The organism is Blastococcus sp. SYSU D00813, assembly GCF_054050735.1.
Map to the genome: position 1 here is coordinate 56,050 of NZ_JBJGZX010000001.1, position 227,175 is coordinate 283,224.

At 75.4% G+C, this 227,175-nt stretch carries 217 protein-coding genes and 4 tRNA genes (1 of these 221 only partly in view); 139 read left to right on the forward strand and 82 right to left on the reverse strand.

All coding sequences use genetic code 11. From position 1 onward, the window contains the following. The 4 genes from ACI8AX_RS00290 to ACI8AX_RS00305 all read right to left on the reverse strand — a co-directional run. On the reverse strand, positions 1-389 hold the 5' portion of the coding sequence (locus ACI8AX_RS00290) for a VOC family protein (RefSeq protein WP_456547787.1). The gene continues 121 nt to the left of window position 1, outside the view; 389 of the gene's 510 nt are visible here — the first part of the coding sequence; the start codon lies at positions 387-389; the stop codon falls past the left edge of the window. Positions 390-465: 76 nt separating this feature from the next. Then, on the reverse strand, positions 466-624 hold the full coding sequence (locus tag ACI8AX_RS00295) for a hypothetical protein (RefSeq protein ID WP_456547788.1): 159 nt from the start codon (positions 622-624) through the stop codon (positions 466-468). Between the two features lie 27 nt (positions 625-651). Continuing rightward, positions 652-1,797, reverse strand: a complete 1,146-nt coding sequence (locus ACI8AX_RS00300) for a cystathionine gamma-synthase (protein WP_456547789.1) — start codon at positions 1,795-1,797, stop codon at positions 652-654. Beyond that, entirely contained in the window at positions 1,794-3,200 is a 1,407-nt protein-coding gene (locus ACI8AX_RS00305; protein WP_456547790.1) for a cystathionine beta-synthase, read from the reverse strand. The genes ACI8AX_RS00300 and ACI8AX_RS00305 overlap by 4 nt, the downstream gene beginning before the upstream one ends. A gap of 120 nt (positions 3,201-3,320) precedes the next feature. On the opposite strand from ACI8AX_RS00305, the gene ACI8AX_RS00310 reads away from it, so the two are divergent. From ACI8AX_RS00310 to ACI8AX_RS00320, 3 genes are read left to right on the forward strand one after another with little or no spacing between them, the layout of a single operon-like run. Continuing rightward, the gene (locus ACI8AX_RS00310; RefSeq protein WP_456547791.1) at positions 3,321-4,100 is read left to right on the forward strand and encodes an aldo/keto reductase; all 780 of its coding nucleotides are present in this window, start codon (positions 3,321-3,323) and stop codon (positions 4,098-4,100) included. Between the two features lie 22 nt (positions 4,101-4,122). Further along, complete coding sequence (locus ACI8AX_RS00315) at positions 4,123-5,130, forward strand: aldo/keto reductase (protein ID WP_456547792.1); 1,008 nt, start codon at positions 4,123-4,125, stop codon at positions 5,128-5,130. After that, positions 5,127-5,612 (forward strand): XdhC family protein, encoded by a 486-nt coding sequence (locus ACI8AX_RS00320; protein ID WP_456547793.1) that lies wholly within the window; start codon positions 5,127-5,129, stop codon positions 5,610-5,612. Before ACI8AX_RS00315 ends, ACI8AX_RS00320 begins: the two co-directional genes overlap by 4 nt. Here ACI8AX_RS00320 and hisN read toward each other — a convergent pair. Beyond that, on the reverse strand, positions 5,585-6,388 hold the full coding sequence (gene hisN / locus ACI8AX_RS00325) for a histidinol-phosphatase (protein WP_456547794.1): 804 nt from the start codon (positions 6,386-6,388) through the stop codon (positions 5,585-5,587). The genes ACI8AX_RS00320 and hisN overlap by 28 nt on opposite strands. 43 nt (positions 6,389-6,431) lie before the next feature. On the opposite strand from hisN, the gene ACI8AX_RS00330 reads away from it, so the two are divergent. Both ACI8AX_RS00330 and ACI8AX_RS00335 read left to right on the forward strand, forming a co-directional pair. Then, positions 6,432-6,980 carry a DUF2087 domain-containing protein gene (locus ACI8AX_RS00330; RefSeq protein WP_456547795.1) on the forward strand — a complete coding sequence of 183 codons (549 nt, stop codon included), beginning with the start codon at positions 6,432-6,434 and terminating at the stop codon, positions 6,978-6,980. 100 nt (positions 6,981-7,080) lie between these two features. Further along, complete coding sequence (locus tag ACI8AX_RS00335) at positions 7,081-7,899, forward strand: hypothetical protein (protein WP_456547796.1); 819 nt, start codon at positions 7,081-7,083, stop codon at positions 7,897-7,899. On the opposite strand, the gene rsgA is transcribed toward ACI8AX_RS00335, so the two are convergent. The 3 genes from rsgA to ACI8AX_RS00350 are packed head-to-tail and all read right to left on the reverse strand — an operon-like array spanning position 7,878 to position 11,654. Further along, entirely contained in the window at positions 7,878-8,882 is a 1,005-nt protein-coding gene (gene rsgA, locus ACI8AX_RS00340) for a ribosome small subunit-dependent GTPase A (RefSeq protein WP_456547797.1), read from the reverse strand. The two genes, ACI8AX_RS00335 and rsgA, sit on opposite strands and share 22 nt — an antisense overlap. An 11-nt stretch (positions 8,883-8,893) precedes the next feature. After that, positions 8,894-10,162, reverse strand: coding sequence for a 3-phosphoshikimate 1-carboxyvinyltransferase (gene aroA, locus ACI8AX_RS00345; RefSeq protein ID WP_456547798.1), 1,269 nt, complete (start codon positions 10,160-10,162; stop codon positions 8,894-8,896). Positions 10,163-10,199: 37 nt separating this feature from the next. Continuing rightward, positions 10,200-11,654 (reverse strand): NAD-dependent succinate-semialdehyde dehydrogenase, encoded by a 1,455-nt coding sequence (locus ACI8AX_RS00350; RefSeq protein ID WP_456547799.1) that lies wholly within the window; start codon positions 11,652-11,654, stop codon positions 10,200-10,202. Between the two features lie 138 nt (positions 11,655-11,792). Here ACI8AX_RS00350 and ACI8AX_RS00355 point away from each other — a divergent pair, with 138 nt between their 5' ends. Continuing rightward, positions 11,793-12,539, forward strand: a complete 747-nt coding sequence (locus ACI8AX_RS00355; protein WP_456547800.1) for an SOS response-associated peptidase — start codon at positions 11,793-11,795, stop codon at positions 12,537-12,539. A gap of 1 nt (position 12,540) precedes the next feature. After that, the gene (locus ACI8AX_RS00360; RefSeq protein WP_456547801.1) at positions 12,541-14,088 is read left to right on the forward strand and encodes a fused MFS/spermidine synthase; all 1,548 of its coding nucleotides are present in this window, start codon (positions 12,541-12,543) and stop codon (positions 14,086-14,088) included. Here ACI8AX_RS00360 and ybaK read toward each other — a convergent pair. Next, positions 14,085-14,558: a Cys-tRNA(Pro) deacylase gene (gene ybaK / locus ACI8AX_RS00365; protein WP_456547802.1), complete on the reverse strand. Its 474-nt coding sequence runs from the start codon at positions 14,556-14,558 to the stop codon at positions 14,085-14,087. The two genes, ACI8AX_RS00360 and ybaK, sit on opposite strands and share 4 nt — an antisense overlap. Positions 14,559-14,791: 233 nt before the next feature. Between ybaK and ACI8AX_RS00370 the strand changes: the two genes are divergently transcribed. After that, positions 14,792-15,517: a sigma-70 family RNA polymerase sigma factor gene (locus ACI8AX_RS00370; RefSeq protein ID WP_456547803.1), complete on the forward strand. Its 726-nt coding sequence runs from the start codon at positions 14,792-14,794 to the stop codon at positions 15,515-15,517. Beyond that, positions 15,514-15,882: a mycothiol system anti-sigma-R factor gene (gene rsrA / locus ACI8AX_RS00375; protein ID WP_456547804.1), complete on the forward strand. Its 369-nt coding sequence runs from the start codon at positions 15,514-15,516 to the stop codon at positions 15,880-15,882. The genes ACI8AX_RS00370 and rsrA overlap by 4 nt, the downstream gene beginning before the upstream one ends. Before the next feature lie 46 nt (positions 15,883-15,928). Here the strand turns inward: rsrA and ACI8AX_RS00380 are convergent, their stop codons facing one another. Further along, the gene (locus ACI8AX_RS00380) at positions 15,929-16,003 is read right to left on the reverse strand and encodes a 50S ribosomal protein bL37 (protein ID WP_014377707.1); all 75 of its coding nucleotides are present in this window, start codon (positions 16,001-16,003) and stop codon (positions 15,929-15,931) included. Positions 16,004-16,190: 187 nt separating this feature from the next. On the opposite strand from ACI8AX_RS00380, the gene ACI8AX_RS00385 reads away from it, so the two are divergent. Both ACI8AX_RS00385 and ACI8AX_RS00390 read left to right on the forward strand, forming a co-directional pair. After that, positions 16,191-17,234, forward strand: a complete 1,044-nt coding sequence (locus ACI8AX_RS00385; protein ID WP_456547805.1) for a biotin carboxylase N-terminal domain-containing protein — start codon at positions 16,191-16,193, stop codon at positions 17,232-17,234. Between the two features lie 120 nt (positions 17,235-17,354). Next, complete coding sequence (locus ACI8AX_RS00390; protein ID WP_456547806.1) at positions 17,355-17,579, forward strand: biotin/lipoyl-binding carrier protein; 225 nt, start codon at positions 17,355-17,357, stop codon at positions 17,577-17,579. Between the two features lie 12 nt (positions 17,580-17,591). On the opposite strand, the gene ACI8AX_RS00395 is transcribed toward ACI8AX_RS00390, so the two are convergent. Continuing rightward, positions 17,592-18,125, reverse strand: coding sequence for a GNAT family N-acetyltransferase (locus tag ACI8AX_RS00395; protein WP_456547807.1), 534 nt, complete (start codon positions 18,123-18,125; stop codon positions 17,592-17,594). Between the two features lie 45 nt (positions 18,126-18,170). On the opposite strand from ACI8AX_RS00395, the gene ACI8AX_RS00400 reads away from it, so the two are divergent. From ACI8AX_RS00400 to ACI8AX_RS00415, 4 genes are all read left to right on the forward strand, one after another. Next, positions 18,171-19,655, forward strand: a complete 1,485-nt coding sequence (locus ACI8AX_RS00400; protein ID WP_456547808.1) for a sensor histidine kinase — start codon at positions 18,171-18,173, stop codon at positions 19,653-19,655. 142 nt (positions 19,656-19,797) lie between these two features. After that, complete coding sequence (locus ACI8AX_RS00405; protein ID WP_456547809.1) at positions 19,798-20,517, forward strand: hypothetical protein; 720 nt, start codon at positions 19,798-19,800, stop codon at positions 20,515-20,517. A 17-nt stretch (positions 20,518-20,534) separates the two neighbouring features. Continuing rightward, positions 20,535-22,673, forward strand: a complete 2,139-nt coding sequence (locus ACI8AX_RS00410) for a sensor histidine kinase (protein WP_456547810.1) — start codon at positions 20,535-20,537, stop codon at positions 22,671-22,673. After that, positions 22,645-23,301, forward strand: coding sequence for a response regulator (locus tag ACI8AX_RS00415; protein ID WP_456547811.1), 657 nt, complete (start codon positions 22,645-22,647; stop codon positions 23,299-23,301). The genes ACI8AX_RS00410 and ACI8AX_RS00415 overlap by 29 nt, the downstream gene beginning before the upstream one ends. Before the next feature lie 78 nt (positions 23,302-23,379). Here the strand turns inward: ACI8AX_RS00415 and ACI8AX_RS00420 are convergent, their stop codons facing one another. Beyond that, the gene (locus ACI8AX_RS00420) at positions 23,380-23,628 is read right to left on the reverse strand and encodes a WhiB family transcriptional regulator (RefSeq protein ID WP_091943317.1); all 249 of its coding nucleotides are present in this window, start codon (positions 23,626-23,628) and stop codon (positions 23,380-23,382) included. Between the two features lie 297 nt (positions 23,629-23,925). Next, a complete protein-coding gene (locus ACI8AX_RS00425) occupies positions 23,926-24,948 on the reverse strand; it encodes a diacylglycerol/lipid kinase family protein (protein WP_456547812.1) in 1,023 nt (340 codons plus the stop codon). An 83-nt stretch (positions 24,949-25,031) separates the two neighbouring features. Here ACI8AX_RS00425 and ACI8AX_RS00430 point away from each other — a divergent pair, with 83 nt between their 5' ends. Further along, a complete protein-coding gene (locus tag ACI8AX_RS00430) occupies positions 25,032-25,541 on the forward strand; it encodes a hypothetical protein (RefSeq protein WP_456547813.1) in 510 nt (169 codons plus the stop codon). Positions 25,542-25,545: 4 nt separating this feature from the next. On the opposite strand, the gene ACI8AX_RS00435 is transcribed toward ACI8AX_RS00430, so the two are convergent. The 6 genes from ACI8AX_RS00435 to sodN all read right to left on the reverse strand — a co-directional run bounded on the left by ACI8AX_RS00435 (position 25,546) and on the right by sodN (position 29,367). Continuing rightward, entirely contained in the window at positions 25,546-26,328 is a 783-nt protein-coding gene (locus ACI8AX_RS00435) for an HAD-IIA family hydrolase (protein ID WP_456547814.1), read from the reverse strand. Then, positions 26,325-26,810, reverse strand: coding sequence for an N-acetyltransferase family protein (locus ACI8AX_RS00440; protein WP_456547815.1), 486 nt, complete (start codon positions 26,808-26,810; stop codon positions 26,325-26,327). Before ACI8AX_RS00440 ends, ACI8AX_RS00435 begins: the two co-directional genes overlap by 4 nt. Continuing rightward, a complete protein-coding gene (gene pssA, locus ACI8AX_RS00445) occupies positions 26,807-27,634 on the reverse strand; it encodes a CDP-diacylglycerol--serine O-phosphatidyltransferase (protein ID WP_456547816.1) in 828 nt (275 codons plus the stop codon). The genes ACI8AX_RS00440 and pssA overlap by 4 nt, the downstream gene beginning before the upstream one ends. Positions 27,635-27,645: 11 nt before the next feature. After that, positions 27,646-28,311 (reverse strand): phosphatidylserine decarboxylase, encoded by a 666-nt coding sequence (locus ACI8AX_RS00450; RefSeq protein WP_456547817.1) that lies wholly within the window; start codon positions 28,309-28,311, stop codon positions 27,646-27,648. Positions 28,312-28,391: 80 nt separating this feature from the next. Further along, the gene (locus ACI8AX_RS00455; RefSeq protein ID WP_456547818.1) at positions 28,392-28,805 is read right to left on the reverse strand and encodes a VOC family protein; all 414 of its coding nucleotides are present in this window, start codon (positions 28,803-28,805) and stop codon (positions 28,392-28,394) included. A gap of 157 nt (positions 28,806-28,962) precedes the next feature. Next, on the reverse strand, positions 28,963-29,367 hold the full coding sequence (gene sodN, locus ACI8AX_RS00460) for a superoxide dismutase, Ni (RefSeq protein WP_456547819.1): 405 nt from the start codon (positions 29,365-29,367) through the stop codon (positions 28,963-28,965). Between the two features lie 50 nt (positions 29,368-29,417). Between sodN and ACI8AX_RS00465 the strand changes: the two genes are divergently transcribed. Beyond that, positions 29,418-29,825, forward strand: a complete 408-nt coding sequence (locus ACI8AX_RS00465) for a S26 family signal peptidase (RefSeq protein ID WP_456547820.1) — start codon at positions 29,418-29,420, stop codon at positions 29,823-29,825. Here ACI8AX_RS00465 and ACI8AX_RS00470 read toward each other — a convergent pair whose 3' ends face one another. Continuing rightward, positions 29,826-30,431 (reverse strand): dTDP-4-dehydrorhamnose 3,5-epimerase family protein, encoded by a 606-nt coding sequence (locus ACI8AX_RS00470; protein ID WP_456547821.1) that lies wholly within the window; start codon positions 30,429-30,431, stop codon positions 29,826-29,828. Positions 30,432-30,483: 52 nt separating this feature from the next. Between ACI8AX_RS00470 and ACI8AX_RS00475 the strand changes: the two genes are divergently transcribed. Next, positions 30,484-31,689 carry an NAD(P)-dependent malic enzyme gene (locus tag ACI8AX_RS00475; protein WP_456547822.1) on the forward strand — a complete coding sequence of 402 codons (1,206 nt, stop codon included), beginning with the start codon at positions 30,484-30,486 and terminating at the stop codon, positions 31,687-31,689. On the opposite strand, the gene ACI8AX_RS00480 is transcribed toward ACI8AX_RS00475, so the two are convergent. The 8 genes from ACI8AX_RS00480 to ACI8AX_RS00515 all read right to left on the reverse strand — a co-directional run bounded on the left by ACI8AX_RS00480 (position 31,676) and on the right by ACI8AX_RS00515 (position 42,364). Next, positions 31,676-33,157 carry a pyridoxal phosphate-dependent decarboxylase family protein gene (locus ACI8AX_RS00480; RefSeq protein ID WP_456547823.1) on the reverse strand — a complete coding sequence of 494 codons (1,482 nt, stop codon included), beginning with the start codon at positions 33,155-33,157 and terminating at the stop codon, positions 31,676-31,678. The genes ACI8AX_RS00475 and ACI8AX_RS00480 overlap by 14 nt on opposite strands. After that, on the reverse strand, positions 33,154-34,500 hold the full coding sequence (locus tag ACI8AX_RS00485; protein WP_456547824.1) for an MFS transporter: 1,347 nt from the start codon (positions 34,498-34,500) through the stop codon (positions 33,154-33,156). Before ACI8AX_RS00485 ends, ACI8AX_RS00480 begins: the two co-directional genes overlap by 4 nt. Positions 34,501-34,525: 25 nt before the next feature. Next, entirely contained in the window at positions 34,526-35,239 is a 714-nt protein-coding gene (locus tag ACI8AX_RS00490; RefSeq protein WP_456547825.1) for a metal-dependent hydrolase, read from the reverse strand. A 52-nt stretch (positions 35,240-35,291) separates the two neighbouring features. Beyond that, complete coding sequence (locus tag ACI8AX_RS00495) at positions 35,292-36,518, reverse strand: multidrug effflux MFS transporter (RefSeq protein ID WP_456547826.1); 1,227 nt, start codon at positions 36,516-36,518, stop codon at positions 35,292-35,294. Then, positions 36,515-36,697, reverse strand: a complete 183-nt coding sequence (locus ACI8AX_RS00500; protein WP_456543836.1) for a DUF6104 family protein — start codon at positions 36,695-36,697, stop codon at positions 36,515-36,517. Before ACI8AX_RS00500 ends, ACI8AX_RS00495 begins: the two co-directional genes overlap by 4 nt. 3 nt (positions 36,698-36,700) lie before the next feature. Beyond that, complete coding sequence (locus tag ACI8AX_RS00505; protein ID WP_456547827.1) at positions 36,701-40,522, reverse strand: multifunctional oxoglutarate decarboxylase/oxoglutarate dehydrogenase thiamine pyrophosphate-binding subunit/dihydrolipoyllysine-residue succinyltransferase subunit; 3,822 nt, start codon at positions 40,520-40,522, stop codon at positions 36,701-36,703. 172 nt (positions 40,523-40,694) lie between these two features. Further along, positions 40,695-41,444, reverse strand: a complete 750-nt coding sequence (locus ACI8AX_RS00510; RefSeq protein WP_456547828.1) for an ABC transporter permease — start codon at positions 41,442-41,444, stop codon at positions 40,695-40,697. After that, positions 41,441-42,364 carry an ABC transporter ATP-binding protein gene (locus ACI8AX_RS00515; RefSeq protein WP_456547993.1) on the reverse strand — a complete coding sequence of 308 codons (924 nt, stop codon included), beginning with the start codon at positions 42,362-42,364 and terminating at the stop codon, positions 41,441-41,443. The genes ACI8AX_RS00510 and ACI8AX_RS00515 overlap by 4 nt, the downstream gene beginning before the upstream one ends. Before the next feature lie 268 nt (positions 42,365-42,632). Between ACI8AX_RS00515 and ACI8AX_RS00520 the strand changes: the two genes are divergently transcribed. From ACI8AX_RS00520 to ACI8AX_RS00530, 3 genes are read left to right on the forward strand one after another with little or no spacing between them, the layout of a single operon-like run. Next, positions 42,633-43,091, forward strand: coding sequence for a universal stress protein (locus ACI8AX_RS00520; RefSeq protein WP_456547829.1), 459 nt, complete (start codon positions 42,633-42,635; stop codon positions 43,089-43,091). Between the two features lie 17 nt (positions 43,092-43,108). After that, entirely contained in the window at positions 43,109-44,203 is a 1,095-nt protein-coding gene (locus ACI8AX_RS00525; protein WP_456547830.1) for an adenylate/guanylate cyclase domain-containing protein, read from the forward strand. A 24-nt stretch (positions 44,204-44,227) separates the two neighbouring features. Further along, a complete protein-coding gene (locus ACI8AX_RS00530; protein WP_456547831.1) occupies positions 44,228-45,862 on the forward strand; it encodes an ABC-F family ATP-binding cassette domain-containing protein in 1,635 nt (544 codons plus the stop codon). Here ACI8AX_RS00530 and ACI8AX_RS00535 read toward each other — a convergent pair. The 4 genes from ACI8AX_RS00535 to ACI8AX_RS00550 all read right to left on the reverse strand — a co-directional run bounded on the left by ACI8AX_RS00535 (position 45,852) and on the right by ACI8AX_RS00550 (position 48,667). Continuing rightward, positions 45,852-46,535, reverse strand: a complete 684-nt coding sequence (locus ACI8AX_RS00535) for a hypothetical protein (RefSeq protein ID WP_456547832.1) — start codon at positions 46,533-46,535, stop codon at positions 45,852-45,854. The two genes, ACI8AX_RS00530 and ACI8AX_RS00535, sit on opposite strands and share 11 nt — an antisense overlap. A gap of 90 nt (positions 46,536-46,625) precedes the next feature. Then, on the reverse strand, positions 46,626-47,180 hold the full coding sequence (locus tag ACI8AX_RS00540) for an N-acetyltransferase family protein (RefSeq protein WP_456547833.1): 555 nt from the start codon (positions 47,178-47,180) through the stop codon (positions 46,626-46,628). 1 nt (position 47,181) lies between these two features. Beyond that, positions 47,182-48,336 (reverse strand): alpha/beta fold hydrolase, encoded by a 1,155-nt coding sequence (locus ACI8AX_RS00545; RefSeq protein WP_456547834.1) that lies wholly within the window; start codon positions 48,334-48,336, stop codon positions 47,182-47,184. Further along, the gene (locus tag ACI8AX_RS00550) at positions 48,242-48,667 is read right to left on the reverse strand and encodes a hypothetical protein (RefSeq protein WP_456547835.1); all 426 of its coding nucleotides are present in this window, start codon (positions 48,665-48,667) and stop codon (positions 48,242-48,244) included. Before ACI8AX_RS00550 ends, ACI8AX_RS00545 begins: the two co-directional genes overlap by 95 nt. Before the next feature lie 225 nt (positions 48,668-48,892). Here ACI8AX_RS00550 and ACI8AX_RS00555 point away from each other — a divergent pair, with 225 nt between their 5' ends. Together ACI8AX_RS00555 and ACI8AX_RS00560 are read left to right on the forward strand one after the other, a co-directional pair. Further along, positions 48,893-49,675, forward strand: coding sequence for an SDR family NAD(P)-dependent oxidoreductase (locus ACI8AX_RS00555; RefSeq protein ID WP_456547836.1), 783 nt, complete (start codon positions 48,893-48,895; stop codon positions 49,673-49,675). A gap of 32 nt (positions 49,676-49,707) precedes the next feature. Next, a complete protein-coding gene (locus ACI8AX_RS00560; protein WP_456547837.1) occupies positions 49,708-50,475 on the forward strand; it encodes a glycoside hydrolase family 16 protein in 768 nt (255 codons plus the stop codon). A gap of 33 nt (positions 50,476-50,508) precedes the next feature. Here the strand turns inward: ACI8AX_RS00560 and ACI8AX_RS00565 are convergent, their stop codons facing one another. Further along, a complete protein-coding gene (locus ACI8AX_RS00565; protein WP_456547838.1) occupies positions 50,509-51,402 on the reverse strand; it encodes an alpha/beta fold hydrolase in 894 nt (297 codons plus the stop codon). A gap of 108 nt (positions 51,403-51,510) precedes the next feature. On the opposite strand from ACI8AX_RS00565, the gene ACI8AX_RS00570 reads away from it, so the two are divergent. Continuing rightward, entirely contained in the window at positions 51,511-51,966 is a 456-nt protein-coding gene (locus ACI8AX_RS00570; protein ID WP_456547839.1) for a DUF2243 domain-containing protein, read from the forward strand. Further along, a complete protein-coding gene (locus tag ACI8AX_RS00575) occupies positions 51,963-52,802 on the forward strand; it encodes a cytochrome c oxidase assembly protein (protein WP_456547840.1) in 840 nt (279 codons plus the stop codon). Before ACI8AX_RS00570 ends, ACI8AX_RS00575 begins: the two co-directional genes overlap by 4 nt. On the opposite strand, the gene ACI8AX_RS00580 is transcribed toward ACI8AX_RS00575, so the two are convergent. Beyond that, positions 52,747-53,439: an NAD(P)-dependent oxidoreductase gene (locus ACI8AX_RS00580; RefSeq protein ID WP_456547841.1), complete on the reverse strand. Its 693-nt coding sequence runs from the start codon at positions 53,437-53,439 to the stop codon at positions 52,747-52,749. The two genes, ACI8AX_RS00575 and ACI8AX_RS00580, sit on opposite strands and share 56 nt — an antisense overlap. A 153-nt stretch (positions 53,440-53,592) precedes the next feature. On the opposite strand from ACI8AX_RS00580, the gene ACI8AX_RS00585 reads away from it, so the two are divergent. Continuing rightward, positions 53,593-54,540, forward strand: a complete 948-nt coding sequence (locus ACI8AX_RS00585) for an AraC family transcriptional regulator (RefSeq protein WP_456547842.1) — start codon at positions 53,593-53,595, stop codon at positions 54,538-54,540. Positions 54,541-54,654: 114 nt separating this feature from the next. After that, positions 54,655-55,461: a class I SAM-dependent methyltransferase gene (locus ACI8AX_RS00590; RefSeq protein ID WP_456547843.1), complete on the forward strand. Its 807-nt coding sequence runs from the start codon at positions 54,655-54,657 to the stop codon at positions 55,459-55,461. Between the two features lie 45 nt (positions 55,462-55,506). Here ACI8AX_RS00590 and ACI8AX_RS00595 read toward each other — a convergent pair. The 3 genes from ACI8AX_RS00595 to ACI8AX_RS00605 all read right to left on the reverse strand — a co-directional run bounded on the left by ACI8AX_RS00595 (position 55,507) and on the right by ACI8AX_RS00605 (position 57,255). Beyond that, a tRNA-Arg gene (locus tag ACI8AX_RS00595) sits at positions 55,507-55,578 on the reverse strand. 73 nt (positions 55,579-55,651) lie between these two features. Next, positions 55,652-56,362, reverse strand: a complete 711-nt coding sequence (locus tag ACI8AX_RS00600; RefSeq protein WP_456547844.1) for a DUF305 domain-containing protein — start codon at positions 56,360-56,362, stop codon at positions 55,652-55,654. Next, on the reverse strand, positions 56,359-57,255 hold the full coding sequence (locus ACI8AX_RS00605) for a DUF3105 domain-containing protein (protein WP_456547845.1): 897 nt from the start codon (positions 57,253-57,255) through the stop codon (positions 56,359-56,361). The genes ACI8AX_RS00600 and ACI8AX_RS00605 overlap by 4 nt, the downstream gene beginning before the upstream one ends. 167 nt (positions 57,256-57,422) lie before the next feature. Here ACI8AX_RS00605 and argS point away from each other — a divergent pair, with 167 nt between their 5' ends. The 22 genes from argS to ACI8AX_RS00715 all read left to right on the forward strand — a co-directional run bounded on the left by argS (position 57,423) and on the right by ACI8AX_RS00715 (position 79,434). Next, complete coding sequence (gene argS, locus ACI8AX_RS00610; protein ID WP_456547846.1) at positions 57,423-59,084, forward strand: arginine--tRNA ligase; 1,662 nt, start codon at positions 57,423-57,425, stop codon at positions 59,082-59,084. Continuing rightward, positions 59,081-60,574, forward strand: a complete 1,494-nt coding sequence (lysA, locus tag ACI8AX_RS00615) for a diaminopimelate decarboxylase (RefSeq protein WP_456547847.1) — start codon at positions 59,081-59,083, stop codon at positions 60,572-60,574. The genes argS and lysA overlap by 4 nt, the downstream gene beginning before the upstream one ends. Beyond that, complete coding sequence (locus tag ACI8AX_RS00620) at positions 60,571-61,860, forward strand: homoserine dehydrogenase (protein ID WP_456547848.1); 1,290 nt, start codon at positions 60,571-60,573, stop codon at positions 61,858-61,860. Before lysA ends, ACI8AX_RS00620 begins: the two co-directional genes overlap by 4 nt. Then, positions 61,857-62,936: a threonine synthase gene (thrC, locus tag ACI8AX_RS00625; protein WP_456547849.1), complete on the forward strand. Its 1,080-nt coding sequence runs from the start codon at positions 61,857-61,859 to the stop codon at positions 62,934-62,936. Before ACI8AX_RS00620 ends, thrC begins: the two co-directional genes overlap by 4 nt. Further along, positions 62,933-63,889, forward strand: a complete 957-nt coding sequence (gene thrB, locus ACI8AX_RS00630) for a homoserine kinase (RefSeq protein ID WP_456547850.1) — start codon at positions 62,933-62,935, stop codon at positions 63,887-63,889. Before thrC ends, thrB begins: the two co-directional genes overlap by 4 nt. A gap of 248 nt (positions 63,890-64,137) precedes the next feature. After that, positions 64,138-66,324: a transcription termination factor Rho gene (gene rho / locus ACI8AX_RS00635; protein WP_456547851.1), complete on the forward strand. Its 2,187-nt coding sequence runs from the start codon at positions 64,138-64,140 to the stop codon at positions 66,322-66,324. 135 nt (positions 66,325-66,459) lie between these two features. Further along, positions 66,460-66,696 carry a 50S ribosomal protein L31 gene (rpmE, locus tag ACI8AX_RS00640; protein WP_409331652.1) on the forward strand — a complete coding sequence of 79 codons (237 nt, stop codon included), beginning with the start codon at positions 66,460-66,462 and terminating at the stop codon, positions 66,694-66,696. A 91-nt stretch (positions 66,697-66,787) separates the two neighbouring features. Next, positions 66,788-67,864, forward strand: coding sequence for a peptide chain release factor 1 (prfA, locus tag ACI8AX_RS00645; protein ID WP_456547852.1), 1,077 nt, complete (start codon positions 66,788-66,790; stop codon positions 67,862-67,864). A gap of 14 nt (positions 67,865-67,878) precedes the next feature. Further along, positions 67,879-68,736, forward strand: a complete 858-nt coding sequence (prmC, locus tag ACI8AX_RS00650) for a peptide chain release factor N(5)-glutamine methyltransferase (RefSeq protein WP_456547994.1) — start codon at positions 67,879-67,881, stop codon at positions 68,734-68,736. A gap of 6 nt (positions 68,737-68,742) precedes the next feature. Further along, complete coding sequence (locus tag ACI8AX_RS00655) at positions 68,743-69,384, forward strand: L-threonylcarbamoyladenylate synthase (protein WP_456547853.1); 642 nt, start codon at positions 68,743-68,745, stop codon at positions 69,382-69,384. 142 nt (positions 69,385-69,526) lie between these two features. Further along, complete coding sequence (locus ACI8AX_RS00660; protein WP_456547854.1) at positions 69,527-70,789, forward strand: glycosyltransferase family 4 protein; 1,263 nt, start codon at positions 69,527-69,529, stop codon at positions 70,787-70,789. Beyond that, complete coding sequence (locus tag ACI8AX_RS00665) at positions 70,786-71,217, forward strand: hypothetical protein (protein WP_456547855.1); 432 nt, start codon at positions 70,786-70,788, stop codon at positions 71,215-71,217. Before ACI8AX_RS00660 ends, ACI8AX_RS00665 begins: the two co-directional genes overlap by 4 nt. Before the next feature lie 93 nt (positions 71,218-71,310). Further along, positions 71,311-71,661: an AtpZ/AtpI family protein gene (locus tag ACI8AX_RS00670; protein WP_456547856.1), complete on the forward strand. Its 351-nt coding sequence runs from the start codon at positions 71,311-71,313 to the stop codon at positions 71,659-71,661. Then, positions 71,658-72,485, forward strand: coding sequence for a F0F1 ATP synthase subunit A (atpB, locus tag ACI8AX_RS00675; protein ID WP_456547857.1), 828 nt, complete (start codon positions 71,658-71,660; stop codon positions 72,483-72,485). The genes ACI8AX_RS00670 and atpB overlap by 4 nt, the downstream gene beginning before the upstream one ends. Positions 72,486-72,590: 105 nt before the next feature. Next, positions 72,591-72,818 (forward strand): ATP synthase F0 subunit C, encoded by a 228-nt coding sequence (gene atpE / locus ACI8AX_RS00680; RefSeq protein WP_029432783.1) that lies wholly within the window; start codon positions 72,591-72,593, stop codon positions 72,816-72,818. 49 nt (positions 72,819-72,867) lie between these two features. Continuing rightward, positions 72,868-73,437, forward strand: coding sequence for a F0F1 ATP synthase subunit B (locus ACI8AX_RS00685; protein ID WP_456547858.1), 570 nt, complete (start codon positions 72,868-72,870; stop codon positions 73,435-73,437). Next, the gene (locus ACI8AX_RS00690) at positions 73,437-74,309 is read left to right on the forward strand and encodes a F0F1 ATP synthase subunit delta (protein ID WP_456547859.1); all 873 of its coding nucleotides are present in this window, start codon (positions 73,437-73,439) and stop codon (positions 74,307-74,309) included. The genes ACI8AX_RS00685 and ACI8AX_RS00690 overlap by 1 nt, the downstream gene beginning before the upstream one ends. 71 nt (positions 74,310-74,380) lie before the next feature. Beyond that, a complete protein-coding gene (gene atpA / locus ACI8AX_RS00695) occupies positions 74,381-76,015 on the forward strand; it encodes a F0F1 ATP synthase subunit alpha (protein WP_456547860.1) in 1,635 nt (544 codons plus the stop codon). A 3-nt stretch (positions 76,016-76,018) separates the two neighbouring features. After that, complete coding sequence (locus tag ACI8AX_RS00700) at positions 76,019-76,993, forward strand: F0F1 ATP synthase subunit gamma (RefSeq protein WP_456547861.1); 975 nt, start codon at positions 76,019-76,021, stop codon at positions 76,991-76,993. Positions 76,994-77,014: 21 nt separating this feature from the next. Next, positions 77,015-78,451 carry a F0F1 ATP synthase subunit beta gene (atpD, locus tag ACI8AX_RS00705; RefSeq protein WP_456547862.1) on the forward strand — a complete coding sequence of 479 codons (1,437 nt, stop codon included), beginning with the start codon at positions 77,015-77,017 and terminating at the stop codon, positions 78,449-78,451. A gap of 139 nt (positions 78,452-78,590) precedes the next feature. After that, positions 78,591-78,980 carry a F0F1 ATP synthase subunit epsilon gene (locus ACI8AX_RS00710; protein ID WP_456547863.1) on the forward strand — a complete coding sequence of 130 codons (390 nt, stop codon included), beginning with the start codon at positions 78,591-78,593 and terminating at the stop codon, positions 78,978-78,980. A gap of 52 nt (positions 78,981-79,032) precedes the next feature. After that, complete coding sequence (locus tag ACI8AX_RS00715) at positions 79,033-79,434, forward strand: DUF2550 domain-containing protein (protein ID WP_456547864.1); 402 nt, start codon at positions 79,033-79,035, stop codon at positions 79,432-79,434. Here ACI8AX_RS00715 and ACI8AX_RS00720 read toward each other — a convergent pair. Further along, complete coding sequence (locus ACI8AX_RS00720) at positions 79,431-80,009, reverse strand: cob(I)yrinic acid a,c-diamide adenosyltransferase (RefSeq protein WP_456547865.1); 579 nt, start codon at positions 80,007-80,009, stop codon at positions 79,431-79,433. The two genes, ACI8AX_RS00715 and ACI8AX_RS00720, sit on opposite strands and share 4 nt — an antisense overlap. 56 nt (positions 80,010-80,065) lie before the next feature. Between ACI8AX_RS00720 and murA the strand changes: the two genes are divergently transcribed. Further along, positions 80,066-81,346 (forward strand): UDP-N-acetylglucosamine 1-carboxyvinyltransferase, encoded by a 1,281-nt coding sequence (murA, locus tag ACI8AX_RS00725; RefSeq protein WP_456547866.1) that lies wholly within the window; start codon positions 80,066-80,068, stop codon positions 81,344-81,346. A 3-nt stretch (positions 81,347-81,349) separates the two neighbouring features. Here murA and ACI8AX_RS00730 read toward each other — a convergent pair whose 3' ends face one another. Beyond that, a complete protein-coding gene (locus tag ACI8AX_RS00730; RefSeq protein WP_456547867.1) occupies positions 81,350-81,673 on the reverse strand; it encodes a hypothetical protein in 324 nt (107 codons plus the stop codon). 157 nt (positions 81,674-81,830) lie between these two features. On the opposite strand from ACI8AX_RS00730, the gene ACI8AX_RS00735 reads away from it, so the two are divergent. Continuing rightward, positions 81,831-83,858 carry a protein meaA gene (locus tag ACI8AX_RS00735; RefSeq protein ID WP_456547868.1) on the forward strand — a complete coding sequence of 676 codons (2,028 nt, stop codon included), beginning with the start codon at positions 81,831-81,833 and terminating at the stop codon, positions 83,856-83,858. 13 nt (positions 83,859-83,871) lie between these two features. Here ACI8AX_RS00735 and ACI8AX_RS00740 read toward each other — a convergent pair whose 3' ends face one another. After that, entirely contained in the window at positions 83,872-84,900 is a 1,029-nt protein-coding gene (locus ACI8AX_RS00740; RefSeq protein WP_456547869.1) for a Gfo/Idh/MocA family protein, read from the reverse strand. A 128-nt stretch (positions 84,901-85,028) separates the two neighbouring features. On the opposite strand from ACI8AX_RS00740, the gene ACI8AX_RS00745 reads away from it, so the two are divergent. The 4 genes from ACI8AX_RS00745 to ACI8AX_RS00760 all read left to right on the forward strand — a co-directional run bounded on the left by ACI8AX_RS00745 (position 85,029) and on the right by ACI8AX_RS00760 (position 89,354). Then, positions 85,029-86,300 (forward strand): diguanylate cyclase domain-containing protein, encoded by a 1,272-nt coding sequence (locus ACI8AX_RS00745; protein ID WP_456547870.1) that lies wholly within the window; start codon positions 85,029-85,031, stop codon positions 86,298-86,300. A 9-nt stretch (positions 86,301-86,309) separates the two neighbouring features. Continuing rightward, on the forward strand, positions 86,310-87,092 hold the full coding sequence (locus tag ACI8AX_RS00750; protein ID WP_456547871.1) for an enoyl-CoA hydratase-related protein: 783 nt from the start codon (positions 86,310-86,312) through the stop codon (positions 87,090-87,092). Positions 87,093-87,226: 134 nt separating this feature from the next. Next, positions 87,227-87,757 carry an NUDIX hydrolase family protein gene (locus ACI8AX_RS00755; protein WP_456547872.1) on the forward strand — a complete coding sequence of 177 codons (531 nt, stop codon included), beginning with the start codon at positions 87,227-87,229 and terminating at the stop codon, positions 87,755-87,757. A gap of 232 nt (positions 87,758-87,989) precedes the next feature. Beyond that, the gene (locus ACI8AX_RS00760) at positions 87,990-89,354 is read left to right on the forward strand and encodes a dicarboxylate/amino acid:cation symporter (protein WP_456547873.1); all 1,365 of its coding nucleotides are present in this window, start codon (positions 87,990-87,992) and stop codon (positions 89,352-89,354) included. Positions 89,355-89,405: 51 nt separating this feature from the next. Here ACI8AX_RS00760 and ACI8AX_RS00765 read toward each other — a convergent pair whose 3' ends face one another. Next, entirely contained in the window at positions 89,406-90,266 is an 861-nt protein-coding gene (locus tag ACI8AX_RS00765) for a hypothetical protein (RefSeq protein WP_456547874.1), read from the reverse strand. An 83-nt stretch (positions 90,267-90,349) separates the two neighbouring features. Here ACI8AX_RS00765 and nucS point away from each other — a divergent pair, with 83 nt between their 5' ends. The 3 genes from nucS to ACI8AX_RS00780 all read left to right on the forward strand — a co-directional run bounded on the left by nucS (position 90,350) and on the right by ACI8AX_RS00780 (position 93,197). After that, positions 90,350-91,021: an endonuclease NucS gene (gene nucS, locus ACI8AX_RS00770; protein ID WP_456547875.1), complete on the forward strand. Its 672-nt coding sequence runs from the start codon at positions 90,350-90,352 to the stop codon at positions 91,019-91,021. Positions 91,022-91,104: 83 nt separating this feature from the next. Beyond that, complete coding sequence (locus ACI8AX_RS00775) at positions 91,105-92,886, forward strand: 3-hydroxyacyl-CoA dehydrogenase family protein (protein WP_456547876.1); 1,782 nt, start codon at positions 91,105-91,107, stop codon at positions 92,884-92,886. Positions 92,887-92,960: 74 nt separating this feature from the next. Beyond that, complete coding sequence (locus ACI8AX_RS00780; protein ID WP_456547877.1) at positions 92,961-93,197, forward strand: hypothetical protein; 237 nt, start codon at positions 92,961-92,963, stop codon at positions 93,195-93,197. A 67-nt stretch (positions 93,198-93,264) separates the two neighbouring features. On the opposite strand, the gene ACI8AX_RS00785 is transcribed toward ACI8AX_RS00780, so the two are convergent. The 5 genes from ACI8AX_RS00785 to ccrA all read right to left on the reverse strand — a co-directional run bounded on the left by ACI8AX_RS00785 (position 93,265) and on the right by ccrA (position 98,756). Beyond that, positions 93,265-93,921: a class F sortase gene (locus ACI8AX_RS00785; RefSeq protein ID WP_456547878.1), complete on the reverse strand. Its 657-nt coding sequence runs from the start codon at positions 93,919-93,921 to the stop codon at positions 93,265-93,267. Between the two features lie 5 nt (positions 93,922-93,926). After that, a complete protein-coding gene (locus ACI8AX_RS00790; RefSeq protein ID WP_456547879.1) occupies positions 93,927-94,784 on the reverse strand; it encodes a DUF4397 domain-containing protein in 858 nt (285 codons plus the stop codon). 101 nt (positions 94,785-94,885) lie between these two features. After that, positions 94,886-95,878: a hypothetical protein gene (locus ACI8AX_RS00795; RefSeq protein WP_456547880.1), complete on the reverse strand. Its 993-nt coding sequence runs from the start codon at positions 95,876-95,878 to the stop codon at positions 94,886-94,888. Between the two features lie 47 nt (positions 95,879-95,925). Then, on the reverse strand, positions 95,926-97,263 hold the full coding sequence (locus tag ACI8AX_RS00800) for a hypothetical protein (protein ID WP_456547881.1): 1,338 nt from the start codon (positions 97,261-97,263) through the stop codon (positions 95,926-95,928). A gap of 161 nt (positions 97,264-97,424) precedes the next feature. Next, entirely contained in the window at positions 97,425-98,756 is a 1,332-nt protein-coding gene (gene ccrA, locus ACI8AX_RS00805; protein WP_456547882.1) for a crotonyl-CoA carboxylase/reductase, read from the reverse strand. Between the two features lie 147 nt (positions 98,757-98,903). On the opposite strand from ccrA, the gene ACI8AX_RS00810 reads away from it, so the two are divergent. Further along, positions 98,904-99,707: a phytanoyl-CoA dioxygenase family protein gene (locus tag ACI8AX_RS00810; protein ID WP_456547883.1), complete on the forward strand. Its 804-nt coding sequence runs from the start codon at positions 98,904-98,906 to the stop codon at positions 99,705-99,707. Between the two features lie 18 nt (positions 99,708-99,725). Here ACI8AX_RS00810 and mce read toward each other — a convergent pair whose 3' ends face one another. Next, positions 99,726-100,184 (reverse strand): methylmalonyl-CoA epimerase, encoded by a 459-nt coding sequence (gene mce, locus ACI8AX_RS00815; protein ID WP_456547884.1) that lies wholly within the window; start codon positions 100,182-100,184, stop codon positions 99,726-99,728. 416 nt (positions 100,185-100,600) lie between these two features. On the opposite strand from mce, the gene ACI8AX_RS00820 reads away from it, so the two are divergent. The 4 genes from ACI8AX_RS00820 to ACI8AX_RS00835 are packed head-to-tail and all read left to right on the forward strand — an operon-like array spanning position 100,601 to position 105,368. After that, positions 100,601-101,794, forward strand: a complete 1,194-nt coding sequence (locus ACI8AX_RS00820; protein ID WP_456547885.1) for an acetyl-CoA C-acetyltransferase — start codon at positions 100,601-100,603, stop codon at positions 101,792-101,794. Continuing rightward, positions 101,791-102,846, forward strand: coding sequence for a methylmalonyl Co-A mutase-associated GTPase MeaB (gene meaB, locus ACI8AX_RS00825; protein WP_456547886.1), 1,056 nt, complete (start codon positions 101,791-101,793; stop codon positions 102,844-102,846). The genes ACI8AX_RS00820 and meaB overlap by 4 nt, the downstream gene beginning before the upstream one ends. A gap of 37 nt (positions 102,847-102,883) precedes the next feature. After that, positions 102,884-104,356 (forward strand): phytoene desaturase family protein, encoded by a 1,473-nt coding sequence (locus tag ACI8AX_RS00830; RefSeq protein WP_456547887.1) that lies wholly within the window; start codon positions 102,884-102,886, stop codon positions 104,354-104,356. Between the two features lie 49 nt (positions 104,357-104,405). Continuing rightward, positions 104,406-105,368: a tetratricopeptide repeat protein gene (locus ACI8AX_RS00835; protein ID WP_456547888.1), complete on the forward strand. Its 963-nt coding sequence runs from the start codon at positions 104,406-104,408 to the stop codon at positions 105,366-105,368. A 64-nt stretch (positions 105,369-105,432) separates the two neighbouring features. Here the strand turns inward: ACI8AX_RS00835 and ACI8AX_RS00840 are convergent, their stop codons facing one another. The 7 genes from ACI8AX_RS00840 to ACI8AX_RS00870 all read right to left on the reverse strand — a co-directional run bounded on the left by ACI8AX_RS00840 (position 105,433) and on the right by ACI8AX_RS00870 (position 118,300). Next, a complete protein-coding gene (locus ACI8AX_RS00840) occupies positions 105,433-106,728 on the reverse strand; it encodes a neutral zinc metallopeptidase (RefSeq protein ID WP_456547889.1) in 1,296 nt (431 codons plus the stop codon). A gap of 151 nt (positions 106,729-106,879) precedes the next feature. Further along, on the reverse strand, positions 106,880-108,262 hold the full coding sequence (locus ACI8AX_RS00845; protein WP_456547890.1) for a neutral zinc metallopeptidase: 1,383 nt from the start codon (positions 108,260-108,262) through the stop codon (positions 106,880-106,882). Positions 108,263-108,387: 125 nt separating this feature from the next. After that, a complete protein-coding gene (locus ACI8AX_RS00850; RefSeq protein WP_456547891.1) occupies positions 108,388-109,782 on the reverse strand; it encodes a hypothetical protein in 1,395 nt (464 codons plus the stop codon). A gap of 86 nt (positions 109,783-109,868) precedes the next feature. Next, positions 109,869-112,919 carry a 1,4-alpha-glucan branching protein GlgB gene (gene glgB / locus ACI8AX_RS00855; protein WP_456547892.1) on the reverse strand — a complete coding sequence of 1,017 codons (3,051 nt, stop codon included), beginning with the start codon at positions 112,917-112,919 and terminating at the stop codon, positions 109,869-109,871. A gap of 64 nt (positions 112,920-112,983) precedes the next feature. Further along, positions 112,984-114,354 (reverse strand): maltokinase N-terminal cap-like domain-containing protein, encoded by a 1,371-nt coding sequence (locus tag ACI8AX_RS00860; RefSeq protein ID WP_456547893.1) that lies wholly within the window; start codon positions 114,352-114,354, stop codon positions 112,984-112,986. Then, complete coding sequence (treS, locus tag ACI8AX_RS00865) at positions 114,351-116,168, reverse strand: maltose alpha-D-glucosyltransferase (RefSeq protein ID WP_456547894.1); 1,818 nt, start codon at positions 116,166-116,168, stop codon at positions 114,351-114,353. Before treS ends, ACI8AX_RS00860 begins: the two co-directional genes overlap by 4 nt. A 104-nt stretch (positions 116,169-116,272) precedes the next feature. Next, complete coding sequence (locus ACI8AX_RS00870) at positions 116,273-118,300, reverse strand: alpha-1,4-glucan--maltose-1-phosphate maltosyltransferase (protein WP_456547895.1); 2,028 nt, start codon at positions 118,298-118,300, stop codon at positions 116,273-116,275. Positions 118,301-118,429: 129 nt separating this feature from the next. Between ACI8AX_RS00870 and glgP the strand changes: the two genes are divergently transcribed. Then, the gene (glgP, locus tag ACI8AX_RS00875; RefSeq protein ID WP_456547896.1) at positions 118,430-120,979 is read left to right on the forward strand and encodes an alpha-glucan family phosphorylase; all 2,550 of its coding nucleotides are present in this window, start codon (positions 118,430-118,432) and stop codon (positions 120,977-120,979) included. Between the two features lie 108 nt (positions 120,980-121,087). After that, positions 121,088-122,074 carry an FHA domain-containing protein gene (locus ACI8AX_RS00880; protein ID WP_456547897.1) on the forward strand — a complete coding sequence of 329 codons (987 nt, stop codon included), beginning with the start codon at positions 121,088-121,090 and terminating at the stop codon, positions 122,072-122,074. Positions 122,075-122,288: 214 nt separating this feature from the next. Here ACI8AX_RS00880 and glgX read toward each other — a convergent pair whose 3' ends face one another. Continuing rightward, a complete protein-coding gene (gene glgX, locus ACI8AX_RS00885; RefSeq protein WP_456547898.1) occupies positions 122,289-124,433 on the reverse strand; it encodes a glycogen debranching protein GlgX in 2,145 nt (714 codons plus the stop codon). Positions 124,434-124,483: 50 nt separating this feature from the next. Here glgX and ACI8AX_RS00890 point away from each other — a divergent pair, with 50 nt between their 5' ends. From ACI8AX_RS00890 to ligA, 14 genes are all read left to right on the forward strand, one after another. Further along, positions 124,484-125,302, forward strand: a complete 819-nt coding sequence (locus ACI8AX_RS00890) for an ABC transporter ATP-binding protein (protein WP_456547899.1) — start codon at positions 124,484-124,486, stop codon at positions 125,300-125,302. A gap of 106 nt (positions 125,303-125,408) precedes the next feature. Continuing rightward, entirely contained in the window at positions 125,409-126,194 is a 786-nt protein-coding gene (locus tag ACI8AX_RS00895; RefSeq protein WP_456547900.1) for an enoyl-CoA hydratase/isomerase family protein, read from the forward strand. 136 nt (positions 126,195-126,330) lie between these two features. Beyond that, positions 126,331-127,479: an ABC transporter substrate-binding protein gene (locus tag ACI8AX_RS00900; protein ID WP_456547901.1), complete on the forward strand. Its 1,149-nt coding sequence runs from the start codon at positions 126,331-126,333 to the stop codon at positions 127,477-127,479. A gap of 56 nt (positions 127,480-127,535) precedes the next feature. After that, complete coding sequence (locus ACI8AX_RS00905) at positions 127,536-128,369, forward strand: ABC transporter permease (RefSeq protein ID WP_456547902.1); 834 nt, start codon at positions 127,536-127,538, stop codon at positions 128,367-128,369. Between the two features lie 82 nt (positions 128,370-128,451). After that, on the forward strand, positions 128,452-129,327 hold the full coding sequence (locus ACI8AX_RS00910) for an ABC transporter permease (RefSeq protein ID WP_456547995.1): 876 nt from the start codon (positions 128,452-128,454) through the stop codon (positions 129,325-129,327). Beyond that, the gene (locus tag ACI8AX_RS00915) at positions 129,324-130,469 is read left to right on the forward strand and encodes an ABC transporter ATP-binding protein (RefSeq protein ID WP_456547903.1); all 1,146 of its coding nucleotides are present in this window, start codon (positions 129,324-129,326) and stop codon (positions 130,467-130,469) included. The genes ACI8AX_RS00910 and ACI8AX_RS00915 overlap by 4 nt, the downstream gene beginning before the upstream one ends. After that, complete coding sequence (gene cds1 / locus ACI8AX_RS00920) at positions 130,466-131,608, forward strand: L-cysteine desulfhydrase Cds1 (protein ID WP_456547904.1); 1,143 nt, start codon at positions 130,466-130,468, stop codon at positions 131,606-131,608. The genes ACI8AX_RS00915 and cds1 overlap by 4 nt, the downstream gene beginning before the upstream one ends. A 118-nt stretch (positions 131,609-131,726) precedes the next feature. Further along, positions 131,727-132,506, forward strand: coding sequence for an electron transfer flavoprotein subunit beta/FixA family protein (locus tag ACI8AX_RS00925; protein ID WP_456547905.1), 780 nt, complete (start codon positions 131,727-131,729; stop codon positions 132,504-132,506). A gap of 34 nt (positions 132,507-132,540) precedes the next feature. Then, on the forward strand, positions 132,541-133,506 hold the full coding sequence (locus ACI8AX_RS00930; protein ID WP_456547906.1) for an electron transfer flavoprotein subunit alpha/FixB family protein: 966 nt from the start codon (positions 132,541-132,543) through the stop codon (positions 133,504-133,506). 104 nt (positions 133,507-133,610) lie between these two features. Continuing rightward, positions 133,611-135,068, forward strand: coding sequence for an MFS transporter (locus ACI8AX_RS00935; protein WP_456547907.1), 1,458 nt, complete (start codon positions 133,611-133,613; stop codon positions 135,066-135,068). Positions 135,069-135,141: 73 nt separating this feature from the next. Beyond that, positions 135,142-136,332: a cysteine desulfurase family protein gene (locus ACI8AX_RS00940; protein WP_456547908.1), complete on the forward strand. Its 1,191-nt coding sequence runs from the start codon at positions 135,142-135,144 to the stop codon at positions 136,330-136,332. Between the two features lie 76 nt (positions 136,333-136,408). Then, positions 136,409-137,485, forward strand: coding sequence for a tRNA 2-thiouridine(34) synthase MnmA (mnmA, locus tag ACI8AX_RS00945; protein WP_456547909.1), 1,077 nt, complete (start codon positions 136,409-136,411; stop codon positions 137,483-137,485). Then, positions 137,482-138,477, forward strand: coding sequence for a methionine synthase (locus ACI8AX_RS00950; protein WP_456547910.1), 996 nt, complete (start codon positions 137,482-137,484; stop codon positions 138,475-138,477). Before mnmA ends, ACI8AX_RS00950 begins: the two co-directional genes overlap by 4 nt. Positions 138,478-138,533: 56 nt before the next feature. Then, the gene (gene ligA, locus ACI8AX_RS00955) at positions 138,534-140,678 is read left to right on the forward strand and encodes an NAD-dependent DNA ligase LigA (RefSeq protein WP_456547911.1); all 2,145 of its coding nucleotides are present in this window, start codon (positions 138,534-138,536) and stop codon (positions 140,676-140,678) included. A 57-nt stretch (positions 140,679-140,735) separates the two neighbouring features. Here ligA and ACI8AX_RS00960 read toward each other — a convergent pair whose 3' ends face one another. Next, positions 140,736-141,218, reverse strand: coding sequence for a putative immunity protein (locus ACI8AX_RS00960; protein WP_456547912.1), 483 nt, complete (start codon positions 141,216-141,218; stop codon positions 140,736-140,738). 73 nt (positions 141,219-141,291) lie between these two features. Further along, positions 141,292-141,972, reverse strand: a complete 681-nt coding sequence (locus tag ACI8AX_RS00965) for an ACT domain-containing protein (RefSeq protein ID WP_456547913.1) — start codon at positions 141,970-141,972, stop codon at positions 141,292-141,294. Between the two features lie 225 nt (positions 141,973-142,197). Between ACI8AX_RS00965 and gatC the strand changes: the two genes are divergently transcribed. From gatC to gatB, 4 genes are read left to right on the forward strand one after another with little or no spacing between them, the layout of a single operon-like run. Then, complete coding sequence (gatC, locus tag ACI8AX_RS00970; protein WP_456547914.1) at positions 142,198-142,512, forward strand: Asp-tRNA(Asn)/Glu-tRNA(Gln) amidotransferase subunit GatC; 315 nt, start codon at positions 142,198-142,200, stop codon at positions 142,510-142,512. A gap of 1 nt (position 142,513) precedes the next feature. Further along, complete coding sequence (gene gatA, locus ACI8AX_RS00975; RefSeq protein WP_456547915.1) at positions 142,514-144,034, forward strand: Asp-tRNA(Asn)/Glu-tRNA(Gln) amidotransferase subunit GatA; 1,521 nt, start codon at positions 142,514-142,516, stop codon at positions 144,032-144,034. Further along, a complete protein-coding gene (locus ACI8AX_RS00980) occupies positions 144,031-144,210 on the forward strand; it encodes a hypothetical protein (RefSeq protein ID WP_456547916.1) in 180 nt (59 codons plus the stop codon). Before gatA ends, ACI8AX_RS00980 begins: the two co-directional genes overlap by 4 nt. Continuing rightward, positions 144,207-145,718, forward strand: coding sequence for an Asp-tRNA(Asn)/Glu-tRNA(Gln) amidotransferase subunit GatB (gene gatB, locus ACI8AX_RS00985; protein WP_456547917.1), 1,512 nt, complete (start codon positions 144,207-144,209; stop codon positions 145,716-145,718). Before ACI8AX_RS00980 ends, gatB begins: the two co-directional genes overlap by 4 nt. Before the next feature lie 116 nt (positions 145,719-145,834). Here gatB and ACI8AX_RS00990 read toward each other — a convergent pair whose 3' ends face one another. The 3 genes from ACI8AX_RS00990 to ACI8AX_RS01000 are packed head-to-tail and all read right to left on the reverse strand — an operon-like array spanning position 145,835 to position 148,281. Next, positions 145,835-147,010: a PQQ-dependent sugar dehydrogenase gene (locus ACI8AX_RS00990; protein WP_456547918.1), complete on the reverse strand. Its 1,176-nt coding sequence runs from the start codon at positions 147,008-147,010 to the stop codon at positions 145,835-145,837. Between the two features lie 44 nt (positions 147,011-147,054). Further along, positions 147,055-147,435, reverse strand: a complete 381-nt coding sequence (locus ACI8AX_RS00995) for a PH domain-containing protein (protein ID WP_456547919.1) — start codon at positions 147,433-147,435, stop codon at positions 147,055-147,057. A gap of 24 nt (positions 147,436-147,459) precedes the next feature. Further along, a complete protein-coding gene (locus tag ACI8AX_RS01000) occupies positions 147,460-148,281 on the reverse strand; it encodes a helix-turn-helix transcriptional regulator (RefSeq protein ID WP_456547920.1) in 822 nt (273 codons plus the stop codon). Between the two features lie 91 nt (positions 148,282-148,372). On the opposite strand from ACI8AX_RS01000, the gene ilvD reads away from it, so the two are divergent. The 6 genes from ilvD to ilvC all read left to right on the forward strand — a co-directional run bounded on the left by ilvD (position 148,373) and on the right by ilvC (position 159,338). Continuing rightward, entirely contained in the window at positions 148,373-150,094 is a 1,722-nt protein-coding gene (ilvD, locus tag ACI8AX_RS01005; protein WP_456547921.1) for a dihydroxy-acid dehydratase, read from the forward strand. 99 nt (positions 150,095-150,193) lie between these two features. Then, the gene (locus ACI8AX_RS01010; RefSeq protein WP_456547922.1) at positions 150,194-152,827 is read left to right on the forward strand and encodes a putative bifunctional diguanylate cyclase/phosphodiesterase; all 2,634 of its coding nucleotides are present in this window, start codon (positions 150,194-150,196) and stop codon (positions 152,825-152,827) included. Further along, complete coding sequence (locus ACI8AX_RS01015; protein WP_456547923.1) at positions 152,824-155,568, forward strand: putative bifunctional diguanylate cyclase/phosphodiesterase; 2,745 nt, start codon at positions 152,824-152,826, stop codon at positions 155,566-155,568. Before ACI8AX_RS01010 ends, ACI8AX_RS01015 begins: the two co-directional genes overlap by 4 nt. Before the next feature lie 220 nt (positions 155,569-155,788). After that, positions 155,789-157,660, forward strand: coding sequence for an acetolactate synthase large subunit (locus ACI8AX_RS01020; RefSeq protein WP_456547924.1), 1,872 nt, complete (start codon positions 155,789-155,791; stop codon positions 157,658-157,660). A gap of 14 nt (positions 157,661-157,674) precedes the next feature. Further along, positions 157,675-158,202: an acetolactate synthase small subunit gene (ilvN, locus tag ACI8AX_RS01025; RefSeq protein ID WP_456547925.1), complete on the forward strand. Its 528-nt coding sequence runs from the start codon at positions 157,675-157,677 to the stop codon at positions 158,200-158,202. A gap of 107 nt (positions 158,203-158,309) precedes the next feature. Continuing rightward, complete coding sequence (gene ilvC, locus ACI8AX_RS01030) at positions 158,310-159,338, forward strand: ketol-acid reductoisomerase (RefSeq protein ID WP_456547926.1); 1,029 nt, start codon at positions 158,310-158,312, stop codon at positions 159,336-159,338. Positions 159,339-159,410: 72 nt separating this feature from the next. On the opposite strand, the gene ACI8AX_RS01035 is transcribed toward ilvC, so the two are convergent. Together ACI8AX_RS01035 and ACI8AX_RS01040 are read right to left on the reverse strand one after the other, a co-directional pair. After that, on the reverse strand, positions 159,411-159,953 hold the full coding sequence (locus ACI8AX_RS01035; RefSeq protein ID WP_456547927.1) for a DUF805 domain-containing protein: 543 nt from the start codon (positions 159,951-159,953) through the stop codon (positions 159,411-159,413). A 98-nt stretch (positions 159,954-160,051) separates the two neighbouring features. Beyond that, positions 160,052-160,825 (reverse strand): hypothetical protein, encoded by a 774-nt coding sequence (locus ACI8AX_RS01040; protein WP_456547928.1) that lies wholly within the window; start codon positions 160,823-160,825, stop codon positions 160,052-160,054. 113 nt (positions 160,826-160,938) lie between these two features. Between ACI8AX_RS01040 and serA the strand changes: the two genes are divergently transcribed. From serA to cimA, 3 genes are all read left to right on the forward strand, one after another. Then, positions 160,939-162,543, forward strand: coding sequence for a phosphoglycerate dehydrogenase (gene serA, locus ACI8AX_RS01045; protein ID WP_456547929.1), 1,605 nt, complete (start codon positions 160,939-160,941; stop codon positions 162,541-162,543). Between the two features lie 38 nt (positions 162,544-162,581). Further along, on the forward strand, positions 162,582-163,604 hold the full coding sequence (locus ACI8AX_RS01050) for a 3-isopropylmalate dehydrogenase (RefSeq protein WP_456547930.1): 1,023 nt from the start codon (positions 162,582-162,584) through the stop codon (positions 163,602-163,604). Positions 163,605-163,903: 299 nt separating this feature from the next. Then, complete coding sequence (cimA, locus tag ACI8AX_RS01055) at positions 163,904-165,499, forward strand: citramalate synthase (RefSeq protein ID WP_456547931.1); 1,596 nt, start codon at positions 163,904-163,906, stop codon at positions 165,497-165,499. 113 nt (positions 165,500-165,612) lie between these two features. Here the strand turns inward: cimA and ACI8AX_RS01060 are convergent, their stop codons facing one another. Both ACI8AX_RS01060 and ACI8AX_RS01065 read right to left on the reverse strand, forming a co-directional pair. After that, positions 165,613-165,942: a putative quinol monooxygenase gene (locus ACI8AX_RS01060; RefSeq protein ID WP_456547932.1), complete on the reverse strand. Its 330-nt coding sequence runs from the start codon at positions 165,940-165,942 to the stop codon at positions 165,613-165,615. Beyond that, the gene (locus tag ACI8AX_RS01065) at positions 165,942-166,322 is read right to left on the reverse strand and encodes a VOC family protein (RefSeq protein WP_456547933.1); all 381 of its coding nucleotides are present in this window, start codon (positions 166,320-166,322) and stop codon (positions 165,942-165,944) included. Before ACI8AX_RS01065 ends, ACI8AX_RS01060 begins: the two co-directional genes overlap by 1 nt. A 62-nt stretch (positions 166,323-166,384) precedes the next feature. Here ACI8AX_RS01065 and ACI8AX_RS01070 point away from each other — a divergent pair, with 62 nt between their 5' ends. The 10 genes from ACI8AX_RS01070 to ACI8AX_RS01115 all read left to right on the forward strand — a co-directional run bounded on the left by ACI8AX_RS01070 (position 166,385) and on the right by ACI8AX_RS01115 (position 174,871). Next, positions 166,385-167,197: a fumarylacetoacetate hydrolase family protein gene (locus ACI8AX_RS01070; RefSeq protein ID WP_456547934.1), complete on the forward strand. Its 813-nt coding sequence runs from the start codon at positions 166,385-166,387 to the stop codon at positions 167,195-167,197. Positions 167,198-167,202: 5 nt separating this feature from the next. Further along, a complete protein-coding gene (gene gltX, locus ACI8AX_RS01075) occupies positions 167,203-168,666 on the forward strand; it encodes a glutamate--tRNA ligase (RefSeq protein WP_456547935.1) in 1,464 nt (487 codons plus the stop codon). Positions 168,667-168,676: 10 nt separating this feature from the next. After that, the gene (locus ACI8AX_RS01080; RefSeq protein ID WP_456547936.1) at positions 168,677-169,933 is read left to right on the forward strand and encodes a CPBP family intramembrane glutamic endopeptidase; all 1,257 of its coding nucleotides are present in this window, start codon (positions 168,677-168,679) and stop codon (positions 169,931-169,933) included. 74 nt (positions 169,934-170,007) lie between these two features. Next, positions 170,008-170,079, forward strand: a tRNA-Gln gene (locus tag ACI8AX_RS01085). Positions 170,080-170,123: 44 nt separating this feature from the next. Next, a tRNA-Glu gene (locus ACI8AX_RS01090) sits at positions 170,124-170,196 on the forward strand. Positions 170,197-170,299: 103 nt separating this feature from the next. Beyond that, positions 170,300-170,372 (forward strand) — tRNA-Glu (locus ACI8AX_RS01095). Between the two features lie 161 nt (positions 170,373-170,533). Next, on the forward strand, positions 170,534-171,625 hold the full coding sequence (gene galT / locus ACI8AX_RS01100; protein WP_456547937.1) for a galactose-1-phosphate uridylyltransferase: 1,092 nt from the start codon (positions 170,534-170,536) through the stop codon (positions 171,623-171,625). Beyond that, positions 171,622-172,791, forward strand: a complete 1,170-nt coding sequence (gene galK / locus ACI8AX_RS01105) for a galactokinase (RefSeq protein ID WP_456547938.1) — start codon at positions 171,622-171,624, stop codon at positions 172,789-172,791. Before galT ends, galK begins: the two co-directional genes overlap by 4 nt. A 26-nt stretch (positions 172,792-172,817) precedes the next feature. Next, positions 172,818-174,500, forward strand: a complete 1,683-nt coding sequence (locus ACI8AX_RS01110; protein WP_456547939.1) for a sodium:solute symporter family protein — start codon at positions 172,818-172,820, stop codon at positions 174,498-174,500. Between the two features lie 17 nt (positions 174,501-174,517). Next, the gene (locus ACI8AX_RS01115) at positions 174,518-174,871 is read left to right on the forward strand and encodes a hypothetical protein (protein WP_456547940.1); all 354 of its coding nucleotides are present in this window, start codon (positions 174,518-174,520) and stop codon (positions 174,869-174,871) included. 105 nt (positions 174,872-174,976) lie between these two features. Here ACI8AX_RS01115 and ACI8AX_RS01120 read toward each other — a convergent pair whose 3' ends face one another. After that, positions 174,977-175,639, reverse strand: coding sequence for an IclR family transcriptional regulator (locus ACI8AX_RS01120; protein WP_456547941.1), 663 nt, complete (start codon positions 175,637-175,639; stop codon positions 174,977-174,979). Between the two features lie 104 nt (positions 175,640-175,743). Here ACI8AX_RS01120 and leuC point away from each other — a divergent pair, with 104 nt between their 5' ends. After that, positions 175,744-177,168 (forward strand): 3-isopropylmalate dehydratase large subunit, encoded by a 1,425-nt coding sequence (gene leuC / locus ACI8AX_RS01125; RefSeq protein ID WP_456547942.1) that lies wholly within the window; start codon positions 175,744-175,746, stop codon positions 177,166-177,168. Between the two features lie 3 nt (positions 177,169-177,171). Then, positions 177,172-177,777 (forward strand): 3-isopropylmalate dehydratase small subunit, encoded by a 606-nt coding sequence (gene leuD / locus ACI8AX_RS01130; protein ID WP_456547943.1) that lies wholly within the window; start codon positions 177,172-177,174, stop codon positions 177,775-177,777. Here the strand turns inward: leuD and ACI8AX_RS01135 are convergent. Genes ACI8AX_RS01135 through cofC form a run of 3 tightly spaced genes read right to left on the reverse strand, consistent with a single transcriptional unit; the run spans position 177,774 to position 181,533 of the window. Further along, positions 177,774-178,745: an NUDIX hydrolase gene (locus tag ACI8AX_RS01135; protein WP_456547944.1), complete on the reverse strand. Its 972-nt coding sequence runs from the start codon at positions 178,743-178,745 to the stop codon at positions 177,774-177,776. The genes leuD and ACI8AX_RS01135 overlap by 4 nt on opposite strands. 4 nt (positions 178,746-178,749) lie before the next feature. Next, positions 178,750-180,834: an RNA degradosome polyphosphate kinase gene (locus tag ACI8AX_RS01140; protein WP_456547945.1), complete on the reverse strand. Its 2,085-nt coding sequence runs from the start codon at positions 180,832-180,834 to the stop codon at positions 178,750-178,752. A gap of 57 nt (positions 180,835-180,891) precedes the next feature. Further along, positions 180,892-181,533 carry a 2-phospho-L-lactate guanylyltransferase gene (cofC, locus tag ACI8AX_RS01145; RefSeq protein WP_456547946.1) on the reverse strand — a complete coding sequence of 214 codons (642 nt, stop codon included), beginning with the start codon at positions 181,531-181,533 and terminating at the stop codon, positions 180,892-180,894. A 120-nt stretch (positions 181,534-181,653) separates the two neighbouring features. Here cofC and ACI8AX_RS01150 point away from each other — a divergent pair, with 120 nt between their 5' ends. The 4 genes from ACI8AX_RS01150 to ACI8AX_RS01165 are packed head-to-tail and all read left to right on the forward strand — an operon-like array spanning position 181,654 to position 186,357. Continuing rightward, positions 181,654-182,466 carry a lysophospholipid acyltransferase family protein gene (locus tag ACI8AX_RS01150; RefSeq protein ID WP_456547947.1) on the forward strand — a complete coding sequence of 271 codons (813 nt, stop codon included), beginning with the start codon at positions 181,654-181,656 and terminating at the stop codon, positions 182,464-182,466. Beyond that, positions 182,463-183,491 carry an NAD(P)H-dependent glycerol-3-phosphate dehydrogenase gene (locus ACI8AX_RS01155; RefSeq protein ID WP_456547948.1) on the forward strand — a complete coding sequence of 343 codons (1,029 nt, stop codon included), beginning with the start codon at positions 182,463-182,465 and terminating at the stop codon, positions 183,489-183,491. Before ACI8AX_RS01150 ends, ACI8AX_RS01155 begins: the two co-directional genes overlap by 4 nt. Beyond that, a complete protein-coding gene (locus tag ACI8AX_RS01160; protein WP_456547949.1) occupies positions 183,488-184,705 on the forward strand; it encodes a cystathionine gamma-lyase in 1,218 nt (405 codons plus the stop codon). The genes ACI8AX_RS01155 and ACI8AX_RS01160 overlap by 4 nt, the downstream gene beginning before the upstream one ends. Positions 184,706-184,743: 38 nt before the next feature. Continuing rightward, entirely contained in the window at positions 184,744-186,357 is a 1,614-nt protein-coding gene (locus ACI8AX_RS01165; RefSeq protein ID WP_456547950.1) for a TIGR03767 family metallophosphoesterase, read from the forward strand. A 6-nt stretch (positions 186,358-186,363) separates the two neighbouring features. Here ACI8AX_RS01165 and ACI8AX_RS01170 read toward each other — a convergent pair whose 3' ends face one another. Further along, complete coding sequence (locus ACI8AX_RS01170; RefSeq protein WP_456547951.1) at positions 186,364-187,116, reverse strand: CDP-alcohol phosphatidyltransferase family protein; 753 nt, start codon at positions 187,114-187,116, stop codon at positions 186,364-186,366. 76 nt (positions 187,117-187,192) lie between these two features. On the opposite strand from ACI8AX_RS01170, the gene ACI8AX_RS01175 reads away from it, so the two are divergent. Both ACI8AX_RS01175 and ACI8AX_RS01180 read left to right on the forward strand, forming a co-directional pair. Beyond that, positions 187,193-188,353 (forward strand): D-alanine--D-alanine ligase family protein, encoded by a 1,161-nt coding sequence (locus tag ACI8AX_RS01175; RefSeq protein ID WP_456547952.1) that lies wholly within the window; start codon positions 187,193-187,195, stop codon positions 188,351-188,353. After that, complete coding sequence (locus tag ACI8AX_RS01180; protein ID WP_456547953.1) at positions 188,350-189,036, forward strand: hypothetical protein; 687 nt, start codon at positions 188,350-188,352, stop codon at positions 189,034-189,036. The genes ACI8AX_RS01175 and ACI8AX_RS01180 overlap by 4 nt, the downstream gene beginning before the upstream one ends. On the opposite strand, the gene ACI8AX_RS01185 is transcribed toward ACI8AX_RS01180, so the two are convergent. Both ACI8AX_RS01185 and ACI8AX_RS01190 read right to left on the reverse strand, forming a co-directional pair. Then, positions 189,037-189,561: a DUF3515 domain-containing protein gene (locus tag ACI8AX_RS01185; protein ID WP_456547954.1), complete on the reverse strand. Its 525-nt coding sequence runs from the start codon at positions 189,559-189,561 to the stop codon at positions 189,037-189,039. A gap of 121 nt (positions 189,562-189,682) precedes the next feature. Next, positions 189,683-189,916, reverse strand: coding sequence for an Lrp/AsnC ligand binding domain-containing protein (locus ACI8AX_RS01190; protein WP_409329754.1), 234 nt, complete (start codon positions 189,914-189,916; stop codon positions 189,683-189,685). A 92-nt stretch (positions 189,917-190,008) separates the two neighbouring features. Here ACI8AX_RS01190 and ACI8AX_RS01195 point away from each other — a divergent pair, with 92 nt between their 5' ends. The 3 genes from ACI8AX_RS01195 to ACI8AX_RS01205 are packed head-to-tail and all read left to right on the forward strand — an operon-like array spanning position 190,009 to position 192,192. Continuing rightward, the gene (locus ACI8AX_RS01195) at positions 190,009-191,034 is read left to right on the forward strand and encodes a thiamine-phosphate kinase (protein WP_456547955.1); all 1,026 of its coding nucleotides are present in this window, start codon (positions 190,009-190,011) and stop codon (positions 191,032-191,034) included. Continuing rightward, the gene (locus ACI8AX_RS01200) at positions 191,018-191,575 is read left to right on the forward strand and encodes a GNAT family N-acetyltransferase (protein WP_456547956.1); all 558 of its coding nucleotides are present in this window, start codon (positions 191,018-191,020) and stop codon (positions 191,573-191,575) included. Before ACI8AX_RS01195 ends, ACI8AX_RS01200 begins: the two co-directional genes overlap by 17 nt. Continuing rightward, positions 191,563-192,192, forward strand: a complete 630-nt coding sequence (locus ACI8AX_RS01205) for a cytidylate kinase-like family protein (protein ID WP_456547957.1) — start codon at positions 191,563-191,565, stop codon at positions 192,190-192,192. The genes ACI8AX_RS01200 and ACI8AX_RS01205 overlap by 13 nt, the downstream gene beginning before the upstream one ends. A gap of 90 nt (positions 192,193-192,282) precedes the next feature. Here the strand turns inward: ACI8AX_RS01205 and rpmB are convergent, their stop codons facing one another. After that, positions 192,283-192,474 (reverse strand): 50S ribosomal protein L28, encoded by a 192-nt coding sequence (gene rpmB, locus ACI8AX_RS01210; RefSeq protein WP_012950027.1) that lies wholly within the window; start codon positions 192,472-192,474, stop codon positions 192,283-192,285. 140 nt (positions 192,475-192,614) lie between these two features. On the opposite strand from rpmB, the gene ACI8AX_RS01215 reads away from it, so the two are divergent. The 11 genes from ACI8AX_RS01215 to ACI8AX_RS01265 all read left to right on the forward strand — a co-directional run bounded on the left by ACI8AX_RS01215 (position 192,615) and on the right by ACI8AX_RS01265 (position 201,432). Beyond that, positions 192,615-194,240, forward strand: coding sequence for a DAK2 domain-containing protein (locus ACI8AX_RS01215; RefSeq protein ID WP_456547958.1), 1,626 nt, complete (start codon positions 192,615-192,617; stop codon positions 194,238-194,240). Next, complete coding sequence (gene recG / locus ACI8AX_RS01220; protein ID WP_456547959.1) at positions 194,241-196,436, forward strand: ATP-dependent DNA helicase RecG; 2,196 nt, start codon at positions 194,241-194,243, stop codon at positions 196,434-196,436. A gap of 16 nt (positions 196,437-196,452) precedes the next feature. Next, positions 196,453-197,007 carry a 16S rRNA (guanine(966)-N(2))-methyltransferase RsmD gene (rsmD, locus tag ACI8AX_RS01225; RefSeq protein ID WP_456547960.1) on the forward strand — a complete coding sequence of 185 codons (555 nt, stop codon included), beginning with the start codon at positions 196,453-196,455 and terminating at the stop codon, positions 197,005-197,007. Then, the gene (gene coaD / locus ACI8AX_RS01230; protein WP_456547961.1) at positions 197,004-197,486 is read left to right on the forward strand and encodes a pantetheine-phosphate adenylyltransferase; all 483 of its coding nucleotides are present in this window, start codon (positions 197,004-197,006) and stop codon (positions 197,484-197,486) included. The genes rsmD and coaD overlap by 4 nt, the downstream gene beginning before the upstream one ends. After that, positions 197,483-198,169 (forward strand): hypothetical protein, encoded by a 687-nt coding sequence (locus ACI8AX_RS01235; RefSeq protein ID WP_456547962.1) that lies wholly within the window; start codon positions 197,483-197,485, stop codon positions 198,167-198,169. The genes coaD and ACI8AX_RS01235 overlap by 4 nt, the downstream gene beginning before the upstream one ends. A gap of 135 nt (positions 198,170-198,304) precedes the next feature. Then, a complete protein-coding gene (locus tag ACI8AX_RS01240; protein WP_456547963.1) occupies positions 198,305-198,925 on the forward strand; it encodes a YceD family protein in 621 nt (206 codons plus the stop codon). Position 198,926: 1 nt separating this feature from the next. Then, positions 198,927-199,106: a 50S ribosomal protein L32 gene (rpmF, locus tag ACI8AX_RS01245; protein ID WP_456547964.1), complete on the forward strand. Its 180-nt coding sequence runs from the start codon at positions 198,927-198,929 to the stop codon at positions 199,104-199,106. Between the two features lie 7 nt (positions 199,107-199,113). Beyond that, positions 199,114-199,923 carry a ribonuclease III gene (gene rnc / locus ACI8AX_RS01250; RefSeq protein ID WP_456547965.1) on the forward strand — a complete coding sequence of 270 codons (810 nt, stop codon included), beginning with the start codon at positions 199,114-199,116 and terminating at the stop codon, positions 199,921-199,923. Between the two features lie 6 nt (positions 199,924-199,929). Further along, positions 199,930-200,811 carry a bifunctional DNA-formamidopyrimidine glycosylase/DNA-(apurinic or apyrimidinic site) lyase gene (mutM, locus tag ACI8AX_RS01255; RefSeq protein WP_456547966.1) on the forward strand — a complete coding sequence of 294 codons (882 nt, stop codon included), beginning with the start codon at positions 199,930-199,932 and terminating at the stop codon, positions 200,809-200,811. Next, positions 200,808-201,083, forward strand: a complete 276-nt coding sequence (locus tag ACI8AX_RS01260) for an acylphosphatase (RefSeq protein WP_456547967.1) — start codon at positions 200,808-200,810, stop codon at positions 201,081-201,083. The genes mutM and ACI8AX_RS01260 overlap by 4 nt, the downstream gene beginning before the upstream one ends. 148 nt (positions 201,084-201,231) lie before the next feature. Then, entirely contained in the window at positions 201,232-201,432 is a 201-nt protein-coding gene (locus ACI8AX_RS01265) for a hypothetical protein (protein WP_456547968.1), read from the forward strand. A gap of 81 nt (positions 201,433-201,513) precedes the next feature. Here the strand turns inward: ACI8AX_RS01265 and ACI8AX_RS01270 are convergent, their stop codons facing one another. After that, the gene (locus ACI8AX_RS01270; protein WP_456547969.1) at positions 201,514-201,723 is read right to left on the reverse strand and encodes a ferredoxin; all 210 of its coding nucleotides are present in this window, start codon (positions 201,721-201,723) and stop codon (positions 201,514-201,516) included. Positions 201,724-201,836: 113 nt separating this feature from the next. Between ACI8AX_RS01270 and smc the strand changes: the two genes are divergently transcribed. Further along, positions 201,837-205,403 carry a chromosome segregation protein SMC gene (gene smc / locus ACI8AX_RS01275; protein WP_456547970.1) on the forward strand — a complete coding sequence of 1,189 codons (3,567 nt, stop codon included), beginning with the start codon at positions 201,837-201,839 and terminating at the stop codon, positions 205,401-205,403. Between the two features lie 68 nt (positions 205,404-205,471). On the opposite strand, the gene ACI8AX_RS01280 is transcribed toward smc, so the two are convergent. Both ACI8AX_RS01280 and ACI8AX_RS01285 read right to left on the reverse strand, forming a co-directional pair. Then, on the reverse strand, positions 205,472-206,299 hold the full coding sequence (locus ACI8AX_RS01280) for an endonuclease/exonuclease/phosphatase family protein (RefSeq protein WP_456547971.1): 828 nt from the start codon (positions 206,297-206,299) through the stop codon (positions 205,472-205,474). A gap of 4 nt (positions 206,300-206,303) precedes the next feature. Then, positions 206,304-207,992: an alkaline phosphatase D family protein gene (locus ACI8AX_RS01285; protein ID WP_456547972.1), complete on the reverse strand. Its 1,689-nt coding sequence runs from the start codon at positions 207,990-207,992 to the stop codon at positions 206,304-206,306. 72 nt (positions 207,993-208,064) lie between these two features. Between ACI8AX_RS01285 and ftsY the strand changes: the two genes are divergently transcribed. Then, positions 208,065-209,291, forward strand: a complete 1,227-nt coding sequence (gene ftsY, locus ACI8AX_RS01290) for a signal recognition particle-docking protein FtsY (RefSeq protein WP_456547973.1) — start codon at positions 208,065-208,067, stop codon at positions 209,289-209,291. Between the two features lie 42 nt (positions 209,292-209,333). Here ftsY and ACI8AX_RS01295 read toward each other — a convergent pair whose 3' ends face one another. Genes ACI8AX_RS01295 through ACI8AX_RS01310 form a run of 4 tightly spaced genes read right to left on the reverse strand, consistent with a single transcriptional unit; the run spans position 209,334 to position 211,920 of the window. Continuing rightward, positions 209,334-210,080 carry an energy-coupling factor ABC transporter ATP-binding protein gene (locus tag ACI8AX_RS01295; RefSeq protein WP_456547974.1) on the reverse strand — a complete coding sequence of 249 codons (747 nt, stop codon included), beginning with the start codon at positions 210,078-210,080 and terminating at the stop codon, positions 209,334-209,336. Further along, positions 210,077-210,859, reverse strand: coding sequence for a cobalt ECF transporter T component CbiQ (gene cbiQ / locus ACI8AX_RS01300; RefSeq protein WP_456547975.1), 783 nt, complete (start codon positions 210,857-210,859; stop codon positions 210,077-210,079). The genes ACI8AX_RS01295 and cbiQ overlap by 4 nt, the downstream gene beginning before the upstream one ends. After that, positions 210,860-211,216, reverse strand: a complete 357-nt coding sequence (locus tag ACI8AX_RS01305) for a PDGLE domain-containing protein (protein WP_456547976.1) — start codon at positions 211,214-211,216, stop codon at positions 210,860-210,862. Continuing rightward, positions 211,213-211,920 (reverse strand): energy-coupling factor ABC transporter permease, encoded by a 708-nt coding sequence (locus ACI8AX_RS01310; RefSeq protein ID WP_456547977.1) that lies wholly within the window; start codon positions 211,918-211,920, stop codon positions 211,213-211,215. The genes ACI8AX_RS01305 and ACI8AX_RS01310 overlap by 4 nt, the downstream gene beginning before the upstream one ends. 352 nt (positions 211,921-212,272) lie before the next feature. On the opposite strand from ACI8AX_RS01310, the gene ACI8AX_RS01315 reads away from it, so the two are divergent. The 6 genes from ACI8AX_RS01315 to ACI8AX_RS01340 all read left to right on the forward strand — a co-directional run bounded on the left by ACI8AX_RS01315 (position 212,273) and on the right by ACI8AX_RS01340 (position 219,491). Beyond that, entirely contained in the window at positions 212,273-213,640 is a 1,368-nt protein-coding gene (locus tag ACI8AX_RS01315; RefSeq protein ID WP_456547978.1) for an ammonium transporter, read from the forward strand. Continuing rightward, complete coding sequence (locus tag ACI8AX_RS01320; protein WP_456543681.1) at positions 213,637-213,975, forward strand: P-II family nitrogen regulator; 339 nt, start codon at positions 213,637-213,639, stop codon at positions 213,973-213,975. Before ACI8AX_RS01315 ends, ACI8AX_RS01320 begins: the two co-directional genes overlap by 4 nt. Before the next feature lie 130 nt (positions 213,976-214,105). Continuing rightward, a complete protein-coding gene (locus ACI8AX_RS01325; RefSeq protein ID WP_456547979.1) occupies positions 214,106-216,487 on the forward strand; it encodes a [protein-PII] uridylyltransferase in 2,382 nt (793 codons plus the stop codon). A gap of 79 nt (positions 216,488-216,566) precedes the next feature. After that, on the forward strand, positions 216,567-216,758 hold the full coding sequence (locus tag ACI8AX_RS01330) for a hypothetical protein (protein WP_456547980.1): 192 nt from the start codon (positions 216,567-216,569) through the stop codon (positions 216,756-216,758). 73 nt (positions 216,759-216,831) lie between these two features. Then, on the forward strand, positions 216,832-218,400 hold the full coding sequence (gene ffh / locus ACI8AX_RS01335) for a signal recognition particle protein (protein ID WP_456547981.1): 1,569 nt from the start codon (positions 216,832-216,834) through the stop codon (positions 218,398-218,400). A 92-nt stretch (positions 218,401-218,492) separates the two neighbouring features. Next, positions 218,493-219,491 carry an amidohydrolase family protein gene (locus ACI8AX_RS01340; protein WP_456547982.1) on the forward strand — a complete coding sequence of 333 codons (999 nt, stop codon included), beginning with the start codon at positions 218,493-218,495 and terminating at the stop codon, positions 219,489-219,491. Here the strand turns inward: ACI8AX_RS01340 and ACI8AX_RS01345 are convergent. After that, positions 219,488-220,735 carry an ATP-binding protein gene (locus tag ACI8AX_RS01345; RefSeq protein WP_456547983.1) on the reverse strand — a complete coding sequence of 416 codons (1,248 nt, stop codon included), beginning with the start codon at positions 220,733-220,735 and terminating at the stop codon, positions 219,488-219,490. The two genes, ACI8AX_RS01340 and ACI8AX_RS01345, sit on opposite strands and share 4 nt — an antisense overlap. Continuing rightward, the gene (locus tag ACI8AX_RS01350) at positions 220,732-221,424 is read right to left on the reverse strand and encodes a response regulator transcription factor (RefSeq protein ID WP_456547984.1); all 693 of its coding nucleotides are present in this window, start codon (positions 221,422-221,424) and stop codon (positions 220,732-220,734) included. The genes ACI8AX_RS01345 and ACI8AX_RS01350 overlap by 4 nt, the downstream gene beginning before the upstream one ends. Positions 221,425-221,528: 104 nt before the next feature. Here ACI8AX_RS01350 and ACI8AX_RS01355 point away from each other — a divergent pair, with 104 nt between their 5' ends. Further along, the gene (locus ACI8AX_RS01355) at positions 221,529-222,176 is read left to right on the forward strand and encodes a hypothetical protein (protein WP_456547985.1); all 648 of its coding nucleotides are present in this window, start codon (positions 221,529-221,531) and stop codon (positions 222,174-222,176) included. A gap of 79 nt (positions 222,177-222,255) precedes the next feature. Further along, positions 222,256-224,004 (forward strand): proline--tRNA ligase, encoded by a 1,749-nt coding sequence (locus ACI8AX_RS01360; protein WP_456547986.1) that lies wholly within the window; start codon positions 222,256-222,258, stop codon positions 224,002-224,004. On the opposite strand, the gene ACI8AX_RS01365 is transcribed toward ACI8AX_RS01360, so the two are convergent. Then, the gene (locus ACI8AX_RS01365) at positions 224,001-224,411 is read right to left on the reverse strand and encodes a VOC family protein (protein ID WP_456547987.1); all 411 of its coding nucleotides are present in this window, start codon (positions 224,409-224,411) and stop codon (positions 224,001-224,003) included. The genes ACI8AX_RS01360 and ACI8AX_RS01365 overlap by 4 nt on opposite strands. Positions 224,412-224,552: 141 nt before the next feature. On the opposite strand from ACI8AX_RS01365, the gene rpsP reads away from it, so the two are divergent. Genes rpsP through ACI8AX_RS01390 form a run of 5 tightly spaced genes read left to right on the forward strand, consistent with a single transcriptional unit; the run spans position 224,553 to position 227,063 of the window. After that, a complete protein-coding gene (rpsP, locus tag ACI8AX_RS01370) occupies positions 224,553-225,035 on the forward strand; it encodes a 30S ribosomal protein S16 (RefSeq protein WP_456547988.1) in 483 nt (160 codons plus the stop codon). A 3-nt stretch (positions 225,036-225,038) separates the two neighbouring features. Further along, positions 225,039-225,275, forward strand: a complete 237-nt coding sequence (locus ACI8AX_RS01375; RefSeq protein ID WP_456543673.1) for an RNA-binding protein — start codon at positions 225,039-225,041, stop codon at positions 225,273-225,275. 12 nt (positions 225,276-225,287) lie between these two features. Next, entirely contained in the window at positions 225,288-225,824 is a 537-nt protein-coding gene (gene rimM, locus ACI8AX_RS01380) for a ribosome maturation factor RimM (RefSeq protein ID WP_456547989.1), read from the forward strand. Next, positions 225,821-226,570, forward strand: a complete 750-nt coding sequence (trmD, locus tag ACI8AX_RS01385; RefSeq protein WP_456547990.1) for a tRNA (guanosine(37)-N1)-methyltransferase TrmD — start codon at positions 225,821-225,823, stop codon at positions 226,568-226,570. The genes rimM and trmD overlap by 4 nt, the downstream gene beginning before the upstream one ends. After that, complete coding sequence (locus ACI8AX_RS01390) at positions 226,563-227,063, forward strand: NUDIX hydrolase (RefSeq protein ID WP_456547991.1); 501 nt, start codon at positions 226,563-226,565, stop codon at positions 227,061-227,063. The genes trmD and ACI8AX_RS01390 overlap by 8 nt, the downstream gene beginning before the upstream one ends. Positions 227,064-227,175 lie beyond the last annotated feature (112 nt).

Consider the following 227,175-nt stretch of genomic DNA (forward strand, 5'->3'; position numbering starts at 1 on the left):
GCCTCCAGCCGGCCCACCAGCTCGCGCCAGCGCTCCGGCTCGACGCTGATGGCCATGTGGTGCAGGCCGCCGAGCACCTCCGCGTAGGGGCCGACGTCGAGGCCCGGGAAGTCGAAGAAGGCGATCAGGTTGCCGTTGCCGATGTCGAAGAAGAAGTGCGAGGAGCCCGGGTAGTCGCGGTTCTCGATCAGCTCCGTGAGCGGGAAGCCGAGCACGTCCTGGTAGAAGCGGACGGTCCGCTCGACGTCGGAGCTGATCAGCGCCGTGTGGTGCAGGCCGCGGGCGGTCGAGGCCGGCCGCTGCCCGGCGGGTCGCAGGTGCGCGGCCCGGATGCGCGCCCGCTCGGACTCGGCCGCGGCGGGGTCGACGGTGCTGTGGGGCGTGCTCATGGCGGTGATCCTCCCGTGTCGGCGCCCTCGTGGCTGCCCCCGACAACCGCCCCGGCGGGGCATCGCTTCCCGGCCGTCAGAGCCGGCGGTCGCGCCCCCGGAGGCCGAGCACGGCGGTGGCCACGAACAGCACCGCGCCGAGGACGGCCAGCCAGAACAACGCCTTCACAACGGCGCCGACGACGGTCACCACGAGCCACAGCACCAGCAGGGCGCCGATCACCTTGAGAGCCATGCAGTCATCCTCCGGGCGGGAACGGGGTCAGGCGAGCGCCTGCTCCAGGTCGGCGAGCAGGTCCTCGGCGTCCTCGATGCCCACCGACAGGCGGACCAGGTCGGCCGGGACCTCCAGGGGAGAGCCGGCGGCGCTGGCGTGCGTCATCCGGTGCGGGTGCTCCACCAGCGACTCCACCCCGCCCAGGGACTCGGCCAGCGTGAACAGCTCCGTGCGCTCGCAGACCCGCAGCGCCGCTTCCTCGCCGCCGGTCAGCCGGAACGACACCATGCCGCCGAAGCCGGACATCTGCCGGGCGGCGACCTCGTGCCCCGGGTGGTCGGGGAGGCCGGGGTAGAGGACGGCGCAGACCTCGGGCCGGCCCGTGAGGAAGTCCACGACCCGGGCGGCGTTGGCGCAGTGCCGGTCCATCCGCACGCCGAGGGTCTTGATCCCGCGCAGCACCAGCCACGCGTCGAACGGGCCGTTGACCGCGCCCATCGCGTTCTGGTGGAAGGCCAGCTGCTCGGCCAGGTCGGCGTCGGCGACGACGAGCGCCCCGCCGACGACGTCGGAGTGCCCGCCCAGGTACTTGGTCGTCGAGTGCACGACGACGTCGGCGCCGAGCGTCAGCGGCCGCTGCAGGTAGGGCGAGGCGAAGGTGTTGTCGACGACGAGCAGCGCGCCGGCCTCGTGCGCGATCCCGGCCAGGCCGGCGACGTCGGCGACGTTGAGCAGCGGGTTGGTCGGCGTCTCGCACCACAGGACCCGGGTGGTGTCGCGCACCGCCGCGCGGACGGCGTCCAGGTCGCCGAGGTCGACCGGCGTGTGCTCGACGCCCCAGCGCGCGGCCACCTTGGACAGCAGCCGGAAGGTGCCGCCGTAGGCGTCCCCGGCCAGGACGACGTGGGAGCCGGGCTCGCAGACGGTGCGCAGCAGGGTGTCCTCGGCCGCCAGCCCGGAGGCGAACGCCAGCCCCGCGGCGCCCTCCTCCAGCGCGGCCAGGGCCTCCTGCAGCGCCGTGCGGGTCGGGTTGGCGCTGCGGCTGTACTCGTAGCCCTGCCGCAGCCCGCCGACGCCGTCCTGCTTGAACGTCGTCGTCAGGTGCAGCGGCGGGACCACCGCCCCGGTGGCCGGGTCGGGGTCCTGCCCGGCGTGGATCGCGCGGGTGCTGAACCCGTGGTCGCTGCTCATGCGCCGACCGTAGGCGCGAGACCGGCTGTGTGACCGGCCAGGTGGCCGAGGACGTCCTGCCGGGTGACCACGCCGGCGGGCTTGCCGTCGACGTGCACGAGCAGGGCGTCGGCCGCGCCGAACGCGCTCACCGCCTCGCTCACCGGTTCGCCGGAGCCGATGATCGGCAGCGGGGCGGACATGTGCTTCTCCACCCGGTCGGCGAGCGAGGCGCGGCCGGCGAACAGCGCGTCGAGCAGCACCTTCTCGTCCACCGAACCGACCACCTCGCCCGCGGTCACCGGCGGCTCGGCGCGCACCACCGGCATCTGGCTCACGCCGTACTCGCGCAGGATGTCGATCGCCTCCCGCACGGTCTCGTTGGGGTGCGTGTGCACCAGCGACGGCGTCTCGCCGGACTTGGTGTGCAGCAGCTCGCCGACGGTCTCGCCGCCGGTCGCCGCCAGGAAGCCGTAGTCGGCCATCCACGCGTCGTTGAAGATCTTGTTCAGGTAGCCCCGGCCGCCGTCGGGCAGCAGGACGACCAGGACGTCGTCCTTCGTGAGCTTCTCGGCGGCCCGCAGGGCGGCGACCACCGCCATCCCGCACGAGCCGCCGACCAGCAGCCCCTCCTCGCGGGCCAGCCGCCTCGTCATGGCGAAGGAGTCGCCGTCGGAGACGGCGATCACCTCGTCGGCGATCCCGCGGTCGTAGGTCGAGGGCCAGAAGTCCTCGCCGACGCCCTCGACCAGGTACGGCCGGCCGGTGCCGCCGGAGTAGACCGAGCCCTCCGGGTCGGCGCCGACGACGCGGACCCGGCCGCCGGAGATCTCCTTGAGGTAGCGGCCGATGCCGCTGATGGTGCCGCCGGTGCCCATGCCGGTGACGAACGTGGTGATCCGGCCCTCGGTCTGCGCCCAGATCTCCGGGCCGGTCGTCTCGTAGTGCGACCGCGGGTTGGCCGGGTTGGAGTACTGGTCGGGCTTCCAGCCGCCGGGGGTCTCGCGGGCCAGCCGGTCGGAGACCGAGTAGTACGAGCGGGGGTCCGAGGGGTCGACGGCGGTGGGGCAGACGACGACCTCGGCGCCGTAGGCCTTGAGCACGTTGATCTTCTCCTGGCCGACCTTGTCGGGGCAGATGAAGACGCACCGGTAACCGCGCTGCTGGGCGACCAGGGCCAGCCCGATGCCGGTGTTGCCGCTGGTCGGCTCGACGATGGTGCCGCCCGGCCGCAGCGCGCCGCTCGCCTCGGCGGCGTCCACCATCCGGACGGCGATGCGGTCCTTCACCGACCCGCCGGGGTTGAGGTACTCGACCTTCGCCAGCACCAGCGGCGCGTCGGGGCCGAGGTCCCGGGTGACCGAGTTGAGCCGGACCAGCGGGGTGTTCCCGACCAGGTCGACCACGGATTCGGCGTACTGCACGGCGGACCTCCTCGTTCGGCGCCCGGGGGCCCGGACGGGCGGCGCCGTCCCCATCCCAGCAGAGCGGGCCGCCGCGCGCGCCGGGTGTCGTCGCGCCGGCCGGCGGGCACGGGACCGGCCATGACCGAGACCGTCCCCGCCGCGTCGCTGTCCGGCGGCGGCACCATGCCGCTGCTCGGGTTCGGCACCTGGCAGCTCACCGGCCGTGCCTGCTCCTCCGCGGTCGGCACCGCGCTGGACGCCGGGTACCGCCACCTCGACACCGCGACCATGTACCGCAACGAGGCCGAGGTCGGGCGGGCGCTGCGCGACTCGGGGCTCGACCGCGACGAGGTGTTCGTGACCACCAAGCTGCCGCCGCGGGAGACCGGCCGGGCCGACCGGGTGCTGGACGAGTCGCTCGACGCGCTCGGCCTCGACGCGGTCGACCTGTGGCTGCTGCACTGGCCGCCGCCCGGCGGGAGCGAGGCCGTCTGGGAGCGCTTCGTCGCCGCCCGCGAGGACGGCCGGGCGCGGGCCATCGGCGTGAGCAACCACTCCCTCGACCAGGTCGACGCGCTGACCCGGGCGACCGGGGTGACACCGCAGGTCAACCAGGTCAGCTGGGCGCCCGCGAGGTACGACCCGGCCGTGGAGGAGGGACACCGCGAGCGCGGGGTCGTCCTGGAGGGCTACAGCCCGTTCGAGAACACCGACCTGGCCGACCCGGTGCTCGCCGAGGTCGCCGCCGCCCACGGCGTCACCCCCGCGCAGGTGGTGCTGCGCTGGCACGTCGAGCACGGCGTCGTCGTCATCCCCAAGTCGGCCACCCCGGAGCGGATCCGGGCCAACCTGGCGATCGGCGGGTTCGCGCTCTCGGCCGACGAGGTGACCCGCATCGACGGCCTGGCGCGGCGCTGAGCGGGGAGGCGAGGATGCGGTGGTGACCGCACCCCTCGGCACCCGCACCCTCGGCGACGGGCTGACCGTCTCTGCCCTCGGCCTCGGCTGCATGGGCATGAGCGAGATGTACGGCGCCGCAGACCGGGACGAGTCGATCGCCACGATCCACCGCGCCCTGGACCTCGGCGTGACCCTGCTCGACACCGCCGACGTCTACGGCGACGGGCACAACGAGGAGCTCGTCGGCCAGGCGATCGCCGGCCGGCGGGACGAGGTCGTGCTGGCGACCAAGTTCTCGCTCTCGCCGGGGGAGCGCGGGATGCGCATCGACGGCCGGCCGGAGAACGTCCGCGCCTGCGCCGAGGCCAGCCTGCGCCGGCTGCGGGTGGACACGATCGACCTCTACTACCAGCACCGGGTCGACCCCGCCGTCCCCATCGAGGACACCGTCGGCGCGATGGCCGAGCTGGTGCAGCAGGGCAAGGTCCGCCACCTCGGGCTGTCGGAGGCCAGCGCGGCCTCGATCCGGCGGGCCGCGGCCGTCCACCCGATCGCGGCGCTGCAGAGCGAGTGGTCGCTGTGGACGCGCGACCTGGAACCGGAGGTGCTGGGGGTGGCGCGCGAGCACGGGGTCGGGCTGGTGCCCTACAGCCCCCTGGGCCGCGGCTTCCTCACCGGCGCCGTCCGGACCCCGGCCGACTTCGCCGAGGACGACTGGCGGCGGCGGATGCCGCGGTTCCAGGGCGAGGCGTTCACCGCCAACCTGCGGCTGGTCGACGCGGTGCGGGCGATGGCGGAGGAGAAGGGAGCGACCGCCGGGCAGCTCGCGCTGGCGTGGGTCCTGGCCCAGGGTGACGACGTCGTCCCGATCCCGGGCACGAAGCGGCGGCGCAACCTCGAGGAGAACGTCGGCGCGGCGGCGGTGGAGCTGACCGCGCAGGACCTGGCGCGGCTGGCGGAGATCGCCCCGCCCGACGTGGCGCAGGGCGCCCGGTACGCGGCCACCGGTCCCGGCTACGGCGACAGCCCGGAGCGGGGTGCGGCGTGACCGAGCGGGTGCTCGTCGCCGTCTTCGCCTCGCCGACCGCCGAGGTGCTGCTGCGCTGGGCACCGGAGCTGGGCTACCGCACGGTGCTGCTGGACCCGGACCCGGCGCGGGGTGCCGGGGCGACCCGGTTCGACGAGGTGGAGGTGCGGTTCGAGGACGCCGACGTCGTCGTCACCGACCACCACCGCCCCGAGCTGGGCGAGGTGCTGCGCGACGCGCTCGCCCGGCCGGTGCGCTGGGTCGGCGTCATGGGCAACCCGCGGCACGAGGGCCCGCACGTGGCCGCGCTGGCGGCGCTCGGCGTCCCGCCGGCCGAGATCGCCCGCGTGCACCGCCCGATCGGGCTCGACATCGGCTCGAAGGCGCCGGCGGAGATCGCGCTGAGCACGCTGGCCGGCCTGCTGGCCGACCGCAACGGCCGCTCCGGTGGGACGGCGCACGGCGCCGGCCCGGCTCAGGGCCGAGCGGAGGCCTTCAGGTAGGACAGGGCGGCCGCGTGCAGCGCGCCGTTGGTGGCCAGCGCGCTGCCGCCGGCCGGGCCGGGCGCGCCGGTCACGTCGGTGAACGTGCCGCCGGCCTCGCGGACGATGACGTCGAGGGCGGCGAGGTCCCACACCGAGACCTCCGGCTCGCAGGCGAGGTCGACCGCGCCCTCGGCGAGCAGCACGTAGCTCCAGAAGTCGCCGTAGGCACGGGTCCGCCACACCGTGCGGGTCAGGTCGAGGAAGCCGTCGAGCATCCCGCGCTCCTCCCAGCCCGACAGCGAGGAGTAGCTGAGGCTCGCGTCGGCCAGGTCGCGCACGCCGGAGACCCGGCAGCGGGTGGCCGACTCCAGCCGCCGTCCGGTCCAGGCCCCCACGCCCTTGGCGGCCCACCAGCGGCGGTTGAGCGCCGGCGCCGAGACCAGCCCGACCACCGGCTCGTCGCCGTCGAAGAGCGCGATGAGCGTGGCCCAGACCGGGACGCCGCGGACGAAGTTCTTCGTGCCGTCGATCGGGTCGAGCACCCAGCGGCGGGGCCCGTGTCCGGTCGTGCCCATCTCCTCGCCCAGCACGGCGTCGCGGGTGCGCGCCCGGGCGAGGGTGATCCGCAGCTGCTCCTCGACCGCCCGGTCGGCGTCGGTGACCGGGGTGAGGTCGGGCTTGGTGTCGACCTGGAGGTCCTGCGCGCGGAACCGGTCCATGCTGATCGAGTCGGCCTGGTCGGCCAGCACGTGCGCCAGGTGCATGTCCCCGGTGTGGTCGCGGCCCGACGTCATGGACACCGAACCTAGCGGGCGGCACCTGGTTACCGTCGGAGGTGTGGACGCGAGACCCGACGCGACGACGATCGCGGGGCTGCTCGCCGACCCGACGCGGCTGCGCGTCGTGGCCGCGCTGGCGCTGGGCGCGGCCACCATCGAGGAGGTCGCGCAGGCGTCCGGGCTGTCGCTCAAGGACGTCGCGCTGGCCGCCCGCCGGCTGGCCCGGGCGGGTCTCGTGCGGCGCGACCGGCACGCGCTCGAGCTGCTGACCGACCGGTTCGGCGCCGCCGCGCGGGCCGCCGCCCAGGCCGCGCCCCGGCCCGAGCCGCTGTCGGACGACCCGGCCGAGGACGCGGTGCTGTCGGCGTTCGTCCGGGACGGCCGGCTGGTGTCGATCCCGGCGCAGGCGACGAAGCGGCGGGTCGTGCTCGAGCACCTGGTGCGGGTGTTCGACGTCGGGGTCCGGTACCCCGAGCGCGAGGTCAACGCGCTGCTCGCCGTCTGGCACCCGGACACCGCCGCCCTGCGGCGCCACCTGGTCGACGAGGGCCTGCTCACCCGCGAGGCGGGCCTCTACTGGCGCAGCGGCGGCTGGGTCGACGTCTGAGGGAGGACCCCCTCGCCCACCGCCCGCACGCTCTCGGCCGGCCCCTGCGAGGGGGCAGAACCCGATGGTCCTCGTCCAGAGGTCGGTCCACACTCGACCGGTGCCCGACGCCGAGGACTTCCGCGCGCTCGCCCGGTCCTCGCCGTGGCTGTGGTCGACGCTGCGGTTCACCTACCGCGACGCGCGGTCCGGGGACCCGGTGCGCGCGTGGCTCCGCCGTCCCGACCGGCTGCGGGTCGAGACGCCGGACGGCGCACTGGTGCAGGTCGTCCGCGACGAGCCGCGACGGATGGGGCTGTTGACCGACGACGGGAGCAGCGCCACCGTCGAGCTCCTCCGCGCGGCCGACGTGCCGTCGCCGAGGCGCCGGAGCGACGGCCTCGTCGCGGAGCGGCCGTCGTCGCAGGGCGTCTCCTACGACGACCCGATGTACCGCGACTACCGGTGGGTGGCGGCGCTCGACCCGGTCGAGCTCGCCGACGGGCTGGAACCGGGCACGGGAGACCGCGCCGGCGTCGCGCTGCGGGTGGAGGGGGTGGCCGAGGTGGTGCACGGCGGCCGGCCGGCCTGGGAGGCGGTCGTCGTGACGACGGACCGCTACGAGCCGCGCTGCGGCTGCTGCTCGCTGCTGCGCGACGCGCGCATCGACCGGGACGAGTGGGGGGACTGGGCCGAGCGGTTCGGCCACCTGGTCTACCCGACCGCCACCCGTGTGCGGCTCGACGTCGGCACGGGCGTCTGCGTGTCCACCGAGGACCTCGACGGCACGCACACCGGGGAGGGCCTCGAGGTGCTGATCGAGGCGGTCGACGAGCCGATGGACGACGCGCTGTTCGTCGAGCCCCGGCGGAGTCTCCGCCAGCGGCTCGGCTCCAGCCGGTACGCCCGGCCCGGCCGTCAGGAGCCGGGGGAGGACTGACCCACCGCGCCGAGCAGTCGGCGCAGGCTGGCCAGCCGCTCGGCGCGCGCCGGGGGACCGGCCGTGGCCCAGGCGTCGAGCGCGCACTCCGGGTCCTCGGCGGTGTGGCCGCAGCCGGGCGGGCAGTCCGTGGCCGCCTCGGCGACGTCGTCGAACGCCGCGACGACGTCGGCCGAGGTCACGTGCGCCAGCCCGAACGACCGGATGCCCGGGGTGTCGATGACCTCCCCTCCGCCCGGCAGGTCGAGCAGCACCGCCGACGACGACGTGTGCCGGCCCTTGCCGATCTTGCTGACGTCGCCGGTGGCCCGGAAGGCGTCGGGCACGAGCCGGTTGACCAGCGTCGACTTGCCGACACCGGACTGGCCGACGAGGACGCTCATCCGCCCGCCGATGCGCGCGAGCAGCTCGTCGAGCGGCGCCTCCCGCGACATCGGGACGGCGTCGACGTCCAGGCCCGCGTAGCGGTCCAGCAGCGGCTGGGCGCTGGCCAGGTCGGTCTTGGTGAGGCAGAGCAGGGGTTCGAGCCCGCCGGAGTAGGCCGCGACGAGGCACCGGTCCAGGAAGCCCAGGGCCGGCTCGGGGTCGGCGACCGCGGTCACCACGACCAGCAGGTCGGCGTTGGCGACGACGACGCGCTCGGTCGGGTCGGTGTCGTCGGCGGTCCGCCGCAGCGAGGTGGCCCGCTCCTCGATGACCACGATGCGGGCCAGCGTGTCCGGCCGGCCTGTGGTGTCCCCGACGATCCGCACCCGGTCGCCGACGACGACGCCGTGCCGGCCCAGCTCGCGGGCGCGCATCGCGGTCACCTCCACCGGGGCGCCGTCCGGGCCCTCGATCCGGACCGCCATCCGGCCGCGGTCCACGCCGACGACCAGCCCGGGGACGGCGTCGTCGTGCGCGGGACGGGTGCGGGTGCGCGGTCGCGACCCCCGCCGGCTCGGCCGGGACCGGATGTCGTCCTCGTCCGAGCGGCTGTCCAACCGGCGGGGGCTCAGGACCCGCTCCCGAGCATCGCGGCCCAGCGCTCGCGGAAGTCCGGCAGCGTCTTGGTGACCGCGCCGGCGCCGGTGACCCGCACCCCGTCGACGACCAGCCCGAGGACGGCGGCGGCGTGCACCATCCGGTGGTCGGCGTAGGAGTCCAGCACCGCCGGGCGGCGCGGGCCGGGCTCGACGACCAGGCCGTCGGGCAGCTGCTCCACCCGCGCGCCGACCGCGGTGAGCACCTCGTCGAGGGCCTGCAGCCGGTCGGTCTCGTGGCCGCGCAGGTGCCCGATGCCGGTGAGCCGGGAGGTGCCGTCGGCGAGGGCGCAGAGCGCCGCCAGCACCGGGGTCAGCTCGCCGACCTCGCCCAGGTCGGCGACCAGCGGCGCGATCGACCCGGTGCCGGTGACGGTCAGCCCCTCGTCGGTGCGCTCGACCGCGGCGCCCATGGCCGGGAGCAGCCGCTCCAGCTGGGCGCCGGGCTGGGTGGTGACCGCCGGCCAGCCCGGCACGGTCACCCGCCCGCCGGTGACCAGGGCGGCGGCCAGGAAGGGGGCGGCGTTGGACAGGTCGGGCTCGACCACGCGGTCCAGCGCCCGGACCGGGCCGGGCGCGACCCGCCAGCCGCGGTCGGTGGCGGTCACGTCGACCCCGTGCTCGCGCAGCGTCGTCACGGTCATCGCGACGTGCGGCATCGACGGCAGCCCACCGGCGAGCGCGAGGTCCACTCCCTGGTCGAACCGGGCGGCGGCCAGCAGCAGGCCGGAGACGATCTGCGAGGACTCCGACGCGTCGACGGTCACCGCGCCGCCGCGCACGCCGCCGGCCCCGCGCACGGTGAAGGGGGCCCGGCCGCGGCCGCCGTCGTCCACCTCGACCCCGAGGTCGCGGAGTGCGGCGATCAGGCCGGCGTTGGGGCGCTCGTGCAGCCGCGGGTCGCCGTCCACCCGCACCGGGCCGTCGGCCAGCGCCGCGACCGGCGGGAGGAAGCGCAGGACGGTGCCGGCCAGGCCGGCGTCGACCTCGGCGGGACCGTGCAACGGCGCCGGGGTCACCACCTGGTCCGCGCCGTCGTCGTCGATCCGGACGCCGAGCGCACGCAGTGCGCCGGCCATCAGGTCGGTGTCGCGGGCCCGCAGCGGACGCACCAGCCGGCTCTGCCCGTCGGCCAGCGCGGCCAGGACCAGTGCCCGCGCCGTGATCGACTTCGACCCGGGCAGGACGACGACCGAGTCGACGGGGGAGGGGGCGTGCGGCGCCGGCCAGACCTCGGTCACGGCCTCAGTCTGCCCGAGCGCACGCACGCCCCCGTCCTCAGCCGGAGACCGGCTTCGAGGCCTTCTTCGCCGGGACGGTGCGCACCAGGCGGCGGTTGGCGAACTCGAACATGGCCAGCTCGGAGAGCTCCCGGCCGTAGCCGGACCGCTTCACGCCGCCGAAGGGCAGCTCCGGGGAGGAGCCGGTGGGCTGGTTGATCCAGACCATCCCGGCCTCCAGCCGCTCGGCCACCGCCCGCGCCCGGTCCAGGTCGCTGCTCATGACGGTGGCGCCCAGGCCGAAGTCGCTGTCGTTGGCCAGCGCGACGGCCTCCTCGTCGTCCTTCACCTTGTAGACGACGGCCGCAGGACCGAAGAGCTCCTCGCGGTAGGCGCGCATCTCCGGGGTGACGTCGGTGAGGATCGTGGCCTCGACGAACGCGCCGGGCCGGTCGGGTCGCCTGCCGCCCGCCACGACGGTGGCGCCCTTGTCGATCGCGTCCTGGATCTGGGCGTGCAGGTCCTGGGCGGCCCGCTCGCTCGACAGCGGCGCCAGCGAGGTCGACGGGTCGGCCGGGTCGCCGGGGGAGAACGTGGAGAACGCCTGCTTGAGCCCCTCGACGAAGGGCTCGTACAGCTCCTCGGTGACGATCAGCCGCTTGGACGCCGTGCAGGCCTGGCCGGTGTTCTGCATCCGGCCCGAGGTGGCGGCCTTGACCGTGGCGGCCATGTCGTCGGCGTCGAGCACGATGAACGGGTCGCTGCCGCCGAGCTCGAGGACCGACTTCTTCAGGTGCTTGCCGGCGAGGGCGCCCACGGCGCTGCCGGCCCGCTCGCTGCCGGTCAGGGTGACGCCCTGGACGCGCGGGTCGGCGATCACCTGCTCGACGTCGTCGATGCGCAGGAAGGTGTTGGTGAAGACGCCCTCGGGTGCGCCCGCGTCGGTGAACAGCTGCTCGATCGCCTCGGCGCACTGCGGGGTGATCTCGGCGTGCTTGAGGATCACCGTGTTGCCCAGCACCAGGTTCGGGCCGGCCACGCGGACCACCTGGTAGAAGGGGTAGTTCCAGGGCTCGATCGCCAGCAGGACGCCGATCGGCCGGGTCTCGACCACCGCCTCGCCCTTGCCCATCAGCGGCTGGATCGGCGTCGGCTCGAGGAAGCCCGGGCCGTTCTCGGCGTAGTACTTGAGGATCATCGAGCACAGGTACAGCTCGCCGGTCGCCTCGTCGTGCCGCTTGCCCATCTCGGTGGTGATCAGCTTGGCGAGGTCCTCGCGGCGCTCGTCCATCAGCTCGGCGGCCCGGCCGACGACGGCGGCGCGCTCGGCGACGGGCCGCTGCGCCCACTCCCGGTAGGCGGCGTGCGCCCGGCCGATGATCCCGTCGATCTCCTCGGTCGGGGTGAAGTCGAACTCCCGCTCGGTCTCGCCGGTGAACGGGTTCACCGTCGCGTACCGGCGCTCGGCGGAGTCGCTGGCGGTCTTGGCCTGCTGGGTGTCTGTCGCGGTCACGCCGTCATCCTCGTCTCGTCCTCGTCGTCTGCCACTGCCAGCCCCTACCCGCGCCGGGCCGGTTCCGCACGCGCCCGGCTGTCGGCCCCCGCACCTAGGCTCGGACCCGCCAACGCCCCTGCAGGGAGGAGCCGCCCGATGTGCGGTCGGTACGCCGCCAGCCGCCGTCCCGAGGACCTGGTGGTCGAGTTCGAGGCGGTCCCCGCCGAGGGGCAGCGGCCGCTCCCCGCGGACTACAACGTCGCCCCCACCAAGGACGTCTACGTGGTCCGGCACAAGCGGGAGCGCGACGCCGAGGGCGCGCTGACCGGGGGCGGCCACCGGGAGCTGCGCGCCGTCCGGTGGGGGCTGGTGCCCTCCTGGGCCAAGGACGCCTCGATCGGCAACCGGCTGCTCAACGCCCGGGTCGAGTCGCTCACCGAGAAGCCGGCCTTCCGCCGGGCCGCCGCCTCGCGCCGCTGCCTGGTGCCGGCCGACGGCTGGTACGAGTGGGCCAAGCGCCTGGACCGGCCGGGCAAGCAGCCGTACTTCATCACCCCGGCCGACGGCTCGGTGCTGGCCATGGCCGGGCTGTGGGAGGTGTGGGGCGAGGGCGAGGACCGGCTCTACACGTGCACGGTGGTGACCGCCCCGGCGCAGGTCCCGCTCACCGAGATCCACGAGCGGATGCCCCTGGTGCTGCCCCGCGACCGCTGGGCCGACTGGCTCGACCCGGGGCGCGACGACGTCGCGGCCCTGGCGCAGCCCACGCCGCCGGAGCTGGTGGAGGCCCTGGAGCTGCGGCCGGTGAGCCCGATGGTGAACAGCGTCAAGAACAACGGGCGCGAGCTGGTCGCGCGCTCGGAGTCGGTCAGCGAGCCGGCCGACCAGCCGGCGCTGTTCTGAGGTGGGGCAGCCCGCCGAGGCCACGGCTCCCGCGCCGGCCGGTCGCGCCCTGCCCGGCTGGGTCGCCGCCGGCCTGACCTTCCTCACCTCCGGCGCCGTGCTGGTGCTGGAGATCGCCGGGCTGCGGCTGATCGCCCCGTACGTCGGCATCACGCTGCAGACCAACACCGCGGTGATCGGCTTCGCGCTGGCGGCCATCGCCGTCGGCGCGTGGGCCGGCGGCAGCCTCGCCGACCGCACCGACCCGCGGCGGCTGATCCCGCCGCTGGTCGTGGCCGGCGGCGCCCTCGTCGTCGCGGTGCTCCCGCTGGTGCGCTTCACGGGCGAGGCCTTCAGCGGCGGGGACGCCGGCAGCGTCCTGCTGCTCGCCTTCGTCGCGATCGTCGTGCCCGCCGCGCTGCTGTCGGCCGTGCCGCCGATGGTGGTCAAGCTGCAGCTGGCCAGCCTCGCCGAGACAGGCGCGGTGGTGGGCCGGCTGTCGGGCATCGGCACGCTGGGCGGGATCGCCGCGACCTTCCTCACCGGCTTCGTGCTGGTCGCGCTCTTCCCGACCAGCGGCATCCTCGTCGGCACCGGGCTGGTCACCGTCGCCGCCGGGATCGCCGCGGCCGTGCACCTGCGCCGCAGCGCCGCCGGCACCGGCCGGCTGACCGGCGGGCTGCTCGCGCTGGCCGTCGTCGGCACCCTCCTGGCCGCCCTCGCGCCGAGCCCCTGCGAGGAGGAGACCGCCTACCACTGCGCGCGGGTGGCGACCGACCCCGACCGGCCCACCGGCCGGGTGCTGCTGCTGGACACCCTGCGGCACTCCTACGTCGACCTCGCCGACCCGACCCACCTGGAGTTCGAGTACATCCGGGCGATCGCCTCGGTCACCGACGTCGTCGCCCCCGCGGGCGAGCCGCTGTCGGCGCTGCACCTGGGCGGCGGCGGCCTCACCGTGCCGCGCTACCTCGCCGAGGTCCGGCCGGGCACCGAGAGCCTGGTGCTCGAGGTCGACCCCGGGGTCGTCGACGTCGACCGCGAGCAGCTGGGGCTGGAGACCTCCGACGACCTCGCGGTCCGCGTCGTCGACGCCCGCATCGGCCTGGCCGACGAGGAGCCCGGCGGCCGCGACCTCGTGGTCGGCGACGCCTTCGGCGGGCTCTCGGTGCCGTGGCAGCTGACCACCGTGGAGGCGCTGGAGGAGGTCGACGCCGCGCTGACCGACGACGGCGTCTACGTGGTCAACCTGATCGACCACCCGCCGCTGGACTTCGTGCGGGCGGAGCTCGCCACCCTGCGGCAGGTGTTCGCCTCCGTCGTGCTGCTCGCACGGGCGCCGGTGCTGGCGGGGGAGGACGGCGGCAACGTCGTCGCCGTCGCCTCGCAGCGGCCGCTGCCGGTCGAGGAGATCACCGCCGCGCTGCCCGGGCGCGACCTCGCCTGGCAGGTCGCCGCGGGCGCGGAGCTCGACGCGTTCGTCGGCGACGCCGGGGTGCTCACCGACGACCACGCCCCGGTCGACCAGCTGCTCACGCCCTACGGCGCACCGGGCCGGCGCGGGGGCTAGCGGCCGATCGGCGCGGTGCGGGCCCGCGTGAGCCGCACCAGCTCGGCGGGCGGCAGCTCCACCTGCAGCCCCCGGCGCCCGGCGCTGACCATCACCGTGGCGAACCCGAGCGCGGACTCGTCGACCACGGTCGGCAGCGCCTTGCGCTGGCCCAGCGGGCTGATGCCGCCCAGGACGTAGCCGGTGGTCCGCTCGGCGTCGGCGGGGTCGGCCATCGCCGCCTTCCGGCCGCCGGCGGCCGCGGCCAGCGCCTTGAGGTCCAGGGTCGTCGCCACGGGGACGACGGCGACGGTCAGCGTCCCGTCGACCCGGGTGACCAGCGTCTTGAACACCTGGCGGGGGTCCGAGCCCAGGGCCGCGACCGCCGCCTCGCCGTGCCCCTGGTCGGACGGGTGCTCGGGGTCGTAGGGGTGGAGGGTGTGCGGGACGCGGGCCTTCTCGAGGACCCGGACCGCGGGGGTGGCCGCCACGGCGCGGGACTCTAACGGCGGGCCGCCGGTTCCCGGCGGACGGGGAAGCGGCGGGGAACAGGCCGGTGCCGCCGGCGGTTGCACCGGCCGTGAGCAGCACCCTCCCCACCGCCCGCTCGCGGGCCGGTGCCGGCCCGGCCGTGCACCGGCGGCCGCCGGGCCGCCCCGATGCCGCGCGACTAGGATCGTCCGAGGTGGCACCCCGCGTCCGGGGTGCGCAGAGAGGACGGTCGGTGGCCCAGGAGCCCACGAGCACACCCCCGGAGGAGCCGGCGGTCGCCGAGGCGACGCCTGCCGAGGGCGGGCCCGCCGAGGGGACGCCCGTCGAGGTGCCGGAGGCGCGCGAGGGCGGCAGCCGCACCGAGGTGGCCGAGACCCGCGCCGAGCGCGACGCCCGCTTCGAGCGCGACGCGCTGCCCTTCCTCGACCAGCTGTACCCGGCCGCGCTGCGGATGACCCGCAACCCCGCCGACGCCGAGGACCTGGTGCAGGAGACGTTCGTCAAGGCGTATTCGGCCTTCCACCAGTTCGCCGAGGGCACGAACCTCAAGGCGTGGCTGTACCGGATCCTGACCAACACCTACATCAACAGCTACCGGAAGAAGCAGCGGCAGCCGCAGCAGTACCCCACCGACCAGGTGCAGGACTGGCAGCTGTACGCCGCCGAGGAGCACAGCTCCAGCGGCCTGCGCTCCGCCGAGATCGAGGCGCTGGACCACCTGCCGGACTCCGACATCAAGGAGGCCCTGCAGCAGCTGCCCGAGGACTTCCGGCTCGCGGTCTACCTGGCCGACGTCGAGGGCTTCGCCTACAAGGAGATCGCCGAGATCATGGGCACACCCATCGGCACGGTGATGTCCCGCCTGCACCGCGGCCGCCGGGGGCTGCAGAAGCTGCTGGCCGACTACGCCCGCGAGCGGGGCTTCGTCCGCGCCGGTGCCGGGGAGGAGGCGTCGTGAGCGAGCACTCCGGCCACCAGCACACCGAGGGCGCCGACGGCTCCCTGGAGATCAACTCCTGCGACGACGTCCTGTCGCACGTGTTCGAGTTCCTCGACCACGAGACCGACGACAGCCGCCGCGCCGTCATCGCCGAGCACCTCGAGGACTGCTCGCCCTGCCTGCGGCAGTTCGGGATCGAGCAGGAGTTCAAGGCGCTGGTCCGCCGCCGCTGCGGCGGGGACGCGCCGCCGGTCGGCCTGCGCGACCGGATCAAGCTGCAGCTGACCACCGTCTCCTTCGAGGAGGACGGCACCACGGTCAGCGTCGAGCGGGTGACCACCGAGGTCGTCACCGAGCGGACCGGCGAGCGCCCCACCGCCTGAGCGGCGGGGCGGCTCGCCGCCGGCCCCCTCGCCGGGGGCCGGCACCTCAGGCGTTGGGCCGCTTGCCGTGGTTGGCCTTGTTGCCCTTCCGGGAGCGACGCTTGCGTCCACGCTTGGACATCGCTGCCCTCCTTCCCTCGTTCGCGCGAGAGGCGCCCGGTCGGGCGCCCCGGACCGGCGGGTCGGGGCCGGGGACCCGGTTGTGCGGGCGCCCGGCGGACCCGCCAAGCTGACCGGACAAGCCTCTCACGTCCGGGGCGGGGGACCGCGCCGGGCGGCACGGACGGACACGGGGAGGACCACGGGCCGTGGCGCAGTTGGGGATCGAGAGCGTGCTCGTCGCCGGGCGCGGTCCCGCGGCGTGCGCGGTGATCGCCGCCTGCTCGCGGCTGGAGGTCAAGGCCGTCGCCGTCCACTCGGAGGCCGAGCGGTCCGCGCTGCACGTGCGGCTGGCCGACGACGCCGTCCTGCTCGGGCCCGCGCCGGCCGCCGAGTCCTACCTCGCCGTCGACCGGATCGTGGAGGCCGCGCGCCGCAGCGGCGTCAGCGCCGTCCTGCCGGTCCCGCCCGCGCTGGCCGGCAACGCCCGGCTCGCCGGGGCGGTCGTCGCCGCCGGGCTCACCTGGGTCGGTCCCGACGCCGCCGTGCTGGAGCGGCTCGGCGGGGACGGCGTGGAGCCGGCCAGCGAGCGCGGCCTGCTGGCCTGGGTCACCGACGAGGGGCTGCACTGCCTCACCCCCGTGACCCGGGACCGGGCCGCCGGCATCGCCCGGGTCTCGTGGACGCCGGGGGAGCCGCCGCCGCTGCCCCCCGCCGTCCGCCGGCTGGTGGACGTCGGCTGGCGCGGGCTGGTCACCGTCGGCGTCGACCCCGACGGCGAGCTGGCCGAGGTGGCCGCCGGCTTCTCCCTGGACATGGCGGTGCTCGAGCGCGCGCACGGCGTGGACGCCGTCGAGCTCGCGCTGCGCAGCGCGGCCGGCACGACCGGTCGGCTGCCCACCCCCGCGGACCCGACGCGGGCCGCCGTCGCGGTGCAGCTGCGCGCCACGTTGCCGCCGGGGCAGGCCGGGCGGGTCACCGGCCGCCTGCCCGGGCCCGGCCGGCTGCGCGGCCGCCGCCGGTCGCTGGAGCTCGTGGCGACCCGCGGCTACGAGCCCGGTGACCGGCTCGACGGCTGGTACGACGCGCTGCTGGCCACGGTCAGCGCCGGCGCCGCCGACGTCCCGGCCGCCGCGCGGGCGGTCAGCGACGCCCTCACGGGCCTGGGGGAGACCGGCGTCCCGCACGACGGGCCCGAGGTCTGCGCCGTGCTGGAGCGACTGGCCGCCGGGGACCTCGCGCCGGGTGCCTGACCCGAGGGAGGACCCGCTGCCCCCCACGCCGCGCGAGCCCGGCGCGGGCCCCTGCAGCGGGGCCGGTGCAGGCCCGCGGGTGGTTGGATGAACCGGCAGCGTCGAGGTGGGGAGGTGCCGGTGGCGGTCGAGGAGATCCACGCCGAGATGGTGTCCAGCGTGTGGAAGGTGCTGGTGACGCCCGGCACCCCGGTCGCCGCGGGCGACACGCTGGTCATCCTCGAGTCGATGAAGATGGAGATCCCGGTCCTCACCGAGCGGTCCGGCACCGTGACCGGACTGCACGTGGTCGAGGGCGAGGTCTTGCAGGAGGGCGACCTCATCGCCACCGTCGACGCCTCCTGAGCCGGCCGGGCCTCAGAGCGGCAGCGCGTACACCCGCAGGTCCACGCCGGGCACCGGCGACCAGTCGCGCTCGGGCAGCCGGCGGAACCCCAGCCGCTCGTACAGCCGGTGGGCGGCGGTCATCCGCGGGTCCGTGGAGAGCACCATCGTGGTCTTCCCGGCCGCCCGGGCCCGCGCCAGGCAGGTGGTGACCAGCAGCTCCCCGACGCCCGCGCCGCGCGCGCCCGGGTCGACGACGAGCATGCGGAACGCGGCCTCGGAGTCGTCGGCCGTGATCTCGCCGAAGTCGCCGTCCAGCACGAGCGCGACGCTGCCCACGACCCGGCCCGCGAGACGGGCCACGAGCAGCTGGGCGCGCCCGACCCGGCCCTCCACGTCCCCGAGCTCGCCGAGGTAGGCCTCGCCCGCGAGCTCCTCGTCGCGGTAGACGCCCACGGTGAGCCGGCGGATGTCGTCGAAGTCGGCCGCGGTCGCCGGCTCGACGACGACGGCTGCGGCGGGGGAGGTGGCGGAGGAGGTGGCGGAGGAGGGGGCGGAGCGGGTCACGTCCGCCGAGACTAGGCGGGGCCGGCGCCTAGTCTCGGGGCCACCATGAGCAGCCTCTCCGACCGCCTGACGCGCGGCTCGGCCACCTCGCCGTCCCAGGTCGACCACGCCCGCCGGCTGGTCGCCGACTGGCAGCTGCTGGCCGACCTCTCCTTCGCCGACCTGACGCTGTGGGTGCCGCTGAAGACCGGCGCCTGGTGGTGCGTGGCCCAGGTGCGGCCGCTCACCGCGCCCACCAGCCAGCCCGACGACCTGGTCGGCAGCGAGGTCGAGGGCGCGGACGCCGAGCCCTTCGTCGTGGCCCACCGGGAGGGCCGGCCGGTCACCGAGGGCGAGCCGGACTGGTCGGGAGCCGCCCCCCGGCGACGGGAGGTCATCCCGGTGCGCCACGACGGCGTCGTCGTCGCCGTCCTGGCCCGGGACACCAACCTCGCCGTCACCCGGTCGCCGTCGACCCTGGAGCTCACCTACCTCGACATCGCCGCGGACCTGTGCCTGATGGTGTCGGCCGGCACCTTCCCGCCGCAGAAGGTCCTCGACGCCGAGATCAGCCCGCGGGTGGGCGACGGCCTGGTGCGCCTGGACGGCGCCGGCCGCGCGGTCTACGCCAGCCCCAACGCCCTGTCGGCCTACCGCCGGATCGGGGTGACCGGGGACGTGGTGGGCGCCGACCTCGCGCGGCTGAGCCGGGAGGTCGCCGCCGACCGGGTCGCGGGCGAGGCCGTGGGCGCGGGGATCCGCGCCGCCGTCGCCGGCCGGTTCCCCGAGCCGATGGACCTGGAGGGCGTCAGCGCCACCCTGCTCGTGCGGGCCCTGCCGCTGCAGGCGCCGGGGGCCGAGGAGGGCGCGCTGGTGCTGGTCCGGGACGTGACCGACGTCCGGCTGCGCGACCGCGCGCTGCTCACCAAGGACGCGACGATCCGCGAGATCCACCACCGCGTGAAGAACAACCTGCAGACCGTCGCCGCGCTGCTGCGGCTGCAGGCCCGGCGGATGACCGAGCCCGCCGCCCGCGCCGCGCTCGAGGAGTCGGTGCGCCGGGTCGCCTCCATCGCGGTCGTGCACGAGACGCTGGCCGGCAGCCGCGAGGACGTGGTGGACGTCGACGACGTCCTGGACCAGGTGCTGCCCATGCTCGGCGACCTGGCCTCGATCGGCCCCGCTGCGCGCACCTGCCGCATCGGCGCCTTCGGCGAGCTGCCCGCCGCCGCGGCCACCCCGCTGGTCCTCGCGGTCACCGAGCTGCTGCACAACGCCGCCGAGCACGCCTTCCCCGACGGCGAGACCGGCAGCATCGAGCTGCAGGCGCAGCGGGACGGCGACGACCTCGTCGTGCGGGTCCGCGACGACGGCACCGGCCTGCCGGCCGGCTTCGACCCCGCGGCCAGCGACGGTCTCGGGCTGCAGATCGTGCGGACGCTGGTCACCAGCGAGCTCGGCGGGAGCCTGACGATGGGCCGGCCGGGCGACGGCGGCACGGGCACCGAGGTCGTGCTCGACCTGCCCGGGGCGGGCCGCCCCCGCCGGTGACCCGCGCGGGCGCCACGACCGGGTGAGCCGGTCGCGGCGGGCGTCCCGCGGGTGTCCCGGGCGGTCGGGACGCACCGCCCCATGCGGCCGGGTCACCCGCGGCGCGACGGTTCCCTCCCCGAACCGAGCCCGAGGAGGACCCGTGACCGCCACCCACCCCGCCCCCGCCACCCCGCACGCGCCGCCGGCGCAGCCCGGCCGCCCGCCCGGCCGCGCCTGGGCCTGGACCGGCCTGGCCGGCGCCGTCGTCGGCGTGCCCGGGCTCGTGGTCACCGGCAACACCTACGACGCGTCCGCCGGCGTCGTCGAGGACAACGACGCCCTGCTGGCCGCCGTCACCGGCAACGCCGGCCTGGTGTGGGCGCAGCAGGTCGTCTGCGCCGTCGTCGCCGTCTGCTTCCTCGTCTTCGCCGCCGGGCTGCGCCGGTCGCTGGCGCGGCAGGAGCCGGCCGGCAGCCTCGTCCCGGGGCTGGCCGCGGCCGGGATCGCGGTCACGGCCGTCGCGGTGCTGGTCGGCGGCGGCATCTGCACCGAGCTGTACTGGGCGCTCGCCGGCGACCAGCCCTTCGACCCCGACACCGTCGGCGCCCACCTGGCGCTCTACAACACGATCCCGTGGCTGTGGGGTGCGCTGGGCGTCTCGGCCGCCGCGGTGGCCGTCGGCGGCCTGAGGAACGGCTCGGTGGGCCGCCCGACCGCCGTCCTGAGCCTCGTGCTCGCGCTGCTGCTCGCCGCCTCCCAGGTGCTGCCCGTGCAGTACGTGGCCGTCCTCCCCGGCGGGCTGTGGGTCGCAGTCACGGCGCTCACGTCGGCCCTGGCCGCGCGCCGGCCGGGCGCCGTGCCCGCCGTCGTCACCCGCTGACCACTACGGTGCCCGCCGTGTCGTCGACCACGGCCGGCCACCGCGCCGCCCCGCCCGCGCCCGCGGCGGTCCCGGCCGGGGCCGCCGCGGCACGGCCGGCGCGGCTGCGGTCGCTCGCGCTGCCGGCCACGGCGGTCGTGCTGGCGCTCGCGGCCGCCGGTCTGGTGCTGGGTCTGTCCGCCGGTCTCCCGGCCGGCGGCACCCTGCACCTGCTCCCGGTCACGGCCTGCGCCGTCACCGGCGGCCTGGTGGCGCGCCGCCGGCCCGACAACCCGGTCGGCTTCCTGCTGCTGGGCAGCGCCGCCTGCTTCGCGCTGCTCGACGCCTGCGGCTTCGCCGCCCTGCGCGCCCCGGACGGCTCGGCGGCGGCCGCCGTCCTGGGCTGGCCGCAGACGTGGCTGTGGATCCCCGCCAACGTCCTGCTGAGCGTCACCCCGGTGTTCTTCCCCGACGGCCGGGCGACCGCGGGCTGGCGGTGGCCGCTGCGGGCGCTGGCGGCCCTGGCTGCCGTCGCGGTGGTGCTGTCCGCCCTGCGCCCGGGGACGGACGTGGAGCTCGGGGTCCCGGGCCGGCCCAACCCCCTGGGCGTCCCCGGCCTGCTGCCCGTCGCCGGCGCGGCCGGCTCGGCCTCCGTCCTCGCCTCCGGGCTGGTCCTGGTCGCCGGCGGGATCGACCTGGTCCGCCGGGTGCGGCGGGAGCCGCCGGGCTCCCGGCTGCGCCAGCAGGCGGAGTGGCTGGCGTACGCGGTCGGGCTGGCGGTGCTGCTCGTCCTCGCCCGGCTGCTCGGCGGGCTGGCCGACGACGACCCGGACGCGCTCTTCCCGGCCGGCCTCGGCTGGGAGGTCGCCGGCGCCGTGGCGGCCAGCCTCCTGCCGGTCGGCCTCGGGGTGGCCGTCGTCCGCCACCGGCTCCTCGACATCGACCGGCTGATCAGCCGCACGGTGGTGCTGGTCGTGCTGTCGGCCGCCGTCGCGGCCTCCTACCTCGCGGGGGTCGCCGCGGCCGGCGCCCTGCTCGGCACGGTGCGGCTGCCCGCCTCGCTCGGCGCGGCGGTCGTCGCCGCCGTGCTGCTGGCGCCGGTGCGCAGCGGGCTGCAGCGCCGGGTGGACCGCCTGCTCTACGGCGAGCGCGGCGACCCGCACGCCATCCTGGCCCGCCTGGGCCGGCAGCTGGAGTCGGCGCCGGACGCGGTGTCGCTCGCCTCGGCCGCGGAGACGGTGCGCGACGCCCTCCAGCTCCCCGGCGCCGGCATCGACCTCGGCGGCGGTGCCCGGATCGCCGCGGGCGACCTCCCCGGCGTCCCCGTCGCGCTGCCGCTGCTCTCCGGCGGCGAGCAGGTCGGGCGGCTGCTGCTCGCACCACGGCCGGGGGAGGCCACCCTCGGCCGACGGGACCTGCGGGTGCTCCGGGACCTGGCGCCGGGCATCGCCGGCGCCGTGCGGGCGAGCCGGGAGAGCGAGCGCGCCGGGCGGCTCGCCGCCGACCTGCAGCGCTCGCGGGAGCGGCTGGTGCTCGCCCGGGAGGAGGAGCGGCGCCGGCTGCGCCGGGACTTCCACGACGGCCTCGGCCCGGTCCTGGCAGGGCTCGCGATGCGCGCGGAGACGGCGCGGGAGGTCGACGACCCCGCCGTCGTCCGGCAGCTGCTCGACGAGGTCGCCGAGGACGCGCGGACGGCGCTGGCCGACGTCCGCCGGCTCGTCGACGGGCTGCGGCCGCCGGCGCTGGACCACCTCGGCCTGGCCGGCGCGCTCGCCGCCACGCTGGCCGGCCGGCCCCGGTCGGGGACGCCGGTCACGCTGGAGGTGCCCGGGCCGCTCGGGTCGCTGCCGGCCGCGGTGGAGGTCGCCGCCTACCGGATCGCGGTCGAGGCGGTCACCAACGTCGACCGGCACGCCGGGGCGACGGCGGCGCGGGTGCGGCTCACCGAGGACGGCGGCCTGCTCGTGGTCGAGGTGGCCGACGACGGCCGGGGCGGCGCGCGGTCGTCGGCGACCGGCGTGGGGCTGGCGTCGATGCGGGAGCGCGCGGCCGAGCTCGGCGGGAGCTGTACCGTCACCGGCCGCGCGGGCGGGGGCACGGTCGTGCGCGCGGAGCTGCCGCTGGAGCCGGGGGAGGACGGAGGACACCGTGGACCGCATCCGCGTCCTGCTGGTTGACGACCACGCGCACTTCCGCGCCGGGCTGCGGGCCCTGCTGGGCACCGCGCCGGACCTCGAGGTGTGCGGGGAGGCCGCCAGCGGCGAGGAGGCGCTCGCCGTCGTCGTCCGGACCCAGCCCGACGTCGTCCTGCTCGACCTGGGGATGCCGGGGATGGGCGGCGTCGCGGCGACCGAGCGGCTGGTGGCGGCCAGCCCGCACGCGCGCGTGCTGGTCCTGAGCATGTCCGACGACGACGACTCGGTGTTCGCCGCGCTGCGGGCCGGCGCCCGCGGCTACCTGCTCAAGGGCGCCGGGCGGGCGGAGATCCTGCGCTCGGTGCGGGCCGTCGCCGAGGGGGAGGCCATCTTCGGGCCGAGCATCGCGCTGCGGCTGGCGGCGTTCTTCGCCACGCCGCCGGCGGCGCCGTCCGAGCCGCCGTTCCCCGAGCTGACGGCGCGGGAGCGGGAGGTGCTGGAGCTGGTGGCCCGGCACCGGACCAACCCGCAGATCGCCGAAGCGCTGGGCGTCAGCAGCAAGACGGTGCGCAACCACGTGTCCAACGTGTTCGCGAAGCTGCAGGTCGCCGACCGGGCGACCGCCGCGGAGCTGGCCCAGCGCTGCGGCCTGGGCGGCCCCGCCCGCTGACGGCGACCGGGCCCGGACGCGCGAGAGGCCGGCCCGGGAGCCGGGCCGGCCTCTCGCGCGGTGCTGGGTGTGCGGGTGTCAGGCGCGGACGCGGGTCCGGGACTGCCGCCGCTTGAGCGCGCGGCGCTCGTCCTCGGAGAGACCGCCCCAGACGCCGGAGTCCTGGCCCGAGCGCAGCGCCCAGTCCAGGCACGACTGCACGACCGGGCAACGCCGGCACACCGCCTTCGCCTGCTCGACCTGGACGGTGGCGGGACCCGTGGTGCCGATCGGGAAGAACAGCTCCGGGTCCTCGTCGCGGCAGAGGGCGCGGTGGCGCCAGTCCATGGTGGTGTGCTCCTCGAAGTCGTCTACGGTGTGCCGGTCAGGGCGCTGTCTCGGGCGTCTGCGCGGGCGACACCACTCCGTGTCGTCGACCAGCGACCGCCTACCCCTTGTTACCGGCAGGTTGCGTTCCTGCTCGCGATGTTTTCACGACACGGACGCCTGTCAAGCGATGCGAGGGCCCGGTGGGACCCCTCGTGAGCAAGCTCACCACGCTCGTGATAGGGCCGCCACTCGGGCGGGCGGAACCGTTGACAGGAGCCCCCGGACGTGCCCTCCCGCGGCGCCGCGGGGAGCCGCTCAGGCGACGACGCGGAGGGCGGACGGGACCGAGCGCAGCCGCAGTCCGGTCGCGGTGCCGAGGTGGTCGCCGTCGAGCTGCCAGCCCTGCGGCCGGGTCGCGGTGAGCGTGACCTCCGGCAGGTCGTGCCAGCGGTGCACCCGGCGCCCGCGGACGGCCGGCTGCGGGCGCATCACCTGGCGCAGCGTGCGCAGCATGCCGACCGACCCCATGCGGCCGAGGGCGAACACGTCGAGCTCGGTGTCGAACGAGGCCTCGGGGCTGGGGTTGATCGGGCGGGCGCCCAGGTAGGTCCACGGGCTGACGTTGGAGACCAGGCAGAGGAAGACGCCGGCCCGCGGGTCCGCGCCGGGCACCTCGACGGTCACCGCCGGCCGGCGGCGCTCCCGGCCGAGCAGGAACGCCGTCGTCGCCTCGCGGATGTACAGCGCGCCGGTCGAGCGGCGGCCGCGGGCACGCTGCGCCTCGACGCGGGCGATGACCTCGGCGTCGAAGCCGAGGCCGGCGGCGAACACGAACCAGCGCGGCTCGGTCCAGCCCGGGTGCGCGGCGGCGTCGCGGGCCGCGATCACCGGCGCCGCGGCCGGGTCGACCGGCTCGACCGGGGCAGTGCTGGTGCCCGACGCGCTGGCGGTGCCCAGCGACACGCGCCGGGTGCGCCCGGCCCGGATGCTGTCGAGGATCTCGGCGGTGGCCTCCACCGGGTCGCGGGAGCGGCCCAGCGCCCGGGAGAACACGTTGGTCGAGCCCCCCGGCACGACGGCGAGCGTGGGCACGTCCGGGCCCGGGCCGGCGTGCAGGAGGCCGTTGACGACCTCGTTGACCGTCCCGTCGCCGCCGAGGGCCACCACGATGTCGACGCCGTCGTCGCGGGCCTCGCACCCCAGCTCGCGGGCGTGCCCGCGGTGGGTCGTCTCGGCGAGGTCGACCTTCAGCTGGCTGCCGAGGGCGCCGACGAGGACGTCGCGGACCTTGGCGTTGGTGGAGGTCGCCGCGGGGTTGGCCACCACGAGCGCACGCATGCTGGCCAGGCTAGCCACGCGGGGTGCTGTCCCCGGCCAGCGGCGGCTCAACCCTGTGACCGCTGACGCGTAGCCTCGCTGGTGTGACGCAGGAGAGCGGAGCGGTCGGGCGCGGCGGGTCGCGGGAGCCCCGGCGGAGCAGCCGGGCCGACCGGCTGCTCGGCGGCGCCGCCGACCCGGGCACGCCCCGGCCGCGGGTGGAGCGGCCGGAGGCGCCGGTCGCCGTCCGCCGCGCCGCGCTCGTCGTGGCCCTGGAGGCGGCGCTGCTGTTCGGCGGCGCGCTCGTGCTCCTCTACCTGACGCTCACCGGCGACCCCGAGAGCGTGAAGAGCGCCGTGGGGGAGGTCGTCTACGTCTCGCTGTTCGGCGCGGCCATGACCGCCGCGGCGGTGGGCCTGTGGCGGGCCTCGGCGTGGGCGCGGGGGCCGGTGGTCACCCTCCAGCTGATCCTGGCCGCGGTCGGCTTCTACGCCGCCTTCCACGCCGACCGCCCGGAGATCGGCATCCCGGTGCTCGCCCTCGTGGCCGTCGAGCTCTACTTGCTGGCCACGCCGGAGGCGCGGCTGGCGTTCTTCCAGCGCTCGGGGGAGTAGGCCCTCACACGAGGTCGACGACGTCGGCGATCGAGTCGAGCACCCGTCCCGGTCGGAACGGGAAGCGGGACACGTCGGCGGCCCGGGTGGAGCCGGTCAGCACGAGGATCGTGTCGAGCCCGGCCTCGATGCCGGCGACGACGTCGGTGTCCATCCGGTCGCCGATCATGACCGTGCTCTCCGAGTGCGCCTCGATCCGGTTCATCGCGCTGCGGAACATCATCGGGTTGGGCTTGCCGACGAAGTAGGGCTCCGCCCCGGTCGCCTTGGTGATCATCGCCGCGACCGCGCCGGTCGCCGGCAGCGGGCCCTCGGCCGACGGCCCGGTGACGTCGGGGTTCGTGGCGATGAAGCGGGCGCCGGCCTCCACCAGCCGGACCGCCCGCGTGATGGCCTCGAACGAGTACGTGCGGGTCTCGCCGAGGACGACGTAGTCCGGGTCGACGTCGGTGAGCGTGTAGCCGGCCTCGTAGAGCGCCGTGGTCAGCCCGGCCTCGCCGATCACGTAGGCCGACCCGCCCGGCAGCTGGGTGGACAGGAAGTCCGCCGTCGCCAGCGCCGAGGTCCAGATGGCCTCCTCCGGCACCTGCAGGCCCGAGCGGGTCAGCCGCGCCGCGAGGTCGCGCGGGGTGAAGATCGAGTTGTTGGTCAGCACCAGGAAGCGGCGGCGGCGCTCCACCAGCCGGGCCAGGAACTCCGCGGCGCCGGGCAGCGCCTGGCCCTCGTGCACCAGGACGCCGTCCATGTCGGTGAGCCAGCACTCGGCCGGCTGGCGGCCGGTGCTCATGCGCGCCGGTCCGCGGCGAAGCCGGTCAGCGCGTCGTCGGTCAGCCGGAACACGGTCCACTCGTCCATCGGCACCGCCCCCGCCGCCTTGTAGAAGTCGATCGAGGGGGTGTTCCAGTCGAGCACCGACCACTCGAGCCGGTCGTACCCGCGCTGCACGCACACCTCGGCGAGCGTCCGCAGCAGCTCCCGGCCCAGGCCGCTGCCGCGGTGCTGCGGCTGCACGTAGAGGTCCTCGAGGTGGATGCCGTGGGTGCCGCGCCAGGTGGAGAAGTTGAGGAACCACAGCGCCGTCCCCACGACGACCCCGTCGTCGGCCACGGCCACGTGGCCGAACAGCGCGGGCGACCCGCCGAACAGCGCCGCGGTCAGCTGCTCCTCGGTGAGCCGCACCTCGTGCAGCGCCTTCTCGTACTCGGCCAGCTCGCGGACCAGGCCGACCACCGCCGGGACGTCGGCGGGCGTGATCTCCCGGATGCTCATGTGAGCAGCTCCTTCACACGGGCGGGCACCAGGCGCGACAGCGGCGACAGCGCCGGCACCAGGACGGGGGCGAACAGGTAGCCGTAGGCGAGCACGCAGCCGGTGACCACCGGCACGGTCGCGAACCCGACCACGATGACGACGGCGGCGGCGATCAGCCCATACGGCCGGCCGCTCTTGGGGCTGACCAGCGAGCGGAACGACCGGAAGCGGACGGTGCTGACCATCAGCAGCGCCGGCAGGGCGACGATCAGCAGCACCCACAGCCGGTCGCGGCCCTGCATCTGGTCGCCGAAGGCGAAGACCGAGGCGAGGACGACGCCCGCGGCGCCGGGGCTCGGCATGCCGGTGAAGTACCGCTTGTCGGCCGTCGGGTCGATCGTGGTGTTGAACCGCGCCAGCCGGATGGCCGCGCACGCCACCCACAGGCCGCAGGCCACCCAGCCCAGCGGGTCCCACCCGTCGCGGCCCTCGGAGAACAGCGTGAAGGCGATCAGCGCCGGCGCCATGCCGAAGGAGACCAGGTCGGCCAGCGAGTCGAACTGCAGGCCGAACGGGGTCACCGCGCCGACCAGCCGGGCGACCGCGCCATCGGTGATGTCGAAGACGATCGACAGGCCGATCAGGACGGCGGCCAGCGTGTGGTCCCCGCGGATGGAGACCAGGATGGCGACGAAGCCGCACATCATGTTGGCCAGCGTGAACAGGCTGGGGAGCGTGGCCAGCGCCCGCCGGCGGGTGCTGCGCACCGAGCCCCGGACGAACTCCACGGTCGCCGTCCGCCGGGTCTGCGGGAGGCCCGCACCGGACGCCGAACTGGGCATGCCGCCGCTCCTCAGCCGGCCGCGGGGAAGCGCGCGATGACGGTCTCGCCCCCGCGCACGCGCTGACCCCTGGTCACCGTGACCTCGCACTCGGGCGGGACGAAGACGTCCATCCGCGACCCGAACTTCATCAGACCCATCCGCTCGCCGGTGGCCAGGTGCTGCCCGACCCCGGTGCGGGTGACGATCCGGCGGGCCAGCACGCCCACGAGCTGGCGGAAGACCACGGTGCGGTCGCCGTCGCGCAGCCACAGCTCGCTGCGCTCGTTCCGGTGCGCGGACTCCTTGCGGTACGCGGCCAGGAAGCTGCCTTTGCGGTAGGAGCTCTCCACGACCTCGCCGCGGTAGGGCGAGCGGTTGACGTGCACGTCGACGACGGACAGGAAGACGCTGACCTGCTGCCAGTCCCCGGGCGGGGCCACGCCCTCCTGGGGCTGCCCGGCGACCATGACGACGCCGTCGGCGGGGGAGAGGACGTCGTCGGGCGGAGGTGTCTCGCGGTCGCAGCGGCGGTCGGGGTCGCGGAAGAACAGCGCCATGTAGGCCGACAGCCCGACCAGGGGCCAGGCCAGCCGGGCCGGCCAGCGGCGGCCGGACACGGTGGCGGCGGTCGAGAGGACGGCGGCAGGGGCCAGCGGGCCGGCGACGAAGGGCCAGCCGGCGGGGTCGATGCGCATGGTGCCCCCACGCTACCGGTGGCGCCCGGCGGGGGCGGGGCGTTCCCCGGGCCGGCGGGCGGCCCGGGGACGCCGGGGGCTCAGGAGGCGGGTGCGGAGGCGTTGACCAGCCAGCGGATGCCGAAGCGGTCGGTGACCTGCCCGAACGTGTCGCCCCACATCTGCTTCTCGAAGGGGACGTCGACGGCGCCGCCCTCGGCCAGCCCCTCGAAGTAGCGGGTGAGGGTCTCGACGTCGTCGCCGGACAGGGAGCAGGAGACCTTGTCGGGGCCGCCTGCCTCGGGGTCGTGGCCGTCGGAGGCCATGAGCTCCAGGCCGGCGTCGGTGCGCAGGAAGGCGTGCATCACGCCGTCGTCGGGGTACTGGCCGCCACCCCCGCCTACGTCGCCGAAGGTCATCACGTCGAGCTGCCCGCCGAGGACCGAGCGGTAGAACTCCATCGCCGCGCGGGCGTCGCCGGCGAAGTGCAGGTAGGGGTTGAGCCGGATGGCCATGGTCGCTCCTGGGGTCGTGGGACGTCGCAGGTCGGACCGGACCGCAACCGCGGACTCATCGGTCCCGGGGACGCCACCGGCCGGCGCCCCGAGGGGACGCCGGCCGGTGTGGCCTCCCCGCCCCCGCCGCGAGCGGTGGGGGCAGGGAGCTCCTCGATCAGGCCGCGGCCTTGGTCTCCCAGAAGATCTTGTCGATCTCGGCGATGTAGTCGAGCAGCTTCTGGCCCTCGGCGGGGTCCATGCTGCCCTTGCCGCCGGCGGCACCGGCCTGCTTGGTGGCCTTGTTGAACAGCTCGTGCAGCTGCGGGTACTTCTCGAAGTGCGGGGGCTTGAAGTAGTCGGTCCAGAGCACCCACAGGTGGTGCTTGACCAGGTCCGACCGCTGCTCCTTGATGAGGACGGCGCGCTGCCGGAAGACCGGGTCCTCGTTGGCCTGGTACTTCTCCTGGATGGCCTTGACGGACTCCGCCTCGATGCGGGCCTGGGCCGGGTCGTACACGCCGCAGGGGAGGTCGCAGTGCGCGGTGGCCTCCACGGCGGAGAACATGCGGGACAGACGCATGGACGTGCCTCCGGGGATCGTGTGGTGGGTCGTCTGCGACCCTACTCGCGGTGAGCGGGGGAGACAGCGGGGAGGACCGGGTCCCCGACCAGGTCCCTGATCTGGTCCCCGCCCTGCTCACGCCCTGGGTCCTGGTCCGGGTGAGCGGTCCGTCGATGTCCCCGACGGTGCGCCACGGTGACCGTCTGCTGGCCAGGCGGGTCCGTCCGGGCGGGCGGGTGCGCGGCGGCGACGTCGTCCTCGCCCGGTTCCCGGCGCGGCCGGAGCTGCTGGTGGTCAAGCGGGTGGTGCACCCGCTGCCCGGCGGCCACTGGGTGCAGGGGGACAACCCGCTCGTGACCGACGACAGCCGCGCGTTCGGCCCGGCCGTCGTCGTCGGCCGGGTGGTGGCCCGGCTGTGGCCGCGCCCCGGGCGCGTGGGCCCGCCGCCGCCGGGCCCGGAGCGGCCCCGGCGCTGACTAGCCCTGCGCGCGGCGCTCGGCGTAGCGGGCGGTGCACTCGGCCATGGTCGGCAGCAGGCCCTGCTCGCGGGCCTCGGCGAGGGTGGGGGCGGCCTGGTCCTTGGCCGACAGCTCGAAGTCGACGTCGGCGGGCCAGGGCAGGTCGAGCTCCGGGTCGAGCGGGTGCACGCCGAACTCCCGGGACGGGTCGTAGCCGCTGGTGACCAGGTAGGTCACCGAGCTGCCGTCGGCCAGCGACACGAAGGCGTGGCCCAGGCCCTCGGCCAGGTACACCGCCCGCGGCTGCTGGCTGTCGAGCAGCACCGCCTCGGAGACGCCGAAGGTGGGGGAGCCGACGCGCACGTCGACGACCACGTCGAGGACGCGGCCGGCCGGGCAGTAGACGTACTTGGCCTGACCGGGCGGCACGAGCGCGAAGTGCACCCCGCGCAGGGCACCGCGGGCGGAGACGCTGTGGTTGGCCTGCACCAGCGGCAGCGCCGAGCCGGTGGCCTCGGCCAGCACGTCGGCCCGGTACCACTCGGTGAACCGGCCGCGGGCGTCACCGTGGGACACCAGGTCGATGGCGTAGGCGTCGGGCACGGCGAGCTGGCGGGTCTGCACGGTCGCACCGTAGCGATGCGCCGGGAGGGACCCGGATTACGCTGCCGTGTCCATGGACAGCAACGACACCGCGCACGCCCCCGACCGCTTCGCCGACGACCCGGCGTTCGCGGTACACGAGGGCGGCAAGCTGGTCGTACGGTCCACCCGCGCGATCGACTCGATCGCCGACCTGGCGCTCACCTACACCCCCGGCGTCGCCCGGGTCAGCAGCGCCATCGCCGTGGAGCCCGGGCTCGCCCGCCGGTTCACCTGGGCGCCGCGCACGGTCGCGGTCGTCTCCGACGGCACCGCCGTCCTCGGGCTGGGGGACATCGGCCCCACCGCCGCGCTGCCGGTGATGGAGGGCAAGGCCTGCCTGTTCAGCGAGTTCGCCGGGCTGTCGGCGGTGCCGGTGGTCCTGGACACCACCGACGTCGACCGCATCGTCGACACGGTGGTGGCGATGGCGCCGTCCTTCGGGGGGATCAACCTCGAGGACATCAGCGCCCCGCGCTGCTTCGAGGTGGAGGAGCGGCTGCGCGAGCGGCTGGACATCCCGGTCATGCACGACGACCAGCACGGGACGGCGATCGTCGTCCTCGCCGCCCTGCGCAACGCGGCGAAGGTGGTCGGGCGGGAGCTGGGCAGCCTGCGCGTCGTCGTGTCCGGTGCGGGCGCGGCGGGTGTGGCATGCACCAAGATCCTGCTCGAGGCCGGCGTGGGGGAGATCGCCGTCGCCGACTCCCGCGGGGTGCTGCACACCGGCCGCGACGACCTGACGCCGATCAAGCGCTGGGTCGCCGAGAACACCAACCGGGCGGGCTACGCCGGGACGATGGTGGGCGCGCTCGAGGGCGCCGACGTCTACCTCGGGCTGTCGGGCGGCTCGGTGCCGGAGGCGGCGATCGCGGCCATGGCGCCGAACTGCATCGTGTTCTCGCTGGCCAACCCCATCCCCGAGGTCGACCCGGAGATGGCGGCGCGGTACGCGGCCGTCGTCGCGACCGGCCGCAGCGGCGAGCCGAACCAGATCAACAACGTGCTGGCCTTCCCCGGGGTGTTCCGCGGCGCCATCGACGCAGGCGCCAAGCACATCACCGAGGAGATGAAGCTGGCCGCGGCCACCGCCATCGCCGACGTGGTGGGCGAGGACCTGCGGCCCGACCACATCGTCCCCAGCCCGCTGGACCGCCGGGTGGCCGAGGCGGTCGCCGCCGCGGTCGCCGCCTGCGCCCGCGAGCAGATGGACGGCCCCGCCCCCCTCACCCCTCGCTGACCCGGGGCGAGCCGCCGGAGGCGGCCGAGGCCCCGCTGGGGCGGTAGACCAGGTCGAGGACGCCGGCCAGCAGCCGTTCGGCCACCGGCCGGGGGAGCGCCGACACCAGCGCGTGCACCGGCGCCATCCGCTCCGGCAGCCGCCCGCCGCCGACGCCCGCGACCTCGAGCAGCGCGTCGACCTCCGCGACCGTGAGCGCCGCGGGGTCGATGGTCGCCGCCGCGGCCACCAGGTCCGGGTCGGCCACCGGCCGGGGGAGGGCCGCGGCCGCCCGGGCGGCGCCGGCCAGGTCGGCGAGCAGCGCGTCGACCCGGCCGGCGGTGGCACCGGTGACCGTCAGGTGCAGCGTCGCGGGCAGGTCGCCCCCGGGCTGGGCGAACGGCGGCTGGGGCTGCAGCAGCCAGCCGCGGGCGGTCATCTCGTCGGCCAGGGTGAGCACGTCGACGCCGTCCGGCCCGTCCTCGGCGACGGCGACCAGCGTGGCGACCGGCGTCCCCACGACCCGCAGCCCGCCGATGCGCGCGATGCCGTCGGCGAGGGCGACGGTGGCGGCGCGGGTGTCGCGGGCCAGCCGGGCGTAGCCGTCGCGGCCGAGCCAGCGGTGCACCGCCCACGCCGCGGCCATCGGTCCCGCCGGGCGGGTGCCGGCCAGCGTCGGGTTGACCACGGGGTAGCCGGGCCAGCCGGCGGTGGCGAACCAGTGGCCCTGCCGCAGCTCCGGGTCGGCCGTGAGCAGCACCGACACGCCCTTGGGTGCGTAGCCGTACTTGTGCAGGTCCACCGACAGCGACGTCACCCCCGGCACGGAGAGGTCGAAGGGCTCGGGGACGTCGTCGAGGAAGGGCAGCACCCAGCCGCCGATGCAGGCGTCGACGTGGCACGGCACCCCGGCCGCGGCGGCCAGCGCGGCGACGTCGCCGACGGGGTCCAGCACGCCGTGCGGGTAGGACGGCGCGCTGACCACGACGAGCGCGGTGCCGGCGTCCAGCGCGGCGGCGACCGCCGCCGGCTCCGCCCGGCAGGTGACCGGGTCGACCGGCACGTCGACCACGTCGAGGTCGAACAGGTGCGCGGCCTTGCGGAACGCCGCGTGGGCGGTGACCGGCAGCAGCAGCCGCGGCCGGCCGGTGGGCGACCCGGTGCGGGCCCGCCAGCGCTCCCGGGCGGCGAGGACGGCCAGCAGGCAGCTCTCCGTGCCGCCGGTGGTCACCGTGCCCACGGTCGCCGGGCCGCCGCCGAGCAGGTCGACCGCCGCGGCGACCAGGTCGTCCTCGATCCGGGCGACGCTGGGGAAGGCGGTCGGATCCAGGGCGTTCGTCCACTGGTAGGCCGCCTGGGCCTGCGCCGCGAGGGAGTCGACGCCCGCGCGGCCCGAGTCGTAGACGTAGGCCATCGTCCGTCCGCCGTGGGTGGGGACGTCGCCGGCCTGCAGCGCGGTCAGCGCGGCCAGCACCTCCTGCGGGGTCACACGGGCTCCTCGCCGTGGGTCGGGACGGGGTCGAGCCGGTAGCGGGCCAGCACCGGCAGGCTGGCGAGCACGAACAGCGCGGGGACGACGCTGAAGCCGAGCCGGACGGCGAGCTCGGCGGCCGACGACTGCGGCACCACCTCGTCGCCGGTCGAGGACACGTAGCCCGCGGCGGCCAGCAGCAGCCCGAGCAGACCGGGGCCGACGGCCAGCCCGAGGGTCTCGGCCGCCGTCCAGACGCCGGTGAACACCCCCGCCCGGCGCTGCCCCGAGGCCCGCTCGTCGGCGGCGATGACGTCGGGCAGCATCGCCAGCGGGAACATCTGCATGCCGGCGTAGCCGACGCCGACCAGGACGACGAGGACGACGACCAGGCCGGTGCCGGCGACGTCGCCGACGGCCAGCGCCGCCGCGCCGACGGTGAACACCGCCGACGAGACCAGCAGCGCGGCCCGCTTGCCCAGCCGCCGGCCGAGTCGCAGCCACACCGGCATCACCACGATCGCGGGGCCGACCAGCGCGGCGAACAGCAGCGCACCGGCCGCCTCGTCCCCGAGCACCTGCCGGGCGTAGTAGGGCACCCCGGCCAGCATCACGCCGATCCCCAGCGCCTGGACGACGAAGCCGGCCAGCAGCACGCGGAAGGGCCGCGACCGCCAGGCCAGCACCAGCGTCGGCCCCAGCCGCCCCTCGCTGCGCACCCGGGTGAGCGTCGGCGCCGAGCGCGTGCCGGCGACCGCGCCGAGCATCCCGCCGGCCAGCAGCACCGCGACGAACACCGCCATCGCCAGGTGCCCGGCGCGGCCCCCGCCGGCCAGGTCCACGACGGCGGGGGCGCCCGCGCCGGCCAGCAGGATGCCGAGCGCGAGCGCCGCCACCCGCCACGACATGAGGGTCGACCGCTCGGCGGGGTCGTCGGTGATCTCCGCGGGCTGGGCCACGTAGGGCACCTGGAAGCAGCCGTAGGCGGTGGCCGCCAGCAGGAAGGTGGCCGCCACCCAGCCCGCCGCCAGCGCCGGGGGGCCGCCCGGCCCGGCGAAGACCAGGACGAACAGCGGCGGCAGCGCCAGGCCGCCGGCCAGCATCCACGGCCGGCGCGGGCCCCAGCGGCTCTCGGTGCGGTCGGAGCGGCTGCCGATCCAGGGGTTGAGCAGCACGTCCCAGGCCTTGGGGGCGAACACCACCAGGCCGGCGACCCCCGCCGCGACGCCCAGCACGTCGGTCAGGTAGTAGAGGAGCAGCAGCCCGGGCACGGTGCCGAACGCCGCCGTCCCGATCGAGCCGACCGCGTAGCCGAGGTGGGTGCCCCGGCCCAGCCGCGGGGCGGAGGAGGCGGCGGTCACAGCGGGGAAGGTAGCCGCGCGGTCCTCAGACGCGGGCGAGCAGGTCGCTGACCAGCGGGTCGACGGTGTCGCGGACGGCGGTGTTGGCGTAGAGGAACCACAGGGCGGCGAGCACGAACGCCGGCACGAGCACGGCCTTCTCGAGGAACGCGCCGGTGTGCATCGGGGTCAGCACCAGCCGGCAGCGGTGCAGGACCCAGATCAGCGGCACCGGGACGCCCTGGCGGGTGATCATGTCGCCGGCGATGTGCACCAGGCAGCCCAGCCCCACCGCCCAGGGCAGCCACATCGGCTGGGGCATGTGGTCGAGGAGGAGCCAGGCCCCGGCCCAGGAGAGGACCAGGTTGCCGACCACGGTGTTCTCCGCGCGGCCGGGGATGATGAAGTGCAGCGCCCGCAGCGCCAGCCCGATGGCCAGCGCCACGAACAGCAGGCTGGACCAGTAGGTCTTCGCGGCGGCCATCGCCAGCGCGCCGAAGGCCAGCGGGGCGATCAGCGCGTCGTGCGTGCCCCAGCGGTGCCCCTGCGCCAGCCGGCCGATCGCTCCGGAGGGCACGTCGGTGAGCGGGCCCCACATGTCCGAGACCGTGGAGCCGTGGGCGTCGAGGTCGGGCAGCATGGCGAAGCCGCCGACGGCGGCCACCCACGCGACCTGGGCGACCGTCCCGTCGACCGGGGCCCAGGGCAGCGACGCGGCGCCGGCGGCCAGGCCCGACAGGGCGTGGGAGTGACCGAGCACGCGCGGAGAGTGCCGCGCCGGGCGCCGCCGGCGGGGGAGGCGCGCGGGAGGCTCAGGCCTGCGGCGTCGCCGCCGGCTCGGCGACCGGCGTCCGCGCGGGGTCGGTGCGGCCGGCGAGGGCGGCGGCGGCCAGCCCGCCGAGGAGCGCGAAGCCCAGCATCACCGCGGCCATCGGCAGCAGGGTGCCGGCCGGGCCCAGGCCCGCCAGCGGGGCGCCCACCCCGGCGACGGCGAACTGGCCGACCCCGACCAGCGCCGAGGCGGTCCCGGCCGTCCGCGCGGCATCGGCCATCGCCAGGGCGGTGGCGTTGGGCAGCACCAGGCCCGTCGCGGAGACGACGACGAACAGCGCCGGCAGGACGACGGGCAGCCCGGCGCCGGCCAGGGCGGCGACGAGGAGCGCGGCCGAGCCCAGCGCCTGGGCGCCGAGGCCGGCGCGGACGAGCAGGCGCGAGCCGGTGCGGGCCACCAGCACCCGGGAGACCTGCCCGGCGAGCACGATGCCGACCCCGTTGGCCGCGAACACGAGGCTGAACTGCTGCGCGGACAGGCCGAAGCCGTCCTGCAGCACGAAGGAGGAGCCGGAGATGTAGGTGAACAGGGCGCCGAAGGCCAGGCCCTGGGAGAGGACGGCGGCGAGGAACGCGCGGCGGCGAAGCAGGCTCCGGCCGTTGCGCAGCGTGGTGCGGACCCCGCCGGGCACCCGCCGGTCCGGCGGCAGCGTCTCCGGCAGCCGCCAGGCCGCGGCCACGAGCAGGGCCAGGCCGATGCCGGCCAGCACGACGAACAGGCCGCGCCAGTCGGTGACCCGCAGCAGCTGACCGCCCACGACCGGCGCGAGGACCGGGGCGGCCCCGCCGATCGAGGCCAGGACGGCGAACACCCGCGCCGCCTCGGTGCCCTCGTACCGGTCCCGCACGATGGCCCGGGCCAGCACGATCCCGGCCGCGCCACCCAGGCCCTGCAGCAGCCGGATGGCCACCAGGACCCACACGGTGGGGGAGAGGGCGCACAGCAGGGACGCCAGCGCCCAGGCGCCCACACCCAGCAGCAGCGGCCCGCGGCGGCCGAAGCGGTCCGACAGCGGCCCGGCCACCAGCTGACCGGCGGCCAGCCCGAGGGCGACCGCCGACAGGGTCAGCTGCACCGGCGACTGGCCGGCCCGGAGGTCGTCCTCGACCGCCGGCAGCGCCGGGAGGTAGAGGTCCATCGACAGCGGCCCGAACGCCGACAGGGCGCCGAGCAGCACGAGCAGTCCCCGGGGGGAGCGGTCGCTCACTCCTCGTCGTCGTCGGTGCCGCCGCGGGCCAGCCACGTGGCCAGCCGCTCGACGGGCACCTCGAACTCCGGGTTCTGGTCGACGAAGGCCTGGAGCTGGTCGGCCAGCCAGGCGAGGGTCACCTGCTCCTCGCCCCGCCGGTCGACCAGCTCCTCCAGGCCCCTGTCCGTGAAGTACACGGGTCAGTCGGCGAAGGCCTGCGCCACGAGCTGGCGCTGCTCCACCTCGTGGACCTTGGCCGAGCCGACGGCCGGGCTGGCCGAGGCGCGGCGGCTGACCGGGCGCAGCCGCCGGCCCTCCGGCATCTCGGTGTAGAGGTTCAGGGCGATGAACTGCCAGGCGCCCATGTTCGCCGGCTCCTCCTGCACCCAGACGACGTCCGAGGCGTTCGGGTAGCGCCGCAGCTGCGCCTGGATCTGCTCGGCCGGCAGCGGGTAGAGCTGCTCCACCCGCACGACGGCGACGTCCCGGGCGCCGGTGCTCTCCCGGTGCGCCATGAGGTCGTAGGCGACCTTGCCGCTGCACAGCAGCACCCGGCGCACCGCGCCGTCGTCCAGCGGCTGCCCGCCCACCCCCGGGTCGGGCAGGACCGGCTGGAAGCCCTGGTCGGTGAACTCCGAGACCGCGCTGACCGCGGCGCGCGAGCGCAGCAGCGACTTCGGCGTGAAGACGACCAGCGGCCGGTGCACGTCCGACAGCGCCTGGCGGCGGAGCAGGTGGAAGTAGTTGCCCGGCGTCGTGCAGTTGGCGACCGTCATGTTGTTCTCGGCCGACAGCTGCAGGAACCGCTCGATCCGGCCGCTGGAGTGGTCCGGGCCCTGGCCCTCGAGGCCGTGCGGCAGCAGCAGGACCACGCCGGAGCGCTGGCCCCACTTGGCCTCACCGGAGCTGATGAACTCGTCGATGACCATCTGCGCGCCGTCGACGAAGTCGCCGAACTGCGCCTCCCACAGCACCAGCGCCTTGGGGTTGGCCACCGAGTAGCCGTACTCGAAGCCCAGCGCGGCGTACTCCGACAGCAGCGAGTCGTAGACGAAGAACTTCGCCTGGTCCTCGCCCAGGTGCAGCAGCGGGGTGTACTCGGCGGCGGTCTCCCGGTCGATGAGGACGGCGTGCCGCTGCACGAAGGTGCCGCGGCGGGAGTCCTGACCGGCCAGGCGCACCGGGATGCCCTGCATGAGCAGCGACCCGAAGGCGAGCAGCTCGCCCATCGCCCAGTCGATGCCGCCCTCGCTGACCATCGCCGCGCGCCGCTCGAGCATCTTCTGCAGCTTCGGGTGCGGGGTGAAGTCCGGCGGGAAGGAGACGTGCGCGTCGCCGATCGCCTTGAGCACCTCGGTGGAGATGGCGGTGGCGACGTCGGACTCCTGCGCCGTGCGCGGGTCCATGACCGGCTCGGGCTTGGAGGTGTCGCGGGCGTCGTGGGTCTCGGCGAAGGCCCGCTCCAGCTGGCCGCGGTAGTCCTTGAGCGCCTCCTCGGCCTCCTGCAGCGTGATGTCGCCGCGGCCGATCAGCGCCTCGGTGTAGAGCTTCCGGACCGAGCGCTTGCGGTCGATGATGTCGTACATCAGCGGCTGGGTCATCGACGGGTCGTCGCCCTCGTTGTGCCCGCGGCGGCGGTAGCAGACCAGGTCGATGACGACGTCCTTCTTGAACGCCTGCCGGTAGTCGACCGCCAGCCGCGCCACCCGCACGCAGGCCTCGGGGTCGTCGCCGTTCACGTGGAAGACCGGGGCGCCGATCATCCGCGCGACGTCGGTCGAGTAGAGGCTCGAGCGGGCCGCGGCCGGGCTGGTGGTGAAGCCGACCTGGTTGTTGATGACGACGTGCACGGTGCCGCCGGTGCGGTAACCGCGCAGCTGGGAGAGGTTCAGCGTCTCCTGGACCACGCCCTGGCCGGCGAACGCGGAGTCGCCGTGCAGCAGGACGGGCAGGACCGTGAAGCCGTTCTCGCCCTTGTCGATCATGTCCTGCTTGGCCCGGACGACGCCCTCGAGCACCGGGTTGACCGTCTCCAGGTGCGAGGGGTTGCTGGCCAGCGAGACGGCGATCTCCTTGCCGTCCTCCAGCGGGTTGCGGAAGGTCCCCTCGGCGCCCAGGTGGTACTTGACGTCGCCGGAGCCCTGGACGGTCCCCGGGTCGATGTTGCCCTCGAACTCGCCGAAGATCTTGGCGTAGCTCTTGCCGAGGACGTTGGCCAGCACGTTCAGCCGGCCGCGGTGGGCCATGCCGATGGCGACCTCGTCCAGCTGGTGGTCGGTGGAGGCGATGAGCACCTCGTCGAGCAGCGGGATGACCGACTCGCCGCCCTCGAGGCTGAACCGCTTCTGGCCGACGTACTTGGTCTGCAGGAAGGTCTCGAACGCCTCAGCGGCGTTCAGCCGCCCGAGGACGTGCTTCTGCTTCTCCCGGTCGGGCTGCTCGGCCTTGAGCTCGACCCGCTTCTGGATCCACTCGCGCTCCTCGGGGTCGGTGATGTGCATGTACTCCACGCCGACCGTGCGGCAGTAGGAGTTGCGCAGCACGCCGAGGATGTCGCGCAGGGCCATCATCCGCTCGCCGGCGAAGCCGCCGACGGGGAACGTGCGGTCGAGGTCCCAGAGGGTCAGCCCGTGCTGGAGGATGTCCAGGTCGGGGTGGGTGCGGACCTTGAACTCGAGCGGGTCGGTGTCGGCCATGAGGTGGCCGTTGCGCCGGTAGGCCTCGATGACCTCGATGACCCGGGCTTCCTTGTCGATCTGCCCCTCGCGGCTGACCCGCACGTCGGGCATCCAGCGCACCGGCTCGTAGGGGATGCGCAGCGACCGGAAGACGTCGTCGTAGAAGCCGTCCTCGCCCAGCAGCAGCGCGTGCAGCCGGCGGAGGAAGTCGCCGGACTCGGCGCCCTGGATGATCCGGTGGTCGTACGTCGAGGTCAGCGTGATGATCTTGGAGACGCCGAGGTCGGTGAGGGCCTCGGGGCTCATCCCCTGGAACTCGGCCGGGTACTCCATGGCCCCGACGCCGATGATCGCGCCCTGGCCGGCGGTCAGCCGCGGCACCGAGTGGTTGGTGCCGATCGTGCCCGGGTTGGTCAGGCTGATGGTGGTGCCCTGGAAGTCCTCGAGGGTCAGCTTGTTCTGCCGGGCGCGGCGGATGACGTCCTCGTAGGCCGCCCAGAACTGGGCGAAGTCCATGGTCTCGGCGGCCTTGATGGAGGCCACGACCAGCGACCGGGAGCCGTCGGGCTTGGGCAGGTCGATCGCCAGGCCGAAGTTGACGTGCTCGGGCTGGACCAGCACCGGCTTGCCGTCGACCTCGGCGAAGGCGTTGTTCATGTTCGGGAAGTCGTCCAGCGCCCGGACCAGCGCGTAGCCGATCAGGTGCGTGAAGGAGACCTTCCCGCCGCGGGCGCGGGCGAGGTGGTTGTTGACGACGATCCGGTTGTCGGCGAGCAGCTTCGCCGGCACCGCGCGCACGCTGGTGGCCGTCGGGACGGTCAGCGAGGCGTTCATGTTCTTCACGACGCTGGCCGCGGCGCCGCGCAGCGGGGACTGCTTCGGCCCCTCGCCGGTGGCGGCCGGCTGCTTCTTGGCCGGCTGGGGCGCCGGCGCGGCCTTCTGCTGCTGGTCGGTGCGGTCGGCGGCACGGGCGACCACGGTGGCCTCGGTCTTCGGCTCGATGCCGACGGCGGGGGCCGCGGGCGCGGGCCTCGCGGCCGGCTTGGCGGCGTTGCCGGCGGCGGGCTCCGCCGGCTCGGCTGCCGGGGCCGCCTGCTGCGCCGGGGCCGAGGGCTGCTGCGCCGCCGGCTCCGGCGCGGGCGCCGGGGGCTGCTCGCGGTCGTCGCCGGCCGACACGGGGCTGCCCGGCCGGTAGTCGGCGAAGAAGTCGTGCCAGGCCTGGTCCACGCTGGACGGGTCGGCGAGGTACTGCTGGTACATCTCCTCGACCAGCCACTCGTTGGTGCCGAAGCCGGCCACCGCGGAGGACGGGGAGGAGGAGGTGGACGGCCGGGAGGGGCTCACGCTTGACACGGGGTCGAGTGCCTTCTTCGCATCGGTTGGACGTGTCTGGACCGGTGTCCGACTCTACGCCCGCCGGTTGCTCCGGACCGGCGGGCGTCGGGGCGGCCCGGCCGCACGTGACCAGCGGGGCCGCTGGGGCACGGCGACCCCGCCCCACCCGGCCGCGGCGGCCTCAGACCACGTCGCGGCGGCTGGCCAGCACGGTGCCCACGAGCGCGGCGACGAGCCCGTAGGCCAGCAGCAGCACCGCCCCCTGCCAGGGCTCGAGCAGGTCGGGGGCCTCGAAGTCGGAGGTGATGGCCTGCACCGCGCCGCCGGGCAGCCACTTGTAGGCCCCCGAGATCGCGCCGATGGAGGCGACGATCGGCTCGACGACGTTGAGGTAGACCAGCGAGCCGACGATCGCCCCGACCTGGTTGCGCACCAGGGCGCCGACCCCGACGCCGATCACGGTGAACACCACGAGGACCAGCCCGGAGGCGGCCAGCGTGCGCAGGTTGTCCCCGCCGAGGGACGGCGCCCCGCCCCGCGCGCCGGCGTACAGCTGGACGACGACGACGGTCACCACGAGGACGACCAGCGCCATGGGCACCGCGACGAGGGCGTAGGCGAGCACCTTGGCGGCGATGACGCGGCCGCGGCGGGGTGTGGTCAGGAAGGTGGGCGTCGCCGTCCGGTGCCGGTACTCCTGGGTCATCCCGATGATCCCCAGGATGAGGAGGAAGACACTGGCGTTGGCCGCCACCGAGAAGACGAGCTCCTCGAACTGGTCGCTGCCCAGCGCAGGCAGCCCCTCCTCGCCGGCCAGCCCGGTGAACAGCGCGGCGAAGCCGCCGGCCAGGGCGCACGCGCCGAGCAGCATGCCCAGCCACGTCCGCGTCGTGAACAGCTTGGTCCACTCGGACCGCACCAGCGCGCTCATCGGAGGTCCCCCTCGGTCCGGGCGCTGCCGGCGGGTGCGGCGGCGTACTGCTCGGTGCCGCTGGTGAGCTGGAAGTAGATCTGCTCCAGGCCGCTGGACCGGGAGGCCAGCTCGTGCAGCTCGACCCCGGCGGCGAACGCGGTCGCGCCCACCTGGTCGGTGGTCGCGCCGGTGACGGTGAGCCGGGTGCCGTCCTCGACGGCGACGGAGCGGCCCGGGCCCTCCAGCAGCGGGGCGAGGCGCGCGGCCTCGGGGCTGCGGACGACGACGCTGCCTGCTCCCTCCGCGCCCGCCCGCAGCTCGGCGATCGAGCCCTCGCGGACGAGCCGGCCCGCGCCGACGATCACCACCCGGTCGACGGTCTGCTCGACCTCGGCCAGGAGGTGGCTGGAGACCAGGACGGTCCGCCCCTCCACGTGTGCGAGGTGGCGCAGGAAGCCGCGCAGCCACTGGATGCCCTCGGGGTCCAGCCCGTTGGCCGGCTCGTCGAGGACCAGCACCGCCGGGTCCCCGAGCAGCGCGGTCGCGAGGGCCAGCCGCTGCCGCATGCCGAGGGAGTAGCCCCCGGCGCGGCGGCCGCCCGCGTCGGCGAGGCCGACCTGGTGCAGCACCTCGTCGGCGCGGGTGAGCGGGAAGCCGGCGGCCCGGCAGTAGACGCGCAGGTGGTTGCGGCCCGACCGCGCGGGGTGGAAGGCCGTCTCCAAGACCGCGCCCACCGTCCGGGTCGGCTCGGGCAGGTCGCGGTAGGGGCGGCCGTTGAAGGTCGCCCCGCCGCTGTCGGCCACGAGCAGGCCCAGGGCCATCCGCAGCGTCGTCGTCTTGCCCGCCCCGTTGGGTCCGAGGAAGCCGGTCACCGACCCCGGCTCGACCGTGAAGCTCAGGTCGTCGACGGCCCGGACGGCGCCGAAGGTCTTGGTCAGCCCGGTGACCTCGACCCGGACCGGGTCGTGGGGGACCGGGCTCCCGGTGGTGGTGCTGCCGGTGGCGGTGCTGCCCGTGGCGATGACGCCCTCCTCGGGGGGCTCGGGGGACTGGCGTGATCATCCAACCGCACCGGCGGAGCTTCTTGCGAACAGTTCGCGAAGAGTTCGCCGTGTCCTGCCGCTCCCGTCCTCGTTGCACCGGGCGCGCAGGGCTCGCCGGTCACCTACAGTCCGGCGACGGGTCGACAGAGCGGAGCGGGCGGACGTGAGCGGGTATCGCACGGTGGTCGTCGGGACGGACGGCTCGGAGTCGTCGTTGCGGGCCGTGGACCGGGCCGGGGCCCTGGCGGGCGCGTGCGGCGCGCAGCTGGTCATCGCCTGCGCCTACCTGCCGACCGAGACCGACGACCGCGAGCTCACCCGCGCCCAGGACGTGCTCGGCGACGAGGCCTACCAGGTGGTCGGCTCGTCACCGGCCGACGAGACGGTGCGGGCGGCCGCCGAGCGGGCCGCGTCGGCCGGCGCCGGCCAGGTGCGGTCGGTGGCGGTCGCCGGCTCGCCGGTGGAGGTGCTGATGGAGGTCGTGCGGCGCGAGGAGGCCGACCTGCTGGTCGTCGGCAACCGCGGCCTGAACAGCGTCAAGGGCCGGCTGCTGGGATCGGTGCCGGCCGACGCCACCCGCCGGTCGGGCTGCGACGTGCTCGTCGTCCACACGACCGGCTGAGCTCCGGGCGGTCGGCGGTGGACGAGCCGGGTGCCGACCCGGGCGGGCAGGCCCGCGACGCCCTGGAGCGGCTGCTGCTCGGCGGTCCCCGCCGCTGGACCCGGCACCAGGTGGCGGAGATGGCCGGGATGCCGCCGGCGCGCACGCAGCGGCTGTGGCGGGCGCTGGGCTTCCCGGACGTCGCCGACGACGCCGTCGTCTTCACCGACGCCGACGTGCACGCCCTGGGCCTGCTGTCGTCGCTCATCGACGCCGGGTTCGTCGACGAGAACACCGAGGCCTCCATCGCGCGGGCGCTGGCCCAGGCGCTGTCGCGGCTGGCCGACTGGCAGGCCGACCTGCTCGCCGAGACCCTCGTCCGGACCGCCGGGGGTACCGGGGATCTCGACGTCGACCGGGTGATCGAGGCCGCCCAGCGGCTGCTGCCGGTGCTGCGCGCGGTGCAGGACTACGTCTGGCGCCGGCACCTCGCCGCCAACGCCGAGCGGCTGCAGGCCACCGGCGGCGTGGGCGGGGACCGCCGCGAGCTCGCCGTCGGCTTCGCCGACCTGGTCGGCTACACCTCGCGCAGCCGCGGCATGGGCGGCCGGGAGCTCGGCGCCATGATCGAGGACTTCGAGTCGATCGCCGCCGAGGTCGTCGCCCGGCGGGCCGGCCGGGTGGTCAAGACGGTCGGGGACGGCGTCCTGTTCACCGCGACGACGGCGGCCGCGGCGGCCGAGATCGCCCTGGACCTGCCCGAGGCCTGGGACGCCCCGGACCGGCCGCCGCTGCGCGTGGGGGCCGCGTACGGGACCGTGCTGACCCACCTCGGCGACGTCTACTCACCGGTGGTGAACCTGGCCAGCCGGCTCACCTCGGTGGCCCGGCACGGCACCGTGCTCGTCGACCGGGAGCTCGCCCGCCGCCTGCGCGGACTGCCCGCCTACCGGGTGCGGCCGCTGCGCCGGGTGTCGGTGCGCGGCTACGACCACCTGCAGCCGTGGCTGCTGCGCCGCCGTCCGCCCGGCGAGGAGGACCCGGCCTTCGAGGGGATGCTCGACGAGATCGCCGACGACGTCCTCGAGCAGGAGGAGGACGACGACCCGGCGGACGAGCGCGAACCCGGTTGAGCCGCCCTGGCAGGCTGGTGTCCCGTGAGCGCCACCCTCGTCGCCCGGGAGCTGGCCGCCGGCCACGGCGCCCGCGTCCTGTTCTCCGGTCTCGACCTCGTGGTCGCCCCGGGTGACGTCGTGGGGCTGGTCGGCGTCAACGGCGCCGGCAAGTCGACCCTGCTGCGCATCCTCGCCGGCGAGCTGCCCGCCGAGTCCGGCAGCATCGCGCTGAGCCCGCCGCACGCGACCGTGGGCCACCTGCCGCAGGAGACCGAGCGGCGGCCGGGGGAGACCGTCGCCGGGCTGCTGGCCCGGCGGACCGGTGTGGCCGCGGCCCAGGCCGCGATGGAGGCCGCGACCGAGCGGCTCACCGCGGGCGAGCCCGGGGCCGACGACGAGTACGCCGAGGCGCTGGAGCGCTGGCTGGCGCTCGGCGGGGCCGACCTGGACGAGCGGGCGGAGCAGGTGGTGGCCGAGGTCGCCCCCGGCGTCGCGCTGGACGCGGTCACCGCGGGGCTGTCCGGCGGGCAGGCCGCGCGGGTGGGCCTGGCCGCGCTGCTGCTGTCCCGCTACGACGTCCTGCTGCTCGACGAGCCGACCAACGACCTGGACCTGGCCGGGCTGGACCAGCTCGAGCGCTTCGTCACCGGCGCGCGCAGCGGCGTCGTGGTGGTCAGCCACGACCGGGAGTTCCTGGCGCGGACGGTCACCCGGGTCGTCGAGCTGGACCTGGCGCAGCAGCTGGTCCGGGTGCACGACGGGGGCTACGAGAGCTACCTCGTGGAGCGGGAGGTCGCCCGCCGGCACGCCCGCGAGGAGTACGAGGAGTACGCCGACACGAAGGCGGAGCTCGAGGCGCGGGCGCGGATGCAGCGCAACTGGCTGGCCAAGGGCGTGCGGGACGCGGTCAAGAAGAAGAAGGACCCCGACAAGCACATCGTGGCCCACAACCGGTCGACCGCGGAGAAGCAGGGCGCCAAGGCCAAGCAGACCGAGCGGCGGATCGAGCGGCTGGAGGTGGTCGAGGAGCCCCGCAAGGAGTGGGAGCTGCGGATGGAGATCGCCGCGGCGCCGCGGGCGGGAGCGGTCGTGGCGACGCTGCGCGGCGCCGTCGTCCGGCGGGGCGGCTTCACCCTCGGCCCGGTGGACCTGCAGGTCGACTGGGGGGACCGGGTGGCGATCACCGGCCCCAACGGCTCCGGCAAGACGACGCTGCTGGCCGCCCTGCTCGGCCGGGTCGCGCTCGACGAGGGCAGCGGGTCGCTCGGCCCGGCGGTGCGGATCGGCGAGATCGACCAGGCCCGCGGCCGCTTCGTGGGCCCCGAGCCGCTGCTCGACGTCTTCTCGGCCGAGGTGCCCGACCGGCCGACCGCCGAGGTGCGCACGCTCCTGGCCAAGTTCGGGCTCGTGGCCGACCACGTGCTGCGCCCGGCCGAGACGCTCTCGCCGGGGGAGCGCACCCGCGCCGGGCTGGCGCTGCTGCAGGCGCGCGGGGTCAACGTGCTGGTGCTCGACGAGCCGACCAACCACCTGGACCTGCCGGCCATCGAGCAGCTGGAGCAGGCGCTGGCCGGTTACCGCGGCACGCTGCTGCTGGTGACGCACGACCGCCGGATGCTGGAGGCGGTCGACACGACCCGCCGCCTCGACGTCCGGGAGGGGCGGGTCACCGAGTAGCAGGACCCCGCTGCCCGCCACCCCTCGCAGGCTCGGGGCGGGCCCCTGCAGCCAGGCCACCGGGGAGTGCGGTCAGCGCGCGGCGGGCGCCGTCGGCCAGCGCCGCCGGGTCCCCGGTCGCGCCCGCCACCTCGGGCAGCAGGTGCAGCTCCACGACCGTGACCCCGGCGCCCGGCCGGCTCCGCACGGCGACCGGGCACACGGGGGCACCGGTGGCCGCGGCGGCCGCGAAGCCGGCGGGGGACAGGCGGCCGTCGGCGCCGGGCCGCACGGTCACCGTCGTGCCGGCGCGCAGGGCGGCGGCGATCGCGTCGGCCGACGCCGGCAGCACCGGCAGCCGCAGGGCGCGGGCGTGCCGGCCGGGGCGGCCCTCGACGGCGACGGTCCCGGGGACGGCGGTGGTCAGTGCCAGGTGGGCGAGGTCGGAGCGGGAGTCGGCGACCACGAGGACGCCGGGGGAGCCGGGCCGCACGCGGGGCCAGGCGACCAGCGGCGCCTGCACGCGCACCCGGACGCCGAGTGCGGTCAGCAGGCGGGCGGCGCCGCACACGGCGGCGCGGCGGGAGGTGCCCGGCCGCAGCCCGGCGCCGGCCAGTACGGCGGCGGTGCGGAGCCGGCGGAGGCGGGGGGCGGCGGGCTCGGGGGCGGCGGGCGCGATCAGCGTCGGGCTCACGCCGAGCAGCGTCGGTGGCCGAGGTGTCGGGCCGGTGACGGCACGGGGACGGTCGCGATGACCTCCGACGACGGCTGTGCGCCGGTGAGGTCAGGCAGGACCGTCGCCCAGCGCCTCGGCCAGGCCGACGGCGTCCATCCCGGCCCAGGTGTCGCCGACGTGGTGTGCCAGCACCATCAGGTCGCGCAGCCGGCCCTCGCGGTCGCGGACGTGGTCGACGAGGACGGCCTCCCCGCGGAACCCCAGCCCGGTGAACAGGGCGAGCGCCGCGCCCTGCTCCGCCATCACCTCGACGACGATCTTGGTGAGGCCGGCCGACACCGCCTGCACCAGGGCGTGGCGCGCGAGGTCGCGGCCGAGCCCGGAGCCACGGGCGGCGGGCGCGACGACCAGCCGCAGCCGGCCGACGTGGTCCGACCACCCGGGCAGCGGGCGGACGGCGACGTAGCCGGTCACCACCGCGCCGTCGGAGCCCTCGTCGACCGCGACCCACCGGGAGCCGCCGCCCTCGCCGCGCGCCCACGCGCGGACGACGTCGGGGTCGGTGACCTCCTCCTCGATGAAGGTGAGGTCGCCCTCGGGCAGCTCGCGGAAGAACCGCAGGAGCGCCTCGCAGTGCTCCGGGCGCAGGTCGGTGAGGGCCACGTCAGGCCTCGGCGGCGGCGTCGGGGCGGACGGAGTCGGCGGGGGCGACCTCGTCGCTGCGCCGCCGCAGGAAGTCGAGGATGGTCGGCACCGTCGTCCGCGCCGCCGTCCGCCCGACCACCAGGCCCATGTGCCCGGCCGGCAGCCGCAGCTCGTGCTTGTCCTCGGAGCCGACGAGGTCGATCAGCGGGGCGGTCGCGTCCGGCGGCACGATGTGGTCGCGGTCGGCCCGGACGGTGAGGAACGGGACCCGGACGTCGCGCAGGTGGACGCGGTCGCCGGCCACGGTCAGCCGGTCGGTGACCATGCCGTTGTCGCGCACGAGCATCCGCACCGTCTCGCGCGCGGCGGCGCCAGGGAAGGGCACGTGGTCGTCGGCCCAGCCGGTCATCGCCTGGTAGGAGTTCACGTACTCGTCGTTCCACAGCCGTTCCCAGAGGGTCACGTACCGGGTGACCTCCGCCGTCGGCGTCAGCGACCGGAAGCCCTGGACGACGACCCGTGGCGGGACGTTGCCGTCGGCGTCGACGACCTGGTCGACCTCCAGCCCGCCGACGCGGAACACGTCGGCCAGCGGCCCCATGTGCCGGAAGTCGACCGGCGTGGCCAGCACGGTGAGGCTGCGCAGCGGCGCGTCGGGGTGGTGGGCGGCGTACAGCAGGGAGAGGTCGCCACCGAAGCAGTAGCCGAAGAGGTTGACCTCGCCGCAGCCGGAGATCTCCAGCACCCGGTCGACCGCCGCCGGGACGTAGTCGTCCACGTAGTCCTCGAGCCGGTTCTCCGCGTCCCGTTCGTCCGGCTCGCCCCAGTCCAGCATGTACACGTCGAAGCCCGCGTCGAGCAGCTGCTCGACGAAGCTGTTGCCGGGCTGCAGGTCCAGGATGTAGCTGCGGCTGACCAGGCTGAACACGATCAGCAGCGGTGGGGAGTACCGCACGCCGCCGTTGCCCTCGAGGTCGTTGCGGTAGTGCCACAGCTGGGTGCGCCCGCGCTGCCAGACGACGTCCTTCGGCGTGCAGCCCACGCCGGGCCGGTCGACGCCGGCGACCAGCCTGATCCCGTTACGGGCGCGGAGGGCGTTGCGCTCGACGTCGCGGCGGACCCGGTCGAGGACCGTCCGCGGGTCCGGCAGAGGGGGCCTGGGCAGGGGAGGCATCGGGCTCCTCGTCGGGGGTGGGGCTGCCGGCGGTCGGGCGGCCGGGGCGGCGCCGCTCGTTCTCCAGCTGCAGGGTCAGCCGGCGGACCTCCCGGTCCAGCGCGCCGAGCTGCGCGCGCAGGCGGGCCACGTCACTGCCGGCCGGCAGGTTGACCAGGTGCCAGGCCCGCGCGGAGACGTCCCGGGCGGTGTCGCGGGCCAGCACCTGCGCCCGTCGGAGCAGGGTCACCCCGAGGGCGAAGCCGGGGGTGCGCACCAGCCGGTCGGCGTGCGGGGTGACCCGCTGCTCGGCGGCGTCGAACGCCTGCCGCCACCGCGGCGGGCCGCTCACGGCCCCACCGCCACGGGCGCCCCGACCGCGCAGCGGTCGCCGTGGGCCCCGGCGGTGTCGACGACGTGCTGCGCGAGGTCGCTCATCGGGACTCCTCCCTCGGGAGGACCGGGCCCTACCCAGAGCCCGGTGTGGTCTACCGCACACGACTCGCCGCCCGCGGTGGCGCGCTCCCCCGGAGGGCGACAGGCTCGGGGGGAGGCGGCACCGACGAAGGGGACACGCGTGGCGGACGAGGGCGTCGACCAGAACGTGCTGGACATGTTCCGGCTCGACGGGAAGGTGGCGATCGTGACGGGGGCGTCGTCCGGTCTCGGCGTCGTCTTCGCGCGGGCGCTGGCGCAGGCCGGTGCCGACGTGGCGCTCGGCGCGCGGCGCGAGGACCGGCTGACCGCCACCCGCGAGGCGGTCGAGGCGGCCGGCCGGCGGGCGATCACCGTGCGCACCGACGTCTCCAGCCCCGAGGACTGCCAGGCGCTGGTCGACGCGACGATCGCCGAGTTCGGCCGGGTCGACGTGCTGGTCAACAACGCGGGCATCGGCACCGCGGTGCCGGCCACGCGCGAGACGCCCGAGCAGTTCCGCTCGGTCATCGACGTCAACCTCAACGGCTGCTACTGGATGGCCCAGGCGTGCGGGCGGGTGATGCAGCCGGGCAGCTCCATCGTGAACATCTCGAGCATCCTGGGGCTGACCACCGCCGGGCTGCCGCAGGCCGCCTACGCCGCCAGCAAGGCCGGCCTGATCGGGCTGACCCGTGACCTCGCGCAGCAGTGGACCGGCCGCAAGGGCATCCGCGTCAACGCCCTGGCCCCGGGCTTCTTCGACTCCGAGATGACCGAGCAGTACCCCGAGGGCTACATCGACCAGCAGCTGGGCCGGGTGCTGGTCGGCCGGCCGGGCGACCCGATGGAGCTCGCCGCCGCCCTGGTCTTCCTGGTCAGCGCGGCCGGCGGCTACGTCACCGGCACGACCATCCCGGTCGAGGGCGGCCTGCTCACCAGTTGAGCGCTGTCGGTGGCGCCTCCTACGGTGCCGCCGTGCCCGACACCCTGGACGAGCGGTTCCCCGGCCACGACCTCGACCTCGACGTCTGGTTCCCGTACTACCTGCCGCACTGGAGCTCGCGGGCGCAGTCGGCGGCGACGTACGAGGTGGGGGACGGCGAGCTGCGGCTGACGATCCCCGCCGACCAGCCGCTGTGGTGCCCCGACCTGCACGCGGAGCCGCTGCGGGTCTCCTGCCTCCAGACGGCCTGCCTGGCCGGCCCGCTCGGCAGCACCAGCGGGCAGCAGCCCTTCGCCGAGGGGCTGGTCGTGCGCGAGGAGCAACCCGACTTCCGCGGGCTCACGCCCACCCACGGCCACCTCGAGGCGACCATGCGGGCCACGGTCACCGACCGGTCGATGTTCGCCTTCTGGCTGTCGGGCATCGAGGACGTGCCGGAGCACTCCGGCGAGATCTGCGTGGCGGAGGTGTTCGGCGACACCGTCACCGAGGGGACGGCGGCGGTCGGCATGGGCCTGCACCGCTTCCGCGACCCCCGGCTGACCGAGGAGTTCGCGGCCGAGCCGATGGCCCTCGACGTCAGCCGGGACCACACCTACGCCGTCGACTGGTCGCCCGGCGCGCTGGTGTTCAGCGTCGACGGCGAGGTGGTCCGCCGGGTCGGCCAGGCCCCCGACTACCCCGTGCAGCTGATGCTCGGGGTGTTCGACTTCCCGGCCAAGGCCCCGGCCGGGCAGACCGGGGTGCCGGTGCCCGAGCTGGTCGTCTCCTCGGTCGTCGTCCGCCCGCTGCCGGGCTGACCCGGCGTCAGCGGGCGGCCTCGGCGGGCGGCCTCAGCGGGCGGCCTCGCCCCGCTCCACGAGCCCGGCGATCCGGTCGACCAGGTCGCCCCACAGCTCGCGCGGCAGGTCGTGGCCCATGCCCTCGACCACCCACAGCTCCGCGCCGGGGATCGCCGCCGCGGTCGCGCGCCCGCCGCTGACGTCGACCAGCGTGTCCTGCGCGCCGTGGACGACCAGCGTCGGCACCGCGATCTCGCCCAGGTGCGGCGTGCGGTCGTCGGTGGTGAGGATCGCCGCGAGCTGGCGGGCGACGCCGGCCGGGTCGTGGGCCCGGTCGAAGGAGAGGCCGGCCCGCTCGCGCAGGGACTCCTCGTCGAACTCGAAGCCGGGGGAGCCGATGACCCGGTAGGTGTCGACCGCCCGCTGCAGCGCCTCCTCGCGGGTGCGCGCCGCCGGGGCCAGCAGCACGCCGAGGGCCACCTCGGCCGGGCTGCCGACGCTGCGGTCACCGGTCGTCGACATGATCGAGGTCAGGCTGCGCACCCGCTGCGGGTGCCGGATGGCCAGCATCTGGGCGATCATCCCGCCCATCGAGGCGCCGACCACGTGCGCGCTGTCCCAGCCGAGGGCGTCGAGCAGGCCCGCGGTGTCGTCGGCCATGTCGGCGAGGGCGTAGGGCGCGGTGCCGGTGCCGGCGAGCAGCGACACCACGTCGGGGGCGCCGGCGTCGTCGAGGTGGGTGGACAGCCCGATGTCGCGGTTGTCGAACCGGACGACGTGCAGTCCGCGCGCCGCCAGCGCCTCGCAGAACCCGTCCGGCCAGCCGACCATCTGCGTCGCCAGCCCCATGACCAGCAGCAGCGGGGTGTCCCCGGGCGACCCGAAGCTCTCGTAGGCGATCTCGACGTCCCCGACGCTGGTGCGCTGCACCCCGTTGTGCTCCATGCCCCGGACGTTAACCGGATGCCGGTCGGGCCGGTCCACCGGCTGTAGCAGGACGCGGGCGGCGGTGTGGCGGCGCCGTGGCCGGGCACCCCGCAGGACGTGACCGCCGTGCCGCGCCCACTCGCCCGCCGCCGCTCGCTGCTGACCGGGGCGATGCTCGGCGTCGGCGTCATGGCGGCGGCGGACGTCGTCGTCTTCCACCTGGTGCTGGGCTGGCACCACTTCTACGACCGGTCGAGCACCGCCGTCGGGCTGCTGTCGGACGGGCTGCTGCAGACGGTCTACCTGGTGCTCCTCGTCGCCGGCGCCTTCCGGCTGGCGGACGCGCGGCGGGCCGGCGCGCTGGCTCACCGGTCGGCCGTCGCCGGGTTCGTCACCGGCCTCGGCGCGTTCCAGCTGTTCGACGGGCTGGTCGACCACAAGGTGTTCCGGCTGCACCAGGTGCGCTACGGCGTCGACCTGCTGCCCTACGACCTCGCCTGGATCGGCGGCTCGGTGCTGCTGCTCGGAGCCGGGACGGCGCTGGTGCTCGCCTCGCGCGGCGAGGGACGCGACCCGGCGTGACCGGCGCGCTCGCCGCAGGATGGCTGCTCGCCGGGGGCGCGGCGCTGCTGCCCGCCGCCCTCTACCTGGCCGGGGTCCGCGTGCGCCGGGACGGCGGCCGTGACTGGCCGACCGGGCGGACGGCGGCGTGGCTGCTCGGCTGCCTGCTCGTCGGCGTCGCGCTCGCCCCGCCGCTCGAGGAGGCCGCCGCGGGTGCCTCCGGCCACGTGGTCCAGCACCTCATCCTGGGCGCCGCGGCGCCGTTGGCCCTGGTCCTCGGCGCGCCGCTGACCGTGCTGCTCGGCGCGCTGACCCCGGCCGCGCGGCGGCCGCTCGCCGTCGCCCTGCACGCGCCCGCGCTGCGCGTGCTCACGCACCCGGGCACCGGCGCCGTCCTCACCGCCGGCGGCCTGTACCTGCTCCACCTCACCCCGCTGTACGCGCTGAGCACCCGCTCGGAGGCCGTGCACGCGCTAGTGCACGGCCACCTGCTGGCCGCCGGCTGCCTGTTCGCCTGGGCGGTGGCCGGCCCGGATCCCGCGCCGCGGCGGCCGGGCACCCGCGTGCGCGTGGCGGCCGTCGTCGCGGCCGGCGGAGCCCACGCGGTGCTGGCCCAGCTGCTGTACGCCCGCGCGGGGGAGCTGCCCCCGGGTGCGCGGCTCGGCGCACGGGAGGTCGAGGTGGCCGCCCAGGTCATGTACCACGGCGGCCACCTCGCCGACCTCGCCCTGCTCGTGGCGCTGTTCGCCGCCCGGTACCGCCGCAGCGCCCGCCGCCGGGGGACCCCGGTCCCCGGCGCCGTCACCCCGCGACGAGGGTCCGTTCCCGCCGCCGCGACCGCCGGGGAGCCGGGCTGACCCCCGACACGGCGAGCGTCGCGCCCGCCAGGGCCGGGTCCGCCACCGTGCCGGCGAGCACGCCGCCCACCGCCGCGCGGGAGACCCGCCAGCCCTGCACGTCGCCCGCCGGTGAGCACGTGGCCTCCTCCGCGCCGTCGGTGAGGTAGACCGGCTGGACGACCGTCCACTCCAGGCCGCTGGCCCGCACCAGCTCCTCCTGCCGCTCGTGGTCGGCGATCTGCGGGCGCAGCAGCGCCGCGAACACCAGCCGGCTCGACAGCGGCAGCCGGTCGCGGGTCGGCCCGACCCCGTACGACGACTGCACCACCAGCCGCCCGACCCCGTGCTCCCGCATGGCCCGCACCACCGCCGCCGTGCCACGCGAGCGCACGTCGGCGGCGGTCCCGGCGGCGCCGCGCAGCCGCACCCGCAGCGCGCTCTCGCTGATCCCGAGCGTGACGACGACGGCGTCCTGGCCGCGCACCGCCCGGTCGACGTCGGCCGCGACCGTGGCGTCGCCGTCCACCGTGCGGAGACCGGGGAACGCCGACGACGCCCGCCGCGCGAACGCCGTCACCTCGTGCCCGCCGTCCTGCAGCGCCCGCACCGCCGCTCGTCCCGAGCCGCCCGTCGCCCCCACCACCAGCACCCGCATGACCGTCTCCTCCGCCTCGCCGCCGGCCCTGGTGGCCGGCGGGCTCCAGCGTCGCGACGGCGGGCGGGACGCGGCAGCTCCGGCCGTCCGAGAGACATGACCGGACGTCCGGGGACGCTGGACGCCCGGTCCAGCGGCGGCCAGGCTCCTCCCATGGCAGCCGAGGTCGCGGTCCCGTGGGTGCCGGTCGACCCCCTGGGCGGGGTGTTCGCCGACCTGCGCGTGCGCGGGACCTTCTACAGCCGCGCGGAGGGCACCGCCCCCTGGGGCGTCGAGGTGCCGGTGCTCGAGGGGTGCCTGACCTTCCACGTGGTGACCGAGGGCAGCTGCCTGCTGGAGGTCGCGGGCACCACGCACCCGCTGGCCGCCGGCGACCTGGCGCTGGTCCCGCACGGTCGCGGGCACCTGCTGCGCAGCGAGCCGGGGGCGCGGATCGCCGGGCGGGCCGACCGGCTCCCGCAGGACTTCCTGGGCGAGCACTACTCGGTGCTGCGGATCGGCGGCGGCGGGGCCCGGACCGGCCTGGTCTGCGGGGTGCTGGAGGCCGAGCGCCCCGGGGCCGAGCCGCTGCTGGACCTGCTGCCGCCGGTGCTCGTGGTGCCGGCGCGCGACGCGGCGCGCCCGGCGTGGCTGCCGGTGCTGCTCGGGCTGCTGACGGAGGAGGTGCGGCACGACCGGCCGGGGTCGGAGGCCGTGGTGACCCGCCTGGCCGACGTGATCGTGATCCAGGTCGTGCGGAGGTGGCTGGAGTCCGGGGAGACCGGCCCGGGCTGGCTGCTCGCGCTGCGCGACCCGCAGGTGGGCCCCGTCGTGGCCCGCGTGCTGCGGGACCCGGGCGCCGACTGGACGCTGACCCGGCTGGCGCTGGAGGCCCGGATGTCGCGGTCGGCATTCGCCGCGCGGTTCACCGAGCTGGCCGGCGAACCGGCGGTGCAGTACGTCACCCGTCGCCGCATGCACGTCGCCGGCCGGGCACTGGCCCGCGGCGCGCGGGTCGGCGAGGTCGCCCGGCAGCTCGGCTACGGGTCCGAGGCGGCCTTCTCCCGGGCCTTCAAGCGGGTGAACGGCGTCGCCCCGGGCGCCGTGCGGCGCGGGGACTGAACCCGGGAGCCGGGCCGGCGGTGTGCCGGCCCGGGGCGTACGGCGGAGGGCCGTGGGCCCTTCCCGCCGGCGGCGCAGGACCCGATACTCGCAGTCCGTCCTCGGGGGGCCGCCATGGAACTCGCACACGTCAGGGGCATCGCCAGGCGGACGGAGGACGCCGCTCAGCGGGTCCTCGCGGGCGCCGGGCTGCGGCACTCCGAGCGCAGGATCTGCGCGGACGCCCAGGCCTACTGGCAGCAGCCCGGGGACCCGGGCTGGCAGTCCGACGCCCACTGGCGGACCGAGTCCGCGTTCGCGGGCAACGACCTGTGGCCGGAGATCGGCCGTCGCCACCTGACGATGTTCGAGCGCGGGACGCGGACGGTGCGGTTCGACCGGCCCTGGGGGCGGGTCCTGGAGTGGGGCTGCGGGGGCGGTGCGAACGCCGTCCACTTCGCGCCCCGCGCCGACGAGTTCATCGGTGTCGACGTCTCGGCCGAGACCCTCAGCCGGTGCGGCAGCGAGGTCGCCGCGGTGAGCGACACCCCCTGGCGACCGGTCCGCATCGCCGTCGACGACCCCGAGGCGGCACTCGACGAGGTCGACCGGTGCGACGTCTGGCTCAGCTTCTACGTCTTCGAGCTCATCCCCAGCCCGGAGTACGGGGAGCGGTTGCTGCGGATCGCGCACCGCATGCTCACCCCCGGCGGGCTCGCGCTGATCCAGGTGAAGTACTCGGACGGGCGGTGGCTGACGAGGCCACGGCGCCGGTCCTACCGGTCGGGGCTGGCGTCGATGACGACGTACGGCATCGACGAGTTCTGGCGGCTCGCGCAGCGGTGCGGCTTCGTGCCCGAGACCGTCGAGCTCGTGCCGCAGGACGCGCTGGACGAGCGGTACGCCTACTACCTGCTGACCCGCCCGGCGGACGGCGGCTGAGCGCGGGAGGAGGTCGGCTGGCCGACGGCCGGTGGTGTCGAGAGGTGCCCCCGGCAGGATTCGAACCTGCGCACCCGCCTCCGGAGGGCGGTGCTCTATCCCCTGAGCTACGGGGGCTCGGGTCAGGGAGGAAGTTACCAGCCCCGCCCGGCCGGGCCGACGGCGGTGTCGGCCCCCGGTCGGTCGCCGCTCAGGGCGGCGGCAGCGGCGTCCCGCCGCGGGCGGTGAGCATCGACGTCATCGTCGTCGTCTCGGCGGCCTGGGCCTCGGCGATCGAACGCGCCAGGGCCCGCACCGCGTCCTGCTCGGCGTGCTCGGCGGCGTAGCGGGCCATCTCCGCGCCGCCCTGGTGGTGCCGGGTCATCAGCCGGAGGAACTCGACGTCGAAGGCGGGACCGGTGAGGTCGCGCAGCTGCGCCAGCTCCTCCTCGGTCGCCATGCCGGGCATCACGGCGCCGTCGGTGCCGCCCGTGCCCATGCCGGACATGTCGTGCCCGGCCATGGCGTCGTCGCTCATCCACGTCATGTGCTCGGCGCCGGTGAGCGGCAGGTCCCACAGCGCCAGCCAGCCCTGCATGCGGCCGGCCTGGTTGGTCTGCGTGGCCGAGATGTCGAAGGCGAGCTGGCGCACCTCGGGGTCGGTGCTGCGCTCGAGCGCGAGGTTGGCCATCTCCACGCCCTGCAGGTGGTGGACCGCCATGTCCCGGGAGAAGCCGGCGTCGACCGAGTCGGCCGTCGGCGCGGCCGGCGCCTCGTCGGCGCCGATCCCGAACGCCACGGCCAGCCCGCCCCCGAGCAGGACGAGCCCGACGGCGATCACCGCCAGCAGCACCACCCGCAGGGGCTGGCGGGCGGGGGCGGCGGGGACGTCGGCGGCCGGGCGCTCGAGCACGGACGTCACGGCGCGGTCGACCCGGTGGCGCCGCTCGGGTCCGTCGGGGTCGACGGCGCGTCGGAGGGCATGCCGTCCTCACCCTCGCTGGGGGCGCCGGCGAGCAGCGGCGACGCCGCGAACTGCGGGTTCTCGCAGCTGGCGCCGGGCTCGGGGGTGTTGGCGTCGTTCTGGGTCAGCGCGTCGGCGAACTCGGCCAGCCGCGGGTCGTCGGCCGAGTCGACCTGCAGCTGGTGGTTCCAGGCCTGGATGCTGATCGGGGAGTCCTGCCCGGCGTAGGGCGACATCATCCGGTAGGGCGTGCCCTCGACCAGCTCGCTCAGCGTGGCGATGTCGTCGGCGGACACCCGGTCCGGGTCGTAGGTGATCCAGACCGCGCCGTGCTCGAGGCCGTGGACGGCGTTCTCGTGCCGGATGTCGACGTCGTAGACCGTGCCGGTGCAGTCGGCCCAGACGCCGTCGTGCGGACCGCCGACCGGCGGCGTCTCCGAGTAGTCGACGGTCGTGGTCACGTGGTCCTGGCCGGCCGAGTAGTCGTACTGCTCGACGCCGTCGATGTTGCCCGCCGGGTCCTCGGCGACGGCCTCGGACTCCCGCGCCTGCAGCACCGCGTAGGTGAGCACGGCCGCGGCGAAGACGACGACGGCGATCGCGGCGGCGATCAGGCCCCACGGCCGCTGGGGGGTGACCACGTTGGCCACCGGCCGGGTGCGGCCGCCGCCCTTGCCGGCGGCGCTGCGGCCCCCGGGGCCCTTGCCGGGCGTGCCCTTCGCCGCGCTGCCGGCGCCGCGCGCGCCGGACGGCCGGGAGCCGCTGCCGCCACGGCCGGAGGACGCCGAGCCGCCCTTGCCGGACGCTCCCCGCGCGCTCCGGGCGTCGTCGGGCTTACCGTCCTTGGGCACAGCGTCTCCTCGTCCTCGCGGGGCCCGCCGGGTGCAGGCCGGGGGAGAGCGCCGGGTTCGTCCGGTGGCTGCTCCCGACCGGCCAGTCTAGGTCGCGGACCTGAGCGCTCCCTGGACGTCGGACGGGGAGCGGCGGGGCGCGGCGACCGGCCCCGTACGATCGCGCGGTGACACCCGAGCAGTTGCGCGACCTCGTCCGGACCGCGGTCGGGGCGGCAGTCGAGCGCGGCACGCTCGCCGTCGCCGTCCCCGACGACCTGGTGGTCGAGCGCCCGAAGAACCCCGAGCACGGCGACTACGCGACCAACGTCGCGCTGCGGCTGGCCAAGCCCGCCGGCCGTCCTCCGCGCGAGGTCGCCGAGGTGCTCGCCGGGGAGCTGCGGGCGCTGCCGGGCATCGACCGGGTCGAGGTCGCCGGCCCCGGGTTCCTCAACATCACGCTCGCCCAGGGCGCGCTCGGCCGGATCGCCGTCGACGCGGTCACCGCCGGCGAGCGGTACGGCCGCACCGACGCGCTGGCCGGGCTCCGGCTGGACCTGGAGTTCGTCTCGGCCAACCCGACCGGCCCGGTGCACATCGGCGGCAGCCGGTGGGCCGCCGTCGGCGACGCGATCGGCCGGCTGCTCGAGGCCAGCGGCGCCGACGTGACCCGCGAGTACTACATCAACGACGCCGGCGCGCAGATCGACCGCTTCGCCCGCAGCCTGCAGGCCGCCGCGACCGGCCGGCCGGTGCCCGAGGACGGCTACGGCGGCACCTACATCGCCGACATCGCCGCGCAGGTGGTCGCCGTCGAGCCCGACGTGACCGGCCGCGACGAGGCCGAGCAGGTGCGGGTCTTCCGCGACCGCGGCGTCGCGCTCATGGTCGACGAGATCCGCCGGTCGATGGAGGACTTCGGCGTCGGCTTCGACGTCTGGTTCAGCGAGAAGTCGCTGTACGACTCGGGCGCGGTGGAGAAGGCGATCGGCCGGCTGCGCGACCAGGGGCACGTCTACGAGTCCGACGGCGCGGTGTGGTTGCGGACCACCACCTTCGGCGACGACAAGGACCGGGTGCTGGTCAAGGCCGACGGCGAGACGACCTACTTCGCCTCCGACTGCGCCTACTACCTCGACAAGCGGGCCCGCGGCTTCGACCGGGTCGTGATCATGCTGGGCGCCGACCACTCCGGCTACGTCGGCCGGTACAAGGCGCTGGTCGCGGCCACTGGCGACGACCCGGCCGAGCACCTCGAGATCCTCATCGGCCAGCTGGTCAACCTGCTGCGCGGCGGCGAGCCGGTGCGGATGAGCAAGCGCGCCGGCACGATCGTGCTGCTGTCGGACCTGGTCGACGCGATCGGCGTGGACGCCGCCCGGTACGCCCTCGCCCGCGCCTCGGTCGACCAGATGATCGACATCGACGTCGACCTGTGGAGCCGGCAGACCAACGACAACCCGGTCTTCTACGTGCAGTACGCGCACGCCCGGATCTCCTCGGTGCTGCGCAACGCCACCGACCTGGGGCTGGCGCTCGGTGCGGCCGCCGACGTCGACGCCGCGCTGCTCACCCACGAGCGCGAGAACGACCTGCTGCGGGCGCTGGGGGAGTTCCCGCGGATCGTCACCTCCGCCGCCGAGCTGCGCGCCCCCCACCGGGTGGCGCGCTACCTGGAGGAGCTGGCCGGCACCTACCACCGCTTCTACGACTCGTGCCGGGTGCTGCCGCGCGGCGACGAGGAGGCCACGCCGCTGACCACCGCCCGGCTGTGGCTGTGCGCCGCGACCGCCGTCGTGCTGCGCAACGGCCTGGGCGTGCTCGGCGTCTCCGCCCCGGAGCGGATGTGAGGGCGCACCCGGCGGGCCCGCTGCACGGCGCCTTCGAGGTGGCCGCGGCCGTCGGCGCCCCGCCGGCCGACCTCGGCGCGCTCGACCCGCACGTCTGGCCGCGCTCGGCGACCCGCGTCGACGGCGAGCTGCACCTGGCCGGCCGCCCGGTCACCGAACTCGCGCGGGAGCACGGCACCCCGCTGTTCGTGCTCGACGAGGCCGACTTCCGCGGCCGCGCCGAGGAGTTCGCCACCGCGTTCACCGACGCCGACGTCCACTACGCCTCCAAGGCGTTCCTCTGCGGCCAGGTGGCCCGATGGATCGCCGACGACGGCCTGCACCTGGACGCCTGCAGCGGCAACGAGCTCGCCGTCGCGCTGGCCGCCGGCTTCCCCGCCGAGCGGATCGCGCTGCACGGCAACAACAAGTCGATGGTCGAGCTGCGGTTGGCCGTCGACGCCGGCATCGGGCACGTCGTCGTCGACTCCTTCGACGAGATCGAGCGGCTGGTGCCGCTGGCCGCCGCGCGGGTCGCCGCCGGCGGGTCGCCGGTGCCGGTGCTGATCCGCACCACGGTCGGCATCGAGGCGCACACCCACGAGTTCATCGCCACCGCGCACGAGGACCAGAAGTTCGGCTTCTCCCTCGCCACCGGCGACGCGCTCACCGCCGCCGTCCGCGTGATCCGTGAACCGGCGCTGCACCTGACCGGCCTGCACAGCCACATCGGCTCGCAGATCTTCGACACCGCCGGCTTCGAGGCCGCCGCCCACCGCGTGGTCGGGCTCCTCGGCCAGATCGCGCAGGCGACCGGCCAGGTGCTCGGGGAGCTGAACCTCGGCGGTGGCTTCGGCATCGCCTACCTGCCCGACGACGACCCGGTCACCCCGGCCGACGTCGCCCGGCGGCTGCGCGCCGTCGTGGCGGCCGAGTGCGCGGCGCTCGACCTCCCGGTGCCCCGGCTGGCCGTCGAGCCCGGCCGCGCGATCGCCGGTCCGGGCACGGTCACGCTGTACGAGATCGGCACCATCAAGCCGGTGCGGCTGGGCGCGGGTGGCACGTCCGGCGCGCCGGCGGTGCGCAACTACGTCTCGGTCGACGGCGGGATGAGCGACAACATCCGCACCGCCCTCTACGACGCGTCCTACACCTGCGTGCTGGCCAACCGGACCTCGACCGCGCCGCCGGCGCTGTGCCGCGTCGTCGGCAAGCACTGCGAGAGCGGTGACGTGCTGGTCCGCGACCTGTGGCTGCCGTCGGACGTCGTCCCCGGCGACCTGCTCGCCGTGGCCGCCACCGGCGCCTACTGCTGGTCGATGGCGAGCAACTACAACTACCTGCTCAAGCCGCCGGTGGTGGCCGTGCGGGACGGCGTCGCCACCGAGATCGTGCGGCGTCAGACACTGTCCGACGTGTTCGCCCTCGACGCCGTCCTCGCCGACGTGCCCGCCCCCTCGCCGGCGATCGACCAGCCGGCCCCCGAGCACGCCGCCGGGGCCCGCTCGTGAGGCCGCTGCGGGTCGCGCTGCTGGGTTGCGGGACCGTCGGGGGAGCGGTGCTGCGGCTGCTCGACGAGCAGGGCGGCGACCTCGCCGCCCGCATCGGCCGGCCGGTGGAGGTGGCCGGCGTGGCCGTCCGCCGTCCCGACCGGCACCCGGAGGTGCCCGCGCACCTGCTGACCACCGACGCGCAGGCGCTGGTGACCCGGGACGACGTCGACCTCGTCGTCGAGGTCATCGGCGGCATCGAGCCGGCCCGCACGCTGCTGCTGGCCGCCTTCGCCGCCGGGAAGTCGGTGGTCAGCGCCAACAAGGCGCTGCTGGCCGACGACGGCGTCGAGCTGCACCAGGCGGCCGCGGAGGCCGGCGTGGACCTGTACTACGAGGCCGCGGTGGCCGGGGCCATCCCGATGCTGCGGCCGCTGCGCGAGTCCCTGGCCGGTGACCAGCTGCGCCGCGTGGTCGGCATCGTCAACGGCACCACCAACTACATCCTGTCGCGCATGGCCGAGACGGGCGCCGGCTTCGCCGAGGCGCTGGCCGAGGCCACCGACCTGGGCTACGCCGAGGCCGACCCGACCGCCGACGTCGACGGGTTCGACGCCGCCGCCAAGGCCGCGATCCTCGCCTCGCTGGCGTTCCACACGCCGGTCACCGCCGGCGACGTGTACCGCGAGGGCATCTCCGCGGTCACCGCGACCGACGTCGCCCGCGCGGCCGAGATCGGCTGCACCGTCAAGCTGCTGGCCATCTGCGAGCGGGTGGCCAACGGCTCCGGGGACTCCGTCGCGGTGCGCGTCCACCCGGCGATGATCCCGACCACGCACCCGCTGGCCGCCGTGAACGGCGCGTTCAACGCCGTCTTCGTCGAGGCCGAGGCCGCCGGGGAGCTGATGTTCTACGGCCGCGGGGCCGGGGGCGAGCCGACCGCCAGCGCCGTCCTCGGCGACCTCGTGGCGGTGGCCCGCAACCGGGTCGCCGGCGCGGCCGGCCCCGGCGTGACCACCTACGCGGGGCTGCCGGCCCGGCCGATCGCCGAGACGCCGACCCGCTACCACGTCAGCCTCGACGTGGCCGACAAGCCCGGCGTGCTCGCGACGGTCGCCCAGGAGTTCGCCCGGCACCACGTCAGCATCGCGACCGTGCGGCAGGACGGGCACGGGGACGCCGCGACGCTGGTCATCGTCACGCACAGCGCGCCGGACGCGGCGCTGTCGGCGACCGTCACCGCGCTCCGGGAGATGCCCGCCGTCCGCGGGGTCACGAGCGTGCTGAGAGTGGAGGGGCTGTCATGACCGGGACGCTGCGCGGAGCCGTGTCGCCGCACTGGCCGGGGCTCATCGAGGCCTACCGCTCGCGGCTGCCCGTGAGCGAGAGCACGCCGGTGGTGACCCTGCAGGAGGGCGCCACGCCGCTCGTGCCGGCGCTCGAGCTCTCCCGGCGCACCGGCTGCGACGTGTACCTCAAGGTCGAGGGCGCCAACCCGACCGGGTCCTTCAAGGACCGCGGGATGACCATGGCGATCACCAAGGCCGTCGAGGAGGGCTCGCAGGCGGTCATCTGCGCCTCCACGGGCAACACCAGCGCCTCGGCGGCCGCCTACGCCGCCCGCGCCGGGCTCGTCTGCGCCGTCCTCGTGCCGCAGGGCAAGATCGCCCTGGGCAAGCTCGCCCAGGCGCTCGTGCACGGCGCCAAGCTGCTGCAGGTCGACGGCAACTTCGACGACTGCCTGGCGCTGGCGAGCAAGCTCGCGATCGACTACCCGGTGAGCCTGGTCAACAGCGTCAACCAGTTCCGCATCGAGGGGCAGAAGACGGCGTCGTTCGAGATCGTCGACGTCCTCGGCGACGCCCCGGACGTCCACTGCCTGCCGGTCGGCAACGCCGGCAACATCACCGCCTACTGGCAGGGCTACCGCGAGTACGCCGCCGACGGCACCGCCTCCCGGACGCCGCGCATGTGGGGCTTCCAGGCCGCCGGCGCCGCCCCGATCGTCAACGGCGCCGTGGTCGAGCAGCCGCAGACCATCGCCACCGCCATCCGGATCGGCAACCCCGCCTCCTGGACCAAGGCGCTGGCCGCCCGCGACGAGTCCGGCGGCCTCATCGACGCCGTCACCGACCGGGAGATCCTGGCCGCCTACCGGCTGCTCGCCCGCAGCGAGGCCGTGTTCGTCGAGCCGGCGTCGGCCGCCTCGGTCGCCGGGCTGCTCAAGGTCGCCGCGGCCGGCGGGCTCGAGCCCGGGCAGCGCGTGGTGTGCACCGTGACCGGCAACGGGCTCAAGGACCCGGAGTGGGCCATCTCCGGCGCCCCGGCCCCGGTGACGGTCCCGGTCGACGCGGCGGTCGCGGCCGCGCAGCTCGGCCTGTGAGCACGGCCGCGCGCACCTCGGTCCGGATCCGCGTCCCGGCGACCAGCGCCAACCTCGGTCCCGCCTTCGACTGCGCCGGCCTGGCCCTGAGCTGCGCCGACGACCTGGAGTTCGGCGTCACCGACGGCGGGCTGTCGGTCGAGGTGACCGGCGAGGGCGCCGACACGCTGCCCGCGGACGAGTCCCACCTGGTGGTGCGGGCCTTCCGCGCGGCGTGCGCCGAGCTCGGCTGGACGCCGCCGGGCCTGCGGCTGCGCGCGGTCAACGCCATCCCGCAGGGCCGGGGGATGGGCTCCTCGGCCGCGGCCGTGGTCGGCGGGGTCTTCGGCGCGTGGGCGCTGTGCCCGGACGTCGGGTCCGTCGACCTCGACGCCGTCCTGCGCCTGGCGGCCCGGCTCGACGGCCACACCGACAACGTCGCCGCCTGCCTGCACGGCGGGGTGACGCTCGCGTGGGACGGCGTCGACGGCCCCGTCGCCGAGCGGCTCGACGTCGACCCCGCGATCCAGCCCCTGCTGCTGGTGCCCGGGTCGACGCTGTCGACGCACACGGCCCGCGGGCTGCTGCCCGACGTCGTCCCGCACGCCGACGCGGCGTTCAACGCCGGCCGGGCGGCGCTGCTCGTCGCCGCGCTGACCTGGGACGCCGGTCTGCTGCTCGCCGCCACCGAGGACCGGCTGCACCAGCGCCAGCGGGCCTCGGCCATGCCCGAGACCCTCGCCCTCGTCGGCCGGCTGCGGGCCGAGGGGCTGGCCGCCGTCGTCTCCGGGGCCGGCCCGAGCGTGCTGGTGCTCGCCCGCAGGCAGCCGGGCGACGACCTCGTCGACTTCAGCGACGGCGCGGCCGTGCGGCAGGTCGCGGGGCTGGTCCCGGACGGCTGGCGGCTGCTGCCGCTGTCGGTCGACCGGACGGGTGTACGGGTCCTGTCGGGGGCTCAGGTATCGTCTGCATAACGAGGAACACACCGGGCTCGACCTGTGTTGTCCTGCCCGTGAGCTGCATCTAGGCTCACGGCGTAGCCGCCCCGGTGGGGCTGGCCTCGCGCGGGGCGTTGCCGACGAAGAGTCCATCGCCGCAGATCCCGCCCCGCACCCACATGATCCCTTCGTCGTGCCGACCCCGGAAACAGCCCGGGTCGGCAGGTGGACCGGGTCACCCCCTGCGCCGGTAGGCGCAGGTCACCGCAGGGAAGGACCTGTACGTGAGCGAAACCACCGACCTCGTCGCCGCGCCCCAGGGTGCTGCCGACGAGGCGTCTGCCGTTTCTGGGCAGGCGGGCCGATCCCGCCGCCGCGGCAGCGGGCTGTCGGGGATGCTGCTGCCCGAGCTGCAGCGCCTCGCGGCCGAACTCGGCATCTCGGGCACCGCCCGGATGCGCAAGGGCGACCTCGTCGCCGCCATCTCCGAGCGCCAGGTCGGCGGCACCGGCACCGACGGCGGCTCGACCGCCGGAGCCCGTGAGGGCGTGCCGACCCCGCGCGGCGCCGCGGCCACCGCGGCCCCCCTGGAGGCGCCCGTCAGCGGCGGCGCCAACGGCGGCCCGCTGACCACCCCGGACGCCGCGGCCGCACCGGCCGCTCCCGAGACGCCGCGTCGTCGTCGTGCCGCCAGCCGCCCGGCCGGCGCGCCCGCCGCCGACGCTCCCGGCCCGCAGAGCACGGCGCCCGAGGCCCCCGAGGCCCCCGCGACCGCCGACAGCGACCAGGCCCCGGCGGCCCCCCGCGCCGACGACGACCGCTCCGACGGCGACCGCACCGACGGCGACCGCACCGACGAGCGGCCCGCCCGCAACCGCGAGCGCGGACGCACCCGCGACCGTGACGGTGACCGCTCCGGCCGGGACGGCGACCGTGCCGCCCGTGACGGCGACCGGGCCCCCCGTGACGGTGACCGTGCCGCCCGTGACGGTGACCGTGCCGCCCGTGACGGTGACCGTGCCGCCCGTGACGGTGACCGCGCCGCCCGCGACGGCGACCGCGCCCCCCGCGACGGCGACCGCGCCCCCCGCGACGGCGACCGCGCCGGCCGCGACGGCAACCGCGGTCCCGAGCGCGAGCGCAACGGGCGTCCCGACACCCGCACCGACGGCACCCGGTCCGAGGGGCGCGGCGACCGCGCTCCCCGCGACGACGAGGACGACGACGACTTCGAGGGCGGCCGCGGTCGCCGGGGCCGTCGCTACCGCGACCGCAACCGGCGCGGCGGGCGCGAGCGCTTCGAGCAGCCGAACGAGCCCACGGTCAGCGAGGACGACGTCCTCCTGCCGGTGGCCGGCATCCTCGACGTGCTGGACAACTACGCCTTCGTCCGGACCTCCGGCTACCTGACCGGCCCGAACGACGTCTACGTGTCGCTGTCGCAGGTGCGGCGCTACGGCCTGCGCCGCGGTGACGCCATCACCGGCGCCGTCCGCCAGCCCCGCGAGGGCGAGCGCAAGGACAAGTACAACGCCCTGGTCCGGCTCGACACGGTCAACGGGCTGGAGCCCGAGCAGGCGCGGCAGCGGCCGGAGTTCACCAAGCTGACCCCGCTCTACCCCCAGGAGCGGCTGCGGCTGGAGACCGACTCCCACCAGCTGACCACCCGGGTCATCGACCTGGTCATGCCGATCGGCAAGGGCCAGCGCGCGCTCATCGTCAGCCCGCCCAAGGCCGGCAAGACGATGGTGCTGCAGGCGATCGCCAACGCGATCACGACGAACAACCCCGAGTGCCACCTCATGGTCGTCCTCGTCGACGAGCGGCCCGAGGAGGTCACCGACATGCAGCGGTCGGTGAAGGGCGAGGTCATCGCCTCGACCTTCGACCGCCCGCCGGCCGACCACACCACGGTCGCCGAGCTGTCGATCGAGCGGGCCAAGCGCCTGGTCGAGATGGGCCACGACGTCGTCGTCCTGCTCGACTCGATCACCCGCCTGGGCCGCGCCTACAACCTGGCGGCCCCGGCCAGCGGGCGCATCCTCTCCGGCGGTGTCGACTCCACGGCGCTCTACCCGCCCAAGCGCTTCCTCGGCGCCGCCCGCAACATCGAGAACGGCGGCTCGCTGACCATCATCGCCTCGGCGCTGGTCGAGACCGGCTCGACGATGGACACGGTCATCTTCGAGGAGTTCAAGGGCACCGGGAACGCCGAGATCAAGCTCGACCGCCGCCTGGCGGACAAGCGGATCTTCCCGGCCGTCGACGTCAACGCGTCGGGCACGCGCAAGGAGGAGATCCTCCTCTCGCCCGACGAGCTGGCGATCGTCATCAAGCTGCGCCGGGTGCTGGCCGCCCTCGAGCCGCAGCAGGCGATGGAGCTGCTCCAGGACAAGCTGCGCAAGACGCGCAACAACATCGAGTTCCTGATGCAGATCCAGAAGACGACGCTGGGTCCCGGCGGCGACTGAACCACCCCGCCCGCCGGGCGGGCTCACCGATCGGGGATACTCGTCGGTCGAGTCCCGCCCGGCGCGCCTGGAATGCCCGCCCGGTAGGCGGCGTTCAGACAGACAGCACCGACACCTGCGGAAGAGGTCCACGGCATGAAGCCCGGCATCCACCCCGAGTACCACACCACCACGGTGACCTGTGGTTGCGGGAACACCTTCACCACGAAGAGCACCGTCCCCAGCGGTCAGCTGACCGTCGAGACCTGCTCCGCCTGCCACCCGTTCTACACGGGCAAGCAGCGGATCCTCGACACCGGTGGCCGCGTCGCCCGCTTCGAGCGGCGCTTCGGCAAGCGCGGCGCCGACGCCGGCGCCAAGGCCGGCCAGTAGCACCCCCGACGGCGCCCGCACCCACTCCTCCGGGAGTGGGGCGGGCGCCGTCGTCGTGTCCGCTCCCCGTCCCCCCGAGAGGCACTGCGCGATGACCACCACCGACGCCGGCACCGACCGGCTGCGCGGGTTGCTCGACGAGCACGCCGCCCTCGAGGTGGAGCTCGCCGACCCGGCCGTGCACGCCGACGCCGGCCGCGCCCGGCGGCTCGGCCGCCGCTACGCCCAGCTCGCCCCGGTCGTGGAGACCGCCCGGGCGCTGGAGCAGGCGCGCGACGACCTCACCGCCGCCCGCGAGCTGTCGGCCGAGGACGCGTCCTTCCGCGTCGAGGCCGAGTCCCTCGAGCAGCAGATCGAGGAGCTGACCGGCCGGCTGCGCGAGCTGCTGCTGCCCAAGGACCCCGACGACGACAAGGACGTCATCCTCGAGATCAAGGCGGGGGAGGGCGGCGCGGAGTCGGCGCTGTTCGCCGGCGACCTGCTGCGCATGTACCTGCGCTACGCCGAGCGGCGCGGCTGGTCGGCCGAGGTCATCGACGCCGTCGACGCCGACCTCGGCGGCTACAAGGACGTCTCGGTGGCGGTCAAGAGCCGCACCGACGAGGGCATCTGGTCCCGGCTGAAGTTCGAGGGCGGGGTGCACCGCGTGCAGCGGGTGCCGGTGACCGAGAGCCAGGGCCGCATCCACACCTCCGCGGCCGGCGTCCTGGTGCTCCCCGAGGCCGAGGAGGTCGACGTCACCGTCGACCCGAACGACCTGCGCATCGACGTCTTCCGCTCCTCCGGCCCCGGCGGGCAGAGCGTCAACACCACCGACTCGGCGGTGCGCATCACCCACCTGCCGACCGGCATCGTGGTGAGCTGCCAGAACGAGAAGAGCCAGCTGCAGAACAAGGAGTCCGCGCTGCGGATCCTGCGCTCGCGGCTGCTCGCCGCCGCGCGCGAGGAGGCCGACGCCGCGGCCAGCGACCAGCGCCGCAGCCAGGTCCGCACCGTCGACCGCAGCGAGCGCGTCCGCACCTACAACTTCCCGGAGAACCGGATCAGCGACCACCGGGTCGGCTTCAAGGCGCACAACCTCGACGCCGTCCTCGACGGCGAGCTGGACCCGGTCATCGACGCCCTCACCCGGGCGCACACCGCCGAGCTGCTGGCGGCCGGCTCCTGAGCCCCCGCTCGCTGCTGGCCGACGCCGCACGGCGGCTCGCCGAGGCCGGCGTCGCCAGCCCGCGGGTGGACGCCGAGCTGCTGCTCGCCCACGTCACCGGGCGGACCCGCACCGGACTGCTCACCCTCGACGACGTCGCGCCCGCCGCGGCCGCGCGCTTCGCCGAGCTGCTGGACCAGCGGGCCGACCGCGTGCCGCTGCAGCACCTGACCGGGCGCGCGGCGTTCCGGCACCTCGAGCTCGCCGTCGGCCCCGGCGTCTTCGTGCCGCGGCCGGAGACCGAGCAGCTGGTCGGCTGGGCGCTGGAGCGGCTCGCCGGCGTCACCGAGCCCGTGGTCGTCGACCTCGGCTCCGGGTCGGGCGCCATCGCGCTCTCGATCGCCGCCGAGCACCCGGGCGCCCGGGTCACCGCCGTCGAGCGCGACCCCGACGCGATCGAGTGGACCCGCGTCAACGCCGCGGCCCGGGCCGCGGCCGGCGACCGGCCGGTCGAGGTGCTCGCCGGGGACATGACCGACCCCGGGCTGCTGAGCGCCCTCGACGGCGCGGTCGACCTCGTCGTCTCGAACCCGCCGTACGTGCCCGACGGCGCCCGCCTGCCCCGCGAGGTGGCCGACCACGACCCGCCGCTGGCGCTGTGGGGCGGTCCTGACGGGCTCGACGTCGTCCGCGGGCTGCTCCGCACGGCGGCCCGGCTGCTGCGCCCCGGCGCGTGGCTGGGCATCGAGCACGCCGACCAGCAGGGCACCTCGCTGCCCGCGCTCGTGCGCGCGCAGGGCGGGTGGGACGACGTCGCCGACCACCCCGACCTCGCCGGCCGGCCCCGCTTCACCACCGCCCGTCGGTCCGGTGGCGGCACCCGGGCAGACTGACCGGTCGTGGCCGACCTCTACGACTGCTCCGACCCCGAGGCACGCGCCGCCGGCCTGGACGCCGCGGCCGCGGCGATCGCCGACGGCGAGCTGGTGCTGCTGCCCACCGACACCGTCTACGGCGTGGCCGCCGACGCCTTCACCCCCGAGGCCGTCACCCGGCTGCTGGCCGCCAAGAACCGCGGCCGTGCCATGCCCGTGCCGGTGCTCATCGGCGAGGCCTCCACGCTGGCCGGCCTGGTCGTCGACCTGCCCGAGGCGGCGAGCCGGCTGGCCGAGGAGTTCTGGCCCGGCGGGCTGACCCTGGTCCTGGAGCACGCGCCGTCTCTGGCGTGGGACCTCGGCGACGCCGAGGGCACCGTCGCCGTCCGGCTGCCCGACGACGAGATCGCCCGCGACCTGCTGCGCCGCACCGGGCCGCTGGCCGTCTCCAGCGCCAACCGCTCGGGCCGGCCGGCGGCGACCGACGCCGCCGCGGCGGTCGCGCAGCTCGGCGCCCGCGCGGCCGTGGTGCTGGACGGCGGCCCGCGCGCCGGCTCGGCCGCGAGCACGATCGTCGACTGCACCGCGCCGACGCCGCGGGTGCTGCGGATCGGCGCGGTCGACGTGGACCGCCTGCGCGCCGTCGTCCCCGACCTGACCGACTGAGCGGCCCCCTGCCCGGTGACGCTGCGTCCACGGGCGGGAGCGCTACCGTGGACCGACAGCCGTCGTCCAGTCCGGGAGATCCACCCGATGCGCATCCCCGGCCGGGGCACCCCGCCCGCACCGCAGGCCAGCGCCTGACGCCATGCGCGAGTACCTCGTCGTCCTGCTGACCGCCGGGCTGGTCACCTTCCTCGCCACCCCGGTGGTGCGGCTGGCCGCCGTGCGGCTCCGGATGATGGCCGCACCCCGCGAGCGGGACGTGCACGTCATCCCGACGCCGCGCGGCGGGGGAGTGGCGATGTACCTCGGGGTCGCCGCCGCCGTGCTGGTCGCGACGCGGCTGCCGGCGCTGCAGCGCACCTTCGACGACTCGCAGACCGCCGCGGTGCTCGCGGCCGGAGGGCTGATCTGCCTGCTCGGCGTGCTCGACGACAAGTTCGGCCTCGACGCGCTCACCAAGCTCACCGGCCAGATCGCCGCCGCCGGCGTCATGGTCCTGCTCGGCGTGCAGCTGTCGTTCGTCTTCCTGCCGGTCGCCGACCTGGGCACGATCTCGCTGGGGCCCGACGTCGGCGTGCCGCTGACCATCCTGCTCACCGTCCTGACGGTGAACGCGCTCAACTTCATCGACGGCCTCGACGGGCTGGCCGCCGGCGTCTCGGCGATCGCCGCGCTGGCCTTCTTCGCCTACAGCTACAACCTCGGCCTGACCGGCTACGACGACGTCGCGAGCGCGCCGGCGCTCATCACCGCGGTCCTGGCCGGGGCGTGCCTGGGCTTCCTGCCGCACAACTTCAGCCCCGCCCGGATCTTCATGGGCGACTCGGGCTCGATGCTGGTCGGGCTGATGCTGTCGGCGGCCGCGGTCTCGGCGACCGGCAACGTCGACCCCCAGTCGTTCGACTCCGCCGCGAGCCTGCTGCCCCTGGCGCTGCCGCTGCTCGTGCCGATCGCGGTCCTGTTCATCCCGTTCATCGACCTGCTCATGGCGGTGGTGCGGCGGACGCGGCGCGGGCGGTCCCCGTTCTCCCCGGACAAGATGCACCTGCACCACCGGCTGCTGGCCATCGGGCACTCGCACCGCCGCGCCGTCCTCGTCATGTACTTCTGGGCCGCGCTGCTCTCCAGCGGCGCCGTCGCGCTGTCCATCACCGGCGGCCGGGTCGAGCTCCTGGCCGCGATCGGTGCGCTGCTGGTCGTGGGCGTCGTCGTCGTCCTCGCCCCGCGCACCCGCCGTGCCGCCCGCGAGGCGCGCGCCGCGGAGCTGATCGCCCAGCGCCGGCGCAGCCGGGCCGCCCACCCGACGGCCCGGGCGCTGCGCTCGCCCGCCCCGCCGCCGCCACCACCGGCCGAGGCGCCGCTGCCGACCCCGAGCACGCCCGGCGCCGGGCAGGTGGTCCGATGAGCGGCATGCCCCGTGAGGACCCCGGCTGGGACCTGTCGTTCCTGCGCGTCGGCGCGCTCGCCACGCTGGCCGTGACGGCGGTCGCCGCCCCGGTGACCGGCCTGGTCGCCGGCTGGGACGACGCCGTCGGCGTGCTCGTGGGCGCGGCGGTGGTCACCGCGTTCTTCGTGGTCAGCGGCGTCGTCGTCGCCTGGGCCGGCCGCATCCACGACACGTTCACGCTGCCCGCGGCCATGGGGGCGTTCTTCGTCAAGGCGATCGTGCTCTTCGGTCTGCTCAACGCCCTGCCGGAGGACGGGTGGCTCGACCGGCTCACCCTCGCGTGGTCGGTCATCGTCGGCGCCCTGCTCTGGAGCGGGGTGCAGCTGCGCTGGGTCTGGACCCGGCCGCTGTACTACGTGACCCCGCCGCGGCCGCCGTCGGCGTAGCAGCCCGGCCCGGGGCCCCGTGCGCACACCCGGACAGGTGGTGGCCGCACCCCCACCACCGCACCCCGGCGGGCCTGCGACACGCTGCTGATAGTGTCCGCAGCGATGGCCGAGGACGACCCGACTCATGGGTCCGCCAGGCCCTCGCCCGACAGCCGCACCAGGAGCGGCAGCGGTGCCGAGACCGGATACGCGGTCATCGGGACGCTGATCTCCGGCATGGCGGTGTGGGGCGGGGCCGGGTGGCTGCTCGACCAGTGGCTGGACACGCGTGTGTTCTTCCCGGTCGGCATCATCCTCGGCATGGCGGTGGCGATCTACGTGGTCGTCCTCCGGTTCGGCGGTCTGCCCTCGCCATCAGGGGCCACGCACAGCACCACGCACACCAGCAGCACCCAGGGCGGACGACGGAGCCGGCCCAGGACGCAGAAGGGACAACGGTGACCTCCAGCGCCCACGCGCTCGGGACCGTGCTCGCGGTCGAGTCCGGCGGCGGGGACGGCTTCCAGGCCCCCGGCCTCAGCGAGTTCTACCCGGAGACGGTGGCCGAGTTCTCGTTCCTGGGCGTCGACTTCGCGATCACCCGCATCACGATCATCCTCTGGGTCGCGACGGCCCTGATGCTGGCGTTCATCATCGCCGCGGTCCGCAAGCCGCAGATCGTCCCGGGGAAGCTGCAGTTCATCGGCGAGAGCGGCTACTCCCTCGTCCGTGACGGCATCGCGCGCGACGTGGTCGGCCCGAAGGGCATCCCGTTCGCCCCGTTCCTCGCGGCGCTGTTCTTCTTCATCCTCGCGAACAACTTCATGGCCATCGTGCCGTTCGCGCAGATCTCCCCGATGTCGAAGTTCGCCTTCCCGCTGGTGCTGGCGGCGATCTGCTGGGTCATCTACATCTACATCGGGATCCGCGAGCAGGGCGCCGGGAAGTACTTCAAGGACATCCTCTTCCTGCCCGGCGTGCCCAAGCCGATGTACATCCTCGTCACGCCGATCGAGATCCTGCAGAACTTCGTGGTGCGGCCGTTCACCCTCGCGGTCCGGCTCTTCGCGAACATGTTCGCCGGTCACATGCTGCTCGTGGTCTTCTCGCTGGGCGCGGTGTACCTGTTCGGCCGGGACAACTTCTCGATCGTCTTCGGCCCGGTCTCGGCGCTCATGGCGATCGTGATGACCTTCTTCGAGCTGCTGGTCATCTTCCTGCAGGCCTACGTCTTCACGGTCCTGATGGGCACCTACCTCAACGGGTCCATCGAGGCCGAGCACTGATCCGCGCCGCGACCCGGTCGCGGCGCCCCCTGATCTGCACCACCCGCACCACCCCCGAAAGCCGCCCGGCAGACGCCGGGCGACGACACAGGAGGAACACCTCGCATGGACCTGTTGGCAGAGCTGACCGGCAGCATCGGTTCGGTGGGCTACGGCCTCGCCGCGATCGGCCCGGGCATCGGTGTGGGCATCGTGTGGGCGGCCTACATCCAGGCGACCGCCCGCCAGCCCGAGTCGGCCGGCCTCACCCGGACCTACGCCTTCCTCGGCTTCGCCCTCTCCGAGGCGCTGGCGCTGATCGGCTTCGTCGTCCCCTTCGTCTTCGGCACCTGATCCGTACCTCCGGGTACGGGTTCCGACTCCAGACAGGGACACTGAGAGCATGAGCATCCTCGCTGCGGAGAGTGAGAACCCGCTCCTCCCGCCGGTCGGCGAGATCATCATCGGGCTGATCGCCTTCGCGATCGTCCTGCTGGTGTTCTTCAAGTTCGTCGCCCCGCGGTTCGAGCAGGTCTTCCGTGCTCGTCGTGAGGCGATCGAGGGCGGCATCGAGCGGGCCGAGGCGATGCAGGCCGAGGCCAAGGCGGCGCTGGAGCAGTACCGCGCCCAGCTGGCCGAGGCCCGCACCGAGGCCGCGCAGATCCGCGACCAGGCCCGGGCGGAGGGGCAGCAGATCCTCGAGGAGCTGCGGACCCAGGCCCAGGAGGAGTCGGCGCGCATCGTCGCCCGCGGGGAGGAGCAGCTCGCGGCGTCCCGCCAGCAGGTCCTCAACGAGCTGCGCACGCACATCGGCACCCTCGCGGTCGACCTGGCCGGCCGGGTGGTCGGCGAGTCGCTGACCGACGACGCCCGTCGTCGCGGCACCGTCGACCGGTTCCTCGACCAGCTCGAGGGCATGGCCGGTGGCGCCGACGGCCGCGCGGGGGCGACCGTGCCGGAGGGCAGCCGCTGATGGACGCCGCCAGCCGGGCGGCCGTCGCCGAGGCGCGCGAGCGCCTCGCCGAGCTGACCCGACCCGCGTCGGGGCTGCTCGAGCGGGCTCGCGACCGGGTGACCGGTCAGCCGCGCGTGGTCGAGTCCGGCGACCTGGCCGGCCTCGCCGACGAGCTGTTCGCGGTCGCCCGCCTGCTCGACGCGCAGCCCTCCCTGCGGCGTGCGCTGTCCGACCCCGCCGGCAAGCCGGCGGAGCGGGCCGCGCTGGCGCAGCGGCTGCTCGCCGGCAAGGTGTCGGGCGCGACGCTCGACCTCGTCGAGACCCTCGCCCGGCAGCGCTGGTCGCGGCCGTTCGACCTCGTCGAGGCGGCCGAGACCCTTGCGACGGAGGCCGCGCTCGACGCGGCCGACGCGCGCGGCGAGCTCGAGGACGTCGAGGACGAGCTGTTCCGCTTCGGCCGGATCGTCGCCGGCGACCCCGCGCTGACGCGGATCCTCTCCGACCGGACCGGGCCGGCCGCCGGTAAGGCCGCGCTGCTGGACCGGCTGCTCACCGGCCGGGTCAGCCCGGTCACCGAGCAGCTGCTGCGGAACCACCTGACCCGGCCGGCCGTTGCCAACGCGGAGACGGCGATCGAGCGGCTGTCCGAGGTGGCCTCCCGCCGCCGCGGGCAGTCCGTCGCGCACGTCACCGCCGCGGCCCCGCTGACCCCTGCCCAGGAGCAGCGGCTGTCGGCCGTGCTCGGCCGGATCTACGGCCGGGCGATCGGGCTGCAGGTGACCGTCGACCCCGAGCTGCTCGGGGGCCTGGTGATCCGCGTCGGCGACGAGGTCATCGACGGCAGCGTCCTGCGCCGCCTCGACGAGGCCGGCCGCCGACTCGTCGGCTGAGCACCCGCCGACCGCCACCCACCCAGCCCGCACCACAGACACGAACCCCCGCAGGGAAGAGGACGCGAGCCATGGCCGAGCTGACGATCTCCGCAGACGAGATCCGCAGTGCCATCCAGAACTACGTCACCGAGTACTCCCCGGACGTCTCCCGGGAAGAGGTCGGGATCGTCACCGAGGCCGGCGACGGCATCGCCCGGGTCGAGGGCCTGCCCTCGGTCATGACCAACGAGCTGCTCGAGTTCGAGAGCGGCGTGCGCGGTCTGGCGCTGAACCTGGACGTGCGCGAGGTCGGCGTCGTCATCCTCGGCGACTTCGCCGGCATCGAGGAGGGCCAGCAGGTCCGCCGCACCGGCGAGGTCCTCTCGGTGCCGGTCGGCGAGGGCTACCTCGGCCGCGTCGTCGACCCGCTGGGCAACCCGATCGACGGCGGCGGCGCCATCTCCACCTCCGGCCGCCGGGCGCTGGAGCTGCAGGCGCCCACCGTCGTGCAGCGCAAGTCGGTGCACGAGCCGCTGCAGACCGGCATCAAGGCGATCGACGCCATGACGCCGATCGGCCGCGGCCAGCGCCAGCTGATCATCGGTGACCGGCAGACCGGCAAGACGGCGATCGCCATCGACGCGATCATCAACCAGAAGCAGGCCTGGGCCACCGGCGACCCGGCGCAGCAGGTCCGCTGCATCTACGTCGCGGTCGGCCAGAAGGGCTCGACGATCGCCTCGATCCGCTCGGCCCTCGAGGAGGCCGGCGCGATGGAGTACACGACCATCGTCGCCGCCCCGGCCTCGGAGGCCGCGGGCTTCAAGTACATCGCCCCCTACACCGGCTCGGCCATCGGCCAGCACTGGATGTACGAGGGCAAGCACGTGCTGATCGTCTTCGACGACCTCACCAAGCAGGCCGAGGCCTACCGCGCGGTCTCGTTGCTGCTGCGCCGCCCGCCGGGCCGCGAGGCCTACCCCGGCGACGTCTTCTACCTGCACTCCCGGCTGCTGGAGCGCTGCGCGAAGCTCTCCGACGACCTGGGCGCCGGCTCGATGACGGGTCTCCCGCTCATCGAGACCAAGGGCAACGACGTGTCGGCCTACATCCCGACCAACGTCATCTCGATCACCGACGGGCAGATCTTCCTCGAGACCGGTCTGTTCAACTCCGGCGTCCGCCCGGCGATCAACGTCGGCATCTCGGTGTCCCGCGTCGGTGGCTCGGCGCAGATCAAGGCCATGAAGTCGGTGGCCGGCCGTCTGCGGCTGGACCTCGCCCAGTTCCGCGAGCTCGAGGCGTTCTCCTCGTTCTCGTCCGACCTGGACGCCGCCAGCCGCGCCACCCTGGACCGCGGCCAGCGCCTGGTCGAGCTCCTCAAGCAGGGGCAGTACAGCCCCTACCCGGTCGAGCGGCAGGTCGTCTCCCTGTGGCTGGGCACCACCGGCAAGCTGGACAAGGTCCCGGTGAGCGAGGTGCGCCGGTTCGAGTCGGAGTTCCTCGACTTCATCGGCCGGGGTGACAACGGCGTCTACGACGAGATCCGCACCTCGCGGGCGCTCGGCGACGACGCCGTCTCCAGCCTCGAGCGGGCGATCGAGACCTTCTACGGCCAGTTCCAGCTGTCCGACGGCGGCACGCTGCTCAACGAGCCCGAGGCCGAGGCGATGGACGCCTCGGAGCGTGGCCAGGAGCGCGTCCAGGTCAAGCGGAGCGCCTGACCCATGGCCGGAAACCTCCGCGCGCTGCGGCGCCGCATCCGCTCCACGAAGTCGACGAAGAAGATCTTCTCGGCCCAGGAGCTGATCGCCGGCGCCCGCATCGTGCGCGCCCAGGCGCGGGTGGAGGCCTCCAAGCCGTATGCCCGCGAGATCACCCGGGTGCTGTCGGCGCTGGCGTCCTCGGCGTCGCTGGACCACCCGCTGCTCACCGAGCGGCAGAACCCGCGGCGGGCGGCGGTGCTCGTCATCACCTCCGACCGCGGGTTCGCGGGGTCCTACAACGTCAACGTGCTGCGCCGCACCGAGGAGCTGCTCTCGCTGCTGCGGCAGGAGGGCAAGGAGCCGGTCCTCTACGTCGTCGGCCGCAAGGGCGAGACGTACTACCGGTTCCGCAACCGGAAGATGGCCGACACCTTCACCGGGTTCTCCGAGCAGCCGTCGTACCCCGACGCGCAGGCGGTCGGCCAGGCCCTCATCGACGTCTTCACCGCCGGTGAGGACGACGACGAGACCGGCGGTGCCGGTGCCGACGGCGTCCTCGGCGTGGACGAGCTGCACATCGTCTACACCGAGTTCCGCTCGCTGCTCTCGCAGGTCCCGGTCGCCAAGCGGATGGCTCCGCTGGAGGTCGAGGAGGTCGAGGAGTTCGACTACGAGCGGGAGGACCGTGAGGCCGGCCGCACGGCCGACTCCGGCGTCCCCACCTCGTACGAGTTCGAGCCCTCGGCCGAGGCGCTGCTCGACGCGCTGCTGCCGAAGTACGTCACCACCCGCATCTACGCCTCGATGCTGGAGGCCGCGGCCTCCGAGTCGGCGTCCCGGCGGCGGGCGATGAAGTCGGCGTCGGACAACGCGGAGGAGCTGGCCAAGAACCTCGCCCGGCAGGCCAACCAGATCCGCCAGGCAGACATCACCCAGGAGATCAGCGAGATCGTCGGCGGCGCCGACGCGCTGGTCGCCGCGAACGCAGACGACTGAACGAGGGCAGGAGAGCCACTCATGACCGTCACCGAGGACCGTCCGACCACCCAGGCGACCGGCCGCGTCGTCCGGGTCACCGGGCCCGTCGTCGACGTCGAGTTCCCCCGCGACGCGATGCCCGACCTGTTCAACGCCCTGGAGGTCGAGGTCACCCTCGCCGACCTGGGCAAGACGCTGACCCTCGAGGTCGCCCAGCACCTGGGTGACAACGTGGTGCGCACCATCTCCATGCAGCCCACCGACGGGCTGATCCGCGGCGCCCAGGTCGCCGACACCGGCCGGCCCATCTCGGTGCCGGTCGGCGACGTGACCAAGGGCCACGTGTTCAACGCCCTCGGCGAGTGCCTGGACACCCCGGGCTGGGGCGCCGACGCGCCGCACTGGGGCATCCACCGCAACCCGCCGCGGTTCGACCAGCTCGAGGGCCGCACCGAGATGCTGGAGACCGGCATCAAGGTCATCGACCTGCTCACGCCCTACGTGGCCGGCGGGAAGATCGGCCTGTTCGGCGGCGCCGGCGTGGGCAAGACGGTGCTCATCCAGGAGATGATCCGCCGGGTCGCCCAGGAGTTCGGTGGTGTGTCGGTGTTCGCCGGCGTCGGCGAGCGCACCCGTGAGGGCAACGACCTCATCACGGAGATGACCGAGTCCGGCGTCATCGAGTCCACCGCGCTGGTCTTCGGCCAGATGGACGAGCCGCCGGGCACCCGCCTGCGGGTCGCGCTGTCGGCGCTGACGATGGCGGAGTACTTCCGCGACGAGCAGAACCAGGACGTGCTGCTCTTCATCGACAACATCTTCCGGTTCACGCAGGCCGGCTCCGAGGTGTCCACGCTGCTGGGCCGCATGCCCTCCGCCGTGGGTTACCAGCCGACCCTGGCCGACGAGATGGGCCAGCTCCAGGAGCGGATCACCTCGACCCGTGGCCGTTCGATCACCTCGATGCAGGCGATCTACGTCCCCGCCGACGACATCACCGACCCGGCGCCGCACACGACCTTCGCCCACCTGGACGCCACGACGAACCTGTCGCGGCCCATCTCGGAGAAGGGCATCTACCCGGCCGTCGACCCGCTGGACTCCACCAGCCGGATCCTCGACCCCCAGTACGTCGGGCAGGAGCACTACCAGGTCGCGCAGCGCGTCAAGCAGATCCTGCAGCGCTACCAGGAGCTCCAGGACATCATCGCCATCCTCGGCATCGACGAGCTCGGCGAGGAGGACAAGGTCACGGTCAACCGGGCCCGGCGCATCGAGCGCTTCCTCTCGCAGAACATGTTCGTGGCCGAGGCCTTCACCGGTCAGCCCGGCTCCTTCGTGCCGCTGTCGGAGACCCTCGAGGCCTTCAAGGCGCTCACCGAGGGCCAGTACGACCACGTGCCGGAGCAGGCCTTCTTCATGTGCGGTGGGCTCGAGGACCTCGAGCGCAACGCGGACAAGCTGAAGAAGGGCTGACGCCGGACGCAGTCCGCAGGGTCGACCCGCTCCGGCCGACGTGGAGCCCGCCACGGTGCGGCTCCAGCGTCGCCGGAGCGGGTCAGCCCGCACCTGCGTCGCCGTCTACATCCGATCCACAAATACCCCGAGGAGTGTCGTGGCGACCCTGCAGGTCGAGTTGGTGGCCGTCGAGCGGACCATCTGGTCCGGCGAGGCGAGCATGGTCATCGCCCGCACCACCGAGGGCGAGCTCGGTGTGCTGCCGGGGCACGCGCCGCTGCTGGGGCAGCTGGCCGACGGCGGCGTCGTGACGATCCGCACCACCGAGGGCGAGGACCTCGTCGTGGCCGCGCACGGCGGCTTCCTGTCGGTCTCGCCGCAGGGCGTCTCCATCCTGGCCGAGACCGCGGAGATCTCCTCCGAGATCGACGTCGAGCGCGCCCGCGAGGCGCTGCGCCGCGCCGAGGGCGAGGGCGACGACCCCGAGGCGCTCGCCGCCGCCCGCCGGGCCCAGAGCCGGCTGCGCGCCGCCGGCCAGGAGGCCTGAGCTCCCTGCCGGTCACCGCCGCCCACCAGCAGCCGATCCCCGGACGCGTCGCATGACCACCGTGGTGCTGGTCCTGGTCGGGGTGGTGCTGCTCGTCCTGGTCGTGGCCTTCCTGCTGCGCCGGCGGTTCCTGCTGTCCGGCCTCGGCGCGGTGACCATGTGGCTGCGGCCGGGCGGCTCCTCACGCTGGTCGGTGGGCGTCGCCTGGTACGGCGGGGACGCGCTGCTGTGGTACCGCGCCCTGTCGCTGTCCGTGCGCCCCCAGCAGCGGCTGTGCCGAGGCGAGCTGCAGGTCGGTGGCCGGCGCGGCGCGACCCGGGACGACGTCGCGCTGCCCGACGACGTCGTCGTCCTGTCGTGCTCCACCGCGGACGGTCCCCGGGACCTGGCGATGGACCCTTCGACGGTGACCGGCTTCCTGTCCTGGGTGGAGTCGGCCCCGCGCGGTCGCTAGCGGTCCCGCCCGCCGCCGGGCCGCCAGAGCACGTCGCCGTCGGGGTTGGCGCGGCGGGCGAGGATGAACAGCAGGTCCGACAGCCGGTTCAGGTAGCGCGCGGTCTCCGGGTTGGTGCGGTCGGCGTCGGCCTCCAGCAGCGCCCACACGCTGCGCTCCGCACGCCGGGCGACGGTCCGTGCCTGGTGCAGCAGCGCGCCCAGCGGCGTCCCGCCCGGGAGGATGAAGCTGGTGAGCGCCGCGAGGTGCTCGTTGTGCTCGTCGCAGGCCGCCTCCAGCCGGGCGGTGTACTCCGCGGTCACCCGCAGGGGCGGGTGGGCCGGCTCGGGCACGATCGGGGTCGAGAGGTCGGCGCCGACGTCGAACAGGTCGTTCTGCACGCCGCGCAGGAGGTCGGCGATCGCCGCGGGCGGCGAGCCGAGGGCCAGCGCCACGCCGAGGACGCTGTTGGTCTCGTCGACGTCGGCGTAGGCCACCAGTCGCGGATCGGTCTTCGCCACCCGGCTCATGTCGCCGAGGTGGGTCTGCCCGGCGTCCCCGGTGCGCGTGTAGATGCGGGTCAGCCGGACGGTCATGCCGGGCAGCCTATGTGCCTCCGACGCGTGACCGCGGGTCGCCGTAGGGTGATCGCGTGGAGTGCTTCGAGGTCACCGGCGGCACCGCGCTCGCCGGCCGCGTCCGCGTGACCGGGGCCAAGAACAGCGCCCTCAAGCTCATGGCCGCCGCCCTGCTCGCGGCGGGCCGCACCACGATCGACGAGGTCCCCGACATCCTCGACGTCGCGATCATGAGCGAGGTGCTGCGCCGGCTGGGCTGCGGCGTCTCCTACGAGCGGCGGCCCGGCACGGGGGGCGGCGGCCGGGTGACGATCGACGTCCCCGAGCAGCCGGGCACCGAGACCGACTACGACCTGGTGCGCAAGATGCGGGCCTCGATCAGCGTCCTCGGGCCGCTGGTCGCCCGCTGCGGCAGCGCCCGCGTCGCCCTGCCCGGCGGGGACGCGATCGGCTCGCGCGGGCTGGACATGCACATCTCCGGCCTCGAGCGGCTGGGCGCCACCATCGACAGCGAGCACGGCTTCCTCGTGGCCAAGGCGCCCCGCCTGGTCGGGACGACGATCTGGCTGGACTTCCCCTCCGTCGGCGCCACGGAGAACCTCGTGATGGCCGCCGTGCTGGCCGAGGGCACCACCGTGGTCGACAACGCCGCCCGCGAGCCGGAGATCGCCGACCTCTGCGCCATGCTCAACGCGATGGGCGCCCGGATCGACGGCGCGGGCACCTCCACCATCACCGTCCAGGGCGTGGCCGGGCTGCACCCGGTCGAGTACACGACCGTGACCGACCGCATCGTGGCCGGCACGTGGGCCATCGGCGCCGTCATGACCCGCGGGGACGTCGTGATCGAACGGGCGGTCCCCGAGCACCTCACCGTCGCCCTCGACAAGCTCACCGACGCCGGCGCCACCGTCGAGGTGCTGCCCGAGGGCCTGCGCGTGGTCATGGCCGACCGGCCCCGGTGCGTCGACATCGTGACGCTGCCGTTCCCCGGCTTCCCGACCGACCTGCAGCCCATGGCGGTCGCGCTGGCCGCCGTCTCCTCGGGCACGGCGCTGGTCACCGAGAACGTGTTCGAGGGCCGCTTCATGTTCGTCAACGAGCTGGTCCGGCTCGGCGCGCACGTGCGCATCGACGGCCACCACGCCGTCGTCCGCGGGCGCGAGCGGCTCTCCAGCGCCCCGGTGCTCGCCACCGACATCCGGGCGGGGGCCGGCCTGGTGCTGGCCGGGCTGGTCTCCGACGGGGTCACCGAGGTGGCCGACGTCCACCACGTCGACCGGGGCTACCCGGACTTCGTCGACCAGCTGCGCGGGCTCGGCGCGACGATCGAGCGGGTCACGAAGGCCGACTGAGGCTCAGCCGGGGAAGGTGGCCGCCAGTTCCCGGGCGCGCTCGGCGTCCTCGCGGAAGACCAGCACCTCGGCCCGGTGCGGCGCGGGGAACCGCACGGTCGAGCGGATGCCGGCGTCGGAGAGGACCGCTCGCAGCGCCAGGGCGGACTCGCGGCTCGAGGCGGTCGCGACGCGGGTCAGCAGCCCGTCGTCGGCCGGGGCGGGGCGGCGCCGGCTCTGCGTGCCGCCGTTGCCGAAGGCCCAGCGCATGAACAGGGCGAGCAGGGCCAGGACGGCGAAGACCACGACCGGCCCCGCAGGGTGGAACACGCTGTCCGCGACCGCCACGGCTCACCTCCCGACCGCCGCCCCTCGTGCCGGGGCCCGACCCGGGCGGAACACGGGTCGAGGGGGCACGGGGATCCTCCCGCCGTCCGAGTGTGCCACCGCGCGGCCACCCGGGGGCGGGGATGCTACTGGCGGGTAACCCCCCTATCCTCCCTCCATGCCGTTCCCCTCGTCGCCGGAGGAGCGCGACCGTCCCTGGGTCATGCGCACCTACGCGGGCCACTCCTCGCCCGCGGAGTCCAACGCCCTGTACCGCCGCAACCTGGCCAAGGGCCAGACCGGCCTGTCGGTGGCCTTCGACCTGCCGACCCAGACCGGCTACGACCCCGACGACGAACTCGCCGTCGGCGAGGTCGGGAAGGTCGGCGTGCCGGTCACGCACATCGGCGACATGCGGGCGCTGTTCGACGGCATCCCGCTGGACGAGATGAACACGTCCATGACGATCAACGCGACGGCGATGTGGCTGCTCGCGCTCTACCAGGCCGTCGCCGAGGAGCACGGCCACGACGTCAGCAAGCTGGCCGGCACCACGCAGAACGACATCATCAAGGAGTACCTGTCGCGGGGGACCTACGTGTTCCCGCCCGGGCCCTCGATGCGGCTGATCACCGACATGGTCGCCTACACGGTCACGGCGATGCCGAAGTGGAACCCGACCAACATCTGCAGCTACCACCTGCAGGAGGCCGGGGCGACGCCGGTGCAGGAGATCGCCTACGCGCTCTCCACCGCCATCGCGGTCCTGGACTCGGTGCGCGACTCGGGCCAGGTGCCGCAGGAGAAGTTCGGCGAGGTCGTCGCGCGCATCTCGTTCTTCGTCAACGCGGGGGTCCGCTTCGTCGAGGAGATGTGCAAGATGCGCGCCTTCACCCAGCTGTGGGACGAGCTGACCAGGAAGCGCTACGGCGTCGAGGACCCGAAGCACCGCCGGTTCCGCTACGGCGTCCAGGTCAACTCCCTCGGCCTGACCGAGGCCCAGCCGGAGAACAACGTCCAGCGGATCGTGCTGGAGATGCTCGCGGTGACGCTCTCCCGCGACGCCCGCGCCCGCGCGGTGCAGCTGCCGGCCTGGAACGAGGCGCTCGGCCTGCCCCGGCCGTGGGACCAGCAGTGGTCGCTGCGGCTGCAGCAGGTCCTGGCCTACGAGACCGACCTGCTCGAGTACGAGGACCTGTTCACCGGCTCGGTCGTGGTCGAGCGGAAGGTCGCGGAGCTGGTCGAGGGCGCCCGCGCCGAGATGGCCCGCGTGGAGGAGATGGGCGGCGCCGTGGCCGCCGTCGAGTCCGGGTACATGAAGGGCCAGCTGGTCGCGTCCCTCGCGGAGCGGCGTCGCCGGATGGAGAGCGGGGACGACGTCGTCGTCGGCGTGAACCGCTTCGACAGCACCGAGCCCAACCCGCTGACCGCCGACCTCGACACCGCGATCATGGTGGTCGACCCCGCCGTCGAGAACGCGGCGCAGGAGGCCGTCCGGAAGTGGCGGGCCGAGCGGGACCCCGAGCCGGTCGAGCGGGCGCTGGAGCGGCTGCGCCGGGTCGCGGGCACCGACGAGAACCTCATGGACGCGACGCTCGAGTGCGCCCGCGCCGGCGTGACCACGGGGGAGTGGGCCGGGGTCCTGCGCGAGGTGTTCGGCGAGTACCGCGCGCCCACCGGTGTCGCCGCGGCGACCGGCGGGGAGGCCGGGGAGGGCCTGGCCGCCGTGCGCGAGCGGGTGCGCGCCACCGGCGAGGAGCTCGGCGGCCGGCTGCGCTTCCTGGTCGGCAAGCCGGGGCTGGACGGGCACTCCAACGGCGCCGAGCAGATCGCCGTCCGCGCCCGGGACGCCGGCTTCGAGGTCGTCTACCAGGGCATCCGGCTCACCCCCGCGCAGATCGTGTCGGCCGCCGTCGAGGAGGACGTGCACGTCGTCGGGCTGTCGGTGCTGTCGGGCTCGCACCTGCAGGTGGTGCCGGCGGTCCTGAGCGGCCTCGAGGAGGCCGGCCTGGACGACGTCCCGGTCGTCGTCGGCGGGATCGTCCCCGACAGCGACGCCCGCCGGCTGCGGGAGCAGGGCGTGGCCCGGGTGTTCACGCCCAAGGACTTCGGCCTGACCGACATCATGGGCCAGATCGTCGACGTCGTCCGCGAGGCGAACGGGCTCCCCGCGGACTCCGGCGACCGGGTCCCGGCGCCGGCCTGACCGCGGTCGCGGCTCAGCCGAGCCGGACGACCTCGCCCGTGGTCCCGCTGACCCGGGCGGCGTCCAGCACGGTGGCGGTGGCGACCGCGTCGCGGGGGTCGACGGGCACCGGCCCCTCGCCGCGGACCGCCGCGGCGAAGGCGGGGTAGAAGACGTCCCACCGGCCCCGCTCGGTCGGGACGGTCTCCCCGTCGTCCCCGCGGCGCAGCCGGCCGTACCGCTCCGGCGGCTCGACGCCCCAGCGCTCTCCGTCGGTGGCCGGCGTCCGGCCGGCGAGGAGGGCGGCCTCCTGCCCGTCCATGGGACCGCCGACGACGTAGGCGCCCTCGGTGCCCGAGACCCGGAACCGGTCGCCCGGGGCGCCCTGGCTCCAGCTGCCCCACAGGTGGGACCGCGCGCCGTCGGCGTGGGTGAGCGCGATGAAGACGTCGTCGTCCAGCCCGCTGTCCCGCACCCGCCACTCGGCGTAGACCGCGGTGGCCGGGCCGAGCAGCACGAGCGCCTGGTCGACCAGGTGGCTGTGGAAGTCCCGCAGCGTGCCGCCGCCGGCGGCCGGCGGACCGGGCTCCGGGGCGAACCGCTCGAACCGCGACTCGAACCGGGTCACCCGGCCGAGCCGGCCGTCGGCGACCAGGGCGCGCGCGGTGCGGAAGTCGGAGTCCCACCGGCGGTTCTGGTACGGCGCGAGGGGCAGCCCACGGGCCGCGGCGAGGTCGACGCTGCGCCGGGCGGCCGCGGCGTCGAGCGCGAACGGCTTGTCGCAGACGACGGCGAGACCGAGCTCCAGGGCGCGGTCGGTCAGCGCGCTGTGGGTGTCGGCCGGGGTCGAGATCGCGACGGCCTCCGCGCCGGCCGCCGCGAGCTCCTCCAGCGAGCCGAACGTGGCCAGGCCGGGGTGGTCGGCGGCGACGAGGGCCTGCCGCTCCGGCGAGGTCGTCACCACGCCGAGGAAGTCGACCTCCGGTGCCGAGGCGAGCAGGGGGGCGTGGAACCACCGGCCACCGAAGCCGTAGCCGACCAGGCCGAAGCGCACAGGATGCATCCCGCGATCATGCACCCGCCCACCTCGCCGGGCGGCTCCCCGGAGCCGGCCCGGCCGTCCCGGGGCGATTCCACCCGCCGTACCGCAACGTGTGTGCACGGTGACCGAGAGCGGTTAACGTGCGCTGGGTGGAGTCACCCCGCAGCGCCGTCGCCGACCCCGCTCGGCTCGCCGCCCTCGCCAGCTACCGGCTGGGGGGCCACGCAGGGAACGACGACCTCGACGCGGTCGTCGCCTACATGGCCCGCGCCCTCGACGCACCCATCGCGGTGATCAACCTCGTCGGTCCCGACCTGCAGTGCTTCCCGGCGGAGATCGGCGTCGGGGTGCCGTTCTCCGAGGTGCCCGACGAGCTGTCCTTCTGCGCGTACGTGGTCGCCACCGGGGAGCCGCTGGAGGTCAGCGACGCCCTGGCGCACCCGGTGTTCGCCGAGAACCCCGCCGTGGCCGCCGGGGCGATCCGGTCCTACCTGGGCGTGCCGCTGGTCGACGAGGACGGCTTCGTCCTCGGCTCCCTCGGCGTCTTCGACGACGACGTGCGCACGTTCCTCGGCGACGACCTCGACGTCCTGCAGATCCAGGTGCGGCTGGTGCGCAGCGTGCTGTCGCTGCGGCGGCAGGTCGCCGCGCACCGCTGGGACGCGCGGCTGCTGGAGCTGCAGAACCGTGCGCTGGAGTGCGTCGCGACCGGCGGTCGCCTGGAGGAGGTCCTCGACCTCGTCGCCGCCGCCGTCCGCGGGCTGGCCCCGGAGGCCGACGCGAGCCAGCGCCTCGCGCTGGACGACACCGTGGCCCGGCTGTCCGCCATCGCGAGCGAGGCCGACGCCTGGCGCCGTGCCCTGACCCGCACCGCCCGGCAGGACCCGCTGACCGGGCTGGCCAACCGCGGCCACCTGATGGCGGCCGGCGAGGAGGCCCTGGCCGGCCGGGGCGGCGCGGTGCTCTTCGTGGACGTCGACCGGTTCAAGGAGGTCAACGACCGCGCCGGTCACGCCGTGGGCGACCGGCTGCTGACCCGCCTGGCGCAGCGGCTGGACGCGGGCCTGGCCGGTCTCCCCGGCGCGGTCGTCGGCCGGCTGGGCGGCGACGAGTTCGCCGCGGTCCTGCCGGGGCTGACCCGGGAGGAGGCCGCGGCGCTGGGGGAGCGGCTGGTCACCGAGCTCGCCGACGAGGTCGAGGTGGGACGGCGGACCGTGCGGGTCTCGGTCAGCATCGGCCTGGCCCTCGCCGAGCCCGGGACGACGTTCCCCGAGGTGCTGGCCGAGGCGGACCTGGCCATGTACGGCGCCAAGGCGCGGGGCCGCGGCCTGCTGCACGCCGGCGCCGGCGGCGACCTCCCCGTGCCGCGGCCCGGCGAGGACCTCCCGGCGGCCGGTGCCGCGGAGGCCACCGCTCGGTAGCGTCGCCGCATGAGCGCAGACGCCAGCGACGGCGCGCCCCGGGTCGAGCGGGACTGCGACGTCGTCACCGTCACGATGTGCCGCCCGGCGAGGCGCAACGCCCTCTCCCGCGAGCACCTGGGCCAGCTCCTGCGGGCGGTGACCGAGGCCGGTGGCACCGACGCGACGGGGATCGTGCTCGCCGCCGAGGGGCCGGTGTTCAGCGCCGGCCACGACTTCGCCGACGTCGCCGGGCGCCCGGTCGCCGAGGTGCGCAGCCTGCTGGCGCTGTGCACGGAGCTCGTGCAGACCCTGCAGGCGGTGCCCCAGGTCGTCGTGGCCCGCGTGCACGCGCTGGCCACCGCGGCCGGCTGCCAGCTGGTCGCCTCCTGCGACCTGGCCGTGGCGGCGGAGTCGGCGGGCTTCGCCGCGCCGGGCGGCAAGGGCGGGTGGTTCTGCCACACGCCGATGGTCGCCATCGCGCGCAACGTCGGCCGCAAGCGCGCGATGGAGCTGGCGCTGACCGGCGACGTCATCGACGCCCGCACCGCGCTGGACTGGGGGCTGGTGAACCGGGTGGTCCCCGACGCGGAGCTCGACGCCGCCGTCGCCGACCTGGTCGGCCGGGCCACCCGCGGCTCGCGGGCGAGCAAGGCCTGGGGCAAGTCGACGATGTACGCCCAGCTGGACCGGCCGGAGCGGGACGCCTACGACATCGCCGTCGAGGTCATGGCCGCCGCCAGCCAGCTCGACGGGGCCCGCGAGGGGATGGCGGCGTTCCTCGAGAAGCGGCCGCCCGTCTGGCCGGACTGAGCAAGGACCCCCGTGCTCCCCACGCCTCGCTCCGCTCGTCGCGGGCCGCTGCACGGGGGCCGGGACGCCCCCCGGCTGCGCTCGGCGTGGGCCCCTGCAACGGGGGCCGGAGCTGCGTCGGATAGACAGTCCCCGTGACCGATGTGACCGAGTCCGACGCCGGCTGGCTCGCCCCCGAGGAGATGGACGCCGCCCGCGGGCGGCTGCCGATCGTCTACGTCGACGCCGTGCCGGTCCGGGTGGACGACCAGGGGTCGGTCACCGCGGTCGGCCTGCTGTTGCGGATGGGCGAGGACGGGCAGGTGAAGCGGGCGCTGGTGTCCGGTCGCGTGCTCTACCACGAGCGGGTCCGCTCGGCGCTGCTGCGGCACCTGGAGAAGGACCTCGGCCCGCTCGCGCTGCCGCGGGTGCCCCCGGCGCCGCAGCCGTTCACCATCGCGGAGTACTTCCCGACCCCCGGGGTGACGCCGTTCCACGACCCGCGCCAGCACGCGGTGTCGCTGGCCTACGTCGTCCCGGTCGAGGGCGACTGCGCGCCCCAGCAGGACGCGCTGGAGCTCACCTGGTTCTCCCCGGAGGAGGCGCGCGACCCCGGGGTCCTCGCCGAGCTGGCCGGCGGCCAGGGGACGCTGCTGCTGCAGGCGCTGGCCCACCTGGGGGTCTGACCTGAGCGGAGTCGCGCGAGCGCGGTTCCCGCACCCGGGCGACTCCGCCGCCGGGCGTGAGACCGCGCACAGCCGGGACTGAGGCCGGCCCGCCCGGCATTGGACCTGCCGTGCACGACACCTGGGGCCTCACGAGGCGGCGCGCCGTCGACTACGGGCGCGTGACGACCGACCGCTGACGCGGACCCGCGTCCGGTCCCACCCCCTTCCTCGCTCTCCAGGAGTCCTCCCCGTGCTCGCACGTCTCCGCCGCGTCCCGTTCGCGGCGCAGGTCCTGCTCGGCCTCGCGCTGGGCGTCGTCCTCGGGCTCGTCGCCCGGGAGATCGGTCCCGTCGCCGACGGGACCCCGAACTGGCTGACCAGCACCCTGCAGACCGTCGGCAGCACCTTCGTCACGCTGCTCAAGGCCCTGGTGCCCCCGCTGATCGTGACGGCGGTCATCGTCAGCATCGCCAACCTCAAGCAGGTCTCCAACGCCGCCCGGCTGGCCGGCCAGACCCTGCTGTGGTTCGCCGTCACCGCGCTGATCGCCGTCGCCATCGGCATCGGCCTCGGGCTGCTGACCGAGCCCGGCCGCAACAGCTCCGTCGACGCCGCCGCCCAGGACGTCCCCGAGACCACCGGCTCCTGGTGGGACTTCCTCACCGGCCTGGTGCCCTCGAACATCCTCGGCCTGCAGGGGTCGGCGGGCGCCGACGGATCGATCGGCCTGTCGTTCAACGTGCTCCAGCTGATCGTGCTCTCGGTCGCGATCGGCGTGGCCGCGCTCAAGGTCGGCCGGCCGGCCGAGCCGTTCCTCGGCCTCGTCCGCTCGGCGCTGGCGATCGTGCAGAAGGTGCTGTGGTGGGTCATCCTCCTGGCGCCGCTGGGCACGGTCGGCCTGATAGGCAACGCCGTCGCCAGCTACGGCTGGGAGTCCCTCGGCTCGCTCGGCGTCTTCGCCGGCTCCGTGTACGCGGGCCTGGCCCTGGTCCTCTTCGTCGTCTACCCGGTGCTGCTGCGGCTGCACGGCCTCTCGCCGGTGCGGTACTTCGCCGGCGCCTGGCCGGCGATCCAGCTGGCGTTCGTGTCGCGCTCCTCGATCGGCACGCTGCCGGTGACCGAGCGGGTGACCGAGCAGAACCTGGGCGTGCCGCGCTCCTACGCCTCGTTCGCCGTGCCGCTGGGCGCGACGACCAAGATGGACGGCTGCGCGGCGATCTACCCGGCGCTGGCGGCCATCTTCGTGGCGCAGTTCTTCGGCGTGGACCTGTCGGTGACCGACTACCTGCTCATCGCGCTGGTGTCGGTGGTCGGGTCGGCCGCGACCGCGGGCGTCACCGGCGCGGTGGTCATGCTGACCCTCACGCTGTCCACGCTGGGCCTCCCGCTGGCCGGCGTCGGGCTGCTGCTGGCCGTCGACCCCATCCTCGACATGGGCCGGACCGCGGTGAACGTCGCCGGCCAGGCGCTGGTGCCGACGATCGTGGCCAAGCGCGAGGGCATCCTCGACGTCGAGCGCTACCGGTCCACCTCGACCGTCGACCCGATGGCCCCGGCGGAGGACGCCGGCGGGGTCGACGCCGACCTGCGCGAGCCGCAGCCGGCCGGCGTCTGATCGACCGGTCCGCGGGCCCGGCTCCCCTCGGGGGCCGGGCCCGCGGTCGTCTCAGGCCCGCAGGTCGGCGCAGCCGGCCTCGTGCGGCAGCAGCGGGCGGAACGACAGCGCCCACCGGGAGCCGTCGGCCGCCACCCAGGGCGTCCGGGCGTTGGCCGCCCGGGCGGCCTCGAGCACCGGGGCGACGTCGGCCCCGGTCACGGTCAGGCAGGACAGGCCCAGCGCCGGCTCGAGCGGCTCGCCCGGCAGCTGCGGCCCGGGCCAGGTCGCGTCGGCCTGCGGCAGCTCGGGGTCGGTGTCCGTCTCCGTCCACGGGCGGCTCACCACCGCGAGGGCGGCCGGGACGTAGCCCTCGGACGACGTGGCCGTGGTCGCGGTGACCGCGTCGAGCAGACCGGTCAGCGCGGCCCGGCCCTCCTGCTGCTCCGGGGTCAGGCCGTCGGGGACGCCGGCCCCCTCGGCCAGGGCGTACACCTCCCGCACGGAGGTGCCCTCGGCGGTCACCAGGGTGAAGCGGGTGGACGCGGCATCGGCGATCGGCGGGCTGCCCAGGTCGCCGGTCTCCGCCACCCCGGCGGCCAGCGCCTGCTCGACCAGCAGCCGGACGGCGGCCTGGTCGACCTGCGCCACCTGGACGTTGGGGAGCGCCGGGCCGGGGTAGATGGCCGGCACCGGCCCCTCGGAGAGCACCCGCCCGTCGGAGTAGACGCTGACCAGCGGCAGCCGGGTCGCGAGCATCTCCGGCGTCACGAACCCGCCGGTGTAGGACACCTGCAGGACCAGCCCCTCGGGCAGCTCCGGCGCGGACGGCGGGCTGCCCGCCTCCCCGCCGTCGTCCGGGCGCTCGGCGCACGAGCACAGCAGCACCAGCGCCAGGACGGCGAGCACGCCGCGCAGTGGGGTCCGCGTCACGGTCGGACGACGTCCGGCGTCGCACGCCGGTTCCCGGGCGGTCGCGCCGGTCCCACCCGTCCCGCCCGGTACCGTCGCTCCCCGTGCGCCTGGTCATCGCCCGCTGCTCGGTCGACTACATCGGGCGGCTGACCGCCCACCTCCCCATGGCCAGCCGGCTGCTGCTGGTCAAGGCCGACGGCTCGGTGTCGGTGCACGCCGACGACCGGGCCTACAAGCCGCTGAACTGGATGACCCCGCCCTGCTCGCTCCGCGAGGAGCTCACCGACGGGGCCGGCACCTGGACGGTGACCAACAAGGCGGGGGAGCAGCTGGTCATCACCATCGAGTCGGTGGAGCACGACTCCTCGCACGAGCTGGGTGTCGACCCCGGCCTGCAGAAGGACGGCGTGGAGGCCGAGCTGCAGCGGCTGCTCGCGCTGCACGTCGAGACCTTCGGCGAGGGCTGGTCCCTGGTGCGCCGCGAGTTCCCGACGGCCATCGGCCCGGTGGACCTGCTGTGCCGCGACGCGGCGGGGACGACCGTGGCCGTCGAGGTCAAGCGGCGCGGTGAGATCGACGGCGTCGAGCAGCTCACCCGCTACCTCGAGCTGCTCAACCGCGACCCGCTGCTCGCCCCGGTCCGCGGCGTCTTCGCCGCCCAGGAGATCAAGCCGCAGGCCCGCGTGCTGGCCACCGACCGGGGCATCGACTGCCTGACCGTCGACTACGCCGTCCTCAAGGGCACCGACGACCCGTCCCAGCGGCTGTTCTAGTTACCGGCCGGTAACCCGGGCGCGCGGACCGCGCGCGCGGGTGGGAGACTCCCCGACGATCAGCGATCGGGAGGAGTGGCAGCGTGGCCAGAGAACTGACCGAGGTCGGCGTCGTCGGCCTGGGCACCATGGGTGCCGGGATCAGCGAGGTGCTCGCCCGGGCGGGCCTGTCGGTGACCGCCGTGGACGTCGACGACGAGGCGGTCGGCCGCGGCCGGGCGCACGTGGAGCAGTCGACCGAGCGTGCGGTGAGCCGCGGGAAGCTGGAGACCGCCGAGCGGGACGAGATCCTGGGCCGGATCCGCTACTCGACCTCGCTGGAGGACCTGGCGCACGCCGAGCTGGTCATCGAGGCGGTGCCGGAGCGGATGGAGCTCAAGACCGAGATCTTCGGCAAGCTCGACGCGATCTGCCCGCCGGACACGATCCTGGCGACCAACACCTCCAGCCTGTCGGTGACCGAGCTGTCGGTGGCCACCGGCCGGCCGAGCCGGGTCATCGGGATGCACTTCTTCAACCCGGCGCCGGTCATGAAGCTGGTCGAGGTCGTGCGCACGGTGGTCACCGAGCCGTCGGTGGTGGAGGACGTCGAGGCGCTGGCCGCGCGGCTGGGCAAGGTCGACGTCACCATCGGGGACCGGGCGGGCTTCATCGCCAACGCGCTGCTGTTCGGCTACCTCAACCACGCGGTGTCGATGTTCGAGAACCGCTACGCGTCGCGGGAGGACATCGACGCGGCCATGCGGCTGGGCTGCGGCCTGCCGATGGGCCCGCTGGCGCTGATGGACCTCATCGGCATCGACACCGCCTACGAGATCCTCGACACGATGTACAAGCAGTCGCGCAACCGGCTGCACGCGCCCAGCCCGATCATCAAGCAGATGATGACCGCGGGGCTGCTGGGCCGGAAGACCGGCCGCGGCTTCTACACCTACGCCCAGCGCGACTCCGCCGAGGTCGTCCCCGACGCGCAGACCCCCGAGCCCGGCGGCGCGTCGGCCGGCGCCCGGCCGGTCCAGGCCGTCGGCGTCGTCGGCTCGGGCACCATGGCCACCGGCATCATCGAGGTCGTGGCCAAGGGCGGCTACGACGTGCTGTTCCACGCCCGGTCGGCGGAGAAGGTCGAGGCCGTCACCAAGGCGCTGACCAGGTCGCTGGACAAGCAGGTCGCCCGCGGCCGGCTCGACGAGGCCGCCCGCGACGAGGCGCTGTCCCGGGTGCGCGGCACCACCGACCTGGACGAGATGGCCGACCGCGACCTGGTCGTCGAGGCGGTCGTGGAGTCGCTGCCGGTCAAGGAGGCCCTCTTCGCCGCCCTCGGCGAGATCGCCAAGCCCGGTGCCGTGCTCGCCACGACCACCTCGAGCCTGCCGGTGATCGAGTGCGCCCGCGCCTCCGGCCGCCCCGCCGACGTCGTGGGCCTGCACTTCTTCAACCCCGCGCCGGTGATGAAGCTGGTCGAGGTCGTCTCCACCATCTCCACCGCCGACGACGTCACCGCCACCGCCTACGCCGTCTGCGAGAACCTGCGCAAGCACCCGGTCTCCTGCACCGACCGGGCCGGGTTCATCGTCAACGCGCTGCTGTTCCCCTACCTCAACGACGCGGTGAAGATGCTCGAGGCGCACTACGCCACCGCCGACGACATCGACGCCGCGATGAAGGTCGGCTGCGGCTACCCGATGGGGCCCTTCGAGCTGCTCGACGTCGTCGGCCTGGACGTCTCGCTGGCCATCGAGCGGGAGCTCTACACCGAGTTCCGCGAGCCCGGCTTCGCCCCGGCCCCGCTGCTGGAGCACCTGGTGACCGCCGGCTACCTCGGCCGCAAGACCGGGCGCGGCTTCCGCGACTACGCCCGCAGCTGACAGCGGTGCCCCGCCGGCGCGCACGGTCCGGGTCGCGTCCTCCGGGACCCGACCCGGCCCGGCGTGCAGAGCGGGTGGAGGAGGCGGCCGACGGCGACTGGGTGGTCCGGTCGCTGACCGGCGCGGCGAGCACCAAGAGCTACCGCTGCCCGGGCTGCGACCAGGAGATCCGGCCGGCGACGCCGCACCTGGTCACCTGGCCGGCCTACCCGCGCGACTCCGACCTGGACCCGTGGGACACCGACTCGGCCGCCGACTCCCGACGCCACTGGCACGCCGCCTGCTGGCGGGCCCGAGGTCGCCGGCGCTGATGGAGGACCCCCTCGCCCCCCACGCCACGCTCCGCGCGGCGCGGGTCCCTGCGACGGGGCCGTTCCATCACGTCGCGGTGGCGAAGACGACGACGTTGTCCCGGTAGCTGCGCCGGTCGCGGTCGAACTCCCCGCCGCAGGTCACCAGCCGCAGCTGCGGGTCCGGCGTGGGCCCGTAGACCGCCTCGGTGGGGAAGGCGTCCTTGGGGTGGCGCTCCACGCGGGTCACGGTGAACTGCGCCGTCGTCCCGTCCGCGCGGTCCACGAGCACCTCGTCGCCCGGGGTCAGGTCCCGCAGCCGCCAGAACACCGCCGGCCCGGCGGTCGAGTCGACGTGGCCGGCGAGCACCGCCGGACCGACGTCCCCCGGTGCGGGGCCGCCGTCGAACCACCCGGCCAGCGCGGGGTCGGCCGGCGTCTCGAGTGCTCCCGCGGGGTCCACGCCCAGCCGCTCCAGCGGGCTGTCGACGCCGATCCCCGGCACGCGGACCCGGACGGGGTCGGCGACCGCGCCGGGCGCCTGCGCCCGGAGGACGGCGGGCGGGCCGGCCGCCGCGGCCGGGACGGGCGCCTCCCGCGTCGGCGGTGGCGCGTCGTCGAGCAGCGCCACGGTGCCCGCGACGGCCGCCACCACTGCGAGCAGGGCCCGCACCACGGTCAGCCGGTTCCAGCGCGGCGCCCGGTGCCGGGACGGCGGCCGGCGGTGCCGGGCGGGATGCGGCACGGTCGTCAGGACGCCGCGGAGTGCCGGCCGCGGGCGACCCGCCGGCCGGCGCGGGCCGAGGCGGCGAACAGCCCGGCGGCGGCCACCAGGGCGAGCACGACGCCGGTGAGGACCACCGGCAGCGAGGAGCCTGCGGCCGCACCGCCGGCGCCGGCCTCGACCCCGCCGGCGGGCACGGTGGCCGCGCCCGCCGCGTCGAGGACCGGCCGCACCGTCAGGCCGCCGCCCGGGGCGTCGAGGACCAGGACGCTGTAGACGGCGCCCCCGGCGACGTCGACGGGCAGCGTGACCGGCTGCCCTCCGCCGGGGGTCACCTCCAGCGCGGTGCCGCCGGCCGGGACCTCGACGTAGCCGCTGGTGTCGGAGAACGCCAGCGCGCCGGCCACGGTCCGCCCGCCGGGCAGGGTGACGCCCAGCTCCGGGGCCGATGCCGCGGCGGCGACGACCCGCATGCGGGCGGAGCCGGCCGCCGGGGAGGTCAGGTCGTCCTCCAGCACCTCCAGGCCCAGGTCGGCGAACGGGCCGACGCCGGCGACCGTCCGGGCGTCCCCGGCGCCGATCTCGACGGTCGTCGAGAGCACCGGGGGGCCGGCCGGGTCGGCGCCGGCCTGGCGCATGCTCACCGCGTAGGTGCCGGGCGGGAGCTGCTGGTAGTCCGACACGCTGCCGTAGCCGACCGCGGGGAACGTCCGGCCGGCGCCGGGCGCGGACACGGAGTCGACGTACACGTCGACCGGCGGGGTGTCCGGGGACAGGTGGGCGAGGCGCAGCTGCCCGGTGTCGGCCGCCTGCGCCTCGTGCAGCGGCAGCGCCGCGCAGACGGCGGCGAGCAGGACGGCGAGGACGGCACGGGCGGTCCGCATGAGCTCCCCCTGGGTGTCGTCGCGGTCACGCGCGAGCGCAGGGGCGCGCGAGCTGCCGGCCCCACGTGTACAGGGCACCCGGCCACGGCGCACGCCGACGGTCACGGGGTGGCCGCGGCGACGACGGCGTCGGGTCCCGGGACGTAGGCGAAGCCGACGAGGACGCCGTCCCCGGTCACCTCGACCGTGTCCGGGGCGAACGGCGCGAGCTGGGCCTCCAGCCACGCCACCAGCCGCTGGGTCGCCGACCCGTCGGCGGGCACGGGCCGGCCCCCGACGGCGTCGACCACCACCCGCCGTGCGGGCGCTGCCCCGGGCTCCTCGCCCGGCGGCGCGGGGAAGTCCCACACGCCCACGCCGTCCTGGGCGGTCAGCGCGGCGATCACCGTCAGCAGCCGGGCGTCGACGTCGCCGGCGGCGAGCACCTCTCTGGCGTCCGCCTCCGCCCGCGAGGTCGGGTTGGCCAGCACGGCCGCCGCGAGCGACGCGCGCTGACGGCGCTGCTCGGCGGTCGGCGCGACGGGCGCGGGGTCGACCAGCAGGAGGGGGAGCGCGCCGGCGCGGTCGAACCGGGCCAGCACCCGGCCGCCCTCGGGTGCGGTCTCGACCAGGACCAGCGCCGGGACCGCGGCGTCCGCGGCCCCGTCCGGCGGCGCGTCCGGCAGGACCGCCGGATCGGCGCCCGCGCGCAGCAGGGCGTCGCGGACACCGGCCGGAGCCGTGACGGTGCCGTCGTCGGGCAGCTCGCTGCGCAGCCAGTCGAGGAGGGCGGGTGGTGCCGCGTCGGGGGCGGGGGAGGCCGGGACCGCCGTGCCGGGGCCGGCCGCGTCGCGGCCGGCGCCGTCCCCCGCGTCGTCCCGGACGGACGCCACCACCACGAGGGCCGCGATCGCCGCGGCAGCCGTGGCCGCCAGGGCGACGGCCGGCCACGGGCCGCGCCGCCGGTGGGCGGCCCGGTGACCGGAGCCGGTGCCGTCGGGCCGCCACGACGGGGGGACCGACGGCCGCGCGCCGCGGCCCTCCGGCGCGGCGTGCCGGGGACCGCCGCTCCGCGCGGGCGGCTCAGCCGAGGGCGGCTCGGAGCGGTCGTGCACGGTTCGTCCGTACCGCACCGGCTGTGCCGGGCGCGGTGGAGCTGGGGTCAGCGGCGCGCCGCGGGCGCGGCGGTCTCGTCGTCGGGCCGGGCGGGGGCGCGCTCGGCCGGCCGGCCCTCGGGAGCGGCGTCGGCGGTGCCGTCGGCGGAGACCGCCGGCTGCACCAGCGTCGGCGGGTCGACCGGCCGGGACCCCGACGGGGTGCCGGCCGCGGCGCCGGGTCCGGTGGCGGGCCCGGCCGCCGGCTGCGGCGCGGTGACGGGGCGGATCACCTGCGTCTGCTGCGCCGGCGGGGTGCTCGCCTGGCCGCCGCTCACGGTCTGCATCGCGACCTGCGTGGTCGGTCCCTGCGGCGCGACCGCGGGCTGGGGCCCGGTGGGCGTCCGGTGCGCGCCGCGCTGCACGGCCGGCTGGGTGGTCGGCGCCGGCGGGCGCACGGGCTGGCGGGCGGCCGCCGCCTCGCCGGCACCCTGCGCCGGCTGCGGGGCGGGCTGCTGCGGGGGAGCCGGCGGCTGCTGGGCCGCCGGGCGGGGGGCCTGCTGGGCGCCCTGCTCGCGCACCTGCGGCGCGGGCGGGGACACCGGCCGGTCGCCGAGGTCGGGCAGCGTGCCGAGGATGCGGCGGGCCTCCAGCAGGCGGCCGGTCAGCTCGTCCCGGACGCTGCGGATCGCCGCGGCCGCGGCCTCCGCCTCGCCGACCAGGTGCGCGGCCTGCTGCTCGGCGGCGGCCACCCGCTGCCGGGCCGCCTCCGTCGAGGCGCGGTCGCGCTCCTCCTCGAGGCGGGCCGCCTCCGCGCGCCGGGCGCGCTGGGCGATCTCGAAGTCCTCCTCGACCTTGGCGCGCCGGGCCTGCGACTCGGCGTCGAGCCGGGCGACCTTCTCCTGGGCCTTGGCGACGAGCTCGTCGGCCCGGATCTGGGCCTTGGTGGCGATCTGCTCGGCGTTCTGCCGGGCCTCGGCGAGCATGCGCTCGACCTCGGCCTGCCCGGCGGCGTGCCGCTCGAGCATCGCCCGCTCCTCGGCGGCGGTCTGCTCGCGCAGCGCCGAGGCCTCCTGCTGGGCCGCCTGGCGGATCTCCGCCGCCTCCTCCTCGGCCAGCCGGAGCATGTGCGAGATGCGCTCGCTCATGTTCTCGAAGGTGGCCGGACCGGCGCTCGCGGCCTTGCGGCGCAGCTGGTCGATCTCCGCGTGCATCGCCGACAGCTGGCCGGCCAGGTCGGAGGACCGGGCCATCGCCGCGTCCCGGTCGGCGAGGGCCACCCGGATGTCGGCCTCGAGCCGCTCGATCGTCTCGGCCACCTGGTGGCGGTCGAAGCCCCGCAGGACCACGTCGAACGAGTGCTGGGCCTCGCGCATCGGCACCAGGTCGCGGCGGGGATCGGTCATGCGGTCATCCTCGCAGAGTCGGCGGAGCTCGTCGGCGTGTCGGTCCGGGGGGCCGGGCCGGCCGGGGGCGGGGTGCGTGACCCCGACGATAGAACGCGGACCGGCCAGGGGAGGTGCCCCCGGAGGGGCACCTCCCCGGAGTCCCGCGGGAGGAGCGTGGCTCAGACGCCGCGGAAGCGGTTGATCGCGCTGAGGTGCTTCTCGCGCTTCTCCCGGTCGCGGACGCCCAGGCCCTCCTCGGGGGCGAGGGTGAGGACGCCGACCTTGCCCTGGTGGGCGTTGCGGTGGACGTCGAGGGCGGCCTGACCGACCTCGTCCATCGGGTAGACCTTCGACAGGGTCGGGTGGATCAGGCCCTTGTCGATGAGCCGGTTGGCCTCCCACGCCTCCTTGTAGTTGGCGAAGTGCGAGGAGAGGATCTTCTTCAGGTTCATCCACAGGTACCGGTTGTCGTACTCGTGCAGGTACCCGGTGGTGGAGGCGCAGGTGATGATCGTGCCGCCCTTCTTGGCGACGTAGACGCTGGCGCCGAAGGTCTCCCGGCCGGGGTGCTCGAAGACGATGTCGACGTCCTCGCCACCGGTGAGCTCGCGGATCTTCTTGCCGAACCGCTGCCACTCCTTGGGGTCCTGGGTGGCCTCGTCCTTCCAGAACCGGTAGCCCTCGGCAGAGCGGTCGATGACCAGCTCGGCGCCCATCCGCCGGACGATCTCGGCCTTCTCGGGGGAGGAGACGACGCAGACGGGGATGGCGCCGCCGTTGAGCGCCATCTGGGTGGCGTAGGAGCCCAGGCCGCCGGAGGCGCCCCAGATCAGGACGGTGTCGCCCTGCTTCATGTTCGCGCCGTTGCGGGACACCAGCTGCCGGTAGGCGGTGGAGTTCACCAGCCCCGGGGCGGCGGCCTCCTCCCACGACAGGTGGGCCGGCTTGGGCATCAGCTGGTTGGACTTGACCAGCGCGAGCTCCGCGAGGCCGCCGAAGTTGGTCTCGAAGCCCCAGATCCGCTGCTGCGGGTCCATCATCGTGTCGTCGTGACCGGCCGGGTCCTCCAGCTCCACCGACAGGCAGTGGGCCACGACCTCGTCACCGGGCTTCCACTTGTTCACGCCCGGCCCCACCTTCAGCACGACGCCGGCCAGGTCCGAGCCGACCACGTGGTAGGGCAGGTCGTGGCGCTTGGTGAGCTCGGAGACCCGGCCGTAGCGCTCCAGGAACCCGAAGGTGGAGACGGGCTCGAAGATCGACGTCCACACGGTGTTGTAGTTCACCGACGACGCCATCACCGCCACGATCGCCTCGCCCGGGCCCAGCTCGGGGGTGGCGACTTCCTGCACGTGCAGTGACTTGCGCGGGTCCTTGTCGCGGGTGGCCAGGCCCTCGAACATGTCCTGCTCGTCCTTGCGGACGACGACGGCCCGGTAGGACTCCGGCACCTGGAGCCCCCCGATGTCGGCCAGCTGATCGGCGAGGATGGCGTCCCTGATCTGGTCCACGGTGTCTCCCGGGTCTTCGTCGGCTCGGAGGAGCGGGTGCGGTGGGGGCAGATGTTACTGACGAGTAGTGAGGGGGGCGAGGCGGGGCAGGGCGACCTGCGCCACTCCCCGGCGGGGCGGCGCACCGGGGTTGCCTAGGCTGCGTCCGTGGGTCCGGTCTCCCAGGAACAGGTCGAGGCGTTCGCCCGGGACGGCGTCGTCTGCGTGCGCGGTGTCTTCGACGCGGACGAGGTCGCTCGTGCCGAGCGCGCGGTCGAGGAGGTCCTGCGCCGGCCCGGCGACCTGGCGCTGACCGCCAGCCGGCCCGAGGACCCGGGGCTGTTCGTCGAGGACTTCTGCCGGTGGAGCGACGTCCCCGACATCGCCGCGCTGGCGCTGCACTCGCGGGTGCCCGAGATCGCCGCGGCGCTCCTGCGGACGCCGCGGGTGCGGCTCTACCACGACCACGTGCTGGTCAAGGAGGGCGGCACCGCACAACGCACGCCGTGGCACCAGGACCAGCCGTACTACAACGTCGACGGCCGGGGCGTCAGCGCGTGGATCCCGGTCGACCCCGTCCCGGAGGCCGGCAGCCTCGAGCTGCTGGCCGGCAGTCACGCGGGTCCGTGGCTGATGCCCCGCACCTTCATGACCGGGGAGGCGCGCTGGTTCCCCGAGGGGACGCTGGCCGAGCTGCCTGACGTCGAGGCCGACCGTTCGGCGCACGACATCCGGGCGTGGGAGCTGCGGCCCGGCGACGCGGTGTTCTTCGACTTCCTCACCGTGCACGGCGCCCCCGGCTTCCCCTTCCCCGGCCGCCGGCGGGTGCTGTCGCTGCGGTACCTGTCCGAGGAGGCCAGGCACGCGCCGCGGCCGTGGCGCACCTCGCCGCCGTTCGAGGGGCTGGCCGACGAGCTGCCCGCTGGCGCGGAGCTGGACCACCCGCTGTTCCCGGTGGCCTGGCCCCGCTGACCCGGCGGGCGCGCGGCGTCAGTGCGCGGCGGGGGTCCTCGCCGGCTCGACCAGCTCCACGAGGACCCCGCCGGCGTCCTTCGGGTGGACGAAGTTGATCCGGCTGTCGGCGGTGCCGCGCTTGGGGGCGTCGTAGAGCAGCCGCAGGCCGCGCTCGCGCAGGATCGCGCAGGTCGCGTCGACGTCCTCCACGCGGAAGGCCAGCTGCTGCAGCCCCGGGCCGGAACGGCCGATGAACTTCGCGATCGTCGACTCGGGGGTGAGCGGCGCGAGCAGCTGGATGCGGGTGTCGCCGTCGCCGACGGCGAGCATCGCCTCGCGGACGCCCTGCTCCTCGTTCGTCTCCTCGTGCACCGAGGTGATGCCGTACGTCTTCTCGTAGAAGGCGATGGCCTCGTCCAGGTCGGGGACGGCGATGCCCACGTGGTCGATGGTCGTGAACAGGCCCGCGGGCAGGCCGGTCTGCGTGTCGGTCACGCGCGGCATCCTGCCGCAGGACGTCTCGGACGTCCTGTGCGGGTGCGGCCGGTCCGGGCCCGCTGCCGGCGACGGCCTCGTGCGCCCGCTCGCCGCTGACCCCGGGCCCTCGGCGGTCGTGGGTCACGACCCGGTGGCCGGCGGCCACGGCCCACCCGACCTGCGCCTCCGGGGGCCTCCGGTCCCGGGGGACCGGTTCCACGGCGCGCTGTCCGTCGGTGCACCACCGGACCGGCGCGGCGCCGGTGTGACGCCGGGTGTGGCGCAGGCAACAGCAGCCGCCCACACGGTCCGCTCGTTGCACGGGGCGTCCTATCCTTCTGCGCAGCCCACCCGGCGGGAGCGGCGCACCCGTCCCGCCGGCCCCTCACCGACCCGGTCGCCAGCGTCGGCGGCCGGCGTACCTGGAGGCACCCATGTCCCGTTCGGTCATCGTCAGCGGCGCGCGCACCCCCATGGGCCGGCTGCTCGGCTCGCTCAAGGACTTCTCGGCGGCCGACCTGGGCGGGATCGCCATCAAGGCCGCGCTGGAGCGCGCCGGGATCACCGGCGACCAGGTCGACTACGTGATCATGGGCCAGGTCATCCAGGCCGGCGCCGGCCAGAACCCGGCCCGGCCGGCGGCCGTGGCCGGCGGCATCCCGATGTCGGTGCCCTCGTTCACGCTCAACAAGGTCTGCCTGTCGGGCATCGACGCCATCGCCCTGGCCGACCAGCTCATCCGCGCCGGGGAGTTCGACGTCGTGGTCGCCGGCGGCATGGAGTCCATGACCCAGGCCCCGCACCTGCTGAAGAACAGCCGGACCGGGACCAAGTACGGCGACACCACGCTGGTGGACGCGATGGCCCACGACGGCTTGAGCGACACCTTCGACCAGGTGGCCATGGGGGTGCTGACCGAGCAGCACAACGCGCAGTACGGCCTGACCCGCGAGGAGCAGGACGCCTTCGCCGCCGAGAGCCACCAGAAGGCGGCGCGGGCGGCCAAGAACGGGGTCTTCGACGAGGAGATCACCCCCGTCCTCATCCCGCAGCGCAAGGGCGACCCCATCGAGTTCCGCGAGGACGAGGGCATCCGCGCCGACACGACCGTGGAGAGCCTGGCCAAGCTCAAGCCGGCCTTCGCCAAGGACGGCACGATCACCGCCGGCACCGCCTCGCAGATCTCCGACGGGGCCTGCGCGGTCGTCGTCATGAGCGCCGAGAAGGCCGCCGAGCTCGGCTGCACCGTGCTCGCCGAGATCGGCGCGCACGGCGTCGTCGCCGGGCCGGACGCCTCCCTGCAGACCCAGCCGTCGCGGGCGATCCAGAAGGCGTGCGCCCGCGAGGGCATCGACCCCAAGGACCTCGACCTGGTCGAGCTCAACGAGGCCTTCGCCGCCGTCGGCATCGTCTCCACCCGCGAGCTCGGCATCGACCCGGAGAAGGTCAACCCCAACGGCGGGGCCATCGCCCTGGGCCACCCCGTCGGCATGAGCGGCGCCCGCATCGTGCTCGACCTGGCCCTGGAGCTGCGCCGGCGCGGCGGCGGCGTCGGCGCCGCCGCCCTGTGCGGCGGCGGCGGCCAGGGCGACGCGCTGATCCTGCACGTGCCCGCCAAGGCTTCGTGAGCGGGGCGGCCGGGGAGGACCTCGAGGCCACCGCCGTACAGACGCCCGGCCCCGCCGCCCCCGCCGGGCGACGACCCGCCCGGCGGGGGCGGCGCGCGGTCGACGTCCCCGCCCTCGTCGAGGGTGCCCGCGCGGGCGACCCGCGGTCGGTCGCCCGGCTGATCTCGCTGGTCGAGGACGCGAGCCCGGCGCTGCGCGAGGTCGCCGCGGCCCTGGCCCCGCACACGGGCTCGGCCCGGGTCGTGGGGCTCACCGGCTCGCCCGGCGTCGGCAAGTCGACGACGACGACCGCCCTGGTGCGGGCGCTGCGCGCGCGGGACCTGCGGGTCGGGGTGCTGGCGGTCGACCCGTCGTCGCCCTTCTCCGGTGGCGCCCTGCTCGGCGACCGGGTGCGCATGCAGGACCACGCCGGCGACCGCGGCGTCTACATCCGCTCGATGGCCTCGCGCGGCCACCTCGGCGGGCTGTCGTGGGCGACGCCCCAGGCGCTGCGGGTGCTCGACGCGGCCGGCTGCGACGTCGTCCTGGTCGAGACCGTCGGGGTCGGGCAGTCGGAGCTGGAGATCGCCTCGCTGGCCGACACTACCCTGGTGCTGGTGGCCCCGGGGATGGGCGACGGCATCCAGGCTGCGAAGGCCGGGATCCTGGAGATCGCCGACGTCTTCGTGGTGAACAAGGCCGACCGGGACGGCGCCGCCGAGACCGTGCGCGACCTGCGGTCGATGCAGTCCCTGGGTGGCCGGCACGACCAGGAGGGCTGGTGGCGGCCGCCGATCTGCCGCACGGTGGCCAGCCGGGACACCGACAACGGCATCGACGGCGTCCTCGACCAGCTCGACCGGCACGCCGAGTGGCTGGCGGCCTCGGGGGAGGGGCAGCGCCGCCGCACCGAGCGGGCGGCCCGCGAGATCGAGGCGATCGCGCTGGCCGGCCTGCGCGAGCGGATGGGCGACGTCCGCGGCTCGGCGGCGCTGGACTCCCTCGCCGCCCGGGTCGTGGCGGGGCAGACCGATCCGTTCCGGGCGGCCGACGAGCTGCTCGGGCAGCTCTAGCCGGGCAGCTCCGGGGCCGCTCGGCGAGGATGGCACGGTGAGCACGAAGCCGGACGCCGTCGTCGTCGGAACGGGACCCAACGGGCTGGCCGCGGCGCTGCGGCTGTCGGCCGCGGGGCTGCGCGTCCAGCTCGTCGAGAAGGCCGACCGCCCCGGCGGCGGCATGCGCACCGAGGAGCTGATCCGCTCCGGGGTCCACCACGACGTGTGCTCGACGGTGCACCCGATGGCCGCCGTCTCGCCGTTCTTCCGCGAGTTCGACCTGCCCAGCCGCGGCGTGCGGCTGGTGCACCCCGAGGTCTGCTACGCCCACCCGCTCGACGGCGGCCGGGCGGCGGTCTCCCGCCGGTCGCTCGAGGAGACGGCGGCCGGCCTGGGCAGCGACGCGGCGGCCTACCGCCGGCTGTTCGAGCCGCTGGTCGAGCACCGGGAGGACGTCGTCGACTTCTTCCTCTCCAGCATGCTGCGCCGGCTGCCCACCCGCAGCCCCGTCGAGGTGGCGCGCTTCGGGCTCACCGGGCTGCCCAACGTCCGGTGGCTGGCCCGGCGGAACTTCGACACCGAGGAGGGGCAGGCGCTGCTGGCCGGCGCCGCGGCGCACGGGATGCTCGACCTCGCCCGGCCGCTGACCGCGGCGCTGGGCATGCTGCTCGGGATGCTGGCCCACCACGGCGGCTGGCCGCTGATCGAGGGCGGGTCGCAGAAGCTGGCCGACGCGATGGTCACGGCGTTCGAGCAGCAGGGCGGCGAGCTGGTCACCGGGCACGAGGTGACCGACCTGCGCGAGTTCGAGGGCGTGCCGGCGGTCCTGCTCGACACGACCCCGCGGGCGTTCGTGCGGATGGCCGGCGACCGGGTGCACGACGGCTACCGCCGGTGGGTGTCGCGGTACAAGCACGGTCCCGGCGTCTTCAAGATCGACTGGATCCTGTCCGAGCCGGTGCCCTGGGCCAACCCCGAGGTCCGGCGGGCCGGGACCATCCACGTCGCCGGCACCCTGGCCGAGACGATGGCCGGGGAGGAGGGGCCGGCGCACGGCCGGCCGGCGGACAAGCCGTACGTGCTGGCGGTGCAGCCGACGGTGGTCGACCCGACGCGGGCGCCCGGCGGCGAGCACGTCTTCTGGGCCTACGTCCACGTGCCCCACGGCTCCGACGTCGACATGACCGGGGCCATCGAGGCACAGGTCGAGCGGTTCGCGCCCGGCTTCCGCGACACGATCGTCGCCCGCGCGACCAAGGACGCCCGGCAGATGGAGGTGTGGAACCCCAACCACGTCGGCGGGGACATCTCCAACGGCGAGGCCTCGCTGCGCCAGATGCTGGCGCGTCCGGTGCCGCGCTGGAACACCTACAAGACGCCGGTCGCGGGCACCTACCTCGCCTCGGCCGCCACGCCGCCGGGACCGGCGGTGCACGGCATGTGCGGGGACAACGCCGCCAGGCTCGCACTGCGGGAGGTCTTCGGGCTGCGGCACGTCCCTGCGCTGCGCCCCGCCCCGGCTGCCTGAGCAGGGCACCCGCCGCCGCGCGCGGGTCCGGGGTGGGATCATCGGGGACATGCAGCCCACTCGTCCCGGACGTCCCGACCCGCGCGCGCAGGCCCAGCAGGCACAGCTGGCCGCCGCGATGTCCGGCGCCGTCGACCTGGCCGCCGTCAAGGCCCGGTCCGAGGCCGCCGCCCGCGCCCAGTCCGCGCCGCCGCCCAGCGCCGCGGCGCCGGCCGGAGCACCCGGCGCGGCGGTCGTCGACGTCACGGAGGCGACCTTCCAGAGCGAGGTCCTCGACCGGTCCTTCCAGGTGCCGGTCGTGCTGGACCTGTGGGCCGAGTGGTGCGGGCCGTGCAAGCAGCTGTCCCCGGTGCTCGAGCGGCTGGCCGCCGAGGGCGGCGGCTCGTGGGTGCTGGCCAAGGTCGACGTCGACGCCAACCCGGCGCTGGCCCAGGGGCTGCGCGTGCAGGGCATCCCCGCGGTCAAGGCCGTGTGGCAGGGGCAGCTGGTGGCCGAGTTCACCGGCGCGATCCCCGAGGAGCAGGCCCGCCAGTTCGTCACCGAGCTGGTCCGCGCGACCACCGGCGGTGCGGTGCCCGGCGCCGGCGAGCCGCAGGAGCCCGAGGACCCGCGCCTGGACGCCGCCGAGGCCGCGCTGGAGCGCGGCGACCTCACTGCCGCGGCGGCCGCCTACCAGGCGGTCCTCGACGCCGAGCCCGACCACCCGGTGGCCGGCCTGGCGCTGCGCCAGGTGCAGCTCTTCCAGCGCGCCGACGCCGCCGGCCCCGACGCGCTGGCCGAGGCCGACGCCGCGCCCGACGACGTCGCCGCGCAGACCCGGGCCGCGGACTTCCTGCTGGGCACCGGCGACGTCGAGGGCGCGTTCGCGCGGCTGGTCGACACGGTCCGGCGCACCGCGGGGGACGACCGCGACGCCGCCCGCCAGCACCTGGTCGAGCTGTTCGCCGTCGTCGGCGACGACGACCCGCGGGTGGCCGCCGCACGCCGCCAGCTGATGATCGCCCTGTACTGAGTCCTGCCCGGCCCCCGTGCAGGGGCCCGGTGCGAGCTCGCGAGTGCCGGGGGGCACGGGGGTCCTATATGTCGCAGGCGGAGGCCCCCTCCAGGAAGCCGTTGCGGAACAGGTCGACCAGCTCGAAGCCCGACAGGTCGAGCCCGGGCAGCACCGCGGGGTCGCCGGCGCGGGTGAGCAGGAACTGCACGCTCTCGTCGACGTCGCCGGGAGAGATCACGATGTCGGTGAGCGCGCCGTCGGCGACCGCGGCCGCGTACCAGCCGGTCAGGCAGATCGCCGAGCGCCGGGCGTCCTCGTCGTCGGTGGAGAGCCCGAGCTGGGCGCGGGCCCCCAGGGCGTACGGCACCGACACCGCCGTCAGCACGGCGAAGTCGCCGATCTCGTCGTACAGCGGCCGGGCGAGGTCCTCCTCGTCGTAGCCCACGAGCCCCTCGTCGGGGCAGGCGACGAGGTCGAGGTCGTCGTCGGCCGCGCAGTCCGGCGGCGACCCGTCGAAGGCCTCGAGGTCGGGCGCCTCGAACGTGCCGCCGAGCACCTCGTCGAAGGCCCGCCGCCAGAACTCCGGCAGCGAGGTCCCCGCGAGCTCCTGGGCGGTCGGGAACGGCGCGTCGCCGCCGCTGGCCAGGTCCTGGTCGGAGGTGAACTCCTGCTGGGTGAAGGGGCGGTCGGGGCCGAACTCGTCCCGGCACGCCTCGGCCCCGGCGTCGAACCCCTCCTGGAACGCGGACACCCGGTCGAAGAACGAGCCGTGCGCCTGCTCCTCGAACTGCCCGGTGCCGACCGGGTCGCGCAGCTGCAGGTAGCCGCCCAGGACCTGGTCGAGCTCGACCTCGCGGATCTGGGTGTGCTCGGCCTCGCCCGCGGCGACCCAGGCGGTCCACGCGCCGGCGAAGCAGTCGGCCTGGGTCTCGGTGAGGATCGACGTCCGGGGGTAGCCGACCCGGGCCTGGATCGCGTGCCCGTACTCGTGCGCCATGACCAGGGCCGGGAGGAAGCGCCCCGAGTCCTCGGCCAGCTCGCCGAGGAAGGCGCGGTCCCAGCTGATGGAGTCGGAGTTGGCGACGCCCTCGGCCTGGCAGTAGAAGGCGTTGCTCTCGGCGTCGGCGGGGTCGGCGCCGCAGCCGATGCCGTCGGGGTAGGCGGCCGGGTCGACGTCGTCGGGGTCGACGCTGAAGAAGCCGCCGCGCAGGGGCTCGAAGTCGACGTCGAAGACGTCGGGCAGGGTCTCGGCCCAGTAGGTGCCGAGGTCGGCGAGGGCGTTGGTGGCCAGCCGGTCGACCGGGCCGCCGTCGGTGCCGACGACGCCGACCTCGCCGTCGGGCGCGTCCGGCGGAGGCGGCTCGGCCGCCCGGGGCACGCCGCCGAGCGTCACCACGCACCCCGAAAGCAGCAGGCCGGCGGCCAGGGCGGCGACAGCGGCGCCGGACCGGCGCCGGAAACGAGGACGTCCCACCGTCGCGGGGTGCCCGCGACGGTGGGACGGCAACCGCTCCGGCCGGAGCCGGGTCCTACTGGATGCCGCAGGGGTCGGCGCCGGGGCCCTCGAGGAAGCCGGCCCGGAAGGCGCCGATCAGCTCGAACCCGGTGGCGTCGACGTTGGGCAGGACGGTCTCGAGCTGGCCGTAGGTCAGCAGGAACTGGACCGCCTCGTCCACGTCGCCGGGGCTGAGCGTGGTGTTCTCCTCGAAGTCGCCGTTGAAGAACGCCGCGGTGTAGGCGCCGGCGAGGCACACGGTGGCCGTGGTGTCGTCGGCGGGCAGGCCCAGGTGCGCCCGGACGGCCTGCCCGTAGGGCAGGGCGTAGGCCGTCGCCACGGCGAAGTCGCCGAGCTCGGCGTACGCGGACTCCACCAGCTCCCCGTCGACGTAGACGGTGTTGTCCGACTCGCACCAGCCCAGCTCCCGCTCGACCATGTCGCCGCACTCGGGTGCGGTCCCGCTGAAGTCGAGCGTCGGGGCGTCGAGGCCGTCGACCCAGGAGTCGAAGTACACCGGCAGCGAGTTCGTGATGACGTCCGGCACGACGTCGAAGGGGGCGTTGCCCTCGTTGTCGTAGTCCTCCTGGTTGGAGAACTCGTCGACGGTGAAGACCCGGGCGCCCTCCGCGTAGTTGTCCCGGCAGGCGGCGACGCCGTCGGTGTACCCCTCGTAGAAGGCCGACGCCCGGTCGAAGCCGGACCCGTGCGCGCCCTGCACGTCGACGTCGGTGAGGCCCACCGGGTCGCGCAGCTCGATGAAGCCGCTGATCACCCGGTCGAGGTCCTCGACCCGCACGGTGGTGTGCTCGGCGTTGCCGGCGACGACCCACTGGGTGAAGGCGCCGGCGAGGCAGTCGGCCTGGGTCTCGAGGTAGATGGTGATGTCGCTGAACCGGCCGATGCGGCCGGCGGGCTCGTCGAGCGGGCCCTGCAGCAGGTGCCCGAACTCGTGGGCCATGATCGCGGAGTTGATGTACGGGCCGAACTGCTCCATCTGGCCGGCGATGAACGGCCGGTCGTAGGCGACGACGTCGCAGCCGTAGTGGTAGAAGGCGTTCATCTCCACCTCGGCGGGGTCGACCGGGTACTCCTCGCAGCCGATGCCGGTGTCCTCCGGGTAGAGGCTGTAGTCGATGTCGTCGGTGTCGACGGACGAGTACGGGCCCTGCAGGGGCAGGAAGTCCTCCCCGAAGTACTCGGGGAAGGACTGGGTCCAGAAGGTGTTGAGGTCGACGAAGGCGTTGCGCGCGATCCGGTCGACCTCGTTGTCGGCGGCCCCCACGATCGGGAACTCGTCGGCCGTCGCGTCGGTGACCGGCGGGTTCGCGGTTCCGTCGATGCTGCTGGTGCAACCGGTGAGCAGCACGCTGCCCACCGCTGCCGCGACCACCGCGCGGCGCGAGACCTGCCTCATGGAGCGTCGTTCCTCGTCTGCTGGGGGACTGCCGCCCTGCAGGCGGCGGTTCGAGAGCCGGCACATGATGCACGAGCACCGTCCGCCGTGGTGCCGAATCGCGCGCGCGTCCTCCGACCGGAGGATCAGGCGGCGCAGGCGTCACCCGCGGACTCGAAGCCGCGGCGGAACGCGTCCACCAGCTCCGTGGCCGGCAACTCCGGCGCCGGCACGAGCGACGGGTCCTCCGCGGCGTCGAGCAGCACCAGTGCGGCCTCGTCCACGTCACCGGGGGAGAGCTGCAGCTCTTGGCCGGGCAGCTCGCCGGCGAACGCCAGGCCGGTCATCCAGCCGACGGTGCAGGCGGCCGAGGCCAGCGCCGCGGGGCCGTCGACGTCCAGGCCGAGCTGCTCGCGGGCGGCCATCGCCCACGGCAGGCCGATCAGCGCGACGACGGCGAAGTCGCCCAGCTCCGCCGCCGCGGGTGCGAGCACGTCCTCGTCGGCGACGACCGTGGAGCGGCCGTCGGCGTCGACGCACCAGCCCAGCCGCAGCTGCGGCGTGGCCGGCCGGCACGCGTCGGGCAGCGACGGGGTGACCGCCGGGGTGGGGACGTCGCCGGTCCAGCCACCACCGCCGCCGAGCTGGCCGGCGGACAGGGCCGACCAGAAGTCGTCCAGGAACTGCTCTGCGGCGGTCAGCGTCTCGCTCAGCGGCAGGTCGCCGCCGGCCTCCTCGTCCTCCGCGGACTCGAACTCCGCGATCACGAACACGCGGTCCCCGGTGAACTCCTCGCGGCAGGCCTGCGCGCCGCCGTGCCACCCGACGAGGAACGCGGCGAGCTGGTCGTAGGCCGACCCGTGCGCGCCCGGGTCCTCGGGTGAGCTGCCGGCCGGGTCGCCGAAGAACGCGTACCCCTCCAGGTACAGGTCGAGCTCGGCCGGGCGGACGGCGCTGTGCGCGCCGCCACCGTCGGCGACCCATCGGCTCCACGACCCGGCGAGGCACTCGGCCTGGGTCTCCAGCACCAGCGAGGACTCCCGGTCGGCGGTGCCGACGCGGTGCTGCACCGCGTGCGCCATCTCGTGCGCCATCGTCGAGGAGACGACCAGCGGCCCGATCGCCGTCATCGAGTCGGCCAGGCCGCCGGCGTTGTAGAGGACGGTGTCGGTGTCGGGGCAGTAGAGCGCGCTGGTCATCGCGACGTAGTCCACGTCCACGCAGCTGTCGCGGGGCAGGTCGCCGTCGTCGTCGGTGGCCGGGTCGACCGACCAGTAGCCGCCCTCGGGCGGGGTGAACTCCTCGCCGTAGACGGCGGGCAGCGTCTCCTCCCAGTACGTGACGACGTCGGCCAGCGCGTTGCGCGCGACCCGGTCGACCTCGTCGTCCCCGGCGAGGCCGACGGGCAGGTCGGCCTCGGTCGCGTCGGTGCGCAGCCCGCCCACCGGCTCGCCGGCGCCGGACACGACCGAGGTGCAGCCGGCGGCGAGGACGCCGGCCGCGACGAGGAGTACGAGACGGGCGGCCGGGCGGCGGGACACGGCCCGGGAGGCTGCCCGCTGCCTCCCGGGCCGTCAACGGCCCCGGTCGTGGTGGTCCCGGGCGGGGCGCCCCGTGGCGCCGGCGCTCAGCCCTCGTGCAGCAGCCAGACGGTGCCCAGCGGCGGGGCGGACAGGGTCGCCGAGAAGGGCTGCCCGTGCCAGGGCTGCGCCTCGGCGACCACGAGCCCGGCGTTGCCGACACCCGAGCCGCCGTAGCCCTCGGCGTCGGTGTTGAGGACCTCCCGCCAGGTGCCGCCGCGGGGCAGGCCGATGCGGTAGCCGTGGTGCGGGGCGCCGGCGAAGTTGGAGACGACGGCGAGCGCCTGGCCCGGCGTCTGCCCGGCGTCCTCCGGGGACCCGGCGCCCTCGGGCAGCTCCGCCCGCCCCGGCTTCCCGTAGCGCAGGAAGCTCAGCACGTTGCCCGAGGCGTCGTTGGCGTCGATCCACTGGAAGCCCGCGGGGTCGACGTCCAGCGACCAGAGCGCCTCCAGCTCGCGGTAGCGGGCGTTGAGGTCGGTGACCAGCTGCAGCACGCCGCGGTGCGCCGGGTCGTCGAGGTGCCACCAGTCCAGCGACCGGCTCTCGGCCCACTCGGAGTCCTGGGCGAACTCCGAGCCCATGAACAGCAGCTGCTTGCCGGGGTGGGACCACATGAACGCCAGGTAGGCGCGCAGGTTGGCCAGCTGCTGCCACCGGTCACCGGGCATCTTCCGCAGCAGCGAGCCCTTGCCGTACACGACCTCGTCGTGGCTGATCGGCAGGACGTAGTTCTCGGAGTAGGCGTAGATCATCGAGAACGTCATCTGGCCGTGGTGGTAGCTGCGGTGCACCGGCTGCTTGCTCATGTACTCGAGCGAGTCGTGCATCCAGCCCATGTTCCACTTGAAGCCGAAGCCCAGGCCCCCGAGGTAGGTGGGGCGGGTGACGCCGGGCCAGGCGGTGGACTCCTCGGCGATGGTGACCACCCCGGGCACCTCGCGGTAGACGGTCGCGTTCATCTCCTGCAGGAACGCCACGGCCTCCAGGTTCTCCCGGCCGCCGTGCACGTTGGGCGTCCACTGGCCCTCCTCGCGGGAGTAGTCCAGGTAGAGCATCGAGGCGACCGCGTCGACGCGGATGCCGTCGACGTGGAACTCCTTGCACCAGAACAGCGCGTTCGCGACGAGGAAGTTGCGGACCTCGACGCGGCCGAAGTCGAAGACGTAGGTGCCCCAGTCGGGCTGCTCGCCGCGGCGGGGGTCGGGGTGCTCGTACAGGGGGGTGCCGTCGAAGCGGGCCAGGGCCCAGGCGTCCTTGGGGAAGTGCGCCGGCACCCAGTCGACGATGACGCCGATGCCGGCCCGGTGCGCCCGGTCGACGAGGTAGCGGAAGTCGTCCGGGCTGCCGAAGCGGGCGGTGGGCGCGTAGTAGCTGGTGACCTGGTAGCCCCAGGAGCCGCCGAAGGGGTGCTCGGCGACGGGCATGCACTCGATGTGGGTGAACCCGGCGGCCGAGACGTAGTCGACCAGCTCGTCGGCGAGCTGCCGGTAGGACAGGCCCTGCCGCCACGAGCCCAGGTGCACCTCGTAGACGCTCATCGGCCGCTCGTGCCAGTTGCCGGCCGCGCGGGCGGTCAGCCACTCCTCGTCGCCCCACTCGTGCGTGGAGTCGGTGACGACGGAGGCGTTGAGCGGCGGCACCTCGGTGGCGAAGGCCAGCGGGTCGGACTTCTCCCGCCAGGTGCCGTCGGCGCCGAGGACGTGGTAGCGGTACCGGCTGCCGACCTGGACGCCGGGGATGTAGATCTCCCACACACCGGAGGAGCCCAGCGACCGCATCGGGTAGGCGCGGGCCTCCCAGTAGTCGAAGTCGCCGGTCACCTTCACGCCGCGGGCGTTGGGCGCCCACACGGCGAAGGACACGCCCTCCACCGTGCCGCGTGGGGTCTCGTAGCGGCGGACGTGCGCGCCCAGGACCTCCCACAGCCGCTCGTGCCGGCCCTCGCGGATGAGGTGCTGGTCCAGCTCGCCGACCGTGGGGAGCCAGCGGTACGGGTCGTCGACGGTGTAGGCGTGCCCGGAGTCGTCCGCGCCGCCGTCGGCCCGGTAGACGACCTCGAGCCGGTAGTCGCCGGGCTGCCGGGGGAGCAGCGCCTCGTAGATGCCGCCGCCGTGCAGCTGCCGCGCCTCGTAGCGGGTGCCGTCCTCGTCGAGGACGGCGACGGACACCGCGTCGGGCCGCAGCGTGCGCACCGCCCACCCGTCGCCGGTGGCGTGGGCGCCCAGGACGGCGTGCGGGTCGTGCGACCAGCCCTCCACCACCGCACGCAGGTCGTCGCCGGAGACCTCCCGCGCACCGGCCGGCTCGGGGTCGACCCCGCCCGCCTCGGGCGCGGTCCCCTCGGCGGCCGGGCCCGTCGTCGCGGCCGCGTCGGCGGGGGCATCGGCGAAGGCGGGCGCATCGACGGAGGCGGGCGCATCGACGGAGGCGGGCGCATCGGCGGGGGCGGGGGCATCGGCGGGGGCCTGCTCCGGTGCCTGCGGCGTGCTCGGCGCCGCCGGGTCGGGGTCGGGGGCCTCCGGCTGCCCGGCGGGGGCGCCGCTGGGCGACCCCGGCTCGGCGATCGGCGCCGGGGCGACCACCGGCGCGGCGGTACCGCCCTGCTCGGCGACGACGTCGGCCTGCGGCTCGTGGATGTCGGCGGGGGAGCTCGCGGCGGCCTTCCTGCGGGGTGCGCGCTCGGCCGGGGTGCGCTCGGCGGGCGCCTTGCGCGGCGCCCGCTTCGCCGGCGCCGCCGGGGCGTCCTCGGTGGCTGCGCCCTGCGCGCCCACCGCGCCGGCGCTGGCGGCCGGCTCGACCTCGGCCACCGCGCCCTGCGCCGCGACGGTCTTCTTCGCCGCGGCCTTGCGGGTGGCCTTCTTCGCCGGGGCGCCGTCGCCCTCGGCGGCCGCTGCCGCCTTCTTCGTGGCGGGGGCCTTCTTCGCGGCGGGGGCCTTCTTCGCGGCGGGCGCCTTCTTGGCCGCCGCGCGCTTCGCCGGTGGCGTGGCGTTGACGACCGGCTCGCTCTCGGCGGCCCGCGCCTCCTCGGCCATCTGGTCGACCGCGCGCTCCAGCTGCTCGCGGGTGGCCGGGCTGTCCGGGGTCTCGGGGGAGGTCATCGCGTCGTCCTCTTCGTGGGCGTCGGTGTCGGCTGCGGATCCGGCTGCGGCGGGGGAGCGCCGGTCAGGTCGCGGCGAGCCGCGACAGCGACTGCAGCGGGATCATCAGCCAGTGGGGGCGGTTGCGCGCCTCGTACAGGCACTCGTAGACGGCCTTGTCCGCCTCGAACGCCCGCAGCACGGGCGAGTCGGCGCAGGGGTCGAGCCCGCTGGCGGCCGAGTAGCCGGCGCAGAAGGCGCTGCGGTTGCGCTCGGCCCACTCCTGGGCGCGGTAGGCGCGCTGGGTGTCCTCGGGCTGCTCGACGAGCATGTGCCGGGCGGCGTAGTCGAAGCTGCGGAGCATCCCGGCGACGTCGCGCATGGGGCTGTCCAGCTGCCGCCGCGCCGCCAGCGGCCGGGCCGGCTCGCCCTCGAAGTCGAGGATGATCCAGCCGGTCGCGGTGCGCAGGACCTGCCCCAGGTGCAGGTCGCCGTGCACCCGCTGGCGCACGACCGGCTCGTCGCTCGACGCGAGCTGCGCGTACAGCCGGCGCAGGCCCTCGGCGTGCTCCTCCAGCTGCGGGACCACCGCCAGCGCCGCCTCCAGCCGGCCGGTCATCTCCTCGGCCGCGGCGGCGAACCACGCGCGGTCGGCCGGCTCCGTGGGCAGCACCTGGGCGAGGTCGCGGTGCACCGAGGCGGTGGCCGCCCCGAGCCGCTCGCTGTCGGCGGCGAAGTCCCCGCCGACCTCGTCGGCGTGCAGGTCGCCCTCGGCGTAGAGGTCCCGCACGCTCGCCGTGGCCAGCCGCCACCCGTCGCTGGCGTTGGGCACGAACGTCTGGAGCATCAGCACGGTGGCCGGCGCGGTCTCGCGGTCCCGGTCGTGGTCGATCTCCGCGTAGCCCAGCAGGGGCGCGATGTGCTTGTTGTCCGACCGGCGCAGCGCGTCGTGGATCTCGACGTCGGGGTTGAGCCCGGGCTCCAGCCGCCGGAAGAGCTTGAGGATCGCCTCCTGGCCGTAGACCAGCGAGGTGTTGCTCTGCTCGGTGGAGATCACGTCGCCGGGCAGGCCGGCCGGGATGGCGGCGCCCTCCTCGGCGACGAAGCGCAGCGAGCCCACGCGGTCCTGCTGGGCGAGGTGCACCAGCCAGGGCGCGGTGGCGTCGCGGTCCCGCAGCGCGTCGTAGGCCCAGGTCTGCGAGTCGCCGCTGGTCACGGCTCCGACCAGCGCCGAGCTGAGCTCCTCGACGGGGTGCTCTCGCCACGACAGCGGCACCAGGTAGGTCTCGGTCGCGCCGTCGGCGTAGCCGACCCGGACGCGGTGGACCGACAGGACCGGCCCGCTGCGCTCGAGGAAGAAGCCGTCCTCGCTCACGTCGGCCCACTCGCGGCCCTTGCCGCCGAACCACCGCTGGTGCGGCATCCACTCGCGCAGGAGGTCCGTCAGGGTCGTCATCGGGTGTCTCCGGGGGTCTCGGGATCGCCGGCTGCGGTGTCCTCCTCGCTCACGAGCCCCGCGGCCAGCAGCGAGTCGGCGACCGCGCTGCCGGACTCGTGCTCCTCGACCACGGGCTCGGGCTCGGGCGTGGGCTTGGCCAGCTCGAACCAGTAGAAGCCGTGCCCGGCGAGGGTGAGCATGTAGGGCAGGACGCCGATCTGCGGGAACTCCACCCGGCCGGTGAGCTCGATCGGCGTGTAGCCCTCGAAGCGGCGCAGGTCGAGCTCGACCGGCTGGGGGAAGCGCGACAGGTTGTTCACGCACAGCACGACGTCGTCGCCGAACTCCCGCACGAACGACAGCACCGTCGGGTTGCGCGAGCCGATCTCGGCGTAGCTGCCCAGGCCGAAGGTCGGGTGCTGGCCGCGGACGCGCAGCATCTCCCGGATCCAGTGCAGCAGCGAGGTCGTGTTCCGCAGCTGCGACTCGACGTTGGTGACCTGGTAGCCGTACACCGGGTCCTGGTTCAGCGGCAGGTACATCCGCTGCGGGTCGGCGGTGGAGAAGCCGCCGTTGCGGTCGGGCGTCCACTGCATCGGGGTGCGGACGCCGTCGCGGTCACCGAGCCAGATGTTGTCGCCCATCCCGATCTCGTCCCCGTAGTAGAGGACAGGCGAGCCGGGCAGGCTCAGCAGCAGGGCGTTGAACAGCTCGAGGGTGTCGATGTCGTTGTCCAGCAGCGGCGCCAGCCGGCGGCGGATGCCGATGTTGGCCTTCATGCGGGGGTCCTTGGCGTACTCCGCCCACATGTAGTCGCGTTCCTCGTCGGTGACCATCTCGAGGGTCAGCTCGTCGTGGTTGCGCAGGAAGATGCCCCACTGGCAGTTGTCGGGGATGTCCGGCGTCTGGGCCATGATCTCCGAGATCGGGAACCGCTGCTCCCGCCGCACGCCCATGAACAGGCGCGGCATGACGGGGAAGTGGAAGGCCATCTGGCACTCGTCGCCGTCCTCGCCGAAGTACTCGACGACGTCGGCCGGCCACTGGTTGGCCTCGCACAGCAGCACCCGGTCGGGGTAGTCGCGGTCGACCACCTTGCGGACCTGCTTGAGCAGCTCGTGGGTCCGGGGGAGGTTCTCGCAGTTGGTCCCCTCCTCCTCGAACAGGTAGGGGACGGCGTCGAGCCGGAAGCCGTCGATGCCCAGGTCCAGCCAGAAGCGCAGCGCGTCGAGGATCGCCTCGACCACCTTGGGGTTCTCGAAGTTCAGGTCGGGCTGGTGGCTGAAGAAGCGGTGCCAGAAGTACTGCTTGCGCACCGGGTCGAACGTCCAGTTCGAGGACTCGGTGTCGACGAAGATGATCCGGGCGTCGGCGTAGCCGGTGTCGTCGTCGGCCCACACGTAGAAGTCGCCGTAGGGCCCCTCGGGGTCGCTGCGACTGGCCTGGAACCAGGGGTGCTGGTCCGAGGTGTGGTTCATGACGAAGTCGATGATCACGCGGATGCCGCGGGAGTGGGCCTCCTCGAGGAGCTCCCGGAAGTCCTCGATGTCGCCGAACTCGGGCAGCACCGCGGTGTAGTCGCTGACGTCGTAGCCGCCGTCGCGCAGCGGCGAGGCGAAGAACGGCGGCAGCCACAGGCAGTCGACGCCGAGCCACTGCAGGTAGTCCAGCTTGTCGATCATGCCGCGCAGGTCGCCCACGCCGTCGGCGTTGCTGTCGGCGAAGCCGCGCACCAGCACCTCGTAGAAGACCGCGCGCTTGTACCACTCCGGGTCGGTGCCGGGTGGGGGCAGCGCGGAGCGGCGGGGGGAGTCGGGAACGGGAACGGTCATCGGAGGAGTCGCCCCTCGGGTCGTGCTGTGCGGGTGGAGTGGGGCGTGGCCCCCTTGCAGGGGCCCGCCACGAGCGTGCTGGTGGTGGGGGGCAAGGGGGTCCTTCAGGCGACCGGCGGCGGCCAGGTCACCGGCCGGGGGAACGTGACGGAGAAGACGTGCGCCGGCTCGTGGTACGGGTCGAGCTCGACGTAGTTGAACTGGCCCCAGTCGTAGCTGGCGCCCGACAGCTCGTCGTGGACGGTGAACCGCTCGTGCCAGTCCAGGCCCAGCACGGCCATGTCCAGCGCCGTCGTCCCGATCTGCCGGTTGTGGCTCTCCAGGGCGACCACGACGAGGACGGCGTCCTGGGAGCCGGGGTCGGTCTTGGAGAAGCAGAGCAGGTTCGGGTTGTCGACCGGGTGGAAGCGCAGCGTCCGCAGCTGCTGCAGCGCCGGGTGGGCGCGGCGGATCTCGTTGAGCCGCGTCAGGTACGGCGCCAGGCTGCGGCCGGCCGCCTCGGCCGCGGCCCAGTCGCGCGGGCGCAGCCGGTACTTCTCGCTGTCGAGGTACTCCTCGCTGCCGGGCTTGACCGCGACGTGCTCGAACAGCTCGTAGCCGGAGTACACGCCCCAGGTCGGGCTCATCATCGACGCGAGCACCGCGCGGATCTTGAACATCGGCGGCCCGCCGTACTGCAGCGACGCGTGCAGGATGTCCGGGGTGTTCACGAAGAAGTTCGGCCGCATGTAGTGCGCGTTCTCGGCGAGCTCGCGGCCGTAGTCCTCGATCTCGCCGCGCTCGGTGCGCCACGTGAAGTACGTGTAGGACTGCGTGTACCCCAGCCGCGCCAGCTGGTGCATCATCGCCGGCCGGGTGAAGGCCTCGGCGAGGAAGAGCACGTCGGGGTGGCTCTCCTTGACGTCCCAGATGAGCCAGTGCCAGAAGTTCAGCGGCTTGGTGTGCGGGTTGTCGACGCGGAAGATCTTCACCCCGGCGTCGATCCAGACCTGGATCACCCGGCGGCACTCGGCGTAGATGCCCTCGGGGTCGTTGTCGAAGTTGATCGGGTAGATGTCCTGGTACTTCTTCGGCGGGTTCTCCGCGTAGGCGATCGTGCCGTCGGGCTTGGTGGTGAACCACTCGGGGTGGCTCTTCACCCAGGGGTGGTCGGGCGCGGCCTGCAGCGCGAAGTCCAGCGCCACCTCCATGCCCAGCTCGCGGGTGCGCTCGACGAAGGCGCGGAAGTCGTCCATGGTGCCCAGCTGCGGGTGGACGGCGTCGTGGCCGCCCTCGGCCGAGCCGATGGCCCACGGCGACCCGACGTCGTCGGGCCCGATCTCGTACGGGTTGCCACCCGGGTACTGGGCGGTGTTCGGCCCCTTGCGGTTGACCGTGCCGATCGGGTGGATCGGGGGCAGGTAGACGACGTCGAAGCCCATGTCGGCCACCGCCGGCAGCCGGTCGGCGGCGGTGGTGAACGTGCCGTGCGTCGCGGTGCCGCCCACCACCGGGCCGGTCGAGCGCGGGAAGAACTCGTACCAGGAGCCGTACAGCGCCCGCGGCCGGTCGACCCACACCTGGTACTCCGGGGTGGCGGTGACCAGCTCGCGGACCGGATGCCCGTGCAGGTACTCCTGCACCGCGGGGGCCAGCGCCGGCGCGACCCGCTCGTGCAGGCCGAGGCCGGTGTCGCGCAGCGCGGTGACCGCGTCGGTCAGCCGGCCCCGCCACTCGTCGCCGGCCTCGGCGGCGACCCGCTCGAGGAGCCGGGCGCCCTCCTCGAGGTCGTTGGCGAGGTCCTCGGGGCCCTGCCCGGCCTCGATCTTGACCTCGACGGCGTGGTGCCAGGTGGCCAGCGGGTCACTCCACGCCTCGACCCGGAAGGTCCAGCGGCCCTCGCGGTCGGGCACGACCGTGGCCAGCCAGCGGTCGGGCTCCTGGCTGTAGGGGGCCATCCGGGTGAAGGCGCCGCGGGTGCCGTCGGGGGCCGTCCAGACGACGTCCGCGGCGACGGCGTCGTGCCCCTCGCGGAACACGGTGGCGGTGATCGGCACGTGCTCACCGACCACGGCGCGGGCCGAGAAGGACCCGCAGGACACGACGGGGGCGACATCGGTGATGCCGAGGCGGAGGTCTGCGCGGCCAGTCATCGCGATCACGCTAGAAGGACCCCCTCGCCCCTGCCACTCGCAGGCTCGCGGCGGGCCCCTGCGAGGGGGCCGCCCGCGGTCCGTGCTACGAGTCGGCCGCCGGTCGCGTCCGTGGATAGGGTCGCCGTCGTGCGTGCTCTCCGTCGGTTCACGGTCCGGGCATCCCTCCCCGAGGAGCTGATGCCACTCGCCCAACTCGTGATGAACCTCCGGTGGTCCTGGCACCCGGAGACGCGGGACCTCTTCGAGGCGCTCGACCCCGATCTCTGGCGGACCTGCGGCGGGGACCCGGTGAAGGTCCTCGGCGAGGTCTCGGCCTCCCGGCTGGCCACGCTGGCCAAGGACCGGCGCTTCGTGCGCCGCCTCCAGGACGCGGTCGACGACCTGGAGGAGTACCTGTCGGCGCCGCACTGGTACCAGTCGCTCGGGCCCGACGCGCCCGCGTCCATCGCCTACTTCAGCGCGGAGTTCGGCATCACCGAGGTGCTGCCGCAGTACTCCGGCGGCCTCGGCATCCTGGCCGGCGACCACCTCAAGGCCGCCTCCGACCTCGGCGTCCCGCTGATCGGCGTGGGGCTGCTGTACCGGGCCGGCTACTTTGAGCAGGGCCTGTCGGCCGACGGCTGGCAGCTGGAGCACTACCCCTCGCTGGACCCCCACGGCCTGCCGGTCAAGCTGCTGCGCCAGACCGACGGCTCCGCCGTCGTCGTGCACGTCCCGCTGCCCGAGGGGCGCACGCTGCACGCCCACGTGTGGCGCGCCCAGGTCGGGCGGGTCTCCCTGCTGCTGCTCGACAGCGACATCGAGGAGAACGCGCCCGCCGAGCGCGGCGTCACCGACCGGCTGTACGGCGGCGACGAGGACCACCGCCTGCGCCAGGAGATGCTGCTGGGCATCGGCGGCGTCCGGGCGCTGCGCGCCTACTGCCAGCTCACCGGCACCCCGGCGCCGGAGGTGTTCCACGCCAACGAGGGGCACGCCGGGTTCCAGGGCGTCGAGCGGATCCGGGAGCTCACCGAGTCCCACGGGCTGTCGTTCGCCGAGGCGCTGCAGGCCGTCCGCGCCGGCACGGTGTTCACCACGCACACGCCGGTGCCCGCCGGCATCGACCGCTTCCCGCGGGCGCTCATCGAGCGGTACTTCGCCGGCTTCGGCGTGCCGCTGGAGCACCTCATCCCGCTGGGCGCCGAGGACGACCCGGCGAAGTTCAACATGGCCCACATGGGCCTGCGGCTGGGCCAGCGGGCCAACGGCGTGAGCCGGCTGCACGGTCACGTGAGCCGGCACATGTTCAGCGACCTGTGGCCCGGCTTCGACGAGGCCGACGTCCCGATCTCGTCGATCACCAACGGCGTGCACGCGCCCACCTGGACCGCGCGCGAGCTGGTCGACCTGGGCACGCAGAGCTCCAGCAGCGGCGACCCGTTCGAGAGCGACCAGCCGGCGTCCTTCGACGGCGTGGACCGCATCCCGGCCGGCGACCTGTGGAGCACCCGCCGGATGCTGCGCGGCCGGCTGGTCGAGGAGGTGCGCCGCCGCCTGCGGGACACCGCGCTGTCCCGCGGCGCGGCCGAGGCCGAGGTCGGCTGGACCGACACCGCGTTCGACCCCGACGTCCTCACGATCGGCTTCGCCCGGCGCGTGCCCAGCTACAAGCGGCTGACGCTGATGCTGCGCGACCCCGAGCGGCTGCGCGCGCTGCTGCTGGACGACGAGCGGCCGGTGCAGCTGGTGATCGCCGGCAAGAGCCACCCGGCCGACGACGGCGGCAAGCAGCTGATCCAGCAGATGGTGAAGTTCGCCGACGACCCCGCCGTCCGGCACCGGATCGCCTTCCTCCCCGGCTACGACATCGGCATGGCGCGGTACCTGTACTGGGGCTGCGACGTCTGGCTGAACAACCCGCTGCGCCCGCTGGAGGCGTGCGGCACCTCCGGGATGAAGGCCGCGCTCAACGGCGGGCTCAACCTCTCGATCCGCGACGGCTGGTGGGACGAGTGGTTCGACGGCCAGAACGGCTGGGCCATCCCGACCGCCGACGGCGTGGCCGACCCCGACCGCCGCGACGACGTCGAGGCGCGGGCGATCTACGACCTGCTGGGCACCCAGGTCATCCCGCGGTTCTACGAGACCGACCGCGACGGCATCCCCAGCCGGTGGGTGGAGATGGTGCGGCACACGCTGCGGGAGACCGGCCCCAAGGTGCTGGCCACCCGGATGGTCCGCGACTACGTGCAGCGGCTCTACGTGCCGGCCTCCGGCTCGGCCCGCGCCATGGCCGGCAGCGGCTACGCCCCGGCCCGGGAGGAGTCGGCGTGGCGCGCCCGGCTGGCCGACCGCTGGACCACCGTCCGGGTCGCGCACGTGGAGGCCACGGGCGTCGGCGACACCCCGGAGATCGGCACCACGCTGGCCCTGCGGGCCGAGGTGGAGCTGCCGGGGCTGACCCCCGGCGACGTCGAGGTCCAGGCCGCCTACGGCCGGGTCGACGACGCCGACGGCCTGCACGACGTGACCACGGTGCCGATGGCCCACGAGCACACCGACGGCTCCCGGCACTGGTTCACCGCGACGCTGCCGCTCGAGCGGACCGGCGCCTTCGGTTACACCGTGCGCGTGCTCCCGCACTCGGCGCACCTGGCCGACCCGGCGGAACTGGGCCTCGTCGTCACCGCCTGAGCCCCACCGGTCACGCCGGTCGCACCGTTCCCGCTGGCCAGCGGTGCGACCGGCGTGGCGGGCCCGCCGGACCGCCCAGTTCCGCCCTCGGTCACTAGGCTGGCGGGCATGCCCGACCGCTGTGAAGTCCTGCCCGGAGACTCCGTCGTCGCCCGTCGCGGCGGCGGTCTGCTGTGGGTGGACGCTCCCGGTGCCCCCGCCCTGACGGCGGCGCTGCACGCCTGCCTGGGCGTGTCCGGTCCCGGCGCCGACCGGGTCCTGGCCGCGGTCGCCGGCCAGGTCGCCGCGCTCGGCGGCGGCTCGGCGTCCTTCGCCGTCGTCCTCGTCGACACCGCGGGCGGCTCCGGCACCGGGGTGGCGCTGTGGGCAGGCAAGGGCCAGCCCGCCGTGGACGGCGTCCCCGTCGCCGGGCACCAGGTCGACGGCGGGTGCACCCTCGCCGCCGGGTTCCAGCTGGGCTCGAGCCTGTACGTCGGCCCGGGGCAGCCGGTCCCGTCGATGCCGCCGGGCGTCGCCTACGACCTCGTCGAGGGCACGGTCCCCGGCAGCGGCGCGATGCTGCAGCTGGCCGCCGCCGCGCACCCCTCGGCCGCCCTGGCGCCCAGCGCCACGCAGGCGCCGTCGTCGTTCTCCACCGGTTCCGACGCCGGGTTCGGCGCGCCCGGCGGCGGCTACGCCCCGGCCGCCGCCGCGCAGGGCGCGTCCGCCGACGGCGGCGAGGAGACGGCGTTCTGGAAGCCGGACATGCCGGCCGCGCCGATCCTCCGCTTCGACGACGGCCTGGTCGTCACCGTCGACGAGGACCTCGTGCTCGGCCGCCGCCCCGACAGCCACGAGCTGGTCACCACCGGGTCGGCCCGGCCGGTGCCGATCGCCGACACCCAGAACGTGCTCTCCTCCGCCCACGCTGCGGTGCAGCGCCAGGGCCGGGAGGTCTCCCTGGTCGACCTGGGCTCGCTCAACGGCACCCACGTCGCCGGCCCCGAGGCCACCGAGTGGACCCAGCTCGAGCCGGGTGTGGCCCACCCGCTGTCCGACGGCGACCGCCTGCTGCTCGGCTGGACGGTCATCACCTTCGAGCAGCCCCAGGACTGAGTGCACCGCGGTCCTCCGGACCGGACCGCGGCCACATGCCGTCCCGGCCTGCGCCGAGCTCTCCCGCCGACTCCTCCGGGGACCCCTCCGGGGTCCACTCGGAGCCGACACCCGCAGGTGCGGCTCTCGTCGCGGGACGCGACCCGACGGCACCGCCGCCGTCCGGCGCGGCTGCGGAGGTCGTGCCTCGGGGAGCCCTCCGGGCCCCCGCTCGTCACGACGGCCGGCGGAGGACGCGGAGCAGCCAGACCGTGCGGGAGGGCACCTCGATCGCGCCGGGGGCGACGACCGCCGGCCGCGGCGGGACGCCGGTCGGGTACTCGGTGGAGACGACGAACTCGTAGCCGTCGCTCCACGGGGACCCCGGCAGCTGCACCGTCACCGGCTCGGGCCCGGCGTTGAGCCAGACCAGGTAGGACTCGTCCTGCACCGGACGGCCGCGCTCGTCGCGGTGCCGGATGCCGCGCCCGTCGAGGTACATGCCGATGGTCTGCAGGTCGGTGTCGAACCAGTCGGCGGTCGTGAGCTGGCCGCCGCCCGGGGCGAACCACGCCAGGTCGCGGGTGCCCCCGGTGCCCGGGATCTCGTGCCCCTCGAAGAAGGCGACCTGGCGCAGCACCGGTGAGGAGCGCCGGATGGCCACCAGCCGGGACACGAAGGACAGCAGGTCGCCGTCGACGTCGGCCCAGTCCAGCCAGGAGAGCTCGTTGTCCTGGCAGTAGGCGTTGTTGTTGCCCTGCTGGGTGCGGCCGAGCTCGTCGCCGGCGGTGATCATCGGCACGCCGGTCGACAGCAGCAGCGTCGTCAGCAGGTTGCGCACCTGCCGGTCGCGCAGCTCGGTCACCGCCGGGTCGTCGGTGGGGCCCTCGACGCCGCAGTTCCAGTTCCGGTTGTGGCTCTCGCCGTCCCGGTTGTCCTCGCCGTTGGCCTCGTTGCGCTTGTGCTCGTAGGTGACGAGGTCGCGCATCGTGAAGCCGTCGTGCGCGGTGACGAAGTTGATGCTGGCGAACGGGCGGCGGCCGTCGGAGCGGTACAGGTCGGAGGAGCCGGTCAGCCGGTAGGCCAGGTCGCGGACGCCGACGTGCGCGCCGGACCACACGTCGCGCACCGTGTCCCGGTACAGGCCGTTCCACTCGGTCCACAGCGGCGGGAAGTTGCCGACCTGGTAGCCGCCCTCGCCGATGTCCCACGGCTCGGCGATCAGCTTGACCTGGCTGACCACCGGGTCCTGGTGGACGACGTCGAAGAACGCCGACAGCCGGTCGACGTCGTGCATCGAGCGGGCCAGCGCCGCGGCGAGGTCGAAGCGGAACCCGTCGACGTGCATCTCGGTCACCCAGTAGCGCAGGGAGTCCATGAGCAGCGCCAGCACCTGCGGACGGCGGACGTCGAGGGTGTTCCCGCAGCCGGTGTAGTCGGTGTAGCGGGCCGGGTTGGCGCCGTTGAGCCGGTAGTAGCCGCGGTTGTCGATGCCCTTGAACGACAGCGTCGGCCCGGCGTGGTCGCCCTCGGCGGTGTGGTTGTAGACGACGTCGAGCACGACCTCGATGCCCGCGGCGTGCAGCGCCTTGACCATCGCCTTGAACTCGGTGACCTGCTGCCCGCCCGTGCCCGCGGAGCTGTAGGCGGCGTGCGGGGCGAAGTAGCCCAGCGTGTTGTAGCCCCAGTAGTTGGTGAGCCCGCGGCGGAGCAGGTGCGGCTCGCTGACGAAGTGGTGCACCGGCAGGAGCTCGACGGTGGTCACCCCGAGCGACCGCAGGTGCTCGACGAACGCCGGGTGCGCCAGGCCGGCGTACGTGCCGCGCAGCGACGGCGGGACGTCGGGGTGGCGCATGGTCGCCCCGCGCACGTGCACCTCGTAGATGACGGTGTCCGACCACGGCGTACGCGGCGCGCGGTCGCCGTCCCACGGGAACGGGTCGTGCACCACGACCCCGCGCGGCACGTACGGCGCGGAGTCGGTCGGCTCGGCGGAGCCGGAGTCGACCGCGTCGCCGGGGTGGCCGAACAGCGCCGGGTCCAGCGTCAGCTCGCCGTCGACCGCGCGGGCGTAGGGGTCCAGGAGCAGCTTGGCCGGGTTGTAGCGCTGCCCGGAGCCGGGGTCGTAGCCGCCGTGCACCCGGTAGCCGTAGCGCTGCCCGGGCCCGATGCCGGCCACCCGGCCGTGCCAGACCTGGTGGGTGGTCTCCTGCAGCCGGTGGCGGTGCTCGGTGCCGTCGGCGTCGAACAGGCACAGGTCGACCGCCTGCGCCCCGGCCGACCACAGCGCGAAGTTGGTCCCGTTCCCGTCCCAGTGCGCCCCGAGCGGTGCGGGGGAGCCCGGCCAGACCTCGAGGTCGTTCCCTGCTGCTGCGCGCATCTCCCGATCCTGCCAACCGGGGGACGGTGAGGGGTTGGTTGGATGGCCTCGTGTCGAGCACCGCTCCGTTCCCCGCCGGAGGAGCCGAGTCCGTCGTCGAGGTCCGCGGCGTCGACGTGGTCCGCGGCGAGACCCACCTGCTGCGCGGTGTCGACTGGACCGTGCGGTCCGACGAGCGCTGGGTCGTGCTGGGCCCCAACGGCGCCGGGAAGACGACGCTGCTGCAGCTGGTGTCGGCGCACATGCACCCGACCCGCGGCGAGGTCCGGCTGCTGGGCGAGACCCTGGGCGCCGTCGACGTCTTCGAGCTGCGGCCGCGCATCGGCCTGACGAGCGCGGCCCTCGCCCAGCGGATCGCCCCCGGCGAGCGCACCGGGGACGTCGTCGTCTCGGCCGGCTACGCCGTCGTGGGGCGCTGGCGGGAGCGCTACGACATCGCCGACCTCACCCGCGCGGCGATGCTCATGCGGCAGTGGGGTGTCGACGCCTTCGCCCACCGGCCGTTCGGCACGCTGAGCGAGGGCGAGCGCAAGCGGGTGCAGATCGCGCGGGCGCTCATGCCCGACCCGGAGCTGCTGCTGCTCGACGAGCCGGGGGCGGGGCTTGACCTGGCCGGCCGGGAGGACCTGGTGGCCCGGCTGTCGGACCTGGCCGGCTACCTGTACGCGCCGGCCCAGGTGCTGGTCACCCACCACGTCGAGGAGATCCCGCCCGGCTACACCCACGCGCTGCTGCTGCGTGGGGGCGAGGTGGTGGCGGCCGGCCCGGTCGACGGCGTGCTCACCGCAGAACGCCTGTCGGAGACGTTCGGCCTGCGGCTGCGGCTGGACCGGGCCGACGGCCGGTTCACCGCCCGCCGGGCCGGCTGAGGGAGGACCCCGTGCCCCCCACCGCTCGCGGGCTCGCGGCGGGCCCCCGCACGGGGCCGAACTAGGGTTCCGGGGACGACGACGTCCCCACCGCCGGAGGTACCCCGTGAGCGAGCCGGAGTTCGTGACCCTGCAGGTCGAGGACGGGGTGGGCACGATCCGCCTCGACCGGCCCAAGATGAACGCGATCGACGACCAGTTGCACCGGGAGGTCCGCGCGGCCGCCCTCGAGGCGGGCCGCCGGGACGACGTGCGGGCGGTCGTGCTCTACGGCGGGGAGCGGGTGTTCGCCGCCGGGGCCGACATCAAGGCGATGGCCGACCTCGACGCGCGCGGCATGGCGGCGTGGGGCCGGGAGCTCACCGAGTCCTTCGCCGCGGTCGAGCGCATCCCGCGGCCGGTCATCGCCGCGATCACCGGCTACGCCCTGGGCGGCGGCTACGAGCTCGCGCTGTGCGCGGACTTCCGGGTCGTGGGGGCCGGGGCCAAGGTGGGCCTGCCCGAGATCACGCTCGGCATCATCCCCGGCGCGGGCGGCACGCAGCGGCTGGCCCGCCTGGTGGGCCCGGCCAAGGCGAAGGACCTGATCTTCACCGGCCGGCACGTGGCCGCCGAGGAGGCCCTGGAGATGGGGCTGGCCGACGCCGTCGTCCCCGACGACGAGGTGTACTCCACCGCGCTGGCCATGGCCCGCCGCTTCGCCGCCGGCCCCACCCTGGCGCTGGCCGCGGCCAAGCAGGCGGTCACCGACGGCCTGGACATGACCCTGCCGCAGGGCCTGGCGCTGGAGACCCGGCTGTTCTCCGGCCTGTTCGGCACCGAGGACCAGCGCACCGGCATGCGGTCCTTCATCGAGAACGGCCCCGGCAAGGCGACCTTCAGCGGCCGGTGACCGGCGCAGTTCGTCTCGTGTTCGCCACACCGTCGCCGTTCGGGGCCACCTGACGCGCTCCCGTCTGTCACCATCCCGGAGGCCGCCGGGCCCGCGGTCCGCGCGGCCGCCCGGCACTGACACCTGGAGGAACCCCGTGCGACCCAGCACCCCGAAGACCGCCGTGGCCCTGCTCACGGCGGGCCTGACCCTCGCCGCCTGCGGCGGCGGTGACGACGGGGGAGGCGGCGGTGGCGGTGGCGGCGGCGAGGCCGCCGAGGCCACCTCGCTGGCCGACTTCGGCTCGATGGACGAGCTGATCGCGGCCGCGCAGGAGGAGGGCGAGCTCAACGTGATCGCCCTGCCGCCGGACTGGGCGAACTACGGCGAGATCATCTCCACCTTCGAGGAGAAGTACGACATCCAGGTCAACAGCACGCTGCCCGACGGGTCGAGCCAGGACGAGCTCAACGCCGTCGAGAGCCAGCGGGGCCAGGACCGCGCCCCCGACGTGCTCGACCTCGGCACCGCCTTCGCCCGCCAGGCGCAGGCCCAGGACCTGCTCGCCCCCTACAAGGTCGAGACCTGGGACGACATCCCCGAGGGCCAGAAGGACCCCGAGGGCCACTGGTACAACGACTACGGCGGCTACATCTCGATCGGCTGCAACGCCACCATCGTCGGTGAGTGCCCGCAGACGATGCAGGACCTGCTCGACCCGCGGTACGCCGGCCAGGTCGCCCTCAACGGCAACCCGACGCAGGCCGCGGCGGCCTTCGCCGGTGTCTGGGCCGCCTCCCTGGCCAACGGCGGCGACCTCGACGACATCGGCCCGGGCATCGACTTCTTCGTCGAGCTCAAGGACGTCGGGAACTTCAACCCGGTGGAGAGCACTCCGGCGACCATCGAGAGCGGCGAGACGCCGATCGTCCTCGACTGGGACTACCTCAACGCCGCCTACGAGGAGGGCCTCGCCGAGATCGGGACCGAGTGGCAGGTCGCCGTCCCCAGCGACGGGCTGTTCGGCGGCTACTACAGCCAGGCCATCAGCGCCTACGCCCCGCACCCGGCGGCCGCCCGCCTCTGGCAGGAGTTCCTCTACAGCGACGAGGGCCAGAACCTGTGGCTGGCCGGTGGCGCCCGCCCGGTGCGCCTGGCCGCGATGGAGGAGGCCGGGACGGCCGACGTCGAGGCGCTCGCCGCGCTGCCGCCGGTCCAGGGCGAGGCCCAGTTCCCGACCGAGGAGCAGGAGGGCGCGGCCAAGGAGGTCGTGACCGCCCGCTGGAACGAGGAGATCTCCGGCTGAGCACCACCCTGGACGCTCCGGCCGCCGCCGGCGCGCGCCGCGCGGGGCTGCTCAGCGTGCTGGGCACGCTGCCGTTCTTCCTCTACGTCGCGGTCTTCCTGCTGCTGCCGATCGGCGTGCTCGCCGTCGAGGCGTTCCGGGTCACCGACCCGGTCACCTTCGACGAGGGCTGGTCCACCGAGAACATCGGCCGGATCACGGAGGGCGCCTACGGGCGGGCCTACCTGGGCAGCCTGCAGCTGTCGGCCAGCACGGCCCTGCTCGGCGCCGTGCTGGGCACGGCCCTGGCGGTGGCGATCCTCCGGTCCCGCCGCGGGCGGCTGCTGCGCCGGCTGGTGCTCACCGCGTCCGGCGTGCTCGCGAACTTCGGCGGCGTGCCGCTCGCGTTCGCCTTCCTCGCCACGATCGGCAACGCCGGCGTCGTCACCCCGGTGCTCACCGACACCCTCGGCCTGGACGACTTCTCGCTGACCTCCATGCTCGGCCTCGGCGTCGTCTACCTCTACTTCCTGGTGCCGCTGATGGTCCTCACCGTCACCCCGGCCCTCGAGGCGCTGCGGCCGCAGTGGCGGGAGGCCGCGGACAACCTCGGCGCCAGCGGGTGGCAGTACTGGCGGTACGTGGGCGGGCCGGTGCTCGCCCCGCCGGTCCTCGGCGCCACGATGCTGCTGTTCGCCTCGGCGTTCGCCGCCTACGCCACCGCCAAGGCGCTGGTCGGCAGCAGCGTCCCGCTCGTGACGCTGCAGATCGCCGACTCGCTGTCGAGCAACGTCGTCGTCGGCGCGGAGAACCTCGGCAAGGCCCTGGCCCTCGGCATGGTCGTGCTCGTGGGCGTCGTGATGGTCTTCTACGCCTGGGTGCAGCGGCGCGCGCAGCGGTGGCTCACGTGACCGGGCTCGCGAGGTCGCGCAGGGACACGGCACGGCCCGGCACCGCTCCGACCAGCGCCGGCGAGGAGGAGCGGTGACGGCGATGACGACCGGGGTCACCGGCGCCGGCAGCGTCGCCCCGGAGACACCGGTCCGGCCCGGGCGCCGCGGCAGGGGCCGGTGGCGGTGGGGCGTGTTCGCCGTCCTCGGCGTCTACTTCCTCGTCCCGCTCGCCGCCTCGGTCTGGTACACGGTCCGCGACCGGCGCGACGGCGGCGTCACGCTCGAGCCGTACACGCGGATCCCCGGCGCGGAGGGCTTCGCCGACACCTTCGGCCGCTCGCTGCTGCTGGCCCTGTTCACGGTGCTGATCGTCCTGGCGCTGGTGCTGCCGGTCGTCGTCCTCGTGGAGCTGCGGCTGCCGCGGCTGCGGACGACGGTCGAGATCCTCACCCTGCTGCCGCTGGTGCTGCCGCCGATCGCCCTGGTCGTCGGCGTCCGCAGCGTGCTGGCGTGGGCCCCGGACTACTTCCTCGACACCCCGGTCGCCGAGTTCATGTTCGCGCTCCAGGAGCCGGAGCTGCCCTGGATCCTCGTGCTCGTCTACGTGGTGCTGGCGATGCCCTTCGTCTACCGGGCCCTGGACGCCGGGGTGCGCGGCGCCGGGCTGCGCACGCTCACCGAGGCCGCCCGCAACCTCGGCGCCTCCTGGCCCCGCGTGATGGTCTCGGTCGTGCTGCCGGTGCTGCGCACGTCGGTGCTCAACGCGGCGTTCCTCACCGTGGCGCTCGTGCTCGGCGAGTTCACGGTCGCCAACATCCTCGGGTTCCAGACCTTCCCGACCTGGATCGTCCTCGCCTCCGGCGCGGAGCCCCAGCTGTCCGTGGCGGTCTCGGTGCTCTCGCTGCTGCTCACCTGGGCGCTGCTCCTGCTGATCTCCGCGCTGGACCGCCAGCGCCGGGGGGAGGACCCCGCATGACCGCCGTCCCGTCCAGCCCGTCGGCCCCGGCGGCCGCGGGTCCCGTGCCGCCGGGCAACGCCGCCGCCGCCGAGCTGCGGCAGCGTCCCGGCGTCGCCGTCCGGCTGGAGGGCCTGACCCGGCGCTACGGCACGGTGCTGGCCCTCGACGGGCTGGACCTCGAGATCGCCGGCGGGGAGTTCCTCGCCCTGCTCGGACCCTCCGGGTGCGGCAAGACGACGGCGCTGCGGGCGATCGCCGGCTTCGAGCGGCCCGACGCCGGGCGGGTGCTCCTCGACGGCGACGACGTCACCGGCGTGCCGGCGAACAGGCGCGACATGGGGATGGTCTTCCAGGCCTACAGCCTCTTCCCGAACCTGACCGTCGCCGACAACGTCGCCTTCGGGCTGCGCGTGCGCCGGCGCGGCGGCAAGGCCGAGCGCCGCGCCCGCGCGGCGGAGCTGCTGGACCTGGTCGGCCTGGCCGACCGGGCCGGCCGCTACCCGCACCAGCTGTCGGGCGGCCAGCAGCAGCGGGTGGCGCTGGCGCGCGCGCTCGCCGTCGAGCCGCGGGTGCTGCTGCTGGACGAGCCGCTGTCGGCCCTCGACGCGCAGGTCCGAGTGCAGCTGCGGGAGGAGATCCGCCGGCTGCAGCTGGAGCTGGGCATCACCACGGTCTTCGTCACCCACGACCAGGCCGAGGCGCTGTCGGTGGCCGACCGCGTCGGCGTCATGCGCGCCGGCCGGCTGGAGCAGGTCGCCTCGCCCGACGAGCTCTACGAGCGCCCGGCGACGGCGTTCGTCGCCCAGTTCGTCGGCACCATGAACCGCATCCCCGCCGTGCTCGGCGACGGCGACGTGGAGTTCCTGGGTGTGCGCCGGGAGGTCCTGGGCGCCGCGCCCGCCCCCGGCCCGGCGGTGGCGCTGGTCCGGCCGGAGGGTCTCCTGGTCGCCGCCGACGAGCGGGGCGTGGGCCGGGTCGTCACCCGCACCTTCTCCGGCGCCACCACCCGGCTGGCCGTCGCCCTGCCCGACGGGCTCGAGGTGCAGGTGGACGTCGCCAGCGCCGACAGCCAGGGCCTCACGCCGGGCACAGCGGTGACCGTCACCCCGGCGGAGCGTCCGGCGCTGGTCGCCGCCGCCGAGCCGGGGGCGGAGGGGTGACCGGCCCGAGGGACGACCGGGCCGGCGCCCCGGCCGACGACTGCGCCGACCTCGACCGCTCCGACCCGGCCGGGCGCGCCTGGGTCGACCGGGCGATCGCCGCGGTCGAGGCCGACGCGCACCGCAGCGCCGACACCCACCTGCTGGCCTACCCGCTGCCGCCGGAGTGGGGCATCGACCTGTACCTCAAGGACGAGTCGACCCACCCGACCGGCAGCCTCAAGCACCGGCTGGCGCGCTCGCTGTTCCTGTACGGGCTGTGCTCGGGGCAGATCACCGAGGGGACGCCGGTGGTGGAGGCCTCGAGCGGTTCCACCGCGGTGAGCGAGGCCTGGTTCGCGCGGATGCTCGGCCTGCCGTTCACCGCCGTCATGCCGGCCTCCACCAGCGAGGAGAAGGTGGCGCTCATCGAGTTCCACGGCGGCCGCTGCCACTTCGTGGAGCACGCGCGGGACATGTACGCCGAGGCCCGCCGGCTGGCCGCCGAGTGCGGCGGGCACTACCTCGACCAGTTCACCTTCGCCGAGCGGGCCACCGACTGGCGGGGCAACAACAACATCGCCGAGTCGGTGTTCGAGCAGCTGGCGCTGGAACGGCACCCGGTGCCCGAGTGGGTGGTCGTGGGCGCGGGCACCGGCGGCACCAGCGCGACCATCGGCCGCTACCTGCGCTACCGGCGGCACCCCACGCGGCTGGCCGTCGTCGACCCGGAGAACTCGGCGTTCCTCCCGGGCTGGGCCGCCGGCGACCCGGAGCTGACCACCGGCCTGCCCTCGCGCATCGAGGGCATCGGCCGGCCCCGCGTCGAGCCCTCGTTCGTGCCGACCATCGTCGACCGGATGATCCGCGTGCCCGACGCGGCGTCGCTGGCCGCGATGCGCCACCTCGCCGAGGCGACCGGGCGGCGGGCCGGGGGGTCGACCGGCACGAACCTGTGGGGCGCCTTCACGCTGGTCGCCGAGATGCTCGCCGCCGGGGTGCGCGGCAGCGTCGTCACCCTGCTGTGCGACGGCGGCGAGCGCTACGCCCACACCTACTACGACGACGCCTGGGTGGCGGCGCAGCGCCTGGACCTGGCACCCCACACCGGGACGCTGCGCCGGTTCGCCGCGACGGGGGAGTGGCGGCCCACCGGGTGACGGGGCTCACCGGCCTCCGCCGTCCCCGCCATCTTTACGTGGAAGTAACCTCCAGAGTCGGAGCCAGGCGGGCCGTCGGGCTCGCGTCCCCCTGACGTTCTCGGAGGTAGGTCTGGCGATGAACATCGTCGTTCTGGTCAAGCAGGTCCCCGACTCCGGCACCCAGCGCTCGCTGGACCCGTCGGACAACACCGTCGCGCGTGCCGGTGCGGACAACGTCGTCAACGAGATCGACGAGTACGCCATCGAGGAGGCGCTCACCGTCAAGGAGGCGCAGGGCGGCGAGGTGACCGTGCTGACCGTGGGCCCGGCCAGCGCCACCGACGCGATCCGCAAGGCGCTGTCGATGGGCGCCGACAAGGCCGTCCACGTCGTCGACGACGCCATCCACGGCTCGTGCGCCGTCCAGACCTCGGCGATCCTCGCCGCGGCCCTGCAGCAGATGGACTACGACCTCATCCTCACCGGCGCCACCTCGACCGACGGCCAGGTGGCGGTCATGCCGGCGCTGCTGGCCGAGCGCCTCGGGATCCCGCAGGTGTCGGGCGCGCAGAAGCTCACCGTCGAGGGCTCGACGGTCAAGGTGAACCGGCAGACCGACGGCGGCTACTGGGCGCTCGAGGCCCCGCTGCCGGCGATCGTGTCCACCTGGGACACCATCAACGAGCCGCGCTACCCCTCCTTCAAGGGGATCATGGCGGCCAAGAAGAAGCCCGTGGAGACCAAGTCGCTGGCCGACCTCGGCATCGACCCCTCCACCGTCGGCCTGGCCAGCGCGACCAGCGAGGTGCTCGACTTCGCCGGCCGCCCGCCCAAGGGCGAGGGCGTGAAGGTGCCCGACGAGGGCGACGGCGCGCAGAAGTTCGTCGACTTCCTCGCCAGCCAGAAGATCGTCTGACCCGGATCGACGCGGAAGAGGAGACAGAGCAGTCATGGCAGAGGTCCTGGTCCTGGCCGAGCTGAACCCCACCGGCGACGGTGTGCGCAAGACGACGCTGGAGGCGCTGACCGCCGCCCGCGCGCTGGGTGAGGTGTCGGCCGTCGTCGCGGCGGCCCCGGGTGCGGCCGCGGCCGCGCGGGAGAAGCTCGCCGAGTACGGCGCGCAGACGGTCTACGTGGCCGAGAGCCCCGAGATCGACGAGTACCTGGTCGCCCCCAAGGCCGAGGTGCTGGCCCAGCTGGTGAGCGAGAAGTCGCCCGCCGCCGTGGTCATCCCCTCCTCGCCCGAGGGCAAGGAGATCGCCGCCCGCGTGGCGCTCAAGACCGGCAGCGGGTTCCTGACCGACGTCACGGAGATCGCGCCCGACGGCACGGCGACCCAGCTCGCCTTCGCCGGGCAGGTCATCGTGCACTCGCGGGTCAAGGTCGGCACCCCGATCTACACCCTGCGCGGCAACTCGGTCGCCCCCGAGCCGGCCCCGGCCGCGGGCACCGAGCAGCAGGTCGCCGTCCAGCTCTCCGACGCCGCCAAGGCCACCCGGGTGCTCGACCGGGTCGTGGAGCAGAAGTCCTCGCGGCCGGAGCTGACCGAGGCCTCGATCGTCGTCTCCGGTGGCCGCGGGGTCGCCTCGGCGGAGAACTTCTCCATCATCGAGGGCCTGGCCGACTCGCTCGGCGCGGCCGTCGGCGCCTCCCGCGCGGCGGTGGACTCCGGCTTCTACCCGCACAGCTTCCAGGTCGGGCAGACCGGCAAGACCGTGTCGCCGCAGCTGTACGTGGCGGTCGGCATCTCCGGCGCCATCCAGCACCGCGCCGGCATGCAGACCTCGAAGACCATCGTGGCCATCAACAAGGACCCCGAGGCCCCGATCTTCGAGCTCGCCGACTTCGGCGTCGTCGGCGACCTGAACACGGTCGTGCCGCAGGCGACCGAGATCATCACCGCCCGCAAGGGCTGAGCGACAGCTCACCAGCCGAGCGCCGGTCCCCCAGTCCGGGGGACCGGCGCTCGGTCGTGTCCGGGACGGGAAGCAGGGAGGGGGGTGGCGGGTTGGGCGGGGACGTGGGCAGTGACGTGGACCCCGACGTCGACGGGGGGATCCTCGGCCGCGGTCTGCGGCTGCGCACCGCCGGCCTGCTGCTGCTGGTCACCCTCATCGCGTTCGAGACGATGGCCGTGGGGACGGCGATGCCGACCGTCGTGGCCGAGCTCGACGGGCTGGCCTGGTACGGCTGGCCGTTCTCCGCCTTCCTCGTCGCCTCGGTGGTCGGCATGGTCGTCGGCGGCGACATCGGCGACCGCCGCGGCCCGCGGACGGCGGTGGTCGCCGGGGTCGCGGTCTTCGCCGCCGGGCTCCTGGTCGCCGGGGTGGCCGGCTCGATGGCCGTGCTGGTCGCCGGCCGCGCCGTGCAGGGCCTGGGGTCCGGCCTGGTCGCCGTCTCCCTGTACGTCGCCGCCGGCCAGGCCTTCCCGGCCCGGGCGCGGCCGGCGCTGTTCGGTGCGTTCTCCACCGCCTGGGTGGTGCCCGCCCTCGTCGGGCCGGTGATCGCCGGGCTGGTCACCACGCACGCGTCGTGGCGGCTGGTGTTCCTCGGGCTGCTGCCGCTGGTCCTCGCCGGCCTGCTGCTGGTCCTGCCCGCGCTGCGCGCGCTGCCGCCCCCCGAGGAGGGGGCGGTCCCGGACCCGGCGCGGCGCTGGTGGGCAGGGCTGGCCGGCCTCGGCATCGCGGCGCTGCAGTACGCCGGGCAGCGGCTGGACGGGCTCGCCGTGGTGCTCGCCGTCGCCGGCCTGGCGGCTCTCGTCGTCGGGCTGCGCCGGCTCCTGCCGACGGGCACGGTCCGGGCGGCGCGCGGGCTGCCGACCGTGGTGGCCTCCCGCGGCCTCCTGGCCGCCGCCTTCTTCGGGGTGGACGCGCTGCTGCCGCTCACGCTCACCGAGCTGCACGGCTACAGCCCCGTCGCCGCCGGCGTCCCGCTGACCGCGGGTTCGCTGGGCTGGGCGCTGGCCTCCTACTCCCAGGGCCGCCGGCCGGGGCTGTCCCGGGTGCTGCTGCTGCGGGTCGGCTTCGCCTCGCTCGCCCTCGGGGTGGCCGGCACCGCGCTCGTGGCGGTCCCCGGGCTGGGCGGCTGGACCTCCTACGTCACCTGGACCGTGGCCGGCTTCGGCATGGGCCTGGGCATGCCGAGCGTCGGCGTCCTGCTGTTCGAGCACTCGCCCGAGCACCGTCGCGGCACCGACTCGTCCGCGCTGCAGATCTCCGACGTCACCGGCTCGGCGCTGAGCGTCGGCGCGGTGGGTGTGCTGGTCGGGGCCGCCAGCCAGGGCTCGCTGCCGCTGGCCGGGGCGGTGCTCGCAGCGGTCGCGCTGCTCACGGTCGTCGCCGCGACGGGCGCCCTCGTGGCCCCGCGCGCGGGCGGTGCACCGGCGCGGACGGCGCCGCCGACGCCCGCGACTACCCTGGCCGAGGCGGGCCGGCCTGCAGCGAGCACGGGGGCACCGGCCGGCGAGGAGGTCCGGTGACCGAGCCCGCGAGGTCACGCGTGTGCACAGCACGTCACGGCACCTGGCCGACGAGCGCCAGCGAGGAGGACTGGTGACGTACCTGGACCACGCGGCGACCACGCCGCTGCTGCCCGAGGCGCTGGCGGCGATGACCGAGCAGCTCGGCCGGGTCGGCAACGCCTCCTCCCTGCACGCCAGCGGTCGCGCGGCCCGTCGCACGGCCGAGCAGGCCCGCGAGCGGCTCGCCGCGGCCCTCGGCGCCCGGCCGTCGGAGGTGCTGTTCACCGGCGGCGGCACCGAGAGCGACAACCTCGCCGTCAAGGGGCTGTTCTGGGCGCGGCGCGAGGCCGACCCGCAGCGGCGCCGGATCGTCACCAGCCCGGTCGAGCACCACGCCGTCCTGGACAGCGTGGAGTGGCTCGCCAAGCACGACGGCGCCGAGATCACCTGGCTGCCGGTCGAGCCCACCGGCCGGGTCACGCCGGCGGCGCTGGCCGACGCGCTCGGCGACGGGTCCGACGTCGCGCTGGTGAGCGTCATGTGGGCCAACAACGAGATCGGCACGGTCAGCGACCTCGCGGCGCTCGCCGCGGTCGCGCACGAGGTCGGCGTCCCGCTGCACACCGACGCGGTGCAGGCGGTGGGCCAGGTGCCGGTCGACTTCGGCGCCAGCGGTGTCGACGCGCTGACCATGACCGGGCACAAGCTGGGCGGCCCGATGGGCGCCGGCGCCCTGCTGCTGCGCCGCGACGCCGCCTGCATGCCGCTGCTGCACGGCGGCGGCCAGGAGCGCGACGTCCGCTCGGGCACGCTCGACGTGGCCGCGATCGTGGGCTTGGCCGTGGCGGCCGAGGTCGCCGTCGCCCGGCGCGAGGACCGCGCCGTGCGGCTGACCGGCCTGCGCGACCGGCTCGTCGCCGGGGTGGTCGAGCGGGTCCCCGACGCCCGCCTCAACGGCGCCCCGTTGGACGACGTCCTCGCCGGCGACCTCGGGAGGCTGCCCGGCAACGCGCACCTGTCGTTCCCCGGCGCGGAGGGCGACGCGCTGCTCATGCTGCTCGACGCCCGCGGGGTCGAGTGCTCCACCGGCTCGGCGTGCAGCGCCGGTGTCGCCCGGCCCAGCCACGTGCTGCTCGGCATCGGCGCCGAACCCGACCGCGCGCGCAGTTCGCTGCGCTTCTCCCTCGGCTCGACGTCCACCGACGCGGACGTCGACGCGGTGCTCGACGTGATCGGTCCGGTGGTGGAGCGGGCGCGGCGGGCGGGGATGAGCCGGGCGTGAGGCGACAGGGAGTGGGCATCGCAGCGAGGTCTGCGAGCGAGGAGCGGAGCGACCGCGGAGCCGGACCGGGGGCATCGTGAGGGTTCTCGCCGCGATGAGCGGCGGGGTCGACTCCGCGGTCGCCGCCGCGCTGGCCGTCGACGCCGGGCACGAGGTCACCGGCGTGCACCTGGCGCTGTCCCCGGACCGGCAGACCCTGCGCAGCGGCGCCCGCGGGTGCTGCAGCGTGGAGGACGCGCACGACGCCCGCCGGGTCGCCGACGAGCTCGGCATCCCGTTCTACGTCTGGGACCTCGCCGAGCGGTTCACCGAGGACGTCGTCGCGGACTTCGTCGCCGAGTACGCGGCCGGCCGCACGCCCAACCCCTGCCTGCGCTGCAACGAGCGGATCAAGTTCAGCGCGGTGCTCGACCGGGCCCGGGCGCTGGGCTTCGACGCGGTCGTCACCGGCCACCACGCCCGGCTGGCCGGCGGCGAGCTGCGCCGCTCGGCCGACGCGGCCAAGGACCAGTCCTACGTGCTCGCGGTGCTCACCGCCGGGCAGCTGGCCGGCGCGGTCTTCCCGCTCGGGTCGATGACCAAGCACCGGGTGCGGGAGATCGCGGCCGAGCGCGGCTTCGCCGTGGCCACGAAGGCCGACTCGCACGACATCTGCTTCATCCCCGACGGCGACACCCGCGGCTTCCTCGCCCGCCGGCTGGGGGAGCAGCCCGGGCCGCTGGTCGACGCGGCCACCGGCGCGACGGTGGGGGAGCACTCCGGCACCTACGGGTTCACCGTCGGCCAGCGCCGCGGCCTGGGCGTGAGCGTCGGGGACCAGCGGCCGCGCTACGTGCTCGGCATCGAGCCGGTCAGCCGCACCGTGACGATCGGCACCGCCGACCTCGCGGGCGTGACCGAGGTGCGCACCGGCCCGCCGACCTGGACCGGCGCCGCCCCCGGGCTGCCGCTGCGCGCCGAGGTCCAGCTGCGCGCGCACGGCACGGCGGTGCCCTGCACGGTCGACGGCGACGCCGGCGGCCTGGTCATCGCGCTCGACGAGGTGCAGCGCGGCGTGGCGCCGGGCCAGTCGGCAGTGCTCTACCTGCCCGACGCCGAGCGGGGGGACCTGGTCCTCGGCCAGGGCGCGGTCGTGGCCGCGGGCCGGCCGTGAGCGACCCGGACGACGCCCCGGTCTGGGGCCCGGCCACCGGCGTGGGCTCGCTGCCGGGCACCGACCCGGTCGAGGCGCTGCGGGTGGTCCTGGGCGAGCTGCCCGACCTGCCGCACCTGCCGGAGCTCCCCGGCCGGGGCGCCGGCGCCGACCTGCTCGGCCGCAGCGCGGCGCTGCTGGTCGACCTCGCCGTCGACCTGACCCCGGCCGGCTGGCGGCTGGTCCCGCGCAGCGGCGTGGACCAGCGCCGGGCCCGGGAGTTCCTCGCCCGGGACCTCGACGCGCTGCACGAGCTGGCCTCCGGCCTCACGGGCACGTTCAAGGTGCAGGCGGCCGGGCCGTGGACCCTGGCCGCCGGCCTGGAGCGGATGCGCGGCGACCGGGCGGTCGTCGACCCCGGCGCCCGCCGCGACCTGGGCCAGTCGCTGGCCGAGGGGGTCGCGGCGCACGTCGCGGAGGTGTCGGCGCGGGTCCCGGGCGCACGGGTGGTCGTGCAGCTGGACGAGCCCGGCGTGCCGGCCGTGATCCGCGGCGCGCTGCCGACGGCGAGCGGCTTCGGCAAGCTGCCGGCCGTCGAGGCGGGCGTGGTGGAGCAGGAGCTGGCGGCGGTCGTGTCCGCGCTGCCCGGGCCGGTGGTCGTGCACTGCTGCGCCGACCGGGCGCCGCTGGAGCTGTTCCGGGCCGCCGGCGCGGCCGCGGTCTCCCTCGACCACGGGCTGGTGCAGGACCTCGACGCCGTCGGCACGGCGGTCGACGCCGGGCTGCACCTGGTGCTGGGCGTCGTGCCCGGAACCGACGCCGTCCTGCCCGCCCCCAAGGCGACGGCGTCGCGGCTCCGAGCCTGGTGGGACGAGCTGGGGTTCGCCGCCGACGACCTGCCCGCGGCGGTCACGCTGGCGCCGGCGTGCGGCCTGGCGGGCGCCTCGCCGGCGTACGCGCGCGCGGCGATGACCCACGTCCGCGAGGCGGCCCGCTTCCTCCAGCCGGAGTAGCCACCCGATCGGGGCGAGGGCGCATCGCTGTCGGTGCCGCTGGATACGGTTCGCGGGTGAGCACGGACGCCGAGACCGACGCCCCTCAGGTCACCGCCGACGTCGACCGCGAGGACCTCACCGAGGTGCCCGACGAGGCGCGCACCCGGCACCGCGACCTCGCCGAGGAGCTCGACCGCTACGCCTTCGCCTACTACGTGCAGGACGCGCCGCTGGTCAGCGACGGCCAGTACGACGAGCTGATGGCCGAGCTCAGGGCGATCGAGGCCGCGCACCCCGCGCTGGTCACGCCCGACTCGCCGAGCCAGAAGGTCAACGGCGGGTTCACCGCCACGTTCGCCCCGGTGCAGCACCTGGAGCGGATGCAGAGCCTGGACAACGTCTTCAGCAGCGACGAGCTGTCGGCCTGGGCGGCCCGTGTCGAGCGCGACGCCGGCAGCGGCGTGAGCTGGCTGTGCGAGCTGAAGATCGACGGCCTGGCGGTCGCGCTGCTCTACGAGCGGGGCCGGCTGGTCCGCGCGGCCACCCGCGGCGACGGCGTCACCGGCGAGGACGTGACCGCCAACGTGCGCACGATGGCCGACGTCCCGCAGCAGCTGGCGGGGGAGGACGTCCCGGAGCGGCTCGAGGTCCGCGGCGAGATCTACTTCCCGGTCGAGGCCTTCGCCGACCTCAACGCCTCGATGGTCGAGCAGGGCAAGGCGCCGTTCGCCAACCCGCGCAACGCCGCGGCCGGGTCGCTGCGGCAGAAGGACCCGCGGGTGACCGCCTCGCGGCGGCTGCGGCTGATCGTGCACGGCCTCGGCGCGCACGACGGGTGGCAGCCGGAGCGGCAGTCGCAGGCCTACGCCCGGCTGCGCGAGCTCGGCCTGCCGACCAGCGAGCGGTTCGAGGTGGTCGACGACCTCGAGGGCGTGTGGGCCTACGTCGAGCGCTACCGCGAGCAGCGGCACTCGGTGGAGCACGAGATCGACGGTGTCGTGGTCAAGGTCGACCAGGTGGCGCTGCAGCGGCGGCTGGGCTCGACGTCGCGGGCGCCGCGCTGGGCGATCGCGTTCAAGTACCCGCCGGAGGAGGCGACGACCAAGCTGCTCGACATCCGGGTGAACGTCGGCCGCACCGGCCGGGTCACGCCGTTCGCCTACATGGAGCCGGTGAAGGTGGCCGGCTCGACCGTGCAGCTGGCCACGCTGCACAACGCCTCGGAGGTCGTGCGCAAGGGCGTGCTGATCGGCGACACCGTCGTCATCCGCAAGGCCGGCGACGTCATCCCCGAGGTGCTCGGCCCGGTGGTGGCGGCCCGCACGGGCGACGAGCGCGCGTTCGAGATGCCGACCCACTGCCCCGAGTGCGGCACCGAGCTGCGGCCGGAGAAGGAGGGCGACGCCGACATCCGCTGCCCCAACGCCCGGTCGTGCCCCGCGCAGCTGCGGGAGCGGGTCTTCCACGTCGCCGGCCGCGGCGCCTTCGACATCGAGAACCTCGGCTACGAGGCCTCCATCTCGCTGCTGCAGAGCGGCCTGCTCTCCGACGAGGGCGACCTGTTCTCCCTCGACGCGGAGAAGCTGCAGCGGTCGGACTTCTACACGAAGAAGGACGGCACGCTGTCGGCCAACGGGCAGAAGCTCCTGGCGAACCTGCAGACCCGCAAGGACGTGCCGCTGTGGCGGGTGCTGGTGGCGCTGTCGATCCGGCACGTCGGGCCGACCGCCGCGCAGGCGCTGGCCCGGGACTTCCGCTCGCTGGACCGGATCGCCGAGGCGACCGAGGAGGAGCTCGCCGCCGCCGACGGGGTGGGGCCCACCATCGCGCGGGCGGTCAAGGACTGGTTCGCCGTCGACTGGCACCGCGAGGTGGTCGAGAAGTGGCGGGCCGACGGCGTGCGGATGGCCGACGAGGGGGACGACGCCGGCCCCGGCCCGCTCACCGGCGTCACCGTCGTCGTCACCGGCTCGCTGCGGGACTTCAGCCGCGACCAGGCGATCGCCGCGATCCAGGAGCGCGGTGGCAAGGTCACCGGCTCGGTCAGCAAGAAGACCGGCTTCGTGGTGGTCGGGGCCGACCCGGGCAGCAAGTACGACAAGGCCGTGCAGGTGAAGGCGCCGATCCTCGACGACGACGGCTTCCGGGTGCTGCTCGACGAGGGGCCGGACGCCGCCCGCGCGGTCGCCACGATCGGCGACGGCGGCGAGCCCGCCTAGCCCCGGCGGACGCCCCCGCGGAGGAGCCGCCCGCCGAGGGCTGACCCGCCCGCCGGGTCAGCAGTCGAAGGCCGACCAGCACAGGTCGTTGCGCAGCCGCTGGTCGTCGAGGACCAGCGCCCGGATCGCCTCCGGCAGCCGGGACCGCTGCCACCGGCACTCGGCGCGTCCCGCCGCCCGCTCCGTGCCCGCCGGTGCGGCGGCCTGCACGGCCTTGACGGCGTAGGCGGCCGCGCCCAGCTCGTGCGCGGCGACGTGGGCGACGACCGCGGCCTGGCCGGCGGCGTAGGCGGCGTGCCGCGGCGCCCCGCGCAGGTCCCGGGCCGCGCCCATCGCGTGGCCGCCGGCCGCGCGCGCCTGCATCATCCCGAGCTCTCCCCGGGTCCAGGCGCGGGCGGCCTCGATCGCCGCGCGCGGCCGGCCGTCGCCGGGGCGCGCGGACTCGAACAGGCCGAGCACGTGCTCGGCGCACTCGGCCGCCCACAGGGCGAGCAGGTGGTGGTCGGGATCGGTCAGGCTGCCGCCCCGGCGGATCGTCACGAACCGGGGATCGCGGACCGGGGGCAGGATCACCGGTGGCGCCCGCGGGCCCGCGCCGGTGCGGGCGGAACGGTCACGCCGGGGGCAGGTGGGCGACGGTGGCGGCGATGCCGGCCAGGTGCACCAGCCGCAGCAGCTCCGACCGGCGGAACGCCGGCCCGCCCGATCGGCCGATGACGACCGCGGTGCGCGGCGACCCGAACGGCGTGGCCATCATCTCGATGGCCATCTCCCGCCAGCGCTCCGGCAGCCAGTCGTCCTCGCTCGGCAGCAGCCGCGGCGACTCCAGCGGCAGCCAGGGCAGCGCCATCCCGTCGAACGCCGGCGCGGCGTCGGAGGCGGCCAGCACCTCGCAGGCGCCGCCGTCCCCGGTCAGGACGGCGGCCCAGCCACTGGTGAACACGCGGGGGAGCTCGGCGGCCAGCAGCTTGACCGCGAGGGTGGGGGAGGGAGAGGACGACGTGGCGCGCGACAGCGCCTCCAGCAGCTCGAGCTCCCGGTGGGTGTCGAGGGTCCCGGAGAAGGGGCGCAGCGACTCCACCTCGACCCCCGGCACCGCGCGGGCGGCGGTGATCAGGCTGTCGGGCAGCCGGTCGGGCGGCAGGTCGATGACGATGTCGTCCACGGCGACCCCGCCGCCGCGCTCGAGCACGTCGACCGACACGATGTCGACCCCGGCGGTGCCGAGCGCCGTCGCGACGGCGCCGAGGATGCCGGGCCGGTCGGGGACGACCAGCCGCAGGAGATAGGACACGGTTCCTCCGGGCGTCCCACGGGTCGATCGTCGGTGATCGCAGACGCCGGTCAGCTTCCCCCATGCCCGCGCACCCGTCGAGCAGCGGGGGAGCGGCGTCGGCCACGCCGGCCACCGGGCGCGGCCCACGTACAGTGGCGGGGTTGGTTCCCGGTCCCGCACGTCCCCGCACCGCACGGTCCGGGCCGGCGTCGGGACGGCGCAGGAGTGGAGTCCCGCCCGAGCATGAGCACGCCGTCACCGCACGAATCCCTGGGACGCGACGACATCGCGCACCTCGCGCGGCTGTCCCGCCTCGCCCTCACCGACGAGGAGCTCGACCGCTTCGCCGGGCAGCTCGGCGCGGTGCTCGACGCGGTGGCGCAGGTGGGGAAGGCCGACGTCGCCGAGGTCGACCCGACGACGCACGCCGTGCCGCTGACCAACGTGCTCCGGGAGGACGTCGCCACCCCGAGCCTGCCGCGCGACGTCGTGCTCGCCGCCGCGCCCGCGGCCGAGGACGACCGCTTCCGCGTGCCGCGGATCCTGGGGGAGGACTGACATGGCCGAACTGACCGACCTCGACGCCGCCGAGCTCGGCCGGCGCCTGGGCGCCGGCGAGGTCTCCTCGGTGGAGGTCACCCGGGCCTACCTCGACCGGATCGAGGCCGAGGACGGCGCCGTCGGCGCCTACCTGCACGTCGACGCCGAGGCCGCCCTGCAGCGGGCCGCCGCGGTCGACGCCTCGCGGGCCGCCGGTGAGGAGCTGGGCCCGCTGGCCGGCCTGCCGGTCGCGCTCAAGGACGTCTTCGTCACCGAGGGCGTGCCCACCACCAGCGGCTCGAGGATCCTCGAGGGCTGGCGGCCGCCGTACGACGCGACGGTGGCCCGGCACCTCAAGGACGCCGGCACGGTCCTGCTGGGCAAGACCAACATGGACGAGTTCGCCATGGGCAGCTCGACCGAGAACTCCGCCTACCGGGTCACCCGCAACCCGTGGGACCTCGCCCGGATCCCCGGCGGCTCCTCGGGCGGGTCGTCGGCGGCCGTCGCCGGCGGGCTGGCCCCGTGGGCCCTGGGCACCGACACCGGCGGCTCGATCCGCCAGCCGGCCGCCGTCACCGGCCTGGTGGGGCACAAGCCGACCTACGGCTCGGTCTCCCGCTACGGCCTGATCGCGTTCTCCTCGAGCCTGGACCAGGCCGGCCCGATGGCCCGCACGGTGCTCGACGCCGCCGTCCTGCACGAGGCCATCGGCGGCCACGACCCGCGCGACTCCACGAGCATCGACGCGCCGCTGCCGCCGCTGGCCGAGTGCGCCCGCCGGGGTGCGGCCGGTGACCTGAAGGGGCTGCGCGTCGGCGTCGTCCGCGAGCTGGGCGGGGAGGGTCACACCGACGGCTACGAGGAGGGCGTGCTCGCCCGCGTCGCCGAGGCGATCCAGCTGGTCGAGGGCATGGGCGCCGAGGTCCGCGAGGTGTCCTGCCCGAGCTTCGACCTGGCGCTGCCGGCGTACTACCTGATCGCGCCGAGCGAGGCCTCGTCCAACCTGGCGCGCTTCGAGGGCATGCGCTTCGGCATCCGCGTGGCCGACGACGGGCAGCACGACCTCGACGAGGTCATGGCGCTGACCCGCGAGCAGGGCTTCGGGCCCGAGGTGAAGCGCCGCATCATCCTCGGCACCTACGCGCTGTCGGCGGGCTACTACGACGCCTACTACGGCCAGGCCCAGAAGGTGCGCACGCTCATCACCCGCGACTTCACCGCGGCCTTCGGCGACGTCGACGTGCTGGTCAGCCCGACCACCCCGACCGTCGCGTTCCCGCTGGGCACCCGCGTGGACGACCCGCTGGCCATGTACGCCGCCGACCTGTGCACCCTGCCGGCGAGCCTGGCGGGCCTGCCGGCCACCTCCGTGCCGGTCGGCCTGTCCGAGGGGCTGCCGGTCGGGCTCCAGATCATGGCGCCGGCGCTGGCCGACGACCGCTGCTACTCGCTGGCCGCAGCGGTGGAGGCCGCGCTGGACAGCGCCCGCGGGCACCGCTTCCTGGACCAGCTGCCGACCCGGGCCGGTGCGGCGTGAACGGGCCGCTCAAGGCCGCCTGGGCGCTGACCGCGTTCGTCGTCCTGGCGGGTGCGGTGCTCTGGATCGTCAGCGGCAAGGCCGTCTTCGCCGTCTTCATCGTCCTCGGACTGCTCACCGGGGCCGGCGCCTGGGTCACCGGCCGGTCCCTCCCGAAGGGGGACACCACACCGTGACCACGACCCAGACGGGCGACCGCCTCGTGGACCTCGACGAGGTCCTGACCCGCTACGAGCCCGTCATCGGCCTGGAGACCCACGTCGAGCTGGGCACCGCCTCGAAGATGTTCTGCGGCTGCGCCACCACCTTCGGCGCCGAGCCCAACACGCAGACCTGCCCGGTCTGCCTCGGGCTGCCGGGCTCGCTGCCGGTCGCCAACGCCGCCGCGGTCGAGCACACCATCCGCATCGGCCTGGCGCTGGGCTGCCGGATCGCCGGCTGGTCCCGGTTCGCGCGGAAGAACTACTTCTACCCGGACATCCCCAAGGGCTTCCAGACCAGCCAGTACGACGAGCCGCTGTGCACCGCCGGGCACCTGGACGTCGAGGTCGACGGCGAGACCTACCGGGTGGAGATCGAGCGCGTGCACCTGGAGGAGGACACCGGCAAGAACCTGCACGTCGGTGGCTCGACCGGGCGCATCCACGGCGCCGACCACTCGCTGGTCGACTTCAACCGCGCCGGCATCCCGCTCGTCGAGATCGTCACCCGGCCCATCCCCGGCGCCGGCGCCAAGGCCCCCGAGGTCGCCCGCGCGTACGTGACCGAGCTGCGCGAGATCGTGCAGGCCCTCGGCGCCTCCGACGTCCGCATGGAGCAGGGCAGCCTGCGCTGCGACGTGAACACCTCGCTGGCGCCGATCGGCAGCCTGGAGTGGGGCACCCGCACCGAGACCAAGAACGTGAACTCGCTGCGGTCGGTCGAGCGCGCGGTGCGCTACGAGATGCGCCGGCAGGCCGCCGTCCTGGACGCCGGCGGGCGGGTGCTGCAGGAGACCCGGCACTTCCACGAGGACACCGGCAGCACCTCGCCGGGCCGGAGCAAGGAGGAGGCGACCGACTACCGGTACTTCCCCGAGCCCGACCTCGTGCCGCTGGCGCCGGACGCCGAGTGGGTCGAGAAGCTCGCCGCCGGCCTGCCCGAGCTGCCCGCCGCCCGGCGCGCCCGGCTCCAGCAGGAGTGGGGGCTGTCGGCCACCGAGATGGCGTGGCTGGTCAACGCCGGCGCGCTCGGGCTGGTGGCCGACACCGTGGCCGCCGGCGCGACCCCGGCCGACGCGCGCAAGTGGTGGCTGGGCGAGCTGGCCCGGCGCGCCAACGACGCCGGCGTGGAGCTGGGGGAGCTCGCCGTCACCCCGCGCCAGGTCGCGGAGCTGACCGCGCTGGTCGCCGAGGGTACGGTCAACGACCAGCTCGCCCGGCAGACCCTCGACGGCGTGCTGGCCGGCGAGGGCGACCCGCGGCAGGTCGTGGAGTCCCGCGGCCTGGCCGTGATGGGCGAGTCCGACGAGCTGGTCGCAGCCGTGGAGGCGGCGATCGCCGGTGCCCCCGACGTCGTCGAGAAGGTCCGCGGCGGCAAGGTGCAGGCCCTCGGCGCGCTGGTCGGGGCGGTCATGAAGGCCACCCGGGGCAAGGCCGACGCGGCCACCGTGAAGCGCATGCTCGAGGAGCGCGTCGTCGGTTAGCGCGGGCCGTGCCCGGTGGCGGACCCCGGAGGGGTCCCCGCCGGGTGCGGCGGTCGTGGCTCAGCGCTGCCGGGGGACGGCACCTGGCCGCGGTGCGGTCCGGGAGGACCGCGATGTCAGAGCGGGGACTCCTCGCCGCTGGCGCCGGGCGGCAGGATCCGCAGCACCTTGTCGTCGTCCTCGGCGGGCTGGCCGAGGCCGTCGCGGTTGGACGTCGTGATCCACAGCGCGCCGGTCTGCGGCTCCAGGACGACGGTGCGCAGCCGGCCGTACTGGTCGGGGAGCAGCTCCTCGGGCTCGGCGACCGGCGCGCCGCTGCCGTCGAGGGTGACCGAGTAGAGGCGCCGGCCGTCCAGGGCGCCCAGGTGGATCGTCGGCCCGGCGACGGCGCACCCGGCCAGGCCGCCGACGGCGCCGTCGACCTCCTGCACCGGCGGCGTCGAGCCGCTGCGCTCGGTGGGGAAGCCGGCATCGGCGCCCTCGACCACCTCGGTGAGCTCGTCGGCGCGGTCGCCGGCGTCGTCGGTGGCGTAGAGCGACTCGTCGCCGCCGAGGCACAGCGCGGTCACGTTGCTGAAGCCGCTGCCGTACACGGGGCCGTCGCCGACCGGCTGGCCGAACACGTCGACGCGCAGCACCTTCCCGGCCAGCGAGGCCGGGTCCTGGGCCAGCGCCGGGTTGCCGGTGTCGCCGGTGCCCACGTACAGCGAGCCGTCGAGGCCGAACAGCAGCGCGCCGCCGTTGCGCACCTCGCCGCGGGGGATGCCGGTGAGCACCGCGTTCGGGGTGCCGCCGCTGATCGGGAAACGGACCACCCGGTTGTCCGTCGCGGTGGTCAGGTAGGCGTAGACGAGCCCGTCCTCGTCGAAGGTGGGGGACAGCGCCAGGCCGTAGAGGCCGCCGTCGCCGGCGGTGTCGACCCCGGGCACCACCATGACCTCCCGCGCCGGCGACCGGTCGGGGAAGACCTGCAGCAGCCGGCCGGTCTCCCGCTCGGCCACCAGGGCGGTGCCGTCGGGGAGCAGGACCAGGCCGGTGGGCACGTCCAGCCCGCTCGCGACGACGTTCGGGTCCTGCGCGTCCTCGCCGGGCTGGCCGGACGGCGGTCCGGACGGCGGCGGCGGCACCTGCCCCTCGGTCGGCGGGGCGACCTGCGGGGGCGCGCCCTCGGGCAGCGGCCGCCACTCGCCGGTCGGCTCGTAGCCGCCGTCGTCCCCGCAGCCGGCCACCACGGCGGCCAGGAGCAGCGCACCGGCCAGCCGGGACGCCCGTCGTCCGCGCTCCCGCCTCACCCCTCAGACAGTACGTGCGCTCCGGGCGCCCGGGGGGCCGCCGGTCAGCGGCGCGGCGGGGCCGGGACGTCGATCCGGCCGCCGGACAGCGCTGCCAGCCGCGGCAGGTCGCGGGCCCGCAGCACCGGCAGGCGCACCTGCGTGCCGCGGGTGGTGACCAGCCACAGCGAGGCGCGGTCGCCCACGCGGATGCCGGCGAGCTCGCCCCACGGCACCCGGCGCGCGCCCACCACGGAGCGGGCCGTGAGGCCGTCGTCGTCGATGTCCACGCCGACCCGCAGCACCCACGCGGCGGCGGACAGCGGGAGCAGCAGGAAGACCGCCGTCCACGCCGCGGAGGCGGCCAGCGGCAGGACGCAGACGAACAGCACGAGGACGGGGACCAGCGCGGTGCGGCTCATGCGCAGGCGGACGGGGGCGGCCACGCCTGCCGATGATCCCAGACCCGCTCAGCCGGTGAGCCGCCCCAGCCGTGCGGCCGTCTCGCTGCCCGGGGCGGCGGTGTAGACGACGAGCTGCACGCCCGGGGCGTCGGCCGGGGTCAGCTGGTGGTGCTCCAGCAGCAGCGTGCCGACCGCCGGGTGCTCGAACCGCCGCTCGCCCGCGCTGAACCGGTCGACGTCGCGGCTGGCCCAGCCGGCGCGGAAGTGCTCGCTGGCCGCCTCCAGCCGGGCCACCAGGGCGACCACCTCGGGGTCGCTGAGCCGGGCACCGGCCTCGGCGCGGAACTGGGTGAGGAACCGGCGGCTGTCGGTCTCCCAGTCCCCGAGCAGCGCGCGGACCACGGGGTCGGTGAAGACCAGCCACAGCAGGTTGCGGTCGGCCGGCGCGGCGGTCGCGACGCCCGGGTAGAAGCGCGCGTAGGCGGCGTTCCACCCGACGATCGCCCAGCTCGCGGTGATCGCGTAGGCGGGGGAGGGGGCCAGGGCGTCGAGCAGCCGCTGCAGGTGCGCCGGCAGCCCGTCGGGAGCCGACGACGGCGCCGGCGCCCCGTGCCCGGTCAGCCGCAGCACGTACTCGTGCTCGGCGGCCGACAGCCGCAGCGTGCGGGCCAGCGCGTCGACGACCTGGCGCGAGGGGTTGATGTCGCGGCCCTGCTCCAGCCACGTGTACCAGGTGTGGCTCACCCCGGAGAGCAGCGCGACCTCCTCCCGCCGCAGCCCCGGCCGGCGGCGGGCGCCGACCACCGGCATGCCCGCCGTCGCCGGGTCGACCTGCTGGCGGCGGGAGCGCAGGAACGCGCCGAGCTCGCGGCGGGCGGGGCTGGTCACGCGGCGTCGTCCTCCCCGGAGACTGGTGGTGGCAGTACCAGTATCAGCGCTGTCTCGGCCCGGCCCGGCCCCGCGCCTACCATCGCTCACCGTGACCACGGTCGAGACACAGCCCACCGTCAACGACGCCACCGCGGCCGGCGTCGACGTCAAGCCCCGCAGCCGCGAGGTGACCGACGGCATCACCAAGGCGCCCGCCCGCGCCATGCTGCGCGCGGTCGGCATGGGCGACGACGACTGGGAGAAGCCGCAGATCGGCGTCGCCTCGTCCTGGAACGAGATCACCCCCTGCAACCTCTCCCTGGACCGGCTGGCCAAGCGGGCCAAGGAGGGGGTGCACGCCGCCGGCGGCTACCCGCTGGAGTTCGGCACCATCTCGGTCTCCGACGGCATCTCCATGGGCCACGAGGGCATGCGCGCCTCGCTGGTCTCGCGCGAGGTCATCGCCGACTCCGTCGAGACGGTCATGTTCGCCGAGCGGCTCGACGGCTCGGTGCTGCTCGCCGGCTGCGACAAGTCCCTGCCCGGCATGCTCATGGCCGCTGCCCGGCTCGACCTGGCCGCCGTCTTCCTCTACTCCGGCTCGACCCTGCCGGGGAAGCTCGGTGACCGGGACCTCACGCTCATCGACGTCTTCGAGGGTGTCGGGGCCTGCGCCGCCGGCAGGATCAGCCGGGACGAGCTGACGGCGATCGAGAAGGCCGCCTGCCCCGGCATGGGCTCCTGCGGCGGCATGTACACCGCCAACACCATGGCCAGCGTCGCCGAGGCCCTGGGCATGAGCCTGCCCGGCAGCGCCGCCCCGCCGGCCCCCGACAGCCGCCGCGACGCGTTCGCCGTCGCCTCCGGCGAGGCCGTGGTCAACCTGCTGCGCAAGGGCATCACCGCCCGGCAGATCATGACCCGCGAGGCGTTCGAGAACGCGATCACCGTGGTCATGGCCCTGGGCGGCTCCACCAACGCGGTCCTGCACCTGCTGGCGATGGCGCACGAGGCGCAGGTCGAGCTGACCCTCGAGGACTTCAACCGGATCGGCGACCGCACCCCGCACCTGGCCGACGTGAAGCCCTTCGGCCGCTTCGTCATGACCGACATCGACCGGGTCGGCGGCGTGCCCGTCGTCCTGCGGGCGTTGCTGGACGCCGGCCTGCTGCACGGCGACGCGCTGACCGTGACCGGCAAGACCATGGCCGAGAACCTGGCCGAGATCGCCCCGCCGGACCTCGACGGCACGATCGTGCACGCGATGAGCGACCCGATCCACAAGACCGGCGGCCTCACCATCCTGCGCGGCTCGCTCTCGCCGGACGGCGCGGTCGTGAAGTCCGCCGGCTTCGACGCCGAGGTCTTCGAGGGCACCGCGCGCGTGTTCGACGGCGAGCAGGGCGCGATGGACGCCGTCACCGAGGGCACGCTCAGGCCCAACGACGTCGTCGTCATCCGCTACGAGGGCCCCCGGGGCGGCCCGGGCATGCGGGAGATGCTCGCCGTCACCGGCGCCATCAAGGGCGCGGGCCTGGGCAAGGACGTCCTGCTGCTCACCGACGGCCGGTTCTCCGGCGGCACCACCGGCCTGTGCGTCGGGCACATCGCCCCGGAGGCCACCGACGGCGGGCCCATCGCCTTCGTGCAGGACGGCGACCGGATCCGGCTGGACCTCCGGACCCGGACCCTCGACCTGCTGGTGGACGACGAGGAGCTCGCCCGCCGGCGGGAGGGCTGGCAGCCGCTGCCCCCGCGCTACACCACCGGCGTCCTGGGCAAGTACGCCAAGCTCGTCGGCTCGGCCGCCACCGGCGCGATCTGCGGCTGAACCCGGGTGCGCTGACCCGCGCGGGCGGGCGCACCCCCAAGGGGTGAGCCCGCCCGCGCCGGGCTCCAGCCCGCCTCCCGCACCGCCGAAGGCTGCGGTGTGGACAGGCAGAGGTGGGCCCTGCTCGCGGGGGCCGGTGCGGCGCTCGCGGCGTGCGCCGTCGCCGCGGTCCTGCCCTCGCTCGCCCGCGTCGGCGACGTGGCGGTGGCTGCGGCCGGCGTCGGCGCGGCCGCCTGGATCGCCCGCGTGGCCTGGCACTCCCAGGAGGGAGCCCGCGGCTGGCGGCTGATGGTGGCGGCGACGCTGTTCCCCGTCGCCGCGTTCGCCGCCTACCTGCTGGCGGCTCCCACCGACCCGCTCGACACCGTGCTGCTGCGCTGGGTGCCCACGGTGCCCGGCTACGTGCTCGCCGTCGCCGCGCTGCTGACCCTGGTGCCCCGCGAGCGGCTGCGCAGCGGCGCCCGCGGGGTCGTGGAGGTGACGCTCTTCGGCGCCGCCTGCCTGACCGGCATGCAGCTGCTCGTCTTCGGCTCCCAGGGCACCTGGGCGGCCACCCCGGTCCCCGGCCGCCTCGTCCTGGTCGCCGCGGTCGTGGCCACCTCGGCGGTGCTCGTGGCCGCCCTCGTGCTGCTCGCCGCCGTGGAGAGCCACCGCCAGCCCACGGCCCTGGTCGTGCTGGGCGCCGCGATGGCCCTCACCGCTGGCCGCGGCCTGGCCACCTCGGCGACGCTCGACGGCCTCGACGGCGCCCTCACCGCCAGCCGCTTCCTCGTCGTCGCCGGCCTGGCGCTGCTCTCGCTGGCCGCCACGATGGACCCCGGCCCCGGCCGCGGCCCCGGGACGAGCCCGCGCACCGGCCGCTCGGTCCGGCTGGGCTCGGTCCTGCCGCACCTGGCGATGCTCGTCGCCGTCCTCGGCGTCGGCATCACCGCCCTGTGCGGCGTCCGGCCCACGACCGCGGCGGTCGTCGGCGCCGTCCTGTGCGTCGGCCTGGCCGGTGTGCACCGCTGGGTCACCGCGCTGGACGAGGCCCGCATGAGCACCCGGATCCTGCGCAGCGAGGCCTGGTTCCGCTCGCTCGTGCGCTCCAGCAGCGACCCCGTGCTGATCCTGGACGACGCCCTGCGCGTCACCTGGGCCTCGCCCACGGTCTCCCGCCTGCTCGGCGACGGGGTCCCGCTCACCGGCCGCGACCTGCTCACCGTCACCCACCCCGCGGACGTGCTGCCCGTGGCGCGCGCCCTGCACCCCGCCGTCCCCGGCGAGCCCGCCGGCGCGCTGGTCACCCTGCGGCTGCCGCACGCCGACGGCACCTGGCGCCACGTCGAGGCCGGCGTGTCCGACCTGCGCGGCGACGCCGAGGTCCGCGGGCTGGTGCTGCACTGCCGCGACGTCACCGAGCGCCACCGCCGGGAGCGGGCCCTCGAGGACCTCGCCTTCACCGACCCCGCCACCGGGCTGCCCAACCGGGCCGGCTGCGACCGGCTGATCGAGCAGCGGCTGGCCGTCCCGGGCGCCGAGCCGACGACGCTGCTGCTGGTCGAGGTCGACGGCCTGGCCGGGGTCCGCGAGGACGCCGGGCGCGACCTGGCCTCCTCGGTCCTGGTCGAGCTGGCCCGTCGCCTGCGCGTCACCGTCCGCGGCGACGAGCCGGTGGCCCGGCTGGGCGGCGACGCCTTCGCCGTCCTCGCCGCCGGCGACCCCCGGGCCGGCGACCTGCTGGCCGACCGCTGCCTGTCGGCGGTCGAGCAGCCCCTCGCCACCGCGGCCGGCGTCTACGACCTCACCGCCGACATCGGCCTGGTGCCGCTGGAGCCCGGCCTGTCGCTGGGCGAGGTCTGGGCCCGCGCCGAGATCGCCGTCCGCGCCGCCCGCGGGGCCGGGCGCGGGAACGCGCGCCGGTTCGAGCCCGCCCTGGGCGCGGCCGACGAGCGGCGGGCGCGGCTGCGCGAGGACCTGCCCGGCGCCTGCGCCCGCGGCGAGCTGACCGTGGCCTACCAGCCGGTCGTCTCCCTCGAGGAGCAGCGGGTCGTGGGCGTCGAGGCGCTGCTGCGCTGGCGCCACCCCGAGCTGGGCGACGTCCCGCCGGCGGAGTTCGTGCCCATCGCCGAGCGCGCCGGCGTGATCGGCGAGCTCCAGCGCTGGGCGCTGGAGCAGGCCGCCCGCGCGGCCGTCGCCCTGCCCGTCGGGCACGCGCCGCTGCGGCTGGGGGTCAACATCTCCGCCTCCCACGTGGCCGCCCGCACGCTGGTGGGGGACGTCGCCGCGGTGCTCCAGTGCACCGGCCTGGCACCCGAGCGGCTCATCCTCGAGATCACCGAGGCGACCCTGGTGGCCGACACCGAGGCGATCGCCGTCGACGTCGAGGCGTTGCGGCTCATGGGCGTGCACGTGGCCCTCGACGACTTCGGCACCGGTCACTCCTCGCTGGCCCACCTCGGCGCGCTGCCCATCGACGTCCTCAAGCTCGACCGCGACTTCGTCGCCCGCGTCGACCGGCACCCGCGCAGCCGCGCGCTGTGCGAGTCGGTCATCGCGATCGGCCGTGCCCTCGGCCTCGACGTGGTCGCCGAGGGCGTGGAGACCCCCGCCCAGCTCGGCGTCCTGCGGGGGCTCGGGTGCGGCTTCGCCCAGGGCTTCCTGCTCAGCCGGCCGCTGCGGCTGACCGAGCTCACCCAGCTGCTGGAGTCCGGCGCGGGCACGCTGTGGCCCGGACTGGTCGGCACCCGGTGACCGCCGCCCCCGGCCGCCCGCGCGGCGCCGCGCCCACCGGCGGCCTGCTCGTCCTGCTCGCCGCCGCCTGCGCCGTCCTGGAGCTCTCCGGCACCGCGCAGGGGCCGCGGCTGGTCTCCGTCTGCCTCGCGCTCGCCTCGGTCGCCGGCGCCGTCCAGCTGTCCCGTGTGGCCGGCGCCCTGCCCGGCCGGTCCGGGCGGCCGTGGCGCGCGCTGGCCGCCGCGGCCGCGCTGCTCGCGGTGGGCCAGGCGCTCGCCACCGTCCGGGCCGGTGCCCCCGGTCCGGAGGGCGGGCCGGAGGACCTGCCCATGCTGCTGGCCGTGCCCGTCGCGGTCGCCGGCGCGGTGTGGCTGCTGCCGCGGCGAGCCGCCCGGCGGGTCGGCTCCCGGGTGCTGCTCGACGGCGTCATCGTGACCGTGTCGCTGGCGGTGCTGGGCAACGTCGTCCTCGGTGACCTGTTCGCCTCCGGCACCGCTGCGGCGCAGCAGCTGATCTCGGTCGGCTACCCGCTCATCGGCGCCGCCCTGTGCGGCATCGGACTGGTCCCCGTGACCGCCGTGGCCGAGCCGCGGCGGACCGCGGCCACCTGGCTGCTGGTGTCCTTCTCCGCGATGGCGGTCGTCGCCGTCGGCGGCGCCCTGGGCCGCACCACGGGGGCCGTGCTGCCCAACCTGCTCAGCGAGCTGGCGTGGATGGGCATGCTCGGCGCCGCCGTCCTCGGGGCGGCCGCGGACCCGGGGGAGCCGGCCGGCCCCCCGGCGCACCGCACGCTCCCGCTGCGCGGCGGGCTGGCCGCGCTGGCCGCCGCCGGCGTGCTGCTGGCCGCCCTCACCGGCGGCGCCGCGCTCGGCCGGCCGGTCACCGCGGCCGAGGCGACCGGGGGCCTGGCCGTCGTCGGCCTGATGTCGGTGCGCACCCTGCTGTGGGCGCTGGACGCCCACCGCCTGACCCGGCGGCTGCAGAACGCCGAGCGCCGCTTCCGCGCCCTGGTGCACAGCGGCGACGCCGTCACCCTCGTGCTCGACGCCACCGGCCGGGTCACCTGGGCCTCCGGCGCCGTGGCCGCCCAGCTCGGCTGGCACGCCGACGAGCTGGGCGGGCGCCCGCTCGCCGCCCTCCTGCACGTCTCCTCCCGGGCCTCGCTGGCCCGGCTGGCCGCCGCCGTCCGCACCGGCTCGGCGGTGGAGCTCCCGGTGACGGTGCGGCTGGGCGCGCGCTCCGGCGCGTGGCGCGACGTCGAGGTCCTCGGTGCGGCCCCCGACCGGGACGCCGGCAGCCTGGTGCTGCACCTGCGCGACGTCACCGAGCGCAGCACCACCCAGCGCGAGCTCGAGCGGCTGGCCTACACCGACTTCCTCACCGGGCTGCCCAACCGGGCGCGGCTCATGGCCGCCCTGGACGACGCCATCACCCGCGCCGAGGGCGGCGCCCGCTCCTGCCTGCTCCTGCTGGACCTCGACGGCTTCAAGTCGGTCAACGACGTGGCCGGGCACGACGCCGGCGACGCGCTCCTGCGGGAGGTCGCCGCGCACCTGTCCGGTGCGGCCCGCGAGCGCGACCTCGTGGCCCGCCTCGGCGGCGACGAGTTCGCCCTGGTCGTCGACTCCGGGCCGGAGGAGGCGCTGGCGCTGGCCGAGCGGCTGGTTCGCGGCCTGGACCGGACCCACCGGTTCCCCAGCGGCCCGGCCGGCCCGGGCGGGGAGCCCGCGGACGGGCCTCCGCTGCACGTCTCGGCCAGCATCGGCGTCGCCGAGATCGGCCGGCACGGCGACGCCTCGGCGACGATGCGCGAGGCCGACCTGGCCCTGCGGACCGCCAAGGCCGACGGCAAGAACGGCGTCCGGGCCTGCGGGCAGGCGCTGGTCGAGGAGACCGGACGGCGCAGCCGGCTGGCCCGCGACCTGCCGCTGGCCCTGGAGCGCGGCGAGCTGCGGGTCGTCTACCAGCCCGTGGCCGGCGTCGCCGAGCGCCGGGTGCTGGGCCTGGAGGCCCTGGTGCGCTGGGAGCACCCCGAGCTGGGGTCGGTCTCGCCGGAGGAGTTCGTCGGCCTCGCCGAGGAGGACGGGCTCATCGTGCCGCTGCAGCGCTGGGTCATCCGGACCGCCACCGCCGACCACGCCCGGCTCGTCGCCGGCGGCCGGGACCTGCGGCTGGCCGTCAACGTCTCCGCGCTGCACGTGCAGGCCCGCTGCCTGGTCGAGGACATCGCCTCCGCGCTGGCCGCCGCCGGCCTCCCCGCCGACCGGCTGATGATCGAGCTCACCGAGTCGGTGTTCACCGACGACGCGGACCTGCTGCGCAGCACGCTGGCCGAGCTGTCCGAGCTGGGCTGCGTCGTCTCCCTCGACGACTTCGGCCGCGGCGCCTCCTCGCTCACCCAGCTGGCCCGCCTGCCGGTCGACGTCCTCAAGATGGACCGCGGCTTCGTCACCGGCATCGACGCCGACCCGCGCCGGGCCGCGCTCGTCGCCGGCGTCGTCGACCTGGGCCGCACGCTCGGCATGGACATCGTCGCCGAGGGCGTGGAGACGCCGGCCGAGCTGGCCGCCCTCCGCTCGCTGGGCTGCCGCTTCCTGCAGGGCTGGCTGATCGGCCGCCCGGTGCCCGCCGCCGCGCTGCCGGACCTCGTCGACGGGTTCGACCCGGCGGTCCTCGACGGGCCCCCGGCCGGCCCGCCGCAGCGCGGGGACGTGTCCCACGCCACGCACGACACCGTCCACCTGGCGGGACAGCTCGGTTGACGGGGAGGGCGGCGGAGGCGCACAGTTGTCCCGTGCCCTCCGCCTGCCCGCAGCTCGTAGTCGCCTAGCGCGTCGGTCGTCCGACCGACGCGCTCACCCCTCCGTGCCCGCGGCACGAGGGGTTTTTTTGCGCCCCGAGCAGGCGGCACGGCCTGCTCCCCGGCCCCCCACTCGACCCGCCCGTCCCGCCTCACCCAGGCCCCGCCAGGAGATCGCCGTCATGAGCAGCACCACCCCGAGCGAGCAACCGACCCGCGACGCCGCCGCCGCGCTGGCCGGCGTCGAGACCGGCGCCCGCTCGGTCGCCGAGGCCGCACACGCGCCCCTGCAGGGCATCACCGGGGCGCAGAGCCTGGTGCGGTCCCTCGAGGCGGTCGGCGTCGAGGTCGCCTTCGGGATCCCGGGCGGGGCGATCCTGCCGCTGTACGACCCGCTGTTCGACTCCCGGATCCGCCACGTGCTCGTCCGGCACGAGCAGGGCGCCGGGCACGCGGCCACCGGCTACGCGCAGGCCACCGGCCGGGTCGGGGTGTGCATGGCGACCTCGGGCCCCGGCGCCACCAACCTGGTCACCCCGCTGGCCGACGCCTACATGGACTCGGTCCCGGTCGTGGCGATCACCGGCCAGGTGCCCAGCGGCGCCATCGGCACGGACGCCTTCCAGGAGGCCGACATCCGCGGCATCACGATGCCGGTCACCAAGCACAACTTCCTGGTCACCTCCGCCGACGAGATCCCGCAGCGGATCGCCGAGGCCTTCCACCTGGCCTCGACCGGGCGGCCAGGCCCCGTGCTGGTCGACGTCCCCAAGGACGTCCTGCAGGCGACGACCGACTTCTCCTGGCCGCCGCGGCTGGACCTGCCCGGCTACAAGCCGACCACCCGGCCGCACGGCAAGCAGGTGCGCGAGGCCGCCGCGCTGATCGCCGCCGCGAGCCGGCCGGTGCTCTACGTCGGCGGCGGTGTCATCAAGGCCGGCGCCACCGGGGAGCTGGCCGAGCTGGCCCACCTGACCGGCGCGCCGGTGGTCACCACGCTGATGGCCCGCGGCGCGTTCCCCGACAGCGACCGCCAGCACCTGGGCATGCCCGGCATGCACGGCACCGTCGCCGCGGTCACCTCGCTGCAGAAGGCCGACCTGATCGTCGCCCTCGGCGCCCGCTTCGACGACCGGGTCACCGGCAACCTCGCCTCCTTCGCCCCCGAGGCCAAGGTCGTGCACGCCGACATCGACCCGGCCGAGATCGGCAAGAACCGCAAGGCCGACGTGCCGATCGTCGGCGACGCCAAGGAGACGATCGCCGAGCTGGTCGCCGCCGTCCGCGCCGAGCACGAGGCCGGCCGCACGCCCGACCTGGCCGCCTGGTGGGCGCAGCTGGACGACTGGCGCACCCGCTACCCGCTCGGCTACGACTGGCCCGAGGACGGCTCGCTGTCCCCGCAGTACGTCATCGAGCGGCTGGGCGCGATCGCCGGGCCGGACGCGATCTACACCTCCGGCGTCGGCCAGCACCAGATGTGGGCCGCCCAGTTCATCCGGTACGAGAAGCCGGGCACCTGGCTCAACAGCGGCGGCCTCGGGACGATGGGCTACGCCGTCCCCGCCGCGATGGGCGCCAAGTACGGCCGCCCGGAGACGACGGTGTGGGCCATCGACGGCGACGGCTGCTTCCAGATGACCAACCAGGAGCTGGCCACCTGCGCCATCGAGGGCATCCCGGTCAAGGTCGCCGTCATCAACAACGGCAACCTCGGCATGGTGCGCCAGTGGCAGACGCTCTTCTACGAGGGCCGCTACTCCAACACCAAGCTGCACCCGGTCGACGACAAGGGCGAGCGCAAGCCGGTCCGCATCCCCGACTTCGTCGCGCTGGCCGAGGCGCTGGGCTGCGTCGGGCTGCGGTGCGAGTCCAAGGACGACGTGGACGCCGTCATCGAGAAGGCCATGGCGATCACCGACGCCCCCGTCGTGATCGACTTCGTCGTCGGCGCGGACGCCCAGGTGTGGCCGATGGTCGCCGCCGGCGCCAGCAACGACGACATCCTCGCCGCGCGCGACCTGCGCCCGGTCTTCGGCGACGACCAGGTCTGAGGGAGACGACAGCCATGACCCGCCACACCCTGTCGGTCCTCGTCGAGAACAAGTCCGGCGTCCTGGCCCGCGTCTCGGCGCTGTTCAGCCGCCGCGGGTTCAACATCGAGTCGCTCGCCGTCGGGCCGACCGAGAACCCGGACCTGTCCCGGATGACCATCGTCGTCGACGCCGAGTCCGCGCCGCTGGAGCAGATCACCAAGCAGCTGAACAAGCTAATCGAGGTGATCAAGATCGTGGAGCTCGAGGGCGACGCCGCCGTCCAGCGCGAGCTGCTGCTGGTCAAGGTCCGCGCGCCCATGGCCGACCGCACGCAGGTGCTGCAGACCGCCGACCTCTTCCGGGCCCGCGTCATCGACGTGAACACCGACACCGTGACCCTCGAGGCGACCGGGACGCCGGACAAGCTGCAGGCTCTGCTCGCCGTGCTGGCCCCCCTCGGGATCAAGGAGATGGCCCAGTCGGGCACCGTCGCCCTGGGCCGGGGTCCGCGGTCGATGTCGGGCGCCGGTACCTTGCGCCCGGTCGACCGCACCGCCTGAGGAAGGACCCCCGTGCCCCCCGCCGCTCGCCAGCTCGCGGCGGGCCACTGCACGAGGGCCACCACGCCTCGCCCACGCAGAGAACCAACCGAAGGAGTACGCACCGCATGGCCGCCGAGATCTTCTACGACGACGACGCCGACCTGTCGATCATCCAGGGGCGCACCGTCGCCGTCCTGGGGTACGGCAGCCAGGGGCACGCGCACGCGCTGTCACTGCGCGACTCGGGCGTCGACGTCCGCGTCGGGCTGCCCGAGGGCAGCAAGAGCCGGGCCAAGGCCGAGGCCGAGGGGCTGCGGGTCGTCACCCCGGCCGAGGCTGCCGCCGAGGCCGACCTGATCATGATCCTCGCGCCCGACCACGTGCAGCGGAACCTGTACAAGGAGTCGGTCGAGCCCAACCTGCAGGACGGCGACGCGCTGTTCTTCGGCCACGGCTTCAACATCCGGTTCGGCTACATCAAGCCCCCGGCCGGCGTCGACGTCGCGATGGTCGCCCCCAAGGGCCCGGGTCACCTGGTGCGCCGCGAGTTCTCCGACGGCAAGGGCGTGCCCTGCCTGGTCGCCGTCGAGCAGGACGCCAGCGGCACCGCGCTGCAGCTGGCGCTCTCCTACGCCAAGGGCATCGGCGGCACCCGCGCCGGCGTCATCAAGACGACGTTCGCCGAGGAGACCGAGACCGACCTGTTCGGCGAGCAGGCCGTGCTCTGCGGTGGCGCCAGCGCGCTGATCACCGCCGGGTTCGAGACCCTCACCGAGGCCGGTTACCAGCCCGAGGTCGCCTACTTCGAGTGCCTGCACGAGCTGAAGCTGATCGTCGACCTCATGTACGAGGGCGGCATCGCCAAGCAGCGCTGGTCGGTGTCGGACACCGCCGAGTACGGCGACTACACCTCCGGCCCCAAGGTGATCGACGAGCACGTCAAGGACGCCATGAAGGACGTCCTGGCGCGGATCAAGGACGGCTCGTGGGCGGCGGACTTCATCGCCGACCAGGACGCCGGCGCGCCGGACTTCAAGCGCCGCCGGGCCGAGGCCGAGGCGCACCCGATCGAGGAGACCGGGCGCAAGCTGCGCGGCCTGATGAGCTGGGTGTCGGCCTCCGACGACTACACCGGCACCGCCGCCCGCAACTGAGCGGGACCCCACGCGACGAGGCCCCCGCTGCTCACGCGAGCAGCGGGGGCCTCGTGCGTCAGGCGGGGTGCCTCACCAGCCGGCGGCCTGGTACTTCGGCGAGGGGCCCCAGCGGTTCGGGCCGCGCTCGCCGTCGGTGGCCCACCAGACGATCAGCACGATGATGCCGACCAGCGGGATGAAGGCGAGCAGCTGCCACCACCCGGAGCGGCCGGTGTCGTGCAGCCGCCGGGCACCGACGGCGATGCCCGGGATCAGCAGCCCGAGCCCGACCACGATCTGCAGGATCGGGAACCCGAGGACCGCGTCGATGATGCTGGCGACGATCGAGACGACGACGTTGAACAGGTAGAACCACCAGAACTCGGAGCGGCGGGCCCGGCCGGTGAAGGTGGCGTACTGCGTCAGGACGCTGCGGACGGCGTCGGGCATGCCCATGGTCGGCGGCGCCGCCGGGCCGTACCCGTAGGACGGCGCGGGCGTGTAGCCGGGATACCCCTGCTGGCCGGGGTACCCCTGCTGGCCGGGGTACCCCTGCTGGCCGGGGGGCGGCCCCTGCGGCTGGCCGCCGGGCGGGGGGTGGCCGCCGGGCGGGGGATAGGTCGGGTCGGACATCGGGGGGCGGTCCTCCTGGGACGGGCGGGCCCCGGCCACGCGGCCGGTCAGCCGCGCAGCCTAGGGGGCGCAGGTCAGCGGCGGGGCGGAGCGCCGCCTCACCGGCCGCGGCGGGCGCGCTCGGCGCCGAACCAGGCCGCGGCCTGCCGGTTCGACAGCAGCACCACGATGAGGATCGAGCCCACCAGGCCGATCAAGCCGAGCACCAGGCCGCCGCCGCCCTCGTCCTGGACCGACCCGACGCCGCCGAGGAACACCAGGCCGGTGAAGCCGATCGCGATGGACCCGGCCACGATCAGCATCACGCGACTGCGGCCGGTCAGGGCCCACACCGAGCCCCAGATGGTGATGACCGTCCAGGCCAGCGCCAGGGCGCCGAGGGCGAAGAAGACGCCGGCCGCCGCGCCGAGGAAGTCACCGAGACCCGGCAGCACGTCCTCGGCCTCGTCCCGGTTCCCGCCGGCGACGGCGGCGACCGCGAGGAAGCTGATGGTGACCAGCACGCCCAGCGCGCCCCAGACGAACCCCAGCACCGCGGCCGCGACGACGCCGCCGGGGCGCGCCACGGCCTGACCGCCGTACTGCCCGTACGGCCCGTACTGGCCGTACGGCGAGCCCGCCGGCAGCTGGCCGTAGGGCTGGGCCGCCTGCTGCGCGTACCCCGAGGGCTCGACGCCGTACTGCTGCCCGTACTGCGGCTGGTCGTACGGGGTCTGCCCGTACTGCGGCTGGTCGTACGGGGTCTGCCCGTACTGCGGCTGGTCGTACGGGGTCTGCCCGTACTGCGGCTGCCCGTACGGGGGCTGCTGCTGCCCGTAGGGGGAGGGCGAGTGCGGGCCGGTGGGCCGGTCCTCGTCTGGCGCGCTGCTCATGGTGCCTCCGTCCGACGCCGGCGGCGCCGACGGTCACCGGCCACGATCACCCGCCCCGGGCTCCCGGGCAAGGACCCGCGCGGGGGCGTGCCCTGGTCCTAGGCTCGGGCCCCGTGACCGCTCCGCCGCCGGGAAGCGCGCCCGTCGTCCTCATCGCCGAGGAGCTCGCCCCCAGCGTGCTGGCGGTCCTGGGGCCCGACGTCGAGGTCCGGTCCGTCGACGGCGCCGACCGCGCGGCCCTGCTGCCGGCGCTCGCCGACGCGTCGGCGGTGCTGGTCCGCAGCGCCACCAGGATCGACCGCGAGGCGCTCGCCGCCGCGCCGCGGCTGCGGGTCGTCGCCCGCGCCGGGATCGGGCTGGACAACGTCGACGTCGCCGCCGCGACCGAGCGCGGCGTCATGGTGGTCAACGCGCCGACGTCGAACATCGAGAGCGCCGCCGAGCACGCCGTCGCGCTGCTGCTGGCCGCCGCCCGGCAGATCCCCGCCGCCGACGCGTCCCTGCGCGCGGGCGCCTGGGAGCGGTCGCGGTTCACCGGCGTCGAGGTCGCCGGCAAGACCGTCGGCGTGGTGGGCCTGGGCCGGATCGGGGTCCTCGTCGCCCAGCGGCTGGCCGCGTTCGGGACGACGCTCCTCGCCCACGACCCCTACATCCAGCCCGGCCGGGCCGCGCAGCTCGGCGTCCGGCTCGTGCCGCTGGACGAGCTGCTGCGCGAGTCGGACTTCATCACGATCCACCTGCCGAGGACGCCGGAGACCCTGGGCCTCATCGGCGCCGCCGAGCTGGCCGCCACCAGGCGCGGCGTCATCCTCGTCAACGCCGCCCGCGGCGGGCTCGTCGACGAGGAGGCCCTGGCCGACGCGCTGCGCTCCGGGCAGGTCCGGGCGGCCGGCCTCGACGTGTTCGCCACCGAGCCGACCACCGACAGCCCGCTGTTCCGGCTGCCCAACACCGTCGTCACCCCGCACCTGGGCGCCTCGACCGCGGAGGCCCAGGACAAGGCCGGGACGGCGGTCGCGCACTCGGTCCGCCTGGCGTTGCAGGGCGAGTTCGTGCCCGACGCGGTCAACGTGCAGGCCGGCGGCGTCGTGGCCGAGGACGTGCGGCCCGGCCTGCCGCTGGCCGAGCGGCTGGGCACGGTGTTCACCGCGGTCGCCGGCGGGCTGGCCCAGTCGCTCACCGTCGACGTGCGCGGCAAGCTCGCCGACTTCGACGTCTCCGTGGTGCAGCTCGCCGTCCTCAAGGGCGTCTTCGCCGACGTCGTGGAGGACCGGGTCACCTACGTCAACGCGCCGCTGCTGGCGCAGCAGCGGGGCCTGGAGGTGTCGCTGACCAGCGACGTCGAGAGCCCCGACTACCGCAACCTGGTGCGGGTCTGCGGCGCGATGGCCGACGGCTCCGAGGTCACCGTCTCCGGGACGCTGTTCGGCAAGAGCCAGGTGCCCAAGCTGACCGAGATCGACGGCTTCGACATCGACCTGGACCTCTCGGGCCACCTGCTCTTCTTCGTCTACACCGACCGGCCCGGGGTGGTCGGCACCGTCGGCGCGGCGCTCGGCCGGGCCGGCGTCAACATCGCCGGCGCCCAGGTCAGCCGCACCACCCGCGGCGGCCAGGCGCTGATGGTCGTCACCGTCGACAGCCCGGTGCCGGCCGACCTGCTCGCCGACATCGCCCGCGCCATCGGGGCCCGGGAGGCGCGCGCCGCGGACCTGTGACGCAGGGCCGCGCGGGCACCCGGCTAGGGTCCAACCCCATGCGCCTGGCAGTGATCGCGGGAGACGGCATCGGCCCGGAGGTCGTGGCCGAGGGGTTGAAGGTCCTCGGGGAGGTCGTCCCCGACGTGGAGACCACCCCCTACGACCTGGGGGCGGCGCGCTGGCAGCGCACCGGGGAGCTCCTGCCCGACACCGTGCTCGACGAGCTGCGCCAGCACGACGCGATCCTGCTCGGCGCCATCGGCGACCCCGGCGTCCCGCCGGGCATCCTCGAGCGCGGGCTGCTGCTGCGGCTGCGCTTCGAGCTCGACCACCACGTCAACCTGCGCCCGGCGCGGCTGTTCGACGGGGTCCGCAGCCCGCTGGCCGCCGCCGGCGCGATCGACATGCTCTGCATCCGCGAGGGCACCGAGGGCCCCTACGTCGGCAACGGCGGCGTGCTCCGCCGCGACACCCCGCACGAGGTCGCCACCGAGGTCAGCCTCAACACCGCCTTCGGCGTGGAGCGCGTCGTCCGGTACGCCTTCGAGCGCGCCGTGGCCCGCCCCCGCAAGCACCTGACCCTGATCCACAAGACCAACGTGCTCACCCACGCCGGGTCGCTGTGGTCGCGGACGGTCGAGGAGGTCTCGGCCGAGTTCCCCGAGGTCACCGTGGCCTACCAGCACGTGGACGCGGCGACGATGTTCTTCGTGACCGACCCGGGCCGCTTCGACGTCATCGTCACCGACAACCTGTTCGGCGACATCGTCACCGACCTCGCGGCCGCGGTCACCGGCGGCATCGGGCTGGCGGCCAGCGGGAACCTCGACGCGTCGGGGACGAACCCCAGCATGTTCGAGCCGGTGCACGGCTCGGCGCCCGACATCGCCGGCACCGGCGTCGCCGACCCGACCGCGACCGTCCTCTCCGTGGGGCTGCTGCTCGAGCACCTGGGCCGCGCCGACCAGGCCAAGAAGGTCAACGCGGCCGTCGCCTTCGACCTGTCCACCCGCGACCCGCAGGCGCCGATCCGCACCCAGGAGGTCGGCGACCGCCTCGCCGCGCTCGCCTCCGGCTAGCCGGCGGTCACGGCCGGCGGGCCGGCCGCACCGCCCCCGCGGCCGGCCGGCCCACCCGGCCCTCGCCGCGGGAGCGGGGGAGCGGCCTGCCGCCGGCGGGGGAGCCCGGGCCGGCCGTCCGCCTGTCCGCCGCGGCCGGCTGAGCGGCTGCGGGCGTGTGCTTTACTCCCCGGTGATGTCCCGCACCGCCGTCGCGATTACCGACTAGCGCGCAGTCCCCACCCCGACTGCGCGCAGACCTCCCGTACCCGGGAGGTCTTTTTCGTGTCCGGGCCGTTCCCCACTCCGCAGGAGCTCCGATGTCCACCGATGCCGACTTCCACGTCTTCGACACCACGTTGCGCGACGGCGCCCAGCGGGAGGGCGTGAGCTACTCCGTCGCCGACAAGCTGGCCGTGGCCCGGCTGCTCGACGAGATCGGCGTCGGCTACATCGAGGGTGGCTGGCCCGGGGCGCTGCCCAAGGACACCGAGTTCTTCGCCCGCGCCCGTACCGAGCTGCAGCTGCAGCACGCGGTGCTGGTCGCCTTCGGCAGCACCCGCCGCGCCGGCGTCCGCGTCGAGGACGACCCGCAGGTCGCCGCGCTGCTCGAGGCGCAGACACCGGTGGTGTGCCTGGTGGCCAAGTCCGACGTCCGGCACGTCCGCGAGGCCCTGCGCACCACGCTGGAGGAGAACCTGGCGATGGTGGCCGACACCGTCGCCCACCTCGTGGCGCACGGCCGGCGGGTGTTCGTCGACTGCGAGCACTTCTTCGACGGCTACGCGGCCGACCCCGACTACGGGGTGCGGGTGCTGGAGACGGCGTTCGCGGCCGGCGCCGAGGTCGGCGTCCTGTGCGACACCAACGGCGGGATGCTGCCCATGACGGTCGGCCGGGTCGTGGCCGACGTGCGGGCCCGCACCAGCGGGAAGCTGGGGATCCACTGCCAGAACGACACCGGCTGCGCCGTGGCCAACACCCTGGCCGCGGTCGAGGCCGGCGTCACCCACGTGCAGGGCACCGCCAACGGCTACGGCGAGCGGGCCGGCAACGCCGACACCTTCCAGCTGGTCGCCAACCTGGTCACCAAGATGGGGATGCCGGTCGTGCCCCCGCAGTGCCTGCCCGAGCTGCAGCGGGTCAGCCACGCGATCGCCGAGCTCGCCAACATCGCCCCCGACGACCACCAGCCCTTCGTCGGCGCCTCCGCGTTCGCGCACAAGGCCGGCCTGCACGCCAGCGCGATCAAGGTGAGCCCGGAGCTCTACAACCACCTGGACCCCGCGGTCGTCGGCAACGACATGCGCATCCTGGTCACCGAGATGGCCGGCCGCGCCTCGGTGGAGCTCAAGGGCCGCGAGCTCGGCGTCGACCTCGCCGGGCAGGCCGACGCGATCGGCCGCGTCGTCGACCAGGTCAAGGTGCTCGAGGCCGACGGCTGGTCGTTCGAGGCCGCGGACGCCAGCTTCGAGCTGCTGCTGCGCGCCCAGCTGCCCGACGCCCCGCCGCCGCTGTTCGAGCTGGAGAGCTACCGGGCCACCGTCGAGCACTGGGGCAACGGCCTGGTGGTCGGCGAGGCCACGGTCAAGGTGCACGTCCCCAACGAGGACGGGACGACGGACCGGATCATCTCCACCGCCGAGGGCAACGGCCCGGTCAACGCGCTCGACGTCGCGCTGCGCCAGGCGCTGGTCGGCCGGTACCCGGAGCTGGCCGGGGTGGAGCTGGCCGACTACAAGGTCCGCATCCTCGGCTGGAAGGGCGGCACCAGCGCCCGGACCCGCGTGCTCATCGACACGACCGACGGCACGGGGGAGTGGACCACCGTCGGCGTGCACGACAACGTGGTCGAGGCCAGCTGGCACGCCCTGGTCGACGCGCTGACGTATGCCGTTCGTCACCGCTCGCGGTGACACCGGGACCACGTGCCGTCCCCCCGATGCGCTGAGCCCTGCCCCGCCGTCCCGGTCGGGAGCCTCCGGCCCCGCGCCCGGGACGGCGTCCCCTGCAGGGGCGGCTCCCGTCCCTAGCTCCGCGGGCTTATCTCGCCCATCGGGCCGAAGCCGCTGACGTCGGGCGCGTCGACGTAGATGATCTGCGGCTGGGCGCTCACCAGGTCGGGCGCGACGTCGACGAACCGCTTGAAGTGGTCGGTGCCCACGTGCGCGCCGCCGGCGTCGGCGTCCCGGAACCCCTCGATGCAGACGAAGGTGTCGGGGTCCTCGAGGCTGCGGGACCACTCGAAGAAGACGCTGCCCTCCTCGGCGTCCACCGCCGACGCGTACTCGCGGGCCAGGGCCGTCCACTCCTCGGTGCGCTCGGGGCGGACCGGGAACTTCACGACGATGACGATCATCAGATCTCCTCCAGTCGTCTGCGCAGCAGGCAGAACGGGTTGCCCTCGGGATCGGCCAGCACGTGCCAGCCCTCCTCGCCGGTCTGGCCGACGTCGGCCGGGACGGCGCCGAGCGCCAGCAGGCGCTGCAGCTCGGCCTCCTGGTCGCGGTCGGTCGGGTTGACGTCCAGGTGCAGCCGGGGCTTGGCCGGGACCGGGTCGGCCACCGGCGCGAACACCAGGGTGGGTGCCGGGCCGCCGAAGCCGGCCTCGGGCCCGATCTCCACCGCGCCGTCCTCGTCCCGCGAGAGGACCCGGTAGCCGAGCACCTCGGCCCACCAGGCCGCCAGCGCCTCGGGGTCGCGCGAGTCGACGACGATCTCGGACAGGCGGCAGGCCACGACCCGACCGTAGGGGTCCGGCGGCGGCGCGGCCCGGCGGCGGGGGTCAGTAGCCTCGACCCGTGCGCATCGTCCGCTTCGCCTCGCCCTCGGGCATGTCCTTCGGCGTCCTCGACGGGGACGGCCAGGTCGCCCAGATCGAGGGCCACCCCTTCGGCTCCATCTCCTTCACCGGCCAGCGGTTCCCGCAGGCAGACATCCGGCTGCTCTCGCCGATCCTGCCGAGCAAGGTGGTCTGCGTCGGCAAGAACTACGCCGCGCACGTGGCGGAGATGAAGACCGGGGACGCGCCGAAGGAGCCGCTGCTGTTCCTCAAGCCCTCCACCTCGGTGATCGGCCCGGGCGACGCCATCCGCATCCCGCCGGGCAGCACCAACGTGCACCACGAGGCCGAGCTCGCCGTGGTGATCGGTGCCCGCGGCGCCCGCAACGTGAGCCCGGAGCAGGTGCCGGCCAGCATCTTCGGCTACACGATCGGCAACGACGTGACCGAGCGGGACATGCAGCGCAGCGACGGGCAGTGGACCCGGGCCAAGGGCTTCGACTCGTTCTGCCCGCTGGGCCCGTGGATCGAGACCGACCTGCCCGGCATCGGCAAGGACCCGGCCGACGTCGAGGTCACCTGCACCGTCGACGGCGAGCTGCGCCAGCAAGGCCGCACCAGCCAGCTGCTGTTCGACGTCCCGACCCTGGTCTCCTACATCTCGCGGGTCATGACGCTGCTGCCCGGCGACGTCGTCCTCACCGGCACGCCGTCCGGCGTCGGGCCGATCGCCCCGGGCCAGCGGGTCGAGGTCTCGATCGAGGGGCTGGGCACGCTGACCAACACCGTCTCCGGCGCCGACACCGTCTCCACCGCCGGCGGTGCCCGGTGACGGGCGTGCGCACCCGCTTCTGCCCGTCGCCGACGGGCATGGTGCACGTCGGGCTGCTGCGCACCGCCCTGTTCAACTGGGCGCACGCCCGGCACACCGGCGGCACCTTCGTCTTCCGCATCGAGGACACCGACGCCGCCCGCGACTCCGAGGAGTCCTACCGGCACCTGCTCGACTGCCTGCGCTGGCTGGGGCTGGACTGGGACGAGGGCCCCGAGGTCGGCGGCCCGCACGGCCCCTACCGGCAGTCCGAGCGGCAGGAGATCTACCGCGAGGTCGCGGCGAAGCTGCTCGCCGCCGGCCACGCCTACGAGTCGTTCTCCACCAACGAGGAGGTCGACGCGCGCCGGCGGGCCGCCGGGCAGGACCCCAAGCTCGGCTACGACAACGCCGACCGGTTCCTCACCGACGCGCAGAAGCAGGCCTTCCGCGACGAGGGCCGCCAGCCGGTGCTGCGGCTGCGGATGCCCGACGAGGACCTCACCTGGACCGACCTGGTGCGCGGCGAGGTGGGCTTCGCCGCCGGGTCGGTGCCCGACTTCGTGCTGGTCCGCGGCAACGGCGCGCCGCTGTACCCGTTCGTCAACCCGGTCGACGACGCCCTCATGCAGATCACCGACGTGCTGCGCGGCGAGGACCTGCTGCCCTCCACCCCGCGGCAGATCGCCCTCTACCGGGCGCTCACCGACATCGGCGTCGCGCAGGGCACCCCGCGCTTCGGGCACCTGCCCTACGTCACCGGCGAGGGCAACAAGAAGCTGTCCAAGCGCGACCCGCAGTCCAACGTCGACGTCTACCGCGAGCGCGGCTTCCTGCCCGAGGGCTTCGCCAACTACCTCGCGCTGCTCGGCTGGGCGATCGCCGACGACCGCGACGTCTTCTCCACCGCCGAGATGGTCGAGGCCTTCGACGTGACCCGGGTCAGCGCGAACCCGGCGCGTTTCGACCTGAAGAAGGCCGAGGCGATCAACGCCACCCACCTGCGGGCGCTACCGGTCGGGGAGTTCGTCGAGCGGGTGCGCCCGTTCCTGACCGGTGCCGGGCTGCTCGCCGACCCGCCCACGGCGGAGCAGGAGCGGGTGCTGGCGGCCATCGCGCCGCTGGCCCAGGAGCGCATGATCACCCTGTCGGACGCGGTCGGGCTGCTCGGCTTCCTGTTCACCGACGACGTCGAGATCGACCCCGCCGCGGCCGCCAAGCAGCTGGCCGGGGCGGACGCCGCCGAGGTCCTCGACGCGGCCACCGCGGCGCTCGCCGACCTCGGCGACTGGTCGACCGCGGCGATCGAGGAGGCGCTCAAGGCCGCGCTGGTCGACGGGCTGGGCCGCAAGCCGCGCCAGGCGTTCGGCCCGGTCCGGGTCGCCGTCAGCGGCCGGACCGTCTCCCCGCCGCTGTACGAGTCCATCGAGCTGCTGGGCCGCGAGCGCACCCTCGCCCGGCTGGCGGCGGCACGGGCCGCCACGGGCTGAGGCGGCGGGGATGACCTGGGCCGGCGGGCCGGTCGGCGACGTGGGCGACGGCGAGCCCTACACGGGGCCGCCGCCCACGGCGCCGTACGGGGCGCCGCCGCGCGTCCCCGGGGCGCTGCCCGGGCTGCACCCGCCGCTGCCGCACGGCGCGGCCGGCCCGGTGCCCTGGCCGCTGGGGCCGGTGCCGATGCCCACCGGCCCGCACACGCACCTGCCGGGACAGCCCCCGGGCGGGCCGCCGCCGTGGGGTGTCCCGCCATACGGCGCGCCGCCCTGGGGGGCGCCGCCGTGGGGAGCGCCGCCCTGGGCGCCGCCGCCACCGCCACCCCTCCCGCACGACGTGCCGACGTCGTTCCTGCAGGTGATGCGGACGCGCACCTGGCGCTGGTGGCACCCGCTGCTCGGACTGCTCCTGTTCGCCGGCGTCTACACGGTGGCGGCCGTCGCGGTGGTCTTCGTCGGTGCGCTCGGCCTGCTCGCCCAGAGCCGGGTCGACCTGGAGTTCGACGACCTCGCCGACCCGTGGGTGCTGCTGGTCACCAACCTCAGCCTGGCCGTGGCGATCCCCGTGGTCTGGTTGTGCTGGGTGGCGGCGCACTCGATGCGGATCGGGTCGTCGTCCTCGGTGCGCGGGCGGCTGCGCTGGGACCTGGTGCGCGCCTACGTGCCCCTCGCCCTGGCGACGCTGGGGCTGGGCATCGCGGTGCAGCTCCTGCTGGGGCTCGCGTTCGACGACGGCGGGGAGGTCACCGGGCCCACCCGCTCGTTCGTGGCGCTGCTGGTCGTCGTCGTCCTCACCACGCCGCTGCAGTCGGCCGCGGAGGAGTACGTGTTCCGCGGCTACCTCAGCCAGGCGATCGCGGCCTGGGTGGGCCGGGAGCGGGCCGGTGCGGTGGTGGCCGCCGTCGTCACCGCGACGCTGTTCTCGCTGGCCCACGTCCCCGGCGACTTCCTGCTGTTCCTCGACCGGTTCGCCTTCGGGCTCGCGGCCTCGGCGGTGGTCTGGCTCACCGGGGGCCTCGAGGCGGCGATCGTCCTGCACGCGGTGAACAACGTGATCGTCTTCGTCCTCGCCGGCGCCCTCGGCGAGGGCGTGCAGACCGACGCCACGGTGACCGGCTGGGCGGGCCTGCTCGTCGTCGTGCTCGACGTGCTGGCGATGGCCGCCTACGTGCTGCTGATCCGCCGCTCGGCCGCCCGGCGGCCGCCCGACACGCGCACCGCCGCCCAGGACCTCCGTCCCCGCGTGGCCGCCGCGCCCCGCTGAGGGGAGGGGGGTGCGACGGCCCCCTCCGGGCGTCGGGTATGGTTGTCCCCGCGCCGCGAGGCGTGCACGACCCTTGGGGTATGGGGTAATTGGCAGCCCGACGGTTTCTGGTTCCGTTAGTCTAGGTTCGAGTCCTGGTACCCCAGCGAGAGCGCCGTTCGTCCTGACGGCGCCCTCAGCACCACCGCACGGCCCCGTCGTCTAGCGGCCCAGGACGCCGCCCTCTCACGGCGGTAGCGAGGGTTCGAATCCCTTCGGGGCTACGCACGCGAGAGCCCCCGGTCACCGACCGGGGGCTCTCGCCGTTCCCGGGGACGGACCCCGCCTGCGGGCTCTCCGGCCGGCCATGGCACGATGGGAGCGCACGGCCCCGTCGTCTAGCGGCCCAGGACGCCGCCCTCTCACGGCGGTAGCGAGGGTTCGAATCCCTTCGGGGCTACGCGCACGAGAGCCCCCGGTCACCGACCGGGGGCTCTCGCCGTCACGGGCCGATGCACCGGTGCGCCACCCGGCGGACCCGCGCAGGCGCCCGACCTGCGCCCCGACTAGCGTCGTCGTACGGCGCCGCCCCGCCGGGGCAGCAGGAGGGCGGGTACCGCGGTGATCCGGACGAGCCGTCGGCTGGCCGACGGCCGGGAGATCCTCTACTACGACGTGGACGGCTCCCCGGCCGTGCACGACGGGGAGGACACCCGCGACCTGCCGCCGGTGAGCACCCACTCGCAACTGCGCTTCGACGCGCTGCTGGGGGAGTGGGTGGCCTACGCATCGCACCGGCAGACGCGCACGTTCCTCCCGCCGGCCGACGAGTGCCCGCTGTGCCCGACCCGGCCGGGCCGGCCGCCCACGGAGGTGCCGGAGGCCGACTACCAGGTCGTCGTCTTCGAGAACCGCTTCCCGTCGCTGGCCACCGCCGTGGACACCGACGTGCCGCCCACCGCGCCCGGCGCGCCGTACGCGCAGCGGCGGCCGGGCTTCGGCCGCTGCGAGGTCGTGGTGTTCACCAGCGACCACGACCGGGCGCCGGCCGACCTGTCGCCGGAGCGGCTGCGGCTGCTGGTCGACGTCTGGGCCGACCGCACTGAGGCGCTGGCCGCCGTCGAGGGCATCGAGTACGTCTTCCCGTTCGAGAACCACGGCGAGGAGATCGGGGTGACCCTCGGCCACCCGCACGGGCAGGTCTACGGCTACTCCTACCTCCCGTCGCGGGCCGAGCGGCTGCTGGCCTCGATCGAGCGGCACCGCGCGACGACCGGCGGCGACCTGTTCGCCGACGTCGTCGCCGCCGAGCGCGGCGGCCCCCGCGTGGTCGCCACCGACGACCACTGGACGGCGTTCGTGCCGGCCGCCGCCCGGTGGCCCTACGAGCTGCAGCTGTTCCCGCACCGGCGGGTGCCCGACCTGCCCGCGCTGACCGGCGAGGAGCGGGACTCGCTCGCCCGGCTGCTGCGCGACGCGCTGGGCCGCTTCGCGCACCGCTTCGACGAGCCGATGAACTACATCGCCGCGTGGAACCAGGCCCCGGTGCGGCGCGGACGCGAGGACTGGTGGCTGCACCTGCAGCTGTTCAGCTTCCGGCGCGCCCCCGGCAAGCTGAAGTACCTGGCCGGCTCGGAGTCCGGCATGGGCGCCTTCATCAGCGACACCGATCCCGAGGACGTCGCCGAGCAGCTGCGGAACGTGACCTGGTGACCGCCGACGCCGAGCTCGCGGCGGCCGCGCGCGCCGCCTTCGCCGCCGCCTTCGACGCCGAGCCCGAGGGGGTGTGGGCCGCTCCCGGGCGGGTCAACGTCATCGGCGAGCACACCGACTACAACGAGGGCTTCGTGCTGCCGGTGGCGCTGGCGCAGACCACGCGCGCCGCCGTCGCCCGCCGCAGCGACGGCCGCGTCGCCCTGGTGTCGGTCCAGCACCCCGACCAGCGGGTGGAGCTGGAGCTCGCCGACCTCGCGCCCGGCACCCCCTCCGGCTGGGCCGGCTACCCGGCCGGCGTGCTGCACGAGCTCCGCGAGCGGGTGCCGGGCGGGCTGAGCGTGCTCGTGGACGGCGACGTCCCCGCCGGCATGGGGCTGTCGTCGTCGGCGGCGCTGTCGTGCTCGGTCGCGCTGGCCCTGCGCGACCTGGTCGCGCCCGAGCTGGGCCTCGGCGACCTGGTGGACGTCGCCCGCGCCGCGGAGAACGACTTCGTCGGCGCGCCGACGGGCATCCTCGACCAGTCCGCCTCGCTGCTGTGCACCGCCGGGCACGCGCTGTTCCTCGACACCCGCGACCGCAGCAGCGAGCAGGTGCCGCTGGACCTCGAGGCGGCCGGCCTGGTGCTGCTCGTCGTCGACACCGGGACGACGCACAGCCACGCCGACGGCGGCTACGGCGACCGCCGCCGGGAGTGCGAGCGGGCCGCGCAACGGCTCGGCGTGCGGGCACTGCGCGACGTCCCCGACGTCGCCGCGCTGGCGCCGCTGGACGACGGCACCGACGACGGGGCCGTCCTGCTCCGCCGGGCGCGGCACATCGTCACGGAGGACGCCCGGGTGCTGCAGGTCGTCGAGCTGCTCCGCGGCACCGCGGACCCGCGCGCGATCGGGTCCGTGCTGACCGCCGGTCACGCCTCGCTGCGCGACGACTTCCAGATCTCCACGCCGGAGCTCGACACGTGCGTCGCCGCGGCCGTCGACTCGGGCGCCGCAGGGGCGCGGATGGTCGGCGGCGGCTTCGGCGGCAGCGCGATCGTGCTGGTCGAGGCGGAGTCCGTCGATCGGGTGACCGAGGTGATCACGCGTCGATTCCGGGAAGAGGGGTACAGCGCGCCCCGGACCTCCCTCGCCGTGCCGTCCCCGGGGGCCCGCCGGCTCGCCTGAACCCCTCGAATCAACGGAGGTCCCGCGTGGACGACCTGCGCCTGGACGCCAACTGGGTCGACTACCTGCTGGTCGTCGCCTACTTCGGCGTCGTGCTGATGATCGGCTTCGCGGCTCGCCGCCGGGTGTCCGACAGCCTGGACTTCTTCCTGTCCGGCCGGTCGCTGCCCGCCTGGGTGACCGGCCTGGCGTTCATCTCGGCGAACCTGGGCGCGGTCGAGATCGTCGGCATGTCGGCCAACGGCGCGCAGTACGGCATGCCGACGATGCACTACTTCTGGGTCGGCGCGGTCCCCGCGATGCTGTTCCTCGGCGTCGTGATGATGCCCTTCTACTACGGGTCCAAGGTCCGCAGCGTCCCCGAGTTCATGCGCCGCCGGTTCGGCACCGGGGCCCACCTGGTCAACGCGCTGAGCTTCGCCGTCGCCCAGGTGCTCATCGCCGGCATCAACCTGTTCCTGCTGGCCACCATCGTCGAGGCGCTGCTCGGGTGGCCGCTGTGGGTCGCGCTCATCGTCGCCGCGGCGGTGGTCCTCAGCTACATCACCCTCGGCGGGCTCTCCGCGGCGATCTACAACGAGGTCCTGCAGTTCTTCGTGATCGTCGCGGCGCTCACCCCGCTGACCCTCATCGCCCTGAACAAGGTCGGCGGCGTCGACGGTCTGATCGACCGGATCCGCGAGGCCGGCGGCGAGGAGGAGCTGCGGTCCTGGCCGGGCACCGAGCTGTCCACCTTCGACAGCGGGGTGTGGTCGGTCATCGGCATCGTGTTCGGCCTGGGCTTCGTGCTGTCCTTCGGCTACTGGACGACGAACTTCGTCGAGGTCCAGCGGGCGATGGCGACCAAGTCGATGTCGGCGGCGCGCAGCACCCCGATCATCGGCGCCTTCCCCAAGATGTTCGTGCCCTTCATCGTGGTGATCCCCGGCATGATCGCCGGCGTCCTCGTGCCGGGGATCGCCGACCTGAAGGCCGGCCAGGAGAGCGGGCTGGACTACAACGACTCGATCCTGGCGCTGATCGAGGACACCCTGCCCAACGGCCTGCTCGGCATCGCCATCGCCGGCCTGCTGGCCGCCTTCATGGCCGGCATGGCGGCCAACATCTCGGCCTTCAACACGGTCTTCAGCTACGACCTGTGGCAGCAGTACGTGAAGAAGGACCGGCCCGACGGCTACTACCTGGCGGTCGGCCGGTGGGCGACCGTCGGCGCGACGGTGGTCGCGATCGGGACGGCGCTGATCGCGTCGGGCTACAGCAACCTGATGGACTACCTGCAGACGCTGTTCGGCTTCTTCAACGCCCCGCTGTTCGCCACCTTCATCCTCGGCATGTTCTGGAAGCGGATGACGGCGACCGCGGGCTGGACCGGCCTGGTGTCGGGCACGCTGGCCGCCGTCGTGGTCGCGGTGCTCAGCGAGGACGCCCTCGGCGGCGCGTCGATCGGCGCGATCCCGCTCAGCGGCCAGGGCGCCAGCTTCGTGGCCGCCAGCGCCGCGTTCGTCGTCGACATCGTGGTCAGCGTCGCCGTCACGATGGTGACCCGGCCCAAGCCGGTGCACGAGCTGGCCGGGCTGGTCTACAGCGAGACGCCGAAGGAGCAGCGCACCGACCCGGACGCGCACCGCCTGCCCTGGTACCAGTCGCCGGTGCCGCTGGCCGGCATCGCCCTGGTGCTCGTCATCGCCCTCAACGTGATCTTCCGATGAGCTCCCGGGAGCCCCAGATGAGCACCTCGTCCTCGTCCTCGTCCCCGTCCTCGTCCGCCGAGCCGCGCGGCGGGGACGGCGGCGGCCGCCCGCACAGCGCCGGCGCCTTCGACGTCCGCAACGTCATCGCGGCGCTGATCGGGTTCTACGGCGTCGTCCTGGTGGTCTACGGCCTGGTCGACTCCGGCGAGGCCCACGACAAGACCGGCGGCGTCGACGCCAACCTGTGGTCGGGGATCGTCATGGTGGTCGTCGCGGCGGCCTTCGCCCTGTGGTCGCGGCTGCGGCCGATCGTGGTCGAGCCGACGCACTCCGCGGGCGAGGGCGTGGACGACGGCTCCGGCGCCCGCCCGGACGCGCCCGGCCACTGACGGCGCGGGGGCCCTCCCGCCGCGATCATGGGCGAGTTGCTGCCGACACGCGCGGACCTGCCGCTGCGAACGGCAGGACGCCCATGATCGTGGAGGCGGCGGGTGTCAGCGGGCGGCGCGGCCGATCGCGCCGGCGGTCTCGAGCACCGCGCTGACCACCTCGGGGGAGGGGCGGCGACCCAGCCGCTCCACCGGGCCGCTGATCGAGACCGCGCCCAGGACGCCGCCGGTGGCGTCGCGCACCGGCGCCGACAGCGAGGCGACGCCCGCCTCGCGCTCGGCGACGCTGTGCGCCCAGCCGCGCCGGCGGACGTCGAGCAGCGTGCGCGCGGTGAAGCTCGCCGACGGCAGCAGCGGCGTCACCTCGTCGGCGGGCGCGAAGGCCAGCAGGGCGTGCGCCGCCGACCCCGCCGTCATGGGCAGCCGGGCGCCCACCGGCACCGTGTCGCGCAGTCCGTGCGTCCGCTCGGCGGCCGCCACGCACACCCGCACCGCGCCCTCGCGCACGTAGAACTGCGCGCTCTCCCCGCTCGCGTCGCGCAGCGCCGCCAGGTGCCGGCCCGCCAGCTCGCCGAGGTCGGCGCCGCTGCGCCCGAGCTCGGCCAGGCCCGGACCGGGCGCCCAGGCCCCCGCCGGGGTACGGCTGACGAGCCGGTGACCCTCCAGGGCCACGGCCAGCCGGTGCGCGGTCGCCCGGGGCAGGCCGGTGCGCGCGACGAGCTCGGCGAGCGTCGCCGGCTCCTCGGCGACGGCCCGCAGGATCGCCACTGCTTTGTCCAGAACCGCGACGGGGTTAGGCTGTCCCACACAGCAATACTGGCATCCCACTCTGTGAGAAGCCAGCGCCACCCGCTCCCCGGAGGGACCGAGCAGTGCCCAAGACCCTGGCCGAGAAGGTCTACGACGCCCACGTGGTGCGCAGCACCGCGGGCGAGCCCGACCTGCTCTACATCGACCTGCACCTCGTGCACGAGGTCACCAGCCCCCAGGCCTTCGACGGGCTGCGGGCCGCCGGGCGCCGGGTCCGCCGTCCCGACCTCACGATGGCGACCGAGGACCACAACGTCCCCACGCTCGACATCCTCGCGCCGATCGCCGACCCGGTGAGCCGCGCGCAGGTCGAGGCGCTGCGCCGCAACGCCGCGGAGTTCGGCATCCGGCTGGCCCCGATGGGCGACCGCGACCAGGGCATCGTGCACGTCATCGGCCCGCAGCTGGGCCTGACCCAGCCCGGCATGACGATCGTCTGCGGCGACAGCCACACCTCGACCCACGGGGCCTTCGGCGCGCTGGCCTTCGGCATCGGCACCAGCGAGGTCGAGCACGTGCTCGCCACGCAGACCCTGCCGCAGTACCGGCCGAAGCAGATGGCGGTCACGGTCGACGGCGAGCTGCCCCCGGGTGTCTCCGCCAAGGACGTCATCCTCGCCGTCATCGCCCAGATCGGCACCGGCGGCGGCCAGGGACACGTCATCGAGTACCGCGGCAGCGCCATCGAGAAGCTCTCGATGGAGGCCCGGATGACCATCTGCAACATGTCGATCGAGGCCGGCGCCAAGGCCGGGCTCATCGCCCCCGACCAGACCACGTTCGACTTCCTCGCGGGCAAGCCGCACGCCCCGCAGGGCGCGGACTGGGACGCCGCGGTCGAGTACTGGTCGACGCTGCGCACCGACGAGGGCGCCGTCTTCGACCGCGAGGTGCACATCGACGCCGCCTCGCTGACGCCGTTCGTCACCTGGGGCACCAACCCCGGGCAGGGCCTGCCCATCTCCGAGCGGGTGCCCGACCCCGCCGACTTCGCGAACGAGGACGAGCGCCGCGACGTCGAGGGCGCGCTGGCCTACATGGGCCTGACCCCCGGCACCCCGCTGCGCGAGATCTCCGTCGACACCGTCTTCCTCGGCTCCTGCACCAACGGCCGGATCGAGGACCTGCGGGTCGCCGCCGAGCTCCTGCGCGGGAAGCGGATCGACGCGAACACCCGGATGCTCGTCGTCCCCGGCTCCGTCGCCGTCAAGGCGCAGGCCGAGGCCGAGGGCCTGGACCAGGTCTTCACCGAGGCCGGCGCCGAGTGGCGCGGGGCCGGGTGCTCGATGTGCCTGGGCATGAACCCCGACCAGCTGGCGCCGGGGGAGCGGTCGGCCTCCACCAGCAACCGCAACTTCCAGGGCCGGCAGGGCAAGGGCGGGCGCACCCACCTGGTGTCGCCGGCCGTCGCGGCCGCGACCGCGCTCACCGGGCACCTCGCCGCGCCCGCCGACCTCGACGACGCCCTCACGACGGCTGGAGTCTGACCGATGGACGCCTTCACCACCCACACCGGCACCGCCGCCCCGCTGCGCCGCAGCAACGTCGACACCGACCAGATCATCCCGGCCGAGTACCTCAAGCGGATCACCCGGACCGGCTTCGAGGACGGGCTGTTCATCGCCTGGCGGACCAACGAGCCGGACTTCGTGCTCAACCGGCCGGAGTACGCCGACGCCTCGATCCTGGTGGCCGGCCCGGACTTCGGGACCGGGTCCTCGCGCGAGCACGCGAACTGGGCGCTGCTCGACGGCGGGTTCCGCGTCGTCATCAGCTCGCGGTTCGCCGACATCTTCCGCAACAACTCGACCAAGGCCGGGCTGCTGACGGTGATCCTGCCGCAGGACGAGGTCGAGGCGCTGTGGACCGCGATCGAGGCCGACCCGGCGCTGCCCGTGACCGTCGACCTGCGGGACAAGGAGGTCCGGTACGCCGGCCGTGCGGTGTCGTTCGACATCGACGACTACGTCCGCTGGCGGCTGCTCGAGGGCCTGGACGACGTCGGCCTCACCGAGCGCCACCTGGCCGACATCGAGGCCTTCGAGGCCACCCGTCCCGCGTGGAAGCCGAAGGCGCTGCCCGCCCTGCCGGCCTAGCTCCTGCCCGCGACCGCTCCCGGCCCCGGCGTCCCGACGTGGACGCCGGGGCCGTCCGCGTCGGGGTCGGGGGCGAAGTCGCGGTAGTAGTCGGCGAGCAGCGCCCCCGGCCGGCCCCCGAGCACCCAGGTGCTCCCCTTGGCCGACGGCGGCCACAGCGCGCCGGCCAGGCCCGCCCAGCGGACGCCGAGCGCCATCAGCAGCGACGGGATGGCGCCGCCCTGGCTGCAGACCACGGTGACGCCCGGGGCCGGGCGCGGCTCGAGGAACCGCTCCACAGCGGCGAGGGCGGCCTGCGGGTCGGCCTGGAACTCCTCCTCGCCGACCTCGGGCAGCGGCTGCACCGGCAGGCCCAGCGCCCCGGCGAGCGGCTCGACCGTCTCGCGGCAGCGGGTGCGCTCGGCCGAGAGCACCGCCGTCGGGGCGAACAGCGGCAGGACCTCGGCCAGCCGCCGGGCCTGGCGCCGTCCCTTGCCGTCGAGGGGCCGCAGGTCGTCGTCGCCGTCCCACTCCGACCGGTGCCCGGCCCGCGCGTGCCGGACCAGCAGCAGCGTGGGGCTGCGTGGCACGTCGGTGCGCGCCAGGTCGGCCAGCACGGCGCGGTCGTGGTCGTGGGTGACCAGGGCCGCGGCGTCGTCGACCGGGAGCCAGCGCAGCTCGTCGGTCTCGTCGCCGGGCTCGAACCGCCCGCCCACGGCCTCCATCAGCCAGTAGTCGACCCGCTTGGTGCCGCCCTCGACGGGATAGGCGGTGCGCAGGCTCCGCCGGCCGACGACGACGGCCAGCCCGGTCTCCTCGCCGACCTCGCGGACGGCGGTCTCGATCAGCGCCTCGCCCTCGTCGTGCTTGCCCTTGGGCAGCGACCAGTCGTCGTAGCGGGGCCGGTGCACCACGGCGGTCTCGACCCCGCCGTCCGCCGTCCGCCGCCAGACCGCCCCGCCTGCTGCCGCGACCACCGCGCCGGGCACCGGCTCAGCCCACCGACTCGGCGACGGCGGCGACCAGCCCGGCCTGGTGGTCGCGGCCCTCGTGGCGGGTCCAGCGTCCGTCCGGGCCGAGCTGCCAGCAGCGCACGTCGGCGGCCATGGCGGAGTCGAACATCGCCGCCAGCTGCCGCTGCGCGTCGTCGGCGCACACCCGCAGCAGCACCTCCACCCGGCGGTCGAGGTTGCGGTGCATCAGGTCGGCGCTGCCGATCCACCACTCGCCCTCGCCGGCGTTGCGGAAGTGGAAGACCCGCGAGTGCTCGAGGAACCGGCCGACGATCGAGTGCACCCGGATGTTCTCCGACAGGCCCGGCACGCCGGGGCGCAGCGCGCAGATGCCGCGGATGAACAGCTCGACCGGCACGCCGGCGCACGAGGCGTCGTACAGGGCGTCGATGACCTTCTCGTCGACCAGCGAGTTCACCTTGATGCGGATGCCGGCCGGGCGGCCCTCGGTGGCGTGCCGGGACTCGCGGCGGATCTTCTCCACCAGCCCCGAGCGCACGCTGTGCGGGGCGACCATGAGCTGGCGGTAGGTCGTCTGCCGCGAGTAGCCGGTCAGGGTGTTGAACAGGTCGGTCAGGTCGGCGCCCACCCGCGGGTCGGCGGTGAGGATGCCCAGGTCCTCGTAGATGCGCGCCGTCTTCGGGTTGTAGTTGCCGGTGCCGATGTGGCAGTACCGGCGGATCACGCCGCCCTCCCGCCGCACGACCAGGGCGGTCTTGCAGTGCGTCTTCAGCCCGACGAGGCCGTAGACGACGTGGCAGCCGGCCCGCTCCAGCTCGCGGGCCCAGGTGATGTTGGCCTCCTCGTCGAAGCGCGCCTTGATCTCGACGAGGACGACGACCTGCTTGCCCGCCTGCGCCGCCTCGATCAGCGCGTTGACGATCGGGGAGTCGCCCGAGGTCCGGTACAGCGTCTGCTTGATCGCCAGGACGTTGGGGTCGGCGGCGGCCTGCTCGATGAACCGCTGCACGCTCGTGGCGAACGAGTGGTACGGGTGGTGCACGAGCACGTCGCCCTCGCGCAGCGTGGCGAAGACGCTCTTGGGGGTCTCGCCCTCGCTCAGCCGCGGGTGGGTGGCCGGCACGAACGGCTCGTCCTTGAGCTCGGGGCGGTCCAGGTCGTACAGCGCCATGAGCGCGGCGAGGTCCAGCAGGCCCGGCACGGTGACGACGTCCTGCGGGCCGACCTCGAGCTCGGAGACGAGGACGTCGAGGATGCGCGGGTCCATCGACTCGTGCACCTCCAGCCGCACCGCCGGGCCGAACCGGCGGCGCGCCAGCTCCCGCTCCAGGGCCTGGAGCAGGTCCTCGTCGCGGTCCTCCTCGACCTCGAGGTCGGCGTTGCGGGTCACCCGGAACAGGTGGTGGTCCAGCACGTCCAGGCCCGGGAACAGCTGCGGCAGGTGCGCGGCGATGAGGTCCTCCAGCGGGAGGAACGTCGCCTGCTGGTCGGCCGTGCCGACCTGCACGAACCGCGGCACGTTGTTGGGCACCTTGAGCCGGGCGAAGCGGGGGGCGCCGGTGTCGGGGTCGCGCACGGAGACGGCGAGGTTCAGCGACAGGCCGCTGATGTAGGGGAACGGGTGGGCCGGGTCGACCGCGAGCGGGGTCAGCACGGGGAACACCTGGTCGCGGAAGTACTCGCGCAGCCGCAGCGCGTCGGAGTCGGCCAGGTCGTCCCAGTGCACGATGCGGATGCCGGCCTGCTCCAGCAGCGGCCGCACGTCGCCGGCGAAGCACTGGGCGTGCCGGTGCACCAGCTCCTGGGTGCGCTCGGTGACCCGGGTCAGCTGCTCGCGGATGGTCAGCCCGTCGGGGGAGCGGACGGTCAGCCCGGTGCTCTGCCGCCGCTTGAGGCCGGCGATGCGGACCATGAAGAACTCGTCGAGGTTGCTCGCGAAGATCGCCAGGAACTTCATCCGCTCCAGCAGCGGCAGGGCGTCGTCCTCGGCCAGCTCCAGCACCCGCGCGTTGAAGTCCAGCCACGACAGCTCCCGGTTGAGGAAGCGGTCGGGGGGCAGCTCGGCGCGGGGAGGCGCGGGGCTCTCGGTCGTCGTCTCGGCCACGGCGTCATCGTGCCGCAGGAAGGGAAACCCCGGGCGACGGCAGGGCAAACGAGCAGGTCAGCGCGGGGGTGCGGCCAGCGGCAGGCGGGGCAGGAGGGCCGCGGTGTGGCGCCCGACACCCAGCCGCACCGCCTCGGCCAGGTCGTCGGCGGTGTCCACGTCGCGGCGCAGCCCCGGCCAGTCGCCGGTCAGCGGCACGGCCCCGCCCGCGGCGTGCGCCGCGGCCGAGCCGGGACCGAACCGCGGGGCGAGGTCGCCGGCGCGGGCGGTCAGCAGGGTGGTGCCGGTGCCCTCGGCGTCGGCGACCAGGCACCGCGCCGGCGGGCCGGCGGCGCCGGCCGCCCGCAGGGCCGCGGCCAGCTCGGCCGGCCGCAGGGCGGGCAGGTCCGACGACAGCGCGGCGACGGCGGGGGTGCGGGCGGCCCGTGCGCCGTGCGCCAGGGCGGGGTTCAGGCCGCGGTCGGGCTCGTCGGGGACGGTGCGCGCCCCCAGCCCGGTGACCAGGGCCGCGGCGCGCGGGTCGTCGGTCACCACCACGACGTCGGCCACCCCGGCGGCGCCGAGGGCGGCGGTGACCGTGTCGGCCAGCAGCGCGAGCACGAGGTCCTCGTGGAGGGCGCCGGCGGCCCCGGTGAGGGGGGCCAGGCGGGTCTTGGCCACCGTCAGCCGCTTGGCGGGGACGACGACGGACCACGGCACGGCCACAATGTCAGCACACCGGCCGCGCGACCGGCGGCGCGCGGGCGGCGACCCGGTGGGCGGACGGCGGCGGGGCAGGGGCGATCATGCTCTGGGTCACAGCGAGCGAGAGGGGTGACGGTGGCGCAGGAGACGTCCCCGGGGGCAGCGGGTCGGCAGGCGCCGCGCCGGCCGTCGAAGTGGCAGACCCGGGGCCACATCCCGTTCGCGCTGTGGCTGGCGGTGGTGCTGATCTACCCGACGGCGTCGCTCCTCTACAAGCTGCGCTACCGGCACGGCGACCGGCTGCCGGCGACCGGGCCGGTGCTGCTCGTCGCCAACCACGTCTCGGTGCTGGACCCCCTCGCGTGCGCCCGCCTGGTCTGGGACCACGGCCGCGTGCCGCACTTCCTCATCAAGGACGCGATCTTCAAGGGCCTGGTCGGCCGGCTCCTGCGGCAGGCGGGGCAGATCCCCGTCGCCCGGGGGTCGTCGGAGGCCGCCCGGTCCCTGGAGCTGGCCCGGGCAGACCTGGCCGCGGGCAACCTGGTGGTCATCTACCCGGAGGGCTCGGTCACCCGCGACGCCGACTGGTGGCCGATGCAGCCGCGCACCGGTGTGGCCCGGCTGGCGCTGACCACCGACGCCGTCGTCGTGCCCGTCGCGCAATGGGGACCGCAGCGGGTGCACGACTACCACGCCAAGCAGCTGCACCTGCGCCCCCGGCAGCCGGCCGACTACCTGATCGGGGAACCGGTCGACCTGGAGGCCCTGCGCGCGGAGGTCCGCGCCGGCCGGGCGCTCACGCCCGAGCTGCTGCGCGAGACGACCGACCTCATCATGGGCCGGGTGCGCGACCAGCTCGCCGAGCTCCGGGGGGAGCCGGCCCCCGCGGGCTTCGCCCCGCGGCCGGGCAGGACGCTGCCCGGGGACCTGCCGGGGACGGCCGCGTGAGCGAGCTCGCGCGGTCCCGGGCGGAGCACGGCACGCGTGTCGCCGTCCTGGGCGCCGGGTCCTGGGGGACGGCGTTCGCGAAGGTCCTCGCCGACGCCGGCAGCGCGGTCACCCTCCACGCGCGCCGGCCCGAGCTCGCCGCGGCCATCACCGCCGACGGGGAGAACGCCGACTACCTGCCCGGGGTCCGGCTGCCCGCGTCGCTGCGCGCCACGACCGACGCCGCCGAGGCGCTCGAGGGCGCCGACGTCGTGGTCCTCGCCGTGCCGTCGCAGTCGCTGCGGGAGAACCTCACCGCCTGGGCGCCGCTGCTCCCGCCCGGCGCCAGCCTGCTGTCGCTGATGAAGGGCATCGAGCTGGGCAGCACCAAGCGGATGAGCGAGGTCATCTGCGAGGTCACCGGCGCCGGCCCGGACCGGGTGGCGGCGCTGTCGGGGCCCAACCTGGCCCGGGAGATCGCCGAGGAGCAGCCGGCGGCCACGGTGATCGCCTGCCCCGACCACGACCGGGCGGCGGCGATCCAGGCCGCGTGCCTGACCCCCTACTTCCGGCCGTACACCAACACCGACCTGGTCGGGTGCGAGCTCGGCGGCGCGGTGAAGAACGTCATCGCGCTGGCCTGCGGCGTCGCCGAGGGCATGGGCTTCGGCGACAACACCCGGGCCTCGCTGATCACCCGCGGGCTGGCGGAGACGGCGCGGCTCGGCGCGGCGATGGGCGCGGAGCTGACCACCTTCGCCGGGCTGGCCGGCCTGGGCGACCTCGTGGCCACGTGCAGCTCGCCGCTGTCCCGCAACCGCACGTTCGGCGAGAAGCTGGGCCGGGGGATGTCGCTGGAGGAGGTGCAGCGCAGCACCCGCCAGACCGCCGAGGGCGTGAAGAGCTGCCGGCCGGTGCTCGACCTCGGCCGCGCGCACGGCGTGGACATGCCGATCACCGAGGCCGTCGTCCGGGTCTGCCACGAGGGCGTCTCCGCCGCGCAGATGGTCAAGGAGATCATGTCCCGCGAGGCGAAGCCGGAATGAGCCGTCACCAGCCGGGCGGAGCCGGGGAGACCGGTCACCCGCTGCCCCGCGAGTGGGGGGACGGCACGCGGTCGGTCCGGGCGGGGGAGGGCCCCGCGGTGCCCGGCGCGCCGCTGCGCCCCTCGCCGGTGTTCGCGGCCCCCTTCCACCTCGGCGACCAGCCGCCCCGGGCGAACGGGGCCGACGCCTACGCCCGCACCGAGCACCCCACGCTGCGGGTGCTGGAGGACGCCCTCGGCGAGCTGGACGGCGGCCGGTCCCTGTCGTTCGCTACCGGCATGGCCGCGATCAGCGCCGCCGTCCTCGCCGTGACCGCCGCGGGCGACCGGGTGGTGCTGCCGTCGGACGGCTACTACGCCACCCGGGTGCTCGGCGGCGAGGAGCTGACCCGCTTCGGGCTCGACGTCGAGTACGTGCCGACCCTCGAGGTCGAGGCGTACGCGGCCGGCGGCGGCCTGCGCGGGGCGCGGCTGGTGCTGCTGGAGACCCCGAGCAACCCGCAGCTCGACGTGTGCGACGTCGCCGCGGTCGCCGCCGCGGCCCGTGGAGCCGGCGCGCTCGTCGCCGTCGACAACACGACCGCCACCCCGCTGGGCCAGCGGCCGCTCGGGCTCGGCGCGCACATGACGGTCGGCTCGGACACCAAGGCCCTGACCGGGCACAGCGACCTGCTGCTCGGGCACGTGAGCACGACCGACGACGAGCTGCACGACCGGCTCAAGGCCTGGCGCGACCGCACCGGCGGCACGCCGGGACCGTTCGAGGCGTGGCTGGGCCACCGCTCGGTGGCGACGCTGGACCTGCGGCTGGCCCGCCAGGCGGCCAACGCCCGGGCCGTCGCCGAGCTGCTGGCCACCCACCCCGGGGTGACCGGCGTCCGCTGGCCCTGGCTGGAGGGCGACCCCTCGCACGTGCTGGCGGCGCGGCAGATGCTGCGGCCCAACGGCGTCGTCTCGGCGGTGCTGCCCGACGAGGCGGCCGTGGCCCGCCTGGTGGCGGTGAGCCGGCTGTGGGCGGCCGCGACGAGCTTCGGCGGGCTGCACAGCACCGTGGACCGCCGCGCGCAGTGGGGCGGGGACGCCGTCCCGCCGGGGTTCGTGCGGTTCTCCTGCGGGATCGAGGACACCGCCGACGTGGTGGCCGACCTCGCCACCGCACTGGACGTGGCGCTGGGCCCGGCGCACCGTGACCCGGCCGCCGGGGGTGTCCGCTGAGCCGCACGACCCTGGACCGGGTCCTCGGAGCCGGGGAGGTGCTGCGGACCGGCCGGGACAGCCCCTACCACGCGCTGGCGTGGCAGCCCGGTGAGCCGCACCGGGTCCGCCGGGAGCTGGTCGGGGCCGGCTGGGAGCCGCCGCGCACCGGTGTCGAGGCGATCGCCTGCCTGGCCCACGTGACCGACATGCAGCTGGCCGACGTCTGCTCGCCGGCCCGCTTCGAGTTCTTCAACCGGTTCGCCGCCGACCCGCGGATGGCCGCGCTGGTGCCGATGCAGCGGCCGCAGGAGGCGCTCACCGCGCACGCGATCGACGCGCTGGTGCGCACGCTCAACGCCGTCCCCGGCGGACCGCGCACCGGGCACCCGCTGCAGGTGGTCGTCACCACCGGCGACGCGATCGACAACGCGCAGTGGAACGAGCTGTCGCTGTACCTGGACCTGATGGCCGGCGGCGTCGTCTACCCCGGCGCCGGGCTGACCGCCTACGACGGCGTGCAGGCGGCCGGGTGGCCGCACGACCTGTTCTGGCGCCCGGACGTCGAGGGCGAGCCGGACCTGTTCCGCGACCGGCACGGCTTCCCGCACCGGCCCGGGCTGCTGGAGGCGGCCTTCGCCGGGTTCGCCGCCGAGGGGCTGCGGCTGCCGTGGCTGGGCTGCCACGGCAACCACGAGGCGCTGATCCAGGGCGTCGGCGTGCCGACCCCGGCGCTGCAGGAGTACCTGCTGGCCGACCAGAAGCCGGTGGAGATCGCGCCGGACCTGCCGCTGGAGGACGCCGTCCGGCTGTTCACGCACTCGTCGGAGGTGTTCACCACCGCGCCGTCCCGGCGGGTCACCCCGCTGGCCGACCGGCGGGTGGTCGACCGCCGCTCGTTCGTCGCCGCCCACCTGGCCGACCCGGGCACACCCGAGGGCCACGGCTTCACCCCGGACAACTACCGGGACGGGACGGCGTACTACGCCTGGGACGGGCTGCCCGGCGTCCGGGTCATCTGCCTGGACACCACCCGGGTCACCGGCGGCAGCGCCGGGTCGGTCGACGCCGTCCAGGCCCGCTGGCTGGTCGAGCGGCTGCGCGAGGTCTCCTCGGCCTACCTGGAGCCCGACGGGACCCGCGTGACCACCGGCAACGACGACCGGCTGGTGGTGCTGCTGTCCCACCACGGGTCCACGACGCTGAGCCGCTCCGAGGCGTTCCGCGCCGTCCCGGCCGGCGAGGAGGGCGTGCTGGGCGGTCCGGACCTGGTCGACCTGCTGCACCGGCACCCGAACGTCGTCCTGTGGCTCAACGGGCACACCCACGTCAGCGAGGTGCGGCCCTGGCTGTCGCCGGCCGAGCCCGGCCGCGGGTTCTGGGAGGTCACCACCTGCGCCGTCGTGGACTGGCCCGGCCAGGCCCGGCTGGTGGAGTTCCTCGACAACGGCGACGGCACCCTGTCGCTGGTCTGCACGATGCTCGACCACGACAGCCCGGCCCGGCCGCCGGAGGCGCTCGACCCGGCCGCGCGGGACCCGCGCGCGCTGGCCTCGCTGCACCGCGAGCTGTCGGCCAACGTGCCGTGGGCCGGGCTGCGCTCGGGCCTGGCCGGCGGACCGCAGGACCGCAACGTCGAGCTGGTCGTGCGCGACCCCCGCCGGCACGACTGAGCCGGTTCAGGCGGGGACGCGCCCCTCCCGGCGCCGCCGGGCGGCCCGCGCGGTCATCCAGAGGCTGACGGCCCAGTAGTAGACGACGTAGGCCAGCGACAGCGCGGCCACCAGCGGGTGCGGGTCGGGGTACTGAAGCAGCAGGACGGCGTAGGTGACCGCCCAGACGGCCGACAGCGCCAGGCTCAGCGTCCGCAGCACCCCGCTGCGCGAGGGGTACAGGAAGCGGATGGGTACGAAGACCAGCACCGAGAAGGCGACCAGGAACGCCGCGAGGACCGGCTCGCTGGCGTCCAGCACGATCGCGTAGAACGCCACGACGTTCCAGTAGCTGGGGAAGCCCAGGAACGTGTGGTCGTCGGTCTTCGCGTCCACCCGGCAGAACTGGTAGCTGGAGGCCAGCAGCGGCAGCGCCGCCAGCACCCACCCCAGCGGGCCGTCGGGGAGGTGGCCGGTGGTCCACAGCAGCACGACCGGCGCGAAGACGTAGGTCAGGTAGTCGACGATGTTGTCCAGCAGCGCGCCGTCGAACCAGGGGATCGTCTGCTTGACCCGCGTGCGGCGGGCCAGCATGCCGTCGGTGCCGTCGATGAACAGCGCCACGAGCCCCAGCCACAGCGCGGCCTCGACCTCGCCGTCGATCGCGGCGATCACGATGAGGAAGCCGACGACCGTGCCGAGTGCTGTGTAGGCGTGGACGGCGGCGCCGGCCAGCCGCAACCCGCGGGGGAACGGCGCGGCGCCGGGGTCCTCGGACATCGGCGACGAGGTTCCCACACCGGGCTCGCCGCGGCCGTCCGGGCGGCGGCGAGCTGCTCGACTAGGGTCGCTGCCGATGAGCGGACAGGCACGGAAGCTGCGCGTCGCGGTGGTGTTCGGCGGTCGCAGCGCCGAGCACTCGATCTCCTGCGTCTCGGCCGGGAGCGTCATCGCCGCCCTGGACCCCGACCGCTACGACGTGGTGCCGGTGGGCATCGCGCGCGACGGCCGGTGGGTGCTCGCCGACCCGGACCAGCGGATGGCGATCGCCGGCGGCCGGCTGCCGGAGGTCACCGGCGGGACGGCGGTGTCGCTGGTCGGCGACCCCGCCGGGCGGGGGCTGGCGGTGCTCGAGCCGACCGCCGCGGTGGGCCCGGCGCTGACCGAGGTGGACGTCGTCTTCCCGGTGCTGCACGGCGCCTACGGCGAGGACGGGACCATCCAGGGCCTGCTGGAGATGAGCGGCCTGCCCTACGTCGGGTCGGGCGTGTTCGCCAGCGCCGCGTCGATGGACAAGGAGTTCACCAAGAAGCTCCTCGCCGCCGCCGGGCTCCCGCAGGGCGACCACGTCGTCCTCCGCGACGCCTCGGGGGCGCTGTGCCCGGACCCCGCGGTGCTCGACGAGGCCGCCCGGCAGCGGCTCGGGCTCCCGGTGTTCGTCAAGCCCTCGCGCGCCGGCTCGAGCATCGGCATCACCAAGGTCACCGACTGGGCGCAGTTCCCCGAGGCGGTGGCCACCCCCTCGGCGGTCGACCGCAAGGTGGTCGTCGAGGCCGCCGTCCCGGGCCGCGAGATCGAGTGCGGCGTGCTGGCCGGGCCCGCCGGCGGCCCGCCGGAGGCCAGCCTCCCGGCCGAGATCCGGCTCAAGCCGGGCACCGACTGGTACGACTTCGACGCCAAGTACCTCGAGGACGCCGTCGAGTTCGACGTGCCCGCCGACCTGACCGCGGAGCAGACCCGGCTGGTGCAGGAGACCGCCACCCGCGCCTACCTGGCGATGGACTGCCGCGGCCTGGCCCGCGTCGACTTCTTCCTCGGCGCCGGCCCCGACGGGGCGCAGCGGCTGGTGGTCAACGAGGTGAACACGATGCCCGGGTTCACCCCGATCTCGATGTTCCCCCGGATGTGGGCGGCCACCGGCGTCACCTACCCCGAGCTGGTCGACCGGCTGGTGTCGGCCGCCCTCGCCGAGCCCGCGGGCCCCGCCGCGGGCGGCGGTCCCCGGACCGGTCGGTGAGCCGGCGGCGGTCCGTGCGGCGGGCCGCCCCGCTGCTCGCCGCCGCGCTGGCCGCCGTCGCGTGCGGCCGGGGCGCCGCGGACGGCGAGGGGGCCGCCGCGTCCACGGCGGCGCCGGCGGCGGACGCGGCCGCGGCGACCCCGGACACCCCCGGGGAACTGGCCGCCCTGCTGGTCGCCGAGGTGCCCTCGGGCCTGACCCGGGTGGCCGACGCCGACGTCGACCCGCCGGCGGGGGAGAAGTCCGTCGACGACGTCGCCGGCTACGCCGAGGACCCCGCCCAGGAGCGGGAGGTGCTGGAGGACTTCGGCTACCGGCACGGCTGGGAGCGGTTCTGGGGGACGCCGGGCGGGCGGGCCACCACGGTCTTCGTCGACCAGTTCGACGACGCCTCCGGGGCGGCCGCCTACGCCGAGGACCTCGCCGGCGACGGCGCGGAGTACTACGCCGGCGTGCTGGTGGAGGGCCCCGCGCAGCTGCCGGAGGGCTGCTGGCTGCTCACCGTGCGCCACCCCGACCCGGACACCCGGGTGCCCGGCCCGGCCGCGTTCGCCTGGTGCGCCCACGGGGTGTTCAGCGTGGCGGTCAGCGCGGTGGCCGACCCGGCCGGGGGCACCCTGGGGGAGGCCACCGAGGAGGTCACCGCGGTCGTCCGGGAGCAGCTGGACCGGCTGCCGGGCTGATCACCCGCCGGGCTGCGGCTCCTGGGCGGGCATGGTCGCGGCGATCAGCGGGCTGAGCGCGATCGCCGCCTCGCTGTCGAGGCTGGCCGGCACGGTCAGCTCGACGTACACCGGCCGGTCGACGGCGGTCCAGACGTACTGCTCGGGGTCGGAGGTGTCGACGAACCACTGCACCTGGTTGAGCTGGATGAGGCCGGAGTCCGGCGCGAAGCCGGCCGGCCGCTCGACGCCGCAGCGCAGCACGACCGGCGGCTCGCCCCACGCGTAGGCGTAGGGGGTGTCCGACCGCACCCGCCGCGACTCGAGCCCGGCCAGCTGGATCGGCAGGTCGGTCATGAAGGCCGGGCAGCTCGCGTCGGCCTCCGGGGTGACCGGCGGGACCGGCACCTCGAGCACCGGCAGGTCGGCGCGCGCGGTGGCGGCCGGGCCGCTGACCCGGGCGGGGGAGTCGCCGTCGTCGTCCCCGGCGCTGCGGTTGACCAGCACGAGCAGCACCACCAGCAGCGGGACGACCACGGCGGTCACCGCCAGCGCCGCGCGGCGCAGGGGGTCCGGCCGCGGGGCGCCACCGTCCGCCGGGAGAGCCGGCTCCGGGCCGGCCTCGGCGCCGGCGCCGTCCGCGGGGCGGGCGTCCTCGCTCAGCGGCTCAGATGTTGACGACGGGGCAGGTCAGCGTCCGGGTGATGCCGTCGACCGACTGCACCCGCGCGACGACCAGGCGGCCGAGCTCGTCGACCGTCTCGGCCTCGGCGCGGACGATGACGTCGTAGGGGCCCGTGACGTCCTCGGCCTTGGTGACCCCCGCGATCTCGGCGATCGTCGTGGCGACCTGCGCGGCCTTGCCGACCTCGGTCTGGATCAGGATGTAGGCGTGGACCACGGGATGACCTTCCTCGGGCAGCGCTGCCGCCGGCGTGCACCCACCGGCCGGCGGGTCGGACCGCAACCTACCCCAGTGACGGGGGGCACCCGGTGACGCGGCCCCCCGCTCCCCGGGGCGAGACGGTCGCCTCCGTCGGGGAGTTCGCGCTCATCGACCGCGTCGTCGCCCGCGCCGGGGTCGCCCGGGTCACGGAGGTGGGCCCCGGGGACGACGCCGCGGTGCTGCGCGCCCCCGACGGCCGGGTCGTGGCCACCACCGACGTGCTGGTCGAGGGGCGGCACTTCCGCCGCGACTGGTCCTCGGGCACCGACGTCGGGCACAAGGCCGCGGCGGCGAACCTGGCCGACGTCGCCGCCATGGGCGCGGTCCCCACCGCGCTGCTGGTCGGGCTGGCCTGCCCGGCCGACACCCCCACCGCCTGGCTGGAGGAGGTCGCCGACGGGCTGGCCGCCGAGTGCGGCCCGCTGGGCGCTGCGGTCGTCGGCGGCGACACCGTCGCCTCGGCCCCGGACAGCGGCGCCGTCGTCCTGTCGGTCACCGCGCTGGGGGACCTGGCCGGCCGCCGGCCGGTGCTGCGCTCGGGCGCCGCACCCGGCGACGTCCTGGCCCTGGCCGGCCGGCTCGGCTGGTCGGCGTGCGGTCTGGCGGTGCTGCGGCGCGGCTTCAGCAGCCCGCTGGCCGCGGTGCGGGCGCACCGCCGTCCGGAGCCGCCCTACGCGGCCGGCCCGGCCGCGGCCGACGCCGGCGCGACCGCCATGTGCGACGTCAGCGACGGGCTGCTGGCCGACGCCGGGCACCTGGCCGAGGCCAGCGGCGTGGTCGTCGAGATCGACCGGGCGGCCCTCGCCGCGGTCGCGCTGGAGCCGCCGGGGCCGCTGCCCCAGGTCGGGGCCGCGCTGGGGGTGGACCCGCTGGCGTGGGTGCTCACCGGCGGGGAGGACCACGCGCTGCTGGCCACCTTCCCGGCGGGTGCGACCCTGCCCCCCGGCTGGTCGGTGATCGGCGGCGTGGGCGCCGCCGGCGAGGGCCCGGGCGTCCGGGTCGACGGTCGGCCGGCCGCCGCGGTCGCCGAGGAGCTGGGAGCGGGAGGAACGGGCCATGTCCACTTCGGGTGAGGCCGGGCACGTGCTGCCCGACGGGCGGGTCGTGCGGCTGCGGGCCGCGGGCTACGACTCGCCGGTCGCGCGGGCGCTCGTGGCCGCGGTGCAGCAGGAGTACGTGACCCGCTACGGCGGGCCCGACGAAGCGGTCGTCGACCCTGCGGAGTTCGCGCCGCCCGCCGGGCTGTTCCTGGTCGCGGAGGCCGACGGCGAGCCGGTGGGCTGCGCCGCGTGGCGGGTGCACGCCCCCGGCGTGGTGGAGGTCAAGCGGGTCTACGTCGCCGCGGGCGCGCGCCGGCTGGGCCTGGCCTCGCTGCTGATGGACGCCCTGGAGGACAGCGCCGCGGCGGCCGGGCACCGGGCCGTGGTCCTCAACACCGGCGACCGCCAGCCCGAGGCGATCGAGCTGTACCGCCGGCGCGGGTACACCCCGGCGGCCGGCTACGGCGTGTACGCGGACTCGCCCGGCGCGGTGTTCCTCGGCAAGGTCCTCGGCGGGTCCCCCGACGCGAGCAGGACGGCCGGTCCGGAGGAGGAGCAGTCGTGGGCATCGTGACCATCTCGGCCCCCTACGGCGCCGGCGGGCACGAGGTGGCGCCCGCGGTGGCGGAGCGGCTGGGGCTGCCGTTCCACGACCGCGCCATCCCGTTCCAGGTCGCCGGGCGCCTGGGCGTGCCCGTGGCCGAGGCCGAGGAGAACGACGAGCGGGTCGCGCGGGGCCTGTGGCGGCTCATCGCCTCGCTCGGCACCGTGCCCGACCCGGTCGGCGGGGTGCTGCCGGTCTCCGGGGTCCCGGACGAGGGGGCCTTCCGGCTGCAGACCGAGCGGGTGCTCACCGAGATCGCCGACAGCGGCGGGGGAGTGGTGCTCGGCCGCGCCGGCGCGCTGGTGCTGCGGGACCGGGCCGACGCGCTGCACGTGCGGCTCGACGGCCCCCCGGACCGCCGGCTGGCGGCCGTGGTCGCCCGCTCGGGCCGGCCGCGGGAGGAGCTGCGCCGCGAGCTGGAGGCCAACGACCGGGCGCGGGAGGCCTACGTGAAGCACTTCTACCGGTGCGACCCCGCGGCGGCCAAGCACTACCACCTGGTCCTCGACGGGACGGCGTTCCCGCTGGACTCCCTCGTCGACCTGGTGGTCACCGCCGCGCGGGCCCGCGGCATCGGCCGGCACTGAGGACCGCGCAGCCGGGCACCACGGCGGGGGCAGCACGACGACGGGCCCCGGAGGAGGTCCTCCGGGGCCCGTCGGGACGTGCGCAGTCCGCTAGGCGCGGACGACCTTGCCGGCGCGGATGCACGAGGTGCACGCGTTGATCCGGCGACGGTTGCCGGGAGCCACGAGGGCTCGCACGGACTGGATGTTCGGGTTCCAACGGCGCGGCGTGCGGCGGTGCGAGTGCGACACCGACATACCGAAACCGGGCCCCTTGCCACAGACATCGCACACGGCAGCCACGGCGGATCACTCCCAGATCTCAGACTTCAGGGCGGCGCTCGGAACGGCGACCGCGTACAGACCGTCGGCCAGTCTAACCGCTCCCCGCCGCCGACGTCGCGCGGCCCGGGGACGTCGGTGCGCGTGGGTACTCTCCCGCCGTGTTGCCGGTGCTGGACGACGCCGCGGCCGGCCGGTGGTGCCGGGCCGCGGTGGCCGCGCTGTCCGCGGCCCGGGGCCGGCTCGACGAGCTCAACGTCTTCCCCGTGCCCGACGGCGACACCGGCACGAACCTGCTGCTCACCGCCGAGGCGGCGCTCGCCGCCCTGGAGGCGGCCCCCGAGGACGAGCCGGCCTGGGCCGTGCTGGCCCGCGGCGCGGTGCTGGGCGCCCGTGGCAACTCCGGGACGATCCTCGCCCAGGTGCTGCGCGGCCTCGCCGACCGGCTCGCCGGCGCGCCCCCGGCCGACGGTCCGGCGTTCGCGCACGCCCTGCGGGGCGCGGCCGAGGCGGCCTACGGCGCGGTCGCCGAACCGGAGGAGGGCACCTTCCTCACCGTCGCCCGGGCGGCGGGCGAGGCCGCGGTCGCGGCGGTGGCCGACGGGCGCGACGACCTGGCCGAGGTGGTGCGCGCCGCGGCCGACGGCGCCCGCGTCGCCCTCGAGGCGACCCCCGGGCAGCTGGCCGTGCTGCGCGCCGCCGGCGTCGTCGACGCTGGCGGGGCGGGGCTGTGCCTGGTCCTCGACGCCCTGGTCACGACCGTCACCGGCGAGGAGCCGGCCCGCCCGCCGCTGGACCGCCGGACCGCCGGGGCCGGGCACCGGCACCACCACCACCCCCACCCGGGCGACCCCGACGTGCCCCACCAGCCGCCGGCGGGCCCGGGCAGCGAGGTCCAGTACCTGCTGGCCGACACCGACGAGGCCGCGGTGGCCCGGCTGCAGGCGCGGCTGGCCGCCCTCGGCGACAGCCTCGTCGTCGTGGGGGTCGACACCCCGACCGGCCGGGAGTGGAACGTGCACGTGCACGTGGCCGACGTCGGCGCGGCGATCGAGGCCGGGATCGAGGCGGGGAGGCCGCACCGCATCTCGGTGACACCGCTGGCCCCCGTCCCGCCGGCCGCGCCGGTGCAGGGCACCCGCGCGATCGTCGCGCTCGTCCCCAGCGACGGCCTGGCCGAGCTCTTCGCCGGTGAGGGCGTGTTCGTGGTCACCCACGGGCCCGGCGGGGTGACCGAGGACGACGTGCTCGAGGAGGTGCTCGGCTCCACGGCCGCCGCCGTCGTCGTCCTGCCCAACGACCCGGAGACGGCCCCGGTCGCCGGGCGCGCCGCCGTCCGCGCCCGCGAGCTGGGCCGCGAGGTCGCCGTCCTCCCGACGCGGTCCCCGGTGCAGGGGCTGGCCGCGATCGCCGTCGCCGACCCCTCCCGACACTTCGGCGACGACGTCGTGACCATGGCCGAGGCCGCCGCCGCCACCCGGTGGGCGGAGATCACCGTCGCCGACCAGGAGGCGCTGACCACCGCGGGCCGCTGCCAGCCCGGCGACACGCTGGGGTCGGCCGAGGGCGACGTCGTGGTCATCGGGCAGGACCGCGCCGCCGTCACGTGCGAGCTGCTCGACCGGCTGCTGTCGGCCGGCGGGGAGCTGGCCACGCTCGTCGTCGGGGACGACCCCGCGCTGGGCGACGCCGCGTGCCGGCACCTGGCCACGGCGCACCCGACGGTCGAGGTGGTCCGGTACGACGGCGGGGCGGCGGGGGTGCCGCTGCTGGTGGGGGTGGAGTGAGTGGCGTTCGAGCTGGCCACCGACCTGTCGAGGGTGCTGGGCCCGAAGACGTCCAAGGCCATGGCGACCTCGCTGGGCCTGCACACGGTCCGCGACCTCCTGCGGCACTACCCGCGGCGGTACGCCAGGCGCGGGGAGATGACCCGCCTCGACGACCTGCAGGTGGGTGACCGGGTCACCGTGCTGGCCCAGGTCCGCAAGGTCACCACCCGGCCGATGCGCCAGCGCAGGGGGATGCTCACCGAGGTCACCGTCGGCGACGGGGCCGGCACGATGCAGCTGGTCTTCTTCAACCACCGGCACGGCCACCTGCGCGAGGGCGCCTGGGGGCTGTTCGCTGGCACCGTGGGCGAGTACCGCAACAGCAAGCAGTTCGCCCACCCCGACTTCCACCTGATCACCGGCGACGACGACGAGGAGTGGGCGCGGGCGCTCATCCCCATCTACCCGGCGAGCAAGGAGGTCAGCAGCTGGGTCATCCAGCGCTCGGTGAAGCTGCTGCTCGACTCCGGCGGCGGCTTCGGGTTCGTCGAGGACCCGCTGCCCGAGGAGATCCGCGCCCGGCACGGGCTGCCCACCCTCCCGGCCGCGCTGCTGGACATCCACCGCCCGACCAGCGCCGAGGACGTCGAGCGGGCCGAGGAGCGGCTGAAGTGGGACGAGGCGCTCACCCTGCAGCTCACCCTCGCCGCGCGACGTCGAGCCGCGGCGCTGGAGCCCGGCACCGCCCGCCCGCGGCGGCCCGGCGGGCTGCTCGACGCGGTCGACGCCGCGCTGCCGTTCGCGCTCACCGAGGGCCAGCGGGAGGTCGGCGAGGAGCTGGCCGCCGAGCTCGACCGCGACACCCCGATGCACCGGCTGCTGCAGGGGGAGGTCGGCTCCGGCAAGACCGTGGTGGCGCTGCGGGCGATGGCCCAGGTCGTCGACGCCGGTGGGCAGGCCGCGCTGCTGGCGCCCACCGAGGTCCTCGCCGCCCAGCACGCGCGGGGCATCGCCGCGCTGCTCGGTCCGCTGGGCCGGGCCGGCGAGCTCGACGGCGACCCCGCCGGCACCCGGGTCGTGCTGCTCACCGGCTCGCAGCGGGCCGCCGCCCGCCGGGAGGCGCGGGCCGCGGTGGCCGACGGCAGCGCGGGCATCGTGATCGGCACGCACGCGCTGCTGCAGGAAGGCGTCGACTTCGCCGACCTCGGCCTGGTCGTCGTCGACGAGCAGCACCGCTTCGGCGTCGAGCAGCGCGACGCGCTGCGCGCCAAGGGCAACCGGCCGCCGCACGTGCTGGTCATGACGGCCACCCCGATCCCGCGCACGGTCGCCATGACCGTCTACGGCGACCTGGAGACCTCCACGCTGCGCCAGCTCCCCAGCGGCCGCGGCGGGGTCAGCAGCTCCGTGGTGCCGGCCAAGGAGCGGCCGGCCTGGCTCGAGCGCGCGTGGGAGCGGCTGCGCGAGGAGGTCGCCGCGGGGCGCCAGGCCTACGTCGTCTGCCCGCGGATCGGCGAGGTCGAGGGGGAGAAGGGCGAGGAGGACGAGCCCGGCGACGACGACGGCGCCCCGGCCGACGACGACGGCGGCGGCGAGCGGCGGGCGCCGCTGGCGGTGCTCGACGTCGCCGAGTGGCTGCGGACGGGCCCGCTGGCCGGCCTGCGGCTCGACGTCCTGCACGGCCGCCTGACCCCGGACGAGAAGGACGCCCGGATGCGGGCCTTCGCCGCGGGGGAGACGCAGGTGCTCGTGGCCACCACGGTCGTCGAGGTCGGCGTCGACGTGCCCAACGCCACGGTGATGGTCGTCATGGACGCCGACCGCTTCGGCGTCAGCCAGCTGCACCAGCTGCGCGGCCGGGTGGCCCGGGGCAGGCACGCCGGGCTGTGCCTGCTGGTGTCGGAGGCCCCGACGTCCTCGCCCACCGGCCAGCGGCTGGCCGCGGTGGCCTCCACCTCCGACGGCTTCGAGCTGGCCCGGCTGGACCTGGAGACCCGCCGCGAGGGCGACGTCCTCGGGGCCGCGCAGTCCGGCCGCCGCTCCGGCATCCGGCTGCTGTCGCTGCTGGAGGACGAGGAGCTCATCAGCCGGGCCCGGACCGAGGCCACGGCGCTGCTGGCCACCGAGCGCGGCCTCGCCGACCACCCCGGCCTGGCGATGGAGGTGGCCGCGCTGGCCACCGACGAGCGCGCGGAGTACCTGGAAAAAGCATGACGGCCCCCGAGAAGGCATGACGCGCCTCATCGCCGGCGCGGCCGGCGGGCGGCGGCTCGCCGTGCCGCCGTCGGGCGTCCGGCCCACCGGCGACAAGGCCCGGCAGGCGCTGTTCAACAGCCTGGCCTCCCTGCTGGACCTCGACGGCGCCGCCGTCCTGGACCTCTACGCGGGCTCGGGCGCCCTCGGCCTGGAGGCGCTGTCGCGCGGGGCCGCGCAGGTCGTGCTCGTCGAGTCCGGGCCGCGGGTGCTGCCCGTGCTGCGGGCCAACGTGGCCGCCGTCGGCCTGCCCGGGGCGCGGGTGGTCGCCGGGTCGGTGCCCACCGTCGTGGCCGGGCCGCCGCCGGCACGCTTCGACCTCGTGCTGGCCGACCCGCCCTACGCGACGCCCGCCGAGGAGGTGCTCGGCGTGCTGGCCGCGCTGGCCGGCGGCGGCTGGCTGGCCGAGGACGCCGTCGTCGTCGTCGAGCGCTCCAGCCGCGAGCAGCCGTGGGAGTGGCCGACACCCCTGACCGGGATCCGCGATCGCCGCTACGGGGAGGCCCTGCTCCGGTACGGTCGGCTGTCGTGAGGCGTGCCGTCTGCCCCGGTTCGTTCGACCCGGTCACCAACGGCCACGTCGACGTCATCTCCCGGGCCGCCGGCCTCTACGACGAGCTGGTCGTCGCCGTGCTGGTCAACCCCGGCAAGGCGGGCCTGTTCACCGTCGACGAGCGCATGGAGCTGCTGCGCGAGGCGTGCGCGGACCTGCCCAACGTCGTCGTGGACAGCTTCCACGGCCTGCTCGTCGACTACTGCCGCACGCACGACGTGCCGGTGATCGTGAAGGGCCTGCGCGCCGTCGGCGACTTCGAGTACGAGCTGCAGATGGCGCAGATGAACCGCGAGCTGGCCGGCATCGAGACGCTGTTCGTCCCGACGGCCCCGCAGGTGGGCCACCTGTCGTCCAGCCTGGTGAAGCAGATCGCCACCTTCGGCGGGGACGTGTCGCGGCTGGTGCCCAAGGCCGTCCTGGACCGGCTGCTGGCCAAGCGGGAGCAGCGCGCATGACGGAGGTCGTGTACCGGCTCTACGACGTCGTCGACGAGCTCGGTCAGCTCATCGAGAACGCGCGCAGCGTGCCCATGTCGGGCTCCTGCATGGTGCCGCGCGACCACGTGCTCGACCTGCTGGACGAGCTGCGGGAGAACCTCCCCGAGGAGGTCCAGCAGGCCGGGCGGATCGTCGAGCAGCGCACCGAGATCCTCCAGCAGGCCCAGGCCGAGGCCGAGCGGCTGACCGGCCGGACCCGCGGGGAGAGCGAGCAGCTGGTCTCCGGGGCGCGGCGGCAGCGCGAGGAGATCCTCGGGGTGGCCCGCCGGCAGCGCGACGAGCTGCTCGCCCAGGCGCAGGCCGAGGCCGAGGACCTGCTGGCCGAGGCCGAGGCGGAGGCCGCCCGGCTGGTCGAGGAGGCCCGCCTGCACCACGAGGCGGTGCTGGCCGACGCCCAGGCCCAGCAGGCCGAGATGCTGGCCGCTGCCGCCGCAGAGCACGAGCGGCTGGTCACCGAGACCGAGGTCTACCGCGGCGCCGTCGCCCGGGCCGACGAGCTCGGCGCCCAGACCGCCGCCGACGTCGCCCGGATGCGCGCCGAGGTCGACGAGTACGTCGACAGCCGGCTCGCCGACTTCGGCACCACCCTCGAGCGCATGATGCGCTCGGTCGAGAAGGCCCGGCTGAACCTCCGGGAGTAGCCGGGCCCTCCGCGTGACCCGGGACTCCCGGCGGGCGGACGGCCTCCGCCCGGGATCGGGTAGTCTTGGCAGCTGCTCCGGACGGCGGCACCAGCCCCGCCGGACCCTCCCTCCTCCCGACCCGCGAGTACCGACATGCCTGCCGCACCGCTGCCCCGCCCCGGCGCCGCGTCCCCGGACGCCCGGCGTCCCGCTGCCGACCCCTGGCGCGTGGAACTGCGCGAGCTGGGCCGCCGCGCCGGGTCGATGCAGGAGCTGGACCGCACCGTGCCGGCGCCCGAGGGCTTCCGCGTCGAGCTGATCGGCGTCCCCGCGGGCGCGCCGGTGCACCTGCGGCTGCGGCTCGAGGCGGTCATGGAGGGCGTCCTGGTGTCCGGGGACGTCGAGGCTCCGCTGGTCGGCCAGTGCGCCCGCTGCCTCGAGGACGTCGAGGACACCCTGACCCTCACCGTGCAGGAGCTCTACGCCTACGAGGGCAGCACCACCGAGGCGACGAGCGAGGAGGACGAGGTGCGCCTCGTCGAGGGCGAGCGCATCGACCTCGAGCCGATGGTGCGCGACGCCGTCGTCCTCGCCCTGCCGCTGTCGCCGCTGTGCACCGACGACTGCTCGGGGCTGTGCGTCGACTGCGGCGAGCGCCTCGACGACCTCCCCGCCGACCACTCGCACGAGGTGGTCGACCCCCGCTGGGCCGGGCTCGCCGGCAAGCTGACCCCGCCGGGTGCTCCTGGCGGTACCAACCCGAAGGAGAACTGACGTGGCCGTCCCGAAGCGGAAGATGTCCCGCAGCAACACCCGCGCGCGCCGCTCGCAGTGGAAGGCGACCGCCCCCACCCTGTCGCCGTGCCCGAACCGGGCCTGCGGCGAGCTGAAGCCCCCGCACCAGGCCTGCCCGAACTGCGGGCAGTACGAGGGCCGTCAGGTCCTCTCGGTCTGAACTCACCGTGGGGAGCCCCGCCGCGGCCGCACCGGCCACCGGCACCGGAGCCGGCGCGAGCCCGTCGCCGGCCGGGGCGGCCCACGCCGACGCCGCGGCCGCCTGGCTGCTCGACGCCCTCGGCGTGGAGCTGCCCGGCGGCCTGTTGGCGTTGGCCCTGACCCACCGCTCCTACGCCTACGAGAACGGCGGCCTGCCGACCAACGAGCGGCTGGAGTTCCTCGGCGACTCCGTGCTGGGCCTGGTCGTCACCGACGAGCTGTACCGCAGCCACCCGGACCTGCCCGAGGGGCAGCTGGCCAAGCTGCGCGCGTCCGTGGTCAACATGACCTCGCTGGCCCGCGTCGCCCGCCGGCTCGGCGAGGGCGGCATCGGCCCGCACCTGCTGCTGGGCCGCGGCGAGGAGACCACCGGCGGCCGGGACAAGGACTCGATCCTGGCCGACGCGATGGAGGCGCTGATCGGCGCGATCCACCTCGGCCTCGGCCTGGATGTCGCCGCGGCGATCGTGCACCGGCTGTTCGACCCGCTGCTGGCCGAGTCGGCCACCCGCGGCGCCGGCCTGGACTGGAAGACCAGCCTCCAGGAGCTGGGCGCCGCCCGCGGCCTCGGTGCGCCGACCTACGTCGTCGAGGACACCGGCCCCGACCACGCCAAGACCTTCACCGCCGCCGTCCTGCTGTCGGGCACCGAGTACGGCCGTGGCGGCGGGCGCACGAAGAAGGCCGCGGAGCAGGAGGCCGCCGAGGCCGCCTGGCGGGCCCTGTCGGCCGACGCCCCGGTCGAGCCGGCGGTGCCCGACCCCGCCGGGGGCTGACGCCGCGTGCCCGAGCTCCCCGAGGTCGAGGTGGTGCGGCGCGGCCTCCAGCAGTGGGTCGCCGGGCGCACGGTGGCCACCGTCGAGGTGCACCACCCGCGCGCCGTCCGTCGCCACCTGGAGGGCGCCGACTCCTTCGTGCAGGCGCTGACCGGCCGCACGCTCACCGCCGCGCACCGGCGGGGCAAGTACCTGTGGCTGCCCGTGGCCGAGCCCGACGGCACGCCGTCCGGTCGCGCGCTGGTCGCGCACCTGGGCATGAGCGGGCAGCTGCTGGTGGAGAAGCGCACCCAGCCCGACGAGGTGCACCTGCGCACCCGGTTCACCTTCACCGACGGCGGCCGCGAGCTGCGCTTCGTCGACCAGCGGACCTTCGGCGGGCTCGCCGTGGAGGACTCGGTCGGCGAGGAGCTGCCGACGCGGCTGGCGCACATCGCCATCGACCCGCTGGACCCCTCCTTCGACGAGGCGGGGTTCAGCGCTGCGCTGCGCCGCCGGCGCACCGAGGTCAAGCGGGCGCTGCTGGACCAGACGCTCATCGGCGGCGTCGGCAACATCTACGCCGACGAGTCGCTGTGGCGCGCGAAGCTGCACGGCGCCCGCCCCACCGACGCGCTCACCCGGCCGCAGGTGGCCGCCCTGCTGCAGGGCGTGCGCGACGTCCTGCAGGAGGCGCTCGCGCAGGGCGGCACCTCGTTCGACTCGCTCTACGTCGACGTCAACGGCCAGAGCGGTTACTTCTCCCGCTTCCTCGCCGTCTACGGCCAGGCCGACCGGCCGTGCCCGCGGTGCGGCACCCCGATCCGGCGGGAGTCGTTCATGAACCGCTCCAGCTACAGCTGCCCCCGCTGCCAGCCCCGCCCGCGCGCGCGGCGGACGGCGGCGTGAGCGCGGACGTCCGCGTCGTCGCGCGGGTGTCCGGCCTGGTCCAGGGCGTGGGCTACCGGTGGTTCGTCCGGGGGCTCGCGCGCGACGCCGGGCTGGCCGGGTCGGCGACCAACCTCCCCGACGGGTCCGTCGAGGTGGTCCTCGAGGGTCCCGTCGACGTCGTCCGGGGCGTCGTCGACGCGCTCGGGGGCCCGTCGGCGCCGGGGACCGTGCGCCGCGTCGACGTCCGCGACGACGTGGTGCAGGGCGTCCGGGGCTTCACGACGGCGTGACGAAGACGACATCCCACCGACACGGGAGCTCGGCAGTGTGCCGTTGACCTGCGTGTCCCTCCCTGTCACCCTTGTGGTATCCAGCCCGCGCCGACCGCGATCCGGGGCGCCGGGCACACCTCTCGCTGTCAGGAAGGCCGCCACAACCATGGCCAAGGCCCTGTTCGGTCACGTCGTCAGCCCGGCGCAGCTCGTCGTCGAGGAGAACGCCGCCCTGCGTGCGCGCGTACGCCGTCTGGAGGCCGAGCTCGAGGAGCTCCGCGCGCAGCGCGACGCCGCCCGCGACGCCGTCATCGCCTCCGAGCTGCTCAGCATGGCCGGCGACAACGCCGAGCCGGCGCTGGCCTGAACGACGCGTTCCCGACCGCCGGCCCGGTCCCGGGCCGGCACCCCGCCCCGCGGCCGGCACCGCCCCGCGAGGGGTGAGGCCTCAGTCCTCCAGCGGCCGCAGGCTCAGCGCCCGCTTCGGGCAGCTGTCCACCGCCTCCCGGACCCTGCCGAGCAGCGCCTCCGGCGGCTCCTCCTGGAGGACGTAGAGGAAACCGTCGTCGCGCACCTCGAACACCTCGGGCGCGATCCCCATGCAGACGGCGTTCGACTCGCAGAGGTCGAAGTCCGCCACCACCCTGTAGCCGGCCACGGGCGGAGCCTAGTGCCCGCCGGACCGGCGCGGACCGCCTCACCGGCCCCACCCGGCGCACCCGCCCCGCGAGGCGGGTCGCCGGCTCCCTCCTCGGTTAACCTCCTGATCCCGTGCACCTGTCGAGCCTGACGCTCAAGGGCTTCAAGTCCTTCGCGTCCGCGACGACCCTGCGCCTGGAACCGGGGATCACCGCCGTCGTCGGCCCCAACGGGTCGGGCAAGTCCAACGTCGTCGACGCCATCGCCTGGGTCCTCGGTGAGCAGGGTGCCAAGAGCCTGCGCGGCGGCAAGATGGAGGACGTCATCTTCGCCGGCACCGCCGGCCGCCCGCCGCTGGGCCGGGCCGAGGTGACGCTGACCATCGACAACGCCGACGGCGCGCTGCCGATCGACTACACCGAGGTCTCGATCACCCGCCGGATGTACCGCTCCGGTGAGAGCGAGTACGAGATCAACGGTGACAAGGTCCGCCTGCTCGACGTCCAGGAGCTGCTCAGCGACTCCGGCATCGGCCGCGAGCAGCACGTCATCGTCGGCCAGGGCCAGCTGGACGCCGTCCTCTCCGGCCGTCCCGAGGACCGCCGCGCGTTCGTCGAGGAGGCCGCCGGCGTCCTCAAGCACCGCCGCCGCAAGGAGAAGGCGCTCCGCAAGCTCGACGCGATGCAGGCCAACCTCGACCGCCTCGCCGACCTGACCGCCGAGCTCCGGCGGCAGCTCAAGCCGCTGGGCCGGCAGGCCGAGGTCGCCCGCCGCGCGGCCGGCGTCCAGGCCGACCTGCGCGACGCGCGGCTGCGCCTGCTCGCCGACGACCTGGTCCGGCTGCGCGAGGCCCTCGACAAGGACGTCGCCGACGAGACCGCCGCCCGCGAGCGGCGCGCCGTCGTCGAGGCCCAGCTCGCCGGTGTCGCCGCGCGGGAGGCGGCGCTCGAGGCCGACCTGGCCGCGAACGCGCCGCTGCTCGGCGGCGCGCAGGACACCTGGTACCGGCTGTCGGCGCTGACCGAGCGCTTCCGGGCCGTCTCGTCGCTGGCCGCCGAGCGGCACCGGCACCTGTCCGCGCCGGTGGCCGCGGCGACCGGGGGCCGCGACCCCGACCAGCTGGAGGCCGAGGCCGACCGCATCGCCGCCACCGAGGCCGAGCTCGCCGAGGGGCTGGCGGCCGAGCGCGGCCGGCTGGCCGCCGCTGTCGCGGCGCGCGCCGAGCTCGACGCCGCGCTCGCCGCCGCCGAGAAGGCCTGGGTCGCCGCCACCCGTGCGCTGGCCGACCGCCGGGAGGGCATGGCCCGGCTCTCCGGCCAGGTCGCCGCCGCCCGCTCCCGGGTCGCGGCCGGGCAGGCGGAGATCGACCGGCTCGCCGCCGCCGCCGGTGAGGCGGCCGGGCGGGCCGAGGCCGCCGAGGAGCGCCTGGCCGCGCGCCGCGCCGCGCTCGCGGAGCAGGAGGACGACGACGTCACCCTCGTCGCCGCCCACTCCGACGCCGTCGCCGCGCACGCCGGGGCCGCCCGCCGCGTCACCGAGCTGACCGCCGCCGAGCGGGCGGCCGAGCGGGACCGCGCCGGCGCCCAGGCCCGCCGCGACGCCCTGGCCTCGGGGCTCGCCCCCGCCGACGGCGCGGCCGCCGTGCTCGCCGCCGGCCTCCCCGGCGTCCTGGGTCCGCTCGCCGACCTCCTGACCGTGGCGCCGGGCGCCGAGACCGCGCTGGCCGCGGCGCTGGCGGGCCGGGCCGACGCCGTCGTCGTCACCGGCGTGGCCGAGGCCGCCGCCGCCCTGACCCACCTCAAGGAGGGCGACGGCGGGCGGGTCGCGCTGCTGGTGACCGCCGGGCTCCCGGCGCCGCCGCGCGAGGGCTGGCCCGAGCTGCCGGGGGAGGCCCGGTGGGCGCTGGACCTCGTGCAGGCGCCCGAGGGGCTCGGCCCCGCGCTGTCGCGCGCCCTCGACCGGGTCGCGGTCGTGCCCTCCCTGGCAGCCGCCACCTCGCTCGTCGCCACGCACCCGCGGGTGCGGGCCGTGACCGCCGAGGGCGACCTCGTCGGCGCCGACTGGGCCGCCGGCGGCCAGGCCGACGCGCCCACCGGGCTCGAGGTCCGGGCACGGGTCGAGGAGGCCGGGCGCGAGCTGGTCGCCGCCACCGAGCGCGCGGCCGTCCTCGCCGAGGAGCTGGCCGCCGCCCGGGAGACCGCGCGGGCCCGCTCGGCCGACGTGGAGACGGCCGCGGCCGCCCGGCAGGCGGCCGACCGCAGCCGTTCCGCCGTGGCCACCGAGCTGGCCGAGCTCGGCGCCGCCGCCCGGTCGGCCGCCGCCGAGGCCGAGCGCTCGACGGCGGCCCGGGTCCGCGCCGAGCAGGCCCTGGAGCAGGCGGCGACGGCGCTGGCCGGCCTCGAGGAGCGGCTGGCCGCGGCCGAGGCGGTGCCGCTGGAGGACGAGCCCTCGTCGGAGGAGCGCGACCGGCTGCGGCTGGAGGTCGCCGCCGCCGGGCGGGCCGAGACCGAGGCGCGGCTCGCCGTGCGCACCGCCGAGGAGCGCGCCCGCGCGCTGTCCGGCCGCGCCGACGCGCTGCGCCGGCAGGCCCGGCAGGAACGCGCCGCCCGCGAGCGGGCCGCCGCCGCGCGCGCCGCCCGCCAGCGCGGCGCCGCCGTCGCCGGACGGGTCCGCGCCGACGCCGACGCGGCGCTCGTCGCGCTGGCCGCGTCGCTGTCGCGGGCCGCCGCCGAGCGGGACGAGCTGGCCCGCCGGCGCAGCGCCGCCGAGGCCGAGCTGCTCGAGGTGCGCAGCCGGGTGCGGACGGCGACCGCGGAGCTGGAGCGGCTGACCGACGAGGTGCACCGCGACGAGGTGGCCCGAGCCGAGCAGCGCTACCGGATCGAGGGGCTCGAGGCGCGGGCGGCCGAGGAGTTCGGCGTGGACCTCCCGACGCTGGTCGCCGAGTACGGGCCGGCGGCGCCCGTGCCGCCGTCCCCGGCCCAGCTGGCCGCCGCCCAGCAGGCGGGGGAGCCCGAGCCCGAGCCGGTGCCCTACGACCGCGCCGCGCAGGAGCGGCGGGCCGCCCGGGCCGAGCGCGACCTCGCCACCCTGGGCAAGGTCAACCCGCTGGCGTTGGAGGAGTTCGCCGCGCTGGAGGAGCGGCACACGTTCCTGGCCACGCAGCTGGAGGACCTCAAGGCCACCCGCCGCGACCTGCTCACCGTCGTCCGCGAGGTCGACGACCGCATCCACGACGTCTTCTCCGCCGCCTTCGCCGACGTGCAGCGCGAGTTCGAGCAGGTCTTCGCCGTCCTGTTCCCCGGCGGGCAGGGGCGGCTCACGCTGACCGACCCCGGCGACATGCTGACCACCGGCGTGGAGATCGAGGCCCGGCCGCCCGGCAAGAAGGTCAAGCGGCTGTCGCTGCTGTCCGGCGGCGAGCGGTCGCTGACGGCCGTCGCGCTGCTGGTGGCGATCTTCCGGGCCCGGCCCTCGCCGTTCTACGTGCTCGACGAGGTCGAGGCCGCCCTCGACGACGTCAACCTCGGCCGGTTGCTCACCCTCGTCGAGCAGCTGCGGGCGACCTCGCAGCTGATCGTCATCACCCACCAGAAGCGGACGATGGAGATCGCCGACGCCCTCTACGGCGTGAGCATGCGCGGCGACGGCATCACCGGCGTCATCAGCCAGCGGTTGCGCGAGGCCGAGCCGGCCTAGTGGCCCCGCCTCCCCACCCCCCGCGAGCTCGGGGCGGTGCCCCGGAGGGGGGCGGACCGCGAGGCCGGTCAGACGCCGGAGGGGACCAGCAGGTCGACCACCAGCGGCAGGTGGTCCGAGGCGCCCTCGGCGTCGAGCACCCGTGCCGAGGTCACCTCGACGCCCGCCGTCACCCACACCTGGTCGATCCGGCGCCGCGGCGAGCCGGCGGGGTGGGTCATGCCCTGCCCGCTGTGCCAGAAGCGCCAGCCGGCCCGGTCCTCCCGCTCCCCGGCCAGCTCCCACGCGTCGGTGAAGCGCCGGTGCAGCGGCTCGAGCTCGGCGGCGTCGGGGGCGGTGTTGAAGTCCCCGACCAGGACACCGGTCGCCATCCCGTCGGTGTGCAGGGCGGCCAGCGCGGCCACCTGCTCGGCCCGCTCGGCCGCCGAGGTGGTGGTCAGGTGGGTGGCGGTGACCCACAGGGTGCCGCCGTCGAGCTCGACCATCGTCTGCAGGGCGCTGCGCGGCTCGCCGCTGCCGGGCAGCCGGTGGACGTCGCTCACGAGCACCGGCAGCCGCGACAGCAGCGCGTTGCCGTACTGCCGCCGGTCCCCGCCCTCGCTGCGCGGCTCGTCGATCGCCGGCCCCCACGCCAGCTGCATGTCCAGCGCGCGGGAGAGCAGCAGCGCCTGGTCGACGTCCTCGCTGCGCGGCCCGAAGTGCCGGTCGACCTCCTGCAGGCAGATCAGGTCGGCGTCGGCGGCCGCGAGCACCGTGGCCAGGCGGGCCAGGTCGTGCCGGTCGTCGGTGCCCACGCCGTGGTGGGTGTTGAACGTGACGAGGCGGACGGGGATCGGCGGCTGGTCCGGACCCGGAGCGGGCCGGTGCCCGGAGGAGTCGGTCGCTGCGTCGTTCACGTGGTCAGCCTGGCACCTCCGCCGGCACCGGGTCGGTCAGCGGCAGGTCCAGCACCTCCCGGAGCTCCTGGGTGGCGCGGGTGCGCTCGTCGGCGACGAGCAGCCGGAAGCGGGCGCTGCGCCCGTCGAGCACCAGCTCACCGACCTGGTTGCCGAAGAAGGGCCCGGCGGCCTTGGTCCAGTCCAGCGGCGAGGGCTCGACCCTCGCGAGCTTCGCCATGCCGGTCATCAGCCGGCGGGCCCAGCGGCTCCAGCCCATCCGGAAGCCCACCTTGATCGGGTGCGGGGCCTGGTTGTGCAGCGGCGACACGGTCAGCTGGTGCACCCGGGAGGTCAGACCGCCGGGCTCGGACAGCTCCGCCGCGTAGGCGTGGTGCACGTCGCCGGACAGGACGAGCACCGTGGCCGGCGCCCGGCCGGCCTCCCCGCGCGCCAGCGAGACGACGGCCGCGCCCAGCCGTTCGAAGGAGTGCCCGAACGCCGCCCAGTGCTCCAGGTCGGCGGCCTGCCGCACCTTCTCGGCGAGCCGGCCGCGCAGCTTCCCCTCGTGCCGCACGTTGAGCGTCTCGTTCCAGCGCTCGATCTGGTGGATGGCGTGGGGGAGGAGCCACGGCAGCGACGTCCCCAGGACGACGTGCTCCACGCCGTCGTCCACCGCGTTGCGCATGGCGGCCTCGACCCACTCGAACTCCTGGTCGTCCAGCATCCGGCGCGCCTGCTCGTCGAGGACCCGGCCGGCGCGGCTGTCGACCATCACCATCCGCACGTCGCCCCAGTGGCGGACGTAGCTCCAGCGGATCGACCGCGGGTCGCCGTCGGCGGCCACCGCCATCTCCCGGAGCACCGGCTCGGCGTCGTCGCTGTCGTCGGTCCGCTGCTGCAGGGCCTGCCAGACGGCGTTGCCGGACAGCTCCTGCGGGCTGAGGTTGCCGAGGTGCTGGTAGACCCAGTAGCTCACCAGCCCGCCGCTGATCCGCTCGGTCCACCAGTCGGTGGCGGTGACCCGGCGGCGCCAGGCGGCCGAGGTGTTCCAGTCGTCGATCATCTCGTGGTCGTCGAAGACCATCGAGGACGGGATCGTCGACAGCAGCCAGCGCACCTGCGGGTCGCTCCAGGACTCGGCGTAGAGCCGGGTGTACTCCTCGAAGTCGACCACCTGGCCGTCCTCGGCCACCGGCCGGCCGCGGCGCAGCGACAGCCACTCGCGCGTGGGGCCGGTGAGCTCGTCGGCGTAGACCTGGTCCCCGAGCAGCACGAGCGCGTCGGGCCACTCGTCCTCGGGGCGGCCGGCGATGCGGGCGGCGTAGACGTCGAGGGCGTCGGGCGGGATCCCCTCCGACAGCGCGACGGTGGTCGGGGTGGCGTAGCGGCACGAGCCGAACGCGATGGTGAAGGGGCCGGGCCCGCCCGGCGTCCGGATGCGGCTGGCCGGGAAGGTCGACGCGGCGTCCGGCCAGGCGCGGGCGCCGTCCAGGTGCACCTCGTAGGGCGTGGAGCTGCCCGGCTCGAGCCCCTCCACGACCACGAGGGCGTAGTGGTGGCCGCCGACGCAGAACGTGCGCGCCCGGCGGCCCAGCACCTCGACCTCGCAGGCGCGGTCGGTCTCCACCCAGACGGTCGCCGACACGGGGTCGACGTGCCGCAGCAGCGGGCCGATCAGCAGGGCCGGGGTGCTCCCGGCGGTCAGCGGCATGCGGGCGAGCCTCCCACCCCGACCCCGGGTCGTGCCCGGTGCGGGTGGTGAGTCGCCTGGGAGACTGACGGCATGGAGTTCGTGCTGATCGCGGTCGCGATCCTCGTCGTCGCCCTGCTCGTCGGCGCCGGCCTGCTGGTGAGCCGGGGACGGCGCACCACCCGGCTGGACGACGACGCCGTGGCGGGCACGACGCTGACCCGTCCCCGCCCCCCGCAGGCTCCGCCCACGGCCCCGCCGGCCGAGCCCCGACCGGACTCCGGCGCCACCGCGAGCGGCCTGGGCACCACGCCGGCCGAGGACACCCGGCCGGCCGAGCCGGTGGAGCTGCCGCCGGCCGAGCCCGAGCCGGGGCTGCTGTTCGAGACGCCGCCGCCGTCGGCCGGCCGGCTGGTCCGGCTGCGCGCCCGGCTGGCCCGCTCGCAGTCGTCGCTGGGCCGCGGGCTGCTCACCGTCCTCGCCCGGGAGAAGCTGACCGAGGACGACTGGGAGGAGATCGAGGAGACGCTGCTGGCCGCCGACGTCGGCGTCGCGGCCACCACCCAGATCGTCGACCGGCTGCGCACCCAGTCGATGGTGCTGGCCACCGGGTCAGGGGCCGACCTGCGCGCCCTGCTGGTGCGCGAGCTGACCGCCGTCCTGGGCCCGGACCTCGACCGGACCCTGGGCGTCGAGCGGCGCGAGGGGCGCCCGGGCGTCGTCCTGGTCGTCGGCGTCAACGGCGCGGGCAAGACCACGACGGTCGGCAAGATCGCCCGCGTGCTGGTCGGGGACGGGCGCAGCGTCGTCCTCGGCGCCGCCGACACGTTCCGCGCCGCCGCGGCCGACCAGCTCGAGACGTGGGGCGAGCGGGTGGGCGTGCTCACCGTCCGCGGCAAGGAGGGCGCCGACCCCGCGTCGGTCGCGTTCGAGGCGGTGCGCACCGGCGTCGAGGCCGAGGTCGACACCGTCGTCGTCGACACCGCCGGGCGGCTGCACACCAAGTCCGGCCTGATGGACGAGCTCGGCAAGATCAAGCGGGTCGTCGAGAAGCAGTCGCCGGTCACCGAGGTGCTGCTGGTCCTCGACGCCACGACCGGGCAGAACGGCGTCGTCCAGGCGCGCGTGTTCACCGAGGCCGTCGAGGTCACGGGCGTCGTCCTCACCAAGCTCGACGGCACGGCCAAGGGCGGCATCGTCGTCTCGGTGCAGCGCGAGCTCGGCATCCCGGTGAAGCTGGTCGGCCTGGGCGAGGGCGCCGACGACCTGGCGCCGTTCGAGCCCGAGGCCTTCGCCGAGGCCCTCGTCGGCGGCGAGTGAACGGAGTGCGGGAGCGCAGGAGACCTGCACTCCCGCACTCCGCTACGGGACCCGGGTGGGGTCGAAGCCGTAGGGGAGCTCGAGGCGGTGGCGGGCCAGCAGGTCGGCGTCGGCCAGCAGCTCGCGGGTCGGCCCGTCGGCCACGACCACCCCGCCGTCGAGCACCACCGAGCGCGGGCACAGCTGCAGGGCGTAGGGCAGGTCGTGGGTGACCATCAGCATGGTCACCGGCAGGGCCTGCAGGACCTCGGCCAGCTCCCGCCGCCCGGCCGGGTCGAGGTTGGACGACGGCTCGTCGAGCACCAGCACCTCCGGGTGCATCGACAGCACCGTGGCGACGGCGACGCGGCGGCGCTGGCCGAACGACAGGTGGTGCGGCGGGCGCTCGGCGACGCCGGTCATGCCGACCTGGTCCAGGGCCGCGGCCACCCGGGCGGCGACCTCCTCCTCGGGCAGGCCGAGGTTGCGCGGCCCGAAGGCGACGTCCTCGCCGACGGTCGGCATGAACAGCTGGTCGTCGGGGTCCTGGAAGACGACGCCGACCCGGCGCCGCACCTCCTGCAGCGTGCGCTTCTCCACGGGCAGCCCGGCCACCGACACCCGGCCGCGGCCGCCGCGCAGCACCCCGTTGAGGTGCAGCACCAGCGTGGTCTTGCCCGCGCCGTTGGGGCCCAGCAGCGCCACCCGCTCGCCGCGGCCGACCCGCAGGTCGACCCCGTACAGCGCCTGGTGCCCGTCGGGGTAGGCGAAGGCGACGTCCTCGACGAGGAGGCTGGGGACGTCGGTCACCCGACCAGCATCCCCGCCCCGAGGACGGCGGCGGCGGCCAGGGGCAGGCTCAGGCCGGCGACCCACTGCCGCGGGGCGACCGCGGCGGCCGGGGCGCCGGTGAGCCGGCCGGTGTACCCGCGGGACAGCATCGCCAGGTGGACCCGCTCGCCGCGCTCGTAGGAGCGGACGAACAGCGACGCCGCGGCCGGGCCGAGCACCCGCAGCGCGCCGAGGTGGCGGGGGCGGAAGCCGCGGGACTCCCGTGCCACACGCATCCGCCGCAGCTCGCCGGAGACGACGTCGGCGTAGCGGATCATGAACGACAGGATCTGGACCAGCGCGGCCGGCAGCCGCAGCCGCTCCAGCCCGCGCAGCAGCTCCCGCGCCTCCGTGGTGGCCGCGAGCACCGTGGCGGCCAGCACCGAGAGCGTGGCCTTGGCCAGCAGCCCGCCGCCGGCGGCCAGCCCGCTCTCGGACAGCGACAGCCCCGCGACCTCCACCCGCGGTCCGCGCGAGACGAACGGCAGCAGCAGCGCGAAGACGACGAAGGGCAGCTCCACCGCCAGGCCGCGGGCCAGCCGTCGCGGGGTCAGCCGGGCGAGCGCGGCCACCGCCAGCACGAGCGCGAGGAAGCCCGCGTAGGCCGCCCACGCCCACTCGGCGTGCACCGGGGTCGTGACGACGACCAGCGCGAAGGCGACGACCGCGACGAGCTTGACGTGCGCGGGCAGCCGGTGGACGACGCCCGACCCCGGGACGTAGGCGGCGCCCAGGACCCCGCCGTGCCCGGCGCCCACTCAGCCCGCCCGGTCGGCGGCGACCGGTTCGCCGGGCAGGTCGCCGGCCTCCGGCGCCGCCCCACCCCGGCGGCGCAGCGCCAGCGTGAGCCCGCCGGCGAGCACGAGGGTGACCGCGACGCCGATGACGCCGGCCAGGCCGCCGGACAGCCGTCCGTCGTCCACCCCGTCGACGGCGTAGTCGGCCAGCGGCGAGTCGGCGGTGGCGCTGTCGCGGGCGGTGGAGCCGAAGCCCTCCTCCTCGGCCGACCACTCCAGACCGTCGGGGGAGGAGGAGGCGTAGTAGCTGCCGACGCCGGCGACCAGGAGGGTGACCAGCACGCCGACGACGAGGAAGGCCCGGTTGCGGCGGGTCACCGGGCGCTCCCGGCGGCCGGCGCGACGACCGGCCGCGGGGCCAGGTCGGCGGGCCGGCGCAGGTGCGCCGCCCCGTGCACCAGGTCGGGCCGGACGGCGAGGACGGCGCTGAGGACGGCGACGGTGATCGCCGCCTCGCCCAGCCCGATGAGCAGGTGGATGCCGCCCATCGTCGCGGCCACCGCGCCCAGGGAGACGTCGGCGACGCCGCCGACGGCGAACAGCCCCACGAACACCAGCGCCGCGGCCGGCACGGACACGAACGCGCCCGCGGCCGCGCCGGCGAGCACGCCGGTGCGGGTGCGCGGCAGCACGAGCACGAGGAGCCGGAAGACCCCGTAGCCCAGCGCCACGGCGACCAGGCCCATCAGCGTCACGTTGGTGCCCAGCGCGGTGAGCCCGCCGTCGGCGAACAGGACGGCCTGCACCACCAGGACGACGGTCATGCACAGCACCGCCGTCCACGGCCCGACCAGCACCGCCGTCAGCGCCCCGCCGATCAGGTGCCCGCTGGTCCCGGCGCCGACCGGGAAGTTCATCATCTGCACGGCGAAGACGAAGGCGGCCGTCAGGCCCGCCAGGGGAGCGGTGCGCTCGTCGAGCTCGCGGCGCGCGCCGCGCAGCGCGACCGCGACGGTCCCCGCGGCCACCACGCCCGTGGCCACCGAGGTCGGGGCGTCGAGGAAGCCGTCGGGTACGTGCACGCTGCCTCCACGGGTGGCGGGACGGGACCGCAGCCGGCGGGCCCGGCCGCGGGCGAGCTTATTGCACCTCCCTCGCAACTGCGACGGGGTCGCAGGTGGGCCCGGGCCTGTGCAGCCGGTCACCTCCCGGGGCCCGCGCAACAGCGGCGAAACACGTCGGCCGGACACGCGGCGCGGAGTTCACCGTCCGGAAACAGCCGGAGGCGTCCAGGTGAAACAGCGGGGCGGCACCGTGAACGCCGGTCGCTCCCAGGGACGGGAGCCCGTCCCTCCCTCGCACCCGGGGCCCCCGGGTCCGACTCCGTGGCCCGTCACCGTGACGGGGCCACCCCGACACCGTCAGGAGGTTGCCGTGGACACCGGCGACACCGCCTGGGTGCTGATCAGCGCCGTGCTGGTGCTGTTCATGACCCCGGGACTCGCGCTCTTCTACGGCGGCATGGTCCGCGCGAAGAGCGTTCTCAACATGATGATGATGAGCTTCGGCGCCATCGCCCTCATCGGCGTGCTGTGGGTCCTCTACGGCTACTCGATGGCGTTCGGGGACGACATCGGCGGCGGCCTGCTCGGCGACCCGTTCGAGTTCTTCGGCCTCGACGGCCTGATGGGCACCGCCGGGCTCGACGGCGGCTTCGCCGCGGACGAGCTCGTCTTCACGGTGCCGTCCATGGCCTTCGTCGCCTTCCAGGGGATGTTCGCCATCCTGACCGTGGCGCTCGTCTCCGGTGCGATCGCCGACCGCGCCCGCTTCGGCCCGTGGATGGTCTTCGCCGGCGTCTGGGCGACGATCGTCTACTTCCCGGTGGCGCACTGGGTCTTCGCCTTCGACGGCGCGGAGTCCGAGACCGGCGGCTGGATCGCCAACGACCTGCTGGCCGTCGACTTCGCCGGCGGCACCGCCGTGCACATCAACGCCGGTGCGGCCGGTCTGGCCCTCGCGCTCGTCCTGGGCAAGCGCCGCGGCTTCGGGCGCGACCCCATGCGGCCGCACAACCTGCCGCTGGTGATGCTCGGCTCCGGGATCCTGTTCTTCGGCTGGTTCGGCTTCAACGCCGGCTCGGCGCTGGCCGCCAACGGCCAGGCCGCCGAGGTCGCCGTGACCACGCTGGCCGCGACCGCCGCCGCCGTCCTGGGGTGGCTGGCCACCGAGAAGATCCGCGACGGCCACGCCACCTCGCTGGGCGCCGCGTCCGGTGTCGTCGCCGGCCTGGTCGCCATCACCCCGGCCTGCTCGGCGGTGTCGCCGGTCGGCGCGATCGTCCTCGGCTTGGTCGCCGGCGTCGTCTGCGCCCTGGCCGTCGGCCTGAAGTACAAGCTCGGCTACGACGACTCGCTCGACGTCGTCGGCGTCCACCTCGTCGGTGGCCTGTGGGGCACCCTCGCCGTCGGCCTGTTCGGGACCGCGGCCTCCACCGCCGGCATCGACGGCCTCTTCTACGGCGGCGGGCTGTCGCAGCTGGGCAAGCAGGCCGTCGGTGCGCTGGTCGTGCTGGTGTACTCCTTCGTGCTCACGCTCGTCATCGGCTTCGTGATCTCGAAGGTCATGCGCTTCCGGATCACCGAGGAGGAGGAGGTCACCGGCATCGACACCACGATCCACGCCGAGTCCGGCTACGACCTCGACTCGCTCGGCGGCGGCAGCGGTCCCACGCTGCGTGAGCAGGCCCGGGCCGGATCCAGCGAGGGCATGGCCCGCAACATCGAAGGGAGCCGGGTGTGAAGCTCGTCACCGCCATCGTCAAGCCGTTCAAGCTCGACGACGTCAAGAACGCCCTCGAGCTGATCGGGATCGCGGGTCTCACCGTCAGCGAGGTCCAGGGCTTCGGCCGCCAGCGGGGCCACACCGAGGTCTACCGCGGGGCGGAGTACCAGGTGGACTTCGTCCCGAAGGTCCGCATCGAGATCGTCGTCAGCGAGCTCGACGCCGCCCGCGTCGTCGACGCCATCGTCGAGTCGGCCTCCACCGGCCAGATCGGCGACGGCAAGGTCTGGGTGACCACGATCGACGAGATCGTGCGGGTCCGCACCGGCGAGCGCGGCGCGGACGCCCTCTAGGAGCAGGACGTCGGCCGGGGCGGCGGGGGCGACCCCGCCACCCCGGCCGACGTGTTCCCACCCCGGCGCCGAGCGCGCCGCTGCCGTACCGACCCTGCCGTACCGACCCTGCCGACCCGATGGGGGAGACGTGCTCGACACCGACTCGCTGCCCGCGCTGCCGCGGGCGCAGCGGGTGCAGGCCCTCGACGCCTGGCTGGCCGGCCTGCTCGACGACGCGGTCGCGGGCACGCCGCCGCCGGCGACCCGCCGCGGCGCCGCCGCGCCCCGGACCGGCACCGAGGGGCTGGCGCTGGTGGCCGTCGGCAGCCTCGGCCGCCGCGAGATGCCGCCGCACGGCGACCTCGACCTGGTGCTGGTCCACGACGGCCGCCCGGAGATCGCCGCCCTCGCCGACGCCGTCTGGTACCCCGTGTGGGACGCCGGTCTCAAGCTCGACCACTCCGTGCGCACGGTCGCCGAGGCGGTCGCCGTCGCCTCCACCGACGCCAAGGCCGGGCTCGGTCTGCTCGACGCCCGCCTCGTCGCCGGGGACGCCGACCTCGCCGCCCGGCTGCGCACGGCCACCCTCGGCAGCTGGCGGCAGTCGGCGTCCCGGCTGCTGCCCCAGCTGCGCGACCTGCGCCGCGACCGCGCCCGGCGCGTGGGCGAGCTGGCCTTCCTGCTGGAGCCGGACCTCAAGGAGGCCTACGGCGGCCTGCGCGAGGGCCAGGTGCTGCGCGCGGTCGCCGCCGCCCAGCTGGCCGACGACCCCTCCCGCGAGGCGGAGGCGGCCTACGCCTTCCTCCTCGACGTCCGCGACGAGCTGCGCGCGCGCTCGGGCCGGGCCTCCGACGTGCTGGTGCGCCAGGAGCAGCGCCCGGTCGCCGTGGCCCTCGGCCTCGCCGACGAGGACACCCTGCTGCGCGAGGTCAGCCTCGCCGGCCGGCGGCTGGCGTTCGTGGCCGACGAGACCTGGCGGCGGGTGGAGTCCGCGCTCGTCCGCCGTCCGCGCGGCCGCTACCGCCGGGTGCACCGCGAGCCGCTGGCCGACGGCGTCGTCCGCCAGGGCGACGAGGTGGTGCTGGCCCGCGACGCGCGGCCGGCCGCCGACCCCGGCCTCGTGCTGCGCGGCGCGGCCGCCGCCGCCCGCTCCGACCTGCTGCTGTCGCCGTACACGCTGAAGGTCCTCGCGGTGCACAGCCCACCGGTCCCCGAGCCGTGGCCGGCCGAGGTCCGGTGGTCGTTCCTGCGGCTGCTGGCCAGCGGCCGCAGCGCCGTCCCGGTGATCGAGCAGCTGGACCAGGAGGGCCTGTGGGCCCCGCTGCTGCCGGAGTGGGACCGCGTCCGGTCGCTGCCGCAGCGCCACCCGTGGCACCGCTTCACCGTCGACCGCCACCTGGTCGAGGCCGCGGCCGCCGCGGCCGAGCTGACCCGGGACGTCGACCGCCCCGACCTGCTGCTCGTCGGCGCCCTGCTGCACGACATCGGCAAGGGCTGGCCCGGCGACCACAGCGTCGTCGGCGAGCCGATCGGCGCGGAGATCGCCACCCGGATGGGCTTCGCGCCGGCCGACGTCGCGACGCTGGCCGCGATGGTGCGCCACCACCTGCTGCTGCCCGACACCGCCACCCGGCGCGACATCGACGACCCGGCGACGATCTCGCGGGTCGCCGAGACCCTCGGCGGCGACCCGGCGCTGCTGCAGCTGCTGCACGCCCTGGCCCAGGCCGACGGCGCGGCGACGTCGGCGTCGGCCTGGTCCCCGTGGAAGGCGCACCTCGTGGCCGCGCTGGTCGCCCGGGTCCAGGGCTCCCTGGGCAGCACGGGGGGCGCCCGCGACCCCGAGCCGGTGCTGGAGCCGACGGCGCCGCAGGTGACCGCGGCGTCGCCGGAGTGCGCCGAGGCCGTCGCGGTCGGCATCGAGGACGTCGCCGACGGCCAGCAGATCACCGTCGGCGCCCCCGACCGGCGGGGGCTGTTCAGCGTGCTGGCGGGCGTGATGGCGCTCAACCAGCTCGACGTGCGCGCCGCGAAGGTGAACGTGCTCGACGGCCGGGCGACGGCGGTCTTCGCGGTGCGCCCGCGGTTCGGCCGGGCCCCGGACGCGTCGATCCTGGCCGACGCCGTCCGTGCGGCGCTGGAGGGGACCCTGCCGCTGGCCGAGCGGCTGCGGCAGCGGGAGGCCGACTACCGGCAGGACGGCACCCGCGCGGCGCCGCCGCGGATCTCCTGGCACGACTCGGAGGCCAGCGGGGAGCAGAACAGCATCGTGGAGGTGCGCGCCGGCGACCGCGCGGGGCTGCTGTACCGGCTCACCGCGGCGCTGGCCGGGGAGGGCCTGGACGTCACCTCCGCCCGCGTCGAGACCCTCGGCGCCGACGCCGCCGACTACTTCTACGTGTGCAACGCCACGCGCGAGCCGATCGGCGCCACCCAGCGGGCGCGGGTCGAGGTCGCGCTGGTCAGCGCCGCGCGGGGGACGCCGGAGCCGGTGGGCAGCCGGCGGGGGAGCGGGGACACGCCGGGCTGAGGTCCCCGGTCCTGTCGGGGGCGCGTGTTCTCCTCGGGGTGAGACGGAACGGTCCCGTCTGGTGCGAGAGGAGCGCGACGTGTCCGACATCCGCGAGTGGCCCTGCCCCGACTGCAGCGACGTCCGGGCGTTCGTCCAGCCGCCGTGCGCCGACGGGCACACCGACGACGGCGGCGAGTGCCCCGAGTGGGTCTGCGCCGACTGCGGCACCGCGCTGCTGGCCGACCCCGCGGCGGCCGTCACGGCGGTCGCCGTGCGCCGGGCCGCCTGAGCGGCACACCTCGATACCCTGGGGGCAGGAGGCGCGGTCTGCCCGCGCCCGAACTCTCCCCTGAGGACGGCTTGTGTTCGAGACCCTCTCCGACCGCCTGGACAAGGTCTTCACCGGTCTGCGCGGCAAGGGCCGGCTGACCGACGCCGACATCGACGCCACCGCGCGCGAGATCCGCATCGCGCTGCTGGAGGCCGACGTCGCGCTCCCGGTGGTGCGGGCCTTCATCAACGCGGTCAAGGAGCGCGCCCGCGGCGCCGAGGTCTCCCAGGCGCTCAACCCGGCGCAGCAGGTCATCAAGATCGTCAACGAGGAGCTCATCCAGGTCCTCGGCGGCGAGACCCGCCGGCTGCGCTACGCCAAGACCTCGCCGACGGTGATCATGCTCGCCGGCCTCCAGGGCGCCGGCAAGACGACGCTCGCCGGCAAGCTCGGCAAGTGGCTCAAGAGCCAGGGGCACACGCCGCTGCTCGTCGCCGCCGATCTCCAGCGGCCCAACGCCGTGAACCAGCTGGCCATCGTCGCCGGCCAGGCGGGGGTCGACGTCTACGCGCCGGAGCCCGGCAACGGCGTGGGCGACCCGATCAAGGTCGCCGCGGACTCGATCGACCACGCCCGCCGGACCATGCACGACGTCGTCGTCGTCGACACCGCCGGCCGGCTGGGCATCGACGCCGAGCTGATGGCGCAGGCAGCCGGCATCCGGGACGCCGTCCACCCCGACGAGACCCTGTTCGTCGTCGACGCGATGATCGGCCAGGACGCGGTGACCACCGCCGAGGCGTTCCGCGACGGCGTCGGCTTCACCGGCGTCGTGCTCACCAAGCTCGACGGCGACGCCCGCGGTGGCGCGGCGCTCTCGGTCCGCTACGTGACCGGCCAGCCGATCATGTTCGCCTCCACCGGCGAGAAGCTCACCGACTTCGACGTCTTCCACCCCGAGCGGATGGCCTCGCGCATCCTCGGGATGGGCGACGTGCTCACGCTCATCGAGCAGGCCGAGCAGGCGTTCGACGCCGACCAGGCCGAGCGCATGGCGGGCAAGCTCGCCTCCCGCGAGGGCTTCACCCTCGAGGACTTCCTCGAGCAGATGATGGCGATCCGCAAGATGGGCCCGATCGCCAACCTGCTCGGCATGCTGCCCGGCGCCGGGCAGATGAAGGAGCAGCTCAAGCAGATCGACGACCGCGACCTCGACCGGACCGCGGCGATCATCCGCTCGATGACGCCCGAGGAGCGGGTCAACTCCAAGATCATCAACGCCTCGCGGCGGGTCCGCATCGCCAACGGCTCGGGCGTCAGCGTCACCGACGTCAACCAGCTGCTGGAGCGCTTCGCCCAGGCCCAGAAGATGATGGGCCAGATGGCCGGGAGCATGGGCCTGCCCGGCATGGGTCCCATGTCGAAGAAGGCCCGCGGGCGGCAGATGCAGGCCCAGTCCAAGAAGGGCAAGGGCAAGAAGGGCAAGGGCAAGGCGCCCGCGCGCCGGCCCATGGGCGCTCCCGGCCTGCCCCCGGGCGGCAACCCCTTCGGCGCGATGCCCGGTGGCATGCCCGGCGGGATGCCGAGCCTGCCCCCGGGCCAGGGGATGCCCGACCTCACCAAGCTGAACTTCGACCAGTTCAAGGACGGCGGGCGCTGACGGCGCCGGCGCTCCACCTCGCGGGCGTCGTCCTCCCGGAGGCTGAGCACCGCGACCTGTGGGTCCGCGACGGGCGGATCACGCTCGACCCGGTGCCCGGAGCCGAGACGGTCTCCCGCGGCGGGTTCGTGCTGCCCGGGCTGGTCGACGCGCACTGCCACGTGGGCATCGCCCGCGGCGGCGGGCACGTCGAGACGCTCGAGGGGCTGCGCGAGCAGGCGCTGGCCGAGCGGGACGCCGGGGTGCTGGCGCTGCGAGACTGCGGCTCACCGGTCGACACCCGCGCCCTGGACGACGAGCCGGACCTGCCCCGGGTCATCCGCGCCGGCCGGCACATCGCCCGGACCCGCCGCTACCTGCCGGGCCTGGGCATCGAGCTCGAGCCCGAGGACCTCGTCGCCGAGGTCCGGGTGCAGGCCCGCCGCGGCGACGGCTGGGTGAAGCTCATCGGCGACTGGATCGACCGGTCGGTGGGCGACCTCGCGCCGGAGTGGCCGGCCGACGTGGTCGCCGCGGCCATCGCCGCCGCCCACGAGGAGGGCGCGAAGGTCACCGCGCACACCTTCGGCACCGACGCCCTGCCCGACCTGATCCGGGCCGGCATCGACTGCGTCGAGCACGGCACCGGGCTGACCGAGGAGCTGATCGGCGAGATGGCCGCGCGGGGCACCGCCGTCGTCCCGACGCTGGTCAACGTGGAGAACTTCCCCGGGTTCGCCGAGGCGGGGGAGAAGCGCTTCCCGGCGTACGCGTCGACGATGCGGCGGCTGTACGCGAACTCCGGCGCCGTCGTCCGAGCCGCCCACGAGGCCGGCGTCCCGGTCTTCGCCGGCACCGACGCCGGCGGCGGCATCGACCACGGCCGGGTGGCCGACGAGATCCGCGCGCTGGCCGCGGCCGGCCTGCCGGCCGAGGCCGCCCTGGCCGCCGGGTCGTGGGCGGCGCGCACCTGGCTCGGCCTGCCGAACGTGGTCGAGGGCGCTCCGGCGGACCTGGTGGTCTACGCCGCCGACCCGCGCGCCGACCTCGACGTCCTGGCCCGCCCGTCGCTGACGGTGCTGCGCGGGCGGGTGCACCGCCCGCGGGGCTAGGCGGGCCCGAGCTCCAGGACGACGTCGGTCCCCTCGGCCGACGAGCGCACGTGCAGCGCACCACCGGAGGCCTCCGCCGTCCGCCGGGCGATGTCCAGGCCCAGGCCCGTGGAGCCGCCGCCGCTGTGCCCGCGCCGGAGTGCGCCCGCGGGCATGCCGGGGCCGGCGTCGCGCACGACCACCACCGCGCCGCCGCCCTCCCGGGGCCGCACGGCCACGCCCGCCGGGGTGCCGTCCGGGGTGTGCGCGAAGACGTTGCCCAGCAGGGCGTCCAGGGCGGCGGCCAGGTCGTCGGACGAGGCGCGCACCGGCAGCGGCCCGTCAGCGTGCTCGACGTGCAGCGTCCGGTCCTCGTCGGCGGCCAGCGCCGACCAGAAGTGCGCCCGGTCGACGGCGACGGCGACCGCGTCGCAGCCGGCGACCAGCCCCTCGCGCACGGGACGACGGGCCTCCCGGATCACCTGGTCCACGGCGCGGTCGAGCGCCTCCACGTCGTCGAGCAGCCGCGCCCGGTGCTCGGGGGGCAGGGCCTCGGCGTCCAGCTGCAGGGCGGTGAGCGGGGTGCGCAGGCGGTGCGCGAGGTCGGCGGCGGCCTCGCGCTCGGCGTCCAGCAGCTCGCCGATCCGCCCGGCCAGCTGGTCGACCGCCTCGCCGACGTCCCGGACCTCCGCCGGGCCCGACCGGGTGGTGCGCGCGGCGAGGTCCCCGGCCGACAGCCGCCGGGCCGTGGTCGCCAGGTCGGTGACCGGGCGGGTGAGCGAGCGGGCCAGCCGGTCGGCGACCAGCAGCGCCAGCCCGAGGAGCACGACGCCGAGCCCGCCGAGCACGAGCCAGGTCCGCAGCACCCCGCTGCGCAGCTGCTCGGCGGGCACGAACACCTCGATGACCGCGGTGCCGTCGCCGCGGCGCACCGGCTGGAGCACCCGCGACCCGTCGTCCTCCTCGACGACGGCGGCGGAGGCGACCGCGCCGTCCGGACCGCCCGGCCGGTGCTCGCCCAGCCACTCGCCGTCGGTCCACAGCACCGCGACGTCGAGCGCGCCCGAGGTGCCCACGAGGTCGGCGGCGACCTGCGCCCGGTCGGACAGCCCGACCGAGGGCGTCAGGAACTGCACCTGGGCCTGTGCGGCGTCCAGCGCCCGCGCCTCGGCCACGCGGGCGACGAGGGCGGCGGCCGGGAGCAGGAAGGCGAGCAGCACCACCGAGGTCGTCGCCGCGACCAGCAGGGTGATCTGCCGTCTCACGGCTGCCCGGGCTCGGCCAGCCGGACGCCGACGCCGCGCACCGTCTGCAGCAGCCGCGGCTCCGCGCCGGTCTCGCCCAGCTTGCGGCGCAGCCAGGACAGGTGGACGTCGACGGTCTTGTCCGAGCCGCCGTAGGGCAGCCGCCACACCTCGGCCAGGAGCTCGCGCTTGGACACCACCGTGCCCGGCCGCGCCGCGAGGTAGGCCAGCAGGTCGAACTCCTTGGGGCTGAGCTCGACCGGCGCCCCGCCGTAGGTGACCCGGCGGCTGTGCGGCTCGACGGCCAGCGCGCCCACGACCAGCGGGGCGGGCGGGGTGTCCGCGCCCGCCCCGGTGCGGCGCAGCACCGCCCGGATCCGCGCCTCGAGGTGGTCGGCGCGGAACGGCTTGCGCACGTAGTCGTCCGCACCGGCGTCCAGCGCCTGCACCACCGCGTCGTCGTCGTCCCGGGCGGTGGCCACCACCACGGGCACGGTGGAGACCGCGCGGAGCATCCGCAGCAGCTCGGCGCCGTCGAGGTCGGGTAGCCCCAGGTCCAGGACGACGATGTCGGGGCGCTGCTCGACGGCCAGGCGCAGGCCCTCCAGCGCCAGGCCGGCGGTGGTCACGACGTGCCCGCGCTCGCGCAGGGCGCGCACGAGCGCGGTGCGGATGCGCTCGTCGTCCTCGACGACCAGTACCTGGGCCACGCCGCGGGACGCTAGCGTCCCGGCGCGGGCCGGATCCGCATCCTGAGCGGGGTTTGTCCCGGCCTTAACCCGGCCTTGACCGTGACGGACGGAGGGTCTGCTGCATGAGACGACCACTCCTCCTCGGGGCCGCCTGGACCGCGTCCGCGGCCGCCGCCGTCGGGCTCGGGTTCCTCGCGGTGTCCCTGGTGGACGCCTCGGCGTCCCCGGGCACCTCCCTCGCCGGTGCGACCGGCACCGCCACCCCGCCCGCGACCACCTCGACCGCCGTCCCCACCGGCGACCCCACGGCGACCTCGGCGCCGTCCGCGCTGCCGGCCACCGGTGAGTACGTCACCGTCGGCGGCACCGTCTACGCCGACTGCTCCAGCGGGTCCCCCGTGGTGGCCGGCGCGCCCGCCGCCGGCTGGTCGGTCGACGACTCCCCGGACCCCGGCGAGATGGAGTTCGAGAGCGGCGAACAGAAGGTCGAGGTGCACGTCCTCTGCACCGACGGCGTCCCGACCTTCGTGCCCGACGACTCGAACACCACCTCCGCGGGCGCCCCGTCCGCCGGCCCCACCGGCAGCCCGTCGGCCTCCGTCCCGTCGGCTCCCTCGACGTCGGGCGGCGGGCACGGCTCGGACGACCCGCCCGGTGACGACGACGGCGGGGACTCCGGCGGCGGCCACGGCTCGGACGACCCGCCCGGTGACGACAACGGCGGCGACCGCGGCGGGGACGACAGCGGGGGGCACGGTTCCGACGACTGACCCCGCGGAGGACGCCGGCCACCGTCCCCCGCCGGATACGGGGGGCGGTGGCCGGTTGCCGCCTGGGAGGATCGGCGCCGTGCTCCTCCGGATGTCCTCCCTGTTCCTGCGCACCCTGCGCGACGACCCCGCCGACGCGGAGGTCCCCAGCCACCGGCTGCTCGTGCGCGCCGGCTACATCCGCCGGGCCGCACCCGGCGGGTTCACCTGGCTGCCGCTGGGCTACCGGGTCTTCCGGAACGTCGAGCGGGTGGTCCGCGAGGAGATGGACCGGATGGGCGCCCAGGAGGTGCACTTCCCGGCGCTGCTGCCGCGCGAGCCCTACGAGGCGACCAACCGGTGGACCGAGTACGGCCCGAACCTGTTCCGGCTGCAGGACCGCCGCGGCAACGACTTCCTGCTCGGACCCACCCACGAGGAGATGTTCACGCTCCTGGTGAAGGACCTGTACTCGTCCTACAAGGACCTGCCGCTGTCGCTGTACCAGATCCAGACCAAGTACCGGGACGAGGCGCGGCCCCGGGCCGGGCTGTTCCGCGGGCGCGAGTTCACGATGAAGGACAGCTACTCCTTCGACGTCGACGACGCCGGGCTCGACAAGAGCTACGCCGCCCACCGCGACGCCTACATCCGCGTCTTCGACCGGCTGGGCCTGGAGTACGTGATCGTCTCGGCGATGTCCGGCGCCATGGGCGGGTCGCGCAGCGAGGAGTTCCTGCACCCCACCGAGATCGGCGAGGACACCTTCGTCCGCTCCGCCGGCGGCTACGCGGCCAACGTCGAGGCCGTCACCACCGTCGTCCCCGACGAGATCCCGCTCGAGGGGCTGCCGGCCGCGCACGTCGAGGACACCCCCGACACCCCGACGATCGAGACCCTGGTCGCGGTCGCGCAGCAGATGTTCCCGGACGAGGGCTACACGGCCGCGTCGACGCTGAAGAACGTCCTCGTCACGCTGGTGCACCCCGACGGCACGCGCGAGCCGGTCGCCATCGGCGTCCCCGGCGACCGCGAGGTCGACGCCAAGCGGCTGGAGGCCCAGGTGGCGCCGGCCGAGGTCGAGCCGTTCGCCGAGTTCGACGCGCACCCGGCGCTGGTCAAGGGCTACATCGGCCCGCAGGTGCTGGGCGCCGACAGCGCGTCGGGCATCCGCTACCTGGTCGACCCGCGGGTGGTCTCGGGCAGCCGGTGGATCACCGGCGCGAACGAGGCCGGCAAGCACGTGTTCGACCTCGTCGCCGGCCGGGACTTCACCTGGGACGGCGTGGTGGAGGCCGCCGAGGTGCTCGCCGGTGACCCCGCGCCGGACGGCTCGGGCCCGCTGGAGCTGGCCCGCGGCGTCGAGATGGGCCACATCTTCCAGCTCGGCCGCAAGTACGCCGAGGCCCTCGACCTCAAGGTGCTCGACGAGAACGGCAAGCTCGTCACGGTGACGATGGGCTCCTACGGCATCGGCGTCTCCCGCGCGGTGGCGGCCATCGCCGAGTCCACGCACGACGAGCTCGGCCTGGTCTGGCCGCGCGAGGTCGCGCCGGCCGACGTCCACGTCGTCGCCACCGGCAAGGACGCCGCCGTGTTCACCGCCGCCGAGGAGCTGGCGCAGGCGCTGGTCGGCGCCGGGCTGACCGTGCTCTACGACGACCGGCCGAAGGTGTCGCCCGGGGTGAAGTTCAAGGACGCCGAGCTGCTCGGCATGCCGACGATCGTCACCGTGGGCCGCGGCCTGGCCGAGGGTGTCGTCGAGCTGCGCGACCGGGCCACCGGGGAGCGCGAGGAGGTGCCGGTCGCCGAGGCGGCCGGCCGGGTGCTCGCCGCCGTCCGCGGCTAGCTCGCGACCAGTTCCACCTCGAAGCCGTCGCCGTCCTCCAGGTAGGCGGCGCGGTGGTCCGGGCCCCCGGCGAACGGGTGGCGGTCGGCGAACAGCAGCCGCCACCCGTGCGCCGGCGCCTCGGCCACGAGGGCGTCGAGCTCGGCCGGCGTCCCGGCGTGGAACGCGAGATGGTTGAGCCCGGGCGCGCGGCGCTCGTGCCGGTCGCCGGCCAGGTCGGGGGACTGCTCGACGACGACGTAGACGTCCCCGCGCCGCCACGACCGGCCGTGCGCCCACGACTGGTGGGGCTCGGCGCCCAGCCGGCCGAGCAGCCAGCCCCACGAGCGCTCGGCGCGGGCCAGGTCGGGCACCCACAGCTCGACGTGGTGCAGCAGACCCCGGCTGGCTCGATCCCCGGTCGTCACGTCTGGCATCATGGTCGGTCGAACACGCCGTGCGCGGCCCTCTCACCGTGCCCGCCCGTGTCCCTGGCTCCGCCCCGGCGTACCCCACGCGTCCGTCCGGCGAGCACCGACAGACAGCGTTCGAGGAGAACACGAGCCACCGTGGCCACCAAGATCAAGCTCATGCGCCTGGGCAAGATGCGCGCCCCGTACTACCGGATCGTCGTCGCCGACTCGCGCACCAAGCGCGACGGCCGCTCGATCGAGACGATCGGCAAGTACCACCCGAAGGAGGACCCCTCCTTCATCGAGGTCGACAGCGAGCGGGCGCAGTACTGGCTGGGTGTCGGCGCGCAGCCGACCGAGGCCGTCGCCGCCATCTTCCGGGTCACCGGCGACTGGCAGAAGTTCAAGGGCGAGGCCGCGCCGCCGCCCATGAAGGTCGCCGCCCCGAAGCCGGACAAGAAGGCCCTCTACGAGGAGGCCGTCCGCAACTCCGGCGGTGACGAGCCGGCCGCCGGCGCCACCACCCCGAAGAAGAAGGCCGCCCCGAAGACCGAGTCGCCGGCCGACACCGTGGCCGAGGCCTCGGCTGCCGGTGGCGAGGGCGCGGCCGCCGGCGCCACCTCGACGCCCGCCGAGTAAGACGTGGTCGAAGAGGCGCTCGAGCACCTGGTCAAGGGCATCGTCGACCACCCGGAGGACGTCCAGGTCGACCTGCTGACCAGCCGCCGCGGCAAGACCCTCGAGGTGCGGGTCCACCCCGACGACCTCGGCAAGGTCATCGGCCGCGGCGGGCGCACCGCCAAGGCGCTGCGCACCGTGATGACCGGCGTCGGTGGCCGGGGCCTGCGGGTCGACGTCGTCGACACCGACGGGCGCTGAGCGCACCACACCTTGAGCACCCCCGACGACACCGTGGTGGTCGGCCGCATCGGCCGGCCCCACGGTGTCCGTGGTGAGGTCACCGTCGAGGTCCGCACGGACGACCCCGACCTGCGCTTCGCCCCCGGTGCCGTCCTGCGCACCGAGCCCGCCGACCGCGGGCCCCTGACCGTCGCCGGCCGCCGCTGGCACCGCGAGGTCCTCCTGCTGCGGCTGGCCGGACCCGACGGCGTCGAGCTCGACAGCCGCGAGGCCGCCGAGGAGCTCCGCGACACCGAGCTGCACGTGCCGGTCGCCGACCTCCCGGAGCTCGACGACCCCGACGCCTTCTACGACCACCAGCTGGTCGGGCTGGCCGCCCGACTGCCCGACGGGTCCCCGCTGGGGGAGGTCACCGCCGTGCGGCACGAGGGCACCGAGCTGCTCGTCGTCCGGCGTGCCGGGGGAGGCACCGTGCTGGTGCCGTTCGTCTCCGCGATCGTGCCGACCGTCGACCTCGCCGGGGGCTTCGTGGTCGTCGACCCGCCCGAGGGGCTGCTGGACCTGTGACCGCGCCCGTGCCCTTCCGCATCGACGTCGTCACGATCTTCCCCGAGTACCTGGCGCCGCTGCGCCAGTCGCTGCTGGGCAAGGCCGCCGAGCGCGGCCTGGTCTCGATCGGCGTGCACGACCTGCGGCAGTGGACCGACGACCTGCACCGCACCGTCGACGACGCCCCGTACGGCGGCGGGCCCGGCATGGTCATGCGCCCCGAGCCGTGGGCGCGGGCCCTGGCGCAGGTGCGCCCGCCCGGCACCCGGCTCGTGGTGCCCACCCCGGCCGGCCGCCCGTTCACCCAGGCGGTCGCGGCGTCCTGGGCGGCCGAGCCGGGACTGGTCTTCGCCTGCGGCCGGTACGAGGGCATCGACCAGCGGGTCGCCGAGTGGGCCGCCGACGCCGGTCCGGTCTCGGAGGTCTCGATCGGCGACTACGTGCTGGCCGGCGGGGAGTCCGCGGTGCTGGTCATGGTCGAGGCGGTGACCCGGCTGCTGCCCGGGGTGGTCGGCAACCGGGAGTCCGTGGAGTTCGACTCGCACGCCGACGGCCTGCTGGAGGGTCCCTCCTACACCCGGCCGGCGTCGTGGCGGGGCCGGGACGTGCCGCCGGTGCTGCTGTCGGGCGACCACGCCGCGATCGCCCGGTGGCGGCGCGCGGAGTCGCTGCGCCGCACCGCCGTCCGCCGTCCCGACCTGCTCGCCGCGCTGCCCGACGAGGCGCTGACCGCGGTCGACCGGGCCGTCCTCGACGGTGACTGAGCGGGCGTGGGTCCGGCCCACGGCGCGGGTCCTCGTGCTGGACCCGGCCGGGCGGGTGCTGCTGCTCGGCGCGCGGCTGTCCGGACCCGACGAGCTGCCCGGCGACGTGCTGTTCTGGTACACGCCCGGTGGGGGAGTGGAGGACGGCGAGTCGGTGCGCGCGGCCGCCGTCCGCGAGCTCGCCGAGGAGATCGGGCTGGTCGCCGACCCGGCCGCGCTGGAGGGGCCGGTGTGGTTCCGCCGCCACGTGGGCGCCTTCGGCGGCGTCGACATCGACTCGCGGGAGACGTTCTTCGTGCTGCGCGACGTCGAGCACACCGTCGACGCCTCGGGCCGCACCGACCTCGAGGTCCTCGGCGACGAGCCGCACCGCTGGTGGACCGTGGCCGAGATCGCCGCCAGCGACGAGACGTTCGCCCCCGCCGACCTCGCCGACGCCCTGGCCGACCTGCTGCGCGGCCCGCACCGGGGGCCGCCGCGCTTCGTGGCCTGAAGTCGTGGCAGAATGGCTAGCTGCTGCACGACCGTCGGCCTCGCCGATGGGGCTCGGCACCACGCCTGAGCCGCAGCTCCCCGGGTCGGACAGCCGGGGCGCCCCGCTGTCC

What these genes read in the sequence shown, in the direction of transcription:
- ACI8AX_RS01285 (WP_456547972.1), bottom strand. Translation starts at nt 207,992, where the DNA reads ATGCCGCTGACCGCCGGGAGCACCCCGGCCCTGCTGATCGGCCCGCTG.
- ACI8AX_RS00435 (WP_456547814.1), bottom strand. Translation starts at nt 26,328, where the DNA reads ATGAGCACCGGCCGCCAGCCGGCCGAGTGCTGGCTCACCGACATGGAC.
- ACI8AX_RS00420 (WP_091943317.1), bottom strand. Translation starts at nt 23,628, where the DNA reads ATGGACTGGCGCCACCGCGCCCTCTGCCGCGACGAGGACCCGGAGCTG.
- ACI8AX_RS00735 (WP_456547868.1), top strand. Translation starts at nt 81,831, where the DNA reads ATGCCGTTCCCCTCGTCGCCGGAGGAGCGCGACCGTCCCTGGGTCATG.
- leuD (WP_456547943.1), top strand. Translation starts at nt 177,172, where the DNA reads ATGGACGCCTTCACCACCCACACCGGCACCGCCGCCCCGCTGCGCCGC.
- ACI8AX_RS00300 (WP_456547789.1), bottom strand. Translation starts at nt 1,797, where the DNA reads ATGAGCAGCGACCACGGGTTCAGCACCCGCGCGATCCACGCCGGGCAG.
- atpA (WP_456547860.1), top strand. Translation starts at nt 74,381, where the DNA reads ATGGCCGAGCTGACGATCTCCGCAGACGAGATCCGCAGTGCCATCCAG.
- ACI8AX_RS00740 (WP_456547869.1), bottom strand. Translation starts at nt 84,900, where the DNA reads ATGCATCCTGTGCGCTTCGGCCTGGTCGGCTACGGCTTCGGTGGCCGG.
- ACI8AX_RS00590 (WP_456547843.1), top strand. Translation starts at nt 54,655, where the DNA reads ATGGAACTCGCACACGTCAGGGGCATCGCCAGGCGGACGGAGGACGCC.
- ACI8AX_RS00660 (WP_456547854.1), top strand. Translation starts at nt 69,527, where the DNA reads ATGCGCGAGTACCTCGTCGTCCTGCTGACCGCCGGGCTGGTCACCTTC.
- ACI8AX_RS00845 (WP_456547890.1), bottom strand. Translation starts at nt 108,262, where the DNA reads ATGAGGCAGGTCTCGCGCCGCGCGGTGGTCGCGGCAGCGGTGGGCAGC.
- ACI8AX_RS00510 (WP_456547828.1), bottom strand. Translation starts at nt 41,444, where the DNA reads ATGAGCGCGCTGGTGCGGTCCGAGTGGACCAAGCTGTTCACGACGCGG.
- gatA (WP_456547915.1), top strand. Translation starts at nt 142,514, where the DNA reads ATGGCCGAACTGACCGACCTCGACGCCGCCGAGCTCGGCCGGCGCCTG.
- ACI8AX_RS01265 (WP_456547968.1), top strand. Translation starts at nt 201,232, where the DNA reads ATGGCCAAGGCCCTGTTCGGTCACGTCGTCAGCCCGGCGCAGCTCGTC.
- ilvC (WP_456547926.1), top strand. Translation starts at nt 158,310, where the DNA reads ATGGCCGCCGAGATCTTCTACGACGACGACGCCGACCTGTCGATCATC.
- ACI8AX_RS01040 (WP_456547928.1), bottom strand. Translation starts at nt 160,825, where the DNA reads ATGAGCAGCGCGCCAGACGAGGACCGGCCCACCGGCCCGCACTCGCCC.
- ACI8AX_RS00800 (WP_456547881.1), bottom strand. Translation starts at nt 97,263, where the DNA reads ATGACCGATCCCCGCCGCGACCTGGTGCCGATGCGCGAGGCCCAGCAC.
- rsmD (WP_456547960.1), top strand. Translation starts at nt 196,453, where the DNA reads ATGACGCGCCTCATCGCCGGCGCGGCCGGCGGGCGGCGGCTCGCCGTG.
- ACI8AX_RS00835 (WP_456547888.1), top strand. Translation starts at nt 104,406, where the DNA reads ATGCAGCCCACTCGTCCCGGACGTCCCGACCCGCGCGCGCAGGCCCAG.
- ACI8AX_RS00720 (WP_456547865.1), bottom strand. Translation starts at nt 80,009, where the DNA reads ATGACCGTCCGGCTGACCCGCATCTACACGCGCACCGGGGACGCCGGG.
- ACI8AX_RS01175 (WP_456547952.1), top strand. Translation starts at nt 187,193, where the DNA reads ATGAGCGGACAGGCACGGAAGCTGCGCGTCGCGGTGGTGTTCGGCGGT.
- ACI8AX_RS00425 (WP_456547812.1), bottom strand. Translation starts at nt 24,948, where the DNA reads ATGCGTGCGCTCGTGGTGGCCAACCCCGCGGCGACCTCCACCAACGCC.
- ACI8AX_RS01170 (WP_456547951.1), bottom strand. Translation starts at nt 187,116, where the DNA reads ATGTCCGAGGACCCCGGCGCCGCGCCGTTCCCCCGCGGGTTGCGGCTG.
- thrC (WP_456547849.1), top strand. Translation starts at nt 61,857, where the DNA reads ATGACCGGGACGCTGCGCGGAGCCGTGTCGCCGCACTGGCCGGGGCTC.
- ACI8AX_RS01240 (WP_456547963.1), top strand. Translation starts at nt 198,305, where the DNA reads ATGCCTGCCGCACCGCTGCCCCGCCCCGGCGCCGCGTCCCCGGACGCC.
- glgX (WP_456547898.1), bottom strand. Translation starts at nt 124,433, where the DNA reads ATGCGCGCAGCAGCAGGGAACGACCTCGAGGTCTGGCCGGGCTCCCCC.
- ACI8AX_RS00450 (WP_456547817.1), bottom strand. Translation starts at nt 28,311, where the DNA reads ATGCGCATCGACCCCGCCGGCTGGCCCTTCGTCGCCGGCCCGCTGGCC.
- ACI8AX_RS00440 (WP_456547815.1), bottom strand. Translation starts at nt 26,810, where the DNA reads ATGAGCATCCGGGAGATCACGCCCGCCGACGTCCCGGCGGTGGTCGGC.
- ACI8AX_RS00355 (WP_456547800.1), top strand. Translation starts at nt 11,793, where the DNA reads ATGTGCGGTCGGTACGCCGCCAGCCGCCGTCCCGAGGACCTGGTGGTC.
- ACI8AX_RS00700 (WP_456547861.1), top strand. Translation starts at nt 76,019, where the DNA reads ATGGCCGGAAACCTCCGCGCGCTGCGGCGCCGCATCCGCTCCACGAAG.
- ACI8AX_RS00925 (WP_456547905.1), top strand. Translation starts at nt 131,727, where the DNA reads ATGAACATCGTCGTTCTGGTCAAGCAGGTCCCCGACTCCGGCACCCAG.
- ACI8AX_RS00880 (WP_456547897.1), top strand. Translation starts at nt 121,088, where the DNA reads ATGCCCGACCGCTGTGAAGTCCTGCCCGGAGACTCCGTCGTCGCCCGT.
- ACI8AX_RS00860 (WP_456547893.1), bottom strand. Translation starts at nt 114,354, where the DNA reads ATGACGACCCTGACGGACCTCCTGCGCGAGTGGATGCCGCACCAGCGG.
- ACI8AX_RS00915 (WP_456547903.1), top strand. Translation starts at nt 129,324, where the DNA reads ATGACCGCCGTCCCGTCCAGCCCGTCGGCCCCGGCGGCCGCGGGTCCC.
- ACI8AX_RS01235 (WP_456547962.1), top strand. Translation starts at nt 197,483, where the DNA reads ATGACGGAGGTCGTGTACCGGCTCTACGACGTCGTCGACGAGCTCGGT.
- ACI8AX_RS00930 (WP_456547906.1), top strand. Translation starts at nt 132,541, where the DNA reads ATGGCAGAGGTCCTGGTCCTGGCCGAGCTGAACCCCACCGGCGACGGT.
- ACI8AX_RS00585 (WP_456547842.1), top strand. Translation starts at nt 53,593, where the DNA reads ATGGCAGCCGAGGTCGCGGTCCCGTGGGTGCCGGTCGACCCCCTGGGC.
- treS (WP_456547894.1), bottom strand. Translation starts at nt 116,168, where the DNA reads ATGACCGTTCCCGTTCCCGACTCCCCCCGCCGCTCCGCGCTGCCCCCA.
- ACI8AX_RS01355 (WP_456547985.1), top strand. Translation starts at nt 221,529, where the DNA reads ATGAGACGACCACTCCTCCTCGGGGCCGCCTGGACCGCGTCCGCGGCC.
- ftsY (WP_456547973.1), top strand. Translation starts at nt 208,065, where the DNA reads ATGGAGTTCGTGCTGATCGCGGTCGCGATCCTCGTCGTCGCCCTGCTC.
- ACI8AX_RS01115 (WP_456547940.1), top strand. Translation starts at nt 174,518, where the DNA reads ATGAGCACCTCGTCCTCGTCCTCGTCCCCGTCCTCGTCCGCCGAGCCG.
- ACI8AX_RS00580 (WP_456547841.1), bottom strand. Translation starts at nt 53,439, where the DNA reads ATGCGGGTGCTGGTGGTGGGGGCGACGGGCGGCTCGGGACGAGCGGCG.
- sodN (WP_456547819.1), bottom strand. Translation starts at nt 29,367, where the DNA reads ATGCGTCTGTCCCGCATGTTCTCCGCCGTGGAGGCCACCGCGCACTGC.
- ACI8AX_RS01020 (WP_456547924.1), top strand. Translation starts at nt 155,789, where the DNA reads ATGAGCAGCACCACCCCGAGCGAGCAACCGACCCGCGACGCCGCCGCC.
- glgB (WP_456547892.1), bottom strand. Translation starts at nt 112,919, where the DNA reads ATGACCTCCCCCGAGACCCCGGACAGCCCGGCCACCCGCGAGCAGCTG.
- ACI8AX_RS00295 (WP_456547788.1), bottom strand. Translation starts at nt 624, where the DNA reads ATGGCTCTCAAGGTGATCGGCGCCCTGCTGGTGCTGTGGCTCGTGGTG.
- gatC (WP_456547914.1), top strand. Translation starts at nt 142,198, where the DNA reads ATGAGCACGCCGTCACCGCACGAATCCCTGGGACGCGACGACATCGCG.
- ACI8AX_RS00665 (WP_456547855.1), top strand. Translation starts at nt 70,786, where the DNA reads ATGAGCGGCATGCCCCGTGAGGACCCCGGCTGGGACCTGTCGTTCCTG.
- ACI8AX_RS00310 (WP_456547791.1), top strand. Translation starts at nt 3,321, where the DNA reads ATGACCGAGACCGTCCCCGCCGCGTCGCTGTCCGGCGGCGGCACCATG.
- ACI8AX_RS00475 (WP_456547822.1), top strand. Translation starts at nt 30,484, where the DNA reads ATGGACAGCAACGACACCGCGCACGCCCCCGACCGCTTCGCCGACGAC.
- ACI8AX_RS01080 (WP_456547936.1), top strand. Translation starts at nt 168,677, where the DNA reads ATGACCTGGGCCGGCGGGCCGGTCGGCGACGTGGGCGACGGCGAGCCC.
- ACI8AX_RS00565 (WP_456547838.1), bottom strand. Translation starts at nt 51,402, where the DNA reads ATGGAGCACAACGGGGTGCAGCGCACCAGCGTCGGGGACGTCGAGATC.
- ACI8AX_RS00690 (WP_456547859.1), top strand. Translation starts at nt 73,437, where the DNA reads ATGGACGCCGCCAGCCGGGCGGCCGTCGCCGAGGCGCGCGAGCGCCTC.
- ACI8AX_RS00870 (WP_456547895.1), bottom strand. Translation starts at nt 118,300, where the DNA reads ATGACTGGCCGCGCAGACCTCCGCCTCGGCATCACCGATGTCGCCCCC.
- pssA (WP_456547816.1), bottom strand. Translation starts at nt 27,634, where the DNA reads ATGCCCAGTTCGGCGTCCGGTGCGGGCCTCCCGCAGACCCGGCGGACG.
- ilvN (WP_456547925.1), top strand. Translation starts at nt 157,675, where the DNA reads ATGACCCGCCACACCCTGTCGGTCCTCGTCGAGAACAAGTCCGGCGTC.
- hisN (WP_456547794.1), bottom strand. Translation starts at nt 6,388, where the DNA reads ATGACGTCGGGCCGCGACCACACCGGGGACATGCACCTGGCGCACGTG.
- ACI8AX_RS00400 (WP_456547808.1), top strand. Translation starts at nt 18,171, where the DNA reads ATGAGCAGCCTCTCCGACCGCCTGACGCGCGGCTCGGCCACCTCGCCG.
- atpE (WP_029432783.1), top strand. Translation starts at nt 72,591, where the DNA reads ATGGACCTGTTGGCAGAGCTGACCGGCAGCATCGGTTCGGTGGGCTAC.
- ACI8AX_RS00790 (WP_456547879.1), bottom strand. Translation starts at nt 94,784, where the DNA reads ATGCGGACCGCCCGTGCCGTCCTCGCCGTCCTGCTCGCCGCCGTCTGC.
- ACI8AX_RS00545 (WP_456547834.1), bottom strand. Translation starts at nt 48,336, where the DNA reads ATGCCTCCCCTGCCCAGGCCCCCTCTGCCGGACCCGCGGACGGTCCTC.
- cimA (WP_456547931.1), top strand. Translation starts at nt 163,904, where the DNA reads ATGTCCACCGATGCCGACTTCCACGTCTTCGACACCACGTTGCGCGAC.
- rpmE (WP_409331652.1), top strand. Translation starts at nt 66,460, where the DNA reads ATGAAGCCCGGCATCCACCCCGAGTACCACACCACCACGGTGACCTGT.
- ACI8AX_RS01200 (WP_456547956.1), top strand. Translation starts at nt 191,018, where the DNA reads ATGTCCACTTCGGGTGAGGCCGGGCACGTGCTGCCCGACGGGCGGGTC.
- atpD (WP_456547862.1), top strand. Translation starts at nt 77,015, where the DNA reads ATGACCGTCACCGAGGACCGTCCGACCACCCAGGCGACCGGCCGCGTC.
- ACI8AX_RS01060 (WP_456547932.1), bottom strand. Translation starts at nt 165,942, where the DNA reads ATGATCGTCATCGTCGTGAAGTTCCCGGTCCGCCCCGAGCGCACCGAG.
- ACI8AX_RS00455 (WP_456547818.1), bottom strand. Translation starts at nt 28,805, where the DNA reads ATGGCCATCCGGCTCAACCCCTACCTGCACTTCGCCGGCGACGCCCGC.
- ACI8AX_RS00750 (WP_456547871.1), top strand. Translation starts at nt 86,310, where the DNA reads ATGAGCGCAGACGCCAGCGACGGCGCGCCCCGGGTCGAGCGGGACTGC.
- ACI8AX_RS00820 (WP_456547885.1), top strand. Translation starts at nt 100,601, where the DNA reads ATGTCCCGTTCGGTCATCGTCAGCGGCGCGCGCACCCCCATGGGCCGG.
- ACI8AX_RS01160 (WP_456547949.1), top strand. Translation starts at nt 183,488, where the DNA reads ATGAGCCGTCACCAGCCGGGCGGAGCCGGGGAGACCGGTCACCCGCTG.
- ACI8AX_RS00910 (WP_456547995.1), top strand. Translation starts at nt 128,452, where the DNA reads ATGACGACCGGGGTCACCGGCGCCGGCAGCGTCGCCCCGGAGACACCG.
- ACI8AX_RS01035 (WP_456547927.1), bottom strand. Translation starts at nt 159,953, where the DNA reads ATGTCCGACCCGACCTATCCCCCGCCCGGCGGCCACCCCCCGCCCGGC.
- prfA (WP_456547852.1), top strand. Translation starts at nt 66,788, where the DNA reads ATGACCACCACCGACGCCGGCACCGACCGGCTGCGCGGGTTGCTCGAC.
- ACI8AX_RS00685 (WP_456547858.1), top strand. Translation starts at nt 72,868, where the DNA reads ATGAGCATCCTCGCTGCGGAGAGTGAGAACCCGCTCCTCCCGCCGGTC.
- ACI8AX_RS00715 (WP_456547864.1), top strand. Translation starts at nt 79,033, where the DNA reads ATGACCACCGTGGTGCTGGTCCTGGTCGGGGTGGTGCTGCTCGTCCTG.
- ACI8AX_RS01050 (WP_456547930.1), top strand. Translation starts at nt 162,582, where the DNA reads ATGCGCCTGGCAGTGATCGCGGGAGACGGCATCGGCCCGGAGGTCGTG.